At 46.6% G+C, this 198696-nt stretch carries 171 protein-coding genes, 1 tRNA gene and 2 pseudogenes; 110 read left to right on the plus strand and 64 right to left on the minus strand.

All coding sequences use genetic code 11. From position 1 onward, the window contains the following. The first annotated feature begins 229 nt into the window (after positions 1-229). A complete protein-coding gene (locus tag HGP28_RS10340) occupies positions 230-538 on the plus strand; it encodes a hypothetical protein (protein ID WP_244896769.1) in 309 nt (102 codons plus the stop codon). Positions 539-782: 244 nt separating this feature from the next. Here HGP28_RS10340 and gcvP read toward each other — a convergent pair whose 3' ends face one another. Then, positions 783-3650, minus strand: coding sequence for an aminomethyl-transferring glycine dehydrogenase (gcvP, locus tag HGP28_RS10345; protein ID WP_168836541.1), 2868 nt, complete (start codon positions 3648-3650; stop codon positions 783-785). 354 nt (positions 3651-4004) lie between these two features. Beyond that, positions 4005-4388 (minus strand): glycine cleavage system protein GcvH, encoded by a 384-nt coding sequence (gene gcvH / locus HGP28_RS10350; RefSeq protein ID WP_168836390.1) that lies wholly within the window; start codon positions 4386-4388, stop codon positions 4005-4007. Between the two features lie 211 nt (positions 4389-4599). On the opposite strand from gcvH, the gene HGP28_RS10355 reads away from it, so the two are divergent. From HGP28_RS10355 to HGP28_RS10365, 3 genes are all read left to right on the plus strand, one after another. Further along, on the plus strand, positions 4600-5286 hold the full coding sequence (locus HGP28_RS10355; protein WP_439333850.1) for a helix-turn-helix domain-containing protein: 687 nt from the start codon (positions 4600-4602) through the stop codon (positions 5284-5286). Positions 5287-5347: 61 nt separating this feature from the next. Next, positions 5348-6478: a glycine cleavage system aminomethyltransferase GcvT gene (gene gcvT, locus HGP28_RS10360; protein WP_168836543.1), complete on the plus strand. Its 1131-nt coding sequence runs from the start codon at positions 5348-5350 to the stop codon at positions 6476-6478. Between the two features lie 89 nt (positions 6479-6567). Then, on the plus strand, positions 6568-7698 hold the full coding sequence (locus tag HGP28_RS10365; RefSeq protein ID WP_168836391.1) for a S1 family peptidase: 1131 nt from the start codon (positions 6568-6570) through the stop codon (positions 7696-7698). On the opposite strand, the gene HGP28_RS10370 is transcribed toward HGP28_RS10365, so the two are convergent. Then, positions 7666-8445: a TetR/AcrR family transcriptional regulator gene (locus HGP28_RS10370; protein ID WP_168836392.1), complete on the minus strand. Its 780-nt coding sequence runs from the start codon at positions 8443-8445 to the stop codon at positions 7666-7668. The two genes, HGP28_RS10365 and HGP28_RS10370, sit on opposite strands and share 33 nt — an antisense overlap. Before the next feature lie 309 nt (positions 8446-8754). On the opposite strand from HGP28_RS10370, the gene HGP28_RS10375 reads away from it, so the two are divergent. Beyond that, on the plus strand, positions 8755-16566 hold the full coding sequence (locus HGP28_RS10375) for an Ig-like domain-containing protein (RefSeq protein WP_168836393.1): 7812 nt from the start codon (positions 8755-8757) through the stop codon (positions 16564-16566). A 61-nt stretch (positions 16567-16627) separates the two neighbouring features. Here the strand turns inward: HGP28_RS10375 and HGP28_RS10380 are convergent, their stop codons facing one another. Continuing rightward, positions 16628-16837, minus strand: coding sequence for a hypothetical protein (locus tag HGP28_RS10380; RefSeq protein WP_168836394.1), 210 nt, complete (start codon positions 16835-16837; stop codon positions 16628-16630). A 291-nt stretch (positions 16838-17128) separates the two neighbouring features. On the opposite strand from HGP28_RS10380, the gene HGP28_RS10385 reads away from it, so the two are divergent. From HGP28_RS10385 to HGP28_RS10400, 4 genes are all read left to right on the plus strand, one after another. Further along, positions 17129-18202: an efflux RND transporter periplasmic adaptor subunit gene (locus tag HGP28_RS10385; protein ID WP_439333851.1), complete on the plus strand. Its 1074-nt coding sequence runs from the start codon at positions 17129-17131 to the stop codon at positions 18200-18202. Continuing rightward, positions 18202-19266, plus strand: a complete 1065-nt coding sequence (locus tag HGP28_RS10390) for an efflux RND transporter periplasmic adaptor subunit (RefSeq protein WP_168836395.1) — start codon at positions 18202-18204, stop codon at positions 19264-19266. The genes HGP28_RS10385 and HGP28_RS10390 overlap by 1 nt, the downstream gene beginning before the upstream one ends. Continuing rightward, complete coding sequence (locus HGP28_RS10395; protein WP_168836396.1) at positions 19263-22376, plus strand: efflux RND transporter permease subunit; 3114 nt, start codon at positions 19263-19265, stop codon at positions 22374-22376. The genes HGP28_RS10390 and HGP28_RS10395 overlap by 4 nt, the downstream gene beginning before the upstream one ends. A 396-nt stretch (positions 22377-22772) precedes the next feature. Beyond that, positions 22773-25925 (plus strand): chitinase C-terminal domain-containing protein, encoded by a 3153-nt coding sequence (locus tag HGP28_RS10400; protein ID WP_168836397.1) that lies wholly within the window; start codon positions 22773-22775, stop codon positions 25923-25925. 81 nt (positions 25926-26006) lie between these two features. On the opposite strand, the gene fruA is transcribed toward HGP28_RS10400, so the two are convergent. From fruA to HGP28_RS10420, 4 genes are all read right to left on the minus strand, one after another. Beyond that, entirely contained in the window at positions 26007-27749 is a 1743-nt protein-coding gene (fruA, locus tag HGP28_RS10405) for a PTS fructose transporter subunit IIBC (protein ID WP_168836398.1), read from the minus strand. Positions 27750-27777: 28 nt separating this feature from the next. Further along, on the minus strand, positions 27778-28725 hold the full coding sequence (pfkB, locus tag HGP28_RS10410; RefSeq protein WP_168836399.1) for a 1-phosphofructokinase: 948 nt from the start codon (positions 28723-28725) through the stop codon (positions 27778-27780). 20 nt (positions 28726-28745) lie between these two features. Further along, the gene (gene fruB / locus HGP28_RS10415; RefSeq protein ID WP_168836400.1) at positions 28746-29873 is read right to left on the minus strand and encodes a fused PTS fructose transporter subunit IIA/HPr protein; all 1128 of its coding nucleotides are present in this window, start codon (positions 29871-29873) and stop codon (positions 28746-28748) included. Between the two features lie 147 nt (positions 29874-30020). After that, on the minus strand, positions 30021-31100 hold the full coding sequence (locus HGP28_RS10420; RefSeq protein WP_246225682.1) for an endonuclease/exonuclease/phosphatase family protein: 1080 nt from the start codon (positions 31098-31100) through the stop codon (positions 30021-30023). 83 nt (positions 31101-31183) lie between these two features. Between HGP28_RS10420 and HGP28_RS10425 the strand changes: the two genes are divergently transcribed. Then, entirely contained in the window at positions 31184-31705 is a 522-nt protein-coding gene (locus HGP28_RS10425) for an RNA-binding S4 domain-containing protein (RefSeq protein ID WP_168836401.1), read from the plus strand. A 57-nt stretch (positions 31706-31762) separates the two neighbouring features. After that, a complete protein-coding gene (locus tag HGP28_RS10430; protein WP_168836402.1) occupies positions 31763-32119 on the plus strand; it encodes a YibL family ribosome-associated protein in 357 nt (118 codons plus the stop codon). A 237-nt stretch (positions 32120-32356) separates the two neighbouring features. Here the strand turns inward: HGP28_RS10430 and focA are convergent, their stop codons facing one another. Then, entirely contained in the window at positions 32357-33808 is a 1452-nt protein-coding gene (focA, locus tag HGP28_RS10435) for a formate transporter FocA (RefSeq protein ID WP_168836403.1), read from the minus strand. Between the two features lie 218 nt (positions 33809-34026). On the opposite strand from focA, the gene HGP28_RS10440 reads away from it, so the two are divergent. Further along, positions 34027-34932, plus strand: coding sequence for a LysR substrate-binding domain-containing protein (locus HGP28_RS10440; RefSeq protein WP_168836404.1), 906 nt, complete (start codon positions 34027-34029; stop codon positions 34930-34932). A gap of 35 nt (positions 34933-34967) precedes the next feature. On the opposite strand, the gene HGP28_RS10445 is transcribed toward HGP28_RS10440, so the two are convergent. Then, entirely contained in the window at positions 34968-36635 is a 1668-nt protein-coding gene (locus HGP28_RS10445) for a DUF2813 domain-containing protein (RefSeq protein ID WP_168836405.1), read from the minus strand. Between the two features lie 486 nt (positions 36636-37121). On the opposite strand from HGP28_RS10445, the gene HGP28_RS10450 reads away from it, so the two are divergent. The 3 genes from HGP28_RS10450 to HGP28_RS10460 all read left to right on the plus strand — a co-directional run bounded on the left by HGP28_RS10450 (position 37122) and on the right by HGP28_RS10460 (position 40998). After that, positions 37122-38954, plus strand: coding sequence for a bifunctional metallophosphatase/5'-nucleotidase (locus HGP28_RS10450; protein WP_168836406.1), 1833 nt, complete (start codon positions 37122-37124; stop codon positions 38952-38954). Positions 38955-39433: 479 nt separating this feature from the next. Continuing rightward, positions 39434-40438 carry a TerC/Alx family metal homeostasis membrane protein gene (locus tag HGP28_RS10455; protein ID WP_168836407.1) on the plus strand — a complete coding sequence of 335 codons (1005 nt, stop codon included), beginning with the start codon at positions 39434-39436 and terminating at the stop codon, positions 40436-40438. 368 nt (positions 40439-40806) lie between these two features. Beyond that, positions 40807-40998 (plus strand): hypothetical protein, encoded by a 192-nt coding sequence (locus HGP28_RS10460; RefSeq protein WP_168836408.1) that lies wholly within the window; start codon positions 40807-40809, stop codon positions 40996-40998. 258 nt (positions 40999-41256) lie between these two features. On the opposite strand, the gene HGP28_RS10465 is transcribed toward HGP28_RS10460, so the two are convergent. Further along, positions 41257-41814 carry a PhnA domain-containing protein gene (locus HGP28_RS10465; RefSeq protein ID WP_168836409.1) on the minus strand — a complete coding sequence of 186 codons (558 nt, stop codon included), beginning with the start codon at positions 41812-41814 and terminating at the stop codon, positions 41257-41259. A 99-nt stretch (positions 41815-41913) separates the two neighbouring features. Continuing rightward, positions 41914-42717 (minus strand): M48 family metallopeptidase, encoded by an 804-nt coding sequence (locus HGP28_RS10470; RefSeq protein WP_168836410.1) that lies wholly within the window; start codon positions 42715-42717, stop codon positions 41914-41916. Between the two features lie 115 nt (positions 42718-42832). On the opposite strand from HGP28_RS10470, the gene HGP28_RS10475 reads away from it, so the two are divergent. From HGP28_RS10475 to HGP28_RS10490, 4 genes are all read left to right on the plus strand, one after another. Continuing rightward, positions 42833-43291: a hotdog fold thioesterase gene (locus HGP28_RS10475; RefSeq protein ID WP_168836411.1), complete on the plus strand. Its 459-nt coding sequence runs from the start codon at positions 42833-42835 to the stop codon at positions 43289-43291. Then, on the plus strand, positions 43281-43517 hold the full coding sequence (locus HGP28_RS10480; protein WP_168836412.1) for a DUF3389 family protein: 237 nt from the start codon (positions 43281-43283) through the stop codon (positions 43515-43517). The genes HGP28_RS10475 and HGP28_RS10480 overlap by 11 nt, the downstream gene beginning before the upstream one ends. 91 nt (positions 43518-43608) lie before the next feature. Beyond that, positions 43609-45321, plus strand: coding sequence for an SgrR family transcriptional regulator (locus HGP28_RS10485; RefSeq protein ID WP_168836413.1), 1713 nt, complete (start codon positions 43609-43611; stop codon positions 45319-45321). Positions 45322-45360: 39 nt separating this feature from the next. Further along, complete coding sequence (locus HGP28_RS10490) at positions 45361-46002, plus strand: DNA-J related domain-containing protein (protein WP_168836414.1); 642 nt, start codon at positions 45361-45363, stop codon at positions 46000-46002. 49 nt (positions 46003-46051) lie between these two features. Here HGP28_RS10490 and HGP28_RS10495 read toward each other — a convergent pair whose 3' ends face one another. From HGP28_RS10495 to tesA, 4 genes are all read right to left on the minus strand, one after another. Beyond that, complete coding sequence (locus HGP28_RS10495) at positions 46052-47719, minus strand: ABC-ATPase domain-containing protein (RefSeq protein WP_168836415.1); 1668 nt, start codon at positions 47717-47719, stop codon at positions 46052-46054. 57 nt (positions 47720-47776) lie between these two features. Beyond that, complete coding sequence (locus HGP28_RS10500) at positions 47777-49684, minus strand: sensor domain-containing phosphodiesterase (RefSeq protein WP_168836416.1); 1908 nt, start codon at positions 49682-49684, stop codon at positions 47777-47779. A gap of 563 nt (positions 49685-50247) precedes the next feature. Beyond that, positions 50248-51459 (minus strand): enoyl-ACP reductase FabV, encoded by a 1212-nt coding sequence (gene fabV / locus HGP28_RS10505; protein ID WP_168836417.1) that lies wholly within the window; start codon positions 51457-51459, stop codon positions 50248-50250. A 187-nt stretch (positions 51460-51646) separates the two neighbouring features. Then, positions 51647-52255 (minus strand): multifunctional acyl-CoA thioesterase I/protease I/lysophospholipase L1, encoded by a 609-nt coding sequence (tesA, locus tag HGP28_RS10510; RefSeq protein ID WP_168836418.1) that lies wholly within the window; start codon positions 52253-52255, stop codon positions 51647-51649. Here tesA and HGP28_RS10515 point away from each other — a divergent pair. Together HGP28_RS10515 and HGP28_RS10520 are read left to right on the plus strand one after the other, a co-directional pair. Beyond that, positions 52254-52937 (plus strand): ABC transporter ATP-binding protein, encoded by a 684-nt coding sequence (locus HGP28_RS10515; protein ID WP_168836419.1) that lies wholly within the window; start codon positions 52254-52256, stop codon positions 52935-52937. The genes tesA and HGP28_RS10515 overlap by 2 nt on opposite strands. Further along, positions 52934-55369, plus strand: a complete 2436-nt coding sequence (locus tag HGP28_RS10520) for an ABC transporter permease (RefSeq protein WP_168836420.1) — start codon at positions 52934-52936, stop codon at positions 55367-55369. The genes HGP28_RS10515 and HGP28_RS10520 overlap by 4 nt, the downstream gene beginning before the upstream one ends. Before the next feature lie 325 nt (positions 55370-55694). Here the strand turns inward: HGP28_RS10520 and HGP28_RS10525 are convergent, their stop codons facing one another. Further along, entirely contained in the window at positions 55695-56642 is a 948-nt protein-coding gene (locus tag HGP28_RS10525; RefSeq protein WP_168836421.1) for an endonuclease/exonuclease/phosphatase family protein, read from the minus strand. A 292-nt stretch (positions 56643-56934) separates the two neighbouring features. Between HGP28_RS10525 and nrdD the strand changes: the two genes are divergently transcribed. The 3 genes from nrdD to HGP28_RS10540 all read left to right on the plus strand — a co-directional run bounded on the left by nrdD (position 56935) and on the right by HGP28_RS10540 (position 60843). Further along, positions 56935-59055 (plus strand): anaerobic ribonucleoside-triphosphate reductase, encoded by a 2121-nt coding sequence (gene nrdD / locus HGP28_RS10530; protein ID WP_168836422.1) that lies wholly within the window; start codon positions 56935-56937, stop codon positions 59053-59055. Positions 59056-59121: 66 nt separating this feature from the next. Then, positions 59122-59592, plus strand: coding sequence for an anaerobic ribonucleoside-triphosphate reductase-activating protein (gene nrdG, locus HGP28_RS10535; protein ID WP_168836423.1), 471 nt, complete (start codon positions 59122-59124; stop codon positions 59590-59592). Between the two features lie 60 nt (positions 59593-59652). Next, positions 59653-60843 carry an amino acid aminotransferase gene (locus tag HGP28_RS10540; RefSeq protein WP_168836424.1) on the plus strand — a complete coding sequence of 397 codons (1191 nt, stop codon included), beginning with the start codon at positions 59653-59655 and terminating at the stop codon, positions 60841-60843. 168 nt (positions 60844-61011) lie between these two features. On the opposite strand, the gene HGP28_RS10545 is transcribed toward HGP28_RS10540, so the two are convergent. Next, entirely contained in the window at positions 61012-61554 is a 543-nt protein-coding gene (locus HGP28_RS10545) for a hypothetical protein (protein WP_168836546.1), read from the minus strand. A gap of 106 nt (positions 61555-61660) precedes the next feature. Here HGP28_RS10545 and HGP28_RS10550 point away from each other — a divergent pair, with 106 nt between their 5' ends. The 5 genes from HGP28_RS10550 to modC all read left to right on the plus strand — a co-directional run bounded on the left by HGP28_RS10550 (position 61661) and on the right by modC (position 66598). Continuing rightward, complete coding sequence (locus HGP28_RS10550) at positions 61661-62281, plus strand: cysteine hydrolase family protein (RefSeq protein WP_246225683.1); 621 nt, start codon at positions 61661-61663, stop codon at positions 62279-62281. A gap of 115 nt (positions 62282-62396) precedes the next feature. Further along, the gene (locus HGP28_RS10555) at positions 62397-63902 is read left to right on the plus strand and encodes a cobyric acid synthase (protein WP_168836425.1); all 1506 of its coding nucleotides are present in this window, start codon (positions 62397-62399) and stop codon (positions 63900-63902) included. Beyond that, on the plus strand, positions 63902-64789 hold the full coding sequence (gene modA / locus HGP28_RS10560; RefSeq protein WP_168836426.1) for a molybdate ABC transporter substrate-binding protein: 888 nt from the start codon (positions 63902-63904) through the stop codon (positions 64787-64789). Before HGP28_RS10555 ends, modA begins: the two co-directional genes overlap by 1 nt. Further along, positions 64782-65471, plus strand: a complete 690-nt coding sequence (gene modB / locus HGP28_RS10565; RefSeq protein ID WP_168836427.1) for a molybdate ABC transporter permease subunit — start codon at positions 64782-64784, stop codon at positions 65469-65471. Before modA ends, modB begins: the two co-directional genes overlap by 8 nt. Beyond that, complete coding sequence (modC, locus tag HGP28_RS10570) at positions 65468-66598, plus strand: molybdenum ABC transporter ATP-binding protein ModC (RefSeq protein WP_168836428.1); 1131 nt, start codon at positions 65468-65470, stop codon at positions 66596-66598. The genes modB and modC overlap by 4 nt, the downstream gene beginning before the upstream one ends. Positions 66599-66647: 49 nt before the next feature. Here the strand turns inward: modC and HGP28_RS10575 are convergent, their stop codons facing one another. Next, positions 66648-67085: a DUF3069 domain-containing protein gene (locus HGP28_RS10575; protein ID WP_168836429.1), complete on the minus strand. Its 438-nt coding sequence runs from the start codon at positions 67083-67085 to the stop codon at positions 66648-66650. A gap of 286 nt (positions 67086-67371) precedes the next feature. Between HGP28_RS10575 and HGP28_RS10580 the strand changes: the two genes are divergently transcribed. Then, complete coding sequence (locus HGP28_RS10580) at positions 67372-68361, plus strand: GGDEF domain-containing response regulator (RefSeq protein WP_168836430.1); 990 nt, start codon at positions 67372-67374, stop codon at positions 68359-68361. Between the two features lie 16 nt (positions 68362-68377). On the opposite strand, the gene HGP28_RS10585 is transcribed toward HGP28_RS10580, so the two are convergent. After that, positions 68378-69625, minus strand: a complete 1248-nt coding sequence (locus HGP28_RS10585; protein WP_168836431.1) for a GGDEF domain-containing protein — start codon at positions 69623-69625, stop codon at positions 68378-68380. Between the two features lie 246 nt (positions 69626-69871). On the opposite strand from HGP28_RS10585, the gene HGP28_RS10590 reads away from it, so the two are divergent. The 9 genes from HGP28_RS10590 to HGP28_RS10630 all read left to right on the plus strand — a co-directional run bounded on the left by HGP28_RS10590 (position 69872) and on the right by HGP28_RS10630 (position 79326). Then, positions 69872-70249 carry a late competence development ComFB family protein gene (locus tag HGP28_RS10590; protein WP_168836432.1) on the plus strand — a complete coding sequence of 126 codons (378 nt, stop codon included), beginning with the start codon at positions 69872-69874 and terminating at the stop codon, positions 70247-70249. Positions 70250-70349: 100 nt separating this feature from the next. After that, the gene (locus tag HGP28_RS10595) at positions 70350-70631 is read left to right on the plus strand and encodes an HlyU family transcriptional regulator (protein WP_168836548.1); all 282 of its coding nucleotides are present in this window, start codon (positions 70350-70352) and stop codon (positions 70629-70631) included. A gap of 918 nt (positions 70632-71549) precedes the next feature. After that, positions 71550-73094, plus strand: a complete 1545-nt coding sequence (locus HGP28_RS10600) for a Re/Si-specific NAD(P)(+) transhydrogenase subunit alpha (protein ID WP_168836433.1) — start codon at positions 71550-71552, stop codon at positions 73092-73094. 15 nt (positions 73095-73109) lie between these two features. Then, on the plus strand, positions 73110-74519 hold the full coding sequence (pntB, locus tag HGP28_RS10605; RefSeq protein WP_168836434.1) for a Re/Si-specific NAD(P)(+) transhydrogenase subunit beta: 1410 nt from the start codon (positions 73110-73112) through the stop codon (positions 74517-74519). 192 nt (positions 74520-74711) lie between these two features. Next, positions 74712-76166, plus strand: coding sequence for a sensor histidine kinase VxrA (vxrA, locus tag HGP28_RS10610; RefSeq protein ID WP_168836435.1), 1455 nt, complete (start codon positions 74712-74714; stop codon positions 76164-76166). Then, positions 76141-76803 (plus strand): response regulator transcription factor VxrB, encoded by a 663-nt coding sequence (gene vxrB / locus HGP28_RS10615; protein WP_168836436.1) that lies wholly within the window; start codon positions 76141-76143, stop codon positions 76801-76803. Before vxrA ends, vxrB begins: the two co-directional genes overlap by 26 nt. A 6-nt stretch (positions 76804-76809) precedes the next feature. Then, complete coding sequence (locus HGP28_RS10620) at positions 76810-77736, plus strand: DUF2861 family protein (protein WP_168836437.1); 927 nt, start codon at positions 76810-76812, stop codon at positions 77734-77736. 193 nt (positions 77737-77929) lie between these two features. Beyond that, positions 77930-79075, plus strand: a complete 1146-nt coding sequence (locus HGP28_RS10625) for a conjugal transfer protein TraF (protein WP_168836438.1) — start codon at positions 77930-77932, stop codon at positions 79073-79075. An 86-nt stretch (positions 79076-79161) separates the two neighbouring features. Continuing rightward, positions 79162-79326 carry a YoaH family protein gene (locus HGP28_RS10630; protein ID WP_168836439.1) on the plus strand — a complete coding sequence of 55 codons (165 nt, stop codon included), beginning with the start codon at positions 79162-79164 and terminating at the stop codon, positions 79324-79326. Positions 79327-80383: 1057 nt separating this feature from the next. Here HGP28_RS10630 and HGP28_RS10635 read toward each other — a convergent pair. Further along, positions 80384-80647 (minus strand): transcriptional regulator, encoded by a 264-nt coding sequence (locus HGP28_RS10635; RefSeq protein WP_168836440.1) that lies wholly within the window; start codon positions 80645-80647, stop codon positions 80384-80386. 139 nt (positions 80648-80786) lie between these two features. Between HGP28_RS10635 and HGP28_RS10640 the strand changes: the two genes are divergently transcribed. The 21 genes from HGP28_RS10640 (at position 80787) to HGP28_RS10735 (ending at position 91119) form a co-directional block, all read left to right on the plus strand. Then, the gene (locus HGP28_RS10640) at positions 80787-80987 is read left to right on the plus strand and encodes a hypothetical protein (protein ID WP_168836441.1); all 201 of its coding nucleotides are present in this window, start codon (positions 80787-80789) and stop codon (positions 80985-80987) included. Continuing rightward, a complete protein-coding gene (locus tag HGP28_RS10645; protein ID WP_168836442.1) occupies positions 80984-81313 on the plus strand; it encodes a hypothetical protein in 330 nt (109 codons plus the stop codon). Before HGP28_RS10640 ends, HGP28_RS10645 begins: the two co-directional genes overlap by 4 nt. Continuing rightward, positions 81313-81507: a hypothetical protein gene (locus HGP28_RS10650; protein ID WP_168836443.1), complete on the plus strand. Its 195-nt coding sequence runs from the start codon at positions 81313-81315 to the stop codon at positions 81505-81507. Before HGP28_RS10645 ends, HGP28_RS10650 begins: the two co-directional genes overlap by 1 nt. Then, complete coding sequence (locus HGP28_RS10655; protein WP_168836444.1) at positions 81504-83498, plus strand: hypothetical protein; 1995 nt, start codon at positions 81504-81506, stop codon at positions 83496-83498. Before HGP28_RS10650 ends, HGP28_RS10655 begins: the two co-directional genes overlap by 4 nt. Positions 83499-83517: 19 nt before the next feature. Then, positions 83518-83682, plus strand: coding sequence for a hypothetical protein (locus HGP28_RS10660; RefSeq protein WP_168836445.1), 165 nt, complete (start codon positions 83518-83520; stop codon positions 83680-83682). Further along, positions 83682-83987 carry a hypothetical protein gene (locus HGP28_RS10665; protein WP_168836446.1) on the plus strand — a complete coding sequence of 102 codons (306 nt, stop codon included), beginning with the start codon at positions 83682-83684 and terminating at the stop codon, positions 83985-83987. The genes HGP28_RS10660 and HGP28_RS10665 overlap by 1 nt, the downstream gene beginning before the upstream one ends. Then, positions 83977-84495: a hypothetical protein gene (locus HGP28_RS10670; protein WP_168836447.1), complete on the plus strand. Its 519-nt coding sequence runs from the start codon at positions 83977-83979 to the stop codon at positions 84493-84495. Before HGP28_RS10665 ends, HGP28_RS10670 begins: the two co-directional genes overlap by 11 nt. Continuing rightward, the gene (locus HGP28_RS10675) at positions 84488-84952 is read left to right on the plus strand and encodes a hypothetical protein (protein WP_168836448.1); all 465 of its coding nucleotides are present in this window, start codon (positions 84488-84490) and stop codon (positions 84950-84952) included. The genes HGP28_RS10670 and HGP28_RS10675 overlap by 8 nt, the downstream gene beginning before the upstream one ends. Next, positions 84930-85682, plus strand: a complete 753-nt coding sequence (locus tag HGP28_RS10680; protein WP_168836449.1) for a hypothetical protein — start codon at positions 84930-84932, stop codon at positions 85680-85682. Before HGP28_RS10675 ends, HGP28_RS10680 begins: the two co-directional genes overlap by 23 nt. Positions 85683-85805: 123 nt before the next feature. After that, positions 85806-85934 (plus strand): hypothetical protein, encoded by a 129-nt coding sequence (locus tag HGP28_RS19355; RefSeq protein ID WP_281355554.1) that lies wholly within the window; start codon positions 85806-85808, stop codon positions 85932-85934. Positions 85935-85936: 2 nt separating this feature from the next. After that, positions 85937-86770 (plus strand): major capsid protein P2, encoded by an 834-nt coding sequence (locus HGP28_RS10685; RefSeq protein ID WP_168836450.1) that lies wholly within the window; start codon positions 85937-85939, stop codon positions 86768-86770. A gap of 11 nt (positions 86771-86781) precedes the next feature. After that, a complete protein-coding gene (locus tag HGP28_RS10690; RefSeq protein ID WP_168836451.1) occupies positions 86782-87060 on the plus strand; it encodes a hypothetical protein in 279 nt (92 codons plus the stop codon). A gap of 3 nt (positions 87061-87063) precedes the next feature. Then, complete coding sequence (locus HGP28_RS10695) at positions 87064-87210, plus strand: hypothetical protein (RefSeq protein ID WP_168836452.1); 147 nt, start codon at positions 87064-87066, stop codon at positions 87208-87210. Next, positions 87207-87413, plus strand: coding sequence for a hypothetical protein (locus tag HGP28_RS10700; protein ID WP_168836453.1), 207 nt, complete (start codon positions 87207-87209; stop codon positions 87411-87413). The genes HGP28_RS10695 and HGP28_RS10700 overlap by 4 nt, the downstream gene beginning before the upstream one ends. Beyond that, positions 87398-87781, plus strand: a complete 384-nt coding sequence (locus tag HGP28_RS10705) for a DNAase (protein WP_168836454.1) — start codon at positions 87398-87400, stop codon at positions 87779-87781. The genes HGP28_RS10700 and HGP28_RS10705 overlap by 16 nt, the downstream gene beginning before the upstream one ends. Further along, positions 87782-88327 carry a chemotaxis protein gene (locus tag HGP28_RS10710; protein ID WP_168836455.1) on the plus strand — a complete coding sequence of 182 codons (546 nt, stop codon included), beginning with the start codon at positions 87782-87784 and terminating at the stop codon, positions 88325-88327. Then, positions 88324-89085, plus strand: a complete 762-nt coding sequence (locus tag HGP28_RS10715; RefSeq protein ID WP_168836456.1) for a hypothetical protein — start codon at positions 88324-88326, stop codon at positions 89083-89085. The genes HGP28_RS10710 and HGP28_RS10715 overlap by 4 nt, the downstream gene beginning before the upstream one ends. A gap of 2 nt (positions 89086-89087) precedes the next feature. Continuing rightward, positions 89088-90194 carry a hypothetical protein gene (locus HGP28_RS10720; protein ID WP_168836457.1) on the plus strand — a complete coding sequence of 369 codons (1107 nt, stop codon included), beginning with the start codon at positions 89088-89090 and terminating at the stop codon, positions 90192-90194. Next, entirely contained in the window at positions 90191-90655 is a 465-nt protein-coding gene (locus HGP28_RS10725) for a structural protein (protein ID WP_439333852.1), read from the plus strand. The genes HGP28_RS10720 and HGP28_RS10725 overlap by 4 nt, the downstream gene beginning before the upstream one ends. A gap of 91 nt (positions 90656-90746) precedes the next feature. Continuing rightward, entirely contained in the window at positions 90747-90971 is a 225-nt protein-coding gene (locus tag HGP28_RS10730) for a hypothetical protein (protein ID WP_168836458.1), read from the plus strand. Then, on the plus strand, positions 90964-91119 hold the full coding sequence (locus tag HGP28_RS10735) for a hypothetical protein (protein WP_168836459.1): 156 nt from the start codon (positions 90964-90966) through the stop codon (positions 91117-91119). The genes HGP28_RS10730 and HGP28_RS10735 overlap by 8 nt, the downstream gene beginning before the upstream one ends. Positions 91120-91308: 189 nt before the next feature. Here the strand turns inward: HGP28_RS10735 and HGP28_RS10740 are convergent, their stop codons facing one another. The 5 genes from HGP28_RS10740 to hutW all read right to left on the minus strand — a co-directional run bounded on the left by HGP28_RS10740 (position 91309) and on the right by hutW (position 98256). Then, positions 91309-91740 carry a phage protein gene (locus tag HGP28_RS10740; RefSeq protein WP_168836460.1) on the minus strand — a complete coding sequence of 144 codons (432 nt, stop codon included), beginning with the start codon at positions 91738-91740 and terminating at the stop codon, positions 91309-91311. Positions 91741-92254: 514 nt separating this feature from the next. Continuing rightward, positions 92255-95524: a hypothetical protein gene (locus tag HGP28_RS10745; RefSeq protein ID WP_168836461.1), complete on the minus strand. Its 3270-nt coding sequence runs from the start codon at positions 95522-95524 to the stop codon at positions 92255-92257. Positions 95525-95743: 219 nt separating this feature from the next. Further along, a complete protein-coding gene (gene hutZ / locus HGP28_RS10750) occupies positions 95744-96280 on the minus strand; it encodes a heme utilization protein HutZ (RefSeq protein ID WP_168836462.1) in 537 nt (178 codons plus the stop codon). Next, a complete protein-coding gene (gene hutX / locus HGP28_RS10755) occupies positions 96280-96798 on the minus strand; it encodes a heme utilization cystosolic carrier protein HutX (RefSeq protein WP_168836463.1) in 519 nt (172 codons plus the stop codon). Before hutX ends, hutZ begins: the two co-directional genes overlap by 1 nt. A gap of 12 nt (positions 96799-96810) precedes the next feature. Then, positions 96811-98256: a heme anaerobic degradation radical SAM methyltransferase ChuW/HutW gene (gene hutW / locus HGP28_RS10760; RefSeq protein ID WP_343033863.1), complete on the minus strand. Its 1446-nt coding sequence runs from the start codon at positions 98254-98256 to the stop codon at positions 96811-96813. A gap of 162 nt (positions 98257-98418) precedes the next feature. On the opposite strand from hutW, the gene HGP28_RS10765 reads away from it, so the two are divergent. The 6 genes from HGP28_RS10765 to HGP28_RS10790 are packed head-to-tail and all read left to right on the plus strand — an operon-like array spanning position 98419 to position 103127. Continuing rightward, positions 98419-99240, plus strand: a complete 822-nt coding sequence (locus tag HGP28_RS10765) for a TonB family protein (RefSeq protein WP_168836464.1) — start codon at positions 98419-98421, stop codon at positions 99238-99240. A 2-nt stretch (positions 99241-99242) separates the two neighbouring features. After that, complete coding sequence (locus HGP28_RS10770; protein ID WP_168836465.1) at positions 99243-99977, plus strand: MotA/TolQ/ExbB proton channel family protein; 735 nt, start codon at positions 99243-99245, stop codon at positions 99975-99977. After that, on the plus strand, positions 99974-100393 hold the full coding sequence (locus HGP28_RS10775; RefSeq protein ID WP_168836466.1) for an ExbD/TolR family protein: 420 nt from the start codon (positions 99974-99976) through the stop codon (positions 100391-100393). The genes HGP28_RS10770 and HGP28_RS10775 overlap by 4 nt, the downstream gene beginning before the upstream one ends. Beyond that, a complete protein-coding gene (locus tag HGP28_RS10780; RefSeq protein WP_168836467.1) occupies positions 100390-101313 on the plus strand; it encodes a heme/hemin ABC transporter substrate-binding protein in 924 nt (307 codons plus the stop codon). The genes HGP28_RS10775 and HGP28_RS10780 overlap by 4 nt, the downstream gene beginning before the upstream one ends. A gap of 6 nt (positions 101314-101319) precedes the next feature. Then, a complete protein-coding gene (locus HGP28_RS10785; RefSeq protein ID WP_168836551.1) occupies positions 101320-102363 on the plus strand; it encodes a FecCD family ABC transporter permease in 1044 nt (347 codons plus the stop codon). Then, positions 102363-103127, plus strand: a complete 765-nt coding sequence (locus HGP28_RS10790; protein ID WP_168836468.1) for a heme ABC transporter ATP-binding protein — start codon at positions 102363-102365, stop codon at positions 103125-103127. Before HGP28_RS10785 ends, HGP28_RS10790 begins: the two co-directional genes overlap by 1 nt. Positions 103128-103245: 118 nt before the next feature. On the opposite strand, the gene yciH is transcribed toward HGP28_RS10790, so the two are convergent. The 4 genes from yciH to HGP28_RS10810 all read right to left on the minus strand — a co-directional run bounded on the left by yciH (position 103246) and on the right by HGP28_RS10810 (position 106012). After that, on the minus strand, positions 103246-103557 hold the full coding sequence (gene yciH / locus HGP28_RS10795) for a stress response translation initiation inhibitor YciH (protein WP_168836469.1): 312 nt from the start codon (positions 103555-103557) through the stop codon (positions 103246-103248). Positions 103558-103613: 56 nt separating this feature from the next. Continuing rightward, the gene (locus tag HGP28_RS10800) at positions 103614-103982 is read right to left on the minus strand and encodes a DUF3319 domain-containing protein (RefSeq protein WP_168836470.1); all 369 of its coding nucleotides are present in this window, start codon (positions 103980-103982) and stop codon (positions 103614-103616) included. Positions 103983-104193: 211 nt separating this feature from the next. Further along, positions 104194-105231, minus strand: a complete 1038-nt coding sequence (locus HGP28_RS10805; RefSeq protein WP_168836471.1) for a D-alanine--D-alanine ligase — start codon at positions 105229-105231, stop codon at positions 104194-104196. Positions 105232-105433: 202 nt separating this feature from the next. Then, positions 105434-106012: an SPOR domain-containing protein gene (locus tag HGP28_RS10810; protein WP_168836472.1), complete on the minus strand. Its 579-nt coding sequence runs from the start codon at positions 106010-106012 to the stop codon at positions 105434-105436. 215 nt (positions 106013-106227) lie between these two features. Between HGP28_RS10810 and HGP28_RS10815 the strand changes: the two genes are divergently transcribed. Beyond that, on the plus strand, positions 106228-108858 hold the full coding sequence (locus HGP28_RS10815; RefSeq protein ID WP_168836473.1) for a bifunctional acetate--CoA ligase family protein/GNAT family N-acetyltransferase: 2631 nt from the start codon (positions 106228-106230) through the stop codon (positions 108856-108858). Here HGP28_RS10815 and HGP28_RS10820 read toward each other — a convergent pair. Further along, positions 108851-109744: a LysR family transcriptional regulator gene (locus tag HGP28_RS10820; protein WP_168836474.1), complete on the minus strand. Its 894-nt coding sequence runs from the start codon at positions 109742-109744 to the stop codon at positions 108851-108853. The two genes, HGP28_RS10815 and HGP28_RS10820, sit on opposite strands and share 8 nt — an antisense overlap. A gap of 731 nt (positions 109745-110475) precedes the next feature. Here HGP28_RS10820 and HGP28_RS10825 point away from each other — a divergent pair. From HGP28_RS10825 to HGP28_RS10835, 3 genes are read left to right on the plus strand one after another with little or no spacing between them, the layout of a single operon-like run. Continuing rightward, entirely contained in the window at positions 110476-111219 is a 744-nt protein-coding gene (locus HGP28_RS10825) for a 5-oxoprolinase subunit PxpA (RefSeq protein ID WP_168836475.1), read from the plus strand. Between the two features lie 15 nt (positions 111220-111234). Next, positions 111235-111930, plus strand: coding sequence for a 5-oxoprolinase subunit B family protein (locus HGP28_RS10830; protein ID WP_246225689.1), 696 nt, complete (start codon positions 111235-111237; stop codon positions 111928-111930). Continuing rightward, complete coding sequence (locus tag HGP28_RS10835; RefSeq protein ID WP_168836477.1) at positions 111927-112862, plus strand: 5-oxoprolinase subunit C family protein; 936 nt, start codon at positions 111927-111929, stop codon at positions 112860-112862. The genes HGP28_RS10830 and HGP28_RS10835 overlap by 4 nt, the downstream gene beginning before the upstream one ends. A 2-nt stretch (positions 112863-112864) precedes the next feature. Here HGP28_RS10835 and HGP28_RS10840 read toward each other — a convergent pair whose 3' ends face one another. The 4 genes from HGP28_RS10840 to HGP28_RS10855 form a co-directional block, all read right to left on the minus strand. Beyond that, on the minus strand, positions 112865-114304 hold the full coding sequence (locus tag HGP28_RS10840; protein ID WP_168836478.1) for an FAD-dependent oxidoreductase: 1440 nt from the start codon (positions 114302-114304) through the stop codon (positions 112865-112867). Positions 114305-114518: 214 nt separating this feature from the next. Then, the gene (locus HGP28_RS10845; RefSeq protein ID WP_168836479.1) at positions 114519-114986 is read right to left on the minus strand and encodes a YeeE/YedE family protein; all 468 of its coding nucleotides are present in this window, start codon (positions 114984-114986) and stop codon (positions 114519-114521) included. A gap of 10 nt (positions 114987-114996) precedes the next feature. Then, positions 114997-115410, minus strand: coding sequence for a YeeE/YedE family protein (locus HGP28_RS10850; RefSeq protein ID WP_168836552.1), 414 nt, complete (start codon positions 115408-115410; stop codon positions 114997-114999). A gap of 5 nt (positions 115411-115415) precedes the next feature. After that, positions 115416-115748 carry an ArsR/SmtB family transcription factor gene (locus HGP28_RS10855; protein WP_168836480.1) on the minus strand — a complete coding sequence of 111 codons (333 nt, stop codon included), beginning with the start codon at positions 115746-115748 and terminating at the stop codon, positions 115416-115418. Between the two features lie 288 nt (positions 115749-116036). Here HGP28_RS10855 and HGP28_RS10860 point away from each other — a divergent pair, with 288 nt between their 5' ends. Beyond that, positions 116037-117728 (plus strand): FAD-dependent oxidoreductase, encoded by a 1692-nt coding sequence (locus HGP28_RS10860; RefSeq protein WP_168836481.1) that lies wholly within the window; start codon positions 116037-116039, stop codon positions 117726-117728. Between the two features lie 191 nt (positions 117729-117919). Here HGP28_RS10860 and HGP28_RS10865 read toward each other — a convergent pair whose 3' ends face one another. Both HGP28_RS10865 and HGP28_RS10870 read right to left on the minus strand, forming a co-directional pair. After that, positions 117920-118309, minus strand: a complete 390-nt coding sequence (locus HGP28_RS10865) for a GlcG/HbpS family heme-binding protein (RefSeq protein WP_168836482.1) — start codon at positions 118307-118309, stop codon at positions 117920-117922. Between the two features lie 9 nt (positions 118310-118318). Then, positions 118319-119278: an aldo/keto reductase gene (locus HGP28_RS10870; protein WP_168836483.1), complete on the minus strand. Its 960-nt coding sequence runs from the start codon at positions 119276-119278 to the stop codon at positions 118319-118321. Between the two features lie 105 nt (positions 119279-119383). Between HGP28_RS10870 and HGP28_RS10875 the strand changes: the two genes are divergently transcribed. After that, the gene (locus HGP28_RS10875; RefSeq protein ID WP_168836484.1) at positions 119384-120283 is read left to right on the plus strand and encodes a LysR family transcriptional regulator; all 900 of its coding nucleotides are present in this window, start codon (positions 119384-119386) and stop codon (positions 120281-120283) included. Positions 120284-120404: 121 nt separating this feature from the next. Beyond that, the gene (locus tag HGP28_RS10880; RefSeq protein ID WP_168836485.1) at positions 120405-120593 is read left to right on the plus strand and encodes a hypothetical protein; all 189 of its coding nucleotides are present in this window, start codon (positions 120405-120407) and stop codon (positions 120591-120593) included. 14 nt (positions 120594-120607) lie between these two features. Here HGP28_RS10880 and torS read toward each other — a convergent pair whose 3' ends face one another. Further along, positions 120608-123643 carry a TMAO reductase system sensor histidine kinase/response regulator TorS gene (gene torS / locus HGP28_RS10885; RefSeq protein WP_168836486.1) on the minus strand — a complete coding sequence of 1012 codons (3036 nt, stop codon included), beginning with the start codon at positions 123641-123643 and terminating at the stop codon, positions 120608-120610. 98 nt (positions 123644-123741) lie between these two features. Here torS and torT point away from each other — a divergent pair, with 98 nt between their 5' ends. Continuing rightward, a complete protein-coding gene (torT, locus tag HGP28_RS10890; protein ID WP_168836487.1) occupies positions 123742-124785 on the plus strand; it encodes a TMAO reductase system periplasmic protein TorT in 1044 nt (347 codons plus the stop codon). Between the two features lie 73 nt (positions 124786-124858). Continuing rightward, the gene (locus HGP28_RS10895) at positions 124859-125314 is read left to right on the plus strand and encodes a methylglyoxal synthase (protein ID WP_168836488.1); all 456 of its coding nucleotides are present in this window, start codon (positions 124859-124861) and stop codon (positions 125312-125314) included. Positions 125315-125393: 79 nt separating this feature from the next. Here the strand turns inward: HGP28_RS10895 and helD are convergent, their stop codons facing one another. Then, positions 125394-127517 (minus strand): DNA helicase IV, encoded by a 2124-nt coding sequence (helD, locus tag HGP28_RS10900; protein ID WP_168836553.1) that lies wholly within the window; start codon positions 127515-127517, stop codon positions 125394-125396. A gap of 318 nt (positions 127518-127835) precedes the next feature. On the opposite strand from helD, the gene yccS reads away from it, so the two are divergent. From yccS to HGP28_RS10920, 4 genes are all read left to right on the plus strand, one after another. After that, entirely contained in the window at positions 127836-129989 is a 2154-nt protein-coding gene (gene yccS / locus HGP28_RS10905) for a YccS family putative transporter (RefSeq protein WP_168836554.1), read from the plus strand. Positions 129990-130048: 59 nt separating this feature from the next. Further along, positions 130049-130336 (plus strand): SemiSWEET transporter, encoded by a 288-nt coding sequence (locus tag HGP28_RS10910; protein ID WP_343033864.1) that lies wholly within the window; start codon positions 130049-130051, stop codon positions 130334-130336. Positions 130337-130398: 62 nt separating this feature from the next. Then, a complete protein-coding gene (locus HGP28_RS10915; RefSeq protein ID WP_168836489.1) occupies positions 130399-130746 on the plus strand; it encodes a hypothetical protein in 348 nt (115 codons plus the stop codon). A gap of 253 nt (positions 130747-130999) precedes the next feature. Next, a complete protein-coding gene (locus HGP28_RS10920; protein WP_168836490.1) occupies positions 131000-131254 on the plus strand; it encodes a YgjV family protein in 255 nt (84 codons plus the stop codon). Positions 131255-131273: 19 nt separating this feature from the next. On the opposite strand, the gene HGP28_RS10925 is transcribed toward HGP28_RS10920, so the two are convergent. The 3 genes from HGP28_RS10925 to HGP28_RS10935 form a co-directional block, all read right to left on the minus strand. Further along, complete coding sequence (locus tag HGP28_RS10925) at positions 131274-132650, minus strand: APC family permease (RefSeq protein WP_168836491.1); 1377 nt, start codon at positions 132648-132650, stop codon at positions 131274-131276. An 82-nt stretch (positions 132651-132732) separates the two neighbouring features. After that, positions 132733-132972, minus strand: coding sequence for a GlsB/YeaQ/YmgE family stress response membrane protein (locus HGP28_RS10930; protein ID WP_168836492.1), 240 nt, complete (start codon positions 132970-132972; stop codon positions 132733-132735). A gap of 152 nt (positions 132973-133124) precedes the next feature. Further along, positions 133125-133895 (minus strand): class I SAM-dependent methyltransferase, encoded by a 771-nt coding sequence (locus HGP28_RS10935; protein WP_168836493.1) that lies wholly within the window; start codon positions 133893-133895, stop codon positions 133125-133127. 191 nt (positions 133896-134086) lie between these two features. Here HGP28_RS10935 and HGP28_RS10940 point away from each other — a divergent pair, with 191 nt between their 5' ends. From HGP28_RS10940 to HGP28_RS10985, 10 genes are all read left to right on the plus strand, one after another. Then, complete coding sequence (locus HGP28_RS10940) at positions 134087-134806, plus strand: tRNA (adenine(22)-N(1))-methyltransferase (RefSeq protein WP_246225685.1); 720 nt, start codon at positions 134087-134089, stop codon at positions 134804-134806. Between the two features lie 488 nt (positions 134807-135294). Continuing rightward, positions 135295-136302, plus strand: coding sequence for an aspartate--ammonia ligase (gene asnA, locus HGP28_RS10945; protein WP_168836494.1), 1008 nt, complete (start codon positions 135295-135297; stop codon positions 136300-136302). A gap of 911 nt (positions 136303-137213) precedes the next feature. Further along, the gene (locus tag HGP28_RS10950; RefSeq protein WP_168836495.1) at positions 137214-139088 is read left to right on the plus strand and encodes a methyl-accepting chemotaxis protein; all 1875 of its coding nucleotides are present in this window, start codon (positions 137214-137216) and stop codon (positions 139086-139088) included. Positions 139089-139249: 161 nt separating this feature from the next. Further along, positions 139250-139900, plus strand: coding sequence for a cupin domain-containing protein (locus HGP28_RS10955; RefSeq protein ID WP_168836496.1), 651 nt, complete (start codon positions 139250-139252; stop codon positions 139898-139900). Between the two features lie 216 nt (positions 139901-140116). Next, positions 140117-140929: an SDR family NAD(P)-dependent oxidoreductase gene (locus tag HGP28_RS10960; protein WP_168836497.1), complete on the plus strand. Its 813-nt coding sequence runs from the start codon at positions 140117-140119 to the stop codon at positions 140927-140929. 332 nt (positions 140930-141261) lie between these two features. Next, positions 141262-141729, plus strand: a complete 468-nt coding sequence (locus HGP28_RS10965) for a CreA family protein (protein ID WP_168836498.1) — start codon at positions 141262-141264, stop codon at positions 141727-141729. Positions 141730-141966: 237 nt separating this feature from the next. Beyond that, positions 141967-143718 (plus strand): formate--tetrahydrofolate ligase, encoded by a 1752-nt coding sequence (locus HGP28_RS10970; RefSeq protein ID WP_168836499.1) that lies wholly within the window; start codon positions 141967-141969, stop codon positions 143716-143718. Between the two features lie 281 nt (positions 143719-143999). After that, complete coding sequence (gene bufA2, locus HGP28_RS10975) at positions 144000-144284, plus strand: BufA2 family periplasmic bufferin-type metallophore (RefSeq protein ID WP_168836500.1); 285 nt, start codon at positions 144000-144002, stop codon at positions 144282-144284. Between the two features lie 89 nt (positions 144285-144373). Continuing rightward, positions 144374-145204, plus strand: a complete 831-nt coding sequence (gene bufB, locus HGP28_RS10980; protein ID WP_168836501.1) for an MNIO family bufferin maturase — start codon at positions 144374-144376, stop codon at positions 145202-145204. A 17-nt stretch (positions 145205-145221) separates the two neighbouring features. Then, positions 145222-146019 carry an HvfC/BufC N-terminal domain-containing protein gene (locus HGP28_RS10985; RefSeq protein WP_168836502.1) on the plus strand — a complete coding sequence of 266 codons (798 nt, stop codon included), beginning with the start codon at positions 145222-145224 and terminating at the stop codon, positions 146017-146019. A gap of 178 nt (positions 146020-146197) precedes the next feature. Here the strand turns inward: HGP28_RS10985 and HGP28_RS10990 are convergent, their stop codons facing one another. From HGP28_RS10990 to HGP28_RS11015, 6 genes are all read right to left on the minus strand, one after another. Beyond that, the gene (locus HGP28_RS10990; RefSeq protein WP_168836503.1) at positions 146198-149281 is read right to left on the minus strand and encodes an AAA family ATPase; all 3084 of its coding nucleotides are present in this window, start codon (positions 149279-149281) and stop codon (positions 146198-146200) included. Between the two features lie 9 nt (positions 149282-149290). Then, positions 149291-150421 carry an exonuclease SbcCD subunit D gene (locus HGP28_RS10995; RefSeq protein ID WP_168836504.1) on the minus strand — a complete coding sequence of 377 codons (1131 nt, stop codon included), beginning with the start codon at positions 150419-150421 and terminating at the stop codon, positions 149291-149293. A 182-nt stretch (positions 150422-150603) separates the two neighbouring features. Further along, positions 150604-150677: transfer RNA gene (locus tag HGP28_RS11000), tRNA-Cys, on the minus strand. Between the two features lie 303 nt (positions 150678-150980). Further along, positions 150981-153461 carry a trimethylamine-N-oxide reductase TorA gene (gene torA, locus HGP28_RS11005; RefSeq protein WP_168836505.1) on the minus strand — a complete coding sequence of 827 codons (2481 nt, stop codon included), beginning with the start codon at positions 153459-153461 and terminating at the stop codon, positions 150981-150983. Positions 153462-153481: 20 nt separating this feature from the next. After that, entirely contained in the window at positions 153482-154660 is a 1179-nt protein-coding gene (torC, locus tag HGP28_RS11010) for a pentaheme c-type cytochrome TorC (RefSeq protein WP_168836506.1), read from the minus strand. Positions 154661-154809: 149 nt separating this feature from the next. Then, a complete protein-coding gene (locus HGP28_RS11015; protein ID WP_168836507.1) occupies positions 154810-154986 on the minus strand; it encodes a periplasmic nitrate reductase, NapE protein in 177 nt (58 codons plus the stop codon). 420 nt (positions 154987-155406) lie between these two features. On the opposite strand from HGP28_RS11015, the gene HGP28_RS11020 reads away from it, so the two are divergent. The 4 genes from HGP28_RS11020 to HGP28_RS11035 all read left to right on the plus strand — a co-directional run bounded on the left by HGP28_RS11020 (position 155407) and on the right by HGP28_RS11035 (position 158859). Continuing rightward, positions 155407-156186, plus strand: a complete 780-nt coding sequence (locus tag HGP28_RS11020) for an amino acid ABC transporter ATP-binding protein (protein ID WP_168836508.1) — start codon at positions 155407-155409, stop codon at positions 156184-156186. A 111-nt stretch (positions 156187-156297) separates the two neighbouring features. Next, positions 156298-157044, plus strand: a complete 747-nt coding sequence (locus HGP28_RS11025) for an amino acid ABC transporter permease (protein ID WP_246225690.1) — start codon at positions 156298-156300, stop codon at positions 157042-157044. Positions 157045-157146: 102 nt separating this feature from the next. After that, positions 157147-157926: a transporter substrate-binding domain-containing protein gene (locus HGP28_RS11030; protein WP_439333853.1), complete on the plus strand. Its 780-nt coding sequence runs from the start codon at positions 157147-157149 to the stop codon at positions 157924-157926. Between the two features lie 111 nt (positions 157927-158037). Further along, the gene (locus HGP28_RS11035) at positions 158038-158859 is read left to right on the plus strand and encodes an amino acid ABC transporter permease (protein ID WP_246225691.1); all 822 of its coding nucleotides are present in this window, start codon (positions 158038-158040) and stop codon (positions 158857-158859) included. Between the two features lie 101 nt (positions 158860-158960). On the opposite strand, the gene HGP28_RS11040 is transcribed toward HGP28_RS11035, so the two are convergent. Both HGP28_RS11040 and HGP28_RS11045 read right to left on the minus strand, forming a co-directional pair. Then, positions 158961-159530 carry a YceI family protein gene (locus tag HGP28_RS11040; RefSeq protein WP_168836512.1) on the minus strand — a complete coding sequence of 190 codons (570 nt, stop codon included), beginning with the start codon at positions 159528-159530 and terminating at the stop codon, positions 158961-158963. Beyond that, positions 159527-160069: a cytochrome b gene (locus HGP28_RS11045; protein WP_168836513.1), complete on the minus strand. Its 543-nt coding sequence runs from the start codon at positions 160067-160069 to the stop codon at positions 159527-159529. The genes HGP28_RS11040 and HGP28_RS11045 overlap by 4 nt, the downstream gene beginning before the upstream one ends. A 250-nt stretch (positions 160070-160319) precedes the next feature. On the opposite strand from HGP28_RS11045, the gene HGP28_RS11050 reads away from it, so the two are divergent. Both HGP28_RS11050 and HGP28_RS11055 read left to right on the plus strand, forming a co-directional pair. After that, positions 160320-160952: a hypothetical protein gene (locus HGP28_RS11050; RefSeq protein ID WP_168836514.1), complete on the plus strand. Its 633-nt coding sequence runs from the start codon at positions 160320-160322 to the stop codon at positions 160950-160952. 351 nt (positions 160953-161303) lie between these two features. Next, the gene (locus HGP28_RS11055) at positions 161304-162104 is read left to right on the plus strand and encodes an EAL domain-containing protein (RefSeq protein WP_168836515.1); all 801 of its coding nucleotides are present in this window, start codon (positions 161304-161306) and stop codon (positions 162102-162104) included. A gap of 12 nt (positions 162105-162116) precedes the next feature. Here the strand turns inward: HGP28_RS11055 and HGP28_RS11060 are convergent, their stop codons facing one another. From HGP28_RS11060 to HGP28_RS11080, 5 genes are all read right to left on the minus strand, one after another. Continuing rightward, positions 162117-163370: a DEAD/DEAH box helicase gene (locus tag HGP28_RS11060; RefSeq protein ID WP_168836516.1), complete on the minus strand. Its 1254-nt coding sequence runs from the start codon at positions 163368-163370 to the stop codon at positions 162117-162119. Between the two features lie 680 nt (positions 163371-164050). After that, positions 164051-164767 carry an HAD-IA family hydrolase gene (locus HGP28_RS11065; RefSeq protein ID WP_168836557.1) on the minus strand — a complete coding sequence of 239 codons (717 nt, stop codon included), beginning with the start codon at positions 164765-164767 and terminating at the stop codon, positions 164051-164053. Positions 164768-164875: 108 nt separating this feature from the next. Beyond that, positions 164876-165388, minus strand: a complete 513-nt coding sequence (locus tag HGP28_RS11070) for a hypothetical protein (RefSeq protein ID WP_168836517.1) — start codon at positions 165386-165388, stop codon at positions 164876-164878. A gap of 225 nt (positions 165389-165613) precedes the next feature. Next, a complete protein-coding gene (locus HGP28_RS11075) occupies positions 165614-167008 on the minus strand; it encodes a polysaccharide lyase family 7 protein (protein ID WP_168836518.1) in 1395 nt (464 codons plus the stop codon). Between the two features lie 525 nt (positions 167009-167533). Then, a complete protein-coding gene (locus tag HGP28_RS11080) occupies positions 167534-168076 on the minus strand; it encodes a cytochrome b (RefSeq protein ID WP_168836519.1) in 543 nt (180 codons plus the stop codon). Positions 168077-168261: 185 nt separating this feature from the next. Between HGP28_RS11080 and HGP28_RS11085 the strand changes: the two genes are divergently transcribed. Continuing rightward, complete coding sequence (locus HGP28_RS11085; protein ID WP_168836520.1) at positions 168262-169281, plus strand: metal-dependent hydrolase; 1020 nt, start codon at positions 168262-168264, stop codon at positions 169279-169281. A 99-nt stretch (positions 169282-169380) separates the two neighbouring features. Here HGP28_RS11085 and HGP28_RS11090 read toward each other — a convergent pair whose 3' ends face one another. Both HGP28_RS11090 and HGP28_RS11095 read right to left on the minus strand, forming a co-directional pair. Continuing rightward, the gene (locus tag HGP28_RS11090; protein ID WP_168836521.1) at positions 169381-169773 is read right to left on the minus strand and encodes a DUF2750 domain-containing protein; all 393 of its coding nucleotides are present in this window, start codon (positions 169771-169773) and stop codon (positions 169381-169383) included. A gap of 174 nt (positions 169774-169947) precedes the next feature. Then, positions 169948-171120 carry a glycosyltransferase gene (locus HGP28_RS11095; RefSeq protein WP_168836522.1) on the minus strand — a complete coding sequence of 391 codons (1173 nt, stop codon included), beginning with the start codon at positions 171118-171120 and terminating at the stop codon, positions 169948-169950. Between the two features lie 374 nt (positions 171121-171494). On the opposite strand from HGP28_RS11095, the gene HGP28_RS11100 reads away from it, so the two are divergent. From HGP28_RS11100 to HGP28_RS11120, 5 genes are all read left to right on the plus strand, one after another. Continuing rightward, complete coding sequence (locus tag HGP28_RS11100) at positions 171495-172415, plus strand: glycosyltransferase family 2 protein (protein ID WP_168836523.1); 921 nt, start codon at positions 171495-171497, stop codon at positions 172413-172415. A gap of 6 nt (positions 172416-172421) precedes the next feature. Next, a complete protein-coding gene (locus HGP28_RS11105) occupies positions 172422-173867 on the plus strand; it encodes a lipopolysaccharide biosynthesis protein (RefSeq protein WP_168836524.1) in 1446 nt (481 codons plus the stop codon). A gap of 122 nt (positions 173868-173989) precedes the next feature. Continuing rightward, entirely contained in the window at positions 173990-174979 is a 990-nt protein-coding gene (locus HGP28_RS11110; RefSeq protein ID WP_168836525.1) for a substrate-binding domain-containing protein, read from the plus strand. 74 nt (positions 174980-175053) lie between these two features. Next, positions 175054-175836 (plus strand): lipase family protein, encoded by a 783-nt coding sequence (locus HGP28_RS11115; protein ID WP_168836526.1) that lies wholly within the window; start codon positions 175054-175056, stop codon positions 175834-175836. Between the two features lie 604 nt (positions 175837-176440). Continuing rightward, positions 176441-180292: a PAS domain-containing protein gene (locus tag HGP28_RS11120; RefSeq protein WP_168836527.1), complete on the plus strand. Its 3852-nt coding sequence runs from the start codon at positions 176441-176443 to the stop codon at positions 180290-180292. Between the two features lie 14 nt (positions 180293-180306). On the opposite strand, the gene HGP28_RS11125 is transcribed toward HGP28_RS11120, so the two are convergent. The 3 genes from HGP28_RS11125 to HGP28_RS11135 form a co-directional block, all read right to left on the minus strand. Beyond that, entirely contained in the window at positions 180307-181491 is a 1185-nt protein-coding gene (locus HGP28_RS11125; RefSeq protein WP_168836528.1) for an alpha/beta hydrolase, read from the minus strand. Positions 181492-181532: 41 nt separating this feature from the next. Then, a complete protein-coding gene (gene glpD / locus HGP28_RS11130) occupies positions 181533-183032 on the minus strand; it encodes a glycerol-3-phosphate dehydrogenase (RefSeq protein ID WP_168836529.1) in 1500 nt (499 codons plus the stop codon). Positions 183033-183318: 286 nt separating this feature from the next. Next, positions 183319-184191 (minus strand): radical SAM protein, encoded by an 873-nt coding sequence (locus tag HGP28_RS11135; protein WP_168836530.1) that lies wholly within the window; start codon positions 184189-184191, stop codon positions 183319-183321. A 348-nt stretch (positions 184192-184539) separates the two neighbouring features. Here HGP28_RS11135 and ylqF point away from each other — a divergent pair, with 348 nt between their 5' ends. Next, complete coding sequence (gene ylqF / locus HGP28_RS11140) at positions 184540-185484, plus strand: ribosome biogenesis GTPase YlqF (RefSeq protein WP_168836531.1); 945 nt, start codon at positions 184540-184542, stop codon at positions 185482-185484. 165 nt (positions 185485-185649) lie between these two features. Here ylqF and HGP28_RS11145 read toward each other — a convergent pair whose 3' ends face one another. Continuing rightward, the gene (locus tag HGP28_RS11145) at positions 185650-186189 is read right to left on the minus strand and encodes a GNAT family N-acetyltransferase (RefSeq protein WP_168836532.1); all 540 of its coding nucleotides are present in this window, start codon (positions 186187-186189) and stop codon (positions 185650-185652) included. Positions 186190-186404: 215 nt separating this feature from the next. Here HGP28_RS11145 and HGP28_RS11150 point away from each other — a divergent pair, with 215 nt between their 5' ends. Then, on the plus strand, positions 186405-187529 hold the full coding sequence (locus HGP28_RS11150) for an acyl-CoA desaturase (RefSeq protein ID WP_168836533.1): 1125 nt from the start codon (positions 186405-186407) through the stop codon (positions 187527-187529). Positions 187530-187776: 247 nt separating this feature from the next. Here the strand turns inward: HGP28_RS11150 and HGP28_RS11155 are convergent, their stop codons facing one another. Further along, entirely contained in the window at positions 187777-188136 is a 360-nt protein-coding gene (locus HGP28_RS11155; protein WP_168836534.1) for an NADH:ubiquinone oxidoreductase, read from the minus strand. Between the two features lie 800 nt (positions 188137-188936). Between HGP28_RS11155 and HGP28_RS11160 the strand changes: the two genes are divergently transcribed. Together HGP28_RS11160 and HGP28_RS11165 are read left to right on the plus strand one after the other, a co-directional pair. Beyond that, the gene (locus HGP28_RS11160; protein ID WP_168836535.1) at positions 188937-190169 is read left to right on the plus strand and encodes an L-lactate MFS transporter; all 1233 of its coding nucleotides are present in this window, start codon (positions 188937-188939) and stop codon (positions 190167-190169) included. Positions 190170-190234: 65 nt separating this feature from the next. Continuing rightward, entirely contained in the window at positions 190235-191905 is a 1671-nt protein-coding gene (locus tag HGP28_RS11165; protein ID WP_168836536.1) for a VRR-NUC domain-containing protein, read from the plus strand. A gap of 28 nt (positions 191906-191933) precedes the next feature. On the opposite strand, the gene HGP28_RS11170 is transcribed toward HGP28_RS11165, so the two are convergent. Next, positions 191934-193031, minus strand: coding sequence for a ketoacyl-ACP synthase III (locus tag HGP28_RS11170; RefSeq protein WP_168836537.1), 1098 nt, complete (start codon positions 193029-193031; stop codon positions 191934-191936). A 136-nt stretch (positions 193032-193167) separates the two neighbouring features. Between HGP28_RS11170 and trxC the strand changes: the two genes are divergently transcribed. Further along, a complete protein-coding gene (trxC, locus tag HGP28_RS11175; RefSeq protein ID WP_168836538.1) occupies positions 193168-193602 on the plus strand; it encodes a thioredoxin TrxC in 435 nt (144 codons plus the stop codon). Positions 193603-193948: 346 nt separating this feature from the next. Continuing rightward, the gene (locus tag HGP28_RS11180) at positions 193949-195109 is read left to right on the plus strand and encodes an MFS transporter (protein WP_168836539.1); all 1161 of its coding nucleotides are present in this window, start codon (positions 193949-193951) and stop codon (positions 195107-195109) included. Positions 195110-195310: 201 nt separating this feature from the next. Here the strand turns inward: HGP28_RS11180 and HGP28_RS11185 are convergent, their stop codons facing one another. Further along, positions 195311-196285, minus strand: a complete 975-nt coding sequence (locus tag HGP28_RS11185; RefSeq protein WP_246225686.1) for a helix-turn-helix transcriptional regulator — start codon at positions 196283-196285, stop codon at positions 195311-195313. Positions 196286-196352: 67 nt separating this feature from the next. Between HGP28_RS11185 and HGP28_RS11190 the strand changes: the two genes are divergently transcribed. The 3 genes and pseudogenes from HGP28_RS11190 to HGP28_RS11195 all read left to right on the plus strand — a co-directional run. Then, on the plus strand, positions 196353-197747 hold the full coding sequence (locus HGP28_RS11190) for an MATE family efflux transporter (RefSeq protein WP_168836540.1): 1395 nt from the start codon (positions 196353-196355) through the stop codon (positions 197745-197747). 64 nt (positions 197748-197811) lie between these two features. Continuing rightward, positions 197812-198447 (plus strand): annotated as a pseudogene (locus HGP28_RS19215) (transposase family protein); the annotation flags it as partial. 78 nt (positions 198448-198525) lie between these two features. Continuing rightward, positions 198526-198696 (plus strand): annotated as a pseudogene (locus tag HGP28_RS11195) (DUF1153 domain-containing protein); the annotation flags it as partial.

The following is a 198696-nucleotide window of genomic DNA, read 5'->3' on the forward strand; positions in this document are numbered from 1 at the left end:
GGAATATCTGGCTAAGCATGAAAGTAGGAAAAACTCTAATTTAGACTGCCACTAAAATGGGGAGGGTTACAATCTGTGCTAAACAAAAAAATAAATGAGCATAGAAAATTTATACTTACGAGAGCTACTTATAGCTATTGAGGAAAACGATTAGAACCTCACCACTGTTAAAGATCTAGAAGCCCTAGGCATCAAGGTCTACTTAAACAACAATGAACATGAATGCCGGTTGGATGCGAAGTTCCATCTTCACTTCCAGCTCCTCGTTGAAGAGGGATTGATTGTCGATTGCGATCTGACGCCCTACAAGACCATGGGTGAAGCCGGTGTTATGTTTGATAGTTATGGTGATGCTTGGGACATTGAACTCTGCTGCAAGATGTTTTGGCTGACTGCTAAAGGGCGAGAGCGACTAAGCACCCTAACTAAAAGTGAGGTTGGTAAATACTTTGAAGATGACTTGAAGAAGTTACCAGCCAAAGCGTTAACTACCATTGTCACGGAATCAATTAAGACGGGATTGAAAAGTCTCTTCTAGGTTGTAAAAGCTCGATGCCCCGGATTTCCGGGGTATTTTTTATCTAGTCCTACATGGATATGTCCAGGTGCATGCCAGCAGAGTCGCAGAGTTAATTAATGGCAGATAGCTTAACCCAATAACCAAAAAGCGAACCATCCGGTTCGCTTTTCTTTTCTAAAATTTAAGTCACAAACTTAATTTCAGTCACAGACTTAATTAATCTAGTCACAAACTTTATTGTGACGTGACAACACTAAAAAACCTACTCATAAGCACTCATATCTGGGCACGAACAAATAAGATTGCGATCGCCATAAACATTGTCCACTCGGTTCACGGTTGGCCAATATTTGGCCGTTCGAGTTGCCACAGTGGGAAATGCCGCCAGTTCGCGCGAGTAGGGGCGTTCCCAAGAGTCTGAGCTAATGTCAGCTTGAGTGTGAGGCGCGTGACACAGCGGATTGTTGTCCTTTGGCCATTCACCAGATTGAACTTGGTGAATTTCTTGGCGAATCGCGATCATGGCATCGCAAAAACGATCCAGCTCGGCCAAATCTTCAGATTCCGTCGGTTCAATCATTAACGTGCCAGCCACAGGGAACGACATGGTAGGCGCGTGAAAACCATAATCCATCAGCCGCTTTGCGATATCTTCTTCTGAAATGCCACTGCTCTCTTTGATCGGGCGAATATCAATAATACATTCATGCGCTACTCGCCCGTTTTGACCGCGATAAAGCACATTATAATGTGGCCGCAAACGCTCCATTACATAGTTGGCGTTTAAAATCGCTAACTTGGTGGCCAGTGTTACGCCGTCACTCCCCATCATAGCGATGTAAGCCCATGAAATTGGTAAGATGGAAGCGCTGCCAAGATCGGCGGCGGCCACGGCGTAGTTGTTACCTTCAATACCATTTTCAATGTGTCCGGGTAAAAACGGAGCAAGGTGCGCTTTTACGCCAATAGGCCCCATACCAGGGCCGCCGCCGCCATGAGGAATACAGAAGGTTTTGTGCAAATTAAGGTGCGAAACATCCGCGCCAATCAGTCCGGGCGACGTTAGGCCAACTTGAGCATTCATATTCGCGCCGTCAAGATAGACTTGCCCTCCCGCCTGATGAACACGTTCGCATACCTGTTTGACTTCGGTTTCAAAAACACCGTGTGTTGAGGGGTAGGTGATCATGATGCATGAAAGGGTGTCACGGTATTGGTCAATTTTGGCGTTAAGATCGGCAAGGTCAATGTTGCCATCCTCGTCACAATTGACCACCACGACTTTCATCGACAGCATCGACGCGCTAGCCGGGTTGGTGCCATGAGCTGAGCTTGGAATTAAACAGACATTGCGCTGCTCTTCACCGCGACTTTGGTGGTAACGCTGAATGGCAATAAGCCCCGCATATTCACCCGATGCGCCCGAGTTTGGTTGCAATGAAAAGGCGTCATAGCCAGTGATCTCACACAACTTGCGTTTGAGATCGTCTGCTAGCGCGAAATAGCCTTGCGCTTGCTCTTTTGGCGCAAAGGGGTGAAGTTGACCAAATTCAGGCCAGGTGACTGGGATCATTTCGGTTGCGGCATTGAGTTTCATCGTGCAACTGCCCAGTGGGATCATGCCATGAACCAAAGAAAAATCTTTGTTTTCCAGTTTCTTAAGATACCGCATCATTTGAGTTTCACTGTGATGCTGGTTAAAAACCGAATGGGTGAGAAAATCGCTTTGGCGACGGCAGTTTTCTGGAATGGCAAAAAATTCGTTTTCCGCAATTGCGTTAGATAAGGCGTGAAGTGACTCTTTAATGCCAAACAGATCAAACAGTGCATGAACGTCATCGAGGGTGGTGGTCTCATCAAAGCTGATACCAAGACGAGTTTGATCAGGGTAGTGGCGCAAATTGAGCCCGCGTTTAAGCGCTTCCTCGTACAGCTCTTGAGTTCGCGCGCCACTGTTTAATGTTAGGGTGTCAAAAAAGTGCTGATGGCACAGCTCGTAACCAGTTTTGGCTAATCCAGAAGCAAGAATGGCGGTGAAGTGATGGATGCGGCTCGCCATAGTTAACAGCCCTGTTGCGCCGTGATACACCGCATAAAAGCCAGCCATGTTAGCAAGAAGCGCTTGCGCGGTGCAGATGTTGGACGTCGCCTTTTCGCGGCGAATGTGCTGCTCGCGAGTCTGCATTGCCATGCGAAGTGCTGGTTTGCCATTGCGATCAATCGACACTCCAATCACGCGCCCGGGCATGGTGCGTTTAAATTTGTCGCGTGTGGCCATAAAGGCGGCATGCGGCCCACCATATCCCATGGGAACGCCAAAGCGCTGCGCAGAGCCAATCACCACATCCGCGCCCATTTCGCCCGCTGGTGTTAGCAGGGTAGAAGCGAGCAAATCGGTGGCGACGCAGACCAGTGTTTTTTGTTGATGCGCGCGCGCTATGGTTTCCGAGAGGGAGCGCACTTCCCCTGTGGTAGAGGGGTATTGCAACAGCGCGCCAAACACATCGGCATTTTCCAATGCTTCCATCGGCGCCACTTGAGTAGTAAATCCAATAAATTCCGCGCGCGTTTTTACGACCTCAATAGTTTGAGGGTGAACATCGTCGGCAATAAAGAAGCAATTGCTGCGATGTTTTCCGGCTCTTTTGCACAGTGTCATTGCTTCTGCGGCAGCGGTAGCTTCATCTAATAGCGATGCATTGGCGATCTCCATGCCAGTTAAATCCATCACCATCTGCTGAAAATTGAGCAGCGCTTCTAAGCGGCCTTGGGAAATTTCCGGTTGGTAGGGCGTGTAAGCGGTGTACCAGCCTGGGTTTTCTAATACATTGCGTAAAATAACATTTGGCGTAAAGGTGTTGTAATACCCTTGGCCGATAAAGCTTCGATGGATTTGGTTGCGCGCGGCAAATTGTTTGAGTTGGTCAAGCGTTGTTGCCTCGCTTTGCGCTGGCGCTAAATTGAGCGGTGTTTCAAGCCGAATTGCGCTGGGTACGGTTTGGTCAATTAGTGCATCGAGTGATGGCGCATTGAGCGCGCTGAGCATAATCGCTTGCTCGGCGGGCGATGGGCCATTATGCCGTGCAATAAATTCTTTGGCTGGACTTAACTGTGTTAGCAGTGGGGGCATGTGTTGAGACATGAAAATTAGTTTCCCGTGAAGTTGAATACCCGTTTAAATTTATAACTGCGTGTACCTTCCAACTTGGCGTTTCAGTGCTTTTCGTTACAAGCGTTTTGGTTACAACCGCTTTTCGTTACAAGCGTTTTGGTTACAACCGCTTTTCGTTACAAAGAGCGGGACGGACACTCACAAACCTCATCGCATAGTCACCCTATACTCAGAGGCTTTATTCGTTTGCCCCCTCCCTGAACCGCCAAGTTGCTTGGGTATGATATGTTGTTATACGGCAGTCATTGGGGTGTAGCTCATCACGCGCTCGAATCGGCACGTGAGATCGAATTATCGTATTGATTCTGGCGATTATTCGTCGTCGTCAATGCTGTTTAGGTACTCTTCTGCGTCTTTAAGATCATCAAGCTCGTCAGGCGCGCTCAGTTTGACTCGTGCAATCCAACCGCCCTCATAAGGCTCTTCGTTAATCAGCTCTGGGCTATCTTCAAGATCCTCATTCACTTCAATGACAATGCCTGTCACGGGCGCATAAATATCAGAGGCGGCTTTTACCGATTCTACTAATGAAAAATTGTCTCCTGCGTCGATTTCATCATCAATTTCGGGCAAATCGACAAAGACGACATCGCCGAGCATTTGCTGAGCATGATCTGAAATCCCAACCGTTGCTGTGCCATCGCCATTGTCACGGACCCATTCATGGCTGTCGGTAAACTTCAGTGTGTTATCCATTTCCTTTTCTCCAAAGATTCAATCGTATTTTGCTGTTTAAGAGTAGGTGAAAGTGGGTTTAGTTTCTGATGAATAATTAGACAATAATAAGTTTCCAATAAGAAACTTTGTTGACAAATTTGCAACGAATGCCGCGTTTTTGCAAATTGATTACACTTTTATAACATTGGTTGCTGATGCACAATAGGCTAAATTCATTGAAGAGAAGGGTGTGATAGTCGTGACGGGCACAGAAAATGCGCATCTAGCGTCGAATAAAATGGCGCAACACCGTTGTGATGAGGCGTCTTTAGCGGTGACAGCAGGCAAAACGAACCGCTTGGCAGAAGGGCGTGATGGCATTGAACCTTTGCGCCTTGGGGAACGAATTAAACAGTTGCGCACCGAGCAAGGATTAACCTTAGAAGAGGCGAGTCAGCGTACCGGTTTAGCACGTTCAACATTGAGTAAAATTGAAAACGAGCAGATTTCACCCACCTTTCAAGCAATGCAGAAATTGGCTCACGGGTTTGAGATTGACATGCCTCAGATTTTTGAGCCACCAAGCACGCCCGCCGCGACGGGACGCCGCGACATTACACTGTGTGGGCAAGGCAAGACACACCCAACGCCAACTTATGAGCATGAGCTGCTGGTCACCCAACTTTCCAATAAAAAAATGACGCCGTTTAAGAGCACGATACGGGCGCGCGATATTGAACAGTATCCGGATTGGGTGCGTCATGAAGGTGAGGAGTTTTTGCTGATTCTGTCGGGTTCGGTGATGTTTTACAGTGAATTTTATGAGCCGATTATTTTGGCTGCGGGAGACAGTGTTTATTACGACGCCAATATGGGGCACATGCTGACATCAACAAGTCAAGATGACGCTCAAATCCTTTGGGTGACGGCAAAATAGCGTTATATACCCAAACAACTTTAAGTGGAACGGGTGTACCCAAGTGGAACGAATAGAAGGAATGGATAGCACGATGGAATTACGTCATACACCACTTTATGAGATGCATATTGAAGCGGGGGCTAAAATGGTCCCATTTGCGGGCTATAGCATGCCAGTGCAATACCCACTTGGCGTGAAAAAAGAACATTTACACACTCGCGAGGCCGCAGGTCTGTTTGATGTGTCGCATATGGGGCAGATTAAACTCACCGGGCGTAATGCCGCTGCCTATCTTGAACGTTTGGTGCCAATTGATGTCATCGACTTGCCGGTTGGTAAGCAAAGGTATGGTCTGTTTACCAATGAGAAAGGCGGCATCGAAGACGATCTCATGGTGGCAAATTTAGGCGAAGCGCTGTTTTTGGTGGTTAACGCGGCTCGTATTGAACACGACCTTGCGATTTTACAGCGAGATTTACCTGAAGATGTGGGTCTTGAGCTGCTTCAAGACCGGGCTTTATTGGCGTTGCAAGGCCCTCAAGCTGTCACAATATTGAGTCAATTGAATAGCGCTGTCTCGAACATGCTTTTTATGGATGTTTTAGCGTTAGATTTAGCTGGCATTCCATGCATCGTGTCACGCAGTGGCTATACTGGAGAAGACGGTTTTGAGATCTCGGTCACATCCGAATTTGCGAAATCTTTGGCTGACACACTCCTTCAGTTCGACGAGGTGGAGTGGGTTGGCCTAGGTGCGCGTGATTCACTTCGGCTTGAAGCGGGTTTGTGTTTATACGGGCATGATCTCGACTCAAGCACCACTCCTGTTGAAGCGAGTTTGATCTGGGCAGTCAGTCCGGTTCGTCGCTTAGGTGGTGCGCGCGAAGGCCACTTTGTCGGGGCGAATGTCATATTGCAACAGATCGCATCTAAACGTTTTGCGCGCAAGCGAGTGGGTTTAATCGGTTTGACGAAAGCGCCGGTGCGAGAAGGCACGCAACTGTTTGATGCAAGTGGAAACGAAGTTGGGATTGTGACCAGTGGCACGCTGGGGCCGACGATCAATCGACCGATTTCGATGGCGTATGTGCATTCGGATTTGGCCGTTATCAAAACTGAAATTTTTGCGGAAGTGCGGGGTAAACGCTTGGCAATGGAAGTGGTGGCGTTGCCATTTGTGCCGCAGAGGTATTTTCGTGGTAAAGAATAATCAGAGCGTGACACTCAGTTAAACCTCTTGGAACAGCACTGCGTTGCTTGAGGATTTTACCGGTCGTTAGCGCTCAGCAAGGAGCGCAAATGACCCTCTTTCCTCTTTCCCGTGTACACGTCAGTCGATTTTCTATCCTCGGAACGACTTTGGCTTCCCTCTTTTTAGCGCAACCTGCAATGGCCGCGTTAAGCGTGGCCACTGCAGACTCAAACGACGAAACGCAAGAAATCGCGGCTGTATCACCACGTATCGTCAATGGAAACGTCGTCTCTGCTCAGGCTTATCCCTCTTTCGCCAGCTTGTTTTACGACACGTTAGAATACACTGGTGCGTTTACTCAAACGCCGTTTTGCGGCGCGGCGATTTTGGACCCATCTCATGTGGTAACGGCCGCTCACTGCATCGAAGGTGATATTTCGGTTCAAATGTATGTGACGGTTGTGCCTCAGCTTGAAAATGAGCGAGATTACCCGTTTGGCAATGTTCAGCGCCATCGCGTTAGTGCCATTTATTATCCGGATACATTTATTAATTCAGGCACGTTTTTGTTTCCTGATGATATTGCGATTTTAAAGCTCGATACGCCAATGAATATTGACGCGGTCAATGATGTTGCAATGCTTTCAAGCGATGAAAGTTACCGTCGGACTAACGCGGTATTTAATGCTTTAGGGCATGGCAATACACGCAGTGGCTCAGATACCAGCTCACGTTTACTTGCCACATCATTAAGTTATGCGACCAATAGTGTGTGTGCGAACGTGTTTTTAAATGGTTTTCGTTTGACCGGAAAACAAATCTGTTTTGATGGTGATTTCAGCAGTTTTACCCAGCTGAAAAACAGCACGTGTCAGGGCGACTCGGGAGGGCCTGTCTATTGGCAAACGGAATTTGGTCAACAGATCTTGGTCGGTTTAACCAGCTTTGGCCCAAATCAATGCGGCGATCCTGATTTACCGATCACCTCAGTGTTTACTGAGTTGCAAGATTATCGCAGTTGGATTGCTAATGTACTGGCAGGAAGCGAAGCGGCTAAAGTGACCATAACCAATGCGCAGCGCGATGAGTTTTATGCCAGTGGCGGCACGAGTGTTAGTAATGGTGATAACAGTGCTTCAATACCCACCGCCTCAGGAGGAAGCTCTGGAGGCGGAATAGGATTAGGAAGTGCTGTTCTGGCTGCGCTACTCTTTTGGCGCCGCAGAGCAGCTCGATAACGCCGCTTCGCTTGGTGTCGTTTCAGCTGTTGTTGCCGTCGCACAATTTGCCATCGGCAATAGCAGCTCATCAAGTGACTCGGGATTGAGATGATCGTTAAGCGGTATGTGCAACTGCATGGCGATATTTTTACTAAACAGTTGCCAATGCTTTAAAAGCAGCTTATCTGGGTTATTGCGGTATTCTGGCCATGTTTCATCTAGCATTGGTTTTAAACTCACTGCTGCGTGTGCGCTTTGAAGCATCTGCCAACGCATTTCCCAAATGTTGATTGGGTTATTTGGGTTTTCCTGATTGTACTCATCAAACAAATTGTCAAACATGGTCGCGAATTCGTCTTTTGTCGCGATGAAGTATTCAAAAAGCTCACTGTTTGAAACGCGCACAGCATCGGCAATAAATTGGATCGGTTGCGGAATGACAAGGGTAAAGGCATTCATGCGCACCAAAAATTGATAGGCACGATTGGCGCTGTTTAGATGCTTAGGAATATCATCCATGAGTGCCACGATGTACTCTTGCATAAATGCATCCATCGCGTCGGTGACTTCTTTCCATATTTTTTCTTTGCTACCAAAATGGTAGCGGATCAAGCTGTGGGAAACTCCCGCTTTTTCGCTAATGTTACGCAGCGAAACGCCTTCAAACCCATGTTCGGCAAACATATCTGCCGCAACGCGCATAATTTCACATTTGGTATGCTCGGCCTCTTCCGCACTGCGTCGGCCCTGTTTTCGCTCTGACATACTGTTTCCGTCAATACCCTACTAATAATCTTATCTTTTAGCAAAAGCTTAGCGACAAGACTACCACTTATGCTTTCCAATTGGAAAATATATTGCATTACTCTCAAATTTATGAACAGCCAAACGCCCGTTTTTCTGTTGATGCAGCGGTTGAGCCGTCTCAAGAAAGGGGCAGTTGCACGATTTTTCATCCGAAGCTCGGCAATTTTGCATGGTAGAAATTTTGATACACGGTATTGATAGTTTTGTGCTCTACGCTTCTTTTCGGTTACGAAATTTATTTTTCGCGGTTTTAAACGGAGAGCACCAATGCACGGTTTCACTACGTCACAATTTGCATCATTATTGTCTCGATGGGTATTTTTTGTCCTGTGTTTGATACTCAGTGGCTGTGGGGACAGTTCTCATGTCACCATCATTGAAGAAGAGGAACTGGTCAGTATTCAGATATTGCCACTATCACGCAGTCACTCTGGTGTGAACACGCTTGAGCTCGTCGAAGGCAATGAGCAGCAGTTGCAGGCGATTGGTGTTTTTAAATCCAACATTACTGCGAATATTACCGATGTTGTCGCTTGGAGCAGTTCTAATCAAACGAGCATGACGGTTGATAGTACGGGGAATGTGAAAGCCGTCAGTGCTAGTGGTCAAAGCCAAATTACCGCAGTGTATCAAGGGATCACCAGTAACGCGCTGACCTTTGTGGCGAAAGCGCCTGAGCTGCTCTCCATTCAAGTGACACCTAAAACGGTTGCTATGGTGGTCGGAGCAACGCAGCAGCTCTCGGCAACGGGACTCTACTCGGATAACACAACCGCAAATCTAACTGATCAGGTAAGTTGGCAAGTCAGTAATGCAACCGCTGCCAGTGTCACCAGTGAAGGCGTACTACAGGCCTTGCTTGCTGATCCTAGTGTGGCCATCTCTGCTTCCTTTTTGGGGATTAACAGTAACTCAGTGTCTGTTGAGATCACTTCCGCACCGCTTGTGGCGATTTTTGTTGAACCTTCGACCTTTTCACTTGCGCAAGGTTTGACTCAGACGCTGACCGCACAAGCCATCTACAGCGACCAGACCACACGAGATGTGACAGATGAAGTGAGTTGGTCTCACAGTACCAGTGCCGTGAGCATTACCGATGATGGGGTCGTAAGTGTTGATACTGCAAACAGTAGTGCGGTGATCACCGCAACATTGGATGGCATCACCAGTAATAACGTTGAGGCGTCAACCACTAATGCACAATTGGAACAAATCCAAGTCACACCTGCGACGCTTTCTATTGTGCGCGGGAATACGGCGCAGCTCACCGCCACTGGGATTTACAGTGATGGCACGAAACAAACCGTCACAGACCAAGTGTTTTGGATCAGTAACAACACCAACGAGGTTGTTGCCGCGCAAAATGGCGTTATTTTTGGCGCCAATACCACCGCCACTACCTCCAGTGACGTTACGGTGCAAGCGGTACTGGGTGCGGTTAAAAGTAATACCGTTGCCGTCACCGTTGCTCCGGCTGAGATCTCGAGTATTCAAATAACACCCGCGCAAGACACCTTGGTTAAAGGGCTTAATGTACAGTTCACAGCCACTGCGACGTTAACCGATGGCAGTCAGCATGACGTAACAAGTCTTGTGGCGTGGAAAAGCAGCAATACCAATGTTGTGACCGTGACGTCGTCTGGACTTGCGTTAGCGGCTGATGAAGGTAACTCAACAATAACGGCTACGCTAAATAATATCGTCAGTAACAGTGCTCAGTTGGTGGTCACCAAGCCGACTTTGACTCAGATTCAAATTTCACCCTCAACGCTAACCATACCTAAAGGGTACACCGGGCAGTTTACTGCGATAGGCGTTTATTCAGACTCGAGCACCGTCGATTTATCGAACGTTGTGGTTTGGAACAGTAATGATACAGCTGTTGCCACCGTCAATTCGGCGGGGCTTGCCAGTTCAATTACCACCGGTGATGCGGTTATTACCGCCGCTTATGACGGAATTCAAAGCGCCAACGCGCTGTTGGTGGTGAGCGCTGCCCAATTGGAAACCATCCAAGTCACACCACCGAGTGACACACTTCCGGTGGGAACGTCGCAGCAGTTTGAAGCTATGGGTCATTTTAGTGATAAAACGGTATACAACCTCACCTCATTGGTGACTTGGCAAAGCTCAGATCCACAATCATTGACGATAGAATCAGGCGATGGAGGCGGCGTTGCAACGGCGGTGGCGACCAATACCAATGTGACTGTGACCGCGTCGCTGGTTGGGATCACCAGCAATGATGTCGCAATTGTGGTGAGTGACGCTAAGTTAACTGAGTTAGTGATATTACCAGCGACGTTGCAAATGCCAAAAGGACTCACGCAGCAATACACCGCTCTTGGTACTTATAGTGATAAGTCGCAGCGCAATGTGACCACTGACGTTTTATGGAAAACCTCTGACAATGCGATTGCGACCATCAATGCCGCGGGTGTTTTGACCGCTGTTTCGGTTGGGGATACACAGGTTAGCGCCACCTTGGATGGTGTGAGTAGCCAAATCAGCAATGTTCGAATCAATGATGCAGTATTGCAAAGCATTCAAGTGACACCGAGCGTGTTAAACCTTGCGAAAGGGGAAAGCGCCTCTCTGACGGCCGTTGGCGTTTTTAGTGATAAGTCAACTCGAGATATTACCAATGAAGTCGGTTGGACCAATAGCAGTGTGGGTGCAATTTCTGTCAATTCAGAGGGCGAAGTCACTGGCCTTGCTGTGATTGGGGATGCCACACTGGCGGCGGTCTATTCAGGTATTGCCAGTAACACGGTGACGGTTAGTGTGACTGCTGCGACGCTGAGTATGATTCAAGTGACGCCAAGTGGAATTAGCCTCACGAAGGGAAGCCGTCAACAATTCACGGCGACAGCATTTTACAGTGATAACTCACGCAGTGATGTGACCGACAAAGTCTCATGGAGCAGCAGCGCTACCACAGACTTCACCATCAACGATCAAGGGCTGGGTTACGCCATTGCAGAAAATCCGGAAGTGGAAATTACCGCACTTCTCGATGGTGTTACCAGTAGTGATGCGGATGTGACCATCACCAGTGCTACTCTGACCTCGGTACAGGTGACGCCAACCCAAGCAACCTTAGTTCAAGGGTTACAAACTCAGCTGACCGCGATTGCCAACTTCAGTGACGGAACATCCCAAGATGTTACTGATCAAATCGATTGGCAGAGCAGTAATGATACTTCCGTGACGGTCTCTTCGACAGGTGACGTAAGAGCATTGTTGGCGCCGTCTTCCGCTAGCATCTCTGGTACATGGAATGGCGTCACCAGTAATTCGAGCACCATTACCGTGATTGCTTCGACATTAAGTAAGCTGGTCATTTCTACTCAAAATAATATTTTCCCACAAGGGACCACAGTAAACCTTTCTGCTGTTGCGATCTTTAGTGATGGCACAACAGAGGATGTCACTAACCAAGTGAGTTGGGTTTCAAGTGATACAGCCAGTGTGACCATAACCGGAAATGGTGTCGCCTTTGGCGTCGCGGTTTCGAGTGCTGTTCAGGTTACGGCGTCACTAAATGGTACGGTCAGTAATAGCATTCGCCTCGATGTAGCGCCAGCCAATTTGGTTTCATTACAAGTGATCCCTAATGAATCCATTGTCGCCAAAGGGGTAAGTGGCCAGTTCGAAGCCATTGGCCGCTTTAGTAACGACACCACAAGGAACGTGACAGATTCCGTCAATTGGACCAGTGCAGACCCGTCACTTGTGTCAATTACTAAAGAGGGTCAAGCCACGGCATTAGCAGCAACGGGTTCTGATGGCGTTGTGATTACTGCGACGTTTTCTCTTACGTCATCGACTGCCAAAGTGATTGTCACCGATGCATCGCTGCAAAGTATTCAAATCACGCCTGCAACCGTTTCCCTTGCAAAGGGGTACACCCAACAATTTACTGCCGTGGGCAATTACAGCGATGGCACCACCGCCGATATTACTGATCAAGTAGTGTGGCAAAGTTTAGATACCGCAGATGTGACAATGAGTAAGTCAGGTTTGGCTTACGCGGCAGGTGTAGGCAGCGATGTGACTGTAGAAGCTGTTTTGGGAACGGTGACCAGTAACAGTGCCAAAGTGACAGTCACAGATGCCGCTTTGGTTGCGTTGCAGATCACGCCAACGCAAGTGTCGATTGCCCAAGGCATTACCAGTCAATTAACCGCAACCGGTCAATTTAGCGACCAGACATCGAAAGATCTCACTAGTGAGGTAAATTGGATTTCCAGTAATACGGCTAATGTAACAGTGAGTTCGGCTGGTGTTATCCAAGGCTTGCTTGCCAGCTCAGGCACTCAAGTGAATGCAAACTTATTAGGTATCACGAGTAACACCGCAACTATCACAGTGACAGCGGCGACTTTACAATCGATTGATGTCACGCCAAACAGTATCTCGATACCGAAAGGCAACAGTGGTCAATTCACCGCTACAGGTAACTACAGTGATAATACACGCTTTGACTTAACGGATCGGGTTTCGTGGCTCACAAATGCGAGTACCAACATCACACTAAATGGCAGTGGCGTCGCCACCGGTATTGCGGTAAGCACTGGCAATCAAGTGTTTAGTAAGCTTGATGGCGTAACAAGTAATACAGTGACCGTGGATGTAACCGACAGAGAGCTTGTGAGCATCCAAATCACTCCAGCCACAGTGTCACTCGCAGCGGGCACCACGCAGCAGTTACAAGCGACGGGTATATACACCGATAACAGTACGTTGAATTTGACGGATGTGGTGAGCTGGCTTTCCTCTGATACGTCCATTGCGACGGTAAGTGGGACCGGTAATGTAACGGCGGTTGCTGTTGGTGACAACGTCACTGTAACCGCAAGTTACGAAGGAAAGGTAAGCAACAGCAGTACCATTACCGTGACCAATGCAGTGCTCTCTAGTATTCAGATAACCCCAGCAACACTATCGATCGCGAAAGGGTATACGCAGCAATATACCGCGATTGGTCACTACAGCAACGGTGATAGCGTCAATATTACGGATACGGTGACTTGGGAAAGTTTATCGACCGAAGATGTGACGATAAATGCGACGGGCCTTGCCTATGCCAACAATGTGAGCAGCGATACCAAAATTGAGGCGTTTCTTGATGGTGTCACGAGTAATACCGCACTGATGACGGTGACAGATGCGGTGCTGGTGGAGTTGCAAATTACTCCAGCGCAGCTGTCTATCGCAAAAGGGATCACTCAGCAACTCACTGCAACAGGGCGATTTAGTGATCAAACCACACAAAACCTAACTGATACAGTGAACTGGATCTCGAGCAATACCACGGATGTTTCGGTCAGCGCGACTGGGTTAGTTCAAGGGGTGACCACCAGTGAAGGAACCACGATCACGGCAAATGATTCAGGCATTACCAGTAACAGCGTGAGTGTGGCAGTGACCGCGGCGATATTGCAGTCGATTGATGTCACGCCGAGCTTACAGAGCATACCCAAAGGAAGCATGGGGTCATTTTCCGCGATTGGTCAGTACAGTGATAACAGCCGTTTTGATATTACCGATCAAGTCGACTGGCTTACTGGTAGCAGTACCAACATCAGTTTGACGAGCGAAGGGGTGGTAACAGGGCTTGTTGTGAGTAGTGACAACAGCTTGTTTGCGAAATTAGGTAATGTGACCAGTAACACCGCAGAAGTGGATGTGATTGACCGACAGCTGGTTAGTATTCAGGTGACACCTGCTTCTATCTCGGTCGCGTTAGGCAGTTCTCAGCAACTTACGGCAATAGGTCTTTATACAGACAACACGACGGTTAACTTAACCGACGTGGTCAGTTGGAGCTCATCGAATACCGCCAATGTGACGGTGAGTGCAGAAGGGTTAACCACGGCGGTTGCGGTGAGTGATAAAACCTTAGTGAATGCGACTTATCAGGGAATTTTAAGTAACGATGCGACTATTACGGTGACGGATGCGACGGTAATTGAGGTGCAAATTGAACCTAGCAGCGTTTCGATAGCGAAAGGGTTATCAACCAATCTGACCGCAATTGCAATCTATTCCGATAACAGTGCTCAAAATGTGACGGACTCCGTATCGTGGTGGACTGGCGATAGTAGCAATGTGATTGTCAATCCAATGGGTAAAATCACCGGACTTGAAGTCAGTACAGGTAACACAATTGACGCCTATTTGAATGGCATTCGCAGTAACGTGGTTGATGTCTCCGTGGTGGCGGCAGTTCCAGAGTCGATTCAAATTACCCCTGCGGTATTGTCGATTGCAAAAGGGCAAACGCAAGCCATGACGGCAACTATGGTGTTTAGTGATAAGTCTACTCAAGATGTGACGTCATTGGTCACTTGGCAAAGCGCCAACACCACAGATGTCAGCGTGAGTTTGTCCGGCGTTGTTACTGGTGAAGCGGTGGCCAGTAACGTTGCGGTGACGGCAACGTATGAGGGACTCACCAGTAACCAAGCTCAGGTGACGGTGACTGATGTTACTTTAACGTCGATTCAAATCACGCCAGCAATCATTGGCATAGCCGATGGACAAACCGTTACCATGACAGCGGTGGGTATATACAGCGACAATAGCAGTGCAGATATCACTACTCAGGTGGCTTGGAGTGGCAGCGACAATAATTCCTTTACGATTAATTCCAGTGGGTTATTGCAAGCGGTCTCACCATCAACCAACCAAACCGTTCGAGCTTATCTTGATGGTGTGTCGAGTAATGAAGCGACTGTGACGATCACGGATGCAACGTTGGATACGATCAATATTTCGCCGGTTGAAGCCAGTGTTCCAGAAGGCCGTCAGCTTCAATTTCGCGCACTGGGGCAATTTAGTAATGGCACAGAGAAAGTGATCACCGATGAAGTGACATGGTACAGCGCCCAGCCAAGCGAGTTGTCAATTGCCCAATCGGGGCTGGCGACCGCGCTTGCGGTGGGTACCGATATTACGGTTTATGCCGTTAAAGGGACATTGACGAGCCCTAACAGTAGTATCACGGTAACGGATGCAGTACTGGAGTCGATATCGGTCACGCCAGACACATTAACATTACCGAAAGGCGTTAGTGCGCAATTGCAAGCCAGTGGCACCTACAGTAACGGCACATCACAACCTTTAACGGACGTTAGCTGGGTATCGAGCGATACGACACAGCTCACCGTATCAAGTTCGGGTGAGGTGACGGCGTTGGAGCCTACCGCGAAAGTGACGGTGACCGCGACGAAAGGCAGCATTACCAGTGATCCGGTGGATATCGAAATTACCGATGCGGCTCTGACAAGTGTGATTATTCGACCGACATCCGATACGCTTAATATCAATGCGACAGTTCAATTTGAGGCAACCGGGGAGTATACCGATAACTCAACCGCTGAACTGCAAGAGGGAGTCACCTGGCAAAGTAGCAATACCAGTGTGCTGACAGTTTCGTCAGCAGGGCTCGCGCGGGGTATCAAACAAGGTACGGTCAATGTGACCGGAAGCTACGAAGGAAAAACCAGCGCACCATCGGAGGTTACGGTCGCAAACTTAGGTAAGCGTTCAATTCCATTGTGTGGCGGCTTTAATAATGCAAGTAAGACCAATGCGGCGACGGCGTGCTTGAAAGTGATTTCGACCGCATTTGGCGATTGGTTCACTTCATCGCCTAGCCTTGCGGCACTTGAGCGATTAGGTTTTACTGAGAATCCAGGTAGTGCAGGCCTTGAAAAAACCTATACAGGAACAAGGCAGCAGACCGTTGCGCCAGTTGGCACTTTCGGCCTGTTTGACCAGCTCTCGGGTAGCAGCGCTTCGGGGCAAGCGGCGCAATGGTGTGACTATTTGGCCTCTATTGGATTTGCAGGCGAGTCAAATTGGGAGTTACCGTCGGAATTTGATTTAAGATTACTTTACTTACAGTACGGTAATTTGATGTCGGGTTATGGTTGGCCTGGCGCGGTGAATTATTGGACCAGCTCAACCTCGGGTGGGCAGCCGGAGCTGTTTAACCTGACCAATGGTGACGATACAACAGGTACGAACTCTAGTGAGGCTTTTGTATCTTGTATTTCACCGCTATTTTAATAGACTCGAATCGTAATACGCAAAAAACCGCACTCAGTGCGGTTTTTTTTATTCGGTCAATTTATGCGGCGCGTCCACAGCGCTCGTGAGGGTATACTTTTAGTCCACTGACTGTGTTTTCGTACACTTTTTCATCGCGCAAATAGGCCCATTCGTGAGCATTAGACTCAGTTTGTGCAGCCAGACGGCTGATCACTTCATCAATGTTACGACCCAAATAATCTTTTTCAGTAATAAACAAAGTTGCGATAGCGGTTAGAAGATTAGACATAACATTACCTCCAATTCGTAATTTTATTTCAAATCCACAATCAAAATATACGACTAGCGCACAAAATAGTCAACCTAATTTCATATTAATTTCATTTTTGATCTAAAAATTACAGTTTAGATGGGGAAAATGAGATTTTATTCAATAGGTTGCACTGTGGGCATTTAGGCGCGCGTGTTTGGTTTGGTATAAACGGCGGGTAACTTTTATGCTATCCAATTGGAAAATATATTGAATGTGGTTCGCTTTTCATTATACTGCACGACTGTGTAATATAAACAGGATGCGAGAGTGAAACGAAATTCAATTCTTCCGCTGCAGGGTATTTTAGTGATCGCCCTTGGCTCGATGATGTTGAGCGGCTGTAAAGAGGCAGCGTCTAACCCCACCGACGCGATAGTGATCCCGCCAGTAAAGGTGTTAGCGATCGAATCTACCGCGACTCAATCTAGTGATGGCTTTCTTGCACAAATTGATGCGACTCAGCGAGCCCAGCTCTCATTTCAAGTCGCCGGACAAGTGGCTTCAATGGATGTGAGAATGGGGCAGAGGGTGCAACGTGGTGAGGTGTTAGCGACACTAGATGCCAGTGATTTGCAATACGCTTTAGATGCCGCGCAAGCCAGTTTTGAATTGGCTCAAAATGAGTGGCAGCGCACCCAGAGTTTATATCAAAAGAATTTAGTCAGTACGGATGTGTACGAGCAAACGGAAACCCGTTATAAAGCTGAAAAAGCCCATTTTCAGCAAGCGCAAACCGAGCTTGGTTATACGCGATTGCGAGCGCCGTTTGATGGTATTGTGTCGTCGACGTTTGCAAAACCTTACCAAGTGGTGGGAGCGAAACAGCAAATTCTCAACATCATTGATAACCACCAGCTTGATGTCTCTTTTACCCTTCCTGTCAGCTATGTTGAGCGAGCTGATTTTCAAACACTTCCTAATAAGAAGATGTGGTTCACCCTCGATAGCGATCCAACGACGCCTATTTATGGTGTGCTAAAAGAAATTTCCACCAAGCCAAATAGCGATACTAATAGTTACCAAGCCATATTGACCATTGAGCGGCCGGCCGAGCGCAATTTGCTCAGTGGAATGACCGGGCAGGTGCATGTCGCGCGTGATGTTGAGCAAATAGGGACGGTATTACCCAAGTCAGCCTGGGTGTCGCGTCAAGCGGAAAGCGGGGTTATTTGGACATTAGACCCTACAACACATCGCGTTAGCGCCAAAACGGTGTCGCTCAACCAACAAGGCCGCGTGATTTCAGGGCTGGCAAATGATGCATTGGTGGTGGTGGCCGGTGTCGAAAGCTTGGTTGAAGGTCAGCAAGTTAAAGTATGGCGTCGAGAGGAGGGGATCTAATGAAGCGCAGTTCAATGGTGTTAGCACTGCTAAGTGTCTCTGTAATTGTTGGTTGTAAACCAAATGCACCTACCACAAACGAGGCGCCGCTATATGTTTCAACGTTCGATGTGGGCGAGCCGGTGAAAAATCAATTTCGCCAGTTTAAAGGCCAGGTGGTTCCTGCCGAACAAACTGAACTGGCGTTTCGTCGCGCAGGCGAGGTACTGCATGTTTTGGTCAAGACAGGCGATAACGTGAAAAAGGGCCAATTGCTGGCAAAGCTAGATGATGCGACCGCGCAACAAGCCTTTAACGATACCCAAGCGCAGTTTGACTTAGCATTAAAGCAGTACCAACGCGGTGAAGAATTATTTAAGCGTGAGATGATTTCAAGCGCCGAGCGCGATCGTCTTTATGCCAACCAAAAACTGGCCAAAGCTCAGTTTGAACTGGCAAAAAATCAGTTGGCATACACTCGCTTAGTCGCGCCTTTTGATGGTGCTGTCTCAGAGGTTTTTACTGAGCGTTTTGAGACGGTTGCCGTCGGCGAGCCGGTAGTGAATCTCTATAAAGACGAAAGCTTGTATGTTGAAATTGAGCTTTCAGACAACGTACTTACCATGATTAATCCCGAAAGCGCGCGAGCGCCATATCGTCCTATGGTCAGTTTCTCTGGTCACACTGAGCAGTATCAAATGCAATATCTTGAGCACAGTAGCGAACCCAGTGCACAAAGTGGCAGTTATTTAATGTGGCTTGCTATGCCGCAGATCCAGCCTCAGGTGTTACCGGGTACCAGTGCCAGTATTACCGTCGATATGGTGGCGGCGGGGATCAGCGCAATTGAGGGCTATCAAGTGCCTATGAGTGTGTTACAAGCTGGCGATGAGCCCGGCCAATTTTATGTGTGGAAACTTGAAGATTCGCTGCCAAATCGCGTCGAAGTGGCGATTTCACAAATTAATGGTCATGGGGCGGTGGTGCATCGTGGTGTGAGCCAAGGTGATCAATTGATCCGCTCAAATTTACGTAAACTGCGTGCCGGCACTCCGGTCAAATTGGTGGAGAAAAATAACGGATGAATATTGCACAATACTCAATAAAAAACCGTGTAATCAGCTGGTTATTTATCGTCATCTTGGCCATTGGTGGCGTGGTTTCCTTTTTAGACTTAGGCCGTTTAGAAGATCCTGCCTTTACCATTAAAGATGCGATGATTATGGCCACTTATCCGGGAGCGACTCCGAAAGAGGTGGAAGAGGAGCTTACCTATCCGTTAGAGAAAGAGATTCGAAAATTGCCGTATGTCGATAAAATTTCGTCGACATCGTCAAACGGCATGTCCCAAATTATGGTCAGCATGAAAATGGACTATGGTCCGGACGAGCTGCCCCAAATTTGGGATGAAATGCGGCGCAAAATTAACGACTTACGTCCGTCATTGCCACAAGGAGTCAATTCGCTGTCGATCATTGATGATTTCGGTGACGTTTACGGCATTATGCTTATGCTCTCTGGCGATGGGTACGACTATGTTGAGTTAAAACGCTATGCCAATATGCTCGCTCGCGATCTTGAATTACTTGATGGCGTTGGCAAGGTGACGATTGCCGGACATCAAACGGAAATGTTGTTTGTAGAAGTTTCGTTGGATCGCTTGAATTCACTTAACTTGGACATGAGCACGGTCGTTGGTTTGCTCAATCGTCAAAACAATGTTGTGTCATCTGGTGAGGTCATGGTGAATGGTGAAAGTTTGGCGATTCGTCCCAGTGGCACCTTAACCTCAGTCGAGTCATTAGAAAACCTGATTATTCATGGCCGAGATACCGGCAACCTGATCCGCCTAAAAGATGTTGCGACGATTTCTCGAGGTTTACAAGAAAAGCCGAGCAATGTGATTACCTTTAACGGTAAACCGGCCATTAACCTTGCTATCTCCTTTGCTTCTGGTGTGAATGTGGTTGAGGTGGGTAAGAACATAGATGCCAAACTGGCGCAGCTTGAGTCGATAAAACCGGCTGGCGTTACGCTTGATCATTTCTACAATCAAGCGGCAGAAGTGGACACCTCAGTGCGTGGGTTTGTGGTCAGTCTCGCAGAAGCCGTCGCGATTGTTATCGTGGTATTGCTCTTTGCTATGGGGCTGCGCAGTGGCCTTATCATTGGTGCCGTGCTGCTGCTAACCGTATTGGGTACGTTCATTTTGATGAAGTACAACGATATTGAGCTGCATCGAATCTCTCTTGGCGCATTAATTATTGCGTTGGGCATGCTGGTGGATAACGCCATTGTGGTGGTAGAAGGTATTTTGGTTGGCTTAAAGAAAGGGCGTACCAAACGGCAAGCGGCCAGTGATATCGTTAAACAGACGCAATGGCCTTTACTTGGTGCCACGGTCATTGCCATCACCGCTTTCGCCCCGATTGGTTTATCAGAAGACGCGACAGGTGAGTTTATGGGCTCGCTGTTTTGGGTTCTGTGCTATTCACTGTTTTTAAGCTGGATCACGGCTATTACGATCACGCCGTTTTTGGCTGATTTACTGTTAAAAGAGAGCAGTGCAGACGATGCTACCGATGACGATCCTTACAAAGGTTGGCTGTTTGTGCTGTTTGCTGGAACGCTCAAAATCGCACTGCGTTTTCGTTGGCTTACGGTAGCGGCTATGGTGGGGTTGTTGGTCTCAGCAGTGATGGCGTTTGGCATGGTAAAACAGCAGTTTTTCCCACCGTCAAACACCCCGATGTTTTATGTTGATATGTGGATGCCAGAAGGCACTGACATTCGTGCAACGGTTGAACAAACCGAGGTAGTTGAAGCGTTTATTCGCAATAACGACCAAGTTGAATTTGTTTCAACATCAGTGGGCCAAGGCCTATTGCGTTTTGTTTTGACGTATCAGCCGGAAAAAAGTTACGAAGCCTACGCGCAACTGCAAGTTCGAACTGTGAGTCGAGAGGCGATGTTCGAAGTATTGGATGAGCTTACAAACGCTTTGCCACAGCAGTTTGATGCGCCAACATTTCAATTCAAAATGATGGAATTTGGCCCTTCACCTGCGTCAAAGATTGAAGCAAGAATTACCGGCCCTGATCCGCAAGTGTTACGCAATATTGCGTTGCAAGTTGAAGATGTGCTGCATACCGACCCTGGCGCGCGTAACATTCGTCATGATTGGCGCGAGCGAACCAAAGAGTTAGTGCCAATATTTAACGAATCAAAAGCGCGCCGTCTTGGGATCTCAAAAGAAGATTTGTCAAATACGATGCAAATGGCCTTTGGTGGTAGCACGATGGGACTGCTGCGTGATGGCACAGAGATTTTACCTATCGTGGGACGTTTGCCAGAAGCTGAGCGCATTGACTTTGAGAGTCTGCAAAATGTAAAAGTATGGAGCCCTTCATTGCAAACTTACGTGCCGATGGAGCTGGTGATCGATGGGGTTGATTTAACCTGGAACGATCCTTTGATTCAGCGACGCGATCGTAAGCGGACTCTGACGGTTTTGGCCGATCACGACATTCTTAGTCAAGATACCCCTGCGGCGCTTTTTGCACGTATTTCGCCTAAAGTGATGGCATTACCGCTACCTGATGGTTACGAGATTACGTGGGGTGGTGAGTATGAATCATCAAAAGAGGCACAAGAAGCGCTCTTTGGCTCTTTACCTATGGGGTATTTGTTGATGTTTGTTATCACCATGTTGCTGTTTAATGCGTTTAAAAAGCCGTTAGTGATCTGGTTTACCGTGCCTTTATCGATTATCGGTGTTGCGTTTGGTTTATTGGCGACCAATATGCCTTTCAGTTTCACCGCGTTCTTGGGTTTATTGAGTTTAAGCGGAATGATATTGAAAAACGGTATTGTGCTGCTTGATCAAATTAATCTTGAACTTGGTTCAGGTAAAGATCCTTATACTGCGATTATCGACAGTGCGGTCAGTCGAGTGCGCCCGGTGAGTATGGCCGCATTGACCACGATACTGGGTATGATCCCACTGATGTTTGATGCGTTCTTTGGTTCAATGGCGATTACCATAATGGCGGGACTGGGATTCGCCACCGTATTAACCTTGATCGTTGTGCCTGTGATGTTTGCGATTTTGTTTAAAATCCACCCGCAGCCACAAACTCAAACAACACCCGTTCAATTCGCCGATGGGGTGTCAATTAATACCCGTACCACTTGAAGCTGCAGGGTTGTTGGCTGGCTCTCACAAACCTCATCACATAGGTCGTCTATGCTCAGAGGCTTTGTTCGTTTGCCGCCTACCTGCAACTCCAAGTTGTGTGGGTATAGTCATCTTTCACAATAAGTGATCGTCCTGCTAGCAGCCCTGCCTTTTTGGTGGGGCTTTTTTCTCATCGCAAAGTTCATATTTTGAAGCAATACCGCACTTCATCATTCTTACTTGCAAGGTGTTAAAAAAATGTTGCATTGTGATTCGGAAAACGCATCGCTTGCAAGGGAATTTTGGCGAATAACGATTTATGTTTTTTTTCGATGGTTAAAAAGTGTTCTTACCTCGATGTGGTAAAGGGGCTTATTTAACTCGATTCGTGAAACGACATAAAAGGAAAATATTATGCGCCAACTTAAAAGGAAGGCCGCGAAACCCGTATTTGCACTTAGCATGATCAGTGCATCCTGCTTAATAGCAATGCCCAGTTTTGCTGCGGTTGACTGCTCAGCGCTAGACGATTGGGATTCCGATACCGTATATACCGGTGGCGACCAAACTCAATTTCAAGGGGATGCTTTTAAAGCCCGTTACTGGACTCAAGGTAACAATCCAACAGACGCCGGCCAATGGGGAGCTTGGGAAGTACTTGGAAGTTGTAACGGCGAGACCAATCTAGCGCCGTCTGTCACATTGACATCACCTTTAGCCAGTGATGTTGTGATTGAAGGGGATGATGTGGTTCTACGCGCTGACGCTGATGATAGTGATGGCGTTGTTGCCCAGGTTGAATTTTTGATTGATGGCGTTGTTGTTGCGACCGCATCACAATCACCATTTTCCGCCGTCTGGGGGGCAACTGCCGGCCAGCATGACATTGCGGTTATTGCGATTGATGACCAAGGTGAACGCAGTTCTCTGGATTCCGTTACGCTAACGGTTACCGCTCAAAGCAATGGCAATACGCTACCAACGATTGCCCTAGCATTATCACAGACTCAAGTTGCTTTGGATGAGACGGTTACATTAACCGCTAATGCTGAAGACAGTGATGGCTCGATTGAAAGCGTCACATTTTTTGTTGATCAAGTTGAAATCGCTCGAGTGACCAGCGCACCTTTTACCTTTGACTATACGGCGCAAGCGTCCGGCAGTTACACCATTTATGCGCAGGTGACCGACAACGACGGCGCTGTCGTCAATTCGAGCATGAAAAACCTTTCGGTGACTGCCGGCCCACAAATAGCGACGTGTCGTCCTGATGGATTGTATCAAACCCCAGGTGTTGACGTACCTTATTGCACCATTTACGACGAAGAAGGTCGCGAGAAAATGGGCGCGGATCATCCTCGTCGTGTAATTGGTTACTTTACCAGTTGGCGCTCGGGTGATGATGCACAAGCGGCTTACTTGGTTAAAGATATTCCATGGCAGCAATTAACCCATATCAACTACGCGTTTGTTAGCATTGGCGATGATGGTGAAGTTAACATTGGTGATGTGAATGATCCGGATAATGTCGCGGTGAATAAAGAGTGGCCAGGCGTAGAGGTTGACCCTGCGCTCGGCTTTAAAGGGCATTTTGGCGCGCTCGCAACGTACAAAAAACAGCATGACGTCAAAACACTGATCTCCATTGGTGGTTGGGCTGAAACAGGTGGTCATTTTGGCAGCGATGGCGCGCGCGTAGCGGACGGTGGTTTTTATACTATGACCACAAACGCTGATGGCTCTATCAACCATGCGGGTATTGAAAAGTTCGCTGACTCTGCCGTTGCTATGATGCGTGAATATCAATTTGATGGTCTTGACATCGATTATGAGTATCCAACATCAATGGCGGGCGCCGGCAACCCTGACGATAAAGCATTTATGGAGCCGCGACGTCAATATCTTTGGGCATCGTATCAGGAACTCATGAAAGTCTTGCGTGAGAAAGTGGATCAAGCGTCAGCGCAAGATGGGATTCATTATATGTTGACCATTGCTGCGCCATCATCAGGCTATCTATTGCGCGGTATGGAAGATTTTGATGTGACTCAGTATCTCGACTACGTCAATATCATGTCTTATGACTTACATGGCGCGTGGAATGATCATGTCGGGCATAATGCAGCGCTGTTTGATACAGGAAAAGACTCTGAACTGGCGCAGTGGAATGTATATGGTACTGCCGCTTATGGTGGTATTGGTTATCTCAATACGGATTGGGCATATCACTATTTCCGTGGCTCGATGCCTGCAGGACGCATTAACATTGGTGTGCCTTATTACACGCGCGGCTGGCAAGGCGTGACTGGTGGTGAAAATGGTCTTTGGGGACGCGCAGCATTGCCTAACCAAAGTGATTGCGCGCCCGGCACAGGCGAGGGTGAGAAAAATAATTGCGGTTGGGGTGCCATTGGTATCGACAACATGTGGCACGATCTTGATGCACTAGGCGCTGAAATGGGCGCAGGCTCTAACCCCATGTGGCACGTCAAGAACCTTGAGCAGGGTCATTATGGCAGTTACGCCAGTGCTTATGGACTGGATCCCACCACGGATGCGGATGACCAACTCGTCGGAAGCTATCAACGTTTCTTTGATGAGGTTGCTGTCGCGCCATGGCTTTGGAATGCAGAAAAGAAAGTCTTCCTTTCGACAGAAGATAAAGCGTCGATTGACATAAAAGCAGACTACGTCATTGATAAAGAAATTGGCGGGATTATGTTCTGGGAACTGGCTGGTGACTATAACTGCTACGAGTTGGATAGCCAAGGTAATCGCGGCGCGGTGGATCTTTCAGAGCAAGCGTGTGCAAGTGGTAACGGTGAGTACCATATGGGAAATACCATGACTAAGGCGATTTATGACAAGTTCAAGTCAGCATCACCTTATGGTAACACCGTTGCGACAGGTGCTATGCCAGACACCACGGTGGATATTACCGTCTCAGTCGGTGATTACAAAGTAGGTGATCAGAACTACCCAATTAACCCTAAAGTTATCTTTACCAATAACACAGGGGTAGAGATTCCTGGTGGCACGGAGTTTGAGTTTGATATTCCTGTATCTGCGCCGGATAACGCCAAAGACCAATCCGGTGGTGGGCTATCTGTCATCGCGTCTGGACATACACGAGCAGACAATATTGGCGGGCTTGATGGGCCAATGCATCGCGTCGGCTTCTCGTTACCTGGCTGGAAGTCATTGCCAAATGGTGGTCAATATGAGTTGGATATGGTGTATTACTTGCCAATCTCAGGCCCGGCTAACTACACGGTGAAGATCAATGGCGTTGAATATGGCTTTGCGTTTGAGCATTCAGATAAAGCCGTTGCTGACTTGAACCAAGCGGATAATGATAATTCTAATGGCGACAATGGTAATGGTGGAAACGGTAATACCGATGGTGGTTCCACTACAGTCACGCCTTGGGTTGCTGGGTCAACTCCGGTAACGAATGGTGACACGGTGAGTTTTGAAGGCGAATGTTTTGTCGCGCAAAACAACCCAGGTCCATGGGAAAATCCAAGTCAAAGCAGCTGGTTTTGGCAAGCAGTGACTTGTCCATAAAGCGCTAAACTGACCATAGTTTACTAACAAAAATCCACCATAATTGGTGGATTTTTTTGGTTGTCGCTCTTTCCTTTACTACTAAGCATTCGCCATTTGATCGCCTTCACTTCGCACCTTAACAACCGCATAGCAAATGGCAGTGAGCGCGGTTCCGGCGGCAATTGCGAGAAGATAAGGTAATACAGGCGTAATAGCATTGGGGATCAACAACACAAATAGGCCGCCATGAGGCGCTAGCAGTTTGGCGCCAAACAGCATTGAGAGCGCGCCAGTTAGTGCGCCACCTGCCATGCAGCACGGGATCACTCGCAGAGGATCTTTAGCCGCAAATGGAATGGCGCCCTCAGAAATAAAGCAGAGCCCAAGCACAAAAGCGGCTTTGCCTGCTTCGCGTTCACTGGCTGCAAACTTACTGCGAGCAATCATAGTCGCGACGCCCATACCTAGAGCAGGTACCATGCCTGCCGCCATGACAGCGGCCATAGGTCCGTACGTTTGTGAGGCAAGTAAGCCAACCCCAAAGGTGTATGCTGCTTTATTGACGGGCCCACCGAGATCAAAGCACATCATCGCGCCGAGTAATACCCCAAGTAATACGGCGTTGGCAGAGCCCATATCGTTGAGAAACTCAGTGAGGCTGTTCATGAGATTGGCAACGGGATCGCCAATCACAAAAAGCATGACCAACCCAGTAAATAGGCTGGCGATAAAGGGGATGATCAAAATCGGTTTTAGCGCCTGCATCGACGGGGGTAGATGAAGCTTGTCAGCAATCAGTTTGGCCGAATAGCCAGCAATAAAGCCTGCCGCAATCCCGCCTAAAAAGCCTGCGCCTATGGTGCTAGCAAGCATGCCACCAATGAGACCTGGTGCCAGACCGGGTCTATCGGCGATGGAAAACGCGATGTAACCAGATAATACGGGGATCATCAATGCAAACGCAGTGCCACCACCAATTTGCATTAGCGCAGCCGCTAGCGTGCCTTCTTCTTTAGACGCATCAATGCCAAACACGAAGGAGAGGGCGATAATAAGACCACCCGCCACGACGACGGGCAGCATATGCGATACCCCAGTCATCAAGTGTTTATAAACGCCTTTCTTCTCTTGGGGCGCGCTGGCCTCGCTTTGTCCACTGTGGTGATAAACCGCCGCTTGATCAAACGCATTGTCGATCTCCTGCGCGGTTTTTTTCAGCGCCGGGCCAGTTGTCGTGCGGTAAAGGCGCTTGCCGTCAAAGCGATCAAGTGGCACATCAATGTCTGCTGCGATAATGACGATATCGGCTGCGGCGATCTCTTCGGCAGTGAGCTGATTTTGCGCGCCAACCGAACCACGAGTTTCGACTTTGATTTCAATACCGCGCTTTTTCGCTTCCCCCTCTAACGCTTCTGCAGCCATAAAAGTATGCGCCACGCCAGTAGGGCAGGCGGTAATGGCGACAATGCGCTGCGTCGCATGCGTCGTTTGGTGAGTCTCTGACGCGGCTTCGGGGTCAGGCGAGGTGAGTTCAAGCGTTTTAGCTTGTGTTGAACCCTGTTCAAGCCATGACTTGGGATCATCTAATAAGGATTGAATCGAGCTTTGATAGACGCGTTTACCCGCAAATCGGCGCAGATTAACCGGAGCATCAGCGGCAATGAGGATCACGTCCGCTTGCTCGATCTGCTCTGAGCTGAGTGAAGGAGAGCCTGCGATAGCCGACTGACACTCAACGAAGGCGTGCCAGTTGAGGTTTTGCGCCGCCTTTTCAGCGATTCTCGCCGCAAGAGGCGCGGTTGCCACCCCACTCGGGCAAGCAGTAACAATCGCGATATTCATTATCAAGACCTCATGTCATTGTTAGGGTTTAGATTGGCTCGACTCGGCTAATAGCAGTGTGAGCTTGAAGGCGTTCAAGCGTAGTGTGATCGGTAATGCCAACGCCAACTTGTGTTACCGCCATGGCTGAAAGCGCCGTCGCCAAACGCAACGCCTCGTGTTTCTCCATGGCTTGCATGTCTGCCCAGCACATACCAGCAACAAAGGTATCTCCAGCGCCGACAGTGCTAACCACTTGCATGGTTGGCGGCTTGGCGCGCAGCCACTCGCCATCTTCTTGCATCCACATCACACCTTCAGCGCCCATTGAAACCACAATATTGGTGATCCCAAGCCCCAATAGCTCTAGTGCGGCCTCTTGGCACTCTTCGACGCTCGCTAAAGGTCGCCCAACAAATTCAGCCAGTTCATCTTCATTGGGTTTTATCAACCACGGTTTGGCTTCTAGTCCCTCTTTAAGGGCGGCTCGGCTACTATCAAACAGCACTTTTTTGCCAAGCTGTCCGAGCCGGTCTATCCATTGGGCGCACAATTCGGGTTCAACACCAGGCGGTAAGCTGCCAGCGATCACGAAATAATCGTGATCGCTGGCTAATTCAAACAAGCGAGTTTCAAACGCGGCGAGGGCTTCTGCGTTAACGTACATCCCAGGAAAATTGATGTCGTTAACACGGCCAGAAGCCTCGACCAATTTGACGTTGATTCGGGTTGCACCGACAACGCGAACAAAGGCATCGTTAACACCGAGTTGATGAAAATAGTCGTTAAATAGCTCTGCGTTGTCTTGACCTAAAAAACCGGTCACTGTCACATCGGCGCCCAAATCACTCAGCACTTTTGCCACGTTGACCCCTTTGCCTGCTGGCATCAAAGCGCTACTTTCGACAAGACTGACAGCGCCGACATTCAGCCGCTCTAAGTTACCCGTTAAATCAAGTGCTGGATTTAATGTGACAGTAACCACTTTGTTGGTCATATGTGTTAGCTCCTTAAAAATCAGCCTTCGCCAAGACCGGCTTCTATCGCTTGTCCTATCGCGTCAATTGCGGCTTGAGCATCGTCACCATCGGCGGTGAATTGCAGCTGGTGGCCATGCTTTACACCAAGTGCGATAACTTTCATTAAACTTTTTGCATTGACAACCTTGCCATCACCATCGAGGTTGGCGACACGAATATCAGCGTTAAATTTTTTCGCCTCAGCCACCAGCATGGCACCAGGACGAGCGTGCAAACCATGGGCGTTACGTATTCGAAAGGTTCCTGTTGCTCCCGCATCAACGGGCGTTGTCGCTTCGCCGTTGAGTAGTGCCACAATATTTTCCGCCGTGTTGTTGAGCAGTGCGTCTTGTTCATTATTGGCAACTAAAGTGGCGAGGCGATCAAGAATGGCGCCGTGAGCGTTATTGGTGCCGGCAATCGCAATCAACCCTTTTACGGGATGATCAGAATAGTCAAAGGCGTTTGCCGTCGTCGCAAATGCTAAAGCGGTGCGTTTGACGCCATGTTCGCTCCCAACCAGCCACAAACCCCGCCCAAGATGGGTAACGGGTTTGGTGAGTAAGTTGGCCACAAAATGGGCATCGCAAACCGCTCGTTGAGAAAGCAAACCCGCTGCGATAGCGACGAGTTGCAACATATCTGTCGCAGGAACGCTTAGGCGAATTGAGGCTGGGTCGAAGTCCGCATCGAGCTGAACTTCGCCATTAAGTAACGCAATCAGTTCATCTGCAGACTTTATCGATTTGAGTAGCGCTTCAATGCCATCTGAACTCAGCACTCGAGTTAATTGTTTTAAAATGCCTAAATGTTCATCTGACTTGGCTGCGATTCCAATGGCGACATAGACTGTATTGTCATCCCCCCAAGGAACGCCCTGAGGAAAGTGATGAACGACCACGCCAGTTTGTTTCACTAAATCGCGTGTATCAACAGTGCCGTGAGGAATAGCAATGCCATTCCCGAGATACGTTGAGTTCTGCTTTTCACGCGCCAGCATGCCATTAACGTAGCCGTCGTCGACGAGACCTCGTTGAGTTAAAGCGCTCGCCAATGCTTTGATAGCATCTTGTTTATCATTCGCTTGTTGGTTGAGCTGAATATTCGAGACATTAAGTGTCAACATAGCCGCATCTTGCCCTTACGCTGAAATCGCATCGATTGTTTCAAAGGCTAGCGCGGTTTGACATATGCGCAATATGAAGGGTGAGAAATCAGCGCGTTAAAAACGCGACAACCGTAAAACAGAACAGGTGCGAGCAAAAAGGCAGTATTAGCGTATGGTAAGCGTCGTTTTCACCACGGCGTGATCACTGGCATCGCGATCGCGTTCAAAATTCGGGTTCACCAAATGCTGGTCAATGACCGTCACGCTGTTCACGTACGCAATATGATCGGCTCTGGTCGCATCAAATTCATCAGAAAGTAAAATATAATCAAGCACTTTACCTTGGTTGATATGATAAAAAGTAGCCGGGCGTTCAGCCTTACTCTCATCTATCTTGTTCTCATTGGTAAATCTATCATCAGAATGGTGCGCAAGGGCGGTTTTGGCCAATTGCCAAGCATCACATAGCCCCAATCCATTAGGCGCACTCACACAGAGTGGATGCATTTCTGCGCTTTCAAGTGTTTGATTGAAATCGCCTAAAAGCACAGCGGGCGCTGGTGATTGTTGATGAAAGTCCATCATCGTTTGGTTAAGAAGTAAGGTTTCCCATCCGCGTTGAATGGTTGAAAGCCAGCGTCCCACCGCTTCGTCTTTTGGTGTCTGTCGGCCTGCATTTTGAAATGTCGATGCGGTTTGATTGGCCGAATCGTTTGCGATTAAAAACACCTGATTAAGCTCAGTCGGTCGCTGCGATTTAAGATGCACAACATACACATCAAGTGCGCCGATGTTAGGTATCGAAATGCGGGCTTTCAGTGGCGTACGGCTAAAGTGAATATCAGGATAGGGGCTGACTAAGGCGCATAAGTGCTCGATAGGGTAGCGAGAGGCCAGAGCAACAACGGGATCGTGGTATAGGTAGTCATCGGTCACAGAGGGAAGGTCGACTGTTGCAAAGTACGCGTATCCTGCACTTTGAGTTAAAGAGCGTAACGCCTCAATGCTAAACACTTCTTGAAACCCAATGATATCTGCATCCAGCTGGGCTAGGGTGTCTGTTATCCATTGGTTTTTGCTAATCCAGCGCGCGTTATCGTATATATTGATAAAATCATAGAAAGCGTTTGGCGGTGCGAGATAATTGAACAGGTTCATCGTGGCGATGGTCAGTGAGTTTTGGCGGTTTCGCGGCGGCTCAAGAGCCGAACTCATCGCAGATTCAATCATCAAATGTTTCGTCATAACGCGCTTTCCTGCGGTTTTAGAGTTTCTATTTTACCCGCTAACCATTACACTGCGGGCAAATAACAGCATAGAGTACCAGTATGAGCGAGCATGACCAGTGGCTTGACGACGATAGCGAGCAAGAAATTGAAATTGAGGCTATTGGCATTGAGGTATCAGAGCAGCCAATCGAGTTGTATAAATTGTTCAAAATCGCCAATCTTGTTGGTGGTGGCGGTGAGGCGAAACATATTATTGCGGAAGGTTATGTTGCCGTAAATGGTGACATTGAGACGCGTAAACGCCGTAAAATGTACGATGGCGATTTGGTTGAGTTCAATCAAGAGTATTATGTCGTTATCTGTGACGCACCGGTCACTGAGCCAAAGGAAACCTTGCCACTGGCTGTTTCTGAGCCAGCGACAAAAAAACAGAGTCAGGCGCAGAAAAAATCAGCAAAGCGTCACACGGGTGCAAACCGCCGCGGTCAGGAAGGGAAATCTTCAAAAAGTAAACAAGGCGGTAAAACTGGTGCTCAATCATCAGTGAAGAAAGCCCCTCAAACTGAAAAGACCGCTGCGCGTGATAGCCAAAGTGGCCGTCGTTCGATCACCTTCTTTTAATTTTCAACGCGGCCCGATTTGAGAGGGGCGTGACGATAACATAAACGGAATCTTTCCATGAGTATTAAGCAAGATTTGCAAAACACCAATAACCGCATTGATGCGTGTCAACGTAAGCTAAATGCCGCGCGCGCGCGCGGCGATCAAGAGATGATCACCAAATTCACCGACGATTTGGCCAAACTGACTAAACGCGCCAGTTCAATGAAGCACAAGCAGCAATATGATTTGAACAAAGAGCGTAAGACGCTGCTTGATATGCCATTTCAGCGCGAAATTACTAAAGAAGAACAGGCCGATTTAGGGAAACTAAAGAAATCCGTGCGTGGATTGGTGGTTGTTCACCCAATGACAAAATTGGGTAAAGAGCTGCGCCTAGACGTCATGACAGGTTTTGCGCCTAAAAAGTTCTGATTTATACCCTTCCTACTTGAAGTTAGAGCGTTGTTGACAGGCACTCACAAACCTCATCACATAGTGTATCTATGTTCACGAAGTGCTCAGAGGCTTTGTTCGTTGGTCGCCTACCTGCAACTCCAAGTTGTTTGGGTATATACCACTTTTTAGAGCGATAAACAAAAAAATCGAGCCAGTGCTATCGGGCTCGATTTTGTCTTAGCTATCCAGATTGTTAATTGCTTTGCTTTATACTTATGCAGTCGCCCTCATTTCAGTTTCAACTAATTCAACACGCTCGCCGTAAATGCCACGTAAGCCTTTTAATACTTCCAAGCGACTTACGACACCGACAAACATTCCATTTTCAATCACTGGTAGAACTTGTGGTTTGCTGACTTTCATTTCGCGAGCTCGTTCTTCCAAGCTCATTGCCGCTAGGCGAGTCGCATAACCCATAGAGGTGGTTGGGTAAAGCTGCTCTTTGTCAATCGCTAGGTACTCAACCACATCAACTAAACGCTCATTCGCACCAATTGCAATCATCTCTTGTTTCATTAAATCCGCGACTTTTTGGCCTTGCGCTGGCAAGTAGTCTTGGCACCAAAGGTCAACCATCACATCTTGCACAGAAAGGAAACCCACCAGTTGCTGCTCAACGTTAACCACGGGAGCACTGACACAGTTGTGGTCAATCAGATGGTCAAGAGCGGCAACAAGCGGCATTTCTGGACGAAGAGTGACAGGTGTGGTGTTCATGATTTCTTTTACTGTGATGACGTTGTTCATGCTGTTTTCCTTAATGGGCGAAATTGAAATTGGAGTTGAAACGACGTTGTACGGTACGGTTTTAAGTTCAGGGCGACGGTAAATGGACCAGTTAGCAAGGCCAACTAACACGGCGCCGCCAATAATATTGCCAAGGGTAACTGGCACAAGATTGGCACTGATAAAGTGACTCATGGTTAGGTCAGCAAACTGGGCTGGATTAGCGCCAACACTTAACCAAAAGCTCTCTGGTGCAATGTGAGTAATCACGATACCCAGTGGCACCATAAACATGTTGGCAACGCAGTGCTCAAAGCCACTGCTGACGAACATGGCGACGGGCAAAATCGTCATTACCGCTTTGGTCATGGCATTGGTTGAGCTAAATGTCAGCCAAATTGCTAAGCAAACGAGCAGGTTACACAATACGCCCAAAGAAAATGCCTGGAGGAACGAATGGTGAACTTTGTGCTGCGCAAGCAAAAGCGCATTAAGACCCCACTGGCCACTGTTTAGCTGGTACATGCCCGCACCAACCACCAATAGCAGGAGTAAAGTGGCGCCGATAAAGTTACCGACATACACCTTGGCCCACGTTTTTAGCATTTGACTAACAGTGATTTGACGATTAGCCAATGAAATACTGGACAATACGGTGCTGGTAAAGAGCTCACCACCGCCAATGACGATAAGAATCAAACCTAAGCTAAATGCGATACCTCCTGCGAGGCGGCTGATCCCCCAACTGGTCGCAGAAGCGCCAGTGGTCACTGTAATGTAAAAAAGAAACGCTAAACCAATAAAGGCACCCGCCATAATGGCAAGACTGATGGTCATGCTGGTGCTTTTCGTTGTTTTACTTAGAGCAAAGTACTCCGCTTGCTCCATCATCTCTTTGGGTGAAAAGTAGAGCGGATTATTTGAAGAAGTATTTGCCATAAGACGCCTCTAACTGTGTGTTCATACAAATTCCTTAAGTGCCGATGAGTACGAGAGTGGAACGCCTGTATCCCTCAACGCCAAATCAGAATATGTCGAAATTTTCACTTAGGAAAATTGATAATTTTTAAACACCAAATCAATTAATTTGATATTTAAATTTGTTACGCTAGAATGCGTCCCGCGTACGATAACCGTAGATTTTTACAGAGGAAGTTATGCGTTATTCTTTGAAACAATTGGCTGTATTTGACGCTGTTGCAGACAGCGGTAGTGTGAGCCAAGCCGCAGACCAGCTTGCGTTGACGCAATCGGCGGCAAGCATGTCGTTGGCTCAACTTGAAAAAATGTTAGGGCGGCCGTTGTTTGAGCGTCAGGGCAAGCAGATGTCATTGACGCATTGGGGAAGCTGGCTTCGTCCGCGAGCAAAACGTTTGCTGCAAGACGCGCAGCAGATTGATTTAGGCTTTTATGATAAGCATTTGTTGAGCGGCCAAGTGCGTTTGTGTGCGAGCCAAACACCAGCAGAACATTTAGTGCCAAAGCTTATCAGTAATATTGATAATGACTTTCCGGAAATCCGGGTCGCACTTGATGTCATGAGTACCAAAAGCGTCATTGAGGGTGTGATTGATTACCAATACGATCTTGGCATTATTGAAGGTCGATGTGATGACAATCGTCTGAACCATGAAATTTGGTGGCGCGACCATCTCACTATTGTCGCATCCGCGCACCATCCATTTGCTAAACGTGAAGTTGTGACGTTGTCACAACTTGAGCAGGCGAAATGGGTACTGCGAGAGCAGGGGTCGGGCACTCGAACCGTATTTGATAGCCACATGCACCCTTTGATTGAAGAGCTTGATGTGTGGCGTGAATATGAATACGTTCCAGTATTACGCAGCTTGGTTGAAAACGGCCCTTATTTGACCTGTTTGCCTTATTTGGATGTGGAACCCTTCATCGAGGCAGGCCGTTTGGTTGAATTGAATGTGCCAGATCTCAAAATGGATCGCACATTGTCGTTTATCTGGCGCGCAGATATGACCGAGAACCCATTATTGGACTGTATTCGTCGCGAAGCGCAGCGCATGATGAAGGGCAAACCCCGCGTAATGTGATGCATTTATTGGGCTGCGCAAAATACGATACCCTCTCAATAACGCGTGTTGCCTTTGGCTAACGCGACGACTTTTAATAAGGTTTTACGCAGCAAAAGCGGAATTTTTTTGACGCCGTGCTCGGCGCAATAATCAACAATGGCCAATGCCAAATCAGGCTTGGCCAATTTTTTAAGCGCTTTGGCTACCACTTTTTTTGCCGGAATTTGATGATCGAGTGGCACTTTGATAAGACCTTTAAAAAACGCTTCAAAGCCATTTTGATAGATAAAGTGTTCGATATCTTGAGCAGGTAATGCGGTCAGTCGCATTCGCTCTGCATCATGCTTTAGCAACTCGCGCACCGTGTTTGCGTATTTTTGTCCTGCAGGATCGCCATCGGTGACCACGTGCCAATCAATCCCGAAAGCGCGCGCCATTTTTATCAAAGATTTTAAGCCAGATTGAGCAAATTCAACCACCTGAACACCTTCGCTTGCAAGGTTTATGCCGCATTGTGCCGCCAGCTCATGAAACAACCAAACTTCGGTTTCGCCTTCAACCAAAAGCCAGCAGCGTGCGAATAACGACTCGGCGCGGTGAAAACGCAGATGAAAACCAATACGGCGCATTTGATCGGCGCTGAACTTCTGACTGGCGGTGCTGTGGACTTCCGTTCGATGCCATTGCTTGACTAAGCGGCGAATGGAACTGAGCGGCACCATAGTTAACAAATCGCTCGAGTTAGTCGTGAGGATTTTTTGCATCGGAAAGAGAGTCAGCACGTCGTAAGCGCGCGCGAGATGCGTCGGATGAAGGCGACCTTCAGGATCTTCGATAATAATAATTGGCCGCGCCCAGCGTTTTAATTCTAACGGGCCTTTGGCTTGTAAGTAGCTATTTAATAACCCCATCAGCATAAGTCGAGAAGCGCGATTCTCTTCGCGGTCGGCAAATTGGCGCAGATTAAAATTGCGGCTTTTCGCCGGAGTAAACAAACTATCGCGTGGCGGTGTCTCACTTTGCCGCGCCATACGTTTGAATGAAAAGTAGTGTTCAATCAAAGATTGCATTGATTGCATGCTACTTTTGAGTTCGCCTTTATTTACGTGGCCTGGCATCGCAATGAGTCGACGGGTTGTGTTGTGAATGCGTCGTTCGATACGCGCGTGTTTGGCTGAGCTTTCCTGTTGCGTTAGCTCACCGCGACCCTCGTGCGTTTCGTCTGCTCTCAGGCGACGGGCGTCACGCAGCCGCAGTATTGGGTGCAATGTGGCAAGCTCGGTTGCGAGCTGATAGGGGTTTTCAATTTCTTTGATACGGCCATGGGCATCCAAAAATTGACATTCACTTTTAACCCCGTTTTCTTGGCGAGTGGCGCTCAGTTGATACCGAATGCGTGCCATGCCGTCTTTACCCTCGTCCCATAATGGACGAAGCTTACGATAACGCGCTGCTTTCTTTTCGGTATTTTCGAGGGCGCGAAACACTAAAACGATGTCAATTTGTGTGGTTTGTGCCTTGGAGCTGGCATGGTCGAGATGAAAATCGCGCAAAATAAAAGGCGAGATCTGGCCATCAACGGGGAGTGCTTTTGATAAAGCGTCGAGCAGTGACGATTTCCCCCATGTGTTTTCACCGATGAGAGTGGTGATGTCATCAAAAGTGAGTGACAATCGCTTGATACCGCGAAAACCCGAAATTTCAACACGCTCTAGCAACATAGAACCTCCTAATCTACGCTATACCCAAGTAACCTCAAGATGCATGGTTCAGCGAGAATGACTTGGTTTATCAGTGAGGCGAGGATTTGAAGATTGAGTGGTTCTCAATCGAAAATCGTCAACAAAGCTGATGAGCCACGGCAGCTCGCCCTTTGGGAGCCAATCACTGAACCGATAGCGGCGTTAAACAACTTGAAAATAGAATCGCTATTTCGCTGCGTTGTTTGCCTTGCTCTCAGCTCAGTGAGCTGGCTCTGAATCCAGCATCTTGAAGTCACTTGGGTATACGATCCAATTATAAAGGTTTTTGATAACCTCGATGACTTTACTTTTTGCAAGCTGTGGGGTGTTTCACAGCTTATCTGGTGCTAGCAAGTTCGTTTGCCACTTACCTGTATCTTCAAGTTATTTGGGTATCACTTAATTCGTGATGGGCATTTTTGTGCTACATAGGTATAGTGTCCGCATTGAGCAAAGAGAAATTTTATGCAACACACCCATCAACCCGTCACGCTCAAGCTGGCCCACATTAATGACACACACTCGTATTTCGAGCCATCGTCACTACAATTAACGCTTAATCTTCGTGATACGCCTTTTGGTGTGGCCTTGTGCCAGTCACCAACTTCTGAGCCCACTGCGCACATCTCGTTTACCCCTTACGTAAGTGCTGGTGGTTTTGCCCGTATCGCGACGCGAGTCAAACAGCTGCGTGATGAAGCCAATAGACAAAAACAAGGATTTTTGTTCCTTCACGCAGGAGATTGCTTTCAAGGCACGCTCTTTTTTTCGCTTTTTAAGGGCCAAGCCAATGCCGAATTACTGACTCAGCTTGGCATTGATGCCATGGCGGTCGGTAATCATGAATTGGATATTGGTAATGAGCCCGTGGCACAGTTTGCGGCGGCGGTACCATTTCCATTACTCGCGGGGAACTGGGATTTATCGCAAGAAAGTCGGGCGAAGCCTTGGCGGTTAAATACCTGTCGTAATGTTTTTTCTTGGGACTCAAACACTCGCAGCGCGCACTACATCACAAAATGGGTTAATGGCGAGCCAGTAGCGGTGTTTGGCCTATCACTGGATAAAATGGCTGATATCGCAAATCCTGATAGCGATACCCCGTTTGTTGATGCGATAGAAACCGCGAAACGAACGGTGCAACGCATTCACGCCGCGGGCATTAACAAGATTATTTTATTAAGCCATCTTGGGTATGATGCCGACATTGCACTGGCAAAGCAGGTCGATGGGATCGGGGTGATTGTCGGCGGTCATAGTCACCGGCTGCAAGGGGACTTTTCCGCAATAGGACTCGGCGCAGATGATGATTACGGTTACAAAGTGGGTGCCACTCACATTGTTCAGGCGGGCTATCATGCGCTGACACTCGGCCACAGCGAGATTGAGTTTGCTGCTGACGGCACGGTGACCCAATTAAAAGGGCGCAACGAGCTGCTCATAGGGCGACGCATGTTTTTAGACTCTGGGCTCAATAACGATATTGGCGAACAAAATGAGGGAGTGGCGCACTATCAGGCGATTGCCGATAGTTTGGCTGCACAAGATAATGTGGTCGTGTGTGAAAAGGACGTCAACATTCAGGCCATTTTGCGCGATAAATATTTGCCACAGGTGCGTCATTGGCAGCAAGCGGTGATTGCTCATGCGACACAACGATTTCGTCACGTTCGATTACCCGATGAGCGAGGCGGTTCCGCTATCGCACCTTTGATTGCGTGCTCTTTTGCTCATGTGCTCAATCTGCATCATTATGATGTCGCCTTTGCGATACATAACGCAGGTGGCGTGCGCAATTCGATTGAGTCTGGAAAGGTATCCAAAAGTGATATTGCGGGTAAGGTGCTGCCGTTTGCCGTACCATTGGGGGTTTATGACGTGCAAGGGCAAGACATTGCCGCAACTTTGGAAGGGGCCATCAACAATGCGCTCAATAATGGTGTGAATGGAACGGGCAGTGGCAGCTTTCCATATACCCATAACTTACGCTACCGCTACTACGTTAATGCGCCATTAGGGAAACGGATACGCGGATTATCCATTTGCATCAATGGCACGTGGCAGGCTGTCGAGCCACATCAATGGTACCGGGGCGCTTCGTCGGCCTACACCATGAAGGGTAAGGAAGGGTATAGCGCACTGCTAAATATGCGAGGCGAGGGGCAATTGACATCCCTGACGATGGCCGATTGTTTCATTGAGTACTTGCAGCGCAATCCGACGGCATTATCCGCCCCGATAAGCGTAGAACAAGGCATACTCTGTTTTCAGGCCGAAGCAGGAGTAGAGCACGCTTAGGGATCTCCATCTCATTTGACGTAATTTGGCTGTCTATTTGATTGGTACGTTTTTTGCTCTGTTTTGGTGTCGTTTTGCATTTTTTCAGGAGGAAATGATGTGGCACCAAGATTGGCTAGATCTTGCGGTCGTGGCGGGCTGGGTGATTGCTTGGGCGGCTTTGGTTTATTTCTTGCCGCTGGCAGGATTATAGGCACAGTTTTCGATTAGCAATTCTAATCGTTACTATCGTGACATGTGATAGTCTCTCAGCGTCGCTATCGCTACAATGGCGGCGTTTGGGGAGTAGTTTACCGACATACCAATCGAGTTTATTTGCCGTCATCCCGTTAGGCATATCCTATCCGGCAAATAAGAGTGTTTTTGCACTTTAACGAGACCAACGCATTCAACATTCAGCGCACTTCGGCAGTGGGCTGGTTTTATTGTATGCGGAAGGTCTGCCATTCTTTGCTGTCCTTCCGCCCTGGAGGATAGTTATGTTCCTGCTCAGTTCTCTTACGTCAACATCTGAACTTGCTTTATCGAGTAATACCACGATGTATGCAAGTTTTGCTCTGCTTACGTTGATTTTGGTTGGTCTCGATATATATCAAACCCGTGGTGGTGCCATTTCGATGCGCAAAGCAATTAGCTGGAGTATTTTCTGGTTTGTTTTAGCGTTCATTTTTGCGGGTTCTATTTATCTATTTTGGGATTTTTACGCCCCTGCGAGTGATTACACTGCGCAAGACGCGACAGTGGCCTTTGTGACCGGATACTTGCTTGAAAAATCACTCAGTGTCGATAACTTATTTGTGTTCGCGATTATCTTTGGTCAATACGCGGTGCCTGAACATTTGCGCCCGCGTGCACTACTTTGGGGTGTTATTGGTGCTTTGGTATTACGCGCGATCATGATTGCTATCGGCGCACAATTATTGGCTCAGTATCACTGGGTACTATACCTGTTTGCTGCGTTTTTGATTTGGACGGGCATCAAGCTTGCGAAAGATAGCGATGACGAAGAGGAGAGTGTCAACCCTTATCCAGAGCGTTTGATCCGCAAGCACTTTAGCTTAACCGATGACTACCGTGGTAACGCGATTTTAATCAAAGAAGCGGGTAAATGGATGGCAACACCGATGTTGATTGTAATTGGTGTGATTGCGGTGATGGATGTGATGTTTGCGCTAGACTCGATTCCTGCGATCTTTGCGGTCACTCAAGAGCCATTCTTAGTGCTAGCTGCCAACGTATTTGCACTATTGGGCTTACGTTCACTTTATTTTGTGCTTCAAGCTATGATGGATAAGTTTGTTTACTTAAAACCCGCTTTATCCGTCATCATGATTTTCATCGGTATTAAGATGCTGCTTGTCGGCAGTGAGTATGCGATCCCAACCGTAGCGTCGTTGAGTTTCTTGCTGTTTGTGATGACGACAGCAGTGATAGCCTCCCTAGTGAGCAATCGTCGTAAGGCTCGTATACAGATAGCCGAATAACTATATGATTGATGAGCGACTCAGTTCGCTCTGATCATTTGAAAAGGTGAGGTTGACCACAATCCTCACCTTTTTTATTGTCGAAAAATTGTTAATGCCACCCTTGCTTCAATCTCTTTGCTGCTTAAATATGCATCAGTGGTTAGCTTGCCTTTAGCCCAGTGGCCAAGCTTTGAGCTCTGCATTTTGGCGTCATTGTTGTATAGATATGCATCTGAGTTGCTCGAATTTTCAAGCGCAGTTGTTATGAGAGTGTTTGATTAGATTTTCTAATGTGAAATGCCAGAATTTGTCACTGTTGATTTGTCGAATGATCGCCGAAAATTTCATCATAACGTAATGAATTATCTTGGGTAAGCGAGGTTACTATGGCTCAAACAATGCATCTTGATTCCTTGGCAATGACGAGCCAAGAACCTAAAAAATCCTATGCCGTCAATATTAAAGGATTGGTCGTTCATATTCTTGATATCTTGTTTACTGAAGCGCCTTCGGTGCCGCGTCATTACAGCGATAATCTTTCCTCGCACATGCAACGTGATATTGGGTTAATGCGATAATCCATTGCAATAAAAAACGCCAGCTTCTCTATTAACAGAAAAGCTGGCGTTTTTATACCCATTCTACTTGAAGCTACGGTTGTTGGCTGACCCTCACAAACCTCATCACAGAGTTCATCTATGTTCACGAAGTGCTCCGAGGCTTTGCTTGCCGCTTACCTGCAACTCCAAGTGCTTTGGGTATATTGATGTTCATTTTTTAACGATACTCAAGCGACTTGAAGAGACAAATTCAGTGCTTGAGGCTCTCGAAAATGATTATTTTTTACGGCAGTACTCGGCAATCACATACATAGATTGGCCGCCGTTTGCTTTACCTGAAATCAGTTTTGGATCATCACTCAAGCTAATACCACGGATGACGGTGCCTTGTTTGATAACTTGGTTCGTGCCTTTAACTGGAAGATCTTTAATTACGGTAACATCATCGCCTTTTTTCAGCTCAGTACCATTGCAGTCAACGGTTTTGTCATCCGCAGACATGCCTTTCATCGCCCAGTTCATTAGCTCTTCGTCCATGTACATCATATCGAGCGCGTCTTGAGCCCAGCTTTCTGAGTTGAGACGAGTCAGTTGACGCCATGCAGTAACTTGTACAGCAGGAACTTGGCTCCACATGCTATCGTTCAGGCAACGCCAGTGGTTGATGTCTTTTGGATCGTCAATTTCACTCAAGCACTTATCACAAACCATGATAGCGGTATCCACCGTAACATGATCATGCGGTGGCACGGCATACGCCGTCAACGGCTGTTCTGCTGCGCAAAGCTCGCATTTTGATTCACAACGTGCCAACAAAGTAGCTTCAATAGACATAAGGACTCACCTTTTTGAATTTTAATCGCGGTATTATCCACGTATACCCGACAAATGAAAGCGAATTCATGAGTTAAAACTGAGATTTCACCTGTTGTGCTATCGCGGTTTTTTGCACTCTGGTGCACTCGGAAATAGCCCATATTTTGGTAGCTGTTGTACTTGCCCGCGCAATGCATTAATGCGTGTTGAGTGCGATGGATGAGTGGTAAGAAATTCAGGCGGTTGCGCGCCGCCCGAGGCTTTTGCCATGTTTTGCCATAATGCGACGCTCTCGCGCGGATCAAACCCAGCATCAGACATATATCGCAATCCGAGAGTATCGGCTTCGCTTTCGTGGGTTCGGCCATAAGGTAAGATAAAACCATACTGAAAGCCCAGCCCTAAGCCGGCCATAATCCTCGATGAGTGTTCGGCGTAATCACTGGCTCCCAAAGCAGCATCAGCCACTACCATACTAAAGCCAGCAATTTGATTGTGAGAAAGTCGTTCATTGCTGTGGTTAGCAAGTACATGCGCAATTTCATGGCCGATGACAGTCGCAAGTTGATGCTGATTTTCGGCCACATCGAGTAAACCAGTAAAAACGCCAATTTTGCCGCCGGGCAGCGCAAATGCGTTCACTTGGTCACTTTCAAATACCACAACCTCCCATTCTTCAAAGTCAGGCTGTGGTGGAATTGTTTTGAGGATAGCGTTTGTTACACACTGAACATAGCGGTTGGTAGCAGCATCATTACTGATGGGGATCTCTTTTTTCATCTGTTCAAACGACTGTGCGCCAAGTTGTGTCATCTGTTGACCTGACAGCATGGTAATTTGATTGCGGCCCGTAGGGGATTGAGCGCATGCGGCAATGAGTAGGCTCGCTGCGATCAATGGCAGCCGTTTTGGCAATTTCATCAAAGGGCTTTCCTTAGCAAAAAAATATTTCGTTATTATATACTCAAGTCACTTAGGTATATACCTAAGTGACTTGAGTATATAATTCGGCAACGCATTTTAAAGAGAATCGTATATGTCGATTTGGAAACGACCCATCAGTTTGGACATCCTCAATAGCACCTCAAAAAATACCTTGATGGAGCATTTGCATATTGTTTACACCGATATTTCTGATACAAGCATTAGCGCATCGATGCCTGTTTGCGCAATGACTCATCAACCACTGGGTATGCTGCATGGCGGTGCATCGGCGGCGCTTGCCGAAACCTTAGGGTCTCTAGCGGCCAATTTTGCGGTTGAGGCTCCCAGTTATTGTGTCGGATTGGAAATTAACGCCAATCACATTCGACCGATGCGCAAAGGCGAAGTGATAGGGACCGCAAGCCCGATTCACATTGGCAGCCGCACTCAGGTATGGCAAATTGAGATCACTGATACTCAAAAGCGCCTTGTCTGCACCAGTCGCATTACGATGGCCGTTATGCGTCCCACCACCAATGAACTGCAAGAAGTCCAGTCCAATGATTATTGAATTTTCGCAAGGTAAAATCATAGCGACGGTTCATGAAGTGGTGGTGCGGTTTAGTGCGTTACCTGCAGTGAATTTAAGCGCCCATACCGATGCGCTAACCCTTATGGCGCGAGGGGCAAACGTCGTTATTGCCAATGGAGCGGAGTGCAAATGGTCAATTAAGCTTGATGATGAAGCCCAACTTTTGGCACTGGCTGATCATCTTGGTATTGCCATCACAAAGTAATCGAGACTTTTTATCGCGCAACATAAGGAAACGTATTAAGATTTTATACCCACCTCACTTGAAGTTGTTGCAAGGTTAAATCGCTAAATCTATGAGTAGCCCCCGTTTACGCGTTCAATTTGAAACTTTATTTCAGCATTTTAATGGCCAAAATTCTGCCGTTCAGCTTGATGATATTACTGAAATACTCTTCTGCACGCGACGTAACGCTCGGATTGTGCTTAATAAATTGGAAGAAGAGGGATGGATTGAGTGGATTCCAGCTGCTGGGCGCGGTAAGCAGTCACAGCTCAATTTCAAACGCAGCAAAGGCGATGTTAGCGAAAATCTGGCACGGCGTTATTTAGAAGAGGGTAAATTTGGAAAGGCTCTCGCGGTATTAGATAGCGATCCTGCCAAGTTGACTCAAGTGATCCAAGGCTATCTTGGCCTGCAGCACCAACAAGGTGAGCAGGTGATCCGTCTACCTTATTACCGACCGATGCTGGCGTTAAACCCACAGCAACCCATGCGCCGCTCAGAAATTCATATTTCACAGCAAATTTTTAGTGGGTTGACCAAATTGGATGAACATGAGCAGGTTCAACCTGATTTGGCGCACACATGGGAAGCGCTATCGCCAACCCATTGGCGGTTTTATTTACGACCGGGAGTACGGTTCCATAATGGTGAACTGTTAACAACCGAGTGTGTAATAGAAAGCCTCAATCATCTGAAATCGTTTAACTTATTTGCGCATCTCAAACGCGTGTTTTCACCGACCGCTTGGGTGATTGATATTGAGCTTTTTCGTCCCGATTGTTTTTTACCGCTCGCGCTGACAGAGTCTGCGGCAAAAATAGTGCTTCCACAACGCCTTCGCGCTGAGCACTACGACAGTCATCCCATAGGGACAGGCCCTTATGCGGTTGAAAGCAACGATGACAAACGGCTAATCCTCAGAGCATTTGATGGCTATTTTGGGTTTCGCCCGTTAGTGGATCAGGTGGAAGTGTGGTTTATCGATGATGCCTACTCATGGGTGGTGTATCCAAGCGTGTCTAAGCCGATGTTGACCAAAGCGCCGCCTTCCGATCGTGTTGACCTCGATCCGGGTTGTACGTTTTTGCTACTCAATAAACGTACGGGCATTGCAAAAGATCCCCGCTGGGCCGAGTTTTTGGCTCAGACTATCAATGGGTTTCAACTCTTTCATCATTTGCCACAAGATACGGTGATGGATCTGGGGTTGTTACAAGCATTTGGCATCAAGCCGGGTTGGATAGATTTGATGCCAGAACCGATTAACCAAGTGCCTGTTGCAAAAGGACCACTGCGAGTTGCTTATCAGGCCAAACACCCGATTTTCCCCGTCATTGCTGAGGCAATAACCTTGATTTTGCGTCAATATGGCATTGAAGTGGAACTTGAAAGCTACGATACAACGTTACCAGAGCCGAGAAATATTGATATTTGGATTAAGGCGATGGGAATTTCCACCAAGCGTGACGATGCATTAGCAGGCTGGCTTTTGGATTACAGCGGCATCGAACTTATGGGCAGTGATGATGAATTTCAGCGCTGGAGTCAGTTGGTGGATGATTGGCGCGCAAAACGACTTAGCGAATTTCCTGCGCGGGAAATCGGTCGCCAATTGGTGCATAGCCGGCAAGTGGTACCCATGTTTCACTGCTGGTTAGGGGTGAATCAAGATCAAAGCGGCGCGCTGCAAAATGCTAAATGCAATGCGCTAGGGTGGTTTGATTTTAGTCAGGTTTGGGTCAAGCCACAGATCAACCTTGACTCGACAAATGAGAAAAACTGACTTTGAATAACATTATGGAAGATAACAATAAGTCACATTATGGATCATTCTAATTTCGATACTGCTGATGATATTGCCTCACAAGATTTGGCCTCGTTTCAATCGCTAGATATGGAAAATCCGTTGCTTTGGCCGATCATGGGCGTGTTACGCAAGCAGCCAAGCGGTTGGAAAGTGCATACATTATCCACTCATTTACAGCAGCAAGGTTTATTGTTGCAGCTTGATGAGCAGTCCGACAAAGATCTTTTTAAACGTAACTTTTTAATCATGAATGCGCTGTTTCAGTTGCAAGAGCTGTGTTATCCGGAGGATTGGCTTCAGGTTGAAGCAATGGACATTGTGCTACATCGTGGTGTCGGTCAGCGTTACGTGCTGGATAAGCTCGATCCGCTACGCGAATATTATACTTCTTGGCAGAACTATGAAGCGGACGGCGGAGAAGTGCGTCGATTGCTCAATGAGTTTTGGACCCGTTATCGTCGTCATATGGGCACATCTCATCAAGAAGTGGGTGATAGACAAGCGGCACTTCGTCTTTTTGAACTGCCCGCAAACGCCAGCGCAACGGAAATTCGTCGACGTTGGCGTAAGCTGGCAATGCGCTGGCACCCAGACCGAAGCGAAGGGTGCGCAAAGCGTTTTCGTCAGTTGTGCCAAGCTTGGCACATACTGCGCTAGGTGAGCGATACCCAAACAACCCTGTAGCTGTAGAAAGGGTATAACCGCGTTATGATGCACTCGAGGCGGGTTTAAATTGGGCTTTGCGCATTCGGTTGAGCGCAGCCATAACATCTAAAACCCGTGGTTTGGCTAAATCGCCTTGCTGAGGCATGTTGGCGTGCCACTTTTCATTATCAAGCGCTGCCATAAGCTCACTAACAGGATCACTACACCAACCCGGAAGCTGAGCGAGCTGGAAACACAACCAACCAATGCTGTTGACTTCGTCACTGGACTCCAGCTGTTCAAGGGCACCGAGATCGGTAAACTCTTTACCGAAACGGAGTGAAGTTTTCCCTTTCGCACTGACTCGAAACTTACCTTCGCTTAATAAGTTCATCAGGGCCACGCGGCTTAACGCTCGAGGGCCAATCAGCGACAGCGGTGCTTCCGATTCATTGACTCGTGTTGTGGGATGCTGAGCAATCACAAGCTGCGCTTTTTCCGTCACATCAATAGCTTGGTAGTCATGCATTTGAATGACAGTGTCGGCAACATCCAGATAATCGCCTGAGCCCCCCATGACCATTATGGTGGAAATTCCCAGTTCATCACGCAGTTGACCAATACGGTCTACCAGCGGTGTGATCGGTTCATTGCCTTTGGCAACCAGTGCCTGCATGCGCTCGTCACGGATCATAAAATTGGTCGCCGATGTATCTTCATCAATTAATATTGTTTTTGCGCCCGCTTCAATCGATTCTTGTAACCACGCAGCTTGTGACGTTGATCCTGAAGCATCTTGAGTCGAAAAATCATCGGTGGCTTTTGCCATCGGAAGGTGATTAATGTAGTTCGACAAATTGAGGTGGTGAACGCATCGACCATCCTCGGCACGAATTTTCATTGATTCAGCGTGTGTGACAATATAATCGCGGCCATCACCTGGAATATGATCATAAATTGCGCGTTCGACGGCACTGAGCAATGTCGATTTACCATGGTAGCCACCACCCACAATTAACGTGATGCCATGAGGGATCCCAAGGCCGCTAACTGCGCCGCGATTTGGCGTGTCTAAAGTCACCGTCAGTGATGAGGGAGCAACGAAAGGCACGGCATCTTTCATTGGCAAATCGCAGTTACCAGCAAGACGAGGCAGTATGCTGCCATTGGCGACAAATGCCACCAAGTTATGTTGAGTTAACTGTTGGCGCAACGCATGCTGGTCTTCAATCACCTCACAATGATGACGCAGCGCATCCAAATCCAATTCACGCTCAATAGTGGCGCGACGAATGAATTTAGGCAGGTGGAAGGTCAAAATATTGGTCGCTTTTTTCGCCAGAATTTGGCGACCTTCGGCGGGTAAATTGACGCGAAAACGCAACTCAATACCGTTATCGGTAAACAGTACTGCGGTGCTATCAAGAACCGTTTGACCATGCAATGCAATGGATACAGTTGGCTCTTGTTTGGCAAATTCATCAAAACGTCGAGCGATAAAATCACGAGCGGCAATCTGGTAGGCAGAGGATTGGTCTTTAAGCCACTCAAGCCCGGTGAGAGACCAAGATCTAAACGCACGAAAACGTGATGCAGAGGCGAAGGGATCGCTTTGGATATGGTCGACATAAAGGTCGAAATCTCCAAAATTGTATTGGCCCTTGATCTGCTGATAAGCACGGTAATTCTGTTTTTCGAGCTTTTTCAGTTTCGCGATTAGCAAGTCCATAACACTGCCCATAATAAAATAAAGAGGGGGATTATATACCCAAGTAACCTCAAGATGTCACGTTATTCGACGCGAACGGATTTCTGGCGCAGCATGCTGTTGAAGGTTTATCTCAAACTCATTTGCCGGCATCGGTTTGCCATAAAGATAGCCTTGGCCGAAATCACACCCTTCGTGGATCAGAAGTCGCTCTTGGCTCTCAGTTTCAATGCCTTCAACCACCACAATCAGTTCCAACTTTTTCGCAACATGAATAATCGACCGTATGATTTCGCGGTCTTGCTCCGAATCGTCGAGGTGCTGTACAAAGCTCTTGTCAATTTTAATCGCATCAAACGGGTATTTCTTTAAGTAACTAAATGACGCATAGCCAGTACCAAAATCATCAAGCGATAGCGCGACCCCGAGTTTACTGAGCTGATTTAAGGTTTCTCGTGCTAACACTTCATCGGCAATGAGTCCGCTTTCGGTGACCTCCAGCTCTAAACAGCGAGGAGGTAGATGGTAGATTTCCAAAAGATGTTTAACTTGTTGGCAAAAACGAGGGTTTTTTAGTTGAATAGGAGACACATTGACTGCGATACGAAATTCACTACAACAGGTTTGCCACTCTTTGGCTTTTTCAACCGCAGCTCGAAGAACAAAGGCACCCACTTCAAAAATAAGACCATTTTGTTCGGCCATATGGATAAGCGCTTCGTTGGAAATGTCGCCAAGTATCGGGTGACGCCAGCGTAGCAGTGCTTCAGCGCCAACCCAATGACGAGTTTGCGGCGTTACTTTGGGTTGAAAATAGAGCAACAAATCATCATTACGGACCGCTTGGAGCAAATAGCTTTCAATTTGATTGTGATGCACGAAATGATCGGAATGGCTTTGAAGATAGAAAGTAAAGCGCTCGCCAGAGTCTTTACACACCACCATGGCTTGATTCGCATGACGTAAAAGGGCGAGTGCCGTTGCCGAACTGCTACTGGCGACCCCTATATGAGAGTGAAGGTGCACTTCTTCGCCTTGCAAAAAGTAATCGCTGCGCCCCGCGTCTAATATGCGAATCAGGAGCGCATCGCAATCTCGACTGACATTTTCAGTAATAAAAGCCAACACTATATCATTGGTGCAGGGACGAGCGGTTAAACACTCGGATAAATCAAGCTGGCCTAACTTATCTCGATACTGTTTTAACAGCACTTCGAACTGGTCAAAACCAAATTTAGTCTGGAGCCCGCGAGCGTTGGCGATACCAATATGAATCACCGCGACTTGTTTTTGAGTGCGTTTCGCTTTTTGAAGCATCTGTTCAATTTGATGCTCAAGCGCTTTACGATTTAGAAAACCCGTCCCTGAATCATGATCGCGTTGGTAATGCATCTGCTGTTCGATGGATTTACGCCGTTCAATTTCTTGGTTCAATGAGTAGCTGATATTTGCTAAATCGAGGGTTCGGCTCTCGACTCGGTGGCGCAATTCATGATTAAGGCGTTGCAATTTTTCCTGTTCACACAGGGAGGCAAGTTCGGTTTCGATAATGGTTTGATAGTGCTCTAACATGTGCCGACACAATGCGCAAAATGGGTTGTTTTTGTCATCGAGAAGACACAAGGTGCCAAAGGATTCTCCTGTTGGCCAGCGAAGTGGCAAACCACAGTAGGCTTTCATTCCTAGCTTGAGGTCTGGATTGTTGGCCCATTTCCTCGTGGCTTCTGCGTTTTCAATGCACAGAAGAGAGCCTTGGCGTAACACCGTTTCGCAGTAAAGATTTTGCTGCCACGACTCATGCTCGCCCCGATGATAAGGGCTATTTTGGGTATCGCTGGCACAACACACTTCGATGGAATTTGCGTGAGCGCGCATCACAAGTGCGGCGGCAACTCCCAATTCGCTGGCGAGCTGATCAACTATATGTTGCCAACTGTTCAGCAAAGTCTCGGGAATGGGCACGTCATGATGTTTCAGTGAAGTCATTAATGCAGATCCTTAGCTTCTCACTACGGCATTTTAATTGTTCGTAATGAGGTGGTCGCTCATCAAAATAGGTGGTTCTTGCAATTTCACATTACCGGCGAATTGGGCGCGTCTTGAGGGCTCCTGCGGTGTTTTTGATATGAGCTTGAGTATAGGGTGGGGCGATATGGAGCAGTGTAACCAATTGTAATATGGCAGGGGGAATGAAGGTTTTGCTGATGAAAATCTCACTATCAAAACAGCAAAACCATTCGTGTGACGCCAAAACCAAGTCGAACTGGGTGTTCTATCCCCAAATTACTTGGGTATATACCCAAGTAACCTCAAGATGCGAGGTTCAGCGAGAATGACTTGGTTTGTCAGTGAGGCGAGGATTTGAAGATTGAGTGGCTCTCAATCGAAAATCGTCAACAAAGCTGATGAGCCAAGACAGCTCGCCCTTTGGGAGCCGATCACTGAACTGATGGCTGCGTTAAACAACTTGAAAATAGACTGGCTATTTCGCTACGTTGTTTGCCTTGCTCTCAGCCCAGTGAGTAGGCTCTGAATCCTGCATCTTGAGGTCACTTGGGTATAAAGGCGGTCATGTCTATCTCGGCAGTATAATTTACCTCAGGCCAGGCAAAACCATTGAGCTGCATAAATGCTTGTTTAACGCCTTGGTAATCACCGAGCTGAGTAAAATTACTTGCATCCATTTGCTCAAGCCAATCGTTGACTTGACGTTGAATCTCGGGGGACATCTCCCAATCGTCCATACGAATGAGACGCTCGCCATCCACTTGAGCACCATTGGCACCATAGAGTTTGTCTCGGAACAAGCGCTGCATTTGGCCAATGCACTCTTCGTGTGTGCCTTTTTCCTTCATGGCTCGGTAGAGAGCCAGCAGGTACGGTGTTAGACCGGGAATAAATACACTCGCTTTTGTGACGACTGCTTTGCATACCGCGGCGTAGGCGTTGCCGTCAAAGTTTGCCAATTCGAGATTTAAACTATGACTGGTTTGATGCAAATCGACTTTGGCACAACCGAGTGTACCATCAAGGTATATTGGGTGGGTGAGCTCTGGGCCAATGTATGAAAATGCGAGTGTTTTAAAACCACTTGATACAGATTCTGCGTTGACTAGGGTATCAATCCAATGTTGCCAATCTTCTCCTCCCATCACTTTGATGGTCTCGTCCAACTCTTGTGGTGTGGCAGCTGGAAGCTGTACCTCCATCCAACGGTCGTGCTCCAAATCAAGGCTACTGCCAGTGACGTTGTCACTAACTGGCTTGATGCAACTGCGCCAAACGGCTCCGCTGCCATCGTATTTAGGACGAATTCCGGCGGCGACACTATAGATCACCAAATCCACTTCACCTTCAAAATAGGTTTCAATCGCCTCAACAACGTGTTCGCGCGTTTCGTTCGCAAAGGCATCACCGTTAATCGTGATGGCGGTGCGACCTGCGTGTTTGGCCGCTTGTTCAAAATAGAGATTGTTGAACCAGCCTGCACTGCCAGTGTGAATATCGCCCGTCTCGCTCTGGCTTGGGGCGCGTTCAAACGACACCCCTATGGTGTCGGCATTAGCACCGCCAAACGTCAATGCGATACGAGCGGCCAGACCAAAGCCTGACGACGCTCCAATGATCAGTACGCGTTTTGGGCCATTTTTAATCGGGTCAGATTGTTGGGCAAATTTGATTTGCTGTTCAATGGCCGCTTGACAACCGAGTGGGTGAGCAGAGCGAGCAATAACACCATCGATAATGGGCTCAATACGCATATAGGGGTTCCTGTGTCACGTTTTTACTCAAAACAAGCAGAGCTTGTCAGCAGCAATTTTTATCCAAGACCAGCGCTGATCCCAATGCACATAAATGCGTAGAAAAGCGCTGAGATTATTCTAATAACTGCACATTATGGGAATTTACAATATCGTAAAGAAACGTAAAAATAATTGAGCTAGGGCATTAATTTTCGAGATGTTTTGCTAAATTTTGGCTAACGAACTGAGCAATCCAAGGTTGTGCTTCAGGCTCGGGATGGAGGCCATCATCCATCATCCATTCCGGTTTGAGGATGATCTCTTCAAGAAAAAAGGGCATAAGCACGGTGTTATGACGCGTTGCCAGTTGAGGGTAGATCTTGGCAAACATGTCTGAATAGCGTTTACCGTAGTTGGGCGGCACGCGAATTTGCATTAGCGCAACGTTGGCGTTGGCGTCTTGACTCAATGTGATTAATTTTGTCAGGTTGGTTTCAATGACCTTGGGCGGAAAGCCTCGCAAACCATCGTTTGCCCCTAATTCGATGATGACCCAATCGGGTTGATGATTTTTTAACAGCTCTGGAAGCCGGGCCAATCCATTCCCTGTGGTGTCGCCAGAAATACTGGCGTTGATTACATTAACCGCTTGGCCGTGAGTTGCCATTGCCTCAGTGAGTAAGCTCGGCCATGCCTTCTCAATGGGCATATTATAGCCAGCGCTTAAGCTGTCACCTAAAACGAGAATTTTATTGGCCGCCAGCGATACGGTCGAGCACAATAGACAAAGCAGTAAGGAAAGAGTACGAATCATGCAACAAGCTCCTGTAATACAAGCGGTATCAGTAACCAAACAAGTCTCTACTAAGAATGAGCGATTAACAATCCTTGAACAGGTAAATATTTCGATTGAGGCCGGTGAGACGATTGCCATCGTCGGCACCTCTGGGGCTGGAAAATCAACGTTAATGACACTTCTTGCTGGGTTGGACGTACCAAGCTCTGGCGAAATTCATCTATTAGGCCAGCCGATGAGTACGTTGGATGACGAAGCTCGCGCTGAAATTCGTCGAAAATCGGTTGGTTTTGTTTTTCAGAGTTTCTTATTGATCCCAAGTCTTACCGCGCTGCAAAACGTGACACTGCCGTGTTTGTTGCGCGGTGAAAAAGAGGATGTTGAACGTGCGACTCAATTGCTTGATGAGGTGGGTTTAAAAGCACGTGCCAATCATTTACCGAGTCAACTTTCAGGCGGTGAGCAGCAACGCGTGGCACTGGCACGAGCGTTTATCAGTCGGCCAACGATTTTATTTGCCGATGAACCAACTGGAAATCTTGATCAAAAAACAGCGGAACGGGTCATAGAACGCTTATTTGACTTGAACCAACGCCATGGCACTACATTGGTGCTCGTTACCCACGACAGTAAACTGGCACAACGTTGTCAACGTATCTACCGCATGGACGCAGGTAAAATCGTGGAGGCAGTAGAATGAGTTCAAACGGTCTTAACCAACGTTTGATTCGTTGGAGCATTGAAGAGATCCGCCACGGAACCTTATGGCCGATTTCGCTCGCATTAGTGCTGATCATTGCCAGTATTTTCTCGCTTGCCGCCTTAGCCGACCGTATGGAACAGGTCATGGTCAAGCAGGGAAAAGCCGCGTTAATGGCTGATACGGTCTATGTGTCTGCCAATCCGATACCACAAGCGTTAGTGAGCGCCGTTCGCCAACAAGAGCGCTTGCAGAGTGCCCAAATGACACGCTTTGCAACTATGGCGTTCAGTGATGAGGCGATGCAACTTATCACGGTAAAAGCCGTTGATAGTGCGTTCCCGTTATTGGGGTCGTTGCAATTGCAGGGGGCTCAGGGTGCGCAGTTTGAAGTTAATCCAGGTGAACTTTGGCTTGATGAGCGTATTGTCTCGCAGTTGGGCGTTGAAACCGGCCAGAGCATTACCTTAGGTGATGCGGATCTTGTTGTGACTGGGGTGATAGCCGCAGAGCCTGGATTGAGTTTTAACCCGTTTCAACAAATGCCAGCAGCTTACATTCATGTGAGTGATCTAGCGGCGACAAATGCGATACAGCCGGGCAGCCGAGTCCAATATCGTTATTATCTTCTCGGTGATGACAATGCGTTGGCTGAGGCAAAGGCGCTTGTTGAATTGACACCAAGCGATGAGTGGCGCGATCAAGATGCCGCAAGTCGTAGCAGTGAAATCTTTGAGCGCACCAATCAATACTTATCGTTGAGCGTCGCGATCGTGATTTTAATGGCCGCAACCACCTTGGTGCTGACGTGTCATAATTATGTTTTGAGCCGCCAACAAACCATCGCGATGTTAAAAAGCATTGGCGCCAGTCGGCGTTGGATCGCACGCTGGCTTTTGATTCAGTTGGGGCTTTTATTTGTTATCGCGTCGGTGGTTGGTGTGGTAATCGGTATGGGTTTAGAAGTGGCGCTGCGCATACCGATCAAAGGGCTTTTGCCTGATCCTTTACCAAGTTATGGTGTTACGCCGCTGATACTCTCTTTAACCAGCGCAATACTGATTGCGATACCCGCACTTGGGATCCCGCTGAGTCGCTTATTGTCGATTTCAGCGGCCAATGCAATGCAAGCCAGTGCAACTGTCTCGGTGTCACGTCGTCGTTATCTTTTGATTCTGGTGCCTTTTGTTCCCCTAATTGTTGCCTACTACAACAATTTAATGGTTTGGATTGTACTTGGCGCTATCGCCGCCTTATTTGTTGTATTGGCGCTTGTGGGCACGCTAAGTGGCCGCGCGTTGCGTCATTTACCGCTGGGAACGCATTTTATTTTGGCGGTGAGTCGAATTAATCGCTCAGGGCTTGGCACTGCGTTGCAGTTAGGGGCGCTGTCACTATCACTGATGCTACTGGCGATCATTTGGCTGGTTCGAACCGACTTACTTGCTGATTGGCAGCGGACGCTTCCGGTCGACGCGCCAAACGTGTTTTCGGTAAATATCGCCGACTATGAATTAGAGCGCTATTTGCAAACATTAGATGAGCAGGGTTTAGCGCGTTCGCCTGCTTTTCCGTTAATTCGCGGTCGACTGTCTGAAATTAATGGCCGCTCGATTAATGAAATAAGCCTAAGCGACGATGGACGACATGATATTGATAGAGAGCTTAATTTAACCTGGCGAGACATTCTACCAAGTTACAATGTTGAGCTTGAAGGGCAGTGGGGTAAGCCACACTCCGTTTCAGTGGAACAAAGCATTGCCGAAGATTTAGGGGTAACACTGGGGGACGAGCTGACCTTCGTTATCAGTGGTCAAGCTTATTCCGCCAATGTCATCAGCATACGCCAAGTGGAATGGCGAGAGATGAAGCCTAATTTCTATTTTATTTTCTCCCCGGATGTGCTAGCGGCGCTGCCGAGTTCTTATTTTGTCAGTTTTCGCGCGGAGGACACTCAGCAAGACGTTCTAAATCAATTGGCACGTCAGCATCCGACAGTGAGTATGCTCGATACGCGAGTGATGGGTGCGAAGATCCAATCATTGGTTGAACAACTTGTCGCCTCGATAACTATTTTGGCCATTTTGGGTGTCGTCGCTGGCGTTCTATTAATTTTCACTCTACTGCGCTTGAGTCTGTCGCAGCGACAGCAAGAGCTGCGGTTGTATCGAGCGCTCGGTGCGAGTCGTAAGCGAATTCGAGCGACCATTTGGGCGGAGTTTGGGATTTTGGCGGTTATTGCGGCATTTTTAGCTATATTGGCTGCAGAAATCGCTGTGGGTGGCATTATGGTCTTTGGATTTGATTTAACCGCATCACTCCACCCTATGTTGTGGATAGCTTTGCCACTGATTGCATTGACCACACTTATGCTTGTTGTTGCTAGCGTAATCAAGCAGTTATTGGTTCCTATCAACAACAGTTTTGGATAATGATAGGAGTCAAAAATCAGTTATCCACAAATTCAGTGGATAACTTTTGGGATAAGTAATGTGGATAAATAAGCGTTGTTTGTCGCAGCGCTTATATTCTCTATGATGGGGCGCTTTACGCGATGACGTTAACGCGCTTTTTTTCATTTTGCTGCATTGAGTCAAGCACTTTTTAACTTTTTTTTTGTGAAATAAATGCCGCTTATTGACAAGCGACATTTAGCGCTTAACCCCCATGACACCAAGCTTCATTACTGTAGCGCGTCGCCTAAAATGAAAAACGGCTTCGAGTAAAATGAAAAAACGCTGATCTGTTAAACAATCCTTAATTTAACGATTCAATGGCTAATTTTGCTGCCACAATGCAGTGATCGCTCAACTGGAACTGTTTAACGTTTTCTATTGAGTAAGGGACTTGACGTACGTCGCTCAGCATCAGTGATGGGCTCCCCACCATATGATCAATTAAACTTGAGTATCGGCGCAGACGGGGGGCACTTTGTGTCGAACCGCTACTTGCGCGTACTTGGCAAATTGACGGTGTCTCTCTGCTGACTAACTGAGCCTCAGTGCCAGCGCTTAACTGCTGCCATAACCAATCTTTAGGGTGACTGAGATTGTGGTTAAAATCGCCCAGCAAGAGATAGCGTTGATTTTGAGCTTCTCGTGACGCAATCCATTGGTTCAATTGTTGCACTTGGGCCTTTAGTGTTCGGCATGCTCGCCGGCTCTTTTGATAACGTCCGGTGCATCCCGCTTTGAGATGAATTGATAGTAGGTGAATCGGGTGTGCGCTCGAGGGAAATAAAATGATGTAGCTAGCAAAACGCAGTTTACTGGTTGGGCGCGAGTCAAGCACAATATCTCGTGGGTCGGCATACGCAATATTGCGCGCGAGTGCAAAGCCGGTGTATTGGTTAATATCGTCAAATTGATGCTGTCTTCGTAGCGGGCTTTTACGGTCAGAAAATATCAGGCGATAATCACTGCCGATAACGCGTTGCAATGCGATGGGGTCATTGACTTCTTGAAAAGCGAGCACAGATATCGCTAAAGGTGCATATTCAGCACGCAATGCCTGGTAGTCTTGGTCGCTTCGTATTGAGGCTTCAAACTGGCGACTTGGCACGCTACTCAGCCATTGCATATTCCACGCCGCAATGTTGAACTGTGGAAAAGTGTCTTGCGCTGTTGCAGAAGCAATCGTGATCTGCGTCACCAAAATGAAGCAGGAACGGAGACAAGATGCAAGCCATATATTTTTCCATTTCATCGAGTTTTTCCTTGACGACGTCACCAGCTCTTATCTTACAAGACGTCGCAAATTTTCAAGCGGTTTTCGCACAAATTTGAGCTTTTTTCTAATTAATTCAAACCTGAGATCGCGCGCTTAAAGATCGAATTGATCTGGTGCTCTTGCTGGTTTTTCTTGATCTAAATCAATACTTTCAATAGTCGGTTTTCGTTAAATACGACACAACATCTAGTGCTCAACGAACAATAAATAACCCTACATAGTGTGTTTGTGGATAACTCTGTGAGTATGCTAAGGGTAAGGAGAAGAAGTGAAACCAGTCGTAATCAAACGTGATGGCTCAAGAGCTCCATTTTGTCGCGATCGTATTCAAGCGGCAGTGGAATCAGCAGCTGAAAACGTCGATAAGGATATCGCCATTTATGCGCTTAACGTCGCATTGGCTGTCGAGTTGAAGCTTGAAGATTACGTCGAAGTCCATATTCACGAAATTCAAACACTTGTTGAAAATGAATTGATGCAAGGACCTTATAAGTCTTTGGCGCGCGATTATATCGAATATCGTCATGATCGTGATATCGCTCGTGAAAAACAAAGTGCGCTGACTCGTGAAATCGAAGGGCTTATCGAAGAGAGCAATGTGGATTTGATCAACGAAAACGCGAATAAAGACGGAAAGGTGATTCCGACTCAACGCGATTTGTTGGCTGGCATTGTTGCAAAGCACTACGCAAAAACGCACATTTTACCGCGTGATGTGGTGACTGCGCATGATGAGGGTGACATTCACTATCATGATCTCGATTACGCGCCATTCTTCCCTATGTTTAACTGCATGCTTATCGACTTGAAAGGCATGCTGACTCACGGCTTTAAAATGGGTAACGCTGAAATCGATACACCAAAATCGATTTCGACCGCGACCGCTGTCACCGCACAGATTATTGCGCAAGTAGCGAGCCACATCTATGGCGGCACCACGATTAACCGTATTGATGAAGTGCTAGAACCTTATGTTTTAACCAGTTTTGAAAAGCACTTAGAGATCGCTCGCGAATGGAATATTCCAGAGCCTGACGCCTTTGCACGCGCTCGCACCGAGAAAGAGTGTTACGACGCCTTCCAATCGTTGGAATATGAAGTGAATACTTTACACACAGCCAATGGTCAAACGCCGTTTGTCACCTTTGGTTTTGGTTTGGGTACATCGTGGGGTTCACGCCTTATTCAACAATCGATTTTGAAAAATCGGATTGCAGGTCTTGGTAAAAATCGCAAAACAGCGGTCTTTCCTAAATTGGTGTTTGCAATCAAAGATGGCTTAAACCATAAAGTTGGCGATCCGAACTACGACATTAAAAGCTTGGCTCTTGAGTGCGCAACAAAACGTATGTATCCCGACATTCTTAACTACGACAAAGTGGTTGAAGTCACGGGCTCATTCAAAACACCAATGGGTTGTCGCAGCTTCCTCAATACTTATGAAGAAAACGGCGAACTGATCCACGAAGGTCGTAACAACCTTGGCGTGGTTAGCCTTAACTTGCCGCGCATCGCGCTCAAAGCGGGTGGCGATGAAGCAAAATTTTATACTTTGCTTGATGAAAAACTCAAATTGGCACGTCGTGCACTAGAAACACGCATCAGCCGATTGGAAAACGTTAAAGCACGCGTTGCACCAATCCTTTATATGGAAGGCGCATGTGGTGTGCGTTTGAAAGCAGATGACTCTATCGCAGAAATCTTCAAAAATGGCCGTGCCTCGATTTCATTAGGCTACATTGGTGTTCATGAAACCATCAACGCATTGCTGGGTACTCAAACGCACGTATACGATTCGCAAGAATTGCGTGAGAAGGCGCTTAACATCATCAAACATATGAAAGCGGCGGTGGAAGCGTGGACAAAAGAGACCGGATACGCATTCAGCCTGTATGGCACCCCAAGTGAAAACTTGTGCAGTCGTTTCTGCCGTGTCGATACCAAAGAGTTTGGAGTGATTGAAGGGGTGACCGACAAAGGTTACTACACCAACAGCTTCCACTTAGATGTTGAAAAGAAAGTCAATCCTTACGATAAGATTGATTTTGAATTGCCGTATCCAGACATCTCAAGCGGTGGCTTCATCTGTTACGGAGAATTTCCGAACATGCAGAGCAATGTTGAAGCGCTCGAAGATGTTTGGGATTACAGCTACACTCGTGTGCCTTACTACGGCACCAATACACCGATTGATGAATGTTACGAATGTGGTTACAACGGTGAATTCGATTGTACTAGCAAAGGCTTTACTTGCCCGAAATGCGGCAATCACGACTCTACCAAAGTGTCTGTAACTCGCCGTGTGTGTGGTTATCTTGGTAGTCCAGATGCAAGACCCTTTAACTTTGGTAAACAAGAAGAAGTGAAGCGTCGCGTTAAGCATCTATAGTGAATCACTGCGTATCGATAACACCAACCTGCTCAGTGGGTTGGTGTTCCTTTTTGAGAGAACCTCATGAATTTCCACCAATATTATCCGGTTGATGTTGTTAATGGTCCTGGAACACGTTGCACTTTGTTTGTTTCAGGCTGCGTGCATCAGTGCCGTGGTTGTTATAACCAATCCACTTGGCGTTTGGACTCGGGTGAACCTTTCACTCAAGAAGCTGAAGATCGCATTATTGCCGATCTTAATGACACGCGAATTCGTCGGCGCGGTTTGTCGCTCTCTGGGGGCGATCCATTGCATCCTGCCAACATTGAGGCCGTACTGCGTTTGGTTAAGCGAGTACGCGAAGAGTGTCCTGGAAAAGACATCTGGCTTTGGAGCGGCTATCGTTTAGAGGAATTGGATGCGGCACAACGCGAAGTGGTGAATTTGGTTGATACTCTGATTGATGGCAAATTTGAACAAGAGAAAGCCGACCCAAGTTTAGAATGGCGTGGTAGCGCGAATCAGATCATTCATCATTTTTCAGTTTGTTAGTTAGCGCTTTGGTGATAACTTGGAGTCACTTTTCGATGAGTTTCAAGGACAGTGACTTTCATGTTTTCTCAACTTCCCGAGCCTGCGCTCGATCCTATCCTCTCTTTGTCTGTCGCTTACCGTAACGATCCGCGCGAGCATAAAGTGGATCTTGGTATTGGTGTGTATAAAAATAGCCAAGGTCAGACGCCTGTTATGGCCGCAATTCGCCAAGCGGAGACGCTGGTTTATCAACAGCAAACCACGAAATCTTATGTTGGTCTAGCTGGCTGTGAAGAGTTCAATCAATCGATGACGGAACTTTTGCTGGCCGGAACCAATGCGATGCCACGTGTTGCGGCGATTCAAACGCCAGGGGCCAGCGGAGCTTTGCGCATGCTGGGCGATTTACTCAAATTTGCGCAGCCAGAGACGACGATCTGGATTTCCGACCCGAGTTATGTCAACCACCGCCCAGTCATGGAAGCGGCAGGGTTGAAGGTTCGCAGCTACCGCTACTTTAGTCGAGACACTAAGCAAGTTGATGTTGAGGCTATGCTGGCTGATTTGAAAACTGCCGGCAAAAACGATGTGGTGTTATTGCACGGCTGCTGTCATAACCCTACTGGGGCAGATATTGATTTTGCTGCGTGGCAAGCGATAGCAGAATTAGCTCAACATCAAGGTTTTACTCCGTTCGTTGATATTGCATATCAAGGTTTTGGCGATGGCTTGCTTGAAGATGCTCAAGGCATGCGCTATCTGGCTGAGCATGTTGAAGAGATGCTTATCACCACATCATGTTCAAAGAATTTTGGTTTGTATCGCGAGCGAACGGGTGCGGCTTTGGTGGTGGGTGAAAATGCACAAGCGGTAGCAAAAGCAAAAGGGCGCTTACTTACGTTAGCGCGTGCAACGTACACCATGCCGCCGGATCATGGTGCGGCGTTAGTTAAAACTATTTTGCAAACCCCGTCGTTAACTCAAGAGTGGCAAACGGAATTGTCGGCGATGCGTCATCGTCTGATTTCATTGCGTCACTTGTTATGTGAAGAACTTCGTTCAGTGCAGCAGACTAACGCATTTGATTTTATCACCCAGCATAAAGGTATGTTTACCATGCTTGGTTTTTCACCGGATCAGATGGCGCGTTTGCGGGATGAATTTGCGATTTATGCGGTGGCTGATGGGCGGATAAATATTGCAGGTTTGACCGAAGCGGACATTCCCTATGTCGCTCAGGCCATTAAAGCTGTGTCTATACTCAAGTAACCTCAAGGCACATGGTTCAGCGAGAATGACTTGGTTTGTCAGTGAGGCGAGGATTTGATGATTGAGTGGCTCTCACTCGAAAATAAATGATTACGATTTATTTTGACGTTTATTCCTATCCCTCGATCAAAAAGCCGCGAACTTCGCGGCTTTCTTTTATCGTACGCTCTAAAACTGAAACCGAACTGATGCAACAAACTGGTGCCCATAAACGCCGTTATTTTGCACATCGGCGCCAACGGAAAGCTGTGGCGTTGAGTGGAAACGACCGCCGACGCCAAACACAGTGTTGTTGTTGTCGTTATCAACTAACTGACCAATATGTGCATTGAGTTCAACCAAATCGGTTAGCCAAACGCGGGTACCCACGTTGACTTCGGTGAGCCATTCATCGCCGATGAAATCGCCAGACTCTGTTTTGACGTTGTGCACTAATAGCTGGCCGTAAATATCGGCAAATTGCCCCAGCGGCCCATTAAAGCCAACACCACCTGCAAAATCCCAGTCACCTTCAAACTCGCTGTCTGCGCGAAAGATAAAGTGCGAGTTTTGAGTAAAAAATGTAGTGAACTCCGCGCCAAATGTGCCGGGACTCATGCCCATACGAAATTCTAGTGAGTTGTAATTAAAATTGTTGGCACTCGCGCTGAGTGGCAGTAGGGTGCAGGTCGCCAAAAGCGCTAAAAGTAGCGTAGGGCGAACAAAGAACATGCGCATGGTTTCTCCAAAGCCTTCAGGGTATGACCAAAATAACAAGCAAGACGCGAACCATAACATAAATGCATTTATATATCATTGACCTATATGGCGATTCTTGATGTCTTGCGCCAACAGCTTGCCACAGCTATACCTAATGAGTGAATTATCGGCAATGAAGGTGGAGAAACTGATGGCAAAACGCGCACTCATCGTAATTGATATTCAAAACGATTATTTTTCTGGAGGCCAATGGCCACTGCATAACATGGAAGCCAGTGCCGAAAAGGCCGTGCAGGTGCTCGAGTATTCGCGGCAAAAAGGGGATTTAGTCGTGCATGTGTGTCACGAAAATGGACCGAATGATGCGTTTTTTGTGCCCGGCACGTCTGGTGTTGAGATTCACACCAGCGTGCGTCCAATAGGCGGGGAACACACTCTTGCTAAGCACCATATTAACGCTTTCTTAGAAACTGATCTTAAAGCACATTTGGATTCACACCAAATTCAGGAGGTCACCTTAGTAGGCAGTATGAGCCACCTCTGTATTGCGGCGGCGGCTCGCGCGGCCGCCGATTTTGGTTATACCGTGACCGTTGTTCACGATGCGTGTGCAACCCATTTGCTGCAATTTAATGAAGTTGTGGTCGCACCTGAAGCCGTTCAGGCGGCGAATATGTATGCGATTGATTTTGGTTATGGTCAGGTGAAAAGCGCAGAAGAGTACACCCGTGATTCTTGAGCTGGCAGATTCGTTGGTTTTAGCGATTTGCCTTCCTCTAAGAGAAGGCGACTTTAACTTCACCTATCAATGGGATAACGGTATGATTTAGCTTTGATCACCAACTCTGTATCCCATGTCTGATTCAATTGCCGCTTTGATGGTTCAAGGCACCACTTCTGATGCTGGAAAAAGCGTTCTTGTCGCTGGAATCGGTCGCATGTTAGCCAGGCGTGGCATTCGCGTTGCGCCGTTTAAACCGCAAAATATGGCACTCAATAGTGCCGTCACTCTAGATGGTGGCGAAATTGGCCGAGCGCAAGCGGTTCAAGCTCAAGCCTGTGGTGTGACGCCTTCCGTCGATATGAACCCAATTTTAATCAAACCAAGCAGCGACGTTGGCGCGCAAATTATTATTCAAGGCCAAGCAAAAATGAACTTGGATGCCATTGGATATCATGAATTCAAAAAAATGGCGCTGCCTTATGTGCTTGAGTCATTTACCGCGCTTAGCAAACAGTTTGATTGCATTATCATTGAAGGCGCGGGAAGTCCGGCTGAAATCAACCTTCGCGAAAATGATATTGCGAATATGGGGTTTGCAGAGGCGGCCGACGTTCCTGTAGTTATTGTGGCAGATATTGACCGAGGTGGGGTTTTTGCGCATTTGTATGGCACATTAGCTCTGCTGTCGCCTAGCGAACAGGCTCGAGTAAAAGGTTTCATTATTAACCGGTTTCGAGGGGATGTTGCGCTGCTCGAGCCCGGATTGCGCTGGCTAGAAGAAAAAACCAATAAACCGGTATTAGGCGTATTGCCCTTTTTGCATGGGCTCAATATCGAAGCGGAAGATGCGATAATCGATGCTCATTCAGCGGTAAAAAATAGCAAAATACGGGTGGTGGTGCCTGTTGTTACGCGGATCAGTAACCACACTGATTTTGACCCGCTACGCCTTCATCCAGATATCGACTTTCGCTATGTCGGAAAAGGGGAGTCGTTAGCTAACGCTGATTTAATTATCTTACCCGGCACCAAATCGACTCGAGCGGATCTGGCGTATCTGCGTGAGCAGGGCTGGGACAAAGAGATAGCAAAACATCTACGCTATGGTGGCAAAGTGATCGGTATCTGTGGTGGGTTGCAGATGCTCGGGCAAACAATTATTGATGAGAGTGGTGTCGAAGGTGAAGCCGGAACGAGTCAAGGGTTGGGATGGCTTAATCTTTCAACGAGCATGCAAGCGAAAAAGACCTTACGTCAGCGCCAAGGTTGTTTGACTTTAAATGGTCAAACGGTTTCGGTGCACGGGTACGAAATTCATGTTGGTCAATCACAGGTCACTGATGCGGCCCCGATTGAATTGGATGATGGAAGTGTTGACGGTGCATTGAGTGCGGATAATCAAATTTTTGGCAGTTATCTTCACGGATTGTTTGATTCTGAGCCAGCACTGGCATTGATTATTCAATGGGTTAATGACGAGCAAATTGCACCACAAAATATGATGCAAATGCGTGAACACGCGCTTGATCGAATTGCCGATGCCATTGAAGCCCACGTTGACCTTTCTTCATTGGGTATAGCGACAGCGCCCAGCTATCGTAAAGACAGAGTGATTGCCGATGGAGCCTCGCTGTAATGAGAGTACTGTTAACAGAGCAAATCAAGGTATGCGCAAAATGGGGTTATCACCATGGGATTAGTGCTATAAAAACGGCGTTAATCGCGGCGGTGGCAAGTGCTGCTTTGCTGAGTAGTGCAATGGCGAAAGCATCAGAACAGACGAAAAATACGGTTCATGTTTTTGCTGCGTCATCACTAACGAATGTGGTTCACGCGTTATTTGACGATTTTAATCGTCAGCAAGGTATCCATCTCGTTCCTGTGTTTGCAAGCTCTTCATCCATTGCGCGCCAAGTGGCCAATGGCGCGCCAGCTGATATTGTGATCCTCGCCAATCAGCGCTGGATGGATTATTTGGTTGACACGCAATGGGTATCTCGTGACGGTGTCACTAATTTCGCTAGTAATCGTCTCGTGACGATCACATCGAACGCGAATAATCAGGACTTCAATACGTCTTTTGATCTCACTAATCCGAAGGATTGGTTACAACGCTTGCAAGACTCACGCCTTGCCATGGGTAATCCACAGAGCGTTCCTGCCGGCACATATGCCAAACAAGCGTTAGAGTATGTGGGTATTTGGCCTCATTTGAAAGGGGCGACGGCGCCAACGAGCAGCGTACGAATGGCGCTGACGTTAGTGGAGCGTCAAGAAGTGCCACTGGGCATTGTCTATCAAACAGATGCGTTACAATCGAACAAAGTTGAGGTTGTCGCGTCCATCCCTGCCAATTGGCATGAGCCAATTCAATATCCAGCGGCCTTGATTTCCTCAACTGTGCATGCCAAAGCCTTTTTTGACTATTTAACATCAGAAGCAGCGCAGCGTATTTTACAACAGCAGGGCTTTACAACAGATGCACCATCCGCCGCAGCCAGGAGTGCGTTAAATAATGAGTGAGCTCGAACATCAAGCGATTTTGCTCAGTCTCAAAGTTGGCTTTTATGCGGTGCTTTGGCTTATTCCTATCGCAACGTTTCTCGCATGGGTACTTGCGCGCAAGGAATTCGTTGGTAAAAGTCTACTTGATAGTTTGGTGTATCTGCCATTGGTGTTACCTCCGGTTGTGATTGGCTATTTGCTGCTCATTTCGATGGGAAGGCAAGGCGTATTCGGCGGATGGCTGTATCAGCATTTTGGTTTAGTGTTCAGTTTTAACTGGAAAGGCGCGGTGTTGGCATGCATTGTGGTGGCGCTTCCATTAATGGTGCGGGCGATTCGCTTGGGATTTGATGGCATTGACCCGAAATTGGAGCAGGCAGCGGCCACTTTAGGCGCATCACCAATGCGTGTATTTTTCACCATTACCCTGCCATTATTACTGCCGGGCATCATCACTGGAAGCATGCTGGCATTTGCACGTAGTTTGGGCGAATTTGGCGCGACAATCAGTTTCGTATCAAACATTCCCGGAGAGACGCAAACGATTCCTCTTGCAATGTACACCTTTATTGAAACCCCTGGCGCTGAAAGTGAAGCGGCACGTTTGTGCATTATTTCAATTGGCATCGCACTAGTCAGTTTGTTGGTATCAGAGTGGTTAACGCGACGTGCGTCTAAACGCTTAGGAACGCGCTCATGAGTCAAACTCAGCAAATCGTCATCCAATTTCAGCACAAATTAGGGCATGCACAATTTGATATTGATTTGGTGCTGCCAGCTCAAGGAATCACGGCGTTATTTGGTCGATCAGGGGCAGGGAAAACCTCGATTATTAATGCGGTGAGCGGGTTATTGACGCCCGATTCGGGCCGTATCAATGTTGGTGGACAGGCGTTATTTGATAGTTCAAACAAAACCAACGTGCCAATCCATCAACGTCGAGTAGGCTACGTGTTTCAAGATGCTCGTCTCTTTCCACACTATAGTGTCAAAGGCAACCTTTGCTATGGGGTTAAGTCGTTTGAGCAAACACACTTTGATCAGATAGTCGATTTGCTTGATATTCGGCCACTACTTTCACGCTATCCGGCGTCTTTGTCGGGCGGTGAAAAGCAGCGCGTCGCGATAGGGCGAGCGTTGTTAGCAAAGCCCAATATCCTACTTATGGATGAACCATTAGCATCGCTCGATCTTCCACGTAAGCGCGAAGTTCTACCTTTTTTGGAGCAGTTAGCTCACTCAGTGAAGATTCCGATTCTCTATGTGAGTCACAGCTTGCATGAAGTGCTGCACTTAGCCAATTATTTAGCCATTATCGACGCAGGAAAGGTGGTTGCTAGCGGACCGGTCGCCCAAATTTGGTCGTCTCAAGCCATGCGCCCATGGCAATCTTTTGCGGAACAGAGCACCTTATTTGAGGCGCAAGTACTCGCGCAGCACGAGCAATATGCATTGACTCAAGTCTCGCTCGCCAATTCGGTCTCTATTTGGGTACAAAAATTGGCACTGGAGCCAAAGCACCCTGTGCGACTGCAAATTCGCGCCAGTGATGTGTCAATCACGCGAGTGCGCCCAGAGCAAACCTCAATTCGAAATATTTTACCGGCAATTATCACGCAAATTGAGCGCCACGGTGATGATGTCAACAAAGAGTCCGTATCGATTCAACTGCAGCTAGGGACAGAATGTTTACTTTGGGCGACAATAACGCCTTGGGCATTGGCCGAATTAGCGCTAAAGCGTGGGGATGAGGTATTTGCTCAAATTAAAGGGGTCAGCGTGACGCAACGTGATGTCGCAACACCTGCGCTAGTGCGGCAGCATTAAAACGTTTTTGGAAAGGAAATGAGCGCAGCAAAATACTGCGCTCATATGATTATTTTTCAAACACGTCTTTGAAATCACGCTTTAGAATGGGATCGCGGCGCGCTTTTTTCAATTGCTTGATCATATCTTTGACGCAATTAAACAGCACTTGATCCAAAAGCTGTGAACGGTACTCGTCTTTTTCTTCGTCCGTCATATCTTTTGGCAGATTTAACGTTGGAAATTCTTCCATCACATTCAAACCTGCAAACGCTTGGCTTACAGAGACCAAAGCGTGAAATTGCTCAAAATTATCTAAAATATTTTGCGCACTGTTCGGTAAGGTGTCCCACTGCTCGCGAACCGCCTCTTCAGAGACTTCATGAATCGAGGTCACCATTTCGTACATTTCTTGAGGAACTTGATCAAATTCAATCACTTGACGAAGTTCTGCAGAAATCGTACTCAAATCGATAGGCTGTTTTTCTTGGTTGTTTGACTCTGACATTCTACTGTCTCTTACTGGAAAAACCGGAATAGTAAGTATATAGCAATAAAAGTCAATGAATTAAGACCCTTCATATGAATACGTGAAGCGAACTAGGTCTAGGGACCTATGGTTAAATCCTCGCCTCACTGGTAAACCACGTCATTCTGGCTGAGCCATGTATCTTGAGGTTGAGTATATTGAGCATTCGATTAGGTAATTAATGCAACAAGTTGGGTAACATAAAGGAATAATTGGCAGAGCTATGTTATACCTTGTATAGGGAATACAAATTCAAGGTGAATGGATGTCAGCAGGATCTTCAATGCGTATCTTATTAGTTGATGATGTGGCGGTGGTTCGAATGCAACTCGCGATACGCTTAGAGCAGCTCGGGCATGAGGTCAAAGCGGTTGATTGCGGGCGTCAGGCGTTAGAGTCTTATGAAGAGTTTGATCCTGAATTGGTGCTGCTCGATGTTTGTATGCCTGAGATAGACGGGTTTGAAGTTTCTCGCCGCATACGGAGTGAATTTCCTGATTGGGTTCCCATCATTTTTTTAAGTGGTTATGACGAACCTGAAATGATAGCGACCGCCATTGAGGCGGGGGGCGATGATTATTTAATCAAGCCAGTCGATAAGCTCATTTTGCAATCCAAACTCATTGCTATGCAGCGGATTGCTCAAATGCGTCGCGAGCTCAAACAGACCACTCAACAACTGCATCAAATCAATAAAAAACTTCAGCAACAAGCCAATGAAGACGGGTTAACCAAACTCTACAACCGTCGATTTATTGATAATCAGCTTGATGACCTTATTGCGTGGCATGGGCGTCATCAAATGCCGATGGGTTTAATTATGCTCGATGTCGACCATTTTAAAGCATTTAATGACAACTATGGCCACATTCAAGGCGATCAATGTTTACAAGCGATAGCACAAATTCTGGATGCACTTTTTACGCGAACAGGGGAATACGTTGGTCGCTACGGTGGGGAAGAGTTTGTCATTTTGCTTGGTAGCATCAACACAGAGAAGCTCGCGAAACAAGCACGACGGATACGAGAGGCGATTCACCAGTTGGCTTATCCACACCAGCACTCGCAGGTGAGTGACATTGTGACGGCGTCACTTGGCGTGTTGTCTTTAATGCCTCGCGGGAATGAATCTCGTCAGGCGCTTTATGAGATGGCAGATAGCGCGCTCTATCAAGCAAAAACGCAAGGAAGAGATCAGCATGTTTTGCGAATAGAAGGGGAAGGGCAAAAGCCGCATTTAGCCGTGGTTAAATGAAGATGGCTAATTGAGCCTAAGCGTTTGAAAGCATAACTCGGTTGCGTCCGGCGTTTTTGGCTTTGTATAGGGCCTCGTCGGCGCGTTCTTTTACTGTGTCGACGTCACGTGTTTCCAAACTGTCGCAAACCCCAATACTGATTGTCACACTGACAGCTTGTGACTCTGGTTTATTTTTGCGCCTTTGTCGCTTACCTTCCGTTGAGCTCTCTGGTCGCATTTCAACGTTGCGGATCATCATTTGATAATTGGCAATTTCTTCGCGCAGTTCTTGCAAAATGGGTTCAGCTTGCTCTGCGGTACGGTTTCTAAATAAAAGAGTAAATTCTTCTCCACCATAGCGATAGACACGAATAAGGCGAGATTGACGTTTGGCAAGGCAGCTAGCCACCAACTTTAAAACATCATCGCCTGTTGCATGACCGTAAGTGTCATTAAATTTCTTAAAATGATCGACATCAACCATGGCGATTGAGAACTTTCGTCCCAACTGTTTTACATCAAGATCCAACATGCGGCGACTTGAAAGCCCCGTCAATGCATCCATGAACGCAAGTACATGACTGGCTGAAACCAGATAAATAATGATGAGCAGAGCACTTAAGGTAAACATAGTGCTTGATATGTATCGAACATCAAAAAAAATAAACGTCGCCGTCGACATAACAACAGACGAGTAAATCGCGGCCTCAAGTGTTCCGTTATAGCGTAGCAATATCATGGCAGTGATCCCAACGACCGCAGAGCAGTAGAGGATCAAAACCACCGGAAGATGCGAAAGCTTAGGCTCAACAAATAAGAGCCCTTTAGACCAGTTGACTAGTGTACTCTCTTGAAAATGCGTTATTAGTAAATAGGACCAAAACACAAATAGCGCTAAAATTAAGAAATACAACATGACCATGCGCGGCTGTAAACCTTCTCGTGGAAAGCAATAGACTAACGCGGCGGCGACAGGAAGTAGAAAAGTAAGAAGTGAAAGTTCAAGCAGTTTGTTGTCAACACTCAAAGGCACTTGTAAGCGCTGCTGTATCGTAAGATAGCAAAGAAACAACGCGATGCTTAACATCGCCATTCGCCCTTGTTTGAAGAGAAATGCCAACATAAAGGCGGTAAAAAGTAACCCATAAGGCAGGCTTGAGGCGAGGCTCTGATTATCACGCGTGATTGCGATGATGGCGTCCATACCAAAGTAAGATCCCGTTAATAAAAGCAGCGGGATAAAAATCCTAAAATGACTGTGATTTGCAATCGAGGATGTCATCGTTTACTCATACCTGACGAACTGTATTTCCGTGTGTTTTTATCAATGAATGGCAACCATCGATAGTATCACTCAATGCTATACCCAAGTAACCTCACTAGGATAAGGCTATTTGACAAATTGCCAAGCTTTTTACCCGTTTTGTACCATATATTTCTCGTATTTGGTTAAATTTAATTCAGTCAATAAGTAATATTTGAAGAATCCATGTCATAATAGAGAGAGTTCGTTAAAGGAAGCGTGAAAATGCAAATTAGTGTTGATGTTCATAACTATATGGAAACATTGGTTGGTCAAGTACTAGGGCAAGAGCAGTATACGGAGCGTTTTGACTCAGAGCAGCTAGCGGATATTGCCTGTTTGGCTCTTGTTCAGCTGAAACCTATCTACATTCGTCACGATATTGATTTTTTGAGCGCGCTACCAGAAACTCGTTTAGTTCACTTTAAACAAAGCTGTCAGATTGCGGTTGATAATGCGCTTGAGATGATCATCAATGACCGTCGAAAAAATCGGACTATGGACAACCTTCCCGTGGTTTTCTCGCACGTGCACCCTGATGAAATGTTAGAATTAGAGTGGTTTGAAAAACCAATTCTCGAATTTTATCGCAAAAAAGAGTAAGTTTTTGGGTGTTAGAATAGCCGCACAAGCGGAAACCAAGTTCACGCGAAAATTGAACATTTGCGTACAAATTCGATTGATAAATGAAAATGAGGTTGTTGTGGGATTTTTTTCACGTTTATTTGGCAGCAAGACCGACAAATCACCCGCTGCAGAAGTTGAGCCAGTCGAGTATAAAGGTTTTAAAATATATGCTCAGAGCCAAGAGGAGCGCGGCCAGTATCGGATCGCCGGCCGAATTACCAAGCAATTTGATGATGAAGTAAAAACGCATCAATTTATTCGTTCAGATATGTTTGCCAGTCAAACGGATGCAGATGAACTTATGGTAAAAAAAGCGGAAATGTTTATCGATCAAATGGGCGATAAGATTTTCGGTTAAACCTAAGGTTTGAACAGCACAAAACGCCTCGCTATATGCGGGGCGTTTTGTTATTGGTCAAAATGTTGTTTGGGTTATATACCCAAGTAACCTCAAGATGCATGGTTCAGCGAGAATGACTTGGTTTGTCAGTGAGGCGAGGATTTGAAGATTGAGTGGTTCTCAATCGAAAATCGTCAACAAAGCTGATGAGCCAAGACAGCTCGCCCTTTGGGAGCCAATCACTGAACCGATAGCGGCGTTAAACAACTTGAAAATAGACTGGCTATTTCGCTGCGTTGTTTGCCTTGCTCTCTGCTCAGTGAGCCGGCTCTGAATCCAGCATCTTGAAGTCACTTGGGTATAGAGAGGCTGTTGGTACGACGACAAATCACGCCACTCCAAATTTTTTTGAATTATCACGCAACGAATTGATTGCAATCATCTTTATTAGAGCCATTCGCTTATATGCTGATGGTTCTTTTTGTATTTATCGTTTGTGCTCAATGATACCCGTCCTACTTGAAGTTGCAGCAGAGTTGACGGGCACTCACAAACCTCATCACATAGTGTATCTATGTTCACGAAGTGCTCAGAGGCTTTGTTCGCTGCTCGCCTACCAGCACTTCAAGTTGTTTGGGTATAGACAAGTCGGCTGAAGGCGTTAGCGGAAGTCGCCACAATAAAATTTACGGAAAGAAAGTTTCACGTAAGGACGGCGTCACAGCCAATTCAGGTGAAACATTGCGGTAACTCATCTGGTTTGACCTGCATCTGGTTGACTTTTTGTTGTTTATTTTCAATAAATACAACGCTGCTCACTTGAACTGAGTGGAAAAAATCCAGAGTTGCCGTATTTTTATTACAGGTTCGATAAAATGTCGAAGCAAACTCATAGCCAATAAATGAGCGCTAAAGACCATTAGTCAGGGAATATCTATGCAAATTGGTGTACCAAAAGAAAGCCTCGCCGGAGAGACGCGAGTCGCTGCCACGCCCAAATCGGTGGAGCAGTTAATTAAACTAGGATTTGACGTTGTTGTCGAAGCCGGAGCTGGCGTTCTTGCTAGCTTTGAAGACAATGCTTATGTTGCCGCAGGCGCAACGATTACCCCAGCCGAGCAGGTTTGGAACAGCGATCTTATTCTGAAAGTCAACGCCCCTTTGGTGAATGAGACCATTGATGAAATTGCGTTGATAAAAGAAGGTGCTAGCCTGATTAGCTTTATTTGGCCTGCGCAAAACCCTGAGTTAATGGAACAACTATCAAGTAAAAACATTAATGTGATGGCGATGGACGCTGTGCCGCGTATTTCGCGTGCTCAAGCACTAGATGCATTGTCATCAATGGCTAATATCGCAGGTTATCGAGCTGTGGTTGAAGCTGCGCATGAGTTTGGTCGCTTTTTTACTGGGCAAATCACTGCCGCCGGTAAAGTGCCGCCAGCGAAAGTGCTTGTTGCAGGCGCAGGGGTTGCTGGTCTTGCAGCGATTGGTGCAGCAGGTAGCCTTGGCGCGATTGTTCGTGCTTTTGACGTACGACCAGAAGTAAAAGAGCAAGTGGAGTCGATGGGCGCCCACTTCCTAACCTTAGATTACGAAGAAAATTCTGGCTCTGGTGATGGTTACGCCAAAGAAATGTCTGACGAGTTTAACCGTCGCGCGGCTGAGCTTTATGCGGCGCAAGCGAAAGACGTCGACATAATCATTACCACAGCGCTCATTCCGGGAAGACCTGCTCCAAAATTAATCACCAAAGAAATGGTCGATTCAATGCAAGCGGGCAGCGTTATCGTTGATTTGGCCGCGGCGAATGGCGGTAACTGCGAATATACGGTAGCAGATAAAGTCATTACGACAGCAAATGGTGTCAAGGTTGTCGGGTATACCGATATGGTGGGCCGTTTGCCAACTCAATCTTCTCAGCTTTACGCCACTAATATTGTTAATTTACTCAAACTGCTTTGCAAAGAAAAAGACGGCACGATTGACATTAACTTTGATGATGTTGTTTTGCGCGGCGTGACCGTGGTGAAAGAAGGTGAAGTGACTTGGCCTGCGCCTCCGATTCAAGTATCTGCGCAACCACAAGCCCAGCAAGCGGCTGCAAAGCCTGAGCCAAAAGTCGAAAAACCTGTATCTCCAGTGAAGAAAATCGCAGGTCTTGTTGTCGCGATAGGCGCATTTGCGTGGATTGCTTCGGTGGCGCCTGCGTCTTTCTTGATGCATTTCACTGTATTTGTCCTTTCTTGTGTGATCGGCTACTACGTGGTTTGGAACGTGACACATGCTTTACACACACCGCTGATGTCAGTGACAAACGCCATTTCAGGCATCATTGTTGTTGGCGCGTTGCTGCAAATTGGCCAAGGTCATGGTGGCGTTACTTTCTTGGCATTTATTGCCATTTTAATTGCAAGCATCAATATTTTCGGTGGCTTTACGGTTACGAAACGCATGCTTGAAATGTTCCGTAAAGACTAAAGAAGGGAATCATTAATGTCTGCTGGATTAGTACAAGCGGCGTACCTCGTTGCTGCCGTATTTTTTATCTTAAGTCTCGCCGGATTATCGAAGCAAGAATCTGCCCGTAATGGTACGTATTTTGGTATTGCGGGTATGGCTATTGCACTGTGCGCCACCATCTTTAGCCCTGATGCAGAAGGGTTTGCATGGGTTATTCTCGCCATGATCATTGGCGGTGCTATCGGTATTTTCTACGCCAAGAAAGTAGAAATGACCGAAATGCCAGAATTAGTGGCTATTTTGCACAGTTTTGTGGGTTTGGCTGCGGTATTAGTCGGTTTCAACAGTTACATCGAGCCGCCCGCTATCGCAAATGTTGAAAACTTGCTCCAAGCTGAAATTGACGCTCATCATGTCATTCACCTTGTTGAAGTTTTCCTTGGCGTGTTCATTGGTGCGGTGACGTTTACCGGTTCTATTGTTGCCTTCGGTAAATTGCGTGGTGTGATCTCATCTTCGCCACTTAACATTCCTCATAAACACAAATGGAACCTTGCGGCTCTGTTGGTTTCAGCAGCGCTTATGGTTTATTTTGTTAAAGCCGATGGTAGCATGTTTGCGTTGATTGTCATGACGCTTATTGCATTTGTTTTTGGTTATCATCTAGTTGCATCGATTGGCGGCGCAGACATGCCCGTTGTCGTCTCTATGCTGAACTCTTATTCAGGTTGGGCAGCAGCAGCAGCTGGTTTCATGCTGGCAAACGATCTGCTGATTGTAACCGGTGCGTTAGTCGGCTCTTCAGGTGCGATTCTTTCTTACATCATGTGTAAAGCAATGAACCGTTCGTTTGTCAGTGTTATTGCCGGTGGTTTTGGGCAAGAAGTTGTCATTTCAAGTGATGAAGAGCAGGGCGAGTATCGTGAAACTACGGCAGAAGAAGTTGCTGAACTATTGAAAAACTCAACCAACGTTATCATTACCCCTGGATATGGCATGGCAGTCGCTCAAGCACAATATCCTGTTCACGACATCACTGAAAAGTTGCGTGCCAAAGGCGTTAACGTACGATTTGGTATTCACCCCGTTGCAGGTCGGTTACCGGGTCACATGAACGTATTGCTGGCAGAAGCGAAAGTACCTTACGACATCGTACTTGAAATGGATGAAATCAATGATGATTTCAGCGATACAGATACGGTTTTGGTCATTGGCGCCAATGACACGGTAAACCCAGCTGCGCTTGAAGATCCAAATAGCCCAATTGCAGGCATGCCTGTATTGGAAGTTTGGAAGGCTCAAAACGTCATTGTGTTTAAGCGTTCGATGAATACCGGATACGCAGGTGTACAGAACCCGCTGTTCTTTAAAGAGAACACACAAATGCTGTTCGGTGATGCGAAAGAGAGTGTTGACGCAATTTCAAAAGCGTTGGCGGTATAACAAATCAATACTCAGTTGAGTCATTGATTGTTGAAAAAGCTGGTTTGTGCCAGCTTTTTCATTTTATACCCAAGTCATTTTCGCTGAACTGTGCATCTTGAGGTGACTTGGGTATAAGTGATAGGGTTACTAAATTGACAATCTATTGTATAGTCCGCTTTATTTCTCATGCTGAGATGACAGCGGTAACTTGTGACTCGATTAGTAAACTTCGCAATAGCGTCATGGTTATGCTTTGCCTCGCACACCGCTTTTGCTAATGCCTTACCGGAAAGAATCGACCATTTCGTTGATCTCTTTGATTATACCAACGCACAAATTCAATATGACATTCGTGATCTTCAAGTAACTTATCCAACAAGCTTACTGGCCCCCGAGTCATTACTGCCTCAGACAGCAAAATACCCCCTGAAAGATGTTCAGCGTTTGTATCAACTCGCTAAAACATGCAAGGGTAAGTTACCGCTAAGCCCACTTATTACTGAGCCACTCGTTTTCACTCGCGCGATGTGTAATAACCTAATGTTGACACCCGCTTGGTTTGCACGTGGTAATCTTCTGCATCCAGGCGGTGGAACGTACGCAGCTCGCTACGTCGAACGTTACCCAGAAACCTATGATGCACTTAAGCAGTTTATGCATATTAAGGAGCGAGATAATCGGGAAGGGGATCCTTTATTGGACCGATTGATTTCGATGGACGATGAAACAATAGACGCGCTTATTTCTGGTGCGTCAATGCTCAAACACCAAGATGAATACTGGCTTCGGCAGGGGGATCAGTATTACGTGTTCCCCGATGATGTTTGGCAACAAAATGTTGAACGAGCCGGGCTTGCGGTTCAAGAAAGTTGGCAAACAGCCAATTGTTTTGTCAGGCGTGGAAACCTGTGCTGGGATCTGGAAGATCATTCCGAATTATTGCGGATCTCGATGATCGTCTTGATTATTGCGAATATCGCACTCGTTGCAGGATGGTCTGTTTATCGATGGAATTCAAAGCGTCAAGAGCTGCGCAGTCGAATGTTGGTGTTGCAAATCCTTACGCATGAGCTTCGTACGCCAATCGCCAGTTTATCTTTGACTGTCGAGGGTTTTCGGCGAGAATTTGAACATTTGCCAGAAACGGTGTACGACGAGTTTCGGCGTCTATGTGAAGATACTCGTAGGTTGAGACAACTTGCGGATGCGAGTAAAGATTATCTTCAATCTGATAACCAACCACTAGCAACACAATGGGTGCCTTCCGTACGCGAGTGGCTCGAATTTCGGGTTGAAGATGAATTCAATGCCGACATAAAAATTGAAATAAATCAGGATCGCGCGGTCAAAATCAATGTCTATTGGCTTGGAACTTGCGTGGATAACCTCATTCGTAACGCATTGAAATATGGCGTAGCGCCTGTGACATTGGTTGCAGAAACGAACGAAACGGAATTAGTGATTAAGGTCATTGACCAAGGAACCTTGACCAGTAAAGACTGGGCAGAATTGCGCAAACCTTTTGTCAGTAAAAGTGGCTTAGGGTTGGGCTTAACAATTGTAGAATCGATGGTCGGTCGTATGGGAGGCAAAATGTCGCTTATTGGCCCGCCGACGACATTTATTTTGGAGATACCTTGTGAAACCGACGTTGCTACTTGTTGAAGATGATAAAAACCTCGCCGATGGCTTACTCGTAAGTTTGGAACAAGCGGGTTACCAATGTTTACATGCTGAACGCATTGCCGATGTGGAGGCGCTCTGGTCAAAAGCCGACTTGGTCATTCTCGATAGACAGCTGCCCGATGGCGATTCGGTTGAGCATCTGCCTCACTGGAAAAAAATCGCGAACTTGCCAGTGATCCTATTAACCGCCTTAGTCACAATCAAAGACAAAGTGACAGGTCTTGATGCTGGGGCGAATGATTATCTAACCAAACCGTTTGCTGAGGCAGAGCTTTTTGCACGTATTCGCGCGCAACTTCGCAGCCCAGAAGGTAGCGACCAAAATAACGGCGATAAAGTTATTACTGATAACTTAGAGATTGATCGTGCAACGCGCGAAGTTATCTATAAAAGCGAATTTGTAACTCTGACACGCACCGAATTTGATCTGTTAATTTTCCTTGCAAGCAATCTTGGCCGCGTTTTTACTCGCGATGAGCTTCTCGATCACGTATGGGGTTATAACCATTTTCCTACAACTCGGACGGTGGACACGCATGTTTTGCAATTACGCCAAAAATTACCTGGATTGGAAATTGAGACACTTCGTGGCGTCGGTTATAAACTCAAGGGTTGATACATAGTGAAGACGTGGGTTTGGTTAGTGGCGTTCGTTGGATTAAGCGCGCCACTTTATGCGGCAAATGAGCAATGGTTTGAACATAACACCGCGCTATCTCAAGCGCATCAGCATTTGCTTGAGAATGATATGCCCGGGATGTATCAGGCGCTGATTGAAGTTTGGCAAACGGCGCCCAATACCATAACGCAAAACCACTTAAGTGAATTATTGGCGCATTCGTTAACTTGGGATTGCGGTCAATCATTGGCGGCAAAACCACTTCCAGATTGGATCTCTGCGCTTAAACTAACTCGCCAAACCATTGAAAGCCCAGGCCGTAAAACGTATCGCGCGATTGTTGATATTACTAGCGTCGAAGATGTTGTCGATATTGAACTCACGCGATGGCCAGATAAGGAACTGTCGGGCGAACAGCCGATTAACTTGATAGACGCTGATGGGATTCAAACCGAACAAAACAATAGTGACAACGTCACCAATTTTAAAGAGCGACAGCATCAAAAAGTGTATTCACTTACAAGTGAACTAGAAGCAGGTCTGTATCGACTTGCAGCCACGTCTCATGATGGAAATAATTGGTCGAGCTGGGTCATTCTTGAAGAGTCTCAACCTGCGATGGAACTGCGCTGGACAGCACAAAATAGCTGGCAAGTTCAGCGAACTCAGTTGCGTAATGTGAAGTGCCCATTACCACAGCTTGTGGTTGGACTATTTGACTACCAGAATGGTGAATATCAACAAATTTGGCAAGCGAGCTATGAGTCTGATTATCCCACCACATTTGATCCCAGCTCGGCAATTCCCGATAAGCGCTATATTTTAGCGGTCAGTTTAAATACTCGGCGCTGGCAGGGCGATATTGTGATTGAACATCGACAAACATTAAGTCGAAACTACGAACGATCACAAGCTACAACACAAGAGTGAGACATCCCATTTAACTTGCGGTAATATTCAACCTAACTTATTAAAAATATTCAGATATTCAAACCAGCTGAAGTGACGCTTGAGCGAGAGACAATTCGAGCCCTGGTGAACTTCATGAACATGGACACGCTATGTCGTTGGGGCGAATAGGTGCCGTTAACGCATCAAAATGAGTTTAAAGGATTACCCAAGAATGAAAACCAATCAATTAACGGCAGTAATACTGGCGACTACTGCCTTTAGCAGCGTTGCACTTGCCAATAACTACGCTATTGAAGCGCGTGGGGATGCGATGGGTGGCGTCGGTGTTGTCTCAGGAAATTACCTCACGGCACCTTTCTATAATCCCGCGTTAGCGGCTATCTATCGTCGTAACGATGATGTCGGTATGATCACCCCAAGTATCGGGCTAAGTTATAATGACCCTCATAAATTGGTTGACCAAATTGATAGACTAGGGGATTTGATTCGCACTAGTCCTGGCGGCGCAGACACAGAAGCCGCATTAAACGCGATAAATGGCGATGAATTGAACTTTGAACTTGGCGGCGTGGTCGCATTTGGTCTTCCAAATCAATATCTTGCAGCAACCATTTATGGTAAAGCGTATACCGAATCTTTTGTAACACCGCGCATTGATACAGAGGCTGCCAGCCCCGCGATGAAGGCAGAAAATAGTGTTGTGGACGCAGTCAGTATTGGTATTGCCGAAGTTGGGATCTCTCTAGCCAAATATCAAACGTTTATGGGGCAACACATATCATTTGGTGTGACGCCAAAGCTTCAGCGAGTCTATACCTATAGCTATGTTGATACGTTTGCTAATTATGACACCAGCGACATTCGAGCAAATGAAACCGCTGAGACCGTTTTTAACCTTGATGCAGGCGGACTGTGGTTTTTCGGACCATTCCGCGCAGGGTTAAGTGCTAAAAACATCATCGGCCGAGACATTAAAACAAAACACTACGATTTTAATACGAGCGGCAAAGTGTGGAATATTGGTTACGAATATAGCATGAGGCCTCAATTTACCGTCGGTGCAGGCATCGTAGCTGACTACTTTACGTTTAGTGTTGATTATGATTTGAATGAAGCGAAAAAATTCTCTTCTTTTGATGATAATACTCAGATGTTGAGAGCGGGTGTTGAAGTCGATTTACTTCGCCAAATTCAGTTGCGGGGTGGTTACATCATTAACACCGCGCGTGATACGGACAACACCATCACAGCCGGTATTGGCCTTAGCCCATTAAACTTAATCGAAATTGACATTGCGGCTCGATATACCAATCCAGACGCGATGGGGGCATCAATTAATTTTCTTGCGACCTACTAAATCCAGCGTTATAGTCACCGGCTCCGATCAGGAGCCGGTTTCGTTACGGGCAAATCCTTTTAATTATTCCATCATCGAGGTGCTCCATGTTTGACGACATTCCAACGCTATCACACCAAGAACAGCAAGCCGCGGTTGAACAAATTCAAACGCTAATGGCTCAAGGGATCAGCACTGCAGAAGCAATTAAAATCATTGCTCAAAAAATTCGAGCTGAAAAAGCGAATGAGACAACCAAAGCCGCCGAATAGTGCGGCTTTATTTTAACGCTAGCCTTTTGAGTTACGCTGTCACCTAATGAAGTAAAGCCTATTCACACCAGTAACAATCTGCAGATTTATTAACCCCTTCCAATACAGTTCCTTTTGATTCGGTATCAGCTTCTTTAATTAACACTTCAATGATTGTCCATATCAGCTCCATTTGAGCTTGCTGTCCCGTTCGTTACAAAGAGAGAACATTTACCCGCATAGATTACCTCTGTTCAGAGGCTTTGTAGGGTTGCTGCTCATTAACAAATTCGCGCCGCCCAGCTAGCGTTACCATAAGGGTAGGTGAGTATCTCATAAGCCTCGTATCGCTCAGTTTTCGTCTTCGAGAACCCCTAAATTTCGAGTCAATATAATTGACGCTGCATGTTTTTTGTCTCACTCAATAACTCTTTAGCAGAAAACCCTGTAATTCACTCAACCTTTAACGTATTTAAAATCAATAAGTTAGTTTGCGGTTAGTTTTTTATTCTGGTGGAGTTGCGAGTAATAAAATAAATGTCGTGAAGTCGATGCTTGATTGAATGTAGTTATTCGGCAGTAGATTACTCCAAAATGAGACAGTGTCACTTTGAAAAGATGCGACAATTAGTTACGTCGTCACATTTGAAGGGTGAGTCGTTAGGCGATTGGATATTGCGTTTAGAGTGTGAGACCCAAAGTCCGTCGGCGTTCATCCATTGACGTAGAGTTTCTTTAGATACAGCGATGTTGCGTCGTTTAATTAGACGACCACGAGCAGTGTGCGCGAGACTTTGAGCACCGATAGTAGAGAGTCGATTGAGAAAATGCCGGATATGAAGAACAGACACATTTAGAATAACTACAGCATCAACTGACGTAATCGCTTTTCACGGACGTCAGACAGAACCTTAAATCGATAAATATCTTTTTTACTCATCGTAATCAACATCGCTTAAAGCCTCAAAGCAAACAACGTTGTTATCTTAGAAGGACATTTTATAGTGACTAAAAACAGACATTACCAAATTGCTCCAACAATCCTGGTGCGTATTATGTATCGTATGGTAAATCGCGGTTACTGGTGCTGGATTGCTTGTAAGGCATTGACTAGGCGAGGGTTTTTGTATTTGTCGTCGATTAAACCGTACACGACATTTTGATCGTCTTCTTCTAACAAATCGGCGATTTTGAACGCCAACTCCCAATCGAGAACACTGCGCTCTGAGCGGTAATTTCCGATGCGGCTAGTGCTAACCCCTAACAACTTAGACAATTGATAGTCAGACTTCAATGACAGCTTGTTTTTGACACGGTCGAGTAACATATTTGTGTAAGTCATAGGAGGCAACCTCTTTGCGGTAATTGTTAAATTCTAGGCGATCAAAATGTCGATTGCACTAAGGCAAGTGCGGTTGCCTAGGCAATTAGATTGCAATATCGTTATTCGCAACACAAAAACGCTTGCGGAGGCGATACACATGGCAGTGACACACCAACCAACTGAAACGGGTTTGAGCATCATTGATAGCATCAAGCGCCGTTATTTTCCCAATGGATACCAATCTAAGCCGCGTTCGGGCGGCGTCGATTACCGATTTACCCCAAAAGGCCAAGCCGAGTATCGCCGAGGCTTTAAATTGTCTATGGCTCGCCTAGTGTCGCAAGGGGGTGAGGCATGAAAATTTGTTCTAAAAAAGACTATCGCGCCCTTGAGGTTGAGCTTGATTATTTATGCAAGCGCACAAGCGTGATTAGTGTTTACAGCATTATTGACGAATTGCACGACGACACGCCGCAAGCGTTTCGATTGGCGTTGCTGATTGGGCGAAACTTGCGCGATAAGCGTGATCTCAAAGGTGGCTGTATGGCCCCGCGGCAGGTGTGCTCTCATGAGCTTGAATCTCGCTTAAAGGCGCATTACACCAACCGAATCCGCAAGCAAGATGAAGCGCCCGAAATGGGCGCGGATTCTTCCTTTAACCGCTTGTTTCCTCGGGGTGTGTAATGGCGATTGTGCGCGTTGAAAGTAACGAAACCTTTCTTGAATTGGCGGAGCCGCTACCGTTTAAGCCTCATCGTAACTTTTATGTCGCGGTGGCGCAGTGTGAAGCGGAAGCGGGTCAAGCCGTGTCTTACATTAATCCATCAATTGCGATTGTGCCGTGGACGGGTGACAAACGGTTGGTGATCTACGCATGAATGACACTATCGCCCAATTTGCGCCGCAAACCGAACCTTTGCGGCAAAACCAAATCCTCTATGCCCTCGGCGGGTTGAAAGATTCGACCAAGGCCCGCCAAAACATTACCGCGCAAACGTGCGGTTTTTTTGCATCCAATTTTGACCAGTGGAATGACGAACAGCAAAAACGCTTTTATGAGGCGGAGCAATTAACCCCGTTTCGCGTCAAAGCGATCTCGGAACACCTCCGCGAAGCGGCGGCGGTAGCCGAAAGTAATAGGCTAGTCAAAGGGCGCAAAAGTCGGACAGACTTTTTCAGCCAACAAAAGGCCGCGAAAGCGGGCTTTGATGCCTTTCCCCGCTTAAAAGGGCGTTTGCAAACGCTGGATAAAAAAGCGCGCGCCGAGTATGACGCGCGTTCGCATCACAATGCAGACAATTTCGGCAGCGACGGCGCGGCGGTGCGCTCGCACAGCAACAAGCAATCATTGATTGCTGATAAGCCACTGGTCAAATTGCAACTTCAGGCGCGTGAATGGTCGGGTCAATACCGACTGCAACAAACCGTCGAAACGCCGTGCGGCAACGCGCCCGAGGCCAACGGCGGCGAGCGCTTTACCGAGAAATTGACCTCGCGCGCGGTCAAAAACATTTTCGAGGCGGGCGCGTATGTGGCGACCTGTCACGGCGGTTTTCAGACGTTTTTGACTCTCACACTGGACGGTGCCGCCCGTGAGCGGGTGCTCTCGGGGATGGAATACACCGACGACGGCGCGCCGTTCTCGCCTGTCAGTTTTAAGCAAAATTTCGCGGTATCGGTGGGCGATGTAGCGGGGCCATACACTGCGCTGGAATGGTATCGCGGCAAAATCAAACGCAAAACCGCGATGAATGAATGCGGTGAAATCGCGGGGCCATACTCGCCAATTTTCGCCAAACCCGAAAAGCTGTGGGAGGTTGTGGGCGCAAAGACCACGATAGGCGCGGAAGTGTCGCGCTTTATCAATGCGTTGAAAAAGTTTCGCAAGCGTGGCGGCGTATTAACGGCAACTGAGCGTTGCCCCGAGTCGGGCCGCTTGTTTTCGCCTGTGCCAGCGGTCAAAGCGTCATTGCTGCCCGAAAAGCGCGACTTTCATTACATTTGGGTCGCCGAGTCTCCCGCCAATGACCAAGGCGAACCCAATTTGCATGTGCATTTGTTAATGGATTGGAGTGTGCCGCAAGCGCTGTTTGCTTCGTGGGCGGCGCGCATTGAGGAGTTATGGGGCAATGGCTACGCCAACCTAAAGCGCATCAAAAAAAGCGACGCGGCGAGCAGTTACATCATTAAAGCGGTCGGGTATGCCGCCAAAGGGGGCAACGCTGACCAAGGGCTGATCCGTGGCAATCGCTACAACATTGCGCAATGTTCCCGCGCGCCCAAATGGGAAGTGCTCGAAAGTTTTGAAGCGGGCAACATGGCGGGAATTTTAAGCGAGTTGGGGCATAAGCTCGCGATGTGGCGCAAGCCGATAGAGCGACGCATCAAACGCCTAGAAAGTGCCAAGCAAAGCACGATTGTGTCTATGGCCATCAACAAAAAAGCGGTGAGCGGCGAAAAACGCGCCGAGCAGTTGCGCGCCAGGTTAGAAAAAATCAAAGCCGCATTAACGGCGGCGCGCGAGGAGCGGCAAAGCAAAGGCGTGTTTGTCAGTGCCAACAACCGTTTTTCAATGACCTTTGAGCGCGGCAGCGAAGACAAGGTAAGCGATTTTTTGTGTTGGGCGGCGGGGGCGCGCGGTTGGTCAATGCGTCCGTTGTCGGGTGATGATTATATTCGTGATATTCGCGCGGCGGCGCTGGCGCAGTATCACCAAACGAAAACGCGCTTTGATGACAATCAAGCGCTTTGGCAGTCGGTTTTAAATGATCCATTGATACCGATTGAAATTACCCATGAGCAAGCCGAGCTGGAGCGGGCTTATTCATGGCATTTATACGAGGAACACGGCGCAATGGTGCGCGCATAACGCAGTAAGGAATACAGTTATGAGTCAGTTAGAGCAGGTAACACAAGAATTAGAACAAAACATTAAAAACAATGGCGCGGGGGCGCGCTGGCGCTTGCTGCTGGTCTGGATGCGCACGGTTAATGCGATGATTCGTCTTCGCAACACGCCCGCCAATGACGATGATTATGCGGAGGTGGTGTGATGATGCCGCTCACCGAAACGCAGTGCAAACAAGCCATTAACGCAATGGACATCGGCGACCAATTGGCTGAAAGCGTCGAAAAGGAATTGGCGCTATTAAAAGAGCTGGATACCAAAACGCTAATGAGCAAAGCAACCAAAATGCTCATGACGGGCAATTTGTCGGTTGAGGCGTTTGGCATTTCGCCGCAACTCTTTGGACACATCGAGCAGCTCACCACGATTAACAACATGGCGCGCAAAAAGTACCGCGAGCAATTGGCGGCGCAGTTGCAAGCGCTTGAAGGGGTAAGCAATGGCGAATAAATACCCCAATCCGGTGCGGGGGCGGGTTCACTGCCCCGTTTGCAACACCTCGTCAACCGTTCACGTGGTGGGTGAGGGTCGGTTAATTGCTGAGGGTGAGCCGATTAAAAACGGGCGCAACTTGGGTTTGTATTATTACAAGTGCGATGAGTGCGGTAATTCGGCGATAAGTCGCCGCGTTGATGAATTTGTGCGTCAAAACATGGTTGTTGAGGGCGAGCCGTTGCCCGCCTTGCAAACCAACGCGCCAACCGAACCACTAACCGCTAACCCCGCCGATCTCGAACCGGAGCCAACCGACGCGCCCGCCGAGGTCGCGCCGCCTGTGGTGGCTGAGATGGAGGGGCCAACCGTGCCCCAAGCGCCCGCCAAGCCTGATAAACACTGGTTAAAAGCGTTGCTCGCCGCGCTCGCTGTGGCGGCGCTGCTGCTGTACGCCGTGCGCCAATTGCAACCGAAAGCCGCAACCGAGCCAACCGACAATCAAGGAATGTTATCCAATGGATGAAACCGAATTTGACGCCGACGTGTCGGCATTAGAAGACCAACCCGCCGCCGCCGAGATGGGCGACGAATGGGGCGCGATTATCAACCAAATTGAACGCGATGAAGTGGCGGCGCTGCCCGTCGAGTTGGCAGCCAATGAGGACAGCTATCACGATGCCGATATGATGAGCGGCGCGCTCTCAGTGCTGTTTACCGTTGCCGAGCAAGCGACCGCGATAATTTCGGGGGTGGATTTTGAGTTTGACGAAAAAGGCAAGCAAGCGGTGACTGAGGCCGCGCTGCCCGTGCTGAAAAAGCACGGCGGCAAATTAACCGCATGGTTTGGCGATTACGTTGAAGAAGGGGTGTTGGCGCTGGCGCTGCTGTCGCTGGTTTACAGCGCAAAGAAAAGCATTGCCACGGCGCAGCGGGCGCAACTTGAGGAGCAAAAACGCGATGAAAAAGAAAAAGCCGCTTAATTTCCCCAACCCGCGAAACTCGAACCCGTCACACGATGCCGAACATGTGATTTATGTCGCGGGGACGGGTGGCGGCAAAACCTCGGCGGTCAAACATTTGGACTTTATTCCCAAGGGCGCGCAAGCGGTGTTTTTTGATCCTTATCGAAACTATGCGGGGGGCAAATTTCGCGGGCAAATGTGCAAGGGTGTGAGCCGTCGCGCGGTGTTTGTGAAAGCGCTGGTTGCGGCGCGGCGGGCAGGTCAGCCGTTTAAGTTGGCGTATATTCCCGAGGGCGGCGCGTGTGACGACGAATTGGAGTTTTTCGCCTCGGTAGTGTGGGCGGTGGGCGACGGTCAGGCCGCGCGGCTTCATGTGGCGATTGAAGAATTAGCAAGCTGTGTCGAAACCTCGGGCAAACTCAAAGGCAAGGCGGGCGAGCTGTGGCGCGGGGGTCGTCAATATGGCTTGGTACTGCATTCTGTGTTTCAGCGCGGGCAAGAAGTCCCTAAAACCGTGACTGAGCAATCGCCCGTTTGGTGGATTGGCGCGGTGAACTCCATGGCAGACGCGCGCTGGCTTGCTGATAAAAAGGGGCTGGACGTGCAAACGGTCGCGGCGCTGAAATCCGCTAAGACCAATAAAGCGCAAATCGGCAAGCCTGTGGCTGAATATTTGCTGGTTAAAGACGGCATCGGCAACGTGAAAAAAGGCGCGTTTAACTGCGCGACGGGTCAATCTGTCGCGTGAACCCTCTCACAAATCAACCTATAGGTTAGCCGCTTAACCTATAGGTTAAACCCTCTGGCGCATCCTACCGAATCGGCCCCTAATGAAAGCGAACTTTCACACAATGCAGCATTAAGGGGCAGCATGAAACAACAACATAAAAACTTAGCAATCGCGGTCGTCGTGACCTTGCTTGTGATTGCCGCAATCAACAACATTGGCGCGCTATCGGGCGTGAAAGACACTATCAACGGTGAAAAAGGCTGGTTCTAATTATGGAATTACTACAAACGCCATTTAACCCACGTCCTCGCGAACTTGATCCAGTTGAGGGTGTGAACTGGGGCAACCAAGCGTCACTGCGTCTAGTGTCGGGGCCAACCTATCAAAACATTGAACTGGTGACGAACATCACTAACCCCGCCGATATTGAGCGCGTCACGCTCAAGTTAAACGGGCGCGAAATCGTCAATGTTAACGGTCAAGACTTGGTGGACTTGCAGCAACACCGCAAAGAATACGTTGAAGCGGGCCGCTACGTGCTCAATTTCAATGATCTGTCAATGCGCACTAAGTTGGGCGTTCGCACGGGTGAGCTTGTCACGTTGCAGGGCGAAATCTGGTTTGTTTACATCCAGTTAAAAGCCAAGTCGGGCGAGGCTGCGCCGATGATTCGCGCGCGCGCTCACACCACGGCGGCGCAATCAACCCGCCTATTTTTGCCGCGCATCTACACCTTGACGTGGTTTGCAGCCGCCAGCGGTCGCACTCCGTTTGATTTTGCTGAGCGCTCGCCGTATCTGAGCCTCAAGCGTTTGCACTTCAAAGACGATTCGATTGAGCGTGTGCGCGTACTGCGTGACTCTCGCGAAGAAATCAATGTGTCAAAGTTGGATAACGCCTATGACCTCAAGCAAGCGGGCCGCGAACAAAATGAAGGGTTCTTTACCCTTGATTTCACGCGCTGCGGCTTTGGCAGTGAAGCCCGTTTGCCAACGGCGGCGCTTAATCAATTGGCGTTTGAGCTGGACAAAACCGAAGCGGGCAGCGTGTCGGTAGTGATTGAAGCGATTGAACAGGTGAGCATTCCAGCCACGCCGAAAGCATAAGGGGGCCGCTTATGGAGTGGTGGGACTCTGTTTTAGAAACGGGCGGCGAGCTTTGGGACTCGGCTTTAGAAACGGGCGAGGAGATTTTCAACGCCAAGGCCGAGCAGGAAGTGAAAAAGGCCGAATCCGATCCCGATGAGCAGCGCAAAAATAACAATGACTATCAGCAACCCAACGGCGAGCCCGTTACGCAGATTGTACCAACCTTGCCCGATATGAAGTGGGTGATGTATGGCGTGGGTGCGGTGCTTGTGGTGGTGCTGTTGGTCATGCTGGCGACGCGGAGTTAGACAATGCCGGTTTATCTTGGGTATGTGTTAGTAGGCAGCCTCGGCGCGTGGCTTGGCATTAAGGTAACGGGCGGCGTGAGCCGCTTGTTATCAGCGGGCGCGGTGGTGTTGGTGCTGTATCTGCTGTGGAAAAAGGGAGTGTTTAAATGATTGGTGGCGGTTTAACCAATTCGGGGTCAATGCCGATTTCAGCCAATGGCGGCCCCGCGACCAGTGGCAGCGATGGTGCCAGTGACGGCACGATGACCGTGGGCGGAATTAACATGGGCGGCGGTGGCGGCATTTCAACCAGCGTGATTGCGGTGGTGGTGCTGGCGCTGCTGGCGGGGTGGTATCTATGGAAGAAAAAGTAACCATTGAAACCCAATCGCGCGCGGCGCTCGGGCGGTTAAAACCCGCATTTCGTGCCTGTCCTGAGGCGTATAGCGAGCTGTGCAAAGCGGTGAAAGCGGGGCGCGTGTCGGTGTACCGATTGCAAAGCGATGCACACGATTTGACGGTCGCGGGCGAGCGTGACGGCGATGACTATTTTTTGTGGGGTGTGGCAGGTCGCGGGCTGGCCTCGGGCTTGGTGCAATTAAAACAACTGGTAAAAACGGCGGGGATGTCAAGTCTCAGCGCAGATACGGCGTTTGCGGGTGTGGCCCGCCTAGTGCGCGGCTTGGGCGTGACGGCAACGCATGAGCGGGATATGCGCGCGTTAAAGTGGGAGGTGTGCTAGATGGGCAGTTCTAAATCAAGTTCCAATACCAGTAGCAACACAAAAAACACCTCCGGCCAAAATGCGATTAGCGGCGATAACCTTGGGGTCGCGCTCTCGGGCGTGTCCGAATCCACGGTCAACGTCACGGCAACCGACCACGGCGCGGTGAATAGTGCGTTTGAATTTGGCGAAAATGCCTTTGATAGCGCGGCGAGCATTGCAAATGACGCGATTGACGCGAATAAGTATGTGACCTCGGAAGCGCTTAGTTTTGGCGAAAATGCGCTTGAGGACTCGCTTAATTTTGGCGAATCCGCGCTTGAGTCAATGGGTCAACTCTCGGGCGATGCAATCAAAACCCAAGCGGCGCAAAACAGCGAATCGCTGCAAATGCTCGCGGGGCTGTCTGGCTCGCAAGCTGAGCAAAACCGCGAAGCGCTGGATAAATTAACCGAACTCGCCACGCTCAAAACCGACGGCGGGCAAACGGACACAACGCAAAAAATGATGATTGTCATTGTGGTGATGATGATTGTCATGGGCGTTGTGATGGTGAAACGATGAATCTACAAATCAACGCAGGTCAAACCGTGCCTGTGAGCATTTCGGGCAATTGGCTCTACATCAAAGCCGCAAGTGCAGACATTGATATTGAAACCGAGAGCGGCGAGCGCGTCACGTTGTCACGTTCTAGCGTGTTTGATGTCGGTCGCGGTAATGCGCTCGGGCGGTTATTGATGTCGAGCGCGGTCGATAATGCGCTGGTTGTGCTATCGGGCTTTGGCAAATTTACCCCGCCGCTTGAAGGTCAACCCATTTCAATCGCGGCAGGTCAAACCGTGATTGTCGAGTCTATCCCCGCGATGGAAATCGCCAGCGGTCAATCAATGGCGGTCGAGTCTCTGCCAGCGGTGGAAATTGCCAGCGGTCAATCTGTCGCGGTTGAGTCTCTGCCAGCGGTGGAAATTGCCAGCGGTCAATCTTTGGCGGTGGAATCTCTGCCAGCGGTGGAAATTGCCAGCGGTCAATCTTTGGCGGTGGAATCTTTGCCAGCGGTCGAAATCGCCAGCGGTCAAACGGTCGCGGTAAAAGCCTCGGGCGTGGTAACAAGTCGCGCGGGGGAAGTGCCGCAAAGCGTGGCGCAAAATGCCAACCGCGCGCAGGTAGTGGTTAAAGCCAGCGCCGCGAATGCGGGCGCGGTACAAATCAACGGCGGTTTTGAGCTTGGCGCGGGCGAGTCGGTCACGCTGTCAACCTCGGCCGCATTGGAATTAACAGGCGCGGCGGGCGACCGTGTGAGCGTTATTGAGTTGGAGGGTTAACCGTGGAATTGACCTTAATTGCAGGGAATACGGACAACAAAGTCGATCAAATTCTTGAGTACCTAAAAAGTCAAGAAACGGGCGGCGAAACCACGCCCGAGCCAGAAACGGGCGCGGCTACCTTGCCGCGCGTGTGCTCGTTGCAAAATCCCCATTTTCAAACGGTGAATAACTTTGGAGAGTTGGGGCAGTGGACAAACTCGGGGATGGGTATGCCCGAGGGCGGCAACATTGGCAAAGACAACAAACACGGTCGCACGGATTCAGTACACGCGGCGGGCTGGATTCGCGAAATATCACCTTACATTGACATGTATGACGGTTTTTATGTGGGTGAGTCTGACGAACCAGCCGCAACCAACCCCGCCGCGCTAGGGATTGAAACGTATGACGTAACCGACTATGCGCTTTATCAAGTGGTGAAAGATGTGCGCTTTGAGAATGGTTTTGATGGGGTGAAATTCGGCGTTTTGTTGAATGCCAATAGCGCAGAAAGCGCGAGCGGTGGAGTGATTAAAGTGGGTTTTGGTATGGTCAAAGCCGATTTTGACGGCAACCGCATTTGTGAGCCAATTGACTCAACCGTAACTGAATTTCAAGTGCCAGAAACGGAGCCGGATTCGCCATTTTGGATTGAAAGCGGGGTGCTGTCAGTTCGTAAATTTATGAGCAGCTCAGAAGGTAATGAGGGTTTAGATCCTTTGGCGCGTGTTGTGGTCGTAGTGCAATTTATGGATTGCTCATGGTCGAAAGTGTATTCGGCGAAACTGTGCCCCGCCAATGGTGATGAGTCTATTGCCGAGGTGGTAACACTGAGTCTCAGTTCATCGGCGGATTTTTGCGGCGAGTGGGTGTATAACTCCGCGCCTGAGTCGCTCGGGGGTGATTTGTATCGTGTTGAGATTGGCCCGCATCCGTGCCCTTGGGGTGTGAATCATCACCTTGTTGCGGTGACAACCGACTCAAGCGCGGAGATTGTCGGTTTTCATTTTGATCATGTGGTTGTGAGTGCGCCGTCACTCAGTGGCAGCTTGTCGGTAATTTATGAATGGTCTGAAATGCCGATGGGTCTTGAAATTCACCGACATTGGGGCGGGCGTCAGGAATGATTACCGTGAAACGGGCGGCGCTGCTGGCGCTGGCCCTTATCACCATAGGGACACTAATTATGCAAACCAAACCGCGCGGTGTGCGCAACAATAACCCGCTCAATATTCGAGTGGGTAACAATTGGGACGGTGAAGCGGCGATCTCGCGCGATGCCGAATTTGAAACCTTTACCCATCACAAATACGGTTTTCGCGCGGCAGCGAAATTGCTGCGCAATTATCAGCGGCTCTACGGGCTGGATAACCTTACCGACATCATTCACCGCTTTGCGCCGCCAAACGAAAACCACACAACCAATTACATTGATTTTGTGGCAAGTCAAACGGGCGTAGGCGCGCAATCAACCATTGATTTGACCGATGACGCGCTATTAGCGCGAGTGCTTCACGCCATGTCAATCATGGAGGTGGGCCGCTATTACAGCGTTGATGATGCGTTGGCGGGAGTGCAATTGGCATGAATCCAGCGGTGAAACAAATTGCGGTGACAGTGATTGGCGCGGTGATTGCGGCAATCATCATTAAACAACTTCAAGATAAGGGGATTATCTAATGTTTACGTGGTTAAAACGTCGATTAAAAGAGCCGTCCACTAAAAAAGGCGTGGCGCTGGTTGGCGCGGGTTTGGCGCTGGCGGTGGGTCAGCCTCAGCTCATTACGGCAGCGGTGACGGAGAACGGCATAGAATGGGGCGGTTTGCTGGGTGCGATTGTGCCCGTAGTGCTCGGCGCGTGGGAAGTGGCGCGCGTTGAGCGTGGCGGGGGTGGTTATGATTGAAACCCCTCAAATTGTGCTCGCGCTCGTCTCGGGCGGCATTTCCAGCATTTGCACTGTGGTCGCGCTCAAAGTCGATATTAAATGGATGAAAGAAAAACTCGATTATCACGGCGAGTGGCTGCTTGAGTTAGAGCGCCGCACTAAGTAAGGAAATAATTCAATTCATTGACTATGATCAATTAGTTGAATAATCATCTTATGAGATGTGCAACATGCATTTAGAAAATTTGGTCATTGTCGTTTGTGTGCTTACCGTTGTGGTGTGGAGCTGGTTATTATTATACTAAGCGAGAGCACGTTATTTTTCCATCAAGCCCGCCAAGTGCGGGCTTTGTGTTTAACGGCGCGTTTTTTCTTTGGTCGGTATCCACGGCGCGGCGCTCATCCGGCGACCGCCACGAAACGGCAATAAAGTTGCCTTGGCGGGGGCGATTTTCGGCCAATCAATGTGCCCGTGTCGCTCAACTAACAGATAATACTCATCACGTTTGTGTACCCATTCCTCAAGCTCTTTGGGGGCAAATTGTCGGCCTGTGGGGGTGATAAAAATCGCCCGTTCTTCGTCAATGCGGAAACCTTGCCAGCGAATGTCATTGGGCAAATACCCAATCGCTTTGATGATAAGCAGCTTTTCTGCCATGGGGTTGATGGGGATTTCTTCATTGAGCCAGCGCTTCACGGTGACGGGGTTCACGTGGAAAAATTGCGCGCCCGCGCGAATTGAATCGAAGTTTTGCCAAAAAAGTGTCTTAAATGACGTTGTAAGCATAGTGATAGACCTCACAAAAATTACATCCATTTGATTGTTTTTTCCTATCAATTGCGCGCATTCCATTGTTAAAGCCGATGAGCAACACAAAGGACGACATTTTGCGACTTTGTGTATTGATAGGATTGGCAAAAAATAACGAAATCAACTGTCATAAAACAGTAATGAAATATTTTAACTAGCTGATTTTAATTGATTTATTTTGGTGAATTTTACAGAAAGGCGAAATGTTAAATTTATAATCAGCGGTGCGTATTATGTATCTTATGTTAAATAAATGAACTTCTGGTTCGAATAGTTGCACTGCTCTTTAGTGTATTTTGATTTATTACATCTACATCCGCTCTCTTACCTTCTGACGTTGCGAGCACACCAGAATTGACCATTTAATCATTAAACATAACCTATTTACCATAAAGTACGTAATATAGATATCATCCAAATAGTTTGATGATATCTATATTCGTTCACTGGTAGCCATTTTACTGAACTTTTATCTTTGTTTAAATATAAGCTAGTCGTCGCGTATATTAAACTTAACTATATTGTTTGTGATTCCGCGATCATCAGGGTCAATAAGCTCGCCATTGACAGCGTCTAGATTAAGTAACCGTAGCGCTTTATCGCTTAATGAATTAAACCTCGTTTTTGTGATGATGCCATTAAATGTTAATATAACATATACGTCATATAAGGTTTCGCCATTTGGTCCCACTATTTTTTGAAATGCTAAATTATATCCTGTCCTGCCGCTTGCACCATTTCCTCTTGATATTTTCAGTGATAACTCTGGATTAATGTTAACTTGCTCTGCAAGTCGATGAGTCGTATTTACATCAACATATGGCGTATCAATTACTTCTGCTTTAACATTACCTGGAAGTCCTTCTGGATTATCCCACACTTTTCCAACCATAACTCTTTTTACATAGTCGATAAAGCTTATGCGAAATGGCTCTGAAGCAAGTAAATCTTGGCTACCGATACGACGAAATCGGTAGTCATAATCTCCTTCTGAAAGATTTCGAATAGCAATGACTGTGTTATTTTCTGATTGACTTATAACCTCTACTTGATTTAATTCAATAAAGTTAATCTGGTTGTCGTTACCTACAATGGCAATTTCAGAGTTGTTTTTTACTTGGTCGAAATTTCTTAATGTAATTTCTATCCATCCATTGTCATTAGCAGAATCCCAAAATGTTTCAGTCAATAGATTATCGAAGTCACCCAGTTCAGGACGATAGCCATCTATGTTTAACACCATATTTTGGTATAGAAATTGTGGGGTTTCCTCACTATTGTCAGGTACATAAATATCACCAAGTGTGCCTGAAAGCTCGAGGCGAGCAAAATCATTTTGCTCTGTACTTTCATCATCTGGCGTATATGTAATGGGTATAATTATTGATTCAAGTGGTTGTAAAATTATTGGTAGGTTAAATTGTTCTATTGGAGCACTAAAACGTTGCATTTCACTTTGTACCAGTTGCAAAATCGTAATTTCCACATAACTGCTGCCTTGATTATATAACGTAATATCTTTTGTAACACTTGTTTTTCCAGCTTCACAACATTCAAGATCCTTGATTGATGCGTTGTAAAAATTATTATTGATGTTTATTTTTTGTTTGAGATCGGCGGTGCTTACTTGAAGTTGAGCTGCATGCTCGAATATTTGCAGATTAACATTGTAGCTAAATGATGCCTGATCGTAATCTGTAATTTTGGCGAAGCCCTGAAACTCTTTAGCTTCAGGCAGCACGATAGTACCTGTCAAACGGCCATCAAAATCATCATCAGTCAAAATTATTGGATTAGAATCTGGAGAATCTTGCGTATGAATTTCTGCGCTCAAACAAAAAGAGCTAAAGCCTTCGCTTCCTGTAGGAGGATTACATTCTATAGTAATATCAAAAGATTTTTCTACGTCTCGGTCAAAAGATAGTCCATCACAACCACCTTTGTCATTGTAAGTAGAGCCTGGTGTAAGACAAGCCTCTCCTAAATAGAGATCTCTTACGGCTTCTGGAATGGATTCTTTCTTGATGTAACCTGATATATTTGAATGAATAATTTTGAATTTTATTTCTTCTATTTTGTTTTCAAATTCCCATTCAGATAATACTGTCGACTGAGCATTAGCAAACGTAACCTGAATAATTGGGGATAGCACGTTTGCCGTTTTCCAAACGGTTATTAACTCACGCCATATAGGGATTGTATATTGGATTAATGTTTTAATTGCTTGTGTTTTAATACAAGTAATAGCACTACTTCCAATGTTATTCATTGTAAGTGCAACAACTTCTGCAGCCGCAGTACGAAATCGATTATTGTCTATAGCATCCTGTAACGTGCCGCTAACCAAAGCACTCTCGATTACATCTAAAACCATTAGTGCAACATCAGAGGATTTAGGACTAAATAGTGACTGGTAGCAAGAGGATTTTTCATTTAAACCAGAAAACGCTTTGAATGTCGGTACTGCCACATCATAAAAAAGTGTGTAGCCTGTAGCTTTATACATTCTGGCATAGTCATGAGGTAATACTCCATTTCGATCTATACCCATACCAATGGTTCGCACGTGAAAATCCTCCCCTTGGAGTTCTTTTGAATTAAAACGTAAAGCATTGCTTGAATTATCGAATTCAAATGTTTCTAAAATAGAACTATCCGCAGGGACTAAAATTTCATCAATGATATTCATACTATTTCTTTCATTACTTGCAATCAAATAAACCCAACGTCGACGTTTATTTTCAGCTTTTACAATTAACGTTCTATCTCGCTCAGAATAATTATTTTCTCCCATGATATTAATTGTAATACCACTTTCACTAAGGTTTTCTTGTCTTGGTTCTTGTGAAATGGCGTTGGCCGTCGCTTCGTTCCGCCCAGTATCTTGCTGGTAAAGTGCATTAGTAACGGCTAATAATGCATTCTGATATGGAACTGCTAATAATGAACTCAGATCGTCTTGCCAGTTTGCCGATGCAGAAATAGCCTCTTCAAAAGCTTTGACTTCATCAAGGTCATTTAACACAGCTAATACTCGCTCAGGATCGGAATCTAGCACCATCATAATATCTGGGAACATCAATATTAGCGTGTGGGCAGTCGTTTTGGCACCAATTGTCGTGGGAACTTCCCCGGTAAACAGAGATAACCACTGTGCTTGTTGATTTTCATCGACTGCATAGAGAAGCTGCGTAGTAGAAAACTCTGGTTTTTCTGACTGGAGGCGGTCTGATACTGCTATTTCACCAAATTCTGGCGAGTGTAACGCCGTTATGCTCGCACCATTTTGTGCGGGTTCGATGCGAATAAAATTGAGTGAGCCAATATCCTCATCGCTAAAAATCTGAAATGCAATAAGGTAATCAGTGCTTGCCCCATCATCATCTGTCACTTTTAGTCCAATCTCTACCACACGGGTTTGAGAGACAAGAGGCAAAGTGATAATCGCGTTTTCAATCGTGGTCGAAACAAATTCAACCGTTGGCCCCTGCGTTTGATACCATTCAAACCCTACTATTTCACCATCCATATCCTCTGCGGCTGCGGTAAACTCAACATCAATACCACCTACGGCCGGAGCGGCGAAACCAAAAACTTCCACGCTTGGTGAATAATTTGTGTCTACGAGAACAGGTTCATCATCTTGTATGCCCTCAAAACTGGCATCGCTGGTATCATCGTCATTACCGGAGCCTCCGCCGCCGCAGCCTAGAAGACTAAATACAAGTAGTAAGAGTATTGATTTTTTCAACGTACGCATGTGTCCCTCTGATACCGAGTCTATATTTAGCTATTTTCTTTCTCAGAGGTTAGTAAAGAGGGGCTTGAAATTAGTACTAAAAAAGCATGACTGATTAAGTAGTTTTAAAATTGATAAATTTAAATAAATCAATTAATTAATTAGATATTAAAAAGTAAAAAACTGCCATGTTCTAGCATGCCAGTTTTTTACTTTTTCTTTGGTTTAGCTTTAGATACGCTAAGCTTGTTTTTGTTCTGGTTGGATATGACCGTGACCTTCAGTTAAGTGAATAACCGAAAGTAAATCTTCGCCCGAAACATCAAATGCCTGGCCGAAACCCTTGACATAACGACCCATCACCGGATTCAAGCGATATAAATTGAAATCACCAAGTTGGCTTAAGTTGTCAATCATTTCACCTAAACGGTCACTCATTACCGCAATTGCGGCATTCCAATGTTCTGTACCGCGTTCGACTGCCTCGGCGTTAGTATCGAACGAAAGTCGCTTGCGCGCGAAAATTGAGCGCGCATCAGCTTCATCTTCGATCATCATGATAGAGACAGCTTTGTTGGTTTTTAAATTCTTCCCATGTGCCGCAATATCGGACACTAGAATGTAGTAGCCCTTTTCAGAAAAAGCGAACGGTGCATAACTGGTGTGAGGCTTACCTTGATCATCGTTTGTCGCCAGTTGCAGCGTTAAACGTGAATCACGAAATTCTTGAATTTCAGGCCCTAATCGGTTTTGTAATCGTTCTGCTTTGTCTTGCATTATGCCAACTCCTCTTTCATGGCTTTAAATAGAGCAACTTGCTCTGGGAATAACTGACGTTTCTTGTCGCGACCAAGGTAGACTTTAAATACACACTCTCCCTCGGCACTATAAAAACCAATATAGTGGCTTTCCATGCCTCTAAATGGCTTACTGACAAATGCGATATCCGAGATTAAATCTAGTCGCAAATGCCCGTGCATTTCACCTTCTCGCCCCATTAAGTTGTAGAACCCATGCGCTACCTTTCCTTTTGGGAAATTCGCTTTGAATTCAAATACGGAGCCGGCAGAAATGACAATACTGGTTACTTTTCCCCAACTCGGCAATGCTTCAAGAATAGTTTGTGCAATAGACCCTTTTACATGGGTGACCATAGTTGAAGGCAAAGCGAGCGTAATTTCCCCCTCTGTTAGATTCAAACTCTGAACCATATTCGTCACTGGGGTGTTTTCATCTTCCGCTAAGTAGTCTGCGACTTTTTGGCGAATCGTTTCAGTAATTTGGATAGTTTGCATGCTTGTGAACTCCTAAGCTGCTACGTCGGGGTTATTTGTTTTTGAAAAATCGGTATTTTTAGGTTGAGGATGGATTCCACTCACTGTTTCGATGAGTATTTGCGCCAGTGTTACGGACCAAAATTGCCCCGCCAATGTTAGCGAGAGATAATCCAAACCCTGCTCATTACGTTCAAGTATCGCCAGCCCATTTTGCTGCCATGCCTTAAATAACGGCGTCACTTGACTAAAAATATTCGTGCTTGTGGCGGCGTTTAATCGTTTTGCATGAAGAACACCAGCGTCGAACCCAGACTTAATAATAGAGGCTATTGGCTGATTACTGGGTGTAGGCATTAAAAACGTGACGGGATAAAGGTTTTGGTCGACCATCTTTATATACGTTTCCATATCTCGTACCTGCATCATTTGCCAACCCCCGAGATTGCCACCGGCTCCAGCGCCAAGAGGCATGACTTCAGCGCTGGTTTTTGCCAACGAGTTATAAAGACTTCGTTCACGGTTATCCGATGCCCAATGGTTTACGCTCAGTCGTTTTTGATGATGTTTGGCCATAAATTTCACCCCCATCTCAAACATACTGGCTTTAGTTGGTGTGTCCGCTGGCATGGGTAATTTCCCCTGCTCAACCATACGCGCCATTGGTAGCCCCTGCATTTCAATGAGTTGATATAAGTCGACACCTTGAGCACCACAAGACAAATAGTCTTCTAGGTCACGTTGCCAAACAGACAAATCTTGATATGGCAGTCCATAGAGCAAATCAATCACAATCGGCGCGGCATTGTATGAAGAAAGCTGCTGCAGACGTTCTAGCACAGGCTTTCTGTCATCCAAACGCTTTGCACTGCGGCGTACTTGTGTATCAAAACTCTGAACACCAAAGGAAAAACGATTTATCCCCGCATCTAATGCGCTAGAGAATTTTTCGTCACTAAAGCGATTCACGCGCCCTTCAAGCGTAATTTCACAATCCGGTGTTAGCGGAAAAGAGTCGCGTACAGCGGTTACAACTCGTGCAATCTGTTCTGGCGATAGATCCGTTGGCGTCCCGCCCCCAAAATAGACTGCGTGAAAGCGACCGCTTTTAACCCATGCACTGGTGGCTTTGAAGCGGATCTCTTTAATCAAGGCTTCGACATACTGCTCAATTAGATTACGACTTGATGCATATTGAAAAAAGTTACAGTAGGTGCAGCGAACACGACAAAACGGAATATGAATGTAGAGGCATCGTGTGTTTCTTGAAGGGTTTGAGTTGACGTAAATATCAGTCGTATTGTGAACTGTGTTCAACGTCGATTGAATTGCATCGGTATCAGAAATAGCACGACTCATCATGCCTGAACCACCTGCGTGAGCCCCCCGCTTTCGCTGAAATGCATAGCGAAGCGGATCTGGGGTGTGGCGACCTACAACATCCACATTGTCGAGATCAATAGATAGATCAAATTTCACGGGGTTACGACCTTGTTTCTTTGGCGAAGAATGCTCGCCCTAAATTTACTAACTAAAACAATACTATCGTGCGTAAGTGAAAATGCAACTAATAATTGATCTCATTTGTATTTAATGCATAATGGCGTTGGCAACACAGATTAGTCGTTTAAAGGAGCACCTGTGAACGCAGTAAGATATGTGGCATGTGGCGTTATTTCTTTCGCTCTTCACAGTTTGGCAATGTCTCAGCAAACCACATTTAATCATTCGTTTGAGTTACAAGATGCCCCTAACAGTCATAGCGTTTCGATTCGTCTCGTAGCGGCAGCAAAACCTGCAACAAAGCCGCCGACTGAACCAGAAGAAAGCATGCTAAAGAAGCCGCAGTCACAACCACTCAACGAGCCTACAGTCAAAAAAGTATCAGAATTGCCCAAAAAAGAGGTTAAAACATCACCTAAAAAAGTGGTTAAGTCAAAAATACCGCCTGAGACCAAAGCTGAGCCACAAAAACCTAAAATTGATAAAACCAAAGTCACCGCTCTTGAGCCTAAACCAACAATCGATACCACGAAATCAAAACCAATTGAGAAAAAAGTTGAAAACCAGCCCAAGCCGAACCCTGTAAAAACACCATCACAAGATGTTGAAGAGACCAATGATGATACCAAGGCTCAAATCTCAAACTCAGAGATTTCCACCCAAGCAAAGCCTGCGAAACCGGTTCTGGTTGAAAAGCCGAAATTCTTAGTTCGCCCACAAGCGCCTACGTATCCACGAGTAGCAAAACGCAAAGGAATGCAAGGTACTGTTCTTATAGAAGTTTGGCTCGACAAGCACGGCACTCAAGCTAAGCAACTTGTCCTTAAAAGCTCAGGATTTGACGTATTAGACACGGCCGCGTTAACCGCAGTAAAAAAATGGCGTTTTAGCGCTCACCGAGTCAATGGCATTGCCACACAACATCGGGTCCGTATCCCGGTAAGATTTAATTTGGATTAATTATGTTCAACCTAGAATTTATTTCGACTATTCACGCACAGCTTGGCCTTATGACGTGGCCATTAACATTACTCTCTTTATTAATGGTGATGATCATCGTCGAGCGTTTAATTTACGCCATGCTGCACAGTAAAACGGGTAGCACACCATTGCAGAAGCAACTTTATGCGCTAGAGCTTAATGACGACACTGCGCTTGAACAATTTGTCACGAGTCATCAAAACAGTAAACGTACTTTAACTCAGGGTCTCTGTATGCTCATCGGGCATCGACAATTCACCAAGGGGTTACGTGAGGAAGCGGTTAGTATTTGGCTGCATAAAAAACGTCGACATTATACCGCTGGATTGAAACTGCTTAATATTATTGGTGTGCTTAGCCCGCTCCTTGGTTTACTTGGCACCGTGCTAGGGCTTATTGAGATGTTCAAAGGGTTGTCAAATGCTCAAGGCAGCATTTCACCTGCGGATCTGGCTGATGGTCTTGGGCTTGCAATGGCTACAACAGCGGCGGGTTTGCTTATCGCCGTGCCAGCGATTGCATCAGCGCAGCTTTTTAGCCTGTGGGCCGACCGTACATTAGCGCGCATCGAATACGTACTGAATCATTTTAATTTGCACCTCGCGGGTGTTTCCTTTCACGATAAAGAGTTTCGCTGTAAGCAAGTGTGTGAAAATGAATGCGCGCAATCGCAATCGTCAAATAAGACCATCGCGTCGGTGGGTGAAGCGGCATGATAACCTCACAACCTTCACGAGATAGCGATGGCTTTATGCCTGACTTAACACCCTTGCTCGATATAATTTTTATCGTGATGGTGTTTTTGCTACTCACTGCCAATATTCACATCGATACGATGAACGTTGATATTCCCAAAACCGACGATTCATCGGTACTTTCCAGCCCCAAAGAAGCGGTGATTGCGCTTTCTATTTTGAATGATGTTGACACACCATGGGGCATGGACGGTCAGCGTTTCAGTGATTGGAATGAATTTTCTACGACATTTTTAGCTAAAGTGAAGCGGGAGCCTCGTATGCCAGTCGTTATTGCCGCCGATAAACGCGCTAACGTCGAGAATATGCTCAAATTACTCGCGCTTATGCAAAGTAATCAAATCAATGCCACCAATATCGTAATGGAAGAACAATGAAATTGACGTCTTTATATCGCCCTATTCTCTTAACCACTGCGTTAGCGAGCAGTTTTTTTAGCATGGCAAATGAGTCACCCGCTCGAATTATTAGCGCGGGTTCAACGGTGACGGAATTACTTTTCGCTTTGGGCGCAAAAGAGAGTGTTGTTGCGGTTGATTTAACCAGTCGTCATTATTTACCAAAGGATGGCGTTGATACATTGGCTGGCAATGACCCATTAGCAAAACAAAGTGCAGCGCAATCCAATCTTACGATTCCGGTACTTGGCTACCACCGTCAATTAGCGGCAGAAGGTCTACTCGCCTTAAGTCCGACCCATCTAATTGGTTCACCAGACATGGCGCCTGATACCACACTCAATTTGTTGCGTTCTGCCGGTGTCGAAGTCACTATGCTGCCCAGTGGCAATACGGTGTCAGATTTTGAAAAACGAGTTGACGCATTAGCCAATTTAACCGGTAAGCAGCAAGAAGGTGCGCAAATCAAAGCTTCGGTAACCACGCAGATGCAAGCGCTTGCCGAAAATACGCCGATAAAAAAACCAAAAGTGCTGTTTGTTATGATGTCCGATGGGCGTCCAATTACCGTGGCCGGTGATCAAACGACCGTCAGTACCGTGATCGAATTGGCAGGCGGCATCAATCCCGCGGCAAAACATACAACAAGTTATAAACCGCTTTCTGTCGAGTCTATTGTTGAAATGCAGCCCGATTTTATTTTGGTTTCTGATAGAACGTTAGACCAAAATGAAGGCTTTGACGGCGTGTTAAAACAACACCCACTTCTTGCAGCAACACCCGCTGTAAAAAATGGCCGTGTGATTGCCATTTCGGGCTACGCCATTGTCGGTGGCTTTGGTCTTGCCAGTCTTGAACTCGCACATTCATTAAATGATCAATTTAACGTAGTGAATTGATTTATGATGAACGATATTGCAGCGCGCAAAATCAAGCCCAGCTTACTGATTCTGAGTTCGTTTATCTTACTCTATTTGACCTTGGTGAGCTCCATTACGATTGGTCCGATGAATATTAGTTTTTGGGACAGCTTAAAAGCGCTTATCCCCAATACAAGTGATTTGCCTGATTATGTGGCGGTTATTATTCAGGAGGTACGATTACCACGTACTTTGCTCGCGATTGCAATTGGCGGCATTTTAGCGATTTGTGGCACGGTAATGCAGGGCCTTTTTCGTAACCCGCTGGCAGATCCAGGTATTATTGGGGTTTCTGCGGGTGCCTCATTAGGTGCGGCGATCGCCATCGTGCTATTTGGCGGAGTTATTGGGCACAGTGCTTTTTTAGTTTTTGGCACCGTTCCGGTATTTGCGTTTATCGGGGGCGCATTAGCCACGTTCGCTATCTACTATTTAGGCACCAGCTCCAATGGGACTTCGGTGACTATCATGCTCCTTGCGGGGGTTGCACTCGGTGCGATAGCTGGCGCGGGGCTTGGGTTACTGAACTACTTTGCCGATGATCAAGCGCTGCGTGACTTATCGCTCTGGACGATGGGATCGCTTGCAGGTGCTTCTTGGAGCGCGTTGATTTTGGCTTATATAACATTAGCCATCTTGGCCGCTGCATTTTATTACTACGCAAAACCGCTTAATGCACTTTTGCTTGGTGAGTCAGAAGCTCGTCATTTGGGGATAAACGTTCAAGCACTCAAACGGAACTTAATTCTGCTTACTGCTGCCGGCGTTGGCGTCACCGTTGCGCTGTCAGGCATGATAGGATTTATCGGCTTAGTTGTGCCCCACATTGGACGAATGTTAATTGGACCCGACCACAAAAGCTTAATCCCCGTTTCTTTATTGCTTGGTGCCTTTGTTTTGCTGCTGTCAGATATGATTTCGCGCACGATCGTCGCACCACTTGAGATTCCGGTCGGGATCATTACTGCCGCGCTTGGCGCTCCTTTCTTTTTAGCTTTGTTATTAAAACAACGAGGTCGTTTAGCATAATGGCAATTTCAATCCAACATGCGAATTTAAAGCTTGGACACAAAACACTACTAGACGACTTTAGTGCTCATTTTGACACGGGCGCATTAACCGTCATTTTAGGCCCTAACGGTACGGGTAAGAGCAGTCTGCTGAAAGTGTTAACGCAAGAGTTACACTGTGACGCTGCGCTGTGTTTTTACGGTCAACCTGTTAATCAATGGTCAAAACAAGAACTGGCGAAATCGGTAGGTATTTTGCCTCAATCCAGCTCTCTCTCTTTTGCCTTTACGGTTCGTGAAGTCGTGGAGTTGGGGGGCTTAAGCCTTAGCGCTTCTCAAGTACAACTCAGCGCTATTGCGGATGAACAGATGAAATTAACGGAAGTACTTCACTTAGCATCACGGTTATACCCCAGTCTTTCTGGTGGAGAAAAGCAACGCGTCCACTTGGCTCGAGTATTAACTCAGATAGCACAATCGCCAAGAAGCAAAATAGTTATGCTTGATGAGCCGACATCAGCGCTTGATATTGGTCATCAACACAATACATTAAAGTTAGCAAAAACAATGGCCGAACAAGGCGCAGCGGTCATTGCTGTGCTTCATGATCTTAATCTTGCGGCGCAGTATGCTGATAGGGTCATTATGATGGATCAAGGAAAAATTGTTGCTGACGGAACGCCAGCGAAGGCTCTTACCGAAGCTAAAATCGCCGAAGTCTACCAGTGGCGCCCTACCGTTTCGACGCATCCTGTCCATGGTCACCCGGTTATCATGGCATGATTGGGATAGATTTGGAATTGGCTACAAAAAAGTAAAAAGGAGCGTCAGCTCCTTTCTATACCCAAGTAACCTCAAGATGCATGGGTATATTTTAAGTCATCAGCAATTCGAATAAGTATCAACCGCCAGCAAGTTTCACTGTATGCCCTTTGCTTTCCAAAAGGGTCTTTAACTTATCGCGAACGTCACCTTGGATTTCAATGGTACCGTCTTTCACAGCGCCACCGCAGCCACACTGTTTTTTCAATTCAGCGGCTAACAATTTTAACGCATTATCTTCCAGATCCAGTCCAGTAATGACACAAACCCCTTTGCCTTTGCGGCTTTTAGTTTGTTTTTGAATACGAACGATACCGTCTCCTTTTGGACGGACGATTTTTTCTTCTTCTGGTTTAATTCGGCCAGTTTCTGTTGAGTAAACAAGAGTCATAATAAAAATTCTTTACTTTGGATAAGCTCGATAAGGTTACAAGGTCACTTTATGTGTTACTGCATTTGAGCACGTTTTCGAGCCATTAAGTGAGCATCAATATGGCGTTGAATGGCGGTTTTTGACCCTTTCAACAATTTACCGTTAAAAAAACAGTACCAGCCATTGGGCTCGCCACTGTCATTTTTTATCCAAAATCCGTGGTGATTTTCCGAGTGCGAAGACCCTTTTGACGTCATATTGCGCTCAAGTGATGCGAACTTTTGTGGGTCCACAATTGACGCTGTATCACAAAACCAGTCAATGCTCTTTTTCACCGCAGCAAGATTGCCACGTAAAACGTGATTTTTGATTTTCACCTGCCACATATTAGGGTCGTTGGGTAGCGTCTGAAGGTCAAATCCGCGATAGTGAGAATGTGCCATAACGTGTTTTCTGCCATTGCTTTGTCATTATTACTAATCACAATAGTGATAAGGCTTACTGTGATTAGTTTTAATCATAATTGTATTCATAGGGTTATCAAGCACAATATGTAACAAATCCACTCTGAGTGTGGGTTTTCTATACTCTACATGAACCTTCGCACAATTTAATGGCATCAGAGAGGCTGCTGCCCTCTGTTTTTAGACTTTGCTATAGTGCGCGCCCAATACAATCTGCGAGAAATTCATGAAACTTATCCCCATGATTTTGCAACATCTTGGGAAACATTGAGATTGGCGTCATTCCAGGAAATGTATTGATCTCATTGAGAAAAATTTCATCATTTTCTGTTAAAAAGAAGTCAATACGCGATAGGTGTTTTAGCCGCATCTGACGAAATGCTTTCGCCGCATAATGCTGAATTTGATTGACTTGCTCTTCAGTGAGATTTTTCGCTTCAATTTCGGTTGTTGAGTGGCTTGCCGCACTGTATTTTTCATCATAACTGTAAAAGGTGCCGTTTGGTGCAATCACTTCTCCAGGCTTAGTAATGTGCAGTTGCCCGCCCATTTCATAAGCCGCCACTTCAAGCTCTCGCGGTTTTACAGCACGTTCTACTAACACTTGATCAGAGTAGCCAAACGCTTGGGTGATCGCTTGCGCAAGCTCTTCTATTTTCTCTACTTTATAGCAACCGACGGATGAACCTTGACTAGCGGCTTTAACAAAAACAGTCCCCCACTTTTCAAATGCAGCGCTCGCCGCCTCGATAGAAGAAGGCGTATTGTCAGTCAAAAAGACATACGGCGTGTTGGGAATTTGTAGCGCGTCGTACCACAATTTTGACGTAATTTTATTAAAGCTATTAATACTTGCTTCGGCGCCACAGCCCAAATAAGGGATTTTTGCCATCTCAAATAGCGATTGAATGTCACCAGTTTCTCCCGGAAATCCGTGGATGCATGGCACGATAAAATCAATGGCGATAGGTGCGTCTAAACCACATAGTGACTTTTCATGCATATCCAAATAGACATTTTCGCCTGAGACAGCAACCCAGCCATTGACGGTAATTTCAACTCGAATCACCTGAGTCCAAGGGATCATCTTGAGCTGCTGCTCAACATAATTGGCTGACAGCAACGAAATATCGTGTTCCGAAGAACCACCGCCGCAAAGCAATAAAATTGTTTTTGATGATTTTGGGAACAAGGTTGCAAGAGAGGCTGACGACAAAGGTTGAGACATGATGATTTTTCCGAAAGGTGTACCACTTACACCATGATAATGTTTCTACTGCGTAGGTACAGCATTTTAGAGGACTCAGGTTTCAGTTGTTCAAACAACAAACAAATGAAGCCGGAAAACAGGCATTTTCATCGAGACTTCACGCTCGGAAAATATTGTTCCAGCTTCATTTTCATAAAATCGAGTAAGATTTCAATTTAACTTATTGAAGTTTATCAAGTGTTGGATATGGCGAATTTTTGATCGCGTCCAAGCTTTTCACAAATGGTTTCAACGCACGAATATCAGCAGGCAATGTTGCGATCGCTTTCTTCGCTTCGGTCGTGGTGGCGTAGTCACCGTATAAAATGGTGTACCACTTAGTGCCATTGACCTCTTTATAATTGGACCAGACGGGTTGCGCTGTGCGAGGTAAACGAGTCGCAAATGGCGCCACTTTTGCCGCATTACCCAAAGCAACCACTTGAATCGTATAGCCAAATCGTTGTACTTGCTCTTGTTGGGCCGTCGTTGGCGGCGTTAAATCAACCACGGTTTCATTTGTTGCCGGTGTCAATTGAACGACATTGGTCTCTTTTACTTCGACTTGTTCAACGACCACTGCCGGTGTTGCTGTCACAACGACGTTTTGTTCAACCACGTCATCAACGATAAGTGGCTCTACGACTGGCGCGGCTTCAAATTCTTCGCGGAAGCTCTGACTGCTCACATCGGTTGTGTATTGCGCAGAGCTACACGCTCCAAGTAACAAAGTAAAACTAATTATGGCGGTCTTTTTCATTGGGATTAAATTTCGTGAGTTAAACTGTCTAAATCATGCCGATAGAGTTGCATAGAATCAAGGTTATAGCGCGAATAATCTCATTTAAGGTGTGATTTATGACACAAACTAATCAAAGGTTAAGAGAGATGAGTAAAGGCTGACCAATTTCAAGCGCACATTAGGTCAAAATATCGCTATGATGGATTTTGCCCTTCGCGAATTAGTGAGAACTCATGAGCCGACTACACTCTTTATTTAAGCCTGAAGCCATCGCGATTATTGGTGCCTCTCAGCGCCACTACAGCGCAGGGCATATCGTCATTCAAAATCTATTACAAGGTGGTTTTGAAGGCGCGATTATGCCTGTCACGCCTAAATACACCACTGTTTGCGGGGTGCTTGCCTACCCAACCATCGCACAACTACCGCTTGTTCCCGATATCGCTATTTTATGCACCGCGCAACATCGTAATCCAAGTTTAATCAGCCAACTCGCCCAATTGGGGGTTAAGTTCGTCATTATTGTTGCAACACACCAAATTGGTCTGAGCGATGAATGCGTTAAAATCGCCAAAACAAATGACATGCGTATACTTGGGCCAAATAGTTTAGGCCTTATTTTGCCGTGGCAGAGGTTTAATGCCTCACTCTCTCCCATTAATGCCTTACAAGGCAACATCGCATTTATCTCACAGTCAGCGGCTGTCTGTACTACGGTACTTGATTGGGCAAACGATAAAAACATTGGCTTTTCTGCCTTCGTCTCGATTGGCGACGGGGACGACATCGACTTTGGCGATCTGCTTGATCATCTGTGTAGTGACAGCAAAACCGACGCTATTTTGATTTATATGACGCAAATAAAGCATGCGCGGCGATTCATTTCAGCCGCGCGCGCGGCATCGAGGACTCGGCGCATTTTGGTGCTCAAAGGCGGACGCCATCAAAAAGACGACTTGAGTATGGATATTATCTATGACTCGGTCATTAGCCGCAGCGGTATGTTGCGGGTAAAAAATATGCACGAACTGTTTGCGGCGGTCGAAACGCTCACACACTCTGTTCCATTACGAGGCGAAAGACTGGCCATTTTAACCAATGGTGGCGGCCCAGCCATAATGGCAAGTGACGTGCTTTATGACCGCGGGGGGCAATTGGCTCATTTGGATGATGATCTTATAGCGAGTCTCAGTCAATGCTTACCGGCATCGTGGACACCAACCAATCCTATCGACATGATTGGCGATGCTACAACCCAACGCTATATTGATTGCGTTAAACTGCTGCTAGATAGCGATTGCGCAGATGCGATATTGATTATGCACAGCCCATCGGCAACGTCTGACTCAACCACTACCGCTCAAGCCCTTATTACCGCAATTCAGTCTCACCCACGGCATAAACGCTTCAATATATTAACCAATTGGAGCGGCGAGCAAAGCGCGCGTCAGGCACGTCAGCTATTTACGCAAGCTGGGATTCCGACCTATCGCACTCCTGAAAGTGCGGTTTCTGCATTTATGCATTTGGTGGATTATCGTCGCAATCAGAAGCAATTGATGGAAACGCCGACGACCGCAGAACCCCTGCACGTCAGCGATGTTAATACAGCGCGAGAATGGGTTGTCTCGCAGCTAGGCTCCGCATCAGCGCAATATTTGGATACTCATCAATGCGGCAGCTTACTCAAACAATTTCAGTTTCAAGTGCTGCCGACCTGGATTGCGTCTGATAGTAGTGAAGCGGTGCATATTGCTGAAACCATCGGCTATCCTGTTGCGGTGAAATTGCGTTCACCCGATATCTTACACAAATCCGATGTGCAAGGTGTTGTGCTTAATCTGCGCAATAGCCAAGAAGTAGCGTCAGCGGCGCAAGCCATTCTTGATAGGGTGAAACTGGCGTATCCATCAGCTCATATTCACGGTTTACTGGTTCAAGGCATGGCAAAAGTGGCCGGTGGCGAAGAACTTCGAATAAAAGTGTTTAATGATGCCATATTTGGCCCTGTGATTTTGTTGGGTCAAGGCGGTAGCGAATGGAATATGGCTACCGACGCGAGTGCGGCGTTACCCCCACTGAATATGACGCTTGCCAGAGCATTAATTATTCGAGCGTTAAAAGACGGTCACATTCGACCGCAAAAACGCCCAGAGCCAATGGACATTGGTGGCCTGGCAAAATTTCTCGTGCGTTTGTCGCAAATGGTGGTTGATGTGCCGCAAATTCGCGAGTTAGACATTCACCCTGTGCTGGCTAACGGTGACAAATTTACAATTTTAGATGCGGATCTTACACTCTGCCCCTATCAAGGCGATGGCCAAGAACGACTCGCGATTCGCCCTTTTCCAGCTGAATTTGTCGAAACTGTCGTGCTCAAAAATGGCCAAACCATCCTACTTCGGCCAATTTTGCCTGAAGACGAGCCGCTTCACGCGGAGTTCATTAAGCACGTGTCGAAAGATGATCTCTATAAACGCTTTTTCAGCGACGTTGGCGAGTTCAATCATGAAGCTCTTGCGAACCTGACTCAAATTGACTACGACCGCGAGATGGCCTTTGTTGCTCTGACGTTTACGCCACAAGGCGCTGAGATTATTGGTGTCTCTCGCGCCTTAATCAACCCCGACAATACCGATGCTGAATTTGCGATTTTGATCCGCTCAGATCTTAAAGGTATTGGCCTTGGCAAAATTTTGATGAATAAAATCATCGATTATTGCCAACGTAAAGGAACTCAGCAAATTTCTGGAATGACCATGCCCACCAATCGCGGCATGTTGATGTTAGCCAAAGGGCTTGGGTTTACGCTCGACGTGCAATTTGAAGATGGTGTTGCTGATATGGTTAAACGTCTTATATAACTTGACGTGACCAATTTCGTTTAAGATATTGAATACACCAAGTTTTTGCTTTTCCTAGTGTATTACGTCGCCACGCCATTAGTAACTCTACTTCTTTGTAATCAGTATCTAAAATTTGCGCGAGCTTGCCTTGCTCGATAAGCGGTTGAGCGACACTTATCGGTAATGTACCAATGCCAATTCCTTGCAACAGCGCTTGGGTTTTGGCTTCCAGATTGCTTACCGTCAATCGAGGCTGTTTTTGCAAAATATTAATGCTCAATGCGGGTTGATCGCGCGCGGTATCGGCAATGGCAATAACACGATACTGCGCGCGCGCTTCGTCGTTAAATGGGCCACGCCTACGATGAACCATATGAGTGGGAGCGGCGACCCAAATCATAGCCAGTGTGCCTAACACCTCCGTTTTGACATCACTCGGCACCAATTCTGTACGTGGGCAGATCAGTAAATCTGCGCGAGCACTTTGCAGCGCCTCCCAGCCACCAGCTAAAATCTCTTCTTGCAGCCTCACTCGAGTTTTACTCTGCTCTCCCAGTGCGTTAACCATAGGAAAGAAATACGGCGCGGGAATAATACCATCGTAAGCAAGGGTGAGATCCAGTTCCCATCCGTTTGCAATCAATGCAGCATCTTCCACCAACTTTTCGGTAGCGTTTAAGATCAGTCTTCCTTGGTCCAATATCAACTGCCCTGCTGCGGTCAACACGGCTTTATGTCCCGAGCGATCAAATATCATTATGTCCAAATCTAGTTCCAACTTTTGAATTTGGTAGCTCAAAGACGACGGAGCTCGATTTAACTCTTGTGCTGCTGCGGCAAAACTTCCGCGACGCTCTATCGCATCAAGAATGTGTAACGCTTCTAATGTTATTGGACTCGGCATGATCCCTCACGGCACAGTGGTTATACCCAAGTGACTTGAAATGCGAAAAGCCAACAATACCCTGAGTTTCGATTTATTCAAATCGCTTTACATCAGAATGTTGTTGGCTTCTTTCTTTGAAGGTAAATCAGTTGAAAAGGTTATAAAAGGAGACTGATCGCTTCATTTGTGCGTATACGGAGTGACTTATGATGACTTAACGCTTAGCCATCTCTTTTTTTACCATAATCGCTGATGCCACGATAAACGCAATGATAAGACCCAGTTCCATGATAACTCCTCAAAAATAAATTCAAAAACGGCGGTGAATTCGAAAAAAATGAACAATAAACTCTGAAAATCCGCAGTATTTTAACATGTGAACAAATCATAGCCAGAGAAAAGTTAAAAAAAATCGCGCTATACGACATTGATCAATAAAAATTGCCGGATTAGGCAATCTAGCTTGATATCAACTTAGTCTCAAAAAGAAAATAAATAACTTAAATTACTGTTATTAAAGCAAAAAATACGAAGTGATTTATGCAGCACTTCAAAAGTATAAGCACATAAAAGACATTCTACACGCGGGTAATAAAGCGAAGATTTGCCCTATGTAAGCTAGCTAAAGTCGAGTTTTAGAAAAAATTTCACAGGTTTTTACGAAAAGGCTCTCTCATCACGGTCTTTTGCTGAATAATCAGGCACCGTATACTTAAGAAAATCGTTTTGTTCTTGAGGAAAAATGTTTCGTGAGTAAGCAAAAGATTGCACTGAATTGTGACATGGGCGAAAGCTTTGGCTCTTGGTCTATGGGGCAAGATGAGCAAGTCATGGAGTGGATTGATAAAGCCAATATCGCCTGTGGTTTTCACGCGGGGGATCCGCATATTATGAATCGCACCGTTCAATTGGCGTCCGATTATTGTGTAGAGATTGGCGCGCATCCAAGTTATCAAGATCTCCTCGGATTTGGTCGTAGAAGCATTCCTCACACGCCTAGTCAAATTACAGAATTGGTGCTGTATCAAGTGGGTTCATTACAAGCGTTTTGTCGTTATCACCAAACTTCTCTTAATTACATCAAACCCCATGGCGCTTTGTACAACGACATGATGAAAGACATGGATATTTTTCGCGCTGTTGTACAAGCCGCTGCGTGTTTTCGCTTACCCTTGATGGTGTTAGCCAGCGGAGATAATCAGCGTTATCTTGATATTGCAGATAACGATGACGTACCTTTACTATTTGAAGCATTTGCAGATAGACGCTACCAAGACGACGGAACGCTAACCCCGCGCGATTGGCCCAATGCAGTATTGAGCGATGAGACAGAAATCTTGGCTCAAGTGCGTCAACTGGCGAATGAAGGGAGTGTCACAACGGCATCAGGCAATAAGTTGGCTATTGAAGCAGACACTTTGTGCGTGCATGGTGATAACCCTAGCTCGATTGAGCTCATTGAAAGAATTTGGCACACACTAAACGCAGAATAAGGATATTCGGCCGTGATGATTGAACCTGTTGCAGAGTGCAGCCTTATGTTGCGCTTCCCCTCTACTTACACCTCTGGCTGGGTAGCTCAATTGAGCCACGTATTACTGCAGCAGCTTCATCCCTTTCTTACCAATGCCACACCCGCCTATCAGCAAATTTTAATTGAATATCTGCCGTTTCGAATCACCGAGCAAGCACTTATCAATAAAATTGAAACCATTGTTCAATGTGAACAAGATTTACAACAAACGGCGTTTCAACCGAAGTTATTTGAGTTACCCGTTTGGTACTCACCTCAAACAGCGCTCGATTTACCTCGTTTTGAGGCAAAAGGGCTTTCTTTGACCGACATTATCAAACGTCATAGTCAGAGAACTTATCAAATCAGCGCTATTGGCTTTGCGCCTGGCTTTGCTTTTTTAAGTGGTCTCGATGAGGCCTTGTTTATGCCACGTCTTGCTACGCCGCGCACGCGCGTGCCCCAAGGCAGTGTTGCCATTGCCGACGATAAAACCGCGGTGTATCCGAGCGAGTCACCGGCAGGTTGGAACATTATCGGCCGTTGCCCAAGCCCGTTATTTGACCCAGAAGCGATGCCACCTGTCCCATTTCGTATTGGAGATGAAATCACTTTCGTGCCGATTGATGAAGCGGAATATTTTGCTCAAAAATCAGTGTACGATGCAACAAATAGTCAGGCTAAGCGATGAGTCAAAGTGCATTAGAAGTGGTCAAAGCTGGCCCATTAACCTTACTTCAGGACTCCGGGCGCTTCGGTCTTGCGCCTTTTGGCATTACCACAGGTGGCCCTGCCGATGAGTACGCGTTTAGTTGGGCAAATCACTTACTTGAGAATTCGCCAGAGTGCGCAACACTTGAAATCACACTAGGACCTGCGGTCTTCATCGCTCAAAGCGATTGCCATTTAGCGTTATGTGGCGCGCAAATGAACGCGAAAATTGATGGCACTGCGGTGACAAACTGGAGTGAATTCATTCTAAAAAAGGGGCAATGTTTGTCTCTTAGTACTGCGCGTAATGGGCTACGCAGTTATTTAGCCGTTCGTGGTGGTTTTGCAGTTAAGCCGCAGTTAAATAGCGTGAGCTGTGTTACGCGTGAACACCTTGGTGGCATGCATCACAATGGTCGACCGATTGCGTCAGGGGAAACCGTCGCGTTTCACTCTCATACTCTGTCGCGGTACCGTGGCCGTTTTGTCACTTTCCGCTTTACACCAGATTACAACTTGCCACTGCGTTTGCGCGTAATTAGTGGCGCCCAGTTCGCACAATTTGATAAGCAGGCGGTCGCGCAATTTTTCCAGAGCGAATACCACGTAAGTACCGATGTCAATCGTATGGGTTATCGATTAACTGGCCCCGCAATCACCCCACCGTCTCATCGCATGCAATCTGAAGGCATCGCATTGGGCGCGATCCAGATCCCCACAAATGGCCAACCCATAGTGCTACTTAATGACCGACAAACCATTGGTGGCTATCCCAAACTCGGTTATGTTGCTCGAATCGACTTACCAAGACTCGCCCAAGCCAAACCAGGCCAATTAGTCTCCTTTGTTCAAGGTGACCGACCAGGCCTACAGGCAGTTTGGTGTCAATGGGCGCGATTTTTTGGTTATTGACGTCAAACGCGGCCAGAAATTCGAGCTAATGCCGCGGGATAACCGCGCTTTTGAGTTAACTCAATAGCTTTCGTTTCTATCTCGGACGCAGACCACCCCATGGTAATAGGGTGTTGTGTTTCAATGGCGTTACTTGGCATAAGACCGAACCAATGCTCGGCAATCTTCTGCGCAGCTTGCAAGGTAGACGACCCTTTTACAATTTCAATTCTCGCATAACCTGAACCCTCAAAACTCACATCGGCGGCACGCAGTGAAATATCGTCTCCTGGGACTTGCTGCGCGCCAAACAGCGGCTTGCCTGCAGGCTCGGCACTGCCGTAGCGCGGTATAAACTGTGACAAATGCGCAATTGCCGCTTGAGTACGTGTTTCAAGCTCCTCTTGGGGCCAGCCTTGACGAATTTTAGCAACGTGCGCCTTGGGTAATTCTGGCTGAGCGCTGTTTTGACTGCTTTTGACTAATCCATCCGAAAATAGTGTGATGTTAGGCGTCATGCCATGGAGTTGAAAAATACCATCGCCATAAGGCGTTAACTGAGCCATGCCTTTGTCGGTGTTTCTTGGCCCATGGAAAATAACTTCCGGCCAGTGATGCGTCGAGTCAGACCAATGCGTCACATAAGCGGCTTTAAATTCAACTAAACGCTCGCGGGGCAATGATAAAGCATCATCAATACGCCCTGTTTCAAATCCACAGGCATTAATTAAATAGTCAGCGCGCAGTGATGTGGATTTGTCGTTTTCCCCCTCAAGCGTCAGCTGCCATCCACTCTCCGTTTGGCACGCATCAACCACTTTATAACCACATCGAATTTCAGTTTTCGGAAACTGCTCTAGGGTTAATTGCGCCGTTGCGGCAAGACGAAAGAGGCTCCAACCATGCTCTTCCACTGCAATCACAGGGTATTTGAGCTGCGATAAGTCGCTGTGTTGGGCAAAAGGAATCAGCCATTCATCGAGTGTCGAAGGACTTTCAGGTTGAGTGCTAGACAGTAATGCTTCCAAACTCGATTGGTCATAAAGTTTGAAATAACGCTCTGGCTCACCCAATACTTTGTTGTCTGGGTTCTGAGCCACAAGCTCGGAATAGCACGCTTGAATTTGTTTAAGCCGTGGCACAATCGCCATCGGTTCGCCACCATCGCTTTGCGGTATTGCTATCACTGTAGGGCGGTGATTTATCGTGTGTGGGAACAATCGCACTGAATCTATCGACTGTTTGAGCAACGTAAGACAGTGCTCAGTCGAAATCTCTCGATACAAATTGCCCCCGGCATGAAGGTGACAAATGGGAGGGCCGCTAACAAGCTCAGCCCCTTGTTCAATAAGTGTGACTCGATAACCGAGCTCGGAAAAGTGAATTGCGGCGGTAGAGCCTGCAATGCCCCCGCCGATAATCGCAATGTGCGTATCAGCTCTAAAATTTGGGTGTGTATTCATTAACAATTCGGAGATGCTATCTAAACAAAATCTGACAGGACAGCGCTATATTACCTGTGACGTTACAATAATAAAATCATAATCTACACAATGAATTAACCAAGAGCCTGTCTCTCATCAACCTTCGCGGCAGCGCAAAAGCTGCGTTTCTTCGAGCTGCCACACAGGGGTTGTTACGTTTAGTTAAGCCACACCGATCAATATGATTCTTTTGTTAAGATGCGAGATTGGTCGCCGTTGACGTTTTGCGATTAATAAGCGCATTTGCTAAAAATGAGCCAGCAAGCATGGCAACAAAGAAGATCCAAATGCTCATATCACCCAACCCAAGGCTCGCTAAAGCAGGCCCTGGACAAAGACCCACCAAGCCCCACCCAATGCCAAATAGTGCGGCGCCCATCAGTAACGGCGCGTCAATGGTTTTGCTTTGTGGTACACAAAACTCTGTTTTCGTAAGCGTCTGCGCCCTTGGTTTAATCAAGAAAAAATAACAGGGAATAAAGACCGTCAGAGCGCCTCCCATAACAAACGCCAGACTTGGGTCCCACTCACCTGAAGGAATGGCGGCAACATTCAAAAAAGCTATCACTTTATCGGGAGAGATCATGCCAGACAGCGCTAAACCTGCGCCGAAAAACGCTCCACTCATCAACGCTGAAACGTAAAATAGTCCTTTATTCATCATTGCCCCCTTACATGCCATGCAGACGAAGAAGTACGGTTATCATCGCAGCGGCCATGAAGGTCATGGTTGCTGCTAAGGAGCGTAACGAGAGTCGCCCTAAACCACAAATGCCATGACCGCTAGTGCAGCCATTACCTAAACGTGTCCCAAAGCCGACCAGAAGCCCTGCAATAATGAGAACAGAAATCGACACTGAGCTTAAGTTCGCTGTCGGCAAAGCCAAAAAGCTTACCATCAGCGCACTACTGGCAATCACTCCGATAATAAACCATTGACGCCAAAGCCTTTCGACGCCGGACTCTTGCAGCCACCCATTAATAATTCCGCTGATACCCGCAATTTTCCCATTAAATAACAACAAAATAACGGCGCCAGCACCCAGCAACATGCCACCAAATAGCGCATCCCAAGGTATTGTCATATTGATCATTGCTCTTCATTCCTTCCTTGACAAAATTCATTGTGCAGCAGCTCGATGAGCTTTTTAACGCGTTCATCGGCCAGACGATAATAAACTTGTTGAGCTTCTTTACGGGTTGTGACGAGTTGGTTTTGTCTCAGTACCGATAGGTGCTGTGAAAAGGCCGATTGACTTAAAGTCGAAAGTTGCATCAAGGCGCCAACGCTAATTTCCCCATCAATGAGCTGACACAGCACCAACAGTCTATCGGGGTGAGCCATCACTTTTAGCCAATTGGCTGCCTGAGCCGCAAGCTGTTGCATCTGCTTTGGATCGTTTACGTTACTTGGTTCTTTCATTTCAGGCCCTTTATTACTCACTTTTCTTCATTGGGTTTAACTCCCAAAGCTCAGACTTAATTTTTAACAAAATAGAAATAATTAGTCAAATCTAATTTAGTAGGGTTTAAATTAGAAAAAAATTATATTAATCTTTAATTGCCGTCACAAAGAAGTGAGTATCTATAGGGGTGATATCAAAAGTGACAACGTAATTTCTACTGAACAAGCACGTAAACGAGGTGATGACGAAGATACTCACCTCCACGTGTAGCGCTTATGTATTTCGATTTAGCTTGGAGTGAAATAATGACAAAGATTTTAATTGTTGGCGGAGTAGCCGGTGGTGCATCAGCAGCGGCACGTGCTCGTCGTTTGAGTGAAGACGCAGAAATTATTATGTTTGAAAGAGGAAATTTCGTCTCTTTCGCGAATTGTGGCTTACCCTATCACATTAGTGGCGACATAGAGGAAAGAAGTAAATTACTCCTCCAAACCCCAGAAAGTTTCCTTGCTCGATTTAACGTCGATGTTCGTGTAATGAGTGAGGTCGTTTCTATCAATCGCCAAGACAAAACAATCACAGTTCAAAACCAACTTGACGGTACAATATATCACGAGAGTTATGATGTTCTTCTACTTAGCCCCGGAGCCGCTCCGATAGTTCCTCCGATACCGGGTATCGATAATCCATTGACCCACTCATTGCGCAACATCCCTGATATGGACCGGATCATTGAAACGATCAAAAAAAATAAACCCAAGCACGCAACCGTGGTTGGTGGTGGCTTCATTGGCTTAGAAATGATGGAAGCTTTTCACCAGCTTGGGATAAAAACAACGCTTATTGAAATGGCCAATCAAGTGATGGCCCCTGTGGATAAAGAAATGGCAGGTTTTGCTCATGCTGAAATTCGCGACAAGGGTGTTGAATTAAAGTTGGGTGTTGCTTTGGAAGCCGTCGAGTATATACCTAACGAAAATATCAATGGTGTTCCATCTGACGAAGGTCACCTCGAAGGTCAATTAAATCTCATGCTCAACAATGGTGATGCGTTTACCACTGATATTTTGATTATGGCTATCGGCGTTCGTCCCGAGACCAAGTTAGCCAAAGAAGCGGGGCTTCAAATTGGCGAGTTAGGCGGTATTTATACCAATGATATGATGCAAACCAGCGATCCAAATATCTACGCGGTGGGTGATGCCATTGAAGAAAAAGATTTTGTAACAGGTAAGCAAACCCTCGTGCCACTCGCAGGCCCCGCAAACCGTCAAGGTAGAATGGCCGCAAACAACATGTTAGGGCGTCAAGAAGCCTACCGAGGTACTCAAGGTACCGCTATCTGCAAAATATTCGACCTTGCTGTTGCCTCAACCGGTAAGAATGAAAAACAGCTTAAACTCGAAGGCATCGATTATGAAAAAGTCTATGTTCACACCGCAAGCCATGCAAGTTATTATCCCGGCGCAGAAATCGTGTCATTTAAAATGTTGTTTAACCCACAAAATGGCAAGATATTAGGCGCACAAGCAGTAGGTAAAGATGGCATTGATAAACGCATTGATGTCATGGCAGTTGCTCAGCGCGCAGGGATGACTGTCGAGCAACTACAGCACTTAGAACTGACTTATGCACCACCTTATGGCAGTGCAAAAGACGTGATTAATCAAGCGGCCTTTGTTGCTCATAATTTGCTTCAAGGCGACAGTAAAGCAATTCATTTTGACCAAATTGATAGCATAAACGATGGCCAATTACTTCTGGATATTCGTGATCCTGAAGAGCTCATCGAAACGGGCTACATTGAAGGTGCAATTAATATTCCGCTAGATCAATTACGACTGCGCATCAAAGAATTGCCAAGAGACAAGGAAATTATTATCTACTGCCAAGTCGGTTTACGTGGTCATGTCGCATATCGACAATTAGTCAACCAAGGTTTTAAAGCGCGTAATTTACTCGGTGGCTATCGTACTTATTGTTTTGCTCAGCTTTAAAGAGCAAGTGACTCTCAGCTTTGTAGGAAATGTTTACAAAGCTGAGGCTTTGATATGTCGTTAGCCAATATGAACATCAGGTAACACAATAGAGATGAACCGCAAACACTGCCTAACGAGTTGAGCTAAAGTTGCTTTAAGATGCAGCAAGGGCATTGCTCTCGGACTTGCCTTTTCACGTTGTTCTGGCGCTATATCAATGAAGTTAACACCTCTCGTGCGAGCGCTTCATCGTCTTGCTCTGCCAGCCCACTGATTCCAATTGCGCCAATGATTCTGCCCTCTTGCTCTATGGGGACGCCCCCCATAAAACCGGTGATCTTTGGATCGGTCCAATCACTCAATGATTTGCCAGTCTGTCGAGCCCAAGCTCCCAAGTTACCACTTGGCTGACGATCTCTTGCTGACGTGTACGCTTTGTTCTGGGCTAATAAACCCGCTTGCAGGCTAGCATCATCCATTCGAGCAAACCCGAGCAGCTCGCCGTGTGTATCAACCACCGCAATCGCAATATTTTGATTACGAACGGTCGCAATTTCCAATGCCGTTTCAATCAGAGTCTTTACGTGTTGGTATTTCATTTTTCTCTCCTAAGGAATTTCATGTCCCAGTGTTTTTTCCAGTAATTCATACCAATGGCTGCGCGATAATGTGACCTTGGCGACTTCAGCGCATGCGCGAATACGCTGCGAGTTTGCCGTGCCGATAATGGGTTGAATTTGATTCGGGTGACGAGTCAAGAAAGCCAAAACAATCGCCTCAGACGAAACACCATATTCTGCGGCCAATGCCATCACCATCTTTGCGGTCACTCTAATGTTTGGGTCATCTGACTGTAATCCACGTTCTGAGAATCGCCCTTGTGCCAGACTGCCCCATGCTTGCAATTGAATGTTGTTTTTGCGCGCTTGCTCTACCGTACCAACTTGGTAGTCAAATGCAGATAATGGAAGTCCTACGCCTTGTTTGATGAAGTCTGATTTTGCCAAACTCATTTCTAACTGGTTGGCGACAATCACCTCGCCCGTAGCGTGATGTAGAAGATCAACTTGGGCATTGTTCATGTTCGACACGCCAACGTGGTTGATTTTACCCGCCAGCTTAAGCGCTTGTAGCGCCTTACCAAGCTCCTCAAACTCAACCAAAGGATCGGGCCGATGCAACATTAAGATATCAAGATGTTCCACACCAAGGCGTTGCAAAATGCCATCAACGGACGCCGTCACCCACTTAGAGGAAAAATCATATTGCTTTATCCCGCGCTCATCTCCGAGTCGAATTCCACACTTAGACTGTAAATATATGCGCTCTCTTAGCGTTGGATTTTTCGCCAAAACACGCCCAAAGACCTGTTCTGATTTGCCAAATTTGTAGATGTCAGCATGATCAAAAAGATTGATACCCACTTCTAGGGCCGTTTCTACAGCAGCAATAGCCTGATTTTCCTCTTGGGTGGTTATTGAATGGCGGTTCCACTCACCTCCAAGTCCCATGCAACCGAAGACTAAGCGGCTGACGTTAGGTAATGTTTTACTCAGCGGTAGATTCATCGTACTTCTCACTTTTTCGATTTAATCACTATTATCTTACCGTTCGTAAAAATTAGGTTAATACCGTAAAATCGAAATCATTATCCCTCATGACGAACAATCTAAATGGCAAATTATAAAAGAGTCGAAAAACTAATGCTGTTTGCCGAAGTGGCGCAAACGCTCAATTTTTCACGTGCGGCGGAACAACTTGGCATATCGAAAAGTTACCTATCGGAACAAATTAAACGTTTGGAGTCCGAACTTGCTACGCCTTTGATTGTTCGAACCACACGTAATGTAAGATTGACTGCCGAAGGCGAATCTATCTTGGCGCAAGCAGAAGATCTAAAACGTCGAGTGATGGAAATGGAGAAGAGTTTGACTCAGCGCTCCGAGCAAATTAGTGGATTGATTCGCCTGACCGCGCCAAAAATGTTTACTGAAGTGGTACTGCATGATTTATGCGTTGCGTTTCGCACGCAACATCCCAAAGTGGAGTTTGAGATCCTTTCCAGCTATCAAGCCTTTAATTTAACAGAGACTCAGGTTGACTTTGCGTTTAGAGCAACAAGAACGCCACCGGAAAATATGGTTGCACATCACCTCTTTGACTATCACCACTGGCTGGTTGCCTCGCCCGAATATCTTAACGAAAAAGGTCACCCCAAGAGCTGGGAAGACTTGCTCCAGCACCAATGTTTAACCACATTGCATCAAAAAGAGTGGCCCCTAAAATCAGGTACAGTGCAAATTCAGGGCTGGCTTTCAAGCAATGAAAATCGCTTACTGAAAGAGTCTGCTATCGCGGGCAACGGTATTGCGCGATTAGCCAGCTATTTTGTAAAGCAAGAAGTTGAACAAAAGGACTTAGTGTCACTGCTGCCAGATGAAACCAGCCATCATTACAACGCCGTGTATCTGGTCTATCCCCAACTCATCTATAAATCTGCAAAAACAAACGCTTTTATCGCCTTTGTAAAGCAATACTTCAACCCATCGGCCGAAAAATATTCCTTGGCTTGATATATCGAACCCGTGGTTACGTATCACCTCTTAACACAGACGATGGCAATGTCTCAAATCATGAGTCGCGCTGCTATACTCGGGCTGATCACTGCAAAGCCTTGTGCTTAGGGGGTATCGTATGAGCATCAAAGACAGCATTGCTTCATTGGAGCAACAAATTTTTGTCGCTTGTTCTGAGGGCGACTTCGACCGTGTTTACGCACTCGAAAGTCGACTTGATCGGTTACGCGGTCACGTTGAACATCTGCGCGACCACCCGTTTGATGGCGAAAGTGAATATTACATTGAACCCGACGAGGAGTTGTAACACTGAGTGTTGTGTTAATCCGCCTCATCGGCGGATTTTTTATTCAAGGCATTCAATACGTCTAGCAGCGCGCTGGCAGACTGAGCCACAAATTTCGACAGCTCAGTCTGGTTTTCTCGGTAAACTGCTAACGGGTTGTCACTGGACTCGATAGCAAGTGATATCGCATGCAAAGCGCTCAGTCCCAGACTGCCTGCGCTTCCTTTGAGCTTGTGTGCTAGCGCGCGGATCTGACGTTGATCCGATGCCAAAGCGGCCTGTTCAAATTCAACCAGCATCTCTTGCGCGCTGAGTTCAAATAAGCCCACAATCTCACGCATTTTTTCAATCCCCAGCACCTGAGTGTCAGCGATGATCACTTGTGAGTTTACAATCTCATCAAGTTGATGTTCGCGGCTTGACGTAAGATTTGTATCCATTGAACCGGACATTGAATGAGTCACAAAGCACTCGTTAACCGCTTGCTGGGTTTCATCAGTGACTGGCTGAAGTAGCAATAAAGAGCGCCCTTCTAGCATGGTTTGAACCGTTTGTGCGAGCGCCTCTTTTTCTATCGGTTTTGCTAGATAACCATCAAATCCAGCGTCCAAATAGCTTTCAACCTCTTCATTAAAAACGTGTGCAGAGACGGCGACCAGTGGAACGTGACCCATATCATTCGTATCGGTATGGCCTCGAGTATGGTCAATGCCGCGAAATGCATCAATAAGTTGAGTGCCTTCACCATCTGGCAAGTTAATGTCTATCAGAGCGAGATCAAAAGGTTCATGCTGATAAGCGGATATTGCCTGCGCGAGTGTTTCTGCCATAACCACTTGGTGGCCCATGCTGAGCAAAAAACCTTCCGCAACCAAGCGGTTTACTGGGTTATCCTCAACCAAGAGAATGCGCGCAACTTGGCGAGTTTGGGCTGTATTATCAAGACAAAAATCGCTCAACACACTGACATGGTGCTGGTCGTCATCAAGTAACGTGAGTGGAACACTAAACCAAAATCGACTCCCCTCACCGACCTCTGATTCAACATGAAGTGACCCGCCCATAGCTTGGATAATTCGGCGGCTAATCGCAAGGCCTAAGCCGGTGCCGCCGGTTTGTTGATGACCACCCTGAGCTTGAGTAAAGGCGTCAAAGAGTGTTTTTTGCTCTTCACTTGAAATACCGATACCTGAGTCGGAAACTTCAAACATCACTTGGCTTTCATCCTCCAAGTCAATGCTCACATAAATGTCGACCGCGCCACTTTCAGTAAATTTAATCGCATTGGCGACTAAATTGTTCAGGACTTGACTGATACGCACAACATCACCTCGCCAAAAGCGAGCCACGTCGGATTCAATGAAATAGGAAAACGCCAAATTCTTTTCATTGGCTCGCCCTTGCATCAAGTTGACGCAATCCTCAACCATCTGCGGCAGATCAAACTGGGTTTCGCGAATTTCTAGATGCCCCGCCTCAATTTTTGAGTAATCCAAGATGTCGTTCAAGATGGCTAATAAGTTTTTGCCACTGCGATTAATGATATCGGCATAGCGTTGTTGCAACGAATTGAGGCCCGTATCCATTAACAACCGCGCGGTGCCAAGCACGCCATTCATCGGCGTTCGAATCTCATGGCTCATTGTTGCTAGAAAGGCGGATTTCGCGCGACTGGCTTGCTCGGCCTTTTCTCTTGCTTGTGCGTGATTATGAACTTCGATATTCAATTTTTCGTTGGCAGATTGAAGCTGACGAGTACGTTCACTGACCAAGACTTCAAGTTGCGAGCGATGCTCTTCAAGCGCTTGTTTTGCTTTTGCTTCTCCCTCTGCGACCACTTTAAGCGCTTGTGCTGTATTTCTTGCCGTAATAATCGCCTGACCGATATGGGCCAGTTCATCATTCCCTTTAATATCAATGGAGACATCCAAATTGCCTTTTGCAATAGCGCGTAGCGCTTGTGCGTATTGATCCAAGCGCGTCAGCACTGAGACATACACGACCCGCCAAACAATAATCACCACAACCATGAGACCAAGTAACGACAACACGGTGAGGCTGCCTTGCGCAATATCTAACGTTTTGGCTAAATCACTGGCTGCGGCAAGGGTTCGATTATTGGAGTTATCCACCATTTGACTCACGGTACCGTTAAGCTCACTAACGTGATCAAAAGACTCTGAAATCAACTGCCGCGCTTTAATGTCGTTGTAGTAACGCTGAACGAGCACTTGAAACACGTTTTGCCGCGCGGAAAGTTCAGTTAACAGATAGGCCATTTGCTCTGAACGCGTTGGATCTTCTACCGACTGTACACGTCGAATCATAATCTCGAGATTGTGACGAAATGACACGCGCGATGCTTCAATACTGTCAAGTGATGACAAATCTCTGGCTTTTTCAATTTGATTTAGCATCTTAAATGCCAAAAGATGCAGCTCATTCAGCCGTTCGGATAAATCCATATCGACCTCAATCAGAGCATCTAACGCTTCATACGCTTGCGTTTTTTGATTTTTGTCTAACAGATCATAGATATGAGTGACATTCGCGACCGCCAAGGTATTGGTATTAAGGACTTGAGTTCGAGTCAGGGTCTCGAGTTCTTCGGCTAAATAACGCATGTCGTCAATACGAGCATTAACTTCAGCAGCAAGCCAAAGTTGGCGTTCTACGGTCAAATTAAGGTCGGTAAGATTGTCATTAACCAGCTTAACGCTTCGCTCCAGAGAGCTTAACATAACGCGATCAAACGCTTTGGCGTGGAGATCGCGAATATGTGTCTGCAACGCTGCCAGCTGTTCCGTAAGGGTTTGCTCAGCTCTAATGCGCTGCTCCTCACTTTGCACATTCCCTAGCGCTTGAACTGCAACAACAATTTGCGAAGAAAGCTCGGAAATCTGACGTGATTTAATCATCGCAGGGATCGCAGAGTCGACAATGTTGCGCTCATTTTTCGCCACCATTGAAAAGCCTGAAACACCAATTAAGGCAGATAGCAGCACCAATAACGCCATTGCAATGAAAGACCATAACAACTTGCGCCCAATGCTTGCGCTTGCAAAGACCATAGACACCCTACCTTTTATTGACTTCACGCTTCTTTGGCACCTGAGATTAGGGTATATTTTGCTATGTTTAGGTCACAGATGCTATCAAAGCTTATCGTATGCGAAATCGCTTACCGCCATTTTTTCAACATATTCACGCTTGTCTGACTCAGGGAACGCGAGTGCTTTGGGCCAGTATCGGCGCTTTTTCGCTGCTCTTTAGCACAACCTCGCTTGCTGAACACAAACTGTGTGCAATTTACCCCCATCTTAAAGATTCGTATTGGATATCGGTCAACTACGGTATGGTTTCTGAAGCTAAGCGTCAGGGCGTCACGTTGCGCGTACTTGAGGCTGGCGGCTACCTCAATTTGGAAAAACAGCAAGAGCAGTTGCAATTGTGTCAAAGTTGGGGGGCGGATGCGATTTTGCTTGGAACGGTCGATCCTGAAGCTTACCGATCTTCATTGGGCTACTGGGTTAAAGACACGCCTGTGTTTTCCACCGTAAACCCGCTTTGGCTCAATGATGAGCAAAAAACACATCACAAAGGGCAAGTGGGCGCCAGTTGGTATCAGATGGGCTTTGAAACCGGTGAATTCCTCGCCAGCCAATATCCTGATACGAGCGATAAAGTCGCACGGGTCGCGCTGCTACTTGGCCCTAAAAATAGTGGTGGCACCAAACCGGTTGCGCAAGGCTTTTACGATGCGATAAAAAATAGCAACATTGATGTGGTTGAAACCTTGTGGGCCGACAATGACAAAGAGTTACAGCGTAACCTAGTCCAGCAGGTTTTAGAACAAAATCCGATTGATTATATTGTCGGCAGCGCGGTGGCCATTGAGGCTGCAATTAGTGAGCTGCGCAGCGCAAATCGTGAAAATGAGATCGGGCTTATCTCTATTTACTTGAGCCATGGCGTATACCGTGGTCTACTACGAAACAAAGTTGAATATGCCCCCAGTGATCAAATGGTGTTACAAGGGCGTAAAGCGGTACAACAAGCCGTCGCGTATCTCAACCAACAAACCTACTCCTTTGACGATAAAACCAAGATCATCGGATTAACACCCAATAATATTGATGAAATCGATGTCAAAGAGTCGTTATCACCGTCCAAATTTCGGCCGGTGTTTGAAGTAAAAGCGAATATTCAATAATGCGCGTTACTGGTGAAGACATACTGTCTTCACTGGCGCCATTGACGAAAACAAAAGAACGGAATATCTACACATGCACAAAACTACGCGCGTAATGCCTGCCCACAAGCACATTGCTTTGGTTGCTCATGATCACCACAAACCTGAACTTCTTCGCTGGGTTACTGAAAACAAAGAAAAATTACAGCGTCATTTTCTTTATGCGACTGGCACAACCGGCCATATGCTGAGTAAAGAGACGGGGCTTGCGATTCGCAGCATGATCAGCGGTCCAATGGGTGGCGATCAACAGATCGGCGCACTCATTTCAGAAGGGAAAATTGATATGATGATTTTCTTCTGGGATCCACTCAATGCCGTACCGCACGACCCAGATGTGAAAGCGTTATTACGAATTGCGAGCGTTTGGAACATCCCTGTTGCAACCAACCGCGCAACTGCAAATTTCATTTTCACATCAGAACTGCTTGAGCAAGAAGTGGATATCGAAATTCCTGATTATGATGCGTATCTAGCCGCGCGCACTTAATTCACTCTTTTTATGAGTCCATTAACGCCAGCATGATTAGCTGGCGTTTTTTCGTTATTGACGGTGACTACTGTCATTGCTAGCGCGTGATTTTTTGCACCTCATAGCCATCACTCAGCAATTCTTTGACAAACACCGAGCCGGCGCCCGTGTGCAGCACCCATACTTTTCGCTTAGCTCGAGTCAGTGCAACATAAAACAAACGACGCTCTTCGGCGTACGGAAACGCATCACTTCCTTGCGTTAACGCATTATTAAGATGACGCTTTTTGACTTTTGCAGGGAACTGACCTTCATCAACATTGACGATAAAAACATAATCCGCCTCTCGACCTTTACTCGCGTGGCAGGTGGCAAATTCAATCGTCAATTTGGTAAAACGCTTTTGCCAATCTTCCAGTAAATTAGGCTTATGATAATGATTTCGGCCTAGGATGAGCACAGAAGCGCGTTTTGCATTATTTTCTCGCTCTATAGCGCTATCTTCTGCAGCGTCACGCTGATCATTGGCTTTTCGATTTAACTCATCTAAGTATTTTTCTAAGTGACTATTTGGCGCGACCAGTACAGTTTTCTGTTTCAACTGTTTGAAACTTAACAACGACTTTTTCACTTGCTGTGGATTTTGCTGCACAAATTGATTTGCGACGGCGCCTAGCGTGCTTGGAAAACGGTACGTTGTATCTAAATAATGCACGGTTGCTAACGCAAACCGTTGGGTAAATTCCGTGGTTAAATCAACGTCCGCTCCAGCAAATTGATAAATCGCCTGCCAATCATCTCCTACCGCAAAGAGACTCGCATGATGCGAGGTTTGCTCGTCACCGCAGAGCGCTTCGACCAAAGCCAAGCGATCTGGCGAGATGTCTTGATACTCATCCACCATGATAAAACGCCACGGAGAATGAAACTTTCCGTTTTTGACATACTGAGTCGCGCGAGAAATCATCATAGGAAAATCAATTTGATTGGACTCTTTCAGCAGCTTTTGCCAATCTCGAAAACAGGGCCAGCACAAAGCGAGTTCGCTGTTCAGACGGGTGTATTCCGGCGAATCGACCAGCTTTTCTTGTAGTTGCTTCTTGCTATAACCTAACTGCGCCAATTGTTGTAGTTGCGCATCAAGCCAAGCGATCAATTTGGGGTTTTCCACGTGACAGCCTAGCTCGTCATCTCCTGACAAATACGCAATCGGCCATTGCGATAGGTGCTTTTGCCAACGTTTAAAGTTAGTGGGTGTCATCCAATGACGCTTGAGCCAATCACTGCACCAGCTATGGCGCTGCGTTTCATCTAGAGCCAAAGGAGACAATTCCACCTTTTGACCTTCAACCTGACGAATGATATTGAGCCCCAACTGATGAAAAGTTAAAACGGACGCATCACGAGCACTAGGACCCACTTTTAAATTCAATCGCTCACGCATCTCATTGGCGGCATCGCGACCGAAAGCCAAAAGCAGTAATGAATCAGCATACGCTTGTTGGCTTTCCAACAAGTAGGCAACTCGCGCTGTGAGTACGCTGGTTTTTCCGGAACCTGCACCAGCCAATACTAGGTTATGGTCATCATTAAGCATGACAGCGTGTTGCTGTGAATCATTCAACGGTGATGATTCAATATGTCGAAACAAATTTTGCCAGTGGTGTTTTTCCCGTTCGAGCCAGTGATGATTTCGCTCGCAGAGCGCTTGAGATGAGTTTGCAACCCAAGGGGTGAGTGAATGAAGTTGGTTTGGAAAAAACAGATGTGCGTCATCAAACGTCATGCCAATCGACTCAAGATCGCTCGTGACCATGTCTGTCCAGGCATTAATCTGCGAATGCTTTAAAAAGACAGTTGAATTTTCCAGCTCAGTGAGACTCTCCTGCCAACGCGGTAAACACTGTGACAGTTGACGACTTTGCGCATTATGCCAATGCTGATAACACTCAACGGCCTGCTTTGCAAAATGACGGCACTCATGCCATGGTAGCCCCTGAACCAACCAACTGCGCTGCTCCCCATCCTCTTCAAAAGCAAAAAATTGCAAATTTGCCCAAAAAATACCCCGATGAATAGCAACGGTGCCATTCCAGACAGAAAACGGAATACGCTCTTCACTGGTATGTGAGGAAAGAACCAGTAAATTATCACGGCACTCAACTTGAAAATATTCGTTTTGAATAAAAAACTGAGCAGTACGGTTTGCAGACAACATCAGTTCATGTTCAGCCAAGCTATTTTCGATCATTTGTTCAACTCAAGAGACGATAACCGTCAATAATATACCTCATCACACAGCGGATGCGAGCACTCCCCTGACTGACGGGTTAATTTATCAGCGCTGCTGTTTGATGCATACCTACAACTTCAAGTTGTTTGGGAATATCACGTCGCGTCAAGATGCGCCGTTTCGCGAGAACGCCTCGGTAAATCGTTAAATTTATCTTTAACCGCAAAACTCAGGTAAACTGAGGTTTCTATTGATTAATTTAAAACATCGGACACTGCAGTGACACTTAACCAACGCCTCAGCCAGATGTGGGTGAATAAAACCCTCAATTACAGTCTGTTGATGCTGATTACCCTATTAGGTGTGGTGATCCCAACGTGGTATTTCCAACAACATACACTGGTAACACCGCTCATCTTAGGGGTGATTGCAGGCGCTTTAGCGGAAAGTGATGACAGTGTTTTTGGGCGTTTAAAAGCTATCGTTGTCACCTTTATCTGCTTTGCAATTGCCTCATTTTCGGTTGAATTATTGTTTAATACACCATGGCTGTTCGCACTTGGGCTATTTGGTTCAACCTTTGGCTTTATTTTGCTTGGGGCACTGGCGCCAAAATACGCCAGCATTGCCTTTGGCTCACTTTTAATTGCGATTTATACCATGCTCGGCGCCCACGAAAGCCCCAATATTTGGTATCAACCTGTCTTACTTTTAACTGGGGCGGCATGGTATTACTTGATGTCCCTTGCGTGGCAACTGGTGTGGCCCTTGCGTCCAGTTCAGCAAAGTTTAGCGGGCGTGTTTTCGCAATTGGCGCTGCATTTACAAGCGAAAGCGGTGCTGTTTCACCCAGTGAGTAATATGACGCCACAACCGATGCGTTTAGAAGAGGCCCGACGCAACGCACAAACGGTTGACGCACTTAACGCGATGAAAAATGTCTTTTTAAATCGCTCTAAACGTGGGCATGTTGATGGTACAAGCGATCGATTTCTTAATATCTATTTTATTGCTCAAGACATTCATGAGCGCGTAAGCTCAAGTCACTATCGCTACCAAAACCTCGCCGACGAATTCGCGCGCTCGGATGTGCTGTTTCGGTTTAAGTACATACTCGAAAGTTTGGCTTGCGCGTGTCGCGATGTGGCCAGTGCCATTGAATTAGGAAAACCGTACCAACACGATGATAAAGTGCAGCAAGCACTGTTAGAAGGCCAAGCGGCGTTAACCTATTTGCGTTCACACAACCCACCCTATTCATCCCGTTTATTGGCGCAACTTGACTATTTGTTTGTCAATCTCACCACCATCGACAAACAACTGAATAATGTGAACAACCCGGATGTTACGCGCCTTGATGAAGTCACGCTCGATGATACTAATCCACATACGCTCAAAGCGATGTGGCAAAAAATCAGCGGCCAATTTCATCTCGATTCGCTGTTATTCCGTCATGCTTTTCGTTTAGCGCTCGCACTCACATTAGGTTATGGCGTGATCCAAGCCTTTCAATTTGAACACGGTTTTTGGATTTTACTCACTACCTTGTTTGTGTGCCAACCCAATTACAGCGCCACCAAACAGAAGCTGGTCGCTCGAGTTGCAGGCACTTTTGCCGGTCTGCTTATCGGCGTACCGCTGTTAGCGCTCTTTCCTTCACTCGCCAGCCAATTGGCGTTCATCGTTTTGTTCGGCGTGCTGTTTTTTGCCTTTCGCATTAATAGCTATGGTTTTGCCACCTGTTTTATCACTCTGTTAGTATTATTTTGTTATAACCAGTTGGGTGAAGGCTACGCAGTCATTCTGCCACGATTAAGCGATACCCTTATTGGATGTGGCATCGCCGTAGCGGCGGTAATGTATATACTGCCCGATTGGCAATCACGCCGCCTGCCTAAAGCGATGGCCATGGCATTAAATGCCAATCAACAGTATCTCGCGCAGATCATTGCTCAATATCGAATCGGCAAAAATGACAGCCTTAGTTATCGTATTGCTCGAAGAAATGCGCACAATCAGGACGCCAGTTTGGCTGCAGCCATCAGCAACATGCTGATTGAGCCAGGAAAATATCGTGCGTGTGTCGATGAAAGCTTTCGCTTTCTCACGCTCAATCATGCGTTATTGTCCTATATTTCAGCACTTGGCGCCCATCGCACTCGCATCAGTGATGAAGTGACACACCAATTGATATCACAAGCTCACCGCGACATTTACGCCTATTTAGAGCAGTTGCAACAGCAGCTTTTACAACGCACCCCCGCCCCCATTCCCGATGCGGCGCAGCACCATGCACTTAGTGCGCGACTGGCGCAATGGCGAGACGATGACAATGATACGATCACCTTGGTGCTTCAGCAGTTGGAGCTTATCCACCGAATGTTGCCTGAGTTACAACAGTTAGCGGATAAAATCGTGGTGGGTCAGTGTCACTTTTCCTCCGACGAGCACGCATCTTGAAGTTACTTGCCTATCGACTATAACTATGAGGTTACTGGCCTTTTTTATCTGGAGGGGTTGTGATCTTAACGTTTATCGACCAGTGCGGTAAAAAGATTGAACCAGCCATGCTGGTGCTGGGGTTTATTAGCCCATTGGCAACATTACCCCAGTTGTACAAGTTATACTTTTCCCATTCTGAGCATGCGGCGGGGTTATCGCTTACCACTTGGACACTTTATACTGTCATCAGCCTGCTCTGGTGTTGTTATGGTATTTACCACCGCAACGCAACCATTTGGGCAGGGTATGCGCTTGGGGCGCTAATGTACTTTTTGATGGTCGTGGGTATTGTTCTGCACAGTTAAATTTGTGATTTGGTTATGTTCGGCGTAAGGTAATGTTAGGATTTCAAGCGGTGTGGTGATTTATGACAATTTCTAGCCTGCAAAGTGGTTATCAACTCCTCGATACCGCGCGCCAAATGAGTCATCAGGCCGCTCGCGATATTAATGAGGTGTCCTTATCATCGAACGGCGCTCGCTCCCAAGCTGAGTCTGAGGATGCGCTCGCTTTCAATCGCGTTGAACCTACCAATGAAAGCTCAAAAGTGAATATGCTTGCGGCCAATCAATCGGAGGCGCAAAATCAGAACAACGCTCCAACCCATGATCCCCTTATTGCGCTAGCACAAGCTGAGCGCTACAACCAAATTGGTACCAAAATCATTGAGCGCAGCAATGAGCAAGTTGGCACCCTCATTGATTTACATGTTTAATACAAAGGCGCGTCACTTGACGATGCAATTAGGCGGCAAACGGACACATTCTCTGAGCACTTCGTCAACATAGATAAACGCTATAGTGAGGTTTGTGAGAGCAAGCCAGCATTGCTGCAACGTCAAAGAGAAAGAGTAAAGCGACATTCACATAAAAACGACACTCCATAACAGCCACATAAGCTATACCTAGAACATCAACGTATACCCAAGTGACCAAAGATGAGTCACGCTCGACAGTAAGAAGGTGTTTATGGAATTTCATTTGGTTGATTACATCGGCTATGCAGCGTCGATTTTGGTTGCACTCTCTCTCACGATGAAACACATCATTAAGCTACGGGTCATCAATTTTATTGGTTGTACTCTGTTTACCATTTACGGCGTAATGATTGATTCTTGGCCCGTCGCGTTAACCAATGGTTTTATCGCTTGCGTCAACGTTGTCTATCTCACAGCAATGTATCGCGAGTTTCGAAAAAACGGCCGTAGCAAATTTGATGAATAACGATAATACCCAGGTGACGTCACTTCGGTATATCGCTTGTTGGCTCACGCCAGCCAAAACCCGCACTAACAATAAACGCGACGAGCAAAATAAGGCACTGGTCCCACTGCTTGGTCAACACTAACTCGGCAATGAAAGTCGTAAAAATAATCAGCATCAAGACAAAGCCGATAATGAGCGCTGTGGGGTTTGCATCGCACTCATGACGTTTATTCCAACACGCAAAAAAGACGCCAAGATAACAGGCTAGAAAACCTGCACTCGCAATGTTAGCGATGACAGACAAATCAAACAGATTAATCAATAATAATACGAAGATCATTAAGATATAAAACCCGATCGTGCTGCTGGTCGGTGTTTTTGGGGAAAATATCTTAGGTAACACATGAGACTCACCCATGCTGTTTGAAACGTTGAGCGCAGAAAAAAGATTCGCCATAGTTGCCGAAGCGGTTGCAAATAGCGCTGCCATCAAGACCAGAGTGAAGCCAAAGTTTCCTAGTACGGGTTTTGCTGCCTGAGCTACAGCGGTATCAGCGTAAAGCAGTAATTCCCTTGGCGTCACATTGCCCAACACGACCAGTGACAGGATAATATACAGCGCCATAACCGACCCAATTGCCAACATAAAGGCGCGAGGCATACTGACACTCGGTTTGTCGATGTCTTCAGACGCATTCGCCATCATCCCAAAACCAGCATAGGCGAAGAAAGCCAACCCCACGCTACTGAAAATCGCGTTTGCGCGCAGGGGCGGATGGTTTTCAAGCTTGCCAATATCGAGCGTCATCACCCCTGCTACGATAAAAATGGCAAGAATAATGAGCTTGATCCCGACTAAGGTGGTTTCAACACGACCAACGACTTTTGCGCCCAATAAATTTACCAGTAACAAACCGACGAGGCTTAATGATGCAAAAACATCTATCCAAAACGGCTGGCCCGACTCATTTATAAAGCGTGCAGAATAGGCACCAAACGCTTTACAAACCATAGCGATGGTTAAAATTAGGGTGATAAGATAGAGCGTCGACAATGAACGAGCCAATTTAGAAAATGGCACCCCTATCATAAAAAAGTCAATCACCCCACCGCGCGAGGGAAACTGCGCGCTCATCCTTGAGTAGGCGTAACCGGAAAACAGAGCGGCGATTCCCGCGATAATGAAGATGATCCACGCATTACCACCAACGTTAAACGCAATCTGGCCGAGGAGAGCGAAAACGCCTGCGCCCACCATGGAGCCTATGCCTAAAGCTGCCACGCTCCAAACATTCATCGAGTGGGGCTTGCGATGAAATGCGTGCTGCAGTTTTGACCGGGCCACATTCGTTCGAGAGTGTGGCGATGAACTGTTCGATGAACCGTTTTCTGATGGGCCTTTTTCTGAAGACATGATGCCTCCTAACGTCACACGTCGAGCGCACACCAACGCGTATCATGCATTGATGATGCAACCAATGTTCATGCTAAAACAACTATGATTTAACAAGACGCACGATATAAAGCAGCAAAATTGCCCCGATAGTAGCGGTGATGAGAGAGCCAATAGCATTCGTGGTCGCCATACCAAACAAACGAAACGCAAAACCACCGATAAATGACCCAACAACGCCGATAACAATGTTACCCAGCAGACCAAAGCCGACACCTTTAGTAAACTGGCCAGCAAGCCAACCCGCAATGGCACCAATAATTAAGAAACCGATTAAGGACATGTGAGCCCCTCCAACAAACTAAAACCCTCTCAAGTTAAGTTCATCAATATCATTTGCGATAGCGAACTCAGGGTAAAAAGAACACAATTACACCGCTGTCGCAGAAAGGCATCAAAAGTAAAAATACCCAATTGGCTGAAATGCTGTTTAACTCATTGATTTACCGAAGTCACTTGGGTATAGGCATAAAGATAGGTTGTAGCTTTGATTTGTAGATTCAAACCAGAGCGATCAAGCCGTTTGACGACTTGATGAAACGCATCCTCGCCCTGGAATTTCGCTTGCAGTCGATTGTATCGCCCGGTCGATGAAAAGAGTACGTGAGCCAAATTCTGCGCGCTCACATCAAGTGCCACCGTTTTTACACTACCAATATTACGACGAAGTAACTCACAATCATCAAAATTAATTTCATGATCATAATGCATAGGTGCCGTCTCTGGCATTTGTATTCCCAAGCACAACAGCCATTCATCTAGATGTACTTCAAAGTCATATACAATCACGTGCGCCTCTGGCTTGCAGACCCGTTTGAGCTCCTTTAGCAAACTTGGCGACTTTGCGTAATTAAGCGATCCTGCGAACGTCACGAGATCAATTTGTTGGTCGGGTATGTTAAGTGCTTCACCGTCCCCTATGCAGTAAGCGATATTCGCCCATGGCTCAGTGGTCAAAATAGCTTGTTCAATCATTGCGATGCTGGGGTCAACGGCAATAATCGCCTTACAATAAGGTATTAAAGCTCGCGACGATACGCCCGTGCCGCATCCAATATCCAGTGCAATATCGATTTCCCCTCGACCACTAGTCTGAAAAAATTCAGCCAAAAGCGCTTGATGCAGCGGAGGCCGATACGCCGCGTAATGAGAGGAGATCGCATCATTGTAATCATCATGCACCACGTTTTTTTCTCTATCACCCATTTTGTCTGTCCCTGATTTCAAATAGTAAGCACAACACATTTTTCAACCTAGATTCAAATGAAACCCACACTGATTGAGTGACGCCACTCTAGGTCAAGTCGCCGGGCATTTGTTTGAGCTCTGCGGCATGTTTGGGCATTTATTTGCAGTGGATTTCAAATACAAAAGAATAACTCGACTGATTTCACAGTTTGAGTACAATCGCCGCGGAATTTAATGACACTTTATTTTTGATGAAAATCGGCAAACGTCTTACTCAATTGCATGCATTAGTTGGTCATAATTATGACCACATTTGGGATTGCTGCTGCGATCATGGGCTGCTTGGCATGTCTCTGCTTAAATCACACCCCAACAGCCAAATTCATTTTGTTGACATAGTACCGTCAATCATTCAGTCGCTAAGTGAGCGGCTCAGTCGCGAATTCACGGATAATCCCATGTGGCACACCCACTGCCTAGACGCCGGTCTTTTACCCATTAACGACTATTCTGGACGTCATTTGATCATAATTTCGGGTGTTGGTGGCGATTTGATGCTTGAGATGATAACCAAGCTCAGAGCGCATTGTGACGACATAACTTTTGATTTCTTGCTCTGCCCAGTTCACCATCTTTATCACCTTCGCCAGCAGCTCAAGGCCTGGCAATTCAGTTTGATTGATGAAAAGCTGGTATTGGAAAATAAACGGTTTTATGAATTACTGCTGGTTTCAACCCGTCATCAGACTGCCAATAACCAGGTCATCAGCGAAACAGGTGAACAAATTTGGCGTAGTGACAACGAAACAGAGCGTTCAACCAAACAGCAATATTTACAACAGACTTTGGCCCATTATCAAAGGATCCAGCGCAGCAAACCCGAGAAAGTTAAGGCGATTATCACGGCTTACCAAGCCGTTGAAACATAATCTTTAAAGGAAAGTACCACATCTCTAGGCTTAAATGAGGCGTGTTGAAAATACCTGCATATTTTATATGGAAAAGCGCTAGACGCTGTTGATGCTCTCACGTAATGTATACCCAAGTGACCTCAAGATGCAGGATTCAGAGCCTACTCACTGGGCTGAGAGCAAGGCAAACAACGTAGCGAAATAGCCAGTCTATTTTCAAGTTGTTTAACGCAGCCATCAGTTCAGTGATCGGCTCCCAAAGGGCGAGCTGTCTTGGTTCATCAGCTTTGTTGACGATTTTCGATTGAGGGCCACTCAATCTTCAAATCCTCGCCTCACTGACAAACCAAGTCATTCTCGCTGAACCTCGCATCTTGAGGTTACTTGGGTATATATCGAGGTATCCAAACCTAGGCGCTTATCATGCTTTGTAAATTTGAGGGACGCGATTAGTCTCGATACCATTGCAATAGAGCGCACAAAATAAATAGAACCAAGGAAGTTACATGCAACTCAACATTCCAACCCACTACAAGCCGCTACTTGGCCTTCGCGACACCGAAGTCGCCATCAAAAAACTCAAAGATTATTTTGAATATGCTCTTGCGTATGAATTGTATCTAACTCGCGTTTCAGCACCGCTTTTTGTCAAACCTGAAACAGGGCTTAACGACAACCTAAACGGCACCGAGCGTCCCGTTTCTTTTGATCTGCTCGATGATAATGGCGCTGAAGTTGAAGTTGTCCATTCGCTGGCAAAGTGGAAACGTATGGCGCTAGCTCGCTATGGCTTTGACACCGATGAAGGTCTTTATACAGATATGAATGCCATTCGTCGAGATGAAGAGCTAGACAACATCCACTCAATTTATGTTGACCAGTGGGACTGGGAAAAAGTATTAGATAAATCGATGCGCAATGAAGCTTATCTACAAAGCACAGTGCAAAAAATTTATAATGCGTTCCTAAAAACAGAAAACTACATTTACCAAGAATACCCCGTTCTGGAAAAGCGCCTACCGGAGCAAGTGACCTTTATTACCTCTGAAGCTCTGCTACAGAAGTACCCGAATATGACCGGTAAAGAGCGTGAAAACGCTATCTGCAAAGAACATGGCGCTGTTTTTATTCAAAATATTGGTCACAAACTTTCAAATGGTGAACGCCATGATGGCCGCGCACCGGATTACGATGACTGGAATCTCAACGGCGATCTGCTGTTTTGGAACCCGGTACTCGACAGCGCATTAGAACTTTCTTCAATGGGTATTCGCGTGAGTGAAGAGAGTCTGCAAACACAACTGAGTATCGCCGGTTGTGAAGATCGGGCGCAACTGCCGTTTCATCGTGGCGTGCTCGACAAGCAACTCCCCTACACGATTGGCGGCGGTATCGGCCAATCTCGAATTTGCATGTTCTTCTTGCAAAAAGCGCACATCGGTGAAGTTCAAGCGTCAATTTGGCCTGATGCTATGATTGACGAGTGTGAAAAAAATCAAATCATTTTGCTGTAATCTCACTGCAGTCGATATACCCAAACAACTTGGAGTTGCAGGTAGGAGATCAACGAACAAGACTTCGAACACTTCGTGAACATAGATAAACTATGTGATGAGGTTTGCGATTGCCCGTCCCGATCTCGTTAACAAAAAGCGCTGCAACTTCAAGTGGAACGGGTATAAAACCCTCATCACAAAAGCACGTGTGATGAGGGTTTTCGAATCACAGTCATAACCAATATTAAGGGGAGCAGTATACCCAAGTGACCTCAAGATACTGGATTCAGAGCCGGTTCACTGAGCTGAGAGCAAGGCAAACAACGCAGCGAAATAGCGAGTCTATTTTCAAGTTGTTTAACGCACTTTCGTTACAACAAAAAGCGGTTCAGTGATTGGCTCCCAAGGGGCGAGCTGCCTTGGCTCATCAGCTTTGTTGACGATTTTCGATTGAGAACCACTCAATCTTCAAATCCTCGCCTCACTGACAAACCAAGTCATTCTCGCTGAACCATGCATCTTGAGGTTACTTGGGTATAAAACAAATGTGATACAGTTTAATTTTACCTCGTGACGGCACTCTCATATTTATGTTGATTTAGGTGTTATGAATCATCAAATATTAACCAAAGGTTACTTTTCGACCGAAATATATCTCATTTAAATTAACACAAATAAAATAGTTTTAATAAAACACTCTACGCCTGCTATTCATACCTTAACCTCATCCTATTAGCCTAATAATTCTCCTCCCAAGAGTTTGATGTGAAACTCATTTAAATGACACTTAACGTTATGATTGCATTATCATTTTTTTAATAAAAATCATTATTCTCTCTTCTCTGTGACAAGCTTAACAGCATGTTATTCAACAGTTTGATTATTTTGTTCTTAAGAGTATATTTCAAATGTCTCTGGGGGGAATAATAATGTTACAAAAGCTAAAATTTGGCACAAAACTCACTGCTGCTGCCTGCCTAGCCGTCACTTTAGGTTGCAGTATTGTTGGGTATTTAGGTTACTCATCTTCAAAAGAACAAATTATCTCTGAATCGCGACAACAGATCGCGACATCGTCACTGATTTACACCACTGAATTTTCGACTTGGCTGCGTAATAAAGAAATTTCGATCGAGAACATGCCACAAGATGCTTCTTGGATGCTAGTCAAAAACATTCTCAACGTACTTACGGCAACAGGTGAATTTGATAACTTGTTCATGATTCATGAAGACGGCTCTTTTAAGAAAACCGAAAATATTAGCATTGCCCAGTTTTCCGAAGGTGATGCCAATCAATGGGAATGGGCTCAAGCCACACATAACAACGACAAGTTGACCTTATCTAAGGTGTATAAAAACGATGAAACAGGCAACAAAAATATATTCATCGTGAAAAAACTGCCTTATTACGAAGGCACGATTTTAATGGCAGGACAAACTGACATTACTCCTATGGAGAAGTCACTAACGGAGCTGCGCCTGCCCGGTAATGGTTTTGCTTTCGTAGCCGATCAAAGTGGCACGATCCTTTACGGCACAGCTCGTGACGTCAAACCAAACATCAACCAATATAACGTTAGCCGTGCAATGCTGCAAAGCAACCGCGAGCTATCGGAAATCAATTTTAACAACCAAACCTATCTGGCTTATGTCGAAGCAATCCCAGGAACGGAACTCAAAACGGTACTGATGATCGAAGAGTCATCATTAATGGTGGACATTAACCGTGTTGCTATGAGCCAGTTACTGACATCGATACTGGTTATCCTGGGCAGCCTTGCAGTCATTTTCCTGCTAATGAAAAAATTAATGCGTCCACTGGAAGAAGTTACCGCTGCATTAACTGAAATTGCTCAGGGTGAAGGTGATCTCACAAAAACGTTAAAAGTCTCTGGTGATGATGAAATCGGCATGTTGAGTAAGTCATTTAACACGTTTATTCAAAATCTGAGTGGCATTATCAAATCTGTCGACACTCAAGCGGTTGAGCTATCGGAAATTTCTAAAATTAGTAAAGATCGCACCGTTATGGCAACGAATATGCTTTCTAAACAGCAAACCGATGTGGAAATGGTGGCAACGGCGGTTAACGAAATGAATTTTGCTACCGTTGAAATAGCACGTCACGCAGATCAAACGGCAAAAACAGCGCAGTCATCTTCTGAGCGTGCCATAAAAGGGTTGGAAATTGTGACCAACTCAATATCGACCATTGGCTCGCTTTCTAACGAAATCAAGAGCACGTCAAGCGTGATCAATAATCTAAACCATCACGTAACCGAAATTGGTGGCATTCTTGATGCCATTAAAGGGATTGCCGATCAAACCAACTTACTTGCACTCAATGCTGCAATTGAGGCAGCTCGAGCCGGCGAAGCTGGCCGTGGATTTGCAGTGGTCGCTGATGAAGTTCGTTTATTGTCACAAAAAACGCAAGAGTCAACGTCTGAGATCAGCGGCACTATCTCTACGCTTGAAAGTATTGTTGCCAAAGTAACGGCCCTAATGGAAACCAGTGCGAGCTTGGCGCAAGAGACGGTGGCAGAGTCTGAAGACGTATCACAAGCGTTTGAAAATATTAACGCGTCAATTCAAGAGATCTCTTCAATGTCGCTGCAAATTGCCAAAGCGGTAGAAGAGCAGACTTCTGTAACCGATGAGGTTTCAAAAAATATTAACCAAATTCAAGAGGTTTCTCACGAATTGGCTCGCGGTTCACAACAAACGTTGAACGACTCAAGCGACATTTCAGCTAAATCGCTTGAAGTGTCTGCGTTGATGAAACAATTTAAAACCAGTTAAGTTAAAAAACACAACGCCAAAAAAACGCCCCAAATTCGGGGCGTTTTTTTATTATTTCCTCCCCAACACTCTATTAACGCTTTTGCTATCACTGAGGTTTATTGACTAAGATATTAAACTATAACGAACACCTTACACGCAGTAATGTACTAGGAGTCAAAATGATTAACATGAATTTTGAGGATCAAGTTTGGATTAACACGGATGCCGAAGAGTGGACCCTCAGTCCTAACAAGGCGGTTTGGCGTAAACCACTAGAGCGAGAAGCAGCAGAAAGTGGGCGCGCGACAAGTCTTGTTAAATTTGCCGCAAACGCGACATTCACGCCGCACGAGCACCCTGGGGGTGAGGAAATTTTCGTATTGGATGGTGTTTTCAGTGATGAGCACGGTGATTACGCCGCAGGTAGCTATCTCAGAAATCCCGCTAACTCACATCACACCTCTTTTAGTCGCTCTGGCTGCACCTTATTGGTTAAATTAAACCAATTTCAAGCTGATGATCATGCAACCGTTCGTATCGATACACACCAAGCAGAGTGGTTTAGTGGAATTCATCAAGTTCAAATCATGCCACTACATCAATTCGGTACTGAGCACGTTTGTCTCGTCAAATGGCCAAAAGGTGAACGCTTTAACCCGAACCACGGTTCAAAGGGTGAAGAGGTTTTCATTCTTTCAGGCGAGCTTCGTGAAGGCCAGTCTATCTACCCTGCTCATTCGTGGCTTCGCTTTCCTCAAACGCAGATTCACGCTCTAGAAGCCATTGAAGACAGCGTCATTTGGCTTAAAGCCGGTCATTTACCCAAATAGTTAAGGCGCTGACTCTCAAAAACCTCATCACATAGTTTGTCTATGTTTGCGAAGTGGTTAGAGGCTTTTTTGTCCGCTTGCCACCTACCGGCGCCTTTAAGTTGTTTGGGTAAAATGATTATTTATCTACAGTTAAAACTGTTTTAATTTAATAACACTCGCCGTCCTCTACGCAACTCTTTACACTGCACATTAAACCGTATATTGGAGAAGACAATGAGCAAAACCCTACTACTCACCGGAGCCACCGATGGCATTGGCTTTGTTGCTGCAAAGATGTTTGTTGAACAGGGTCATCGTGTCCTGCTTCACGGACGCAACGAAGAAAAACTTCAGCATGTACAAGCCCAATTGCTTGATCTTTATTCTGATGCCAAAGTAGATACTTTTTTGGCCGATCTCAGCGACCTTGATCAAGTTGTAGCGATGGCCAAAGCAGTTCGCTCTCATTATTCTGAGCTTGACGCACTGATTAATAACGCGGGCGTATTCCACGCCAATCCAACGCAAACCCGCCAAGGTTTCGATATCCGCTTCGCAGTCAACACATTTGCGCCAGTGGTACTAACCGAACAGTTAATGCCACTATTGAAACGAAAAGAGGCGCGCGTGGTTAACCTTTCGTCAGCGGCGCAAGCAAGCGTTGATATTGATGCCATGATCCATCATAAGCCGTTAAACGCCAACGCGGCTTACGCCCAGAGTAAGCTTGCTCTAACGATTTGGAGTCGAGTCAACGGTCTTGCACATCAAAGCCAAGGGCCAATGATGGTTGCTGTTAACCCTAAATCTCTATTAGGTAGTAAGATGGTCAAAGAGGCTTATGGCATTGATGGCGGTGACATTCGTTTAGGCGCAGACATCATTTGTCGAGCAGCATTAGACAGTGAGTTTGACAATGCACACGGCCAATATTACGACAATGATATTGAAGCATTTGGCCCACCGCACCCTGATGCACTTAATGCTCAAACAAGCCAGGCAGTATGCCAAGCCATTGAAAACACTCTTCGCCCTTGGTTGGTCTAAAAAATCAATATATACCCAAACAACTTGGAGATGCAGGTAGGCGGCAAACGAACACAGCCTCTGAGCACTTCGTGAACATAGATAAGCTATGTGATGAGGTTTGTGAGAGCCAGCCAACAACGCTGCAACTTCAAGTAGGACGGGTATAACCAAGATAATTGAATTTGCAGCAAGGCGACGTGTAAGCACGAGCCTGATGAGCAGAGATGCACCATGTGATTGAGGTAAGTGCACAAAATCAACTCAGATGCAGCTTCAAGTATCAAGCGGATAAGAGCGCTTTTTTTCAAGTTTCGGTATACTCTGCTGTGTTTAAGGAAAAAGGACATCCTATGAAAAAATTATTACTCGTGTGTGGCTTATCAGCGCTGTTAATTGGTTGTTCTGATAATGAGGTTGGAGACGTGAGTTTGGGAATTTTCACGCTCAAAGACATCAAGTTGAACTCTTTAGTGGACCCTTTAGTTCCCGGCGTCACATGTCATGTTGCCAGTATTGAAGCCGACCTTAGCCTTGCCGATCCAAGTGACAGCTCAATCTCTTGCCGTCAGACCAGTGAAATTACACCTGAAATGATTGCGCAAATTAACAAATCCAAAGACGGCGAAGTGATCTTCACCAAATCAAAAAGTATTTTCTTTAAATCAATGAAGATTCGCAGAATCTTTGACCAAAAACATCAAACGCTAATGTATCTCTCGTACTCGACAAAAGAGACTTCAGGTAGCTTCAAACATAGTTTATCGACAGTGCCACTTTGGGGCACTAAAGCTTATGTCGAGCCTGCGCAGCAAAAGTAAATGGCATAAACACATCAAATTCAGCGGCTGTACCCAATTCAATTGATCGCGCATATCTGACTTGGGTATCAGCTGTTCAAATTAAAAATGCGATTGTTCTTAATATCACTTATATAGCAGTGAATAAATTTAACGCAAACGTTTGCGCGACGATGCTTTTTCGCTTTACTTTCCTTTTTACCATCGTATTATTGCCGGCAATTTCTCCTTGAACGCTAAAGTGTTGGAGCTTCTGTTATGCTGTCAGACATTGAAATTAGTCACACCACCGAGCTTAAACCCATCGCAGCAATTGCCCATCGAGCCGGCCTGCATGATAACGAATTCAACGCTATTGGAGCTCATAAAGCCAAGGTCGATGCACAAGCTGTATTGAAACGCTTTGATGACCAACACGACGGTAAATTCATTTTGGTTACTGCGGTAACGCCTACACCACTTGGCGAAGGCAAAACGGTCACGACTATCGGTCTATCACAAGGGCTACAGACCCTAGGCCGTTCCGTCATGACTTGTATTCGCCAGCCTTCTATGGGCCCCGTATTTGGAGTCAAAGGTGGCGCCGCTGGCGGAGGTTATTCACAAGTGGCTCCAATGGATGAACTCAACTTACATCTCACCGGAGATATTCATGCTGTTACAGCGGCGCACAATTTAGCGTCGGCAGCGATTGATGCACGCCTTTACCATGAGCAGCGTGATGGTTATGAAGCCTTTGAGGCTCGCACCGGGCTCAAAGCACTGCGAATCGACCCAAATCATGTGGTTTGGAAACGAGTGATTGATCATAACGACCGCGCGTTACGCATGGTCACAGTCGGACTAAATGAACCCAATAAATCGGTCAATGGCTATGTTCGACAAGATGGCTTTGATATTTCCGCTGCATCGGAATTGATGGCGATTTTAGCGCTGGCAACGGATCTTCATGACATGCGTAAACGTATCGGTCGCATTGTTGTTGCCTATGATTTTGATCATAACCCCATTACAGCGGAAGATCTGCAAGTCGCCGGCGCAATGACCGTCGTACTTAAAGACGCTATCAACCCAACCTTAATGCAATCACTTGAAGGGGTTCCGACACTGATCCACGCAGGTCCTTTTGCCAATATTGCGCACGGCAACTCTTCGATAATCGCCGACCGAGTGGCGCTCAAACTCGCCGATTATGTGGTTACCGAAGCAGGATTTGGCTCAGATATGGGGTTTGAAAAAGCGTGTAATATCAAAGCGGCAGTATCAAATCACGCCCCAGATTGCGTAGTGCTGGTAGCAACACTGCGCAGCTTAAAAGCGAATTCGGGTCTTTATGATTTGCGTCCAGGCGCAGCGCTTCCCGATTCACTGGTGACGGAAAATCACGCGGCGCTCAAAGCTGGGTTTGCTAACCTTGAATGGCATATCAATAACATTAAAAAATATCAGTTGCCCGTCGTTGTCGCGCTCAACCGTTTTCCTCAAGACAGCGATAGTGAAATTGCGCAATTGGGCCAGTGGATTCACGAACTTGACCCCGAAATCGGTTTTGCACAAAGTGAAGCCTTTGCTAAAGGCGGTATTGGCACACAAGCACTTGCTCAAGCGGTACTGAAGGCGTGTGAACAACCACATAACTTCACGCCGTTATACACCACAGAGATGGGATTGCTCGAAAAACTGACAGCAGTTGCCACTCGAGGCTATGGCGCTCAAGCACTTCATTTGAGTGAGCTGGCCCAGCAACAATTGGCCCGATTCGACGCGTTAGGCTTTGGCTCTAGCAGCGTTTGCATCGCCAAAACCCCGCTATCCATTTCGGCCAATGCGGCACTAAAAGGGGCGCCCAAAGCGTTTGACCTTGATATTCGTGAACTTAAGCTCTGCGCCGGTGCCGGTTTTATCTACGCGCTCACAGGCGATGTGATGACCATGCCCGGATTGTCAGATAAACCCGCCTTTATGGCGCTTGATATTGACGCCAACGGACAAATTATCGGCCTATCCTAACCACTCAAACGCGCTTCACGCATTTCTACTCCCTCGCCCAAACGCTCAGCTGGGCGAGGTTTTCCATGCTTTTTCTGCCCTTCCCACCCTTCTATTTTCAATTTTAAAACTCAAATTATTCACAACGCCATGCAATTTTCTGGCTATGGTTGAAATAAAGATCCAACTTGTTGGGTCTAGTTAATCAGATTTTGCTTATTTGATAATCAAATTCGCTGAGCGGTTGAGCGAGCTGAGCATCATCAAAAATAAAACACTCACCCGTCTAATGGAGATTTGACATGAACAAAATTGAAAAAAGCGCCACATTTGCCTCACTCGCTCTTTCTGTTGCTCTTAGCTCTGCCGCGTTCGCTGCTGATGCGCCAGCTGGCAGTACAGGCGCTGCAATTGGCGCAAGCGATAAAGTTCATTGCTATGGTGTGCACGCGTGCAAAGGCAACTCTGATTGTAAAACCGCTGATAATGCTTGTAAGGGCCAAAATGTTTGTAAAGGGCATGGATTCAAAGCGATGGACGCCAAAACGTGTTTAGATTCTGGCGGTGTAATTGGCGATATTCAGTAATCCTACGATTTAGGGAGCAATCACGGTGCGGGTCACCAAACTCGCGCTGTGGTTGTTCCTGTTATTACACCAAACGCAAAGGATGCACTATGACAGTGAGCTTTGGGTTGGGTTTACGAACTCAGCACTATCACGATTTTCTTGAAACCCCACAACCTGTAGATTGGCTTGAGGTCATTTCAGAAAACTTTATGGTTAAAGGCGGTAAGCCGCTTACGATGCTCGATAAAATTCGCGCCAATTACCCAATGACAATGCATGGCGTCTCAATGTCGATTGGTAGCGTTGACGGACTCGACCGAGAATATCTCGCGCAATTAAAGCAACTAGAACAGCGCATCGAACCGTTATGGGTGTCCGATCACCTCTGCTGGACGGGTTGCCACGGTAAAAAGCTCCACGACTTGATGCCACTGCCTTTCACCAAAGAGGCACTTAACGTCGTATCGCGCAATATTCTTCAAGCTCAAGACATTTTACAGCGCCCTTTAGTGATCGAAAATGTCTCAAGTTATGTCGAATTCACCTGCTCTGAAATGAGCGAATGGGCGTTTTTAAGCGAGGTGTGCCAGCGTACTGACTGTGAATTACTGCTTGATCTGAATAATATTTATGTGAGTGCCATAAACCACAACTTCTCCTGCGAGGATTTTATTAATGGCATCCCTCGTGAGCGTGTACGACAGTTTCATCTTGCTGGTCATCAAAACAACGGCACGCATTTAATTGACACCCACGATCACCCGGTTTGCGAGGCAGTTTGGACGCTTTATCAGCGAGCGCTAACACGATTTGGCCCTGTGCCGACAATGATTGAGCGAGACGATGATATTCCGCCAATCAGCACTCTGCTGAGTGAGCTTGATATTGCGCGAAAACTGGCGGCCGCAACGTTCACCGACAGCACTGTCGAAGCGTAATTAATTAAAGGACTAACATGACCTTAAACGAGCTTCAAATCGAGTTTCAAAATATTGTCCTTGCACCTTGTTGCCGAGGCGCCGATTGGGTCACCCAAAACACGCCATCATCATCTGAAAACCCGTTATCTGCCACAGAACGGCTAAACATTTATCACAATGCCTATCGAGCGCGCTTGCTGGAGGTAATGGAAGATACCTTTGCCCATACCGCACTGTATCTTGGTGAAGTTTGGTTTGAGCAATTGGCAAAACGTTATATCGAGTTACACCACTCCACATTTAACAACATTGGTCTCTATGGCGATTTATTCGCCTCGTTTTTACACCAGCAATTACCACAAGATGGTGACGTCGCCGAATTAGCCACAATGGACTGGCAATTAAGGCGCGCCTTTGATGGCAAAGAGAGTTTTGCAATGACACTCGAACAGTTAGGGGCAATTGCCGCGCAGCACGGCGACGCGCCGTTGACCCTCTGTTTTGTGGCCACCCTGTCGCGCGTGCCAATGGCATTTAATACGCTCGAAATTTGGCACGCAATTGACCAAGAGCAAACGCCACCCGTCGCCTTCGCGCTTCATAACCCGATTGATGTTGTTATCTGGCGTAAAGGAGACTCACCGCACTTTCGCAGTTTATCGCCAATGGAGTCTCAAGCCATTCAATGTGTAGAAAATGGATTGGATCTCAACGAGATTGGCGATCATCTTCAAACAAAGTTCCCACAAGAGAATATCTCTGCTGAACTCGGCTTATTGATCCAGCGTTGGATCAGCGATGAAATGTTGGCATTTGCCCCTGTCACTCAATAACCACGGTATATATACAACGGGCATATACCCAAACAACTTGAACTTGCAGGTGGGCGACAAGCGAGCAAAGCCTCTGAGCACTTCGTGAACATAGATGAGCTACGTAATGAGGTTTGTGAGTGCCAGCCCCTTAATTTTTTAAAGAAAAGCCCTGCAGCTTCAAGTGGGACGGGTATACTCATACCTGATTTACAACACTGTTGCTATACATCGACAGCGTTGAGCCTGTTCGCGTTGCTTTAATATCAATTCGCTGATTCATCTGCTCTTTGAGTTCCGAGACATGAGAGATCACGCCAATCATTCGTCCCGAAAGTTGCAATTCAATCAAAATATCAATGGCTAAGTCGAGTGATTCCGCATCTAGACTGCCAAACCCTTCATCGATAAAAAGCGTGTCTAACCGAATCCCACCTGCGTAAGATTGCACCACATCCGAAAGCCCGAGCGCGAGAGCTAATGCCGCCATAAAGGACTCTCCCCCTGAAAGAGTGGCAACATCGCGCGTTTTCCCGGTATAGCTGTCTTCCACCATGAGATCGAGACCGCGACCTGCAACGCCTTTAAAACCGTCTAGTTTACGTTGAAGCAAATAACGGCCTCGACTCATTTTTGCCAACCGCTCTGACGCCTGAATTAAGACATCGTCGAGCAAAACACCAAGCACAAACCGATGCAAACTGATGCGACTGCCGGTTTTACCGCTTGCGACATCGTGCAAAGTGCCAAACACCTTATACTCTTCGGCAAGCTGTTGGTTTGCTTGATTAATCGCGCTAACTTTCTCTGTCACCGTTTGGTACTGACGCCACTGAGTGGTGATGTGATCAAGCTGAGCCTGATGCGCCTGATGTTGCTCTTGTGTAGCGACCAACTGCGCCGTGACTGTGATTAAATCCGTCGCCGGCTGCGCATTGACTCGCGTGCTCAAATCCGCAACGGTCTGCTCCAATTTTATCTGGGCCGTACCAAATTCATTCAGCTGCGCACGCCACTGTGCAATACTTTCTTCACTTGCGCGGGTTTGGAGAAATTCGGCCTCATCAGCAAAGCAGGAGTTTGCTAACGCCTCACTCCAGTGTGTATTTGCTTCATTCTCAGCTAAATCGGCTTGATTCAACCAGGTGATATGAGAGTGATGTTCGGCTTGAACTTTTGAAAACGCGATACGTTGCTGCTCGAGATGCTGCTGCGCTCCTTGCCATTGTTGTTCAAGATTTCGAAGCGCTTGGTCTACGTTTTGTCGCTGGGCATCAATATAAGCCAGGTTAATCCGCTGCTCTTTCACTGTGTCAGGAACAAGCTGAGCGACAGTTTCAAGCACCTTCTGCGCCTGTTCGCTCAAAAGATCCAAACTTGCCACCAGCCCGATATGTTGTTGTTCGGTCGTTTGGCATGTCTGCGCCCCTTTTTCACAACGGGCGCGCAGCGTAACCAGATGTTGCTCAAGCGATTCGAGATTGATCGTCTCAAGACGATTCAACTGACCATTGACTTGATTTAGCGCGTCCATCACTTGCTCACGGGTCTGATAAGCGTGCGTTACCAACGACTCTTGATACTCTTGATGCTGCTTTTGGTGCAATTTGTGCGCTTCTACCAAAGCCGCAAGCGCAGTCTGCTGCTCGTTTAATGCACTTAATGCACTCTCAACAAGTTGACGACTTTGTTTCACTTGCTCTTGAGTGATAACGGCATTCTCAAATTGCGCCAAATGCGGGTGCGCTTCACTGCCACAAACGGGGCATGGAGTACCCGGCTCTAATTTTGCCGCCAGTACCGCGGCCTGCGCGCGATGCCAAGACAGCTCCACTTCATCGGCTCGATGCTGCGCCTGCTGCCAAACGGCTGTGGCTTGAGTCACGTTATGACGCTGCGCCTCTTGTTGCTGGCTCATTTGCGCCAGCGTGGCCGCCAATCCATCGATTTTATCCAGCAACTGCAGCGTTGCAGAGAAAGCTTGCTGCTCCGAGACCCATTGCGGCTTCAAGCTCAATTCATTTTTGCTCTGATGAATGAGCAGCTCATGCTGCTGGCTCTCTTGTTCTAACTTGGCAAGATGTTCTCGAAAGCGCGTTAAATCGGACCTGAGCTTGACCTCTTCCGTTTGCTTACTTTGCTGTGACGCAAGCAATTGCCCATATTCCATCGCATACTGCTTTTGCTGTTTGAGCGTATCGCGCTGCAACTCTAACTCGCCACGGTGTTGGGCTTGAGATTGAGCCTCTTTCCACGCCTCTTCGGCGTGAGCTAACATTTTCTGCTGAGCAGTCTCTTGTTCGGCCAAATGGCCGACTTGTGTTTTCAGCGTCGCCGTTTTTTGCTGCGCGTCTTGCCACTGAACATGAACTAGAGCCAGACCTCGCGCTTTTTCAGCTAAATTACATCGAGCTTCAAGCGCCTCCATTTCTGGCAAGCTTTGCTGATGCGCCGCTAATTGCTGCTGCTGATACGTCAGTTCGTTTTGCTCTTTGATGTAAAGCTCTGCTTGACGTTTTTGCTGCTGCAGATCAGTCACTTGTGTGGCTGTTTGTTGATGGGCGAGCTGGCATTGGTTCAGTAGTGGCTCAAGTTGGCAACCCAGTTCAACCAACTGCGCTTCATTTTCAACATTGATCACCTGCAGGGCGCCTTGGATCTGATTGTCAAACTCGCCTTTGCGCTTGGTAATATCGCTGGCGCGATCTTTCAATGCCCATTCAATCCGCTTGTAAATATCCGTTTGAAACAACTGGCCAAAGATTTCTTCACGTTGGGTCGATGAGGCCAACAACAATTGTCTAAACTGGCCTTGGGGTAGCACCATGACTTGACGAAATTGTGAATCGCTCAATCCTAATAATTGAGTGATTTCGGTTTTTACTTGGCTGGTTTTGCTCGTGATCAGCTCTAACTCGCCGTCAATTCGGTACAAAGAGGCGCTGTGTTTGCGTAATGTGGTTCCCTCACCACGGGCTTTGGGCTGAAACTGCTCGGGCGCTCGCTGCACGCGATAACGTTTATCGCCAAGCGCGAACTCTAAGGTGACTTCTGTTGGCACATTTTCAGGTGCGAAATCGCAACGCATTTGATTGCCCTGGCGTTCTGCACCTGTGGTTTCGCCATAAAGCGCAAAACAGATCGCATCGAGAATCGACGTTTTACCCGACCCCGTTGGGCCATTAATTAAGAACAATGGGTTATTGCCAAGCTCAGCAAAATTAATTCGCTCCGTACCGGCAAAAGGGCCAAACGCCTGCATGGTGAGTGTAATTGGTCTCATGTCGCCCTGCTATTTCTGCAATTGTTTCAGAATCTGATGAACCGCTTGAGCTTGTTCATCGTTCAAGCTATCACCTTGTGCTTGCGCAAAAAAATCGTCAAACATCTCAAATTCGCTGCGCGCCAGCTTCGCCTGCCCCATCGGATTTTCCACCCCTATCAGCATTCCCGGCTTTTCCAAGTGCAACACATTGGGATAAACCTCTCGCAGCTTCTCCATCGGGTTTAAAATGGCGTGTTTATCGGTGAGACGGACTAGCAGATAATCTTCTCGCTTAGGATCGCTGACGCCTAGCTCAAGTAACCTTGCCAGCTCCCCTTCAATGATGCGCATTTCATGAGGCGCACGCAGATCAAGATGCTCAATACATACAGGCCCCTCTTTGGTCAGTTCAACCAAGGTGACCCCTTTACGTTGATGCTGTTCAGAAAAGCTGTATTTCATTAGCGAGCCGGAATAACGGATATGCTCTGCACCTTTATATTGAGGCTGGTGCAGATGACCGAGCGCGACATAATCAAACGATAAAAAATGTTCGTGACTCACGCGATCTGAGCCGCCAATAGACAAAGGCCGCTCTGAATCTGAATCGATTGCACCGTCGACAAAACAGTGGCTTATTAGAACATTGCGCATCGAACTATCGCGCTGTGCGATGATCTGCTCAACAAGCACCTGATGCGCGCTATCAAAATCGCTTACACGTTCCGAAAAATGGTGGCGTACTTGCTCAGGATCGGCGTACGGAATGCCAAAAAACGCCACTTCACCGACCGTATCACTGCGCAAAATGACGGGCTTTGTCATCGCGTCAAATGATCCAATGATATATAATCCGCTGGCTTTGAGCTGCGAAGCTGCAAACGCGAGCCGCTCAGCCCCATCGTGATTGCCGGGGATCAAAATCATCGGAATGTTGAGTGCGCCACAGACTTCGTCCACCACATGATTAAGCAGCTCGATCGCTTTTGTCGGCGGCACTGAGCGATCATAAATGTCCCCCGCTACGATCAGTGCATCCACAGGATGTTGCTTTAGATAATCAATTAATTGGGAGAGCACAGCCGCCTGATCATCAATCAGGGATACGCCGTGAAATTGTCGGCCGAGGTGCCAATCTGATGTGTGAATAAATTTCATGAAATGAGCGCGCAAAACAGAAAATCAAAGCCGCAGTGTAGCGTAAAGCGTGCTTTTTCCCAACGACGCTTTTTTCGCAATAGCAAACAAAGGCTGAATCAGAAAATTGAGTTGGAAATGCCGAATAAGAGCAGAGGCAGATGAGTGTCGCGAGATTTAAAAGGGAAAACGAGGAAAAAGAATGGAGGCGCCTCCCGGAGTCGAACCGAGGTCCACGGATTTGCAATCCGCTGCATGGCCACTCTGCCAAGGCGCCTTCGTGAAGCCTGCGTTGGCTTCGAGGCGTAATGTACCCGTTTGACGAACAGAGTCAAACGCTAATTTCCTTCAATTGATTCGTTTGCAGTTTTTAACAGCAATTCGATGCAAGTTACGTCAAATCGCGAATAAAACAGGCGCAGCCGATTGCACCTGTTTTATACCCGCCCCACTTGAAGTTGCAGTGGTGTTGACTGGTACTCACAAACCTCATCACATAGCTCATCTATGTTCAGAGGCTTTGCTCGCTTGTCGCTTACCTGCATCTTCAGTTTGTTTGGTTATATTCATTAAAGCTGATTTAGTTAATTTTGACGTAAGTTGGGCCATCAAAGCTGTTTACGGCAGGTGCTTTACCTTTAAATTTCTCGTAATCAACCAGACAAGTATACGCGCTACACGCTTGCGCCAACTCTGATGTACCTATATCAAGCGTCACTGTATTGGGGTCGCCATACGTATCTATCGCGCCAATCTCCGAACCCGTTGGCCCATACCACGCCCCCTCTTGAATACGAATCACCCCTTGAGGAAAGTCGTTTGACACTACGGCGCCGGCTATCAACTGTCCCCGATCATTGTACACACGGATCAAATCACCGGTTTTAATTCCTTTTGCTTTTGCATCGACTGGGTTGATATACGCAGGCTCGCGCCCTTGAACTGCATAAGTGGCTCGCAGCGCGGGGGATTCACACATCTGCGAGTGTAACCGACTGTTTGGGTGGCACGACTGCAACCAGAAAGGATGCGCTTTTGAGCCCGGTCCACCATGGGAACGTTCGGCCTTTTCAAACCACATTGGATGTTCTTGGCAGTGCGGATAGTTGTATGAGCCAATTTTCTTACTGCTGATCTCAATAAAGCCTGACGGAGTTCCCAGTGGATTAAGCTCGGGATCACGACGAAACGCTTGGTGGCGAACAAAGGTACTGCCCTCACCAAATGAGACATAGCCATCTTTCCAGAACGTCGCAAAATCAGGCATCTCAAATTTGCCTTTATTGGCCGCCGCGCATTCGTCATACAGTTTTTTCACCCACTGCATTTCCGTCATATCACGGGAGTATTCTTTATCGAGGCCAAAATGTTCTGTTAGCCCTTTAAAGATCTCAAAGTCGGTACGCGATTGAAAGAGAGGGTCTACGAGTTTATGCATAGCGAGGACGCCAGTGGCTGAATAGGCACCATAAAGGTCAATATCATTACGCTCAAATTGAGTACAGGCAGGTAAGACAATATCGGAAAAACGACAGGTTGCCGTCCATGCAAAATCAATGGTGACTGCCGTTTCAATATTGTAGTACGCCTTCTTCATCCGATTGTGATCTTGATGGTGATGCCAAGGGTTATTGCCACTGATCACTACCATTTTAATGGGCGGTAATTTAACTTTGTTACCGTTGTAATTGATCTCTTTGCCCGGCTCTTCAATCGCTTCAATCCAACGTGCCACGGGAATCGTGCTTGAATAGCCTTTGAAATCCACATTGGTGTGAATGGGTGTCACGCCCGCATCAACGTTGCGAGGAAAACCACCCGGTCCGGCAGCGCCTGTCACCGGTTCACCAATACCACTGTAATGGTGCGCGTAAGAAATGCCGCCCCCCGGCAGGCCAATGCCACCAAGCATGCTGGCAATCACCGCCCCCATCCAATAAGGCTGCTCACCATGCTGCTGCCGCTGAATACACCAGCCAAACATAATTTGCGTGCGCTTGCTCGCCATCATTCGCGCAAAATCACGAATTTTATCCGCTGGAATGCCGCAAAGCGCTTCAGCCCATTCTGGTGTTTTCTCGACCTTATCTTTGGTCTTACCCATCACATAATCGACAAAGCCCTCAAACCCTAAGCAGTAAACCTTGATGAACTCCTTATCGTAGAGATCTTCCTTATACAGGGTGTGGGCAATCCCAAGCATAAAGGGAACATCCGTTTGAGGGTTAATATACTGATGTTCACAATTGAGGTAATTTTGTGTTTTGGTCACAACAGGGTCGACCGAGATTACTCGAATTTTTTTCTCAGCAATTTTATCTTTGAGCTGCTCGAAATTGCCGTACACATCATGTGTGGGGCATTGCCAGCCCACTTGCGCATTTTTCACCGGATCGTTAGCCCAGAAAATGATCTGTTCTGCATGCTCTAACACGAGAGACCATGAGGTTTGCTGAGCGTATACTTCGGTGGAACCAAGGACGTAAGGCATAATGGTTTGCCCCGCGCCGGTGGAGTAATCACCAATTTTCTTAACAAAGGTGCCGTGCATGGCGAGTGCGCGCTGCATGTGCGTGGTACAACTGTGGAACTGCCCGGTTTGTCGCCAACCGGTTTGACCGGCGAGAAGGCCTGATGGGCCGTATGTCTTTTGTACTCGCTCAAGTTCGCTGTAAAACAGATCCAGTGCCTGCTCCCACGTGACACGAACAAAACGGTTATCTCCACGTGTGGTTTGCCACCCTTCGTTGCGCTTGAGCCAATCCAATCGCACCATGGGGTAACGTACCCGAGAAGGGTTATATATCAGACCCTTAATCCCTTCTAGCATGTGCGTTGGATGCTTATCATGGGAAAATGGCACGACCTCAATCACTTCACCACCGCCCACTCGAGCGCGAAACGCACCCCAGTGTGAGCCCGTTGTGCGCCATGCGCCGTTGACAATTTCATCAGTGGCACTCTGCGCATTCGCCAGCGGCGCCAGTAGGCTTGGACCAATAACAGCCGAAGCACTGGTGGTAAATAACCCTTTGAGGAAGGTGCGTCGAGTGATAGACATACGGCAAGTCCTCTAATCAGTTAATGGGCGACAAAGTCGCTTGAATGATACTGGAGATACTTCAGAACCAGCGTTTTGGTGTTGCGATCAAAGTTGACAAAACCCATCATGCCATCGAACATCCCAGGCCAAGTATTGGCATCAAAATGCGCCTCTTCTGGCTGGGTATGACACAGGCTACAGTTGGTGTTGTACGACTCTTTGGCTTGACGCCAAATAACGTCCACATCGTTAACGAAGTCTGCTTTCTTAACCCAGAGATCGACCTCCACTTTCTGCCACGTCAGCCCTGTTAACTCGTCATCTTTTTGCTCGCCAGTTACGATATGAGTATTGCTCTGTGCGACCTCTTTACTTAGAGAAGCTGACGGTATATTAAGGCCAAAATCGGCGTAAATAATTCGGCCATACCCTTTCATCTTGCGCCAACCTGAAATCGCAATTTGCACCGAGTCTTTACTTTCATCGATGATTTTGACGCCTGTTGCGGGATCAAGTGAACCAGCAGGCTGTTTTAAATCGTTATCTAGATAAAGATTAACGTACTGAATGGAATAAATTTCGTTGCCGCCATCGTAGTCGGTGCTCTCTGACGCCGTGACTAACTTGCCTTGAAAGCTGTTGTCGTTCGCCATCTGTTTCGGTAACGAGTGCGCGACGCCTTTGTGACAATCGATACAGCTCTGATTGGTCGAAGCGGCATGCATCATTTGCGCACGCGACGCGGGACGCATTTTGTCAAAATCCATGTTTTGATAGAGGTGACAATGCTTACACTCTTTTGAGCTATTGGCAGAAAAGCGTTCCCACTCGTTTTGAGCTAGCCTCAGGCGATTTGCATCAAATTTTGCTGGCGTATCAATAATGCCAAACACAGCAGCGTACACCTCTTTTGAAGCCTGAATTTTACGAGCGATCTTGTCGGTCCAATTGTGCGGCACGTGACAATCTGGACACGTGGCTCGAACGCCGCTGCGGTTTTTCCAGTGCACCGTTTTTTGAAGCTCGGGATATACAGTATCGCGCATGCTGTGACAGCTTATGCAGAACTGCTCTGTGTTGGTAACGGCAAGAACCGTGTTAAATCCGCCCCAGAAAATGACACCAGCGACAAAACCACCGAGGGTCAACGCCCCTAAACTATAATGGACCGCGGGCTTTCGCAGTGTTCGCCAGATTCTCAAGATTAACTCTTTCATAATGGATCCCTTCTGCAATTGATCTGCACGCTGACACCACATTAAGTGTGCCAGGCGCGATTGCGTCTCAACCTGCACTCAATTTATGTTATCGCTTTTACCAAACTCTGAGGCCACAGCGCTCTTCAAGCGCACCCACTTGACGCGGCCTAGCCATGCCCCGGAGGACCAAACACAAACAGTTGCAACATCCAAACGATGAAGCCGTATCCACCAATTAAAATGACCGAGAGCAGTGGAAACAGCACCACCGCAATAGTGATAAAGGCGAGAGACTCATCGCTCTTTTCACGCTTTTCTTCAGCTGTTAAAGGTTGTTTCGACATATGCTTTGCTCCGCTATCTTAGCCCACACGCATTCATTGCTACGTAGTGGGAGCAGCTCTGTATCAAAAATTGTAGGTGGTCGAATCCAGTCTGCGTAAGGCGAAACGACAAAATCATCAAAAGTGTCACTAATGAGAGGTGTTATACCCAAATAACTTAAAGACCCAATCAGGTAAATAGTAACCAAATCCTTTGAACTGATTGCGAGCAAGAATCGCCATTCAACACAACAGATTTGTGACAGCGTCACCAAAAGCATTCTAAACACTCTCGGTTTACACTGTAAAGTGGTGATAACTTTATCACTAGCGAGCAAAAATACCGCATTCAAAACGCTATAAGTTGAAACAAATAATGCATATTTGTGTGTAACTTGTTACTGTTATGCCAATAAATTTTAGTGCGATGCTGATACATTAATGAGTAAAAAAACGATTGTGGAGTTTGCTTCTGTCAGCAAATGGTATGGAGAGTTTCAAGCCTTAGATCAGATCAACTTGCAGGTAGACGAAGGTGAGATTTTGGTAATTTGTGGCCCTTCAGGCTCAGGTAAATCCACTCTCATTCGTTGTATTAACCAGCTAGAATCGTATCAGCAGGGAAACCTTAGCCTATTTAATCAACCAACCACCCCATCACGCGGGCTCTCCATTGGTCGATGGCGCAAAAATGGCGAGTCACACCATCATTCCTATCGTGGAAAAGTTGGCATGGTATTTCAGCACTTTCACTTGTTTCCTCACCTTACTGTGCTTGAGAACTTAACCCTTGCACCAATGCGAACCCTTGGTTTAAAACCACACGAAGCGAAGGAACGTGCTCTGCAATATTTACAACGGGTGCGTATAAGTGAACAAGCGGATAAATACCCCTCTCAATTGTCCGGTGGTCAGCAGCAACGCGTCGCGATTGCGCGCGCCTTATGCATGGAACCTGAGCTACTACTTTTTGATGAGCCAACGTCGGCGCTCGATCCTGAAATGATCAAAGAAGTGCTTGATGTCATGATTGAATTAGCCAAAAGTGGCATTACCATGATTTGTGTTACCCATGAAATGGGCTTTGCTAAAAAAGTCGCGAGCCGTATGGTGTTTATGGATCAAGGTAGCATTGTTGAAGTCAATGAGCCTGAAGCATTTTTTAGTGCGCCGAGCCACCCTCGAACTCAAGCCTTTCTTGAGCAGATTTTAGGGCATTAAATCATTATGCAAACTGTGACTCGCCACTATAACCGTTTAGAACAAGGTACCCCATCACCCTGTCAAACGGCCTTACGTGTCATAAAGCCGATACTTCAAGCGCTATGCCAGATGATTATCTTGATCGCCGCTCTGCTATTTTTGCTCGATAGCGGCGCTAAAAACATGGATTACCAGTGGCAATGGCAGCGTGTGAGCGACTATATCGCGTTTTATGAAGAGGGCCGCTGGTGGCCTGCGGAATTGCTTCAAGGGCTTACGGTCACAATCAAACTGTCGATATTAAGCCTTGTTGCTACAATGGCAATTGGTCTGATAACGGCCCTATTACGTAGCTCATCCTCTCTGGTTGGCAGATTGCTGGCCTTTAGTTACATCACGCTGATACGTAACACTCCACTATTAGTGCAAGTCTATGTGCTCTATTTTATTCTTGGTCCGATGTTGGGCTTAGAACGATTTACGACCGCCGTAGTGGCACTGGCTCTATTTCAAGGTGCCTATACTGCTGAAGTCATTCGCTCTGGTCTCAACGCCATACCAAAAGGACAATTTGAAGCCGCACAAGCGCTAGGAATGAGCAAACCTTACGTCTACTGGGACGTTATCTTGCCTCAAATGCTAAGGCGAACCTTACCTGCCTTAACCAACGAAGCGGTCTCTTTAGTCAAAAACTCTTCCATTGTCTCTGTCATGGCAATATTCGACTTGACCACCGAAGCACGCAATATTGTTGCAGAAACCGCCATGCCCTTTGAAATTTGGTTTACCGTGGCCGCGCTCTATCTGTGCTTAACGTTAACACTCTCTGGTGTCGCCGCATGGTTAGAGCATCGTTTCACACTGAAACATAATTAAAAACACAATCACAACAATACAAGCCTCAACAGAAGGAAAATCATAATGAAATGGACCCGTTACTTGGCAAGCATACTCACGAGCATAGCCACGAGCTTATCCATAGTGATCTCCAGTACCACGCTCGCTGCGGATAACAATGCTACCCCCAATATTGACCGAATCGAACAAAGAGGGACACTGCGTGTCGGTATGTCAACCTTCGTACCTTGGGCAATGCGTGACAAACAAGGTGAATTAATTGGTTTTGAAATTGATGTGGCAAAACGCTTAGCAAAAGATGCTGGCTGGCAAGTTGAATTTGTACCAACAGCATGGGATGGCATCATTCCAGCGCTGCTTGCCGATAAGTTCGACGTCATCATTGGTGGCATGTCAATCACACCAGAACGCGCTAAAAGCGTGCTGTTTACTCAGCCCTACTCTCATTCTGGCGTGCAAGTCGCTGCAAATCGTAAATTGGCTGAAGGTAAAGTGTCGCTCGCGGATTTCAATTCTCGTCGCATCAAAATTGCAGCTCGCCGCGGCGCGTTTACCGTTCAGGTAGCACGTGAGTCATTTCCCAAGGCGAAAATCTTGCAATTTGACGACGAAGCTCAAGCCTTCCAAGAAGTCATCAATGGCAATGCTCATGCGGTCATCGCCTCAAGCCCCAAACCAGAGCATGAAAGCATCAAACACGATGACATTCTATTCCTCCCTTTTGATGAGCGGCTCGCTCAAGGCAATGAAGCATTTGCCGTTCGTCTCAAAGATACAGATAAAAAAGCCTTTTTTGATCGTTGGATCCTGGCACGCACAGAAGATGGTTGGCTAAAAGAACGCTATGAATACTGGTTTTCAACATTAGACTGGCAAAATGAAATTGCCACTGGTCAGTAAGGGAACAAAGCACCAATGAAAGACTCTTCAGCGCCACTGCCATCATCACAAGCAGCCTCAAAGAGCGGCTTCTTTCGACGCAAAGGGTGGCAACCGAACTGGCTTGATGGAATGTTACTTATGCTCATCATGATTGCTTGCGCATGGTTATACCAAAGAGCTCATATTGGTGTTGAATACAATTGGCGTTGGCAAGACGCACTGTCACTGCTGTTCACCCCACCTAGCCATGGCGGGGTGCCCTATTTTGTGCAAGGATTCATTGCCACAATGCGACTTTGCCTATGGGGATTGCTGCTAGCGATCATTGTTGGCTCATTAATGGGTTTGGCGCGCTGCGCTCGCTCACCTTGGCTCACCCACCCCGCACGAATGTTTGTACTCGTGATGCGAAACATTCCGCCGCTGGTGTTTGTCTTTATATTCTATTTTTTCATTTCCAATCAGCTCATACCGCTACTTGGTCTAGAAAGTCTCCTGCGCGATACCAACGAGCCGATTTCATTTTGGCAAGAATGGCTATTTGGACCCAGTCGTTTATGGGAAAACCTTCTCTCGGGCGTGCTCTGCATTGGCTTACTCTCGGCCGCTTATATAGCGGAGGTGGTTCGCGCAGGCATCTCGGGAATAGATAAAGGGCAATGGGAGGCAGGTCATGCACTTGGATTGTCAACTTGGGCGCAATATCGTTTCGTCATTGGTCCACAAGTACTCAAGGCCATTGCTCCAGCCTTTGCAGGCCAAACCATCGCGCTGGTGAAAGACAGCTCCATCGTTTCACTCATCTCAATTCAAGAGCTGACCTTTGTCGGAAGTGAAATAGCGAACTCTTCAGGCCTTATTTTTGAAATCTGGCTTATTATCGGAGGGGGTTATCTGCTGCTTTGTTCACTGCTTTCGTTGTTATTTTCACGTATTAAACATATTCAGTAATAACCCAACAAAACTTATACCGAAAATGCTCAGCTAAAACGCGCTGGATATCGAGCGCGTTATACTTATCAACTTATAATAAAGTAATTCTGCAACAAAATTTATTGCTTTATCCCTTCCACGTGTAGTTCCATTTCAACGTAGCTCGAGTCACCAACAACGGGAATGTTAAAGTCGGCCAATTCCAAACGTGTTTGCCCCACAAATCCAGCGCGCTCTCCACCCCATGGGTCTTTGCCTGCACCAATCGTCATCGCGTCAATTGTGATAGGTTTCGTCACGCCATGAAGCGTAAGATCGCCGACGATATCAAATTTGCCATCGCCTTTATCGACAACCTTGGTGCTTTTGAATGTTGCCGTATCATATTTACTTGTATTGATAAAATCCCCACTGCGCAAATGCTTATCACGTTCTGCGTGGTTTGAGTCTAAGCTCGTGGTGTCGACTTCAACAAACACCGTCGATTGTTCAATTTGTTGAGGATCAAATTGAAAACGACCTTCAAAGTCATTAAAACGCCCTTTGATAAAACTGTAGCCCAAATGACTAACGGCAAAGTTGATGGATGCATGGGCACCTTTACTGTCGATAGTGTAATCTGCAGCCTGAGATCCCCAAGAAGCGCTCAAAACAAGTGCGAGTGCAGCGCCCTTAATTCCATTTTTCATTTCAATACTCCTGTCATTTTTCTTAAGGTATTATCTTTGTTGATGAAGTGATGTTTTAACGCGGCAAGCGCATGGAGGCTGGCAAGACCGATTAAGCTCCACGCGGCATAAAAGTGAATCGCACCTGCGATGTCCGACTGATTATCAAAGAGCTCACCAAGCGATGGCACGCTAAACCAATTGAAGACCTGAATCGGTCTACCGTCTGATGTCGAAATGAGATAACCAGAAACGAACATTACCCCAAGCAAGAGATACATTAAGTGATGTGCACTGATTGCTAATCGCTTTTCAAATAATGCACCTTCTATCGCTGGGCTGGGTAACATCCATTTACACACTAGGCGCATAAGAGTCGCGATAGCGAGTAAAATACCGATTGAACGGTGCCAATTTGGCGCAATTTGATACCACTGGCTGTAATAAGAAAGATCCATCATCCACAGCCCTAGGCCAAAAAGAGAAAACACCGCAAGGGCCGATAACCAATGAAGGCTTTTTGCGATACCGTGGTAATGGTGAGGGTTGTCTTGCTGCATAATTCACACAAATCCATACAAAGTTGTAACCATTATTCCCCATTAGATTGACATTGTCGCCCCATTTACTTCAATCAACTTATTCAGAATTTTTGAACAAATTCACTACCCCACCTAAAACAGACCACAAATTAGCACTTGGTCACGTTGCAACACTTTGCTTCACCAATTTTAAGCATTACGCCATTGCAAGTTTAGTGGAGGAGATACCATAATAAATCCAATAAGTTGTACCCTGTAGGACGACACTTTGCTTTTAGATCTCGTCAACCAAAGCATCCAAGAATTTCAAACCGATTGTAGCCAGCTTTGTGAAAAACATTATCCAACGGTGCACAATCAAGGGATTAGTGGACACCATTTAGCGTTGGCATATGCGCGCCGCCTGAAAACAACCTTGGAAAAGTTTGAATATCAAAGTCAGGTCGAACCACTTGATACACTGGGCAACGCTGCCCATCCTGAACACTATAGAGTGAGTTCCCCCATTGGCACAGTGTGGGTTATCACCCATCATGTGGTCAGCGCTGGGCGAGCCTGTCGCGATAAGCTGATTCAAGCGATAAATGAGTGGCAAACTGAGTATGCTTTTGCAATACAACCCAATGATCTTCTATTACTGATTTCTGATCATTGGATTGGCCGCAGCCGCGCCAGTCGCGAGCTTTTGTATTGGTGGATGGGTGAGTTGCCGTCACCACTGGGGAGTTATCAAGCACAAGGCATTTCACTATACCCTTGTGAAACGCCGCTAAGCCAACGGTTAGAAGAGCGTTTTGCTATTACACCCTGCTTATTGAAATACGCACATCCGCTCAAGCGCAGTGGAGGCGAGGAAGCGGTAAAAAAATATCTGCATTTATACGCAGTGCTGCAGTGGTAGATCGCTTGATAATAAATAAACACGACAGCCAAATACCATTACGAGACATGCATCACGATAAAAATGTAACATTAGCATCCTTACTCACGGTAATTTGAACTAAAAACGAGTAAAAATTGATGTGAGTCTATAAATATAGGATTGACCCGAAACAGGGTTGATTAAGTGATTCAAACACGCTTATATGAGCTGAGCGGTTGTGATGTTTTTAAAGCCGCATTTAATTTAATCCGATAATCCGGCGCTCGCTTGCAAGAAATACATTGCGCCAATGACAGCTGACTCATTTATAAAAATAAACAAAAAAAGAGTTAGCCATATAAAATAATAATAATTTGAGTTTAGTGATCCATGACCACGATAAAAGTTGAAGAGTTAGATCAGCGAATTTTCTTAACTCATGATGGCCAATATGTTGGCCACTATAAAAATATGGTGCTTAAAAGCGTTTTTCAACCAATTTATCATTATGATATGAGCATCATTGGACTTGAAGCGCTTGTACGCATTCATCATCAAAATGGCTCTATGATTCGTCCAGATGATTTTTTTCATTCTGATGACACGCCACATCACGATAAGATTAATGTGGAGCGATTGAGTCGCTTGGTTCATATTCGCAACTTTTCTCTCTCACACTACCGTGATAAAAAGCTCTTTCTCAATGTGTTACCCAATGCCGTCGAGCGTCTTGCTCTTGAAGTATTAAGCTGCCGAGTGTTACTCAAAACACTGGCTCAGTTCGGTATTTCGCCCAAACAAGTGGTAATGGAGCTAATTGAAATCGATGCCAACTGTGAAGCGCAGTTACAACAATCAACGAGGGTACTGGGAAGAAATGGTTTTCAATGGGCCATTGATGACTTTGGTGTTAACGCATCAACCCAAGAACGGACTGAGCGCATTTTACCCCATATCATTAAGCTAGATCGCTCACTGCTATACCAATTTGAACAAGGGGAGCCAGATAAACTACTTGATGCGATTCAATTAGCTCGTAACATAGGCTCGCAAATTGTTGTAGAAGGCATTGAAACTCAAAACCAGTTAGCGCTGATGCGTCAACTCAAAATCGATATGTACCAAGGCTACCATCTTGCCATGCCAGCCCCGGTATACACGCAGCCTATCGCGAAACTCTCTTATGGATAAAATCAACGCGTTTTAACGCCTGCTGTTTTTGCCACGATTTTGATGAATTTTCAATTTGGCTTTCAGTTTACGTTTTTCGGCAGAGCGACTATTCCTCCCTCCGCGGCTATCATTGGCTTCTGGTTCATAGACCGAAGGTTCAAACCCCACCAACCACTCTTGTGGCAAGCGAGAATCCAATAATGTTTCCACCGCCTTGAGCAACGGCTCTTCATCACGAGACATTAATGAGACGGCTAGGCCATCGTGCCCAGCTCGACCAGTTCGTCCAATACGGTGAACATAATCTTCTGCTTTAAAAGGCAACTCGTAATTAATAACAACCGGTAGCTCATCAATATCAATGCCTCGAGCCGCGACATCGGTCGCAACGAGAGCACGTACTTTTCCTGACTTAAAGTCATCTAGCGCTTTTTGCCTTGCACCTTGTGATTTGTCGCCACTGATTGCCGCGGCTTTAATACCATCGAGTTTTAACTCTTTGACCAAAGCATCCGTTGTCTCTCTGGTTTTAACAAACACAAGCGCTTGCTGCCAATTGCGAGAACCAATCAAATATGAGAGCAACTCACGTTTACGCCTTTTATCAACGGGATAAACCATTTGAGTCACTGTGTCGGCAGTTTTGTTTGCCGTTGAAACTTGGATCTCAAGTGGCTCATTGAGCATACGATAAGCAAGAGACTTAATTCGCGATTCAAAAGTAGCAGAGAAGAAAAGCGTCTGACGTTGCTCGGGCAAACGTTTCAGAATTCGTTGAATATCGGGCATAAATCCCATATCAAGCATTCGGTCTGCTTCATCCAAAACAAGCCAACGGATCTCACGCAGCGAGGTATGGCGCTGAAACAAATGATCAAGTAATCGCCCAGGGGTTGCAATTACAATATCAACACCAGCGGCTAGCACTTGCGTCTGCGGTTTTAGACTCGTTCCGCCATATAACACGGCGAGCTTTATTTGAGTGCCTGCTGCGTAATCACTGAGATTATCGTAAACTTGCTGAGCCAATTCTCGGGTTGGAACCAGCACCAGAGCTCGCGGTACATCGCGCGCAGCATCAGCGCTTTCATGCAATAAATGCTGAATTATTGGTAAGCCAAACGCCGCTGTTTTACCGGTTCCCGTTTGCGCCGCAGCAAGCACGTCTTGCCCTTGCAATATAGGTGGAATAGCCCGCTGCTGAATTTCGGTTGGCGTGATAATGTTGTGCTGGGCTATGGTGGTACATAACGCAGGTTCTATACCTAATTGACTAAAGCTCACTCGCCTACTCTCTCGCTGATTTTTGGCGGCAGATTGTAGCAGAATCTCTTCACCAAGTAACCTCAGATGGTCATACTCAATAGCAAGGATTTTAGGTGCAAGTTACCACCACAATGCACAGAATTTGAACTCGCTCTAGATAACTTTATTCATGAAAAGAAACATGTTTCAGCAAACTGTGAGTTTGCTAAGGTGAATTTGTGTACGTTTTTGCGCTAAAAAAATAACAACAGCGCAACTCAGTATATCGCTAACTAATCTCACGTTGTGTCGCTAACCGATATGACTTGAGTATAAATTGAGTAACACCTTCACTTTGCTGCCGTGGAGAAAAAGCATGAGTAATGCGAAACGATTTATATTAGACACGTCTCTAGTGTGTCCACTTTGTGGTCATGATGAGTATTTAATTTCTGCCTGTGGTGAAAAGTTCACCTGTGGCGATTGCGGTTTCTATACTGAAAAGTTCAGCCAAATCGTCAGTCTAGTTCATATTTCTAACAAAACTCCGCCACCGTTTATTCACCAAACACCAGTGGGAGTCCAATGACGCGTTGCGCCATTTCATCCAGTTAAGTATTGCAGTACTTTTCACTGACGAAATGGCATGAGCGCATCATATGTCTTCATATACCCAAGTAACCTCAAGATACATGGTTCAGCGAGAATGACTTAGTTTGTCAGTGAGGCGAGGATTTTCGATTAAGTGGCTCTGAATCCAGCATCTTGAAGTCACTTGGGTATAAAATATGTTGCCTTAGCTCACTAAGCTCTGAGATAACATAAACGGCTGGAAAGTCAATTTGATTCGCTGGACTGCCATTAAATAATTGGAAAGTGGTTACTCCTGCATTCACGCCGGCTTCAACGCCCTTTGGAGAGTCATCAATATAGACACATTCTTTAAGCGAAAATCCCATTGTCATTGCTGAATAAATAACAATATCTGGGTCTGGTTTCCAACTGTTGGTATCAAAAGCTGAAAAAATACGTCCTTGAAATCGGTCAAGTAACCCGGTTAACGATAGTGCTAACTCAATTTTGTTTTTTGGTGCATTTGAAGCGACACAATACTCAATGTTATGCGCATCAAGCGTATCCAGTAGTGCATGTGCACCTGGCATAGAAGTAAGATACGCTTGAAACAATCGGGCCAGCTCATCTCGATATAAGGGCTCTAATTCATCAAGTAATATATTAACCTTAAGAAGGTCGACCACGTCCGCCAGAATTTCAGCCAGCTTTCCACCTTTGAAGTGATCTCGGCACTGCTGAAACGTTAAGGTATGCCCCAACGCTGTGAAGACATTGACCAAAGCTTGACAACACAATCGCTCGCTATCGACTAAGGTTCCATCACAATCAAAAATTACACAGCGGATCGGCGTTTTGGTCATACTTTCTTGCTCACACATTAACGTTTGCTAAAGCATAAGCAAGAAACTGATAATCGTGCGAAAAAATGTCACATTTCGCGACCTCAACCTCAGCTAAATTCTAAGCATTCAAGCAAGATCACGCGATGGTAACTCGATTAAAACCTCGTGACTCTTATCATCGAGCATCGCCACAAGCGCTGTCACTATTGGAGAAACGGCTGGCAACTCTACCTCGCCTTGATAAACCAGGTCAGAAATAAGCAGCTGCGTTTCCGTTTGAGTGACAATCGCAGCGCCCACTGGCTCCCCTGATTCAAAACCGACGTACAATTCATGCTCTGGCGATAAAATAATTTGTGTCAGATACTCGACCACAAAATCATGATCACTCGCACTAGCCCATCGCTTGGCCTGTTGCAGTGCAAACATAATAGTGAGGCGATGAAAATCAGCTAAATACAGCTCAACATTTCGCTTATCGCTTGAAACCGCGATTAGGCTATCGATTGGCTTAACAGTGCGCTCTACCATATCGGTTTGGTAGATTGCTCGACCTGTTAAGCTTTCCGGCGTGGGAAATTCAACCTCAACTTGCATTGCGAGCCATTGATTTTTTTTGTCGGCGATAGGCATTGTCATTGTATGCACTTCCCTTCTTTTAGCATCAGAATAGAGGCAAACATTTTCCACTTTGCTTTCATAGGGCTTCCTCGTTCTTTTTAATTACCCAGCAAAGCGGCAACGATAGCACGACAGTGCCATTTCACCTAGGCAACAACGCAAAATGGCCTTCAAAATGAAGGCCATTGGTATTACTAGATTCAACTTATACCCAAACGGCTTTATGCCGAAAGAAACAGAAGATTAATAACCATAATTGTCGTGCGTGTTGGTAAGCTGATAAAACGTGGCTTTTGCGAAGTCATCGTCATCGCCTGTTTTGTCTTGAAGATAGATACCAGCTTTAAAGTACATGTAGTTATCGGCATCATCATAGCCACTGCTCGCCATGTTGACCTCTTCACTCGCAAGCTCTTTGCCAGCTTGAGATAGTGTCACTGAGAGTGTGTCACCTTTTACTTTTATTTGATATGAGAAATGTTCATCAAGTTCAATCCCATCCGATGGGTTTGAGGTGCTATTCAAATCCCCATTCGACTTCACCATTGAGCCAAGCAAGTTGTACCACGTCTCATCGCCACCATCACTTTTTGACGTTTCATGAGCAAAGTAAATGGCTCCTTTCGCGTTACCGGGGAGTTTATGGTAGTAAAGGCGAATCGGCTCATTATGCTCAGCGTGAATTTGGCCAATAATAATACGACCGTTTTGTTGATTTGATGATGCCGTGGTTGTCACGCGGTTCACTGCTAAGGTCGCGTTCATGATGCCGTCAATACCGCCAAATTCACCTTGGCTCGAACTGGGTATTGAAGAGAAGGCCCAATTGTTTTCCGCAGAGCTGGTGCCAACACTGGTGTCGCCACGGCGTAACATTTCGCGTAATTCAGTACGTGTATAGCTGGTATTTTTCGATGTTTTGTAGCCACCAACCGTGCATTCAAAGACCATTCCGCCATCGGTGCCGGTATAGAAATATTGACTTTCATAACCGTTATTAAGTTGGTCTTCTTTAATAGAATCTGCGGTACCTGAATTATCAGTGTCTGTAGGCACACTCAAATACCAGTCCCAAAGGTCAAAATTGTATGAAGGCGGCTGAGAGGAATCCAAACCGTAATCGGGGTTATTAGGATCGCCCGGCTCTACTGGCGGCGTAGTACCCGAGTCACTTCCGTATAAACGCACTTCTTTAATATTGGTGTATTCGTCACCGTCACTGTTCTCAAAGACTTTAATTCTAACATAGCGAGCCTTCACATCTTCCATGTCATAATTTTCATACGTTTCTGACTTACCCGAGCTGGTTCCGGCAAAGACTTTCGCCCATGAGCTGCCATCCACACTGGTGCGAACCTCAAAGCGATGCGTTCGATCATCACCTTTACCCCAGGCAATCGCAACATCAGTCACAGATTGTGCCGATCCCAAGTCTAAAACCAAATTTTCAGAACTGCCATTGGAAGCCGCCCAGCGACTCGCCCATGCGGTGCTGCCATCAATGGCGTTGGACGCAGGGTATTTTGATGCAGCGCCGCCCCAATCACTGGCACTTTGAATTGACAATTGCGCCGCAGTGGCCACGGAGCTCATACACATCAGCAAGGTAAAGTTAACAGCCTTTTTTATTACAATCATGATTGTCCTCATTAAATTGTTTTATAGCGTTTTTGTCTGAACGTAATTAAACCGCTCAGGACATGAACATTAGTCGATAACTTGATGAGTAACACGTCAATAAGGGGTAAATTTTGAAATATAATAATACAAATTTGCAGTTATGTGATTTGACCGAATATTTTCAACATCAATTCTTATAAAGCAACATATTCAACGTGTAAACGATCACGCTAAAGCACAACATCTCGCTTTCTAAGAATGCAGTAGGGAATGCAAAATAAAATACTTGTCAAATCGAGGCAAAAAGGAGAGTGGGTTAATATTGATATTCGTTAAATAAAAATCTAACTAAGGGGCCTAATGCCCTATCTCGCCATACCCTTCCTTCTTTAAGTTGCGGCGATTTTCATTAAAAAAATTATGGCGCTGGCACTCACAAGCCTCATCACATAGCGTATCTATGTGATGAGGCTTTGTTCGCTGGCAGGGTAGAGAGACTATTGGTCAACGCTTTTAGGGTCGATTGAGGTTACTTAGGTAGATTTATGCTGATGTGACCGAACGCCCAAGCATACGAGAAATCGTGCCATCTTTATCCAACAACTGATGCTTCAATGCACCGAGTACATGTAGCGCTAAAACAACAATAATGATGTCAACAGACGCTCGGTGAATGTCACCTGCGACCGCGCTCAACCATGGTGTTTTCATGCCTTCAGCAACTAACTGCCAACCGAACACATCTAAACCTCGTCCACCACCAATACTCATCGCAATACCCGATAACGGCATAGCCAGGGTTGCGAGCATCAATAAGCCATGCACCGATTTCGCTATAATGGTTTGCCAACGGGGTAAGTTTATGATTTCCGGCAAAGCACCTTCTTTGATGCGCCAAAGTATTCTGGCACTTGCAATCAATAAAATAATCGCACCAATCGACTTATGATAATCCATAATTTGCCCTTTGAGTGGGCTTCGCTCCATGCTGTCGAGAATAAGCCCAGCCGCGAACACGCCAATGAAGCTCAATCCCGTAATCCAATGAAACACAACTGTTGTTTTTGTTAATTTATGGTCGCTCATTATCTATTCTCGTCATTTATCAAACTCGATAAATTATCATCCATTTTGTAAGCTACAAATATACCGAATAGTGTAAATTCACGTAAATTGTCACCAAGAATCTTTAGGACGTATTAGGGTCTTTGATTGACAGCTTGCCACGAGCTCTTTATCGTTCGGACACAATTTGCTAATGCGATTTTACTATGGACTCAATTACTCAAGCAGCGCTTGGTGCCACAATTGCAGGTGCTATTGCCGGAAAACAATGCAATGGCAAAGTGCTGCTAATGGGCGCGCTACTTGGCACCCTTCCCGATCTGGATGTGATTCTGGATTATGGTGATGCGGTGAGCAATACAATCAAACATCGCGGTTTTACTCACTCACTGTTATTACTACCGTTTCTATCCCTTATGCTCGCGTGGGGGTTTCACCGACTCCGTCCAAGCACGTTTTGGACATTTAAACGGGTTCTTCTCGTTACCTTCAGCGTACTAATCACTCACCCACTGTTGGATGCGATGACCACCTATGGTACGCAGTTGTTATGGCCATTTCACGGTTACTTCGAACTGCGTAATATTTTCATCATTGATCCGCTTTATACCGTTCCGCTATTAATCGCACCTTTGATTGTTCTTTTGGCTCGAACAACCATAGCGCGCCAACGGGCAGCCTACTGGTGCCAAGGCGCGCTTGTTCTCTCAACACTTTATCTGGTTTGGGGGTACGCGGCGCAGCAATATATTACGCAGCGTGTAGAGCAAAACCTTCGCGCTCAGGCTCTGCCCCACCAGCAAGTGCTGGTCATGCCAACCCCATTTAATACCGTACTGTGGCGTGTGATTGTTATGGATAAAGATCAATATTGGGAAGGGTTAGCATCTCTTTTCGACCAAGAAGCCAATATTGATTTTTTACCGATCCCACGAGGAGAATGGCCTCTCAAGAACCAACCCAAAACACTTTCTGGGCTTAAAGCGTTTTCTCATGACTTCCTTAGTTATCGAGAAGAGGACAATCAGCTTATCGTCAGCGATTTGCGCTTAGGAATGGCAAATAATCTCTCGTTTGAATTCATTTTTGCTGAGCGTGACAAAGAGGGGAATTGGCAAGTTTTGCCAAGGCCAAAACGCTATCCAAGCCAGCGCGATCTTGGCAGTCTAGACCGACTATGGCTACGTTTAAAAGGGGATGATTCGATTAGTCCATTGCTTAACTAAAAGCTAATATACACTTTCCACTTGAAGTTGTTTGGGTAGATAACCAAAGAATGACACCAAGCCACCAGTCACTGGTGGCTGATACTCATCCTGCTTGAATTAACGCTGTTTTTTCGCCTGTTGAGTTAAATCAAAATCAAATTCGTCAGGGAATAAAATAACACCTTCTAGGTCCGCATTGGGAAACGCAACCACAGACAGCTCATCGTCGAGTAAGCCGTTGGTCCAGCGCGAGTGCCATTTGTTTAGACTAATTGCTTGAGGTTGACAATCTTCCCACTCACCTGTGGCCCAAAGTGCAGCAAACTCTTGATTGGGCCAAACTGGGACGCAATCATCGTCTTCGGTGTTGAGCATCACACAACCGTGCTCATCAGTTAAGATCCAAATTTCACGGCTCTCAACCACTTGCTTGATCAGATAACGGTAGCGCGCGTCAACATCGAGTTGAAGCAATTCTTTGATTCGTTCATCGGTAAGTGTTTTGGGCATTTTTGACTCATGCGATAATGTTTTTTTGTTGCAGGGAGTATACCCCAAGTGTCATAACTTACCAGCGGCTGAAATGTCATCGTCAGGCGTTTAACGCGCTTTACCCCGTGACAGCGCCGAAATGTCACTTTATGTTGCTGATGACGCTCGTTATTTCCTAAGAGTATGATTTGTTTATGCTGCATATTGGCCTCCCGCACACTCAATCCAGTGTGACAATTGTTGTGCTTGAATATCGGCATTAAATCGATTTTCAACGCGCTGACGTGCCGCTTGCCCCATTGCGATGCGTTGCTCTGGCTTCAAAGCGACAAATGTCGTTAACGCCTGAGCGAGTTGCTCAACATCACGCTCAGGAACCAAAAAGCCACTCTCGGCCGTCACAATCTCTTTGCAGCCCATAATGGTGGTCGTCACGACAGGTATTCCGACTGCCATGGCTTCTTTGAGTACCAGAGGCCCAGTGTCGACACACCCTGTTTGAGAAAAACAAAATGGCGCCACCAAGCCATCGTAATCCGCCAAATGACGTTTGACCCAAGCGTGAGGTTGCGCTCCTAAAAAGCGCACCTGCGAGCTCAAACCCAACGCTATTACCATTGATTTCAACTCATTTTCCATCTCGCCAGTGCCAACGATATCCAATTCAATTTTGTCTCGTTGCGCCATTGTCGCTAACGCTTGAAAAAGATAATGGACCCCTTTTTGTTCCACTAAACGACCTAGAAACACCAAGCGCAACGACGAGTCACGTGGCGCTGATTTTGCTGAAACTAGCGATCGAAACTCATCCACCTTAACGCCACAATGTAACAATTTGATGTCTTTCTTCGCTAAGTGCTGAAAATCCTTCTGCATCTCTTGACATACGGTGACAACAAAATCACACGCGTTAATTTTTTCTTTAATATCAAACGCGGTTTCATACACATCATGACCATGGGCAACGAAAGAAACGGTAATTCCAAGCAGTTTCGCCGCCACAATGGCATGTGCTGCTGTGTGCTGGCAAAAATGAGCATGCAGGTGATGAATATCGCGCTCAGCACAATGAAGTGCCAATTTTAAGCCATATTTGAACAATGAACGCCGCGGGAGCGATTTTTGGCTGTGAATAAAACGCAACGCTCTTTTAAGCCCTTTCGGGGAGATATGCTGAAACATTTCCATGCGGTTCGAACGGGTTAAGTCGACCATTTCGTGATTTAACGGTTCATGCCAAGGATGAAGTTCAAACGCCATTACAGTAACGTGATGACCGCAATTCTGAATCGCCTCAACCTCAGTGCGAATAAAGGTCTCGCTCAACACTGGATATGACGGAGCAACAAACGCAACGTTTTTCATCGGATTCTCCTTTTAGCACTCAATTAAATGCAACTGATTTCATTTAAAGTGAGTAAAGCAATTCCAATACCAAGTTTGTCACTTGAAAATATTCAATAGGTTAGTGAGTGATACACCTCTCTTCGCATTTATCTCGAGAGCACATTGTCAGTTTGAAATGCAATTTGCACAATTTCTTCAGATTTTCGCAATACCCAGTAGACCATTCGATAGAAAACGACTTACGCATGATATAACCAATTGTTTTATATCAAATTAAATTAATTGGCATGCAATCTGCTCTTAGTGAATTGTGGCTGCTTTTGTACCTAAGCAACTTAAAGCTGTAGCGACGCAGCAACATAAAGTGGAACGGATATCTAATAGGAGACAACATGGCCAAAGTTTCAGTCATCATACCCACCCATAACTGCATCGACTATTTACCCAAATCGGTGATGAGTGTTCTTAACCAAAGCCATCGAGATCTTGAGCTGATTATTGTCAACGACAACAGCTGTGACGGGAGCGAAAATTATTTGCAGTCACTGCATGATCCACGAGTACGTGTCATGACGACCCATGTAGCCAGCGCGGCAAAAGCAAGAAACTTAGGATTAAGTCAAGCTCGTGGTGATTATGTGGCCTTTTTAGACGCAGATGATGCTTGGTATCCACTGAAACTGTCGAAACAGTTGGCGCTGCATCGCCGTTTTGCCAACGCCGCGCTCAGTTTTACCAACTACGACCATGTGGATGAAAGCGATGCGATGATCATTGATAGCTTCGCCTATTGGGGACAGTTTTTACACGGCGAAGACGCACTTATTCAAAGTGACAGCGCGCTTTCACTGTTGATAACAACCAATATGATAGGAACCTCAACAGTGATGATCAATCGCAAAGTTCTCAAGCAAACACTCGCGTTTGATGACACTATTGATTATGGCGAAGACTGGGATTTGTGGCTCAAGATCGCAGAAAATCACCCCATTGCGGTGTTGAATCAGTGCCAAACTCGCTACTTGATGCGTCAAGACTCACTGACTCAAAGCGATCACCGTCGCCTCACTAACTTGCAATCCATCGAATCGATTTTTGCTCGATATAGTAAATCAAACCCAACCATTACTCGACGCGCTTTAACGCAAGGCAGAGCAAGAATTCTTGAGGGATACGCCGACTATTATCGACAATCTCGCCATTTTGGCAAAGCACTATGGCATGGACTTCATGCGCTAGGCTTGGATGTTCAACCTCGTCGTATACGAAGTGTCATTGGCGATTGCCGCCGCGCATTAAAATTAGCGAGGTAGGTAAACATGGCAGGCTTGAAACAAGCGTTCTATTATGCGACTGGCATTGTGATGATGAAGGGCATCTCGCTGATTATGCTGCCCTACCTGACCCATAAGCTCACGCTCGCCGATTATGGCATACTCGAATCACTGATCCTTATTGCTGATATCGGCACGATAGTGTTTAGCTTTGGTATCGTCGAGGCCATGTATCGCTACGTCGGCGGTGCCGAGGGAAAACAAAGACAGCGGTTAATTTCTAATTGTTTTACGCTCAGTGTCATCGTCAGTGTCATCGGCGGCACGCTACTGCTTGTTACAGCCCCTCTATTGAGCGCATTATTAAGCGCTAATTTTACCACTTGGCAGTTGGTGCTCGTCCTAATTCCAACACTCCTTGATGGCGTCATAAGCATCCCGCTAACACTATTGCGCATGAATCAAATGGCAAAGCGCTTTTGCTTGCTCAACGTTACCAAAGCACTGGTACATGCGTTCATCACATTCGCTCTCATTGAGTTGGGTTTTGGCATCAACGGTGTATTGATCGCAAGCGCAATAACCAGTGTTGGCTTAACGCTCGCTCTACTTCGATTTCAATACCAGCAAATGGGGCGTTTTGGCGAACTGCTATTTTCTCGGCAACTACTTAGCTTTGGTCTTCCAGTCTTAATTGGTGGAGTATCATTATATGCAGTGCAAGGGCTCGACAAATGGTTCGTCACTCATTACTTAGGCGTTGAGACTCTCGCTCAATACGCCGTTGCGACAAAATTTAGCCTGATCCTGGCGCTCCTCATCCAACCTTATGCACTATGGTGGTTTCCAACTCGCATTCAAATGTTGCAACAGAGCGATGGACCGACAAAGTGTGCACAACAGGCGATTATTGGCGTTAACTTCGGGATCATGGCCGCAAGCTTAATGGCGCTGAGCATTCCAACCCTAGTTAACTTGCTCTTACCTGAGCAGTACCAAAACGTGAGCATTATCGCTCTTGCGCTACTTGCAATTACCGTGGTTAAAAATGCCGGTGATTACATGAACCTTGGCTGTTTTAGTGGACAATCGACCCAAGCGCAAATGTGGGTTCAATGTGGCTGTGCTATTGCTGCAGTGCTCGGTTATGTGGTGATGACTCCCCACTACGGCCTTAACGGGATCTTAAGTATCCTTGGAGGCGCTTATGCGTTACGGCTGACTCTTCTTTATGTCATTAGCCAAAGTAAAGTGAAGCTTCCATATCAACACCGCCACTGGTTCACTTGCCTTTTATTATCGGTTGCCATGCTTGGTTTTAATTTCCTATTGTCGCAGCTACTTCATTTAGAATTGGCTTCCGTAGCAGAGATAGCCATTATTACTCTATCAAGCGTTACCCTTGTCAGCCTTTACTTTTTGCTCGGTTTCATTCCCGTGCCACCGCGCATTTTAAGCGCGATTCAATCTCGTCGCGCCTTATGGCATTAAAGTGAAATGAACTGTGACCGCTCAGCGCATATTTTTCAGTGCCTACTGTTTCATCCATCAACGAACTGATACACTTTCAAGGTAAAGAAAACATCAGCTTGGGCAGGTTATAGGAGCATTGGGTGTCAACAATCAAGGATGTCTGTCAGCTGGCTGGCGTATCAAAATCGACCGTCTCGCGCGTGTTAAATGATCACCCTCGCGTGGCCATTGAAACCAAAGAAAAAGTCATGAGTGCGATTCAAGCACTCAACTACACCCCTAATGCATCTGCGCAAACTCTGGCTTCAAATCGCTCAAAAAGCATCGGTATGGTGGTTTCTACCCTCGCAGGTCCGTTTTTTTCATCGTTAATGAGCTCAATTGAAGAAACACTGCGTCATGAAAATTACTATTTGATCCCAACCAGCGGTCGCTATCAAAGGCAAGACGAACTCGAGGCAGTTGACTTTTTATTGTCAAAACAAGTGGATGGCCTTATTTTGCATGCGGGAATGTTATCCGACGACGATATTCTCTCGATTGTGAAACAGGTACCGCATACCTTAGTGCTTAACCATTTGGTTCCTGAAATTTCAGAGCATTGCATTTTCTTGGATGAAGAAATGGGCGGCTATATTGCCACGCAGCACCTTATCGATGCCGGTCATCGTGTGATTGGGTGTATTACAGGACCGATGCATGAAAATGTCAGTCAAGCGCGACTAAAGGGCTACCAACAAGCATTACTCGATAACGGGTTAGATTACGATGCCAATTTAATTGTTGAAGGCCAATTCGATTTTCGCAATGTTCGGCAAGCACCGAGCCAACTTCTTGATCGTAACACCAATCTCACTGCGGTATTTTGCTTTAATGACCATATCGCACTGGGGCTTTATGAAGAAATTAAGTCGCGCCAACTTGTTGTCGGAAAAGATATTTCAGTCGTCGGTTATGATAACGATAAGTTTGGCGAGTTTATTTCTCCGCCACTCACCTCGGTTAACTTTCCTACTCGAGAAATGGGCGGCCTTGCGGCAAAGAAAATATTAGCGCTCATTAATCAACGTGTATTGACGATTGAAAATCGAATGTCACCTCAATTAATCCAACGCCAGTCTGTTACATAAGCCGTCATGTCATTGTCATAAGCTCGACCTAAGCTTGTGTTAATACACATCAGCACCTTGAATCATCGCGCTCAGTGAAACCACTCAAACGCTACCAGTATGAACGTTACGCCGTATTGTGTAACCTTGCATACGCCAAATCATTCAAACATACTCGGCTCGGATTTGATGCTAATGGTCAACGCATCATTAAAAATCAGCAAGGTAAGGTGATGATCCGTGTGCTTTGGAGTGAATCGCGATCCGAAGTCATCGTGGTGATCAAAGGCTCACACAGCCTCTTTGATTGGCTACTTAATTTTTTGGCGTGGCCAGCGTCATGCCGTCAGCTCAATTTACCGTACCGAATTCACTATGGGTTTTATCGGTTGATGACCCAATTAAGCTATGATTCACCTCCTCCCCAATCTCTCAACGTATTACAAGAACTCGAATCGATATTAGTACCGCTTATTCAACGAGGAAAACACATTTCCATAACTGGCCACTCCTCCGGTGGTGCCATTGGCACTGTTTTGGGCGATTACTTAAGCCGAAAATACCCAAAATGCATCAAGCGCATTGTCACCTTTGGTCAGCCTGCCATTGGTAATTGGCAATTCCACCAGCGTTATTTGCTCAAGTCACGAACCTACCGCATCTGCTGCGATCTGGATATTGTCACCTTTATGCCCCCCCTGCCACTCGTCTACTGGCACGTTGGTAGCATGCTCTGGCTTTACAACGGTCGAATTTATGAAAATACCCCCACTATGGTGCGCCTGGGTCGCTCACTGCTCAGTTGGTTAATACGGCCGTTTTCGTATCACTTAATGAGCAAATACATTCGAAACAAAGATTTCTTTGATGAACATTAGGGTCTGTTTATCTCGAAATACAAACTTGCGCCAAAATCAAATAACGACCTAGAAAATGATATCCGACAAAGAGTAAGGGCTTTCTTGTGATATATACCCAAGTGACTTCAAAATGCAGGATTCAGAGCCGGCTCACTGAGCCGAGAGCAAAGCAAACAACGCAGCGAAATAGCGAGTCTATTTTCAAGTTGTTTAACGCCGCTATCGGTTCAGTGATCGGTTCCCAAAGGGCGAGCTGTCTTGGCTCATCAGCTTTGTTGACGATTTTCGATTGAGAGCCACTCAATCTTCAAACCCTCGCCTCACTGATGAACCAAGTCATTCTCGCTGAACCATGCATCTTGAGGTTACTTGGGTATACCACATGGCAATCTGAAAAAATAATTTATGTTTCAGTATAGTGCGATCATATCGACAAATATGAACGCCTATCTGTCACATTATCAGCAATTACGTGTCTCAAGATACAACAAGCGATATAACCAGAGTTATTACTCACCTAATTGATACTAATTCCTGTTTTCATCAAGACGCGAAACTGATTTACGCATCCGTCATCATTGCATGGCTACTCAAATTCAATCAAGGAAATGACATTTTGCGCATGGACAATAACGAACAAGCAATTCCGGGCAATGAAGATCATCCTCTTTATCGTGAGATGCTCGAGTTCATCGCTCATAATCCAAAGCAAGTTCTGGCACTTCTTGAAAAATCGTTTGATGGGCTATGGTATTGGGATGTTGAAGATGGGGATCAGGCCTGGATGAGTCCTCGATTTTGGCAAAACTTAGGCTTTGATCCCGACGAAAAATCTCACCAAACATCAGAGTGGCAACGCTTGGTTCATCAAGACGATCTGCAACTGGCGAAAAGGAACATAGATGCCCACTTAAGCGCCCCCAACGACCCAAATTGTGCTTACGATCAAATTGTGCGCTACACAGGAAAATCGGGAACGGAACACATTATTCGCTGTAGCGGCCATGCGTTATTTAACCCAGACGGTTTCCCCACTCGGGTAATGGGCTTTCACAACGACATCACCCAACCCATAGATCAAAAACTGTCACAGCCTTCAGCTCAAGAAATGTGCCGCCTTCGCGGTATTGCTAACTTCATGCCCCATCTTAATTGGACTGCAACCTCAACAGGTCTCAGTAATTTTATGAGCGCGAACTGGACCGAGTTTTGTGGCATTGAAACAGAACAGTTACTTGGCTCTGCGTGGCAATTTCTGATCCACCCACAAGATAGAGTTTGGGTTCTTGACCTTTGGCGCCACAGCATACGTTCAGGTGACGACTTTCTTGCCACTTTTCGCTTAAAAGACGCGGATCAGCGCTACCATATGTTTGATGTTCGAGCCAAAGCGCTAAAAGACCGCGATGACAATATTGTGCAATGGTTTGGCTCTTGCACTAATGTCCAAGCTATCGTTGATCTTGAGCAGCAACAGACCCATGAACAAAATTGTTTGCGCAGTGAATTGCTGGCAAGTCAGAAAGAAAATGCTGCTCTGTTAGAGCGATTAAAGCTCGCCACTGAAGCCGCTGGCATTGGCATTTGGGAATATGACCCTAAGACGCAACATGTTATCAGTGACGATCTTCTGCGCCAATTATGGGGCGTCGAGCCTACCGAAGATGCGAGTCAATTAGACGCGTGGGTTCCTTACATTCATCCCGATGATTTGATACGAATGCAAACGCTACTGCGCGATACTGCAAATGGCCTTGATGTTTTTGATACCGAATTTCGCATTATCAACCGTGCTCAAAAAGTCATTTGGATCAAAAGCAAAGCAACCATAATTAAAGCCGAAGATGGCTCAACCGACCGCGTTGTCGGTTGTAACTGGGATATCACCGAAGCCAAAAATCTCAATACGTCACTACAACAAGCCATTTTGCATCTGAATCAGGCGCAAAAAATCGGCAATATTGGCGTTTTTACTCATGATTGCCAAGCGGGCCATATTCATTGGTCTGAACAAATGTACGACTTGTTCGAAGAAGAACTCAATACATCGATGGGGTTTCAGGACATACTGAAGCGTATTCCGAAAGCTGAACGCACCATGATTGACCGCCATTATCAGCTCGCTTTGGCAAATAACTCAGCATTTGATTTCACCTTGCCGTTAGAATTTGATGGCGGACGCACCAAATACATTCGTATGCTTGCGCAATCCAGCGCGAAATATTCTGAGTCATACGGACTAATGTATGGCGTGGTTTATGATGTTACGAACAACAAACTACGCGAAGAGACTCTGATTTCGGCCAAAGACGAAGCTGAAGCTGCCAATCAGGCGAAGTCGGCATTTCTGGCCAATATGAGCCATGAAATTCGCACCCCAATGAATGGGGTGATTGGAATGCTCAATTTATTGAGTCACAGTGACATGAGCAGCGAGCAAAAATTATGCGTCGATAAAGCCAAATACTCGTCTGAACGCTTACTGGACATTCTTAACGATATTTTGGATCTTTCTCGAATTGAGTCAGGTAATTTTTCGCTCAACTATGCGTCTATTCAGTTAGAGTCTCTGATTCAAGATAATCTGGATATGTTCGTTGCCAATGCTGAAAAAAAACAGATCCAATTTGACGTATCAGTGCATCCCAATACAGCCAGCCATTTTACCAGTGATCCACTGCGACTTGGGCAGATCATTACTAACATCGTCGGAAATGCACTTAAGTTCACCTCACAAGGGGGGCATGTCCAGGTTCGTTTTGCGAGTGAATTAGGCGCTGAAAACCGGCATATGCTTGTCATTGAAATTGAAGACAACGGCATTGGCATGACAGAAGAGCAGCAGCGCCGAATTTTCAATGCATTTGTTCAAGGCGACGAGAGCATCACCCGCCGATACGGTGGCACAGGTCTGGGCTTATCTATCTGTCATCGCCTGATCACACTGATGAAAGGAGAAATGTCGGTTAGCAGCGTGCTAAACTATGGGTCTATTTTCAAGATCCGCTTGCCCATTACTCCCATAGAGAACCAGTATGATCACTCCGCGATAATCGACCAAGGGATTGAACTTATCTTCTATGGCAATCAGCCGACTGCCTACCATCAGCTTGTCGGGTTTGCCGAGTCATTAGAACTGCCCATAATACACGCGCAGAGCGTTGAAGCCCTTAACAAAGCGGCTGGGCGAGCGCGAAAAGCTGTGATACTCGTGGATATGGCAAACACAGAAACCCTGCCCCATTCACTGTTTAACGATTACCATACCATTTATCTGCTTCGCTCACCCGCTCGTGCCGATCAACTAATGCAACTGCATCATGCTCGAAGTGAGATCATTTGGCATCCCGTATCACAAAAGAAATTAGAGACTGCGTTAATCCAACTTTGCGATGCTGCATTAGCGCCGACCGTCACTCTGAGTGTCACTTCCGAGCAGTTGGAGGGGCTGAACATTCTCTCCGTAGACGACTTATCGATGAACAATGACATCATCGCCGGCCTACTCAGTCGTTATGGTGCACAAGTTACCAAAGCAGAATCAGGATTTGACGCACTACAATGGATTAATCAAAGCAAATTTGACTTAATTTTGATGGACGTTCATATGGAAGATATGAGTGGCCTAGAAGCAACCACGCGAATTCGTGCGTTGAATAACATTACGCAACCATTAATTTTTGGTGTATCCGCGTCGGTTCTACCTGAAGACCGTGAAAATGGCCTTAATGCAGGTATGAATGATTATTTGTTAAAACCATTTCAAGTTGAAGAACTGGTTGCCGCACTATTGCGCAACGCAGAGCACACTTCGGTAGAAATAGAGGCTACGACCGATACACTGCAAACGCCTAACACAAGCTTATTTGAACAGCTACCGCCCCATCTTAATGGCGTCATGCTCGCAAAACGTTTTAACCATGATGAAGAATTATTGACTGTCACGCTAGACAGCTTTCAGCAAAGTTTTAGCGATTTCAAGCACCAAGTCGACGGTAAGTTAATTCACGGTGATTATGATGGCGCGCGAATTTTAGTTCACCGACTCAAAGGCGCTGCTCGAGCCATGGCAGACGAAGAACTTGCCGTAATAGCGGGCCGAGTTGAAAATCAACTGCGGACTCAAGAACCGCACGATTGTACTGGGTTGTTTCATATGCTCGATAGCCGCCTAGACGTACTTATCCCTCTCGCAATGAAGCGCCATACTCGTAAAACACCGCTGATGAGTGACGAACAGTTTTACGCCCAGCTCAATAAGTTATCTCAGACTCTAAGCGCTCAGAGAGAACTGGATGTCTGGTTATTTAACGGCTTTTGTGATGAACTGGAACGACGTAGCTACACGTTAGCCGCTGATGGTTTGCGCTTTGCTTTCCGCAATGGCGATAAAGTAACCCTAACTCGCGAGTGCGATGAGTTAAAAATCTTACTCGCAGAACAGCATCAAACAATATATACCCAATCAACTTGAAGATGCTGGGTTAGCTACAAATCTGAAGGTTTGGTAAACACGTCTACCAAATCATCCATCATCAGGTCAAATTGGGGGTTGTAAGTCAGTCTTGCGTGTACATGAACCCCATCGTGACCATCCCAAGCACTGTACCACACGGGGTTTCCTGCCTCGCAATAACGCTGATCTTGCGCCGCAGTTTCTCCGCTGTGGTTACGGCAGATGCGTTGGGAGCCTGCTTCACCATAATAAGGGTTTGATGGGGCAAACAGCACACCCATATGGGACATGTTGGTAATACGCCGCTCGGGCATTGCACTATTAATAAAACGAGTGCGTCCCTTCACTGTTGATGGGCGAGAGCCGTACCAGATAAGCCGATTCTTAGGATGGGTAAACCGTTCGTTAAACGCGTTGCGAATAAAGCGAGAGTCCAACACACTGTCGTGCTGGCTTAACACCATAAACACGGGGGGAGAAAATGGTGCATGCTCTATCTGGTTGAGTGATTTTTCACTGGTCTCCTGATACTCCGCAAAACCATTGGTGGGCGTCATCGCGTAACGAGCATAGTTTGTTGCCTTTTCGGGCGTTGCGTCTTGCAGCCACGTTCTAAATGGTTTTATCAAACTCACGAGCGAAGCCAATGGTTCGTTTGATTTAAACGCCGGGGAAAACAGCATCAAACCTTGAATGTCGGGATCGTGCGCTGCGTGAAGATAGGCCAAGTTGGCGCCGGTGGAAAAACCACCTAGATAAACGTCTTCCACTTCGGTCTTCAGTAGTTCAACCTGCTTTGCGACCAAAGTTTGCCAAGCTTGATGGTCAACATCGAGTAAATCACCAGGACGCGTGCCATGACCTTGTAATAAAACGGTGCGAACAAGAAACCCCTCTTGCGCTAAGCGGTTAGAGATATCGACAAACGAAAATGGTGAGTCACCTAAACCGTGAATTAGGAGAACCCCCTTTTTTGCAACCGCATTTGGCATGACTTGGTACGGGACATTGGCCGCAAGCTCTTGGTCATAATTTGCGGTTAAAAAATAACGGTGCCGTTTCACCATCTGATAGGCTTGATGACGATATTGAGCAAAGCTCTCATACTCGGTGGGGTATTGAGGCTCAGACGACTGCAATAGCGGATGCTCCGGCGAGTGTGCGCAGGCACTCAGCAAAAGAGTCAGGATCAACCCAAACATAAGATGGTAATTCATCGACGTCGCGCCTTTGATAGCAAAGTTTGATATTACGATGGTCATTTTTGATAGGCAAAATTGCAAGAGCAATGGTGCTGCAAATATCGATCAACCGTCGCAATTTGGTCATTGGTGTAGCCTAATCCCAATTTCGTTCGGCGCTCAAGCACATCACTAGCGTGATAAACAAATTCATTGTGTATTAAATGATCCAGCTCGCGCTGGTAAAGATCAGGCGCAATCTCCTCCCCCAGATCGGCAACACATCGAGCTCCGGCAAGAATGAGCGCCGCCTCACTGCCATACAAAGTCGCGTAGCGTTCAAGCAGTGCGGTCGGTAACCACGGAAACTGATTCTTCAGCTGGCTCTTCCATGAACTTAAAGAGACAATATCGCCACCGGGTAAAAATGCCTTATCGGTCCATGTGCCCCCCATAGTGGGAAAGAAAGGGGCCAACTTGGCCAACGCCGCTTCAGCAAGCTTACGATAGGTGGTTAATTTCCCGCCAAAAATAGATAGAATCGGCGCACCTTGATGAGTTTGTAGCGACAGTGTGTAATCACGAGTCACACGTTGTGGTTGCTCTGCGTCATCCGAGCAAAGGGGGCGCACACCACTAAAACTGCTAATAATCGCCTCCGCGCGCACAGGTTTTGCAAAATGAGCATTAACCACTTCGAGCAGATAATCGCGCTCTTCATCACTCATTGAGCACTGACTGGGATCAGCGGTATGCTCCACATCGGTTGTTCCTACCATTGAATATTGATTCAAGTATGGAATAACAAACACAATCCGTTTGTCATGATGCTGCAAAATATACGCTTCATCCCCCTCATACAGTTTGGGAACAATAAAATGAGAGCCACGTACAAGACGAATCTGATGCGGAGACGTGCGCTGCGCTTTTTGTTCGATAAACTGCTCAGCCCAAGGGCCTGCGGCGTTAATTAAGACTTTTGCGTGCTCAACACGCGCTTTCTGAAGGCGCTTATCAAACAAACTCACCTGCCATAAGCCGTCTATCACTTTGACCTGCGTGACTTCACAGTAATTATGCACTTGCGCCTTTTTGCGTTGCGCCGCTTGAATATTGGCAATAACCAACCGAGCATCGTCCACCCAGCAATCTGAATACTCAAACCCTGTTTTAATTGCGTCAATAAACAAGCCCGAAGCAGCTAAATCAACACGCGTGCTTTTGCCAAGCGCCTTACGCTTGGCAAGGCGATCATAGAGGAAAAGCCCAGCGCTTATCATCAAACGAGAGCGCAAATAAGGGCGATGAGGTAAACGAAAGCGCATGGGTCGCGTAATGTGTCTGGCTTTATTCAGCAAGATTTCACGTTCTGCCAACGCTTCGGCGACCAAACGAAACTCATAGTGTTCAAGATAACGCAATCCACCATGAATCAGTTTGGAACTGCTGCTTGATGTGGCACTGGCAAAATCATTCGCCTCAAACAGCGCCGTATTTAAACCTCGACCTGCTGCATCGGCCGCAATACCTGCGCCGTTAATCCCACCACCAACGACAATCACATCGTACACAGCCATGACATTATCTGCTCTCTTGCTTTCACTCCTAAAAGCGTGGCTGCATCATGCTGATATATCAAGAAAAGAAATAAGGATTATACGAAGTCATCTCAGAAACGTGGTTCAGCGAAAATGACTGGGTTTATCATTAAGGCGAGGATTTGAAGATAGAGTGGTTCTCAATCTAAAATCGTCAAAAAAGATGATGAGCCAAGCCTCATCACATAGTTCGTATATGTTCACGAAGTGTTCAGAGGCTTGGGTCACTTAGCGGTAGGTTATTCGAGTATTAGCTGTCTGCTCATTACCAAGAAAAGGTTTGAATAACGCGGTCTTTCGCCATCGGATTTGCCGCGATTGCCCGTTGAATGTTGGTCAAAAACGTCTCTCGATGCGTTAAAAAATCGCCTTTTTGTGGCACGAGGTTATTGCCATGATCGCCCCAGTAGAAGGTGTCGAAATTCATGTTCTGCAATAAATATTGCTCTTCTTCTAACACTTGTAATTGCGTTGGCATAACAAACTCACCGCGCGCAACCTCTTGCTCAAGCACGGTTCCTGGCTGTATCGCCAGTGCCATTGGTGCAATTTGCTCCGGCTGAGTAAGGTTAAGTAGCTCTGTGGTCGCCTCAATATGCTCTATCGAGCGACCTCGCCCACCAAGACCAAAAATAAACGAGAGCAATGTTTCAATTCCGGCCTCTTTCGCTCGTGCCATGCCTTCAATCACATGTTCCGGTGTCATACGTTTTTTGATTCGCTCAAGTACGACACGATCGCCAGATTCAAGGCCGGAATAACACATATCAAGCCCGGCATCACGGATCTCTTTTAATTCAGAGACCGTTTTACGGCGGTAATCATTGAGTCCCGAATACATTGAGATTTTGCTCGCCTCAGGAAAAGTCTGACGCAATTTATCAAGCACCTTAACCAGATACTCAGTGCGAGCGGCCATCACATTACCATCAATCAAAAAAATCGATTCAACATAACTATAAAGCCGACGCGCTTCGTCGATATCGCGAAACACATCGTCAATATCGCGAATTTTGAACCGTTTATCATCAAACATACTGCAAAATGTGCACGTATTGATGCTGCAACCCAGCGTTGTTTGGATCAAGATACTGCGCGCTTCAGGCCATGGACGGTAAACTTTACCTTCATAATGCATATGACAACTCCCAAACTGGCCTACCGCGTGACAGATTCACTCGACTCGACCGACTAATGAAGTGGCGCAGCCTATCACAGGGAATTTATTTGATAATGCATGACAATGTTTAATCAGTTTCTCGATTTTTTTAATAATTGTACTTCACCCAATTGACTTCAGAATGCTCCGTTCTGCCTTCTATTCCTTGGCTCAAGAAAGTGCTAATATTCCCGCATCAATTTTGACACGGTATTAGGTGGCTTTGACCAAGGTTCATCAACAACCAAAGTTTTTCAACACTGATTATCTCCAGAGCCTCCACACTCTATCTCGCCACCGAATCACAACTAAAGGTATATTTTTCATATGGTTAACAATAGCATTCAATGGTTTCCAGGCCATATGCATAAAGCACGTAAAGAGATCGAAGAAGCGATCCCAGAGGTCGACGTGATCATCGAAGTGTTGGATGCGCGGATCCCATTTAGTAGCGAAAACCCGATGATTTCCACCCTACGTGGTGATAAACCTGTGGTTAAGGTATTAAATAAGCGCGATCTCGCTGATCCAGAGATGACTCAGTTGTGGATTGAACACCTCGAAAAAGAGCACAACGTTAAAGCGATGGCGATCACCACCTCCGAACTTAGCGAAGTTCATAAAATTATGGAGCTGTGCCGTAAACTTGCGCCGCACCGTGAAGAGATTGGTAAAAATATTCGCACTATGATTATGGGCATCCCTAACGTGGGCAAATCAACCATAATCAATGCACTTGCCGGCCGTACGGTTGCCATCACAGGTAATCAGCCTGCAGTGACGCGACGTCAACAGCGGATTAATCTACAAAACGGCATTGTGCTATCCGATACACCAGGGATTTTGTGGCCAAAAGTCGAAAACCCTCACAGTGGTTTTCGCTTAGCGGCAACCGGGGCGGTAAAAGACACGGCGATGGAATATGACGAAGTTGCGTTTTACACTGTGGAATATTTAGCGCAGGCCTACCCAGAACGCTTAATCTCGCGCTACCAACTGGATGAGTTACCCGAGTCTGACATCGAAATTATGGAAGAGATTGGACGTCGTCGTGGCGCACTTCGCGCTGGTGGAAGAGTCGATTTGCATAAAGTGTCGGAAATTCTATTGCACGAACTCCGCCAAGGGACTCTTGGTCAAATTACCCTAGAGCGCCCTGAAATGATCACCGAGGAATTACGCGAAGTGGAAGTTGAAACGGCGCGTCGCGAAGAAGAAAAAGCCGCACGTAAAGAAGAGCGTCGCAAACGCTATCTTCGTAATAAACGCTAACAACTAGGAGACTAGGGTCTGTTGACCTTAGCGTTAAGGGGCCACATTACGGCCCCTTTATACCCTTTCGAACACTATCTCTGCCAATTTGAGACGGCCGTATTATTGGCTGGCCTTTATCCTCAAAATGCGGAGTTCAACGAGAAACAGTTGGGTCTGTTTACCTTAGTTTCTCAAACCAAGATCCAAAGCATTATGGCTTGGCCAACCCATCACTCTTGCCGCAAGCGCGGTCTCTGCCACACGATAAACCGGGCTTATGCTACTGCTGTCCTCACTCGCGCCTAATCCGTGCACAAAATCAAGAGCCGCTTCACTCTCCTGTGGCACTTTGAAATAAAGCCCTGATGTTGGGAAATAGTTGGCTTGCCAACGCACCACCCGCTCAAGCAATCCATGCCCTATTCCTTGGCGCCGATAACGCTCGTCAACTTGCAAACTATCGATATAGCTGCCGCGTTCGAAATCATGATTGCCAAATACACACACGAAGCCGACGATTTCGTTATCATGTTCTGCCACGAGAACGTATTGGCCATAGGGAGGGTTAGTAAGGCGAGTTTGCCACAAAATCGCCCGTTCATTTTCGAGCTCTTGCGCATTCAATTGCGAACCCAATTGTTGACGATATATTTTCTGAATATTCGCACTATGCAAGCGTGCAATCTGCACATAATCGGCATAATTTGCTGTTCGAAATTCCATAATCCAGTCCTTGATACTTAGCAATGTCTTCCTGACACTTTTTTAATACTAACAACTGCAGTTGAAAAAGCAAAATTCACCGAACGATCTTTTTGAATAATAAATCACAATAATGGCCATTTTAGTCAGAAATTTGGTTACAAAAATCCATTTGACTTACACGTGTACGCTGATATTCTGGCGTACAATTGTTCGCTTAAAATGGAAAAGCAAAATTGAACGCTGAAAAACCCCCTCTTATTTGGCTAAACTTAGTCCTATTTTCTACCAGTTTCTTAATCTCAATTTTAGTAGCACCACTTTATGCCTACTGGTACGGGGTCACGTGGGCCCACCTCATTTGGCTGATCGTCGCCTTTGCACTCACCAATTTATCAATCACTGCTGGCTATCATCGGCTCTGGGCTCATAAAGCCTACCGCACACACGCCGTTGTTCGCGTCTGTTATGCGATTGGGGGGGCCTTTGCGATGCAAAATAGCATCTTACACTGGTGTTCTGATCATCGAATGCACCATAAGCACGTGGATGACCACGATAAAGACCCCTACTCGGCTCAACGTGGTTTATGGTTTTCTCACCTTGGCTGGATGCTACGCCAATACAACCAAAACACTTATGCCGACTACAGTAATTGCCGCGATTTACAAAACGACCCTATTGTGCGCTGGCAACACCGTTTTTATGTTCCTTTGGCAATCGGCACCAATATCGGCTTTCCACTGCTATTAGGTTGGTACTATCAAGATATTTGGGGAATGTTAATATTTGTTGGGGTCGTTAGGCTGTTTTTAAGTCACCATTCAACGTTTCTGATCAATTCTTTTGCTCATTATTGGGGTAAGCAGCCGTTCAATCACAATAATAGTGCTCGTGATAATCCGCTGCTGGCATTGATTACGTTTGGTGAGGGGTACCATAACTTTCACCACTTGTTTGCTAGTGACTACCGCAATGGCGTTCAATGGTGGCATTTTGATCCAACAAAGTGGCTCATTTATCTTTTAAGTAGAATCGGTTTAGCGGATGGACTGCGACGTACGCCGAGCTTTGTTATTGAACGCGCCAAATTACGAGCGATGTTTGATAATGCAAAAGAAAAAATGACGTCATTACCCAATTACCGCCAGCGCTCACTACAAATGCAGCAAGATTTTGACCAACTGGTTGAGAACCTGAAACGTTATTATGCGTTAAAACGCGAGATTCTTGATAGTAACGCTCACTCCATAAGCACACGCTACGAATTGGCTCTGAAAAAAGTGCATTATCGACAACTGGGCTTAGAGTTGGAGAAGCAACGTGCCAATTGGCATCGTTTAGTCGCAAAATACGCGTAAACTAACCTTGGCTATACCCAAACCACTTGAAGATGCAGCTAGGCGGCAAATGAGCAAAGCCTCTGAGCATAGGTAGACTATGTGATGAGGTTTGCGAGAGTCAGCCAACACCGCTGCAACTTCAAGTACGACGGGTGATTCAACTGCTCAATGACTCAACTAACGTTGTTTGGGTTAATACCTGACCGATGCGGACTTGCTAGAATATACGTGCCCGTATCGGTCAGTCAAAAAATGCCAACAGCGATTAATTCGATTGGTCCATTCCCAAGGCTTTCCATGTGAGTTTATCTTTATAGCTAAACCACAGATAAGTAATCGCAATTGAAAAGAATAAATAAGAAAGTGAATAAATAAACGGCGAGCTGATCAAATCACGCGACAGTGCCCAAATGGTTCCAAACACGGTCACCCCTAACTTTGCCAACATGCCACAAAGTAATAGAAATAGCGCCAGTTGGGGAAAACGCGAGCTACGAAACGCAAACCAATAACATGCACTGACCGCCAGTGCTGCGATGTACAGTCCGATCAAAAATGAATATAGGTGATCTGCCGATGCGTAACCTGCAGATATCGATGCACATAATACGACAAATAATTTCATAACGACCTCACAGACAACTCAATTGCGTAATTCGGTTATGCTGATGAGCGTCAAACTCGCTCATTTCATTTGTGGAAAATCAGTTTTCATTACATTCTCGGGTTAATACTTTTAAATATCAAGAGATTAAATTTCGCAGGCGCTGATATAAAAAAAGCAAATGAATTGTTTGAAACATTTTATTAACACCATAATTTTGATTCAAACCCGCCATCCCTGATGCCATTATTTTTAAATTACCAATAAACAAAAATCGCAACACAAAATTAACATTCACACTCAATAGATTGTTTGCTTAAATTTCATACACTCGCTTCTGTGCGCACTTTTTATCAAGATGTAATTGGCGAAAATTAAGCGAGAATTGATAGACAATGCTCAGCACTTCTCAATAACACAGCCCAATATTTCCAAAACCTATACCCAAACAACTTGAAGATGCAGGTAGGCAACCAACGAGCAAAACCTCTGAGCATAGGTAGACTATGTGATGAGGTTTGTGAGTGCCCGTCAACGCCGCTGCAACTTCAAGTAGGGCGGGTATAAAACCAGCATATGCCTCTCATTCAGATCAATCTGTGGACCACATCAAACACCAGCGACATAGTTTATTAACATTTAAATTTGTGTGGGTTTCAATTTGTCTTAACATCAAAAAAAGAGATTCCAATCACATTTATATTGGTTATAATCCGCGCTCTTTGCGTGAACAGTTGAAAAACGCAAACAAATTTTTAAGTAACGCCACTTTAAACCCCGCTTATCTTCCGAACAGGAAGAGGCCCGAACTGAGAATAACAATGAGCAAGATTGATAAAGCCATGCGAATCCTCCTTGCTGGATTTTGCATCAACCTTTGTCTTGGCATCCTGTATGCTTGGAGTGTCTTTAATAAAGCCCTAGTCACTGACTTTGGCTGGAGTGCCGCCGACGCTTCTTCACCTTACGCAATCGCCACATTCACTTTTGCTGCTTGTCTTCTTGTTGCTGGTGTTTTGCAAGACCGCATGGGCCCTCGCAATATTTTGATCTTAGGCACGGTATTAACTGGCCTCGGTATGATTGCATCCGGTTTTGCTACGTCCGTCCTTGCGCTTAACATCACTTTTGGCGTCATTACAGGTGCGGGCATCGGTTTTGGTTACGCGTGTCTGTCGCCAGCGGCGATGAAATGGTTTCATTCATCTAAGAAAGGTATGGTAAATGGCTTGATTGCCGCAGGATTTGGTCTTGCCGCAATTTACCTTGCGCCACTCACTGCCGCCTTGATTGACAGCTTAGGTATTCAAACCAGCTTTATGGTTTTGGGTGTGGGTATCCTAGTGATTTCTGTCCCGCTTGCATGCACTATCAATAACCCACCAGCAGGTTATGTCCCACAAGAGCCAGTATTAAAAGCAGGCCAAAAAGCAAAAGCAGCGAGCAAAACGCTCGATCTCAGCTGGAAAGCGATGCTAAAAACGCCTCAATTTTATGCCCTGTGGGTGATGTATGCCCTTGCCGCTTCAGTAGGCCTGATGATCATTGGTAACATCACGAATATCGCCAGCGTGCAAGCGAACCTACCCAATGCGGTTTACCTCGCATCGATTCTAGCGGTGTTTAACTCAGGCGGCCGTGTTGCTGCGGGTATTTTGTCCGATAAAATTGGTGGCGTACGTACGTTGCTCCTTGCCTTTATCTTACAAGGCATCAACATGGTTCTCTTTGCGACTTTCGATTCTGAATTGACGCTAATTATCGGTACTGCAATTGCCGCGGTTGGCTACGGTACATTGCTCGCAGTATTCCCATCACTTATTGCTGAGTTCTACGGTCTGAAGAACTACGGCACTAACTATGGTGTGCTTTACACCTCATGGGGTATTGGTGGCTCGATTGGTGCGGCAGTCGTCGGCTTTTCAATGGCAAACGGCGGGGGTTATGGCTTGGCCTACACCATCTCAGCGGTGATGATGGCAGTCTGCATTATTTTGGCGTTTATTACCAAGCCAATGAGCGAAGCAAAAGCCGCCTCTCTAGCCAACGCATAATCCGGTAGGATATTCATCCCAAAAGGCTTAACCTTAGTGTTAAGCCTTTTTCTTATGAGATAGCGATGCCACAGACTAGCGAACTCAAACCAGACTATTACCTTGATAACTTTTTCATTTTAATTCATCACGCTAAGCTCTGGTATGACGATCTTTTAACTCTAGAAGAGCAACATTGGCTAGTCGCGTTTACTGCATTGTCGCCAGGTGCTCAAGCGTTGTTGGTTCGAATGTTGTCACGTAAAGGCACATTATTTCGCTCAGATAAACTGAAGTACGTCGAAATTGGCGAGATTCAGCCCCTTCTCGTTGAGCTTGTTGACGCGAATTTCATTGCACTAAATCCCATTCAAGACAATGAACAGATTGGAAAATTGCTCACTAAGGCAGAGTTGTTGACGCAATTTCCGCACTTGCATCGCAGCGATACCAAACCCAACTTACTCGCCCAAATCGCTGGCGAAAATTTTACTCAATATAGTGCATTACCCTTTACGATTATTGAGCTTTATTCTCCTGATATTATTACTCGGCTGCTCGCGCTGTTTTTTGCCAACACTCACCAAGATCTAAGCCAGTTTGTCCTCAGTGACATCGGAATTCATAGCTTTGAAACGTATCCTCTAAGCCGTTCATTGCGTTTTTTTCAACACCGAGATGAATTGGATATGCTGCTTGCGCTCGAAGCCTGGTACACCGAATACCAAAACAGTGCACCACTCTCACTTGACGCGCTTAACTCGCTCAGACACGCTTTGCCACCGAAGACCCACCATTATGAACTTAATCGTAAGCGTCAGCGCGCCATCAACACGTTAGCTCGTGATTACGAACGTCTTGGTCACTTTGATCTCGCGCTGTCCTTGTTTCAACAAACTGCATTGCCACCAAGTCGCGAACGCCAAGTTCGCATTTTACTGAAACAATCCAAACTGGCTCCGCAGCCTAATCTGAGTCATACCACTCTCTCTGATGACGTCGAGTCACCCTTAGCGCAAGCCAAATCGATTATCGAACAGATGCTAAAAAGCCCTTATGACATCGATGAATACGATGTGGCTAACCGAATGAAAAAGACGACATCCGGAGGCAAAAAAGCCACCCCGAACCTCAATTACTCTCAAAAAACAATCGCGCTGGATTTATCAAGCCAACGCGTTGAACTCATGGCAAAGCAGTGGCTTGAGGCTGACGGTTATGAGGTTTTTTATTGTGAGAACCATCTGCTTACCGGGCTATTGGGCCTTGCGATCTGGCCTGAAATCTACGCGCCAGTGGAAGGGGCTTTTGTGAACCGATATCAACGCGCGCCGCGAGATCTCTTTCGCCCAGAATTTGTTCATCGAAGAGAGCAAGCACTTCAGCGTCGATTACAATCGTTAAGCGGCAAAGGCATTGAGCAGATCATTGAGCGCTACCAGGAAAAACAGGGGATCAGTAACGCGTTGGTCAATTGGTCGCATTTATCACTCACTCTTATAGAGCGCGCGCTCGAACATATCCCACCTGATACGCTGATTGGGCTGTTTCAGCAAATGTTAAGCGATCTGCGGCATTATCGTACTGGCATGCCCGATCTTATCGCCTTTAAAGAGGGGCAATTTCGTTGGATTGAAGTCAAAGGCCCGGGCGACAAACTCCAGCACAATCAATTGCGCTGGATTGCCGTGACGCGCAAATTAAACATTAATATTGAAGTGCTTTACGTCACAGCCCTTGATGCCCAAACTATCTAAAATCTCGGAACAAACCCACCAGCTACGCTCAAGATAACTCGGGCAATGGTTTATGCTGACACTGTTCAATCGCCTCACGCAAAAGCTCGAGTGCAGATTTATCACACTCCGGCAGCATCGCATCGCTTTCAGCAACGGGGGTGACTCGAGTTCCCCACTTAATAATGCCAGCACCCCACGTTAAGCCAGCACCAAAGGCGGCGACTAAAATATGTGCGCCCGGTGTGACGCGCCCTTGCTCGAGCGCCTCGCAAAGCGCAATCGGCACCGTCGCAGCTGACGTATTACCGTAATGCTGAATATTCACAAACGCTTTGCTCTGGTCGATTCTCGCCAGATCGCACAGCGTATGAATAATTCGAATGTTCGCCTGATGAGGCACCACAAGATCCACATCATGCTGAGTCAACCCAGAAGCCTCTAACACTCGAGCTGCGGCGCCACTCATGCCTTTCACCGCTCGCTTAAAAATCTCTTGCCCCACAAAATCAAAGTCCCAGTGCCCATTATCAGCGGCAAAGCGCGCCATCGCAGTACCAAATTTTGGTACCGCTAAAATATCACGCCCTTTTGCATCACAACCAAGCGATGCTTGCTGCAGCCCAACCCTCTTTGTCGTTTGCGATAGAACAACCGCGCCGGCGCCATCACCAAACAGCACCGCGGTGTCGCGCATGGCCCAATCAATATAAAACGACAGGCGCTCTGCACCTATCACGAGCGCATGTTGGTAACCACCCGACTGTATTAACCGAGTGGCCGTTTCAAGGCTGTAGACAAAGCCCGTGCACGCGGCATTTAAGTCAAACGACGCTGCTGTGCGAATACCAAGGTTCAGTTGCACCTTAGAGGCGATATTGGGTATTTGAGTGTCAGCAGAACAGGTTGCGACAATGATTAGATCTATTTGATTCGGCTCAAGTCCTGCGCGCGCCAGCGCATGCCGCGCCGCAACCGTTGCCATATCTGACGTATTCACATGACTAATACGACGCTGCTCAATACCGGTTCGTGTTTTGATCCACTCATCCGAGGTATCGAGAAAGCGACTCAGGTCATCGTTGGTTAAAATCGCTGGTGGTAAACACTTTCCCCAACCCGTAATTTCCGCATAATAACGCGTCATGCTATTTTCCCCTCTTCGAACTCGGTGTCTCTTTACCTCAATGTTAACCTATTGTTATAGTCTCAGTTCGAGAGCCAACCGACGAATTACATAATATTCAAGTCACTTGGGTATAGACCAAATCATGAGGAAATTTATGTCGACTTTCACTACACGCTGCCCTCACTGCCAAAGCCGTAATCGTGTTCCAAGTGAACGCATCACCGAAGCGCCAGTTTGTGGCAAATGCAAACAGCCACTTTTAGATGGAGCGCCAATTGAGGGCACTACAGACAATTTATCGACATTACTTAAAAGTGATCAGCCGCTTGTGATTGATTTTTGGGCGCCCTGGTGCAACCCATGTGTTGGCTTCGCTCCTGTGTTTAAACAGGTGGCCCAAGAGCGCCAAGGCGCCGCTCGGTTTGTCAAAATTGACACCGAAGCACAGCAAGCACTTGGCGCGCAATATGGGATCCGTAGCATTCCAACCATTATGGTATTTAAAGGCGGAAATAGGGTCGATATGATAAACGGTGCACTGCCTAAAACTCAATTTGATGCGTGGCTCAATAACGCACTGACAAAATGATTTTTAGCCAAACCCTACGGGTAACCCAGTGGTGCGAGCATCACTTTTTTATGAAATTTTTCACGTGCGATACATCACAGAATTTGACACCTTGATATTTTCGACTATCGCGAAATCTCTTGCGAATGTAGCGCCGAACCATGGCGCTACACATCGAATAAAATTCAACCTAATTGGCTGTTTTGACAGTTATTTAGCCATTTTTCTGCCTGCCACAAATTCCGCGTTTTTTTAACATAATTTCGATTAATATTTTTATCCATTACGGACAATAAATCTTGATTTACTTGTTCGAAAATTCGCCGCATAGTCGCGCAAAATTCACCGACTATAAAGGCATACGCAAATGGATATCTCAGTCAATCAATCGACCGCTCCTCGCATCTCGGTACCTGTTATTGCACTGACGCTTTATGCCGTCGCCTCAGGCTATTTGATGAGTCTGATCCCGCTGATGCTCGGTGAATATGGTATTGAAAGTTCCATGGCGAGCTGGCTTGCGAGCCTATTTTATGCCGGCCTGCTATTTGGTGCGATGTTCATTGAGCGAGTGGTACAAAAGCTCGGTCACCGCAATGCCTTTGTCTATTGCCTTGCCGCATTTGTTGCCACCATCGCCGTTATGCCAATGCTACCTAACGCGTGGGTATGGCTTGCCGCTCGCTTTATCGCGGGTATTGCGGTCGCCGGCGTATTTGTCATCGTCGAATCATGGTTAATGGCGGGGGACGAAAACGGCCGTGCCAAACGCCTCGGATTTTATATGGTGTCGCTGTATGGTGGCTCGGCGCTAGGACAGTTGGCGATTGGTGTGCTTGGCATAAGCGGTAGTCTGCCCTTTATTGCCATTACTAGCCTAATTATTATGGCTATGTTAGTGCTCATGTTCGGGCGCTCTGAGCAGCCAAATAGCCATGAGTCTACGAGTTTATCGCTAAAGCAAATTGCCAAACTAAGTCATGCCGCCATTATCGGCTGTGTTGTTTCTGGACTAACGCTAGGTGCGATCTACGGCATGATGCCAGTCGAGTTGGCTAACCGTCATATTGGCCATGACTCCATTGGCACTTTGATGGCGCTGGTGATTTTAGGTGGCATGGTCGTTCAACCTATGGTTACCGTTTTGAATAAATACGTTGGACGCTCACTGCTCATGGCGTTTTTCTGCTTGCTTGGTATTTTTTCGGTCGGTATTACTTTGCTATCAAGCGAGATTACCGTTTTAGCGGTAGCGCTGTTTTTACTCGGCATGGCGACCTTTGCGCTCTACCCTATCGCCATTAATTTAGGTTGTGAAAACCTTGATGAGCGCTTTATCGTTTCGGCAGCTCAAGTGATGCTATTTAGCTACAGCATTGGCTCTGTGGTTGGGCCGGTGATTGCCGACTTATTCATGCCGCAACGACATGGACTATTGGGCTACCTATTTGCGATTATGCTGGCAACATGCATTTATATGCTGTTAGCCGCAGCCAAAACAAAGCGTCGCATGATTGCGGGCCAATAACGGTGGAACCATTACAAAGGGGAGCGATTGCTCCCCTTTGTTTAATTTAACGCAGCTATCGGTTCAGTGATTGGCTCCCAAAGGGCGAGCTACCTTTATTCATCAGCTTTGTTGACGATTTTCGATCGAGAGCCACTCAATCTTCAAATCCTCGCCTCACTGACAAACCAAGTCATTCTCGCTGAACCATGCATCTTGAGGTTACTTGGGTATATACATCATTTTGCGATAATGACTGGGCGACATACCAAAATGTTTACGAAAGCGGTGGGTAAAGTTATACGGATCTCGATACCCTAAGCGATGCGCAATCATAGTAATGCTCCACTCCTTATAGCCAAGCAAATCAGCCGCTTTATCCATACGTAATTGAATGAGCTTTGCCCTTGGTGACAGTCCGTAGAGCTGTTTAGTCAAACGATTGAGCTGCTCTTCACTAATAAAACAGCGCTGCGCCATCTGTTCGACTGTCCACGGCAAATGCAATTGACTCTCTACTTCATTAAAAAGGGTTTGCACACGCGATAAACTGGTAGAACGCGTCGTTTCAATCCCGGTTAATAGACGCTGAATTTCACTCACCACAAAGCGACGAAAACTCGGCCTTCCGCCGATTTCAGCAAAAAGTAAACACATCAAAGACCAAATCATTTCGCACTGATTAAAGCGAAGCACTTGTTGCCCCACATCAGAAATCAGGTGCCATTTGGCACTCTCTTTTGGCAACAGCCAAATCATATGCCATTCACCAAGTGCTGGATTGAGTTCAAATCGAAAACTGGTTCTTGCGGGTAGAACGGTCAAGGAGTTAGGTTCAATCGCGATCACCTCTTTGGCCGTAGTGAGTACGCCACCGCCCGATAAGGTGAACAGCAAAGTATGTACGCCTACCTGATCGCGCTCAACATGATAGCCCGATTTCAGCTCCGCGATGCCTCCCATAAACATGTCAATATTGTGCCACTCTGGAATTTCTGTCTGAGTCAGCAAGCGCTCTTTGCACGCCTCCGCCAAATACACATCATTACTCCACTCACTCTTTGGCGTCAAAGCCGCTAAGAACGCCTGAGAGGTTAACGTATCCTGAGATGCCTTCGTCAATAATGCAGGAGCGACTTCATGAGAACCCTCACTCACCATGACAGATTTGCACAGGTTTATGTTATTTTCGCACATGTCACATCCTACCAAATCCACGTATAGTTAAGCCTGTTAGTTCCTCTTCTATTTTGGCGATTATTCTGTGACGGTCAATTCAAATAATTTATTACCAAACAATCTGTTAGCAACCATTGCTAAGTTGGGTTTTCCCATCGCGGTTCAGAGTGCATTGGTGGCTGTTTTATCCCTTGCTGACGTGCTGATGGTGAGTGACTTTGGCAAAGAAGCCACCGCCGCTGTGGGAATTGCGTCAAAATGGCATTTTGTTGCCATCATGATCATGGCAGGCCTTGCATCGGCTAACGGCACCCTTGTCGCACAATATTGGGGGCGTGGTGACACCCGTAGCGCCAAAACTGTATCCATGATTGCCGCCAATTTCGGTCTTAAGGTATTGCTACCCATTTCGCTTTTAATCACCTTTGGTGCAACTTACATCATGATGCTACAGACTCAGGATGCTAAGGTGATCGAATTGGGCGCAACCTATCTATGGTATGGTTTTCCTATTTTGCTGCTCACTCACTTAATTATTGTGGTTGAGGCCAGCATGCGCTCATCGGGTGACACTGTCACACCGTTAATTTTTAGCTCTGGCACTATCGTACTGAACATCGCACTCAATTATTGGCTTATAAAAGGCGGGCTTGGCGTGCCTGCGATGGGGGTTGCTGGCGCCGCGCTTGCCACCACCATTTCACGACTGATCCAAGTGGTGGGCACATTAATTTATTTAAAATGGCGCTCACACTGGCTGCTCACGACCGAGTCTTCACCTGAACGCCCTTCATTGCGTTTGTCGTACCGTCGCCTAGCATTGCCATTGACACTTGGGTCGGTGCTTTGGGCTTTTGGTACCATGGTGTATCAGATGATTTTCGGCCATATGGGTACCACTGAGCTTGCGGTTTACAGCATGCTTGGCCCTTTTGAGTCGCTTTGCTATTCGATCTTTTTTGGTATTTCGATTTCTTGCTCGGTACTCATTGGGCAAGCGCTCGGTCGTAGCCAATTTGCGCAAGCAGAGGCAATGGCAAGCTACTTCATTCGTGTGGTTTTTATTTGTGGTATCGCGTTAGGTGGGATCATGTGGCTAAATCAAGATTGGGTACTGTATGCGCTCAACCTCGACACGCCAGAGTTAGCGCCTTTAGCAGCGCCGGCAGTCACGATTTTATGTTGTGGCTTATGGCTAAGAATGCTGAACATGACCATCATTAATGGCATGATTCGCGCCGGCGGCGATAACGTATTCTGTTTACGAATGGACTTCATCGCGATGTGGCTCACCGGGTTGCCCGTTTGTGCGATTGCGGCGTTTGTCGTTGGTCTCGAGTTTCGTTTTGTCTATGGATTGATGTTTATTGAAGAAGCGTTGAAATTTACGCTCTGCTACCGTCGCTATAAACAAAAATATTGGATAACCAATTTAACCGTGGTCACCCAAGAAAATCCACAGACACCGCAGGCGGCATAAACTGATCTGAACCAGCAGTTTTGGACGCAGAGTTAAGTTAGTACAATCACTAACGAGGTGAATAATGACAACTAAGAAAACCAGAATTAAACACAGTTCGGAATTCAAAGCGGAAACTCTAAAACTCGCAAAAAATAAGTGGCGCCGCAGCCGAAAAACAGCTGTCTCTGCATGAGTCTCAAATCTATGCTTAGCGCAAAAACTCAAATCAAAGTACAAAAATCAGGCAACGAGAACAAGAGGTGGCAGCACAAGTTGCGCAGCTTAAAAGGTAGTTGGCGGAGCAAGCAGAAGAGCTAGACATTGTAAAAAAACGCGTTCCGATGATCCCTTGAATCTAAGACCACCTGCTGAGTTTCAGCATTAGCCGTATGACTAAGGTGCTCGACGTTTCGCGAAGTAGGTTTTATTACTCGTCACAAGATCCCTCAGCGTGAGGAGGCTTGCCAAAAATTCGATTTAAAGGTCAGGCGTTTGATGACAGCAAAGAACGAGATAGGTCCAGCCGAATTCAACATGAGCTGGCTGCGAACGATGATAAAACCATTACACCAGTATAAAGCGACAAGATTTAACGCCAAAAGCAGCGCATAAAATTAAGTATACGACAGATAGCAACCATAAAGTGCCAATTGCACCCAATCTGCTTACTCAAAATGTCAAGGCAGAAGCACCTAACCAGAAGTGGGCGGCAGATATGTAATGACCCAGAGAAGGGTTGGACATGATATTGTGTCACCCTAAAAGGAGTCATTAGTACTATGGAGAACCAGAAGTAAAACGTTGGACGGCAAAGCGTAAAGCCGAGCTCGTCAAAGACATCATCAAAGGCAAAACAACAGCTAAAGAAGCGGCAAGAACTTATGATTTGACGCCGACAGAAGTTGAACGGTGGGTTGATGATGCATTGGGTGGAATGGAGAACGCGCTTAAAGCAAATCCAAAGGAT

The sequence above is a fragment of the Vibrio agarilyticus genome (assembly GCF_012641465.1).
GTDB lineage: Bacteria > Pseudomonadota > Gammaproteobacteria > Enterobacterales > Vibrionaceae > Vibrio > Vibrio agarilyticus.

Excerpts from the sequence above, each read along its gene's own strand:
- gcvP (WP_168836541.1), bottom strand. The coding sequence starts at position 3,650 with ATGCCCCCACTGCTAACACAGTTAAGTCCAGCCAAAGAATTTATTGCA.
- gcvH (WP_168836390.1), bottom strand. The coding sequence starts at position 4,388 with ATGGATAACACACTGAAGTTTACCGACAGCCATGAATGGGTCCGTGAC.
- gcvT (WP_168836543.1), top strand. The coding sequence starts at position 5,348 with ATGGATAGCACGATGGAATTACGTCATACACCACTTTATGAGATGCAT.
- HGP28_RS10365 (WP_168836391.1), top strand. The coding sequence starts at position 6,568 with ATGACCCTCTTTCCTCTTTCCCGTGTACACGTCAGTCGATTTTCTATC.
- HGP28_RS10370 (WP_168836392.1), bottom strand. The coding sequence starts at position 8,445 with ATGTCAGAGCGAAAACAGGGCCGACGCAGTGCGGAAGAGGCCGAGCAT.
- HGP28_RS10375 (WP_168836393.1), top strand. The coding sequence starts at position 8,755 with ATGCACGGTTTCACTACGTCACAATTTGCATCATTATTGTCTCGATGG.
- HGP28_RS10380 (WP_168836394.1), bottom strand. The coding sequence starts at position 16,837 with ATGTCTAATCTTCTAACCGCTATCGCAACTTTGTTTATTACTGAAAAA.
- HGP28_RS10390 (WP_168836395.1), top strand. The coding sequence starts at position 18,202 with ATGAAGCGCAGTTCAATGGTGTTAGCACTGCTAAGTGTCTCTGTAATT.
- HGP28_RS10395 (WP_168836396.1), top strand. The coding sequence starts at position 19,263 with ATGAATATTGCACAATACTCAATAAAAAACCGTGTAATCAGCTGGTTA.
- HGP28_RS10400 (WP_168836397.1), top strand. The coding sequence starts at position 22,773 with ATGCGCCAACTTAAAAGGAAGGCCGCGAAACCCGTATTTGCACTTAGC.
- fruA (WP_168836398.1), bottom strand. The coding sequence starts at position 27,749 with ATGAATATCGCGATTGTTACTGCTTGCCCGAGTGGGGTGGCAACCGCG.
- pfkB (WP_168836399.1), bottom strand. The coding sequence starts at position 28,725 with ATGACCAACAAAGTGGTTACTGTCACATTAAATCCAGCACTTGATTTA.
- fruB (WP_168836400.1), bottom strand. The coding sequence starts at position 29,873 with ATGTTGACACTTAATGTCTCGAATATTCAGCTCAACCAACAAGCGAAT.
- HGP28_RS10420 (WP_246225682.1), bottom strand. The coding sequence starts at position 31,100 with ATGACGAAACATTTGATGATTGAATCTGCGATGAGTTCGGCTCTTGAG.
- HGP28_RS10425 (WP_168836401.1), top strand. The coding sequence starts at position 31,184 with ATGAGCGAGCATGACCAGTGGCTTGACGACGATAGCGAGCAAGAAATT.
- HGP28_RS10430 (WP_168836402.1), top strand. The coding sequence starts at position 31,763 with ATGAGTATTAAGCAAGATTTGCAAAACACCAATAACCGCATTGATGCG.
- focA (WP_168836403.1), bottom strand. The coding sequence starts at position 33,808 with ATGGCAAATACTTCTTCAAATAATCCGCTCTACTTTTCACCCAAAGAG.
- HGP28_RS10440 (WP_168836404.1), top strand. The coding sequence starts at position 34,027 with ATGCGTTATTCTTTGAAACAATTGGCTGTATTTGACGCTGTTGCAGAC.
- HGP28_RS10445 (WP_168836405.1), bottom strand. The coding sequence starts at position 36,635 with ATGTTGCTAGAGCGTGTTGAAATTTCGGGTTTTCGCGGTATCAAGCGA.
- HGP28_RS10450 (WP_168836406.1), top strand. The coding sequence starts at position 37,122 with ATGCAACACACCCATCAACCCGTCACGCTCAAGCTGGCCCACATTAAT.
- HGP28_RS10455 (WP_168836407.1), top strand. The coding sequence starts at position 39,434 with ATGTTCCTGCTCAGTTCTCTTACGTCAACATCTGAACTTGCTTTATCG.
- HGP28_RS10460 (WP_168836408.1), top strand. The coding sequence starts at position 40,807 with ATGGCTCAAACAATGCATCTTGATTCCTTGGCAATGACGAGCCAAGAA.
- HGP28_RS10465 (WP_168836409.1), bottom strand. The coding sequence starts at position 41,814 with ATGTCTATTGAAGCTACTTTGTTGGCACGTTGTGAATCAAAATGCGAG.
- HGP28_RS10470 (WP_168836410.1), bottom strand. The coding sequence starts at position 42,717 with ATGAAATTGCCAAAACGGCTGCCATTGATCGCAGCGAGCCTACTCATT.
- HGP28_RS10475 (WP_168836411.1), top strand. The coding sequence starts at position 42,833 with ATGTCGATTTGGAAACGACCCATCAGTTTGGACATCCTCAATAGCACC.
- HGP28_RS10480 (WP_168836412.1), top strand. The coding sequence starts at position 43,281 with ATGATTATTGAATTTTCGCAAGGTAAAATCATAGCGACGGTTCATGAA.
- HGP28_RS10485 (WP_168836413.1), top strand. The coding sequence starts at position 43,609 with ATGAGTAGCCCCCGTTTACGCGTTCAATTTGAAACTTTATTTCAGCAT.
- HGP28_RS10490 (WP_168836414.1), top strand. The coding sequence starts at position 45,361 with ATGGATCATTCTAATTTCGATACTGCTGATGATATTGCCTCACAAGAT.
- HGP28_RS10495 (WP_168836415.1), bottom strand. The coding sequence starts at position 47,719 with ATGGACTTGCTAATCGCGAAACTGAAAAAGCTCGAAAAACAGAATTAC.
- HGP28_RS10500 (WP_168836416.1), bottom strand. The coding sequence starts at position 49,684 with ATGACTTCACTGAAACATCATGACGTGCCCATTCCCGAGACTTTGCTG.
- fabV (WP_168836417.1), bottom strand. The coding sequence starts at position 51,459 with ATGCGTATTGAGCCCATTATCGATGGTGTTATTGCTCGCTCTGCTCAC.
- HGP28_RS10515 (WP_168836419.1), top strand. The coding sequence starts at position 52,254 with ATGCAACAAGCTCCTGTAATACAAGCGGTATCAGTAACCAAACAAGTC.
- tesA (WP_168836418.1), bottom strand. The coding sequence starts at position 52,255 with ATGATTCGTACTCTTTCCTTACTGCTTTGTCTATTGTGCTCGACCGTA.
- HGP28_RS10520 (WP_168836420.1), top strand. The coding sequence starts at position 52,934 with ATGAGTTCAAACGGTCTTAACCAACGTTTGATTCGTTGGAGCATTGAA.
- HGP28_RS10525 (WP_168836421.1), bottom strand. The coding sequence starts at position 56,642 with ATGAAATGGAAAAATATATGGCTTGCATCTTGTCTCCGTTCCTGCTTC.
- nrdG (WP_168836423.1), top strand. The coding sequence starts at position 59,122 with ATGAATTTCCACCAATATTATCCGGTTGATGTTGTTAATGGTCCTGGA.
- HGP28_RS10540 (WP_168836424.1), top strand. The coding sequence starts at position 59,653 with ATGTTTTCTCAACTTCCCGAGCCTGCGCTCGATCCTATCCTCTCTTTG.
- HGP28_RS10545 (WP_168836546.1), bottom strand. The coding sequence starts at position 61,554 with ATGTTCTTTGTTCGCCCTACGCTACTTTTAGCGCTTTTGGCGACCTGC.
- HGP28_RS10550 (WP_246225683.1), top strand. The coding sequence starts at position 61,661 with ATGTCTTGCGCCAACAGCTTGCCACAGCTATACCTAATGAGTGAATTA.
- HGP28_RS10555 (WP_168836425.1), top strand. The coding sequence starts at position 62,397 with ATGTCTGATTCAATTGCCGCTTTGATGGTTCAAGGCACCACTTCTGAT.
- modA (WP_168836426.1), top strand. The coding sequence starts at position 63,902 with ATGAGAGTACTGTTAACAGAGCAAATCAAGGTATGCGCAAAATGGGGT.
- modB (WP_168836427.1), top strand. The coding sequence starts at position 64,782 with ATGAGTGAGCTCGAACATCAAGCGATTTTGCTCAGTCTCAAAGTTGGC.
- modC (WP_168836428.1), top strand. The coding sequence starts at position 65,468 with ATGAGTCAAACTCAGCAAATCGTCATCCAATTTCAGCACAAATTAGGG.
- HGP28_RS10575 (WP_168836429.1), bottom strand. The coding sequence starts at position 67,085 with ATGTCAGAGTCAAACAACCAAGAAAAACAGCCTATCGATTTGAGTACG.
- HGP28_RS10580 (WP_168836430.1), top strand. The coding sequence starts at position 67,372 with ATGTCAGCAGGATCTTCAATGCGTATCTTATTAGTTGATGATGTGGCG.
- HGP28_RS10585 (WP_168836431.1), bottom strand. The coding sequence starts at position 69,625 with ATGACATCCTCGATTGCAAATCACAGTCATTTTAGGATTTTTATCCCG.
- HGP28_RS10590 (WP_168836432.1), top strand. The coding sequence starts at position 69,872 with ATGCAAATTAGTGTTGATGTTCATAACTATATGGAAACATTGGTTGGT.
- HGP28_RS10600 (WP_168836433.1), top strand. The coding sequence starts at position 71,550 with ATGCAAATTGGTGTACCAAAAGAAAGCCTCGCCGGAGAGACGCGAGTC.
- pntB (WP_168836434.1), top strand. The coding sequence starts at position 73,110 with ATGTCTGCTGGATTAGTACAAGCGGCGTACCTCGTTGCTGCCGTATTT.
- HGP28_RS10625 (WP_168836438.1), top strand. The coding sequence starts at position 77,930 with ATGAAAACCAATCAATTAACGGCAGTAATACTGGCGACTACTGCCTTT.
- HGP28_RS10630 (WP_168836439.1), top strand. The coding sequence starts at position 79,162 with ATGTTTGACGACATTCCAACGCTATCACACCAAGAACAGCAAGCCGCG.
- HGP28_RS10635 (WP_168836440.1), bottom strand. The coding sequence starts at position 80,647 with ATGACTTACACAAATATGTTACTCGACCGTGTCAAAAACAAGCTGTCA.
- HGP28_RS10640 (WP_168836441.1), top strand. The coding sequence starts at position 80,787 with ATGGCAGTGACACACCAACCAACTGAAACGGGTTTGAGCATCATTGAT.
- HGP28_RS10645 (WP_168836442.1), top strand. The coding sequence starts at position 80,984 with ATGAAAATTTGTTCTAAAAAAGACTATCGCGCCCTTGAGGTTGAGCTT.
- HGP28_RS10650 (WP_168836443.1), top strand. The coding sequence starts at position 81,313 with ATGGCGATTGTGCGCGTTGAAAGTAACGAAACCTTTCTTGAATTGGCG.
- HGP28_RS10655 (WP_168836444.1), top strand. The coding sequence starts at position 81,504 with ATGAATGACACTATCGCCCAATTTGCGCCGCAAACCGAACCTTTGCGG.
- HGP28_RS10660 (WP_168836445.1), top strand. The coding sequence starts at position 83,518 with ATGAGTCAGTTAGAGCAGGTAACACAAGAATTAGAACAAAACATTAAA.
- HGP28_RS10665 (WP_168836446.1), top strand. The coding sequence starts at position 83,682 with ATGATGCCGCTCACCGAAACGCAGTGCAAACAAGCCATTAACGCAATG.
- HGP28_RS10670 (WP_168836447.1), top strand. The coding sequence starts at position 83,977 with ATGGCGAATAAATACCCCAATCCGGTGCGGGGGCGGGTTCACTGCCCC.
- HGP28_RS10675 (WP_168836448.1), top strand. The coding sequence starts at position 84,488 with ATGGATGAAACCGAATTTGACGCCGACGTGTCGGCATTAGAAGACCAA.
- HGP28_RS10680 (WP_168836449.1), top strand. The coding sequence starts at position 84,930 with ATGAAAAAGAAAAAGCCGCTTAATTTCCCCAACCCGCGAAACTCGAAC.
- HGP28_RS19355 (WP_281355554.1), top strand. The coding sequence starts at position 85,806 with ATGAAACAACAACATAAAAACTTAGCAATCGCGGTCGTCGTGACCTTG.
- HGP28_RS10685 (WP_168836450.1), top strand. The coding sequence starts at position 85,937 with ATGGAATTACTACAAACGCCATTTAACCCACGTCCTCGCGAACTTGAT.
- HGP28_RS10690 (WP_168836451.1), top strand. The coding sequence starts at position 86,782 with ATGGAGTGGTGGGACTCTGTTTTAGAAACGGGCGGCGAGCTTTGGGAC.
- HGP28_RS10695 (WP_168836452.1), top strand. The coding sequence starts at position 87,064 with ATGCCGGTTTATCTTGGGTATGTGTTAGTAGGCAGCCTCGGCGCGTGG.
- HGP28_RS10700 (WP_168836453.1), top strand. The coding sequence starts at position 87,207 with ATGATTGGTGGCGGTTTAACCAATTCGGGGTCAATGCCGATTTCAGCC.
- HGP28_RS10705 (WP_168836454.1), top strand. The coding sequence starts at position 87,398 with ATGGAAGAAAAAGTAACCATTGAAACCCAATCGCGCGCGGCGCTCGGG.
- HGP28_RS10710 (WP_168836455.1), top strand. The coding sequence starts at position 87,782 with ATGGGCAGTTCTAAATCAAGTTCCAATACCAGTAGCAACACAAAAAAC.
- HGP28_RS10715 (WP_168836456.1), top strand. The coding sequence starts at position 88,324 with ATGAATCTACAAATCAACGCAGGTCAAACCGTGCCTGTGAGCATTTCG.
- HGP28_RS10725 (WP_439333852.1), top strand. The coding sequence starts at position 90,191 with ATGATTACCGTGAAACGGGCGGCGCTGCTGGCGCTGGCCCTTATCACC.
- HGP28_RS10730 (WP_168836458.1), top strand. The coding sequence starts at position 90,747 with ATGTTTACGTGGTTAAAACGTCGATTAAAAGAGCCGTCCACTAAAAAA.
- HGP28_RS10735 (WP_168836459.1), top strand. The coding sequence starts at position 90,964 with ATGATTGAAACCCCTCAAATTGTGCTCGCGCTCGTCTCGGGCGGCATT.
- HGP28_RS10740 (WP_168836460.1), bottom strand. The coding sequence starts at position 91,740 with ATGCTTACAACGTCATTTAAGACACTTTTTTGGCAAAACTTCGATTCA.
- HGP28_RS10745 (WP_168836461.1), bottom strand. The coding sequence starts at position 95,524 with ATGCGTACGTTGAAAAAATCAATACTCTTACTACTTGTATTTAGTCTT.
- hutZ (WP_168836462.1), bottom strand. The coding sequence starts at position 96,280 with ATGCAAGACAAAGCAGAACGATTACAAAACCGATTAGGGCCTGAAATT.
- hutX (WP_168836463.1), bottom strand. The coding sequence starts at position 96,798 with ATGCAAACTATCCAAATTACTGAAACGATTCGCCAAAAAGTCGCAGAC.
- HGP28_RS10770 (WP_168836465.1), top strand. The coding sequence starts at position 99,243 with ATGTTCAACCTAGAATTTATTTCGACTATTCACGCACAGCTTGGCCTT.
- HGP28_RS10775 (WP_168836466.1), top strand. The coding sequence starts at position 99,974 with ATGATAACCTCACAACCTTCACGAGATAGCGATGGCTTTATGCCTGAC.
- HGP28_RS10780 (WP_168836467.1), top strand. The coding sequence starts at position 100,390 with ATGAAATTGACGTCTTTATATCGCCCTATTCTCTTAACCACTGCGTTA.
- HGP28_RS10785 (WP_168836551.1), top strand. The coding sequence starts at position 101,320 with ATGAACGATATTGCAGCGCGCAAAATCAAGCCCAGCTTACTGATTCTG.
- HGP28_RS10790 (WP_168836468.1), top strand. The coding sequence starts at position 102,363 with ATGGCAATTTCAATCCAACATGCGAATTTAAAGCTTGGACACAAAACA.
- yciH (WP_168836469.1), bottom strand. The coding sequence starts at position 103,557 with ATGACTCTTGTTTACTCAACAGAAACTGGCCGAATTAAACCAGAAGAA.
- HGP28_RS10800 (WP_168836470.1), bottom strand. The coding sequence starts at position 103,982 with ATGGCACATTCTCACTATCGCGGATTTGACCTTCAGACGCTACCCAAC.
- HGP28_RS10805 (WP_168836471.1), bottom strand. The coding sequence starts at position 105,231 with ATGTCTCAACCTTTGTCGTCAGCCTCTCTTGCAACCTTGTTCCCAAAA.
- HGP28_RS10810 (WP_168836472.1), bottom strand. The coding sequence starts at position 106,012 with ATGAAAAAGACCGCCATAATTAGTTTTACTTTGTTACTTGGAGCGTGT.
- HGP28_RS10815 (WP_168836473.1), top strand. The coding sequence starts at position 106,228 with ATGAGCCGACTACACTCTTTATTTAAGCCTGAAGCCATCGCGATTATT.
- HGP28_RS10820 (WP_168836474.1), bottom strand. The coding sequence starts at position 109,744 with ATGCCGAGTCCAATAACATTAGAAGCGTTACACATTCTTGATGCGATA.
- HGP28_RS10830 (WP_246225689.1), top strand. The coding sequence starts at position 111,235 with ATGATTGAACCTGTTGCAGAGTGCAGCCTTATGTTGCGCTTCCCCTCT.
- HGP28_RS10835 (WP_168836477.1), top strand. The coding sequence starts at position 111,927 with ATGAGTCAAAGTGCATTAGAAGTGGTCAAAGCTGGCCCATTAACCTTA.
- HGP28_RS10840 (WP_168836478.1), bottom strand. The coding sequence starts at position 114,304 with ATGAATACACACCCAAATTTTAGAGCTGATACGCACATTGCGATTATC.
- HGP28_RS10845 (WP_168836479.1), bottom strand. The coding sequence starts at position 114,986 with ATGAATAAAGGACTATTTTACGTTTCAGCGTTGATGAGTGGAGCGTTT.
- HGP28_RS10850 (WP_168836552.1), bottom strand. The coding sequence starts at position 115,410 with ATGACAATACCTTGGGATGCGCTATTTGGTGGCATGTTGCTGGGTGCT.
- HGP28_RS10855 (WP_168836480.1), bottom strand. The coding sequence starts at position 115,748 with ATGAAAGAACCAAGTAACGTAAACGATCCAAAGCAGATGCAACAGCTT.
- HGP28_RS10860 (WP_168836481.1), top strand. The coding sequence starts at position 116,037 with ATGACAAAGATTTTAATTGTTGGCGGAGTAGCCGGTGGTGCATCAGCA.
- HGP28_RS10865 (WP_168836482.1), bottom strand. The coding sequence starts at position 118,309 with ATGAAATACCAACACGTAAAGACTCTGATTGAAACGGCATTGGAAATT.
- HGP28_RS10870 (WP_168836483.1), bottom strand. The coding sequence starts at position 119,278 with ATGAATCTACCGCTGAGTAAAACATTACCTAACGTCAGCCGCTTAGTC.
- HGP28_RS10875 (WP_168836484.1), top strand. The coding sequence starts at position 119,384 with ATGGCAAATTATAAAAGAGTCGAAAAACTAATGCTGTTTGCCGAAGTG.
- HGP28_RS10880 (WP_168836485.1), top strand. The coding sequence starts at position 120,405 with ATGAGCATCAAAGACAGCATTGCTTCATTGGAGCAACAAATTTTTGTC.
- torS (WP_168836486.1), bottom strand. The coding sequence starts at position 123,643 with ATGGTCTTTGCAAGCGCAAGCATTGGGCGCAAGTTGTTATGGTCTTTC.
- torT (WP_168836487.1), top strand. The coding sequence starts at position 123,742 with ATGCGAAATCGCTTACCGCCATTTTTTCAACATATTCACGCTTGTCTG.
- HGP28_RS10895 (WP_168836488.1), top strand. The coding sequence starts at position 124,859 with ATGCACAAAACTACGCGCGTAATGCCTGCCCACAAGCACATTGCTTTG.
- yccS (WP_168836554.1), top strand. The coding sequence starts at position 127,836 with ATGTGGGTGAATAAAACCCTCAATTACAGTCTGTTGATGCTGATTACC.
- HGP28_RS10915 (WP_168836489.1), top strand. The coding sequence starts at position 130,399 with ATGACAATTTCTAGCCTGCAAAGTGGTTATCAACTCCTCGATACCGCG.
- HGP28_RS10920 (WP_168836490.1), top strand. The coding sequence starts at position 131,000 with ATGGAATTTCATTTGGTTGATTACATCGGCTATGCAGCGTCGATTTTG.
- HGP28_RS10925 (WP_168836491.1), bottom strand. The coding sequence starts at position 132,650 with ATGTCTTCAGAAAAAGGCCCATCAGAAAACGGTTCATCGAACAGTTCA.
- HGP28_RS10930 (WP_168836492.1), bottom strand. The coding sequence starts at position 132,972 with ATGTCCTTAATCGGTTTCTTAATTATTGGTGCCATTGCGGGTTGGCTT.
- HGP28_RS10935 (WP_168836493.1), bottom strand. The coding sequence starts at position 133,895 with ATGGGTGATAGAGAAAAAAACGTGGTGCATGATGATTACAATGATGCG.
- asnA (WP_168836494.1), top strand. The coding sequence starts at position 135,295 with ATGCAACTCAACATTCCAACCCACTACAAGCCGCTACTTGGCCTTCGC.
- HGP28_RS10950 (WP_168836495.1), top strand. The coding sequence starts at position 137,214 with ATGTTACAAAAGCTAAAATTTGGCACAAAACTCACTGCTGCTGCCTGC.
- HGP28_RS10955 (WP_168836496.1), top strand. The coding sequence starts at position 139,250 with ATGATTAACATGAATTTTGAGGATCAAGTTTGGATTAACACGGATGCC.
- HGP28_RS10960 (WP_168836497.1), top strand. The coding sequence starts at position 140,117 with ATGAGCAAAACCCTACTACTCACCGGAGCCACCGATGGCATTGGCTTT.
- HGP28_RS10965 (WP_168836498.1), top strand. The coding sequence starts at position 141,262 with ATGAAAAAATTATTACTCGTGTGTGGCTTATCAGCGCTGTTAATTGGT.
- HGP28_RS10970 (WP_168836499.1), top strand. The coding sequence starts at position 141,967 with ATGCTGTCAGACATTGAAATTAGTCACACCACCGAGCTTAAACCCATC.
- bufA2 (WP_168836500.1), top strand. The coding sequence starts at position 144,000 with ATGAACAAAATTGAAAAAAGCGCCACATTTGCCTCACTCGCTCTTTCT.
- bufB (WP_168836501.1), top strand. The coding sequence starts at position 144,374 with ATGACAGTGAGCTTTGGGTTGGGTTTACGAACTCAGCACTATCACGAT.
- HGP28_RS10985 (WP_168836502.1), top strand. The coding sequence starts at position 145,222 with ATGACCTTAAACGAGCTTCAAATCGAGTTTCAAAATATTGTCCTTGCA.
- HGP28_RS10990 (WP_168836503.1), bottom strand. The coding sequence starts at position 149,281 with ATGAGACCAATTACACTCACCATGCAGGCGTTTGGCCCTTTTGCCGGT.
- HGP28_RS10995 (WP_168836504.1), bottom strand. The coding sequence starts at position 150,421 with ATGAAATTTATTCACACATCAGATTGGCACCTCGGCCGACAATTTCAC.
- torA (WP_168836505.1), bottom strand. The coding sequence starts at position 153,461 with ATGTCTATCACTCGACGCACCTTCCTCAAAGGGTTATTTACCACCAGT.
- torC (WP_168836506.1), bottom strand. The coding sequence starts at position 154,660 with ATGAAAGAGTTAATCTTGAGAATCTGGCGAACACTGCGAAAGCCCGCG.
- HGP28_RS11015 (WP_168836507.1), bottom strand. The coding sequence starts at position 154,986 with ATGTCGAAACAACCTTTAACAGCTGAAGAAAAGCGTGAAAAGAGCGAT.
- HGP28_RS11020 (WP_168836508.1), top strand. The coding sequence starts at position 155,407 with ATGAGTAAAAAAACGATTGTGGAGTTTGCTTCTGTCAGCAAATGGTAT.
- HGP28_RS11025 (WP_246225690.1), top strand. The coding sequence starts at position 156,298 with ATGATTATCTTGATCGCCGCTCTGCTATTTTTGCTCGATAGCGGCGCT.
- HGP28_RS11035 (WP_246225691.1), top strand. The coding sequence starts at position 158,038 with ATGTTACTTATGCTCATCATGATTGCTTGCGCATGGTTATACCAAAGA.
- HGP28_RS11040 (WP_168836512.1), bottom strand. The coding sequence starts at position 159,530 with ATGAAAAATGGAATTAAGGGCGCTGCACTCGCACTTGTTTTGAGCGCT.
- HGP28_RS11045 (WP_168836513.1), bottom strand. The coding sequence starts at position 160,069 with ATGCAGCAAGACAACCCTCACCATTACCACGGTATCGCAAAAAGCCTT.
- HGP28_RS11055 (WP_168836515.1), top strand. The coding sequence starts at position 161,304 with ATGACCACGATAAAAGTTGAAGAGTTAGATCAGCGAATTTTCTTAACT.
- HGP28_RS11065 (WP_168836557.1), bottom strand. The coding sequence starts at position 164,767 with ATGACCAAAACGCCGATCCGCTGTGTAATTTTTGATTGTGATGGAACC.
- HGP28_RS11070 (WP_168836517.1), bottom strand. The coding sequence starts at position 165,388 with ATGACAATGCCTATCGCCGACAAAAAAAATCAATGGCTCGCAATGCAA.
- HGP28_RS11075 (WP_168836518.1), bottom strand. The coding sequence starts at position 167,008 with ATGATTGTAATAAAAAAGGCTGTTAACTTTACCTTGCTGATGTGTATG.
- HGP28_RS11080 (WP_168836519.1), bottom strand. The coding sequence starts at position 168,076 with ATGAGCGACCATAAATTAACAAAAACAACAGTTGTGTTTCATTGGATT.
- HGP28_RS11085 (WP_168836520.1), top strand. The coding sequence starts at position 168,262 with ATGGACTCAATTACTCAAGCAGCGCTTGGTGCCACAATTGCAGGTGCT.
- HGP28_RS11090 (WP_168836521.1), bottom strand. The coding sequence starts at position 169,773 with ATGCCCAAAACACTTACCGATGAACGAATCAAAGAATTGCTTCAACTC.
- HGP28_RS11095 (WP_168836522.1), bottom strand. The coding sequence starts at position 171,120 with ATGAAAAACGTTGCGTTTGTTGCTCCGTCATATCCAGTGTTGAGCGAG.
- HGP28_RS11100 (WP_168836523.1), top strand. The coding sequence starts at position 171,495 with ATGGCCAAAGTTTCAGTCATCATACCCACCCATAACTGCATCGACTAT.
- HGP28_RS11105 (WP_168836524.1), top strand. The coding sequence starts at position 172,422 with ATGGCAGGCTTGAAACAAGCGTTCTATTATGCGACTGGCATTGTGATG.
- HGP28_RS11120 (WP_168836527.1), top strand. The coding sequence starts at position 176,441 with ATGGACAATAACGAACAAGCAATTCCGGGCAATGAAGATCATCCTCTT.
- HGP28_RS11125 (WP_168836528.1), bottom strand. The coding sequence starts at position 181,491 with ATGAATTACCATCTTATGTTTGGGTTGATCCTGACTCTTTTGCTGAGT.
- glpD (WP_168836529.1), bottom strand. The coding sequence starts at position 183,032 with ATGGCTGTGTACGATGTGATTGTCGTTGGTGGTGGGATTAACGGCGCA.
- HGP28_RS11135 (WP_168836530.1), bottom strand. The coding sequence starts at position 184,191 with ATGCATTATGAAGGTAAAGTTTACCGTCCATGGCCTGAAGCGCGCAGT.
- ylqF (WP_168836531.1), top strand. The coding sequence starts at position 184,540 with ATGGTTAACAATAGCATTCAATGGTTTCCAGGCCATATGCATAAAGCA.
- HGP28_RS11145 (WP_168836532.1), bottom strand. The coding sequence starts at position 186,189 with ATGGAATTTCGAACAGCAAATTATGCCGATTATGTGCAGATTGCACGC.
- HGP28_RS11155 (WP_168836534.1), bottom strand. The coding sequence starts at position 188,136 with ATGAAATTATTTGTCGTATTATGTGCATCGATATCTGCAGGTTACGCA.
- HGP28_RS11160 (WP_168836535.1), top strand. The coding sequence starts at position 188,937 with ATGAGCAAGATTGATAAAGCCATGCGAATCCTCCTTGCTGGATTTTGC.
- HGP28_RS11165 (WP_168836536.1), top strand. The coding sequence starts at position 190,235 with ATGCCACAGACTAGCGAACTCAAACCAGACTATTACCTTGATAACTTT.
- HGP28_RS11170 (WP_168836537.1), bottom strand. The coding sequence starts at position 193,031 with ATGACGCGTTATTATGCGGAAATTACGGGTTGGGGAAAGTGTTTACCA.
- trxC (WP_168836538.1), top strand. The coding sequence starts at position 193,168 with ATGTCGACTTTCACTACACGCTGCCCTCACTGCCAAAGCCGTAATCGT.
- HGP28_RS11180 (WP_168836539.1), top strand. The coding sequence starts at position 193,949 with ATGGATATCTCAGTCAATCAATCGACCGCTCCTCGCATCTCGGTACCT.
- HGP28_RS11185 (WP_246225686.1), bottom strand. The coding sequence starts at position 196,285 with ATGTGCGAAAATAACATAAACCTGTGCAAATCTGTCATGGTGAGTGAG.